We start from the raw sequence: 230,686 nt of genomic DNA on the forward strand, positions 1-230,686 counted from the left end.
GCACCTGGACCACCTCGAGCCCGATCTCCCGGGCGGCTGCCACCGCAGCATCCTTCTGCAGCTGGCTGCCCGAGATCTGCGTTGCCACCACCGCAACACGCTGCGCGCCCGACTGTTTGACCTGCAATACGCCGGCCACTGCAGCGGCGGTGTCCATGGGTGCGCCGCGGAACAACGCCTCCTCGGGCTTACCGCCGATTCCGGCGTCGATGGATCCGCCGTGCACCGACGGCATCAGCGGGCCGTCGTTCTTGTCGATCTGCTGCAGCATGAAGTCGCGGTAGGAGCTGTACTCGTGTGCAGGATTGAGGAGAACGTCGACATTGTTGCGCTGCAGAAGGTTTCGAGCCACCGTTGCCTCGCCGACGGTGCCGATGTCGTCGTGCACCACCTCGAACTGACGACCCAGGGGCGGATCCTCGTTGATCATGCTGATGGTGAGGTCGGTGATCGCCTCGAACGTCGGCCCCACATCGGCGAACGGGCCGGTGTAGTAGTTGAGGTGGCCCACGCTGATGGGTCTGCTGTTGTCGGCGCAGGCTGCACCGTCGGAGCTGTTGGCCGCCCCGGAGGTACATCCGACGGTGGCCGCCGCCAGGGACGTCGCCGCCAGCGCCGCGCCGACCCGTCTGGTGTCGAGCAGTCGTTTCATGGTCGTCTTCTTTCTCGTCATTGAGGGTGGGGTGGTGCGATCTAGATCCGGTAGCCCTGTTTGAGTGCCGAGGTGTCGACCTGGGCGGCTTCGGTGTTGAGGAACACCCGGCCGAGCGCGAGGATCAGCGCCCGGTCGGCGACCGCCAGTGCTGCGGTGGCGTTCTGCTCGGCCAGCAGCACACTGAGGTTGCGCTCCTTGTGGATCCGCTGGATGGTGGTCAACAGCTGGTCGACGTATTTGGGCGACAGGCCCGCCGTCGGCTCGTCGAGCAGGAGCAGCTTGGGATCCTGCATGAGGGCCCGCCCCACCGCCACCATCTGCGCTTCGCCGCCGGACAGCGTGCCCGCGGCTTGATCGAACCTGTCCGACACCGCCGGGAACAGCTCGAAGATCTCCTCGAGTCGCTCACTGCGCGAGCGCTTTCCGATCATCCCGCCGATGGTCAGGTTCTCGGCCACCGTGAGGTCTGGAAAGATGTTGGCTTCCTGGGGGACATAGGCCATGCCCATGGCTGCGAAGCGATGCGGCGGCACGGTGGTGACGTCGGTCCCGTCGAACACCATCGCGCCGCCGTTGAGGGGCAGCAGACGCGAGATGGTCTTCATCAGCGTGCTCTTGCCCGCCCCGTTGGCACCGAGGACCGCAAAGATCTCGTTGCCGACGGTGAACGAGACGTGGTGCAGCACCTCGACTTCGCCATAGCCGCTGCGGATGTCCGTGCACTCAAGCATGCGTACCTCCCAGGTACTTCTCGGCCAGCATGTCGTTGGCCCGGACCTCTTCCGGCGTGCCTTGGAGCACCACGTGCCCCTCGGCCATGAAGTGGACGTACGAGCAGCTACCCCAGATCAGATCGAGGTCGTGTTCGATGATGAGCAAGGAGAATTCACCGTCGGCAGTCTTGCGCCGCATCAGTTCCATCACCCGATCGGTGTCCTCCTGCGGCAACCCGGCGGTGGGCTCGTCCAGCAGCAGGAACGCCGGCCGCAACAGCAGGCAGCGCACGATGTCGAGCAGCTTCTTCTCACCGGCGGAGCCGGCGTGGCCGTCGGGATCGGCGAAATCGAAGTAACCCAGGTACTCGTCGATCGACGCCTGCGCCTCGCGCCGGAAGGCCCGCTCCCCGAACAACCGGAAGAATTTCTCCCGACTCGACGATGCCAGCGCCAGCAGCAGAGACTCCCGGATGGTCAGGCTGTCGAAATCCTGGATCACCTGATTGCTCTTGACCACGCCGGCACGCGCGATAGCGTCCTGCGTCATCCGGGCCAGATCCCGTTCGCCACTCCCATCACCGGCGCGGTGGTAGACGATGCGCCCCTCCGAGGCCGGAACAGCCTGTGTCACAAGCTTCATCAGGGTGGTCTTGCCGGCGCCGTTGGGACCGATCAGACCTTCGATCGGGTGGGCCCCCAGCGCCAGGTCGGCGACGTCGACGACGGTGCGTCCGCCGTATTTCTTGCGGACACCGTGCAGGTGCAGGACCGGCTTCCGTTCGGCGGGAACGGTGGTGGGCGTCATCTCGGACTCCTCCGAAGTGGGAGCGGGGACGTGTTCGGTCATGCGGCCACCTCGGCGGGAGGACGTCCGGTGCTGCGCCGCCGCGCCCCCAGCAGTCCTGCAGGGCGGAACATGATGACCAGGATGAGCACTAGGCCGAAGAGCATCAGCTTCATGTCCGGCAGCAGGTGCGCGTACTCACGGGGCAGCGCGACGTACTGCTCCACGATGATGTCGAACAACCCGAAGGTGAGGACGGCGCCGACGACGATGCCGAGAACCTGTTTGCGGCCACCGAGGATCAGGGCGATCCAGATGACGAAAGTGGCGTCGGCGGTGAGCAGTCGAGGTACCAGGAACTGGTTCACCGAGGCCTCCAGCCCACCGATCAGTCCCATCGCGGCGCGGGTGACGGCGAAGAAGATCACCTTGTGGCCGAAGGTGGACTTACCCAGGCTCCGGCTCAGCGGTTCGTTGTCCTGGATGCTGAGCATGAGCCGGCCGTACGGCGTGCGACCGACCTGCCAGGCGTACCAGAGCAGACCGGCAGCCACCAGGACCAGCACCACGAGGTAGGTCATCTGCGTGAGGTCGTAGTCACCGAGATCGAACGGGAACGGCACCGTGCCCAGACCCACCACACCACCGGTGAGCGCGGATTCCGTGGTGACCAGGTAGTAGACGATGGTCGCGAAGGCCAGCGTGGCGACCAGCACCGCCTCGCTGTCGAGGTCGAGGATGAACCACCCCAGCACCGCGGCCACCAGGCCGGTGACGATGGAGGCGACCACCAGTGCCACACCGAAATTGAAGCCATGGTTGACCACCAGGATGGCGGTCAGGTACATGCCGAGGCCGGAGAAGCCGACCACACCGAAGTTGACGATGCCGGTGCGCCCGAACTGCAGGTGCAGCAGCGCGCCGAGGGAGATGATCACGGCCATCGTGGAGAGCGGAAAGATCAAGGCATCCATGGTTGTCAGCTCCTTCCCGCCAGCGCCAGCAGCGAACGGCGGGAGCCCCCGCCGCTCCGGGTGGCCTTGAGGCGCAACACGACTATGAACAGGGCGAGCAGCAGCACCTGGGCGTACAGCGGCTGTGTGAGCCAGGTCAGGAAGCTGACCGCAACGCCGGCCGCGGCGCCGGCGATCAGGGCCCCGCGCACGTTGCCGATACCGCCCACGATCGCGACCATGACGATGATGAGGATGAGGTTCCACCCGATCTGGTAGTCCACAAAGGCGAAGACACCAAGGAAGATCCCGGCCAAGCCGCCGGCGACCCCGGCGATGAACCACACCAGGATCGACGCTTTCGTGGGATCGATCCCACTGGCCACGGCCAGGTCCCGGTTGCTGGCCAGGGCGCGCATCATCTGTCCGTACTTCGAGCGGTAGGTCATCAGGTAGGCCACGGTCACCATGACCACCACCAGCACCAGCGCCCAGATCTGCACGCTTGTCACACCGGTGCCCAGGATTGACAGATAGGTCTGCTCGCCGAGGTCGAACAGGTAGGTCTCCACGCCGAAGACCACCCGCAGCAAGTGTCGCAACAGGAAGGACACTCCGACCGAGAGCACGATCATCTCGACCACGCCCACTCCCCGGTTGAGGGCGGGCCGGTAGACCAACAGGTAGGTCGCGACGCTGAGCAGCCCTGCCGCGATGGCCGCGGGGATGATCGCGAGGTAAAAACCGAGGCCCAGCACTTGATTGAAGAACACCGCGAAATAGGCGCCCGAGGTGATGGTTTCGGCGAAGGCGACATTGATGAAACCGTTGAGGTAGTAGATCAGCGTAAAACCGATCGCAGCCAGCACCAGCGGCGCCGCCTCGATCAGACCGATGAGAACCAGATCGATCACGGCATCTCACCCGCGATCCGGACGGCTGTCCGCTCAGCCGGCCGCATCCGGACACGGCAGTGCGCGGGTGCCCACTGTCCCATTCTGAACCACGTCATCCACATCTCCTCGATAACCGTTAATCGATAATCTGTAGACGTTAGTGAGGGCCGTCACAGACGTCAACCCTCAGCGATCCGACGCACACCGCCCGGCGACGCCACGGGTGCAGAACTCACACCCCTGTCAGCTGAGAACAATCGGCCGCCCCCTCGCCGGCCCCGGGGTTTCTGTCCCCCGGTGATTTCGCCCGGACCGCCGAATGGGCCCTGACCGCAGCGCCGCGCCCGGGCGTCGCCGGCGCCCCTGCGGCAGCGGCCGGACGCCGCACGCTGGTGGTGACCGAAAGCGTTCAGGCACAACAGAAACTGTGTCCCATTATGAGGGGACGGGCATGGGTGACGTCGCGGATGGCACAAAGATGTTGCTCGAACAGACCTCCCTCCGACGTGCGCGGCGCTAGGTTGACAGAGTGCGTTGGGGCGCCCGGGAGAGCGTGTGCATTTGTCGACGGCTGCGCGAAGCATCCGGCCGCAGCTTGGGCCCAGCAGTTACCCCGGTCTCTATTGACCCACGCTGTGAGCCGCCCTACCATCAACGATTATCGATTACCGAATGTTCTCACTGTTGAGAAAGGTCAGGTATGCCCCGCTACCACGCGCCGGCGACCATCGCTGAGGTGGTGCAGCTGCTCGGTGAGCACGGCGCGGACGCCCGCCTACTGGTCGGCGGCACCGATCTGCTGGTCGGCGTCCGGCACGGCACGGTCAACCCCGCGGTGGTGATCGATCTCAAAACTCCCGCCGACCTCCCCGCGCCGATCGTCATCGAGGAAAGCCGCGTCCGCATCGGACCCACTCTGACGATGGCCGCACTGACAGCCGAACCGCTGATCCGTCAGGTTTACCCGGGACTGGTCGAGGCGGCCGATCTGGTCGGCTCGGTGGCGATTCGCAACCGAGCCAGCCTCATCGGGAATGTCTGCAACGCATCGCCCGCCGCCGACACCGTGCCCGCGCTGCTCCTTTACGACCCGACGGTCACCGTGCAGGGCCCCAACGGTGAGCGCACCGTCGCCTTGCGCGACTTCTACCTCGGGCCCCGGTTGACCCGCTGCGGCCCGGACGAACTGGTGGTGCGACTCGACCTGCCCCGACCGCAGACCGTCTCCGGCAGTGCGTTCCAACGGTTGACCCGGCGACGAGGAGTCGACCTGGCCAGCGTCAGCGTCGCCGCAGCGGTCGACCCCGACGGCATTGTGCGGCTCGGCATGGGCGCCGTGGGGCCTACTCCCCTGCTGAGCGAGGCGCCCGGCCTCCGGCTTGTCGACGGCACGGTCACCGACAGCCACCTGGAACAGCTGGTCGGCCCGGCCACCCCGATCTCCGATGTCCGCGCCGAGGGGGATTACCGCGCCGCCACGCTGCGGGCGCTTGCCCGCCGCGCCATATTGACCGCCGCACACCGCCGAACCCGCAGGGAGGCATCGTGACCCAGAGATCCACTGACGTCGATCTGCGTGAGACGCAGATGACGGTCAACGGGACCCCCATCAGCGTGCAGGCACCCGGGCACCGCACACTGCTCGACGCACTCCGTGACGACATCGGCCTGACCGGTACCAAGAGTTGCTGCGCCGAAGGCGAATGCGGCGCCTGCACCGTGCTGGTCGACGGACAGGCGGTGAACTCGTGCCTGATGCTGTGCGCCGAAGCGGGTGGATGCGACATCACGACAATCGAGGGCCTCGGCCGCGGCGGCCTGAGCGATTTGCAGCAGGAGTTCCTCAATGCCGGCGCAGTGCAGTGTGGGTTCTGTATTCCCGGTCAGGTGATGTCGGCGGAGTACCTGCTGCGGACCAACCCGGACCCTTCGGCCACCGAGATCCGAGAGTCGATGTCGGGCAACCTATGTCGGTGCGCGGGTTACCAACGCATCGTGGCCGCGGTGCAGGCCACCGCCCGTCGCAGGAGCAGCAATCATGACTAGCACCGCCGATCGTCTGGACGACGTCGCGGTCGATCACGGCCGGTCCGACCTCGGCGACGTGGGGCAGTCCGTCCTGCGCTACGGGGGCCAGGACCGGGTATCCGGGGCCCAGAAGTTTCTCAGCGACCTGCGTTTCCCTGGCGCAGCCCACGTTGTGTTGGTCACCCTGCCGGTGGGATGTGCGGAGATCCTGGCGGTCCACACCGACGCTGCCCGGCGGTTGCCCGGTGTCGTCGACATCGTGAGCGCCGCCGATCTACCCCAACCGGTTCCCCGGTTCGGGGTGTCCCACAAGGACCGGCCGGTGCTCGCAACCGGATCGACGACCTACCACGGCGAAGCCGTGGCTGCGGTGATCGCAGACTCCGTGGACCAGGCCAGAGCAGCGGCGGCGGCCGTGGAGATCGAATACCGCGAGACCACAGGTGTTTACGACCTCGACGCCGCACTGGCGCCCGGCGCCCCGGTGGTACGGCAGGCCACCCTCGACGATGGGGACGACGCCACCAACGTGCTGGAGTCCGCTGCCTACTCATGGGGGGATCTGGACGCGGAGACCGCGCGCGCCGACGTCGTGGTGGAGAACGTCTACCGCTTCCCCATGGTCACCCACTTCCCCATCGAACCGGGCGGAGCGGTGGCGGTACCGACCGCCGACGGCGGCCTCGACATCTACTCCCCCGTCCAGCACCCCTATCTTCTGCAGCGCACCCTGGCCTCGGTGTGGGACCTGCCGCTGAGCAAGGTCCGGGTACTCGCACCCGATCCGGGAGGCGCGTTCGGCGGTAAGCAGAACCCCAAGCACGAGCCCCTCATCGCGTTCCTCGCCATGCGCACCGGCCGCACCTGCCGTCTGGTGCTCTCGCTGGAGGAGACCTTCCAGTCGATGCGCCGCGCCGGGGCCCGCATCACCGCGCGCACCGGGTTCACCCGGGACGGACGGTTGACCTTCCATGTGATGGACTGCGACTTCCTGATCGGCGCCTACGCCGACGTCGCGCCCCGCGTGATGGCCAAGGGCAGCTACGTGGGGGCCGGCCCGTACCGCATTCCGGCCGTGCGGGTGGACGCCCGCGCGGTACAGACCAACACCACTCCCAGCACGGCGTTTCGCGGTTTCGGCGCACCCCAGGTGGCCTGGGCCACCGAGTCGCAGCTCAACGCCGCCGCGACGCAGCTCGGCATCGACGCCCTGGAGATCCGTCGGCGCAATCTGGTCACCCAGGGCGAACCCTTCGTCCGCGGGGCCTTCCAGGCCGTCTCGGACGGCAACTGGCACGAATGCCTGGAGAAGGCGGCCGAGTTGATCGACTGGAACCGGCCGCGGCCCGCGGGCACCGGAGTGGGAATCGCCGTGGGCATCAAACCCGGTGCCACCACCGGACTCTCGCAGAGCTTGGTGCGGTTCTTGTTCGACGGCAGCGTCATCGCTTACGCGGGCACCAGCGACATGGGCCAGGGTGCGCGCACCCTGTGGCAGCAGATCGTCTCCTACGAGTTGGGCGCCGACCGTGATGCCGTGCACGTCGTCAGCGGGGACACCGCCGCCGTGCCGTTCGACCTGCAGACCTCCGCCAGCCGCTCCACGGTCTTCATGGGCAATGCCGTGCTCGACGCCTGCCGCGACATCCGCCGCCGCGTTCTGGACCTGTATGCGGAGTCCACCGGTATCCCGGCCGAGCAGCTCGCCGAGGAGCCCGGCTTCCTGATCACCCCGGCCGGCCGGTTGCCGCTGGCCGAGGCCGCCCAGGCCGCCCTGGGCTCGCTGCGTGGGGAGTTCATCGGCCAGGGCACCTGCCGCCTGCGGGGCGTCAAGGGGCACCCCCTCGGCGGCGACGCCGCGTTCTACGAGTTCAACTGCACCGCAATCGAAACCGAGGTGGACTTCGAGACCGGCGAACTGTTGCTGACCAAGCACGTCACCGTCAGCGACGTCGGCACCGAACTGAACCCGCTCCAGGTCACCTCGCAGGACGAAGGAGCGGCCATCATGGGACTGGGCCACAGCCAGATGGAACAGCTCCTGGTCGACGACCATGGCCGCATTCGCAACCTGGGCGCCCTCGACTACCGGATCCCGACATTCAACGATGTCCCGCTCGAGTTCGTCACGGGCGCAGTGGAGAACCACGACGGCCCGGGTCCCTACGGAGCCAAGGGCATCAGCGAAGGTGCGCTGCTGTGCACCGCGGGCGCCCTGGGTGGAGCTGTCGCCCAGGCGATCGGCGCCCAGATCACCGAGTTACCGCTGACCCCGGAACGGGTCTGGCGGGAGATCCACCGCTCCACGTCCGGCCTGTAACCGCCCACAACCGAACACACCCTGCGCCGCCGATCCGGGCGGTGCGGCGATGACACACACACCGACGCACCACCCCACCGATGAGGAGAATGGACATGACCCGCAAACCCGTTGTCTGCCTGGCCGGAACACTGGACACCAAGGGCGTCGAGTACGCCTTCGTCCGCGACAGCCTGCTCGCCACCGGCGTCGACGTGCTGGTGATCGACTGCGGGGTGCTGGGCGACCCGCACTTCGAGCCCAGCATCCCCGCGAGCGAGGTCGCCGCTGCAGCAGGCGTCGAGGTCGACGAGTTCCGTAGGGGTGTCGAGGGCACGGGCGGCCGGGTACTGGCCGTCACGAAGATGGGCGAAGGCCTGGCCCGGGTGCTGCAGCGCCTGGCCGATGGCGGCAAGATCGACGCGGTGATGGGTCTCGGCGGAACCGGCGGCACCGACCTGCTCAGCGGCGCCTTTCGCGAACTCGGCATCGGCTTTCCCAAACTCATCGTCTCGACCATGGCCTCGAACAACACCCGCCCCTACGTGGGTTTCTCCGACATGCACATGGCCAACGCCGTCACCGACATCGCCGGGCTGAACACCATCTCCAAGCAGGTACTGGGCAACGCGGCACGCGCAGTGGCCGGAATGGCCAAGGGCTACAGCCTCACCCAGCGTGACAGCCAGGAGAGCAAGCCGCTGATCGCGATCTCGATGTTCGGTGTCACCACCCCGGGCGTGATGCGTATCCGCGAGCAACTGGAGGAGAACGGCTTCGAGGTGGTGACCTTCCACGCGGTGGGCGAGGGTGCCGGCATGGAGCACCTCATCGACAAAGGGGTGATCAGCGGCGTCATCGACTTCACCCTGGCGGAGCTGCTCAACCATTGGAACAAGGGCATTTTCGACCCCGGGGTGGAACGGCTCTCGGCGGCCACCCGCACCACCGTGCCGCTGGTCGTGGTCCCGGGCGCGGTGGAGTGCTTCAACTTCGGCGCCGTCGACACCATTCCCGCCGAATTCAACACCGTCGAGCGCAACGTGTTGATCCACAATCCCAACATCACCTCACTGCTGGCCACCCAGGATGAGTTGCGGCGCCTCGGCGAGTACGTCGCCGATCACGTCAACCGCGCACCCGGTCCCAAGGCCGTCGCGCTGCCGCTAAGTGGACTCGACAACTACTTCAAAGAGGGCAGCCAGTGGCACGGAGTCGATGTCACGGCCCTGTTCGAGTCGATCCGTACCCATCTCGACGACGACATCGAGCTGGTCGAGATGGACAACAACATCAACGACGAGGTCTTCGCCGACGCGGTCTACGAATTGTTCATGCAGCGCTGGAGGCAGCACGCCGCCGCAACGGAAACCGTCGGCAGCAGCGCCTGACACCGTCGCAGATCTACAGAGAGGAACACATGGAGGACTCGGTACAGGTGCGTCTGGTGCTTCTGCGCCACGGCCAGGTGGCGTCACACCGCGGGGATGTGCCGCTCACCGAGGCAGGCGTCGACCAAGCAGTCGCGGCCGGCCGGTGGTTCGGCGAAAACAATTGGCGGCTGGCTGCTTTCATGCACGGAGGGACCACGAGGGCCCGCACCACCGCCGAACACTTCAAGGCCGGGTACGACACGGCGACCGACGCCGGGGTGACCGCCGAGATCGAGAACAACACCGCTCTGCGCAATCCGGATCTCTACCTCGGCGGTTTCCGGGTGAACATGGTCAGCTCGGCGCAGGACTTCGCCGACCAGGTTCCGCCCCTGGGCCCGGAGGAGGTGCAGGCATCACCCTGGTACCGCGAGTTCTTGACCGCCAAGGACCGGGTGGGCTTCTGGGCCGCTCATGCGCATCCACCCGGCGAAACGGCGCGCAGCGTCGGACGGCGGATCGAAGCGTTCACCCGCAGCCTCGCCGACGTCCCCGTGTGGGACGGCGGGGTGGTCCTCGGCACCACCCATTCACCCGTGCTGCGCTCGGTGGCGCTGACTTTCCTCGGCGACGAACCCGGGGAGCCGTCCTTCCTGCACGGGTACAGCCTGAGCCTGATGCGCTCGGGTGCGTTGCACGTGGCGAAGATCGAACCCGACATCGACACCGCCGTGATGACGAACTGACCCCTTCCACGCCCTACCGAAAGGCTCATCATGGCCACCGCCATCGTGACGTGCGCGCCCACCGGCGCCATCCACACCCCCTCCATGTCGCCCTACCTTCCCGTCACCCCCGACGAGATCGCGCACGCGGCACTCGCCGCCGCCGAGGCGGGTGCGGCGATCGTGCACCTGCACGTGCGCGACCCGCACGACGGCCACCCGGTCCAAGACGTCGGGTTGTTCAAAGAGCTGCTGTCCGCCATCACCCAGAGCTCCGATGTCGTCATCAATCTGACGACGGGCGGCAGTCCACACATGACCGTTGACGAACGTGTCCGTCCGGCGGTGGAACTCGCGCCCGAACTGGCGTCGCTGAACATGGGCACGATGAACTTCGGGCTGTTCCCGATGCTGGGGCGTTTCACCGATCTCGAGCACGACTGGGAACGCGCTCATCTGGGCAACAAGGACCTCGTCTTCAAGAACACCTTCGCCGATATCGAGCGCATCCTGAAAACCTGCGGTGATCAGGGCACCCGGTTCGAGTTCGAGTGCTACGACACGTCTCACCTCTACAACCTGGCGCATTTTTTGGATCGCGGCCTGGTGCAGGCCCCGTTGTTCATCCAGACCGTGGGCGGGCTCCTCGGTGGCATCGGCGCCGATCCCGAGGACCTCATGCACATGCGGCGCACTGCAATGCGCTTGTTCGGCGACGACTGGGAGTGGTCGGTGCTGGGAGCCGGCGCGGCGCAGATCCGGACCGCCGCCGTCGCGCTGGCCATGGGAGGAAACGCCCGGGTCGGTCTCGAGGACTCGTTGTGGGACGGACCGGGTACGCTCGCACGATCAAGCAGCGACCAGGTCAACCGCGTCACCATGATCGCGCAGGCACTGCACCGTGAGCTGGCCACCCCTGCCGAGGCCCGGCAACGCCTTCACCTGCGCGGCAGTTCGTCCTGATGTCACACGACCGCGGCGTGGGCGGATCGTGAGAGACTGAAACGTATCGCGCAACCCGGTGGAGAAAAGAACATGACAACAAGTGAGACGGCTCCCGCCGTCGGCGGCGAACTTCTCTCCACCGGAGTCAAGCGCCTGCTCCTGGATCGCATCATGTCCGGCTACTACAAGCCGGGCGAGCGCATCGTCGAGCTCCGGCTGGCCAAGGAACAGGGCATCAGCCAGTCACCCATCCGGGAAGCGCTGCGCGATCTCGCCGCGATCGGGCTCATCGAGATGCACTCCCGGCGCGGGGCCAGCGTCCGAGTCCCGACCGGGGCCGAACTCGGCGACGTCAGCCTGGTGCGTTCGGAGATCGACGCCTTGGCCGCCCGGATTGCGACACCGATCCTGTCGGACAAGACGCTCGAGGAGCTCCAGGCCGCGTACGACGAGATGGTCCGCTGCCGCGCCGCCGGCGATATCCCCGGTTTGACTCAGGCCGACGCCCGGTTCCATCGCCTCATCGCGCTGGCATCCGGCAACAAGGCCATCGAGCGGGTCTTCGACCAGCTCGAGCCGTTCGCCCGCACGTTCATCACGCTGACGATGCCCGACATCGACGTCGACGTGATCATGCAGGAGCACCTGGGTATTCTCGCCGCGCTGCGGGACCGCAACGCAGATCTGGCCGCCACCCGTGCGCGCGCGCACCAGTTGGGTGTCAGTGAGATCTTCCGGCGCTTCGACCCGGCGTCACGAATTCATCAGCAGCACAATCCGATCGACTCCTGAGCCAGTCCTGGGCCAGCCGCGCCGCCACGGTTTCCAGCAGGCGCGGCGCCTCGCTCATGCACACCCGCGGGTCGGGTTCGACGTCGGTCAGCGCATAGGCGGCGTCGATCCCGGTCGCCCGTAGCTGCCCATCGGAGAGCACGCAGCGCCCGCTCAACGCCACCACCCGCCGCGCTCGGCGGGCGGCGACAGCGGCGAGGGTCGCAGGCCCCTTACCACGCAGGGACTGCGAATCCAGTGACCCCTCACCGACGATGACGAGTTCAGCATCTTCGAGATGCTCCCCTAGGCCCGAAAGCTCCAGGCACATTTCGAATCCGGACGTGATCCGCCCGCCCAGCACCGCAACCCCGCCGAACGCGGTTCCGCCGGCGGCGCCGCAGCCGGCAAGGCCGCGAAAATCACGTCCCGTCACCGCGGCCACCACGTCTGCCCACCGGCGTAGCCCCCGTTCGAGTGCGGCGACCGTCGCCGGACTCTGCGCACCTTTCTGCGGCCCGTACACGGCGGCAGCGCCGTCAGGGCCCTGCAGAGGGTTGTCGACGTCGCACGCCAACACCAGGTCGACGGTCTGCAGCCGCGGGTCGAGGTCCGCGAGGTCCAGCACTGCCAGCTCCGCCAGCGCGCCACCGCCGCGGGCCAGCGGTCCTCCCCGCGAATCCAGAAGCCGACCACCGAGTGCGGTGACCATGCCGGCCCCGCCGTCGGTGGTGGCACTTCCCCCGAGCCCCAACACAATTCGATCGGCACCTCGATCAAGTGCGTGGGTCACCAGCAGCCCGACCCCGTAGGTGGAAGTGGACGCGGCAGTCAAGTCATCGGGGCGCTCGATCAAACCCAGCCCGGCCGCGGCGGCCAGCTCGATCACCGCGGTGCGGCCGGACCGGGCATACCGCGCCGTCGTGGTCACACCGCCCAGGGGACCGACCACCTTGGCGTCCACCGCCGTGAATCCCGAACGCAGCGCGACGTCCACCGTGCCATCACCACCATCGGCGATCGGGCACTCGATGACGGTGGCGCCAGGCGCGTGCCGACGTACGGTCTGTGCGACGATGCCGGCCACTTCCGTTGCGGTGAGCGAGCCTTTGAACTTGTCCGGGGCGACAACGACCCGAAGGCCCGCCGTGTCGCCGTCCGGGGTCACTCCAGATCCATGTCGATCAGGACCTTCATGGCGCCGTCGGTCCGGTTGGCGGTCACCTCCAGGGCGGTCCCGAATTCACTGAGAGGGTAACGGTGGGTGACCAATTCACCGGCGCGAACGCGCCCGTCCGCCATCAGGTCCAGGATGGAGCTCATCTCCCCCGCCACCGCGCGGGCCCCGACCAGTTCCAGCTCATCGAGAACCAGGGGCGCCAGATCCAGGGACATCTCCTTGGTCGGAATGCCCACGGTGGAGCAACGGCCACCGCGGGCGAGCATCGACAGTGCCAGCGGGATCGACTGGGGAGTGCCTGCTGCGTCCACCACCACATCCGCGCCGAGGGGGACCATCGATCTCAGGGCCGCCACGGGATCATCGAGGGTGGTGTCGAGCGTCTCGAAGCCCAGCTTCGCCGCGATGTCCAGACGCGCGCCGCGGGCGGCGACGATGACGCGGGAAGCCCCCAGTGCGCGGGCGCAGTCAGCGGCCAGCACACCGACAGGTCCGGCGCCGACGACCACGACGGCATGGCCTTCAGTGACCTGGCCGCGGTTGGTGGCGTGCAGGGCGATGGAACCCGGATCCGCCACCGCGGCCTGGTCGTAGTCCAGGCCGTCCGGAACCTTGAACACGCTGCGGATGTTGTGCACCACGTAGTCGGCGAAGCTGCCCTGGGAGGTGTGCCCGTAGTGGTCGTGCCAGCGGGGGTTGCCGTAGCTCAGGCACAGGTTGTAGCGGCCTTTGATGCAGTTGCGGCAGTAGCTGCACGGCGAGTGCGACGAGCCCGCCACCCGGTCCCCGACGGCGAAGCCGAAGTCGCCGGAACCCTCGCCCAGCGCCACGATCTCACCGGTCCACTCGTGCCCCGGGATGAACGGGTGGTAGGCCGGCCACATCGGGTAGTCGCCCTGGATCATGTGCACGTCGGTGCCGCAGATGCCGACCCGGCGCACCTTGCAGAGGACCTCGTTGGGCCCGGGGGACGGATCAGCGACGTCCTCGATGGAGAACTCGTTGGGCGCAGTCAGGACAAGAGCCTTCATGACAACATCTCGCTTTCGGTTTCAGTCAGACGATGGCGACCGGGTCGAGCATGGAGCCCGTTGCACCCTTGATCTTCAGCGGCAGGGCAATGAACAGGAACTCGTAAACACGTTCCCGGGCAATCTCTTCCAGATAGATGCCTTCGAACAGGTAGATGGCGTTCTCGATCAGCAGCAGGGTGTGTACAGGCTGCGGATTGGCGGGGTGACCAGGGTCGGGTGCCGGTTGCACCTCGAAGGTCTCGGTGTCACTGCCTGCTGCCACCACCCCACATTCGAGCAGCCACCGGGCCGCACTGATGTCGGGGCCTGCGGTGCGGTGGCGCGCCAATCCGTCGCTGTCGGGCCATTGACTCAGGTACCCGCTGCGGATCAGGACGACATCGCCGGGCCGGACCGAGACGCCCTGGTGTTCGGCCACCGCCTGTAGTTCCGCGGCGCCGACGGCCGTACCGGCGTCCAGGGCCTGCACCCCCCGATATCCGGGAACGTCGAGCAGGACACCCCGGGTGATGAACGGCGGCAACTTCTCGCCGTCGCCGCGGGTGGGCCCGCCGTCGCCCAGGTGTTCGCCGGCGTTTCCGCAATACCAGTGGTCATCGGACCCGATCGTCATGTGCGCCAGTGCGTCGACGTGGGCGCCGGAATGTGATGTGCCGCTGACCAGCTCGGCCATGTAACCGAGGTTGACCTCGTTGCCGGGCCCCCACGGCTGCTTACCGTCGCCCCGCAGTCCGGCCGGGGTGCGATACATCGACACCTGGAAGGGTGGGTGCGCTCCGAACAGCGGCATGCCGGTGAAGCGGGGCAGCGCCAACGAGTACACCTGACCGCGCGTGGGGAGTCCCAGAGCGGCCAGCACGGCGTCACTGCTCTGCATCGCCGCGGGGCCCAGTTCGCTCTCGCCTGTCATCACACCTCGATCGTCGCCGCCATGCCGAGCGGGCCGGCTGACACCGCTCGAACGTTGCCCAGACCCTAGCATCGATAATCGATAAAAACTAGAATTCCAATCCTGGCTGGTCTGAGCATGTCCGATCCCCCTGCGACCGGCACGTACCACGTATTCCCGGCAATCAGAAGTGCTGCCAATCAGTCAATTACGGTTATGCCTACCTGAGCGCTCCGCGCTGCTGCCGGACCGAGCGGGCGCCGGGTCATCGCGATCGTCGACGGGCCCGAGCCGCCCAAGGCCGCCCTGAACATCGATAATCGTTGAATATTGTGTATTTCTCCAGGAGGCCCCCGTGCAGATCCAATTCGACGAACACGTCCCCAACGTCCATCCGACAAGCTGGATCGCCGATACAGCATCGGTGATCGGACAGGTGACGCTGGCTGAGCGTGTCGGAGTGTTCTACGGCGCGGTGCTGCGCGGCGACACCGGCGCCATCACCGTCGGCGCAGGGACGAATCTGCAGGACTGTTGTGTGGTGCATGCCGATCCGGGACTCGACGTCACCATCGGCGAGTCGGTGACCGTAGGCCACTCTGCCGTTCTGCACGGCTGCACCATCGGCTCCGCCGTCCTGGTCGGTATGGGTGCGGTGGTGCTCAACGGCGCGTCGGTCGGTGACGGTAGCCTCATCGCCGCCAAGGCACTGGTACCCGAGGGGGCCCTGATCCCGGCGCACTCCCTCGTGGTGGGTGTGCCTGCCACCGTGCGCCGGACACTGACCGCCGAGGAACGCGCCGCGGCCGTGGCCAACGCCCGACGCTATGAGGCCCTGGCGGCACGTCATGCGCGCGCGGTGTCCCGCACCGGCAGATCCGCGTCCGCCTAGTCCGCGGTCTGCGCCAGCGCCGCCAGCAGCAACGCCTCCGCCGTCGCCGCCTTCTGCAGCACGCCGAGATGCAGGCTCTCGTTGATGCTGTGCGCCTGCGTGTTCGGGTCCTCGACACCGGTCACGAGGATGGTGGCATCGGGAAACGCAGCGGCGAACTCGGCGATGAACGGAATGGATCCACCCACGCCGGCGTCCACGGCATCGGCACCCCACGCCTGCTTGAACGCCGTCCGCGCCGCGTCGTAGACGGGGCCGCTGGCGTCGATGGCATACGGCTGGCCGACGTCGCCGGGCGTGACCGTCACCTTCGCGCCCCACGGCGCATGGTCCTCGAGATGCGCCCGCAGCAGATCCAGGTGTGCGGCTGCATCTCCCCCGGGTGCCACCCTCATGCTCACCTTGGCCCGGGCCTTGGGGATCAACGTATTCGACGACGCCGCAATGGAGGTGGTGTCGATTCCGATGACGGTGATGGCCGGCTTGGCCCACAACCGCTGTGGCACCGATCCATCGCCGATCTCACGCACCCCGTCGAGGATGCCGGTGTCGGCGCGCACCCGCTCCGGGGTGTAGTCCACGTCGGTGGCCGTGCCCTGATGCAGACCCCGCACCGCGACGTTGCCGTCGTCGTCGTGCAGGCTGGCCAGCAGGCGCACCAACGCCGAGATGGCGTCGGGCACCACGCCTCCCCACATCCCCGAATGCAGTCCGTGGTCCAGGGTTTCGACCTCGACCACGCAGTCGGCCAGACCGCGCAGCGACACCGTGAGCGACGGGATCTCGCTACTCCAGTTGTCGGAGTCGGCGATGATGATGACGTCCGCGGCCAGCAGGTCCTGGTGCTCGGCCAGCAGCGCGCTCAGCGACGGTGACCCCGATTCCTCTTCGCCTTCGACGAACACCGTGACCCCGACGGGCGGAGAGCCGTCGAATGCGCGCAGCGCCGCCAGATGCGTGGCGATGCCCGCCTTGTCGTCGGCGGTGCCGCGCCCGTAGAGCCTGCCGTCGCGTTCCTCCGGCTCGAACGGCGGCGAATGCCACTGTGCAGGATCACCTTCGGGCTGCACGTCGTGATGGGCGTACAACAGCACCGTGGGTGCGCCCGCCGGCGCGGGATGACGGGCGATGACGGCAGGCGCGCCGCCTTCGCTGACGATGCGGACGTCGCCGAATCCGACACCGGTGAAGAGATCGGCGACCGTCTGCGCGCTGCGGTGCACCTCATCGCGACGGGCCGGGTCGGCCCATACGGACTGGATCCGCACCAGGTCCTCGAGGTCCCGGCGGACCGACGGCAGCACTTCGGCAACGCGTGCGACGAGATCAGTCATGAGGCCAACCCTAGACCCCGCGAGCAGACGCGAACTCGGGTGATTCGGTCACGAATCACCCGAGTTCGCGTCTGCTCGGCCTAGGGGGTCTCGAGGATGGCGACCGCCGCCGCGGTGTCACCCTCATGCGTCAGCGACACGTGGATGGTGACATCGGCCAGATGCTCGGCGATGGAACCGGTGAGCCGCACCTTGGGCCTGCCCCACATATCGGTCACCACCTCGATGTCGCGGTGGATGGCCTCCGGGAGCACCGGTCGCTGAGAGAACCGCGATCCGGACCAGGCTTTGATCACGGCCTCCTTCGCCGCCCAGCGGGCCGCCAGGTGCCGCGCCGCCACCGAACTCTTGTCGGCGGCGTCGCGGCGTTCCCCCGGCGTGAACGTCTCGGCGAACATCGTGCCCGGTTGGTCGACCTGCTCGGCGAACTCCGGAATGGACACCACATCGATACCGACTCCGACTATCGCCACGCGCGCAACCCTATCCGATGCCGCACATCACCTGATGTAGATGTCGTCGTCACCCAGGCGCGACGCCGGGTTCAGCAGCATCGCGGCTTCCTGAGGCTTCTCCGGCGTGTCGTGATCGAAGCGACGATCGGCGGGACGCTCGTACATCGGGCGACCGCCGGCGATGGCCGACGCCAACCGGCGCTTGCCGGCCAGGGTGCGCTCCTGCGCCTGGGCGAGGTAGGTCTCCCGCTCCTCGTCGGTGAGCGTCGCCAGGAACGCCGCCGGGTGCACCAGCGCGATCAGACCCGACACGTGTCCGAACCCGAGGCTGGTCACCAGACCGGCCTTGAGCGGGAACTTCTCCCCCAGGTGCAGGGCCTCCCGCGGCCACACGAAGTGTCCGGAGGTGGCCAGCTCGTCGTCGACACAATCCAGGCTGCGGTTCGGCGGGATCACGCCGTCGCGCAGGACCTGGCACAGGCCCATCATCTGGAACACCGCGGCACCGCCCTTGGCGTGGCCGGTCAGCGTCTTCTGGCTGACGATGAACAGCGGCGCTCCGTCGGAACGGCCCATCGAGTCCGCGAGCCGCTCGTGCAGCTCGGTCTCGTTGGGGTCGTTGGCCAGCGTCGAGGTGTCGTGCTTGTAGATCACCGAGATGTCGTCGGCACCCACCCCCAGCTTGGCCAGCGAGCGCGACAGCATCGAGTCCTTGCCACCGCGACCGGCGCCCAGGGCACCGAGGCCCGGAGCCGGGATCGAGGTGTGCACGCCGTCGGCGAAGCTCTGCGCGTAACCGACCACCGCCAGCACCGGCAGCCCCATCTTCAGCGCCAGCGAACCGCGCGCCAGCAGGATGGTGCCGCCGCCCTGGGCCTCCAGGAAGCCGAGACGACGGCGGTCGTTGGCCCGGGAGAACTTCGAGTCGCTGATGCCCTTGGCGCGCATCATCTCGGTGTCGGCGGTGGCCGCCATGTCACCGAAGCCGATGATGGCTTCCAGGGTCAGGTCGTCGAAGCCGCCGGCGACCACCAGTTCGGCCTTGCCGAGCTTGATCTTGTCGACGCCCTCTTCCACCGACACCGCCGCGGTGGCACAGGCGCCCACCGGGTGGATCATCGCGCCGTAGCTGCCCACGTACGACTGGATGACGTGCGCGGCAACGACGTTCGGCAGGACTTCCTGCAGGATGTCGTTCGGCTTGTTCCGACCCAGCAGGTTGCCGTGATACATGGTCTGCATCGAGGTCATGCCGCCCATACCGGTGCCCTGCGTGCTGGCCACCAGGCTGGGGTGCACCCAGCGCATCAGCTCGGCCGGGCTGAAGCCGGCGGACAGGAACGCGTCGACGGTCGCGACGATGTTCCACAGCGCCACCCGGTCGATCGAGTTGGCCATGTCGGGCGTGATGCCCCACACCGTCGGATCCCATCCGGTGGGGATCTGAGCACCGACGGTCCGCGACAGCTTGGTCTTGCGCGGCACGCGGATCTCGGTGCCCGCCTTGCGGATCACCTGCCAGTCGGTGCTGTCCGGGACCGGGCGCACCACCGTGTGCTCGGGATCGAAGTCCACGAAGGCGCGGGCATCGGCTTCGCTGGAGACCACGAAGCTGAAGTCCTTGTCCAGGAACACCGACACCAGCAGCGGCGAGGCGTGATCCGGATCGATGGCTCCGTCATCCACGAATTCGCGGATGCCGCAACGCTCGACGACGGCATCGTGGTAGCGCTCGACCAGTTCGGTCTCGGGCACCAGGTCACCGCTGGCGGTGTCGTACCAACCCGGCTTCGGGTCGTCCTCCCACTTGATCAGTCCGGTGGTCCACGCCAACTCCAGGACGCCGGCCGCCGACAACTCGCCGTCGACCTCCATCTCGAAGCGGGTGCGCGAGGACCCGTACGGGCCCAGTTCGGCACCGCTGACGATGACCACCAGATCGGCGGGGTCGACATCCAGCGGAGCCCATTCCGGCGCAGGAGCCGGGACATGCGGCCGCGGCGGCGAGGGCAGCGCCGAGATGGTGCCGTCGAGCGAATCCTCCTCGGCAGCAGCACTGTCGGCGGACATCTCTTCCCGTGCTTTGGCGGCCAACTCGGCCATGTCGAGCTTGATGTCGCCGAGACCACCGGTCAGGTCCACCTTGATGGGCGCCGACGCCGCCGACACCTTGGCATCCGGGGTGCACAGATCCAGCAGCATCGCCGCCATCTCCCGGTTGGTGTAGGTGGTGACGCCGGCTTCCTCGACCGCACCGACGATGGCGTCGTTGTGACCCATCAGGCCGGTGCCCTTGGTCCAGCCGATCAGGGCGTGCGCGAGGCTGACCCGCTGCGCCCAGGACGTTTCGGCGCTCCAGCGGTTCACCAGTGCGTCCATGGCAGCCTTGGACTCGCCGTAGGCGCCGTCGCCACCGAACATGCCACGGTTGGGCGAGCCCGGAAGCACGACGTGCAGGCGGGAGGCGATGTCCCGCTCCGCACCGATGGCCGACAGCCCGCCGATGAGCCGTTGCACGGCCCACAGCAGCACCTTCATCTCCATCTCCGAGCGCGAGCCGGCCTCCGAGAGGTCACCGGCCACCCGCGGCGCCGCGAAGGGGAACAGCAGCGTCGGGGTCTGGGCGTCCTTGAGGTGGATCGACTGCGGCCCGAGGCTCTCGGTCTGCTCGCTGCCAACCCACGCCACCAACGCGTCGATGTCGGCGTAGCTGGCCATGTTGGCCGGCAGCACCCACAGCTTGGCGCCCCAGCGGGCGTTGTCGCGGTAGAGGTCCTTGTAGAACGCCAGCCGGCTGTCGTCGAGCTTGGAGGTGGTGGCGATGACGGTGGCACCACCGTCGAGCAGCTGCGCCACCACACCCGCGGCGATCGAGCCCTTCGAGGCACCGGTCACCACGGCGATCTCGTCGGCGTACTTGCCGGTGCCGGGGTTCTCCGCACCGGCGGCGATCCGGGCGAACAGCGAGGCGTGGATCTGCTTGCCGGACGCCAAGGCCTTGCCCTGCCACCAGGTGGCCTGGGTGGCCACCACGTGCCCGGCTCCCTCGAAACGCTCCGAGAGATGTGCCCAGTCGGCCTCGATGTCGTTCTCGTCGGTCAGCCACAGCTTGACCAGGTCCTCACGGGCGCTGGCCCACCGGTCGTCGAGCACGACGGCCTTCTTGGAGTCGAACGACGGCGCCACCAGACGCGGCCAGTCCGAACCCAATTCGGCGGTCACCAGATCGATCAGCTCGGCATCGGAGGCACCTGCAGGCGCGGTCACCGGGGCATCGAGGCCCAGCTGACCGAGGACCATGCGCGCGGCCGAAGCGAGCACACCGTCGGGTCCGGTGACCTTCTCGGCGAACTCGTTGAGCGCCGCGGAATCCACCACGCCCCCGCCGCCGGCACCGCCGGCCGACGGCAGCGACACCGGGATGCCCTTGCGGGCACCCACCGCGGCGACCGCGGCATCGATGGCCTTGTCCACGGCCGCCGCATCGGCGAGCGCACCGTCGTGCAGCCCACCGAGGGCACCACCACGGACGCTGGAACCCTCACGGGTGCCCAGGGCCACCTCGACGGTGGCGTGCTTGGCCCAGCCGGGACCCAGTTCCCAGGTCTTGGCGACGCGTTCGGCAATGTAGGCCGGACGCTTGCCGCTGGGCCCGAGCACCGTGCGCAGCTGGTCGTTGATCGCGTCGGAGAGCACCGGCCCGAACGGCTTGTAGGTACGCGCCAGCTTGGACACCTGGCCCTTGAGCGCAGCCAGATCCGCTTCGGCGGCCCCGTCGATGGCGCCGAGGTTCAGCTCCGAACCGAGGTCCACCAACAGCTGGTTGCGTCGTGAGGACGCACCGTCGGTGATGGTCTCGATGGAGTCCAGCGCCTCGATCTGATCCAGTCGCATCTTGGCCGACAACCCGATCAGCGCGACGGTGGCATCCGCCGCATCGAAGGTGATGTCGTCGGGCCGCGGTCCACCGGACGGAGCGGCCGGCGCGGCGGGGGCGGGAGCCGCTGCCGCGGGGGCACTGTCGGCGGCCGGCGCTGCCGGGGCCTCATCGGCCTCGGGCTCCGGCTCGGGATCTGTGTCGTTCGCGAACAGTACGGCGGCGTCGCGCTCGGCGTTGAGCACTTCCACCGTGCTGTGGGCGTATTCGGGCAACTTGAGGGTGTTGGTGGCCAGACCGGCAACCGTCGGCGCGTTCTTGACACCGATCTCGACGAACCGCTCCACCCCGAGGCCACCGGCGGCCTCTTCGATGAACAGCAGGTCCTGGGTCTCGATCCAGCGCACCGGGCTGGCGAACTGCCAGGCCAGCAACTCGATGACGATCTTGCGCATGAGCTCCGACGGCCGCTCGTTGCGCCAGGTGTCGTAGTCGGCCAGGATCTCGTCCAGCGGTTCGGCCGGCACCAGATCGCGGATCTCCTGGATGAAGTCGCGGTCCAGGGTGAACGGCCGCGGCACCAGGTTGGGGATGTAGCGCCCGACGATGAGCGCGGGATCGCTGTCGGCGGGCATGACCCGCTCCAACGCCCGGCGGAAGTCGTCGACACCGACCCGGAGCACCGAGCTGTGGAACGGGACGTCGATGCCGGGGACCAGGATGAACGACCGCTTGCCGCCGGAGATCTCGCGACGCCGCTCGATCTCCTCCTCGAGAGCCTCCAGGCCGCGCACCGTGCCGGCGATCGCGTACTGCGACCCCCGCAGGTTGAAGTTCACGATCTGCAGGAATTCGCCGGTGCGCTGGCTGATCTCCTCGACGAACGCGGTGACGTCGGCGTCCGGCAGGTCGATCTGCGACGGCCGGATGGCGGCCAGCCGGTAGTTGGACCGGCCCTGCGCATCACGCGGCACGATGTCGTGCATCTTGGATCCGCGGTGGAACACCACCTCCAGCAGCGCCTCGAGTTCGTACACCCCGGAGACACAGGCCAGCGCGGTGTACTCACCCACGGAGTGCCCGCAGGCGATGGCGCCTTCGACGAATGCGCCCTGCTCGCGCATCTCGGCCACCTGTGCGGCCGCCACGGTGGCCATGGCCACCTGGGTGAACTGCGTCAGATAGAGCACGCCTTCGGGGTGGTGGTAGTGCACACCGGAGGCGATCAGGCTGGTCGGGTTGTCCCGAACCACGTGCAGCACAGAGAAACCGAGGGTTTCGCGGGTGAACTTGTCGGCCTTGTCCCAGATCTTGCGGGCGGCCTTGGAGCGGGCACGCACGTCCATGCCCATGCCCTTGGACTGGATGCCCTGGCCGGGGAAGGCGTAGACGGTCTTGGGGGCGGCCAGCCGCGCGGTGGCCGACATCACCAGATCCGACCCGATGCGGGCGGCGATCTCGAGCACCTCGCCGCCGAGGTCCACACCCACGCGGTCGACGCGGAAGTCCACCTCGTCGCCGGGCTTCACCATGCCGAGGAAGCGGGCGGTCCAGCCCAGCAGCTTGGCCGGCGGTACCGGCTTGCCGTCGGTGGCGGTCACCACGTGCTGGGCGGCGGCCGAGAGCCACATGCCGTGCACGATGGGCGATTCCAGGCCGGCCAGCAGTGCGGCCGCCTGGTCGGTGTGGATCGGGTTGTGGTCACCGGAGACCACGGCGAACGGACGCATGTCCACCGGCGCGGTCAAGGTGATGTCACGACGGCGACGACGCGGGGTGTCGGTCTCGTTGTCCGACACCGCACCACCGGCGCGCAGCGGGTCGGTGAGCTCGGCGGCACCGGTGCGGCCGCGGATGGCGAAGCGCTCCTCGAGCCTGGCCAGAACGGTGCCGTCGGCGGCGGTGACGGCAACCGATACCGGCACAACGCGGCCGACCTCGGTGTCGTAGGCCGCCGAAGCCGTTGCGGCGACGGTCAATTCGGCCTTCTCGGCGGGCAGCGGCGAGACCAGCTGGGCGGCGTGGTCCAGGTGCACCAGGCTCAGCAGGCCTTCGACCACCGGGAAGCCGGTCTCGGTGACAGCGGTGCCGATGGCGGCGAACACCGCGGGCCAGCAGCGGCCCACCAGCGCGTCGGGCACCACGGTGAGTGTCGGGGCCAGCGGCGAACCGAACGTCGCGGTGACGCCGGTGTGGTCGGCCACCCGTTCGGGGTCCCAGTCCACGGTGACCGTGGTGGTGCCGTCCACCGGGGTGGGCAGCGCATCCGGGCCGTCGACACCGGCGGCGATGGCCAGCACGGCCCGCATGGCGGTGGTGGCGTCCTCGGTGGACACCACGGGAGCGCCGCCGTCAACGGTGGTCGAGGGCAGGGTGAACGCGATGTCGATCCAGGTGCCGGACAGCGGGACGCTCAGCGTCACCTTGTCACCGACGACCTTGAGGCGCGCACTGGTGGCGTGGTGGATGGCCGAGCCATCGTGCACCTGCCATTCGGTCGGGGCGGCGATGCGGTGCACCGGGTTGGTGGCGGTGCGGCCCGCCCACAGCACGTCGGGTGCGTCGAGCACCAGCGAGAGCGCGTCGGAGACATCGTGCAAGCGGGACAACACGGGGGTGGGCTGCAGCCCGGCGGCCACCGCCTCATCGATGGAGGCCTTCTCGAAGCGGTCGAGGAGGTCACCGACCGGCTCGTCGACGCGGGTGATGCCCGCGACGGCCTGGGTGCCCGGGATGATGCACACCTGGTCGGCGGAGTAGCGGGCGTCGTGGGCCTGCCACAGCGAGTCGCTGCGCCACCAGCGGCGCACGTCCTTGTCGATCACCGGCACGAAGTTGACCGGCTTGCCCAGGGTCTTGCACAGGCCGATGAAGAACGGCACGTCCGCCGGGTGCAGCTTGACGGTGGCGGCGTCGGGATGGCGCTCCAGCAGAGCGGCAATCGCCTGGTCCGGGTTCTCCAGCAGCGCTTCACCGGATTCGGTTGGGCCGTAGAGGGTTTCGATGGGTCCGAAGTCGGCCGGATCCAGGCGGGCCTCGGCGCGCTGCAGCATCTCGGTGAAGCGGTCCCGCCAGCTGACGTCCAGCCACGGCGAGCCCGACTTCTTGGTGTCGGCGGTGGAGTCACCGTCGCCGATGGCCAGTTCGACGTAGCGGCGCAGCCACTGCTCGTAGGTCATGGTCTCGACGTCGCCGAAGTACGGCTTGGCGGTGGCGGCCATCGCGGCGATGATCTCGTCGCGGCGCTCGGCAACGGCGTCGGCGTCACCGGCGACGTCGTCGAGCAGGCGACCGCACCGTGAGGCGGCGTTGTCGATCTCGTGGATGTCGGCGCCCAGCTGGCTGCGCCCGGAGGCCATGCCGCCCTGAGCCTTTCCGGCTCCCACCCAGTGGTCGGTGCCGGTGGTGTCGACCAGCAGCTGCTTGACCGCGGGGCTGGTGGTGGCTTCCAGGGTGGCCATCGCGGCGGTGCCCACGAGGATGCCGTCGACCGGCATCAGCGGGAAGCCGTAGGCGAGTGACCAACGGCCGGAGAGGTATTCGGCGGCCCGCTCAGGGGTGCCGATGCCACCGCCGACGCAGACGGTGATGTTGGAGCGGCTGCGCACCTCGGAGTAGGTGGCCAGCAGCAGGTCGTCCAGGTCCTCCCACGAGTGGTGTCCGCCGGCGCGGCCGCCCTCGATGTGGACGATGACCGGACGGGTGGGCACCTCCGCGGCGATCCGGATGACCGAGCGGATCTGCTCGACGGTGCCGGGCTTGAACACGACGTGGCTGATGCCGACGCCGTTGAGCTCTTCGATCAGGTCCACTGCCTCTTCCAGATCGGGGATGCCGGCGGTGACCACCAGACCGTCGATCGGGGCGCCGGACTGGCGGGCGCGCTGGACCAGGCGCTTGGCACCCACCTGCAGCTTCCACAGGTAGGGATCGAGGAACAGCGAGTTGAACTGGATGGCGCGACCCGGCTCCAGCAGGGTGGACAGCTCGTCGATGCGGTCGCTGAAGATCTGCTCGGTGACCTGTCCACCGCCGGCCAGCTCGGCCCAGTGGCCGGCGTTGGCGGCCGCGGCGACGATCTTGGCGTCGACGGTCGTCGGCGTCATCCCGGCCAGCAGGATCGGCGAGCGTCCGGTCAACCGGGTGAACTTGGTGGAGAGCTTCACCGAACCGTCCGGCAGGGTGATCACCGACGGGGCGTAGCTGGTCCACGGACGGGCCACCTCCGGCACGGCGCCGATGGTGAACAGGTTGCGCTGGCCGCCGCGGGTGGCAGCCGGGACGATGCCGATGCCGAGGCCGCGAATCACCGGGGCGGTGAGGCGGGTCAGGATGTCGCCGGGCCCGAGATCGAGAATCCACTTGGCGCCCGCGTCGTGCAGCGCCGAGATCTCGTCCACCCAGTCGACCTGGCTCACCAGGATGGCCTCGGTCATGGCGCGGGCCTGGGCGACGTCCAGACCGACCTTCTCGGCCCATTCGGCGACCAGTTCCACACCGTCGGACAGCCGCGGCGAGTGGAAGCCGACCTCGACCTGGACCGGCTCGAAGACGGGCTTGAAGACCGCGCCGCCGCGCAGCTTGTTCTTGCGCTCGGCTTCTTCCTTCTCGGCGATCTGCTCGCAGTAGAGCTCGAACCGGGACAGCTGCTCCGGGGTGCCGGTGATGACGACCGAACGGCGGCCGTTGCGGATGGACAGCACGGGCGGCAGCACGGTGCGCACGTCCTGGGAGAACTCATCGAGCAGTTCGCGGATGCGCTCGGGGTCGGCGCTGGTGACCGACACCATGGGCGGGCGGTCGCCGAGGATGGAGATGCCCCGGCGGCGGGCCACCAGGGTCCCGGCAGCACCGATCAGCTGGGCCAGGGCCAGCAGCTGGACATCCTGGCTACCGCCGGCCTTGAGGGCCTCGACAGCCAGCACACCCTGCGAGTGGCCGGCCACGGCCACCGGCGGGTTGGCGGCCAGGTCCATGCCCTGGCGGGCCAGCGCCCGGACGGCGGCGATCTGGGTCAGCAGCACGCCGGGCACCGACACCGCGGCGGAGGTGAGTTGCTTGGCGGTGGGAACCGGTTCCTCCGCGGCGAGCGCGCGCACCCAGCGCAGCGGCTCGAAGCCGATAGGGCGGACCACCACGAGCTCGCGCGCGACGGGCTCGAGCAGCAGGTCGGCTTCCCCGGCCAGGGTCGCCAGATCGGACTCGATGCCGGCAGCCGAGACCAGTTCTTCCAGGGTCTCCAGCCAGGAACTGCCCTGGCCGCCGAACGCGACCGCGTAGGGCTCGCCGTCGGTCAGCCGATCAACCAGGGCGTGCGACGACGAGTGTGCGGCAGCGTTGCCATTGGATGTGGTGGAACCGTTAGCAATTCTGTCGTGCTCGAAGATCGTCACCTGTTTTGTCTCCTAGATACTTCTGCCGCGTGCGATCCGGTTGTCGTGACCGCACGCCGCTCATGGTTACGTCTCAGACCTGCGCTGCCTTGCGAAGGTGTCAGTTCTCCGGTCACCATCGACCTGCCCGTCGGGTGTTCCCACTCCGACTCACCGCGGCGTGGGCCCGCTGCTGCGGGACATTGCACACGCGCTCTCAGCTCCTCGTGACGGGTGGCGGACGACGGCACCGACTGCACTAAGAGTGTCATAAGGGACAGGGCTATTTTCGTGCGCGATATGGTTACTGGCGAGTTCTACGCATCGGTAACCACTGCGTTGGTAACACGCAACTGAACAGAGGCGCGGACGGTGGAAGACAAACGTCCTGCATGCAGGTGGTTACGGTCGAGTAGCTATAACTGCGCTGTTCACAGCAGTTCCGTTATCGAATCGTTATCAAGGCTTACGTCACTGTCCGATCACCGTTGATTCACGGCACCATCCAGATGACATGACAGGTGTCAAGGATTTCCGGTTTCGCTGTCCGCGGAACAGTTTGCTGGCAACGCTGATGGCCGAACTCTTGGCGCCACGCTAGGCCGTGGATCGCATCACCGGCCGCCGTACAGCCTCGCCGACCTGTCGGGCGATCACGATCGCGGCCAGTTCGCGGTAATCCTGCGGGGGCGGCCCGGCCGCCGTCAGGCTTCCGAGCGCCTCCAGCAACGCATCGACGTCCTGCGCCGCAGCGACGACTCCGGGCTGACACAACGCAAACACCTCCACCAGCACCGCGAGACACTGCTGGGGGTCGGGAGCGCGCGAGACGATACGCACCAGGTCCGGATCGCACAGCGCAAGCTCGCCGTCGTGGAGGCACGCCACCCCGGAATCCACCATGCGCCGCGCCTCGGCGGTGGAGACATCCACGTCGAGCCGCACCACACGTGGCGGTACCTCGCCCTCACGGGCGCTCAGTGCCCCGTGGAGGCCGAGCACATCAGCCAGGTCACGGCCCGAACGGACCGCGGCGAAAAAGTCGCAGATGTGCGCCGAGGTGAAGCCGCGGGCCAGAAGCTGATCGATCACCCGTAGCTGCGCCAGATGGTTGTCGTCGTAGACGGCCATCCGACCCACCCGCCTCGGCGGGTCCAGCAGCCCGCGTTCGCGATAGGCCCTGATGTTGCGCTCGTTGACACCGGAAACCCGGGCCAGCTCGGCGATGCGGTACTGGGTCACCGGACCTCAAACCCGACCGGTGATCGGCAGTTCGGTCATTCGCTCCATGTCGAGATGGTACCCGGGTGCGTGGCGATAGCAAACATTACGCTTGCAGCGTCGAGGATTTGCATTCATGTAAATTTTGCTCCATGAACAGCTAATTGTCCCTGACCCTCCCACTCCTACTGTGCATCGCTGTACCAAACCAGCCAAGACCCAGCTCCCGCCCGCAGCAATGGATGCCCGTCGATGCGAGTGAACTCACAGCTGGCGGATTTCCCACCGGCAGCAGCGTGCGGGACCATCGAACACCGAGGAGGGAACGACGGTGCGTGCCTGGGTCGTATGGTCAGCCGGGCTTTTGGCGTACATCGTGGCCGTCCTGGACCGCACCACGTTGGGCGTCTCGGGCCTGGAAGCCGCGCAGCGGTTCCACGCTCCCCCCGCCGTACTCTCCACGTTCGTCGTCCTGCAGGTGATCGTGTACGCCCTGGCGCAGATCCCCGCGGGGCTGCTGCTGGACCGCTTCGGTTCCCGCGCGATGATCGTCGTCGGCGGTTCGCTGATGGCCGCGGGGCAATTGACGCTCGCCTTCACCGAGTCGCTGCCCAGTGCCGTGGCGGCGCGGGCAGTGGTCGGGCTCGGCGACGCATTCACCTTCATCTCGGTCCTACGGCTGGTCCCCTTCTGGTTCACCGAGCGTCGGATCCCTCTCGTCACCCAGTTGACCGGGTTCTGCGGCCAGTTCGGTCAGGTGCTCTCCGCCGTGCCGTTCCTGGCACTGCTCGCCCGCGCCGGGTGGCAGACCGCGTACCTGGCCGCCGCCGCGTTCGGCGTGCTGGGCGTGGTGCTGGTGCTGACGTTGGTCAGGAACACCCCCACTGGGCCCGGAGTCCCGGTCAAATCGGACGGGGTGCGCCAGACCCTGGGCCGGCTGAAGGTGACGTGGCTGCGGCCGGGCACCCGACTCGGGTTCTTCACCCACATGGGCACCCAGTTCTCGGTGACCGTCTTCGCCCTGATGTGGGGCGTGCCGTATCTGACGACGGCCCAGGGCCTGTCGCGGAGCGCTGCCGGAATCCTGCTCACGGTGTCGGTGCTGACCTCTGTCGCGGCGGGGATCCTGATCGGACTCTTCACCGGACGCAATCCGCACCGACGATCCAACGTCGTTCTCGGCATCATCGTCAGCAATGCCCTGATCTGGACTGTCGTGTTGGCTCAGCCGTCACCGGCGCCGCACTGGCTGCTGGTGGTTCTGGTGATCGTGATCTCGGTGGGCGGGCCCGGCTCCATGGTCGGTTTCGACTTCGCCCGCACCTTCAACCCGGCAACCACCCTCGGCACCGCGCAGGGCATCGTCAACATGGGCGGCTTCCTGGCGTCGCTGCTGGTGATGCAGGCGATGGGGATGGTCATGGATGCCGCCGGCGGTTATACCTTCGACTCGTTCCGCATGGCGTGGACCGTGCAGTACGTCGTGTGGATCCTCGCAGGCACCGCCATCCTGATCACCCGGCGCAAGGCCCGCCGGACCATCGGCGAGATCGACGAGAGCCGTTACCTACTGGAGTTCTTCGACGACCCGCGAGCAGGCCACCCGATCCGCTAACGGCTGCGCGCCGTCGTCCGCCGGTTGGCCTTCTTGATGGCCTCCACCAGCTCGGCCTTCGTCATCGTGGACCGGCCGCGGACCTCGAGCCGGCGTGCGACGTCCATGAGGTGCTTCTTGGTGGCATTGGCGTCCACCCCCTCGGCACTCTCGCCCGACGGATTCGGGCCGCCGCTGCGGGCGCGTTGATCGGAAGGACCCTTCTCGTCCTTGGCCTCCCAGTGATCGCCCACCTTTTCGTACGAGTGCTTGAGGGCGCTGTAGGCCACCCGGTGCGCTCGCTGCTCGTCCCCGTACTCCTGCTGCGCGGAGTCATGGGCTTTGGCGAAGGTGCGCTGCGCCTTGGCATCGGACTTCTTCACTGTGCTGGGCAGTTCGCTTTTCTTGACCGCCCCCGATTTCGTGGTTTTCGGCATGGGGTCGACGTACCCGGCTCGGGGCGGGCAAAACCCCGCCGCGATTGCCGCGTCACGGCAACGGGTATGGGTTCGTCGGCAACGTCCGCCGGTCGGGGTGGAAGGGAAACGACATGGCCTTTGACCTGACGCCGACAACGGCTCAGCACGACCTGGCGCGGCGCGCGCACGAATTCGCCGAAACGGTGATCCGGCCGGTGGCCGCCGACTACGACAAGCGCCAGGAGTTTCCCTGGCCGGTTCTGCAGGAGGCGGCCGCGCGCGGGTTCTACAGTCCCCTGTTCTATCGCGACCTGATCGGCGATCCGACCGGGCTGTCGCTGCCCCTGTTCATGGAGGAGATCTTCTGGGGGTGCGCCGGCATCGGCCTGGCGGTGGTGATGCCGGCCCTGGCGCTGTCGGCCATCGGTCAGGCCGCCACCCCCGAACAGATGTTGCAATGGGCCCCCGAATGCTTCGGCACCGCCAGCGACATCAAGCTCGCGGCATTGGCCATCTCGGAGCCGGAAGGCGGCAGCGATGTCCGCAATCTGCGCACCACGGCACACCGCGACGGATCGGACTGGGTGATCAACGGCCACAAGATGTGGATCGGCAACGGGGGCATCGCCAACGTGCATGTGGTGAACGCCGTGGTCGACCAGGAACTGGGGCACCGCGGACAGGCGCTGTTCATCGTCCCGGGCGGCACCCCGGGCCTGACCATGGTGCGCAAACTCGACAAGCTGGGTTGCCGGGCCTCCCACACCGCCGAGCTGAAATTCGACAACGTCCGCGTCCCGGCCGAGAACCTGCTGGGCGGGCAGGACAGGCTCGAACACAAGTTGTCCAAGGCCCGCGAGGTCGCCGAGATGGCCACCACGGGCGCCCGTCGCGGCGGCTCCGCCACCCTGGGCACCTTCGAGCAGACCCGGCCCATGGTGGCCGCCCAGGCGCTCGGGATCGCCCGGGCTGCACTGGAATACGTCACCGAGTACGCCAATCGCCGGGAGGCGTTCGGCGCGCCCATCATCAACAACCAGGGCATCGCCTTCCCACTGGCCGACCTCGCCACCCGGATCGACGCGGCCAGACTGTTGACCTGGCGGGCGTCGTGGATGGCGGCCACCGGGGTGCCCTTCGAACGCGGCGAAGGCTCGATGTCGAAGCTCGCTTCCAGCGAGGTCGCGGTGGCCACCACCGAACGCGCCATCCAGACCATGGGGGGTTGGGGCTACATCAGCGATCATCCGGTGGAGAAGTGGTACCGGGATGCCAAGCTCTACACCATCTTCGAGGGCACCAGCGAGATCCAGCGGATCGTCATCTCCCACGCGCTGGGCGCCGGCGACGGGGCCCCGCCCCTGCACGTCGACCTCGAGCCCTCGGGGGGACCGCTGAACCGCTGGTTCGGTCGCGGCACGCCCGCACGCACCCGGATGGCGAGTGCGGCGTTGTCGGCCAAGGACAGGCTCCCCGCCCCGGTGATGCGCGCGGCCATGACCGTGCTGAAACCACCGGGGCGGTAGCTGGCCCTAGTACTGGATGGCCTCGATCAGCGGACCGGGCTCGTCCATCAGGGCCCAGAAGCGGTCCCGGATGGCCACCGTCATCGGGCCGGGCTCGCCGGCGCCGATCTTCTCGCCGTCCAGGGTGTTGATGGGAGTCACGCCACCGGCTGTGGTGACGGCCATGATCTCGTCGGCGTCATAGAGCTCGTGGCTGGTGACGTCGCGCAGTGTCGCCTCGATGCCCATCTGGTCGGCGATCTCGAACACCGTCTTGCGGGTGATGCCCGGCAGTGCGTTGCGGGACGGCGACGCCAGCTTGCCGTCTTTGACGATGCAGACGTTGAAGCCCGGGCCCTCGGCCACACAGCTGTCGGAATCCAGCAGGATGGCCGTGCGCGCCCCGCGGTCCTTGGCTTCGAAGCTGGCCGCGGTGAGGTCGCCCCACTGGTAATTCTTGATGGTGGGGTCGACGGTGTTGCGTCCGGCGCGGCGCACGTGGCGGGGCACGACGGCAGTGGTACCGAAGATCTGCTCGGCCGGCGGGAACGCCCACAGGTACGGGATCGCGTAGATGTACACCTGATGGGTCAACTTGGACAGGTCCTTCTCCCCCTTGCGCTTTCCGTAGCCGCGCGTGACGGTGAGGTTGACGAACGACTCGCGCAGCTGCGACATGCTGACGCACTGCTTCGTGATGTCGGCCAGTTCGTCCTTGGTGTAGCCGGGGTCGAGGCGTAGCTTGCGGGAGCCGTCGAGCAGCCGGTCGAGGTGGTCACCGAGCCGGAAGATGTTGCCGTGCCACACATGGGCCACGGTGTAGGTCAGATCGGAGTGGCCGAAGCCGGTATCGAAGATGGAGATCTTGGCGTCCTCGGCCGGCATGAACTCCCCCTCGATCCAGGCGACGCCGCCGGCGAAGGGGCTGGTGTGATCCAGTTCGTAGTCGCTGTACTGGATCACCGAGCCGGCGGGGGTGTCCTCACGGACGGCGCCCGGCTCGACGGCAACCAGGTTGGACGTTCCTGCGGTCATGAGATTCCTTTCGTTGCGTTGACACTGCGTCCACCGTGAAGAAATGCGAGTGGAGGCCGCGGTGGACGCAGTGTCAGCGAGGGGTTCGGGTCAGAGGTTGTGGGTTTTGGCGTACTCGGCACCGGCCTCACCGGCGGCCAGGCGGGTCTTCAGTCCGGTGGCCCACCAGATCGCGGCCAGCACCACGATGCCGAGGAACACCCACTTGTTGTTGGTGAACTGCGGCAGGAACAGCAGGGCGACGGCGACGCCGAGGAACACCACCAGCGCGGTCACGTACAGCGGCAGACGGAACTTGCCGAGGTCGAACGTGCCGGGCTCGGGTTCGGGGATGGTTCCGCGCTTGTAGCCGACGAGCAGGCCGATGGTCTGCAGGATGTAGACGAAGAAGAACAGCAGCGACGCAATACCGATGATGTAGTTGAACGCCTTCTCGTTGACCAGCGCCGAGAGCAGCAGAAGCGTGGACAGGCAACCCAATCCGAGCACCGCGTACGTCGGGGCCTTGCTCTTGGGTGAGACGTGCCGCCATACGTGCGAGAACGGCAGCATGTTGTCGCGGGCCATCGAGTACGTCAACCGGGTGGCGACCAGGATGTTGGCCAGCAGGCAGGCCAGGATATTGGTGAGCGCGATGGCGACGACGATCTTGGTGACCACCGGGCCCGCCTGCTGGGTGATGATCTCCTCGATGGGCGCGGCCGAATTGGCTTCGACGGCAACGGGATCCTTGATGGCCAGCACGTACACCACGTACATCAGGAACTCGATGACGATCGAGGTGATGAGGGCGTAGAACATCGTCTTGGGCACCACGCGGCGCGCGTTCTTGGTCTCCTCGGCCACGTCGGCCCCGGATTCCACCCCGATCAGGCCGAAAAAGGGACCCAGCGCCGCGGCCAGCCACGCCAGCATGTAGGAGTCCTTGTCACCGGACTCGCCGCCGGTGAACAGCGTGGAGATCGGCTGGTGGTTCTCCGGGGCGGAGAACGCGATGATCGCGATCAGTGCGGTGGCGCCCACGGTGATGACGAGTTCCAGGCTGACGCCGATGTTGTTGACCATGGTGGCGAAGCGCACGCCGTAGATGTTGATCAGCACGCACACCATCACCACCGCGATGGCGAGCAGGATCTGGGTGCTCTGGGTCATGCTCCAGCCGAACAACCCGCCGAGGTAACCGGAGAGGATGAAGCCGACCCCGGTCATGCCGCAGACCCAGCCCATCAGCGCGATGAAGCCGGTGAACCAGGCCAGGTTGGGCCCGTTGATCCGGCTGATCCACTGGTAGGAGTAGCCGGCCAGCGGCAGCTTGGCGGTGAGGTCGGCCGCGATGAAGGTCCACAGTGCGAACACCGCACCGGCCAGCAGCAGCGTCCACACGAACGGGGCCCCCGCGGTGAAGTAACCCGCGCCGAATCCGGTGAACACCGCGGTGGTGGCGCTGATGGTCGCAAAACCGATTGCGAAGGACGCCAGTGTGCCGACCGAGCGGTCGAGCTTCTGCGTGTAGCCGAGCTCGGCGAGCTTGGCGTCCTCGGAGTTCGCGGGTTGGGTCGGCTTCTGCGAATGAGTGGGTGGTGCGACTGCATCGGTCATGGTCACTCCAGGTCAGGTGATGTCACATATCGACTGATGACAGGAAAGCGCCACCGCCGCGTAACCGGAAGTTCCATCTTTTGATCTACTGATAAACCGCGGTTATCACTGGAGCGTGGCGGGTACCGGCACGTCCTCGCCGTCACCGAAATTCCACTGGCTCTGGACGTACTTGATCAGCGCGTCCGATTGCGGCGTCAGCTGCGCAGGGTGCCAGGCCAGTGCGGTGTGACAGGGTTTGCGATCGCTGATCGGGACGTACACGATGCCCGGCCGGTCGTAGAACCGCGCCACCGACGACGTGGTGAAACTGATCCCCAGCCCGCGGGCGATGGACGTCGTCTCCGCCTCGTAGGTGGCCGCCACCGCCGCGATGGTGGGCGGCCGGTTGCCCCGCGCATCCATCGCCAGCCAGTAGTCGCGCCAGCTCCCGGCGGTCAGCGGAGCGCACACGATCGGGTCGTCCAGCAGCTCGGCGATCTCGAGTTCATCGCGACCGGCCAGTCGGTGGTCACGGGGCAGGCAGGCCACCCACGATTCGGAGTCAAGGATGAGCATGCGGTGTTCGGGCAGGTCCACCGGTGGGCGGATCAGTGCGACGTCCGCCGATCCGTCCGCCAATCCCGCTGTGGGATCGGAGAAGTCGAACTCGATCGGTTCCACCGCCACGTCCGGGTAGGCGGACTCGAAATGACGCACGATGCGGAACAGCAGATCGGCGCCGGTGCCGATGAGATAACCGAACCGCAGCCGGCCCTGCCGGGTACCCGAGAGCGTGACCAGGTTCTCCATCACCGCATCGACTCCGCCGAGTGCCTGCTGCACCTGGGGCAGCCATGCTGCGCCCAGATCGGTCAGCGCCACCTCACGGGTGTTGCGGGTGAACAGCTGGACACCGAATTGATGTTCGAGTTGCTTGATGGCCGTCGACAGTGCCGGCTGGGTGATGAAGAGCTTCTCGGCCGCGCGCCGGTAATTCAGTTCGGCTCCGAGCACGGCGAAGTACCGAAGCTGGCGCAGGGTGACGTCGTGGATCTTGGCGGTCGTGATCGGGTCCCCTCCTGGTCGCTGTTGCGACCAAGAGTGTCATGCGCCGACGGTTGCGGGTGTCCAGAGTGCGTCGATGGCCGCTTCCGCGTCCGCGAGGCTCTGCGCCGCCAGCGGACGCAGGTCGGCCATCGCCGGGTTGTCATCGGCCATGGTCAGCTCGGCGGTGATGAATCGTGGCACCAGGCCGGTCAGGGACAGCCCGTGCGGCAGCCAGGCTTCGGCGTGGTCCCACCCGGCGCGGGGGGTGCCGGGCCCGTAACCGCCGCCGCGCGCGGCGAGCACCACCAATTCGGTGTCTCCCAGCAGGCCCTGGCCGCTCTCCGGGTCGAACGACACACCCGGCACGATCAGGTGGTCCACCCAGGCCTTCACGGTGCTGGGTGCACCGAAGTTGTACAGCGGCAGCCCGAGCAGCACCGTGTCCGCCTGTTTGATCTCGTCGATGAGCGCGAGGCTGCGGGCATACACCTCGGCCTGCGCGGGCGTGTGCGTGCTGGGCGGGAGCATCGCGGCGAGCCCGTCGCCGTCGAGGTGGGGTACGGGATCAGCTGCGAAGTCCCGGTAATGGACCTCCCCGTCGGGGTGCACGGCGCGCCAGCGATCCGCCGCGCGGGCGGTGAGCCGCCGACTGACAGACTGCGGGCCCTTGATCGAGGTGTCGATGTGCAACAGGGATGCCATAAGTGACCCTCCATAGATCGTTTATGTAGAACAAAGCATTTATAGCACGGCAAGCTCTGGCTTGCGCTCCTGTGCGGTCACTAGGCTGAGCGGATGTCCGATCTGCCGTTCCTGTCGCCGAACTGGCAACTGGTGGGTCCGCTGCTCGAATATCTGGTCCGCCGGCTGCGGGTGGCGTCGGAATCGGAGATCGACCGGGTCGGATTGCGACCCCGCCATGTGCTGACGCTGACGCTGTTGCGCGATTTCGGCGAACGGCCGCAGTCGGAACTGGCCACGCTCCTGCGCATCGACCCCACGAATCTGGTGGGCCTGCTCAACGAACTCGAGGGCGACGGACTGATCGAGCGCCGACGCTCCACTCAGGACCGGCGCAAGCACACCGTGGTGCTCACCGCAGCAGGCGGGGAACGCCTCGCGGAGATCGAAGCCGTGCTGCGCGACGTCGAGCGCGACATTCTCGGTGCGCTGTCCGACGACGAACACACGACGCTCTACACCCTGCTGTTGCGCGCCGCCGGCGACGGAGTGTCCTGCTCCGAGTCGGCGGCCAGCGCGTGTGTAGTCGACGAACTCCCCGAGGATCCTGAGAGCTCCGAATCCAGGTAGCGCGCTACTCGCGGCTTCCGACGCCACCGCATCTACGGTGAGGGCATCGTTGGACGTCTCGGCGTGTTGTTCATCCGGGGGGATGACATGAGCGTTTCACCAGAACAATTGAGGGAGGACGGCGTCGGGGGAACCTGCCCGCCGCTGCCTCGTACCGCTCCTGCGGTGTTGGTGACCGAGCAGGAGGTCATGTTGGCCTCCGCGATCGCGATCTCGCCGGCTGCGGTGCCATCGCGACGAAACCCGTTGCTGCGCATCGTAGGTGTGTTGAATCGAGTGGCGACGAGGTCAGCGGACCCGTCACGCTCCCGTCATGACGTACATCGTGCCCACGCCCGGCGGACGCCGAGCTGGTATTCGGATGCATTGATGGCGCGGGAGATGCGGCGACTGTGATGGGCCGTCGGTCTCGCAGGCCGGTTCACTACCGGCCTGCGTACGCCCGCGCGACGCGCGTGACGAACTGGTACACCCCGTCCTCGTCGGGGGCCAGCGGGCCCGGCCGGGCGTGGGGCGAGCTGAGCCCGCGCTGCACCGATTCACACGCCGCCCAGTCCTGGCGGTTGGTCAGGTCCCAGAAGTCGACCGCGTAGGACGGGTCGAATCCGGGATCCTCCGCGACCTCTCGCGGGAACGCCCAGGCGCATTCGACATGGGTGCGATCGACGGCCAGCGGGGTCATCAGATGTGTCATCACGTAGTCCGGGTGGAGACTGACGAGCAGGTTGGGGAAGCCCACGAGGTACATCACCGATCGCATCTCGTGGTCGGACAGGCCTGCGATCGCCACGCCCTCACTCTTGCCGCTCAGCGACATCGTTTCCGCGCCGTCGACGATCGACATCCAGCCGCCCATCCAGGAGCCGTCGAGGTCGAGGTTCTCGCCGCTGGTGGGCGGGCTGATGCGACTGAGTTCGGGATGGATCGTCGAGCAGTGATAACACTCCTGATAGTTCTCGGCGATCACCTTCCAGTTGGTCGCCAGCTCGTAGGAGTGCCGCGCCACCACCGTGAGATCCTCAGGGCGGTACGGAGACACCACCTCTTCGAGACCGGCGACGTGCGCACCGAAGTCGCTGTCCTCACCGCTCGGGTCGACGAACAACCAGCCGTGCCAGTTAACCAGCCGCAGCTCGGCAAGCCCGAACTGCGCGGCGTCGAACTCGGGGGAATCAGCGAACCCCGGTGCGCTGCGCAGACTTCCGTCGAGTTTGAACGACCACGAATGATAGGGGCAGACAATGCCGCGGCGCTTGGTCTGCGCCCCGCACGCCAGTAGCTCGTGACCACGGTGACGGCACGTGTTGGCAAAAGCCCGGACCGTGTCATCGTCGCCCCGCACCAGCAGCACACCGTTGGCGCCGGAACCGACCGCCTTCTGACTGCCCGCCGACGGCAGGTCGCCGGCGTGCCCCACACAGGTCCACCCGGAGAAGATGACCCGCTGCTCCCAGTCGAACACCGCCGGGTCGACGTAAGCCTCCCGCGGGAGCATGCGGGACTGCCCGAAGGGAGCGAGCGCTGCGGCCAGTGCGTCGGCGGGCAGCGGAGCCGGACCGTGCTGTTTGAACATACAGTCAAGACTACCGCGATTCGGGCGCGCGGGTAACCGCGCAGCGGTTACGAGCGCGCCGAAATCACCACTAGGCCTCGCCGGTGAACGCGCCGATACCGCGCTCGGCGCCATGGACTTTGGCCATCCGGCGATAGATCAGGTACCCGATCACCACCGCGGCCAGCGCGGCCAGCAGCAGCAGGGTGGCCAACGCATTGAGCGCGGGGGTGGGGGCGGCGCGAGCGGTGTTGTAGATCTTCACCGAGACGGGCTCGGTGGAGGCATCGCCGGACAGGTACCGCACCAACACGAAATCGTCGATCACGTCGGCGAACACCAGTACCGTACTGGCGAAGATCGCCGGCGTGAGCATCGGCAGGATGATTCGCCGCAGTGCACCCCACTGCGTGGCACCCAGATCCATCGCGGCCTCTTCGTAGTGTCGCCCGATGGTGGCCAGCCGGGCCCGCACCAGCACCGCGGGATACGACACCTGAAACGTCACCAAACCCACCACCTGCGCCGAGGTGCCCAGGCCGATCGGCAAAGCCACCGAGGTGATCATGAACAACAACGCCACGGCCAGAAGCACTTCGGGGATGACGAACGAGAACAGCATCAGCACATTGGCACCCTCGGGCACCCGCCCGCGCCAACGGTCGATGCCGATGGCGAACAACACCCCCAGCGGCACGGTGATCAGCGTGGCGAGCAGACCCAGCTTCAACGTCTGGAACAGCGCCGTGTGCAGGGCCGCGTCGTGCCACACCGAGCGGGTCTCATCACCCCAATACCAGCGAAAAGAGAAGCCCTGCCAATCCGTCCGGGAGCGACCGTCGTTGAACGAGAACATGACGGCGATCAGCACCGGCAGCAGTGACCACACCAGGTACGCCGCGGTGACCCCCACCAGGATCCGGGGCGGGCGCCACGGGTCATTCCACCAGGTGACCGGGCTCCTCACGAGGCCACCTCGTCCCGTCGCCCCATCACCCGCACGTAGTAGAGCATCGGCAACAGTGCCACGATCAGCACGATCATCACGAACGCACCGGCCTGGCCCGTCTGCCCGGGCGCTTGCACACTGTCGTTGATCAGGTTGCCTGCCATGGCCGTTGTGGGCGAGGCCGACAGCAGATCATTGGTGAAGTAGTCCCCCAGCATGGGCAGGCAGGTCAACAGGACCGCTGCGACCATGGTGGGCCGACACAGCGGCAGAGTCACGCGCCAGAACGACGAGAACCGGTCCGCCCCCAGGTCACGGGCCGCCTCCAGAGTGTGCTGAGGCAACCGGTCCAGCCCGGCGTACAACGGCAGGATCATGTACGGCACATAGCCGTACACCAGCCCGAGGATCACCACCACCGGCTGTCCGGTCAGCCAGTGCACATCCACAGTGAACAGCCCGCCCAGGCTCAGCACCCTGTTGACCAGACCGTCATCCTGTAACAGGTTGACCCAGGCGAGCATTCGCATCATGTAGCTGATCCAGAACGGCGCGATCAGAGCCGCCAACAGCACCCCCTTCCACGTCCCGGCCAGCCGGGCCACATAGTAGGCGACGGGAAACGCGATCAGTAGGCACAGCGTGCTGGCCGTCAACACGTACATCCCGGTGCGCACCAACGCAGGCCCGTAGATCCCGTCCGGGCCGACGATCCGGCTCAGCACATAGGTGAACTGGGTGGGGTTCCACTGCAGCGGGTTCCAGACCGGCACCGCGGTGCGGAAGATGGGGTCGACGTAGCCGAACACGACGCACAGCACCACATACAACGGCACGATGAAACACACCAGCAGCCACAGCAGGCCGGGCGCCGCGAGCGTCGGCCACAACCAGCCCGAACGGTCCCGGGCCGGCGGGCGCAGATCTGTCACTGCCACCGCAGTCAGGATCCGCCGGCGTTGAATGCATTCCAGATGTTGCGCCAGGCGGCGTCGTTTGCGGGGTCGAGTTCCAGCAGCCGGTAGCCGCTGTCGAAGTACTCCGGCCGCACCACCGCCGACTGCAGATTGGCCGGGATGAATTCCTCGGCCACCAGCGACTCCGGCGTGATCGAGTTCTGCGGCGGCTGATACCCGATGGCCGAGAAGTTCTCCTTGGCCACCTCGGTGTCCAGCATGTGGTTGAGGAACAGGTGTGCCAGCACCGGGTTCTTGCCGCCGCGCAGCGTGACCAGCATGTCGTTGTCGACGATGCCCTTGCCGTCCGCCGGGAACCAGTACTGCAGGATGTCGGTGCCCACGCCGTCGGGCAGGTAGTACTGCGCGTTGATGATGTCACCGGACCACATCTGCGCCAGGCCCATCTGCCCGGCCGGTAGATCGCTGTACATGGTGATCGTGACCTTGGGCGACGTGGCCTGCACCAGCTCGTTGAGCTGCTCGCCCACCATCTTGAGGTCGGCCTCCGAGCTGGTGTTGACGTCGGTGATGCCTTCCTTGAGCAACACCAGGGCCATCGCACTGTGCCAGTCGTCCAAAATGGCGGTCTTGCCCTTGTACATCGGATCCCACAGCGCTGCATAGGGATTCGATAATGACCCGATGTCGGCGGGCACCTGGTCGCTGCGCCAGCCCATCCCGGTGGTGTAGATGGTGTAGGGCACCGTGTATCGCCATTCCTGGTCGTACCACGGGTTGGTGAAACTGGGCCACACATTGGAGATGTTGGTGAGGTAGCTGTGGTTCAGCGGCCGCAGCAGGCCTCCGGTTACCAGCCTGCTGATCTCGGTGTAATTGGCGTTGTAGATGTCGAAGTCGACGCCGCTGCGGAGCTTGGTCAGTGCCTCGTCACCGTCGTTGAACGTCGACACCTCCACCGTGCAGCCGTATTGCTGCTCGAACGAGGCGATGGCCGCGGGACTCAGATAGTCGGCGTAGTTGTAGATCTTCAGCGTCGCGCCCTGCTCCGGCGACAAACCGTCCTCGATGGGCCGGTTGTCGTCGGGGATGTCCCAGGTGACCGGGCTGTCGGGTTTGGCCAGCGTCAATGTCGGGGTGGCGCCGCCCGGGCCGCCGGGACCGGAACCGCAGGCCGCCAGGGCAGAGCCCAACGCGGGTGCGCCCAACACGAGAAGTCCAGCGCGCGCCAGGAATTGGCGTCGCGTGGGGCCGGAGGTCCTGGGCACTGGCATGTGAGCCTCCCCGCTGTTGCGTCTTGTCGCTGATAGGACTGTGACATAGACTGAATGATCAGTCAACCGATAGGAAACGGAGGTTGAACTGTGGCTTCATCCGTGGTCGAGAGCCCGGTCACCGATTCGGTGGACCAGCTGATCGCAGCCGAGGAGCAGACCTTCTTGCGCCGCCAACCCGGCAGCACCCGGTTGATCGCCCAGGCCCGGGAACACCTGGCCGGCGGCGCCACCTCCAACTGGCAGATCGCCCAGCCCCAGGCGGTGTGGATGAGCCACGGTGCGGGATCGCGGGTTGTTGATGTCGACGGCACCGAGTACGTCGACATGCACGGTGGGTACGGCGCCTCGATCGCCGGCCACGCCCACCCGGCGATCGTGGAAGCCGTGAGCCGACAGGTCAGGCGGGGAACACATTTCGCCCAACCGACCGAAGACGCCATCTGGATCGCCGGCGAACTGGCGCGCCGGTTCGGCCTCCCCCTGTGGCGGTTCGCGAACTCCGGCACCGAGGCCACCATGGATGCGGTGCATCTGGCGCGTGCGCTGACCGGGCGCGACCTGATCATCAAGGTCGAAGGGTGTTATCACGGGCACCACGACTCGGTGCAGGTGTCGGTCCTGCCCGAGGCCGACGAGATCGGCCCCAGGGAACGGCCCGCCCGGGTGCCCGGCAACAGCGGAATTCCCGCCGCCGTCCGCGAACTCGTGATCGTCGTGCCGTTCAACGACCCAGATGCCGTGGCACGGGCGCTGGCCGAGCACGACGGCGAGATCGCCGCCATGATCGTCGAGCCGGTGATGATGAACGCCGGCATCATCCCGCCGGAGCCGGGCTATCTGGCGGAGATCCGGCAATTGGTGCACCGGGCCGGCGCGCTGCTGATCTTCGACGAGGTGAAGACGGGTTTCACCACCGGCCCCGGCGGGGTCACCGCGCGCGAGGGCGTGGTTCCGGACATGGTGTGCCTGGCCAAAGCGCTGGGCGGCGGCATCTCGGTGGCCGCCATCGGTGGTACCACCGCGGTGATGTCGGCCATCGCCGACGGCCGCTATGAACAGGTGGGCACCTTCAACGGCAACCCCTTGGCCATGGCCGCCACCAGGGCCACCCTGACCGATGTGCTCAACGACGACGGCTACCGCCACCTCGACCGACTGGCGCGCCGACTGCAGGACTCGCTCGAGTCCACCATCACCACGTACGCAGCACCGTGGCATGTGGTGACGGTGGGCGCCAAAGGGTGCGTGACGTTCCGCGACGAGCGCGTACGCGAATTCCGTGATTTCCTGCAGATCGACTCGAGACTGGGACATCTGCATTGGCTGATCCAGCACAACGGCGGAGTTTTTCTGCCCCCGTGGGGGAAGGTGGAGCAATGGCTGTTATCCGTTCAGCACGACACCGGCGACGTCGACCGGTTCTCAGCCAACTTCGCCCGGTTCGCGGACGCAGTGCACAGCTGACGGGGTGCCGGTGACCGGCGGCGACATCCGCCTGCATCAGCTGGCCAAGGCCTTCAACGGCGTGCCTGCGGTCACCGGGATCGACCTCGCCATCCCGGCCGGCCAGTTCTACTCGCTGCTGGGCGCGTCGGGGTGCGGCAAGACCACCACCCTGCGGATGATCGCCGGCTTCGAGAAACCCGACTCCGGCCGCATCGAGCTCGACGGCCGCGACGTGGCGGGCGACCCGCCGCACAAGCGCCCCGTCAACACCGTGTTCCAGACCTACGCTCTGTTCCCGTTCATGAGCGTGTGGGACAACGTCGCCTTCGGCCTGCGCTATCTGAAGACCTCCCGAGACGAAACCCGCCGCAGAGTCGGCGACGCCCTGGAGCTGGTCCGGATGGCCGACTTCGCCAAACGTCGACCCGCGCAGCTGTCCGGCGGCCAGCAGCAACGCGTCGCACTGGCCAGAGCGCTGGTGCTGCGACCGAAGGTGCTGCTGCTCGACGAACCGCTGGGTGCTCTGGATGCCAAGCTGCGCAAGCAGTTACAACTCGAACTGCGCGCCGTGCAGCGCGAGGTCGGCATCACTTTCGTATACGTGACGCACGATCAGGAAGAAGCGCTGACGATGAGCGACCAGATCGCGGTCATGGCGCAGGGCAGGGTGGAACAGGTGGGCGCACCGCAGGAGATCTACTCCTCCCCCGCCACCACGTATGTGGCCGGCTTTCTGGGGGCTGCCAACATCTTCGACGCCGAGGTGCTGGAATCGAGCGGCGGAAGCTCGGTGTGCGCCGCCGTGTCGACCACGCTGCGGTGCGCCGGCACCGATACCGGGGCGGTATGTCCCCCGGGGCCGGCGGCCATCGTCATCCGGCCCGAACGGATCACGCTGCTCAGTGCCGACCGCAGCCCAGCGTCGGATCAGAACGTGATCGCAGGTGTGGTCCGCGAGGTGGTCTATCTGGGCGCGTCCACGCAGGTATTGGTCGATGTCGGTGAGCCGGTGGACCTGGTGGTGGAGGTGCCCAATCACGCCGGCCCCCGGTCCGTCGGTGTCACTCCTGGCGCAGCGGTGCTGTGCGAGTGCAGTCACGACGCCGTCCGGGTGCTCACCCGCAGCTCCGCACCGTTGGTGCCCGCCCCGGTGGATGCCCTGGCATTGCCCTAGCGACGACGTGCGGCCTTGAGTGTCCCGGATCGGTTGCGCCGTCTGGGTTCTGCGGCCAGATCCAACTCGCGCTCCGCGAAGCGCATGGCGATCTGGTATGCCACTTCCGAATCCACGTCGGGGTCCTCCAGCGCCACCTGGATGGACAGCCCGTCGAGCAGCGCTGCGAACTCCAGGGCGAACATCCGCGGGTCCACCTGGGGATCCCGCTCGCCGGATTCGGCTGATTCCAGGGCGTCGATGATCATCTGCCGCCACCGGGCGTCGAGTTCGATGCGGCCGGCTTTCACCTCGTCGTGGCGGAAGGCCTGTGCCCACAGGTCGAACCAGAGTCCCCATGCACCCGGGATCTCGTCCGGAGCGTCACCCTGGGGGACGCAGGTCCAGCGGATCAGCAGTGAGAGTCGCTCGCGCAGCGAGCTCACCTCGGACAGCATCGATTCGGCGGCTTCGTAGAACGACTCCTCGGAGTGGCGTAGCGCATCCACCAGCAGACGGTCCCGCGTTCCGAAGTAGTAGATCACCAGCGCCGAGGACACCCCGGCACGTTTGGCGACGTCGGCGATGCGGGTCTCGGAGAACCCCCTTTCACAGATCAACTCCGCTGCGGCCCGCAACATCTGGATGCGCCGTGCCTCGTTGTTCTCGGTGGCCGGTGCTGGATCTGCCATGCTCGGACGATCTCCCCTCCATGCGGCGTCGCTGCCTCTTGTCGCGAGCCTATCACTTCGTTAGATTGAACAGTCAGTCAGGATGTGCGATGTCCCCGTGAGAGAAGGTCCCGCCGATGTCCGACAATTACGACGCCCTGGTCATCGGCGGCGGCCACAACGGCCTGGTCTCGGCCGCCTACCTGGCCCGCGCGGGCGCGCGCACGCTGGTCCTGGAGAGCCGCGGATCACTCGGCGGAGCCGCCACCACCGAGGCACCGTGGCCGGAGGCCCCTCACCTGAATGTGACACGCCTGTCCTACGTCATGAGCCTGATGCCGCCCACCATCGTCCGCGACCTCGAACTGGAACGCCATGGCTACAAGGTCCACCCGATGGGGCCCTACTACCAGGCCTTCCCCGAGGGCGGCTCTCTGATCATCTACGAGGACGACCCCGCCCGTACCCATGAGCAACTGGCGAAGTTCTCCAAGAAAGACGCCGACGCCTGGCCGAAGTGGAACGCGTGGCTCGAGGGCATCGCCGACGTGATGGGTCCGCTGCTCACCCAGGTCCCACCGAACATCGGCTCACACAAGCCGGCAGATCTGCTGGAACTCGCCAAACTCGGGTGGAGCCAACGCGGAGTGTCCACCCGCATGGTGGGCGACGTCACCCGCCTGCTCACCATGAGCATTGCCGACCTGCTCGATGACTGGTTCGAATCTCCGCAGATCAAGGGCGCTCTGGCGGTCAACGGTGTCATCGGCACCTGGGCGGGTCCCTACGAGCCGGGCACGGCCTATGTGATGGCCCACCATTCGATCGGCGATGTGGGCGACGGTCAGCTGGGCAGCTGGGGCTACCCCGAGGGCGGCATGGGCGCAGTGTCGGCCGCCATCGCCCGCTCGGCACGCGCCTTCGGTGCCGAGATCCGCACCGACACAGCGGTTTCGCGACTACTCGTACGGAACGGCCGGGTACAGGGCGCGGTCATTGCCAACGGTGACGAGGTGCGCGCCCCACTGGTGGTCACCACCTTGCACCCGCGGACCGCCTTCCTGGACCACATTCCCCGGCACGAGCTGCCCGACGAGTTCGTCTCGGACATCGAGCACTGGAAGACCCGCAGCGGGGTGGTGAAGATCAATCTGGCGCTGGGGGAACTGCCGGACTTCACGGCGGACCCGAGCACCGGGCAGGCCGAGCACCACACCGGCTCGGTCGAGATGGCCCCCACCATGGAGTACATCGAAGCCGCGTTCCAGGACGCCCGGCTGGGTCGGCCCGCGGCGCTGCCCTTCAGCGATGGCGTCATCCCCACCACCCTGGACAAGACCCTCAATCCTGATGGCACACACATCATGTCGCTGTTCACCCAGTGGGTCCCGGCGGACTGGTCGGCCGCACCGCACACCGAGGAACTGGACGCCTATGCCGATCGGCTGATCGACCAGTACGACGCGGTGGCACCAGGATTCAAGAGTTCGATCCTGCACCGTGACATCGTGGGCCCGTACGAGATGGAACAGGAGTATGGGCTGATCGGCGGCAACATCTTCCATGGCGAACTCTCCCTCGAACAGTTGTTCCACATGCGCCCCGCACCCGGGTTCGCCGACTACCGCACGCCGATCGCCGGGCTGTACAACGGCAGTTCGGCCACCCATGCCGGCGGCGGAGTGTGCGGTATCCCCGGCTGGCAGGCGGCCAAAGCCGCGTTGGCCGATCGCAAACGGGCCGACAGGCGGGCCCGGATCACAGCTCTGGGACGCCGATCCTGAGTAGCATCAGGCGGGCTCGCGTCGCCACGATGCTGGGCGCCCGATCCGTCGCCGTGGTGGGCGCGAGCGCACGGGCAGACAGCTTCGGCGCCCGGATGGTCACCGAGGCCAGGCGCGGCTCGGCACGGGTTCACCTGGTCAACCCGCGGTACGCCGCCATCGGTGACCTGCCCTGTGCACCGTCGCTGGAGGAACTGGACGAAACCCCGGACCTGGTGCTGCTCGGCGTCCCCGATTCCGCTGTGGCCAACGCCCTGGAATCGGCGGTGAAGGTCGGCGCCCCGTCGGCCGTGCTGTTCGGTTCCGCGCACGGTGAGAGTCTGCGCCACCAGATCGTCAGCCTGGCCACCGAAGCACAGATGGCCGTGTGTGGCGCCGGCTGCATGGGTTTCATCAACGCCATCAGCGGAGTTCGCGCCCTCGGATACTTGGAGCCCGATCCTCTTCCCGTCGGCGGCGTTGGACTGATCACCCATTCCGGCTCGGCATTCTCGACGCTGCTGCGCGCGCGTCGCGGTTTCGGGTTCCGGTTGGCGGTGTCCTCCGGTCAGGAATTGGTGACCGACACCGCGGATTACGTCGAGTACGCTCTCGACGATCCGGGCACCGAACTCATTGCCCTGCTGCTCGAGACACCCAGGTCGGTTCCCCGGTTGGCCGCGGCGCTGCACCGGGCCGCAGACAACAACATCCCGGTCGTGATCCTCACCGTCGGCGGGTCTCCACGCGGGCGCGCGATGGTCGCCGCGCACTCCGGGGCGCTGGCCGGCGACACGGAGGGTTGGGCGGCGTTCTGCGCCGCCACCGGAGCCATACACGTCGGTGACATGGCTGAATTCACCGACACGATCGAGCTTTTCGCGTCGGGTAGGCGTGCCCGGTTCGGTACCGGGATCGCCACGGTGCACGACTCAGGCGCCGAACGGGCCCTGTGCGCCGACGTCGCGCACGGCGTCGGAGTCCCCTTCGCCGACCTGACCGAGGACACCACAGCTGCCATCGCCGAGTGCCTCGACGACGGGCTCACGGCCACCAACCCCCTCGATGTCTGGGGCACCGGCGCCGACACCCGCACCCTGTTCGGCGAATGCCTGCAGCTGATGACCGATGATCCCGGGGTGGCCGTCACCGCTCTGGCGGTGGACCTGGTGACCGAGTACGACGGCGACACGGCCTACACCGACGCGGTGCTGGATACCGCCGGGCGGACGGACTCACCGATAGCGGTGCTGACGTCGACCCCATCGGCGGTGGACCCGGCGATGGCCTCCCGTCTGCGCGGGGCCGGCGTACCGGTGCTCGAGGGCTATCGCAGCGGCCTGTCGGGCCTGGGGCATCTGATGCGTTGGCCACTCCCCCGGGGGCGCGTCGACAACCCCGTCGATGAGGAGCGCCGAGAGTGCTGGCGCCGGCGCATCGACGCCGGCACCATCGACGGGGTGGCGTTGCTGGCCGATTACGGGATCCCTGTGGCGAATTCGCGACCTGCCTCATCCCCGGCCGCGGTGCTGGAGGCCGGAGATGCACTCGGTTACCCGGTGGTGCTGAAGACCGTGGGGACTGCGCACAAGAGCGATGTCGGCGGTGTGGTTCTCGGGCTGGCTGACCGGGCGGCGCTGGCTGCAGCGTATGCGGCCATGGCGGCCTCGCTGGGGCCCGCGGTGACGGTGGAAGCCATGATGCCTGCGGGCGTGGAGATCTCCGTCGGCGTGGTGCGCAACCCGGGTTTCGGGCCGCTGGTGGTGGTGGCCGCCGGCGGGGTGCTGATCGAACTGATCGGCGACCGGTCGGTGGCCTGCCCGCCGCTGTCCCGCACGGCCGCTCTGCGCATGCTCGACCGCTTGCGGATCCGGCCGCAACTCGACGGTTGGCGCGGCGCCGAACCCGTGGCCATCGATCGATTGGTGGATGTGATCATCGGGTTCGGTTGTCTGGCTGCCGAACTCGGTGATGTACTTGATGCCGTTGAGGCCAATCCGGTGATCGCCACGGCCGATGGCGCGGTCGCCGTCGATGTGTTGGTGGTGCCGCGGGCGCAGTAGGCGTGCACGGCCGATTGTGTCGGTGGCCTCTGTTTGAATGGGGTCATGTCCACGAGCGCAACACTTTCGGCCGCTGCCGGGGTTACTCCCGTGCAGCGGCTGGAGGTGTTGTTCGCCAAGATCGCGGAGCTCTCGGGGCAGCGCAACGCCATCGACGGGCGGATCGTGGAGATCATCGCCGAGATCAACCGCGACGGGCTGGCCGGCATCACCGGGTTCCGCTCCGTGGCCTCGCTGGTGGCCGCCAAAACCGGGGTCTCCCCCAACACCGCCCACACCTTCACCACGATCGCCCAACGCGCCGAACAGTTCCCGCAATGTGTCGCCGGGATGCGGGAGGGCTGGCTGTCGGTGGATCAGCTCGGCGCGGTGGTCGACGGCGCCGCCGACGGCTCCGACGCCCACTACGCCCAATTCGCCCGGTATGCCACGGTCACCCAGATCCGCAAAGCCGTCCGACTCGAACCCCCACCCGCACCCAAACCCGAACCGGAACCAGCACCGGAACCCGAAGCGCCGCGATCGATCACCACCACCCACGGCCCGCACTCGACCACCTGGCACATCACCCTGCCCACCATTGAGGCCGCCGAATTCCAGGCAGGACTGCAGTCCCATCACGACAAACTCGTCGCGGAGTGGAAACGCGCCCACGCCGAGAACCTCACCGAGACCACCCCACCGTTCCCCACCCCGGTGGACGGGTTCCTGAGCCTGATGCGCGCCGGCTGGGACGCCGACGCCGCGGCACGCCCGCACGGGCAGCGCACCACCGTGGTCATCCACGTCGATGTCGAATCGCGCCTCGCGAACCTGCATCTGGGCCCCGTCCTCGCCGACGCCGACCGGCAATACCTACTCTGTGATGCCACCTGCGAGGTGTGGTTCGAACGCGACGGCCAACCCATCGGCGCCGGACGGGAGACCCGTACCATCAACCGACGGCTACGCCGAGCCCTCGAGCACCGTGATCACGGCACCTGCGTGGTGCCCGGCTGCGGCGCCACCCGCGGCCTGCACGCCCACCACCTGATCCACTGGGAAGACGGCGGACCCACCGAACTCGACAATCTCGTCTTGGTGTGTCCCTATCACCATCGGCTGCACCACAAGCGGGGCATCACCTTGACCGGGCCGGCCAGCCGCCTGGTCGTCACCGACGCCACCGGCCGCCACCTCACCAACAGATCCCTGGCCCGGCCACCCACCACGGCGCCACCGCAAGTGGCTCCGCACCCCGGACCAGGCGGCGCCCGCTGCGACTGGTGGTGGTACACCCCCTACCAACCACCAGCGGCCAGTTGACGTGTGCCGACCAAGAATCGGAACGTACTAACAGCTGGCACCTTTGGCTGCGTCGACATCACATCTGTCCTCAGCAAGTGCCGACTCGGCGGCGCCGATCATCAGAATCGCGGGACTGCCCGCACCAGGTACCGGGGGCGCACGGAGGCTACGCCGGGCCGGCCAGCCGACAACCACCAGCGGCCAGTTGACGCGTACCGAGAAGCCAATTCGCCGCTACACACTCGCCGGGTCGGCGAGCAGAGGAGCAAACGCCAACTCAGCGGCACCGATCATCAGCGTCTCGGCGCCCAGCGTCGCGGGGACCACCCGCACGAGGTCGCGGGGCGCACCCATGCTCCGGCGGGCCAACTCGTCGCGCAGTACCCCGGCCGCGTAGGCCGGGAACACGCGCAGAAAGCCGCCCAGCACGATCAGTCGCGGGTTGAGCATGTTGACCGCGTTGCCCAGCGCGATGGCCAAGGTGCGGGCCTGCCGATTGATCACATCCAGTTCGGCATCGCTGTGGGTGCTGGGCTCGGCGGCGCTCTCCAACTCCTCCAACAGCCGGGTCAGCGGCGCCTGCGTCACCTCAGTTTCGAGACAGCCGACGCTGCCGCAGTGACACGATTCGCCGCCGCCGACGAAGGTGTGGCCCAACTCGCCCGCGTATCCGGCCACCCCTTGGAGCAGCCCGCCCGCCACCACGAAGCCCGCGCCGATACCGCTGGGCCCGCCGTTGACGTAGATCAGATGATCGGCGTTGCCGTGCCGGCCGAACAGATGCTCGGCAATGGCGCCGACGTTTGCGTCGTTGGCCGCAGAGCAGGCCAATCCTGTTGCCGTGGTGAGCATCTGACCGATCTCGACGTCATGCCAGTCGAGGTTCGGTGACACCTGCACCGCAGAACCCGGCCCGTGCACCAACCCCGGCACCGCAACGCCGACCGCCGTCAGCATCTGCTCGCGGGTCAGGCGCCCGCGGATCTGGTCGATCAGGTCAGCGGCGATCTTGACCGTCTCCTCGCCGCTGGGCACACCCACCGTCGGGTGCCGCAGCACGTCGAGCACCAGACCGCCCAAACCGACCACCCCGACCGTGATCGCGTCGACCTCGGGGGTGACGGCAACTGCCAGGACGTTGTTCCCTGGGCTGACGATCGGACTGGGCCTGCCCACCTGTGCTACCGCGGGCGCGGGCGATTCGACCACCAGACCCCGGGCTGCCAACTCCTCCACCAGGTCCTTGACCGTCGACCGGGACAGGCCGGTTCGCCGTGTCAGCTCGGCGCGGCTCAGCGAGCGGTGGTGGTGTACCAGCGTGAGGACGCTGGACAGGTTGCGGCGGCGGACGTCGTCGGTCCTCGTTCCTACCCGGGTGGCGCGGCGCTCTCCAGTCAGATCCATCGTCTTCTTTCTCCCACACCGTGCCCTTGACAGTGGTGCAGCCCACATCTTATGTTCGCTCGCAGAACAAATCACCCGTTTTCATCAAACCCCGCCCGAGTGCGGAGGCCAGGGAGCACATCATGACGGTTCTGGAGTCCGGCGTCGCGCGCGCCGACGAACTGACACCCACCCCCGCCGACAAATTCTCGTTCGGCCTGTGGACGGTGGGCTGGACGGGGGCCGATCCGTTCGGTGTCGCGACCCGCCCCGCACTGGACCCGGTCGAGGCCGTCGAGCGGCTCGCCGAGTTGGGGGCGTACGGGCTGACCTTCCACGACGACGACGTGATCCCGTTCGGCAGCACAGAGTCCGAGCGCAGCCGGATCCTGGCCCGGCTCACCGGGGCCCTGGAGGCCAATGGACTCGCGGTGCCGATGGTGACCACCAACCTGTTCACCCAGCCGGTGTTCAAGGACGGTGGCTTCACCAACAACGATCGGTCAGTGCGGCGCTACGCGCTGCGCAAGGTGCTGCGCAACATCGACCTGGCCGCCGAACTGGGCGCCCAGACCTTCGTCCTGTGGGGCGGCCGCGAGGGCAGCGAGTACGACAGCGCCAAAGACGTCCAGGCGGCGCTCGCCCGATACCGCGAGGCCATGGATCTGTTGTGCGAGTACGTGAACGACCAGAACATCGGCCTGCGTTTTGCCATCGAGCCCAAGCCCAACGAGCCGCGCGGCGACATCCTGTTGCCCACCGTCGGACATGCGCTGGCCTTCATCGACACCCTGGCCCATCCCGAGATGGTGGGCGTGAACCCGGAAACCGGGCACGAGCAGATGTCCGGGCTGAACTTCATGCACGGCATCGCGCAGACCCTCTACAGCGGCAAGCTCTTCCACATCGACCTCAATGGCCAACGGGGCATCAAGTTCGACCAGGACCTGGTGTTCGGCCACGGCGACCTGGGCAATGCATTCGCCCTGGTGGACCTGCTGGAGCACGGCGGCCCCGACGGGGGTCAGGCCTACGACGGGCCGCGACACTTCGACTACAAGCCCAGCCGCACCGAGGACATCACCGGGGTGTGGGCCTCGGCGGCAGCGAACATGCGGATGTATCTGCTGCTGCGGCAACGCGCGCGGGCCTTCCGATCGGACCCGGCCGTGATCGAGGCCCTGGCCGCCGCACGGGTGCCCGAACTGCGCGAGCCCACCCTGAATGCGGGCGAGTCGTACACCGACCTGCTGGCCGACGACTCGGCCTATGGGCAGTTCGATCCGGAGCCGTACTTCGGCGGCAAGGGCGGCAACTTCGTGGCGCTCAACCAGCTGGCGATCGAGCACCTGATGGGCGCCCGGTAGTCCGAGGCTTGTCCGAACATCCGCACAACTGAATCCTGGACGTGACACACGTCACGTTATATGTTGCCTGAAAGAACAAACGTCGGGGGTTCTGTGCCTCCGTGCCCGCAACCACCTATTCGGAGGCGATTTTCGTGAATCGAACCAGTGCCCTGCTCGTCGCGACTGTTCTCGGAGCCGGCTTGACGCTCAGCGCGTGCAGCAGCAGCAGCGACTCGGGGTCCGGCGACGGATCCAGCGGCAGTGCCGAAGCCAGCGGGGCCGGCAAGATCGGCGTCATCCTGCCCGACACCAAATCCTCCGTCCGATGGGAGAGCAAGGACCGCCCGGCGCTGGAGGCGGCGTTCAAGGAAGCCGGCGTCGAATACACCATCCAGAACGCCGAGGGCTCCGCGGACACCATGACCACCATCGCCGACGGCATGATCGCCGACGGGGTGACGGTGCTGGCCATCGTGAACCTGGACTCCGACAGCGGCGCAGCCATTCAGCAGAAGGCGGCCTCCCAAGGCGTCAAGACCATCGACTACGACCGCCTCACGCTCGGCGGGTCGGCCGATGTGTACATCTCGTTCGACAACACCGTCGTCGGTGAGCTGCAGGGTCAGGGGCTGGTGGACTGCCTCGGCGGCCGGCCCGCGGCGAACGTGGTGTTCCTCAACGGATCTCCGACCGACAACAACGCCACCCTGTTCTCCAGCGGGGCACACTCCGTCATCGACGGCACCCCGGGAATCACCATCGTCGGCGAGCAGGCCGTGCCCGATTGGGACAACGACGAAGCCGTCACCATCTTCGAGCAGATGTACACCGCCGCCGACGGACGCATCGACGGTGTGTATGCCGCCAACGACGGCCTCGCCGGCTCGGTCATCTCGATCCTGGAGAAGAACCAGCGCGCCGGACAGGTGCCCGTCACGGGTCAGGACGCCACCGTCGAAGGCCTGCAGAACATCCTGGCCGGCACCCAGTGCATGTCGGTGTACAAGTCGGCCACCGAAGAGGCCGGGGCGCTGGCCGAGGCAGCCATCGCGTTGGCCAATGGCCAAGAGCCCGAGACCAACAACACCTCGCGTGATGACCAGGGCGGCCGCGACGTGCCGTCGGTGCTGCTGACGCCGAAATCGATCACCAAGGAGAACATGAACGTGGTGTTCGATGACGGCGGCCAGTCCAAGGAAGAAGTGTGCGCCGGGCAGTTCGCCGCCATGTGCACCGAGGCGGGAGTCTGACACCCCATGAGTGAGGCGGTCGAGCCCATACTCGAATTGCGCAGCGTCAACAAGAGTTTCGGTGTGGTGCACGTGCTGCACGATGTCGACTTCCGGGTGTACCCCGGGAAGGTCACCGCGCTGGTCGGTGACAACGGCGCAGGCAAGTCGACGTTGGTCAAGGCCATCGCGGGCATCCACCCCATCGACAGCGGCGAGTACCTCTTCGAGGGCAAACCGGTGACGGTGCACGGTCCCAACGACGTTGCCGCACTCGGCGTCGAGGTCGTGTACCAGGACCTGGCGCTGTGCGACAACCTCGACATCGTCGAGAACATGTTCTTGGGCCGGGAGATCAAACGGCGGGGCATCCTCGACGAGGCGCAGATGGAGACCATGGCCCGCGAGGCCCTGGCGTCGCTGTCGGTGCGGACGGTGAAATCGGTGCGCCAGACCGTCTCCAGCCTGTCCGGCGGGCAGCGACAGACGGTGGCCATCGCCAAGTCGGTGCTGTGGAATTCCAAAGCGGTGCTGCTGGACGAACCGACAGCCGCCCTGGGTGTGGCGCAGACCCGGCAGGTGATCGACCTGGTGCGCCGGCTGGCCGAGCAGGGCCTTGGCGTGGTGCTGATCTCGCACAACATGGCCGACGTCTTCGAGGTCGCCGACCGGATCTGTGCGTTGTACCTCGGCCGGGTGGCCGCCGACGTCAAAGCTTCCGAGGTCAGCCACAGCCAGATCGTCGAGCTCATCACCGCGGGACGGTCCGGCAGCCTGGGCCTGGCCCCCGCCGAGGCCGCCGAGTCAATGTGAGAGCGCCCGTGCAGACATCGACAGTGAAGGATCAGACATGACCAGCGTCCGCCCGGATGTCACGTTGGCAGACGCCGACTTCGCCGGCGACAACCGCGCCGACCAGACGTTGGGCGCCGCAGCGCGCAGCTACCTGCAGCGCGTCCGCGGCGGTGACATGGGCTCCCTGCCCGCCGTCCTCGGTCTGATCGTCCTGTTCGTGATCTTCGGACTGGCCAATGACCGGTTCCTCTCCGCGCTCAACCTGGCCAACCTGATCACCCAGGCCGGCTCGATCTGTGTGCTGGCAATGGGTCTGGTGTTCGTGCTGCTGCTCGGCGACATCGACCTGTCGGCCGGGGTGGCCGGCGGTGTCTCGGCCTGTGCCATGGCGCTGACCATCGTCAACCTCAACTGGCCCTGGTGGCTGGCGGTGGCGCTGGCGATCGCGTGCGGGGCGTTGATCGGGCTGGCGATCGGTCTGCTGCGCGCCCGACTCGGCATCCCGTCCTTCGTCGTGACGCTGGCGTTCTTCCTGGGCCTGCAGGGCGTGACGCTCAAGCTCATCGGCGAGGGCGGCTCGGCACGGGTGGACGACCCGGTGATCCGCGGAATGACCATCACCAACCTGCCGGTGAGCGCCGGCTGGGCACTGGCCCTGGTGGTGGTTCTCGGCTTCGCCGCACTGGAGCTGATCCAGTACCGCCGCAAGAGCGCGCTGCGGTTGGCACATCCCCCGATCGGTGTGGTGGGCGTACGCATCGCGGCCGTCGCGCTGGTGGTTTTCGGGGTCACCTACATCCTCAGCGTCAACCGCGCCGTGAACGCCAACGTCCAGATCAGCGGTATCCCCTACGTTCTGCCGCTGATCCTGGTCCTGCTCATCGTGTTGACGCTGGTACTGAACCGCACCGCGTACGGCCGCCACATCTACGCCGTCGGCGGCAACGCCGAGGCCGCGCGGCGCGCAGGTATCTCGGTGACGCGGATCCGGGTGTCGGTGTTCGTGATGTGCTCGTCGCTGGCGGCACTCTCCGGCATCATGGCGGCGTCCTACGCGGGCAAGGTGTCGGCGTCCTCCGGTGCCGGCAACACCCTGCTGTACGCGGTGGGTGCGGCCGTGATCGGCGGCACCAGCCTCTTCGGCGGCCGGGGCCGGGCGCTGGACGCGGTGATCGGCGGCGTGGTGGTGGCCACCATCGCCAACGGCCTGGGCCTGCTCAACCAGTCGTCGTACATCAACTTCCTGGTCACCGGCGGGGTGCTGCTGCTGGCCGCGAGCGTGGACGCGATCTCTCGGCGACGCCGGTCGGCCACCGGGCTGAGCTGATCAGAAGATCGAGTACACCTTGCGGACGGTCTCGTGGATCTCCCAGGTGCCACTCCACCCTCTGGGGAACACCGCGACGTCGCCGGTGCGCACGGTGCTCGGCGGTCCACCGTCGGGCGTGACGGTCATGGAGCCGGCCACCAGGAAGATTACCTCGTTGGTCTCCAGCGCCCATCGCGACGGCCCGGGTTCGCATTCCCAGATCCCGGCCGAGGAGTCGCCGTCGACCCACACCTCGACACCGGAGGTCGCCATCGGGTGACCGGTGGCTTCGGCCAGTGGGCCCCAGTCCTCCAGATCCGCTCCGGCTGCACCTGCCAGGATGGGTGTCAGATCGGCGTGCGTCACGACGGGTTCCTCTCTCGAACAACAGTTTCCGGGAACGGCAGCGAGATGGGTTCGGGCTCGAGCCGACTGCGCCCGTCGGCGTCGAAGCGGTCCAGGCCGAGATCGGTCAGGTCCAGCCAGCTGCACCCACCGGTGGTGGTCAGGTCCGCGGCCGCCTCGGCCACCGCGGGGCCCCACATCATGCCGTGCCCGGCCGCGCTGGCCACCACGGTGCCCGCCACAGGTCCGTCGTCGCTGAGCAGCGGCCCCAGGATCGGTAGGTGGTCAGGGGTGAAATCGATGGTGGCCGCCCAGGTACGCCGCAGGCCGAGGCCGCGCACCGCCGGGTACAGTTCCTCCATCCGGCTGCGGGCCTTCTCGTAATAGGTCCAGTCGAACTCGGTCGCCGGGCCCGGCGCTTCGTCCGGGTTGCTCATCCCCCACAGCAGACCACCGAATTCCCCTGGTCTCCAATAGATTCCGGATACCACATCGAACACCATCGGCAGCTCGTGCACGTTGCCGGCCGGTAGCGGCGCGGTGACCACCACCTGATGCCGAGTGCCTCCCGCGTAGACCCGACCCCCGGCCGCTGCCCCCACCTCGGCCAGCTGCGGCCCGCCGGTGAGCACCACGTGTTCGGTGTGGATGGGACCGTCGGAGGTGTCGACGCCGACCACTCGGGCCCCGTCGGTGCGCAGCCCGGTGAAGGCGCAACCTTCCCGGACATCAACACCGTGGGTGGCCAGCGCAGCGGTGTAGGCGAGCACATTGCGCGGGGCGTCGATGTACCCGTCGCCGGGCGCGTAGGAGGCGCCCAGGGTTACCCCCGGCGCGAGCCCGGTACCGCGGGCGTCGAGATCGTCGCCCGAGAGCCACTCGACATCGAGCCCGAGTGACCGCTGCACCGCGATCCGGGCGTGCGCCTGTTCCACCTCGGTGTCGCTGAAGCACGGCATCAGGTATCCCTGGGCGACAAAACCGCAGTCCACGGGAAAGTGGTCACCGCTGGCGCGGTAGAACTCCTGACTTCGCATCCCCAGCCGGATGGCGGTCTCGGTGCCGCCCTGGGCGCGCACCATGCCCGCGGCCCGGCTGCTGGCACCGTCACCCAGCCGCGAAGCCTCCACCAGGGTCACGCTTTTCACTCCGCGCGCGGCCAGCAGCACCGCCGCCCACGCGCCGACGGTTCCACCGCCGACCACCACCACGTCAGCACTGGTCATACCACGAGACGGTCGCATAGACTGAACGCTCAGTCAAGAGCAAGGGGCCACGTGCATGTACGGACTGAACGCCGATGACCTGCGCATCCGCAACACCGCAGCGACGTTCGCCGAGTCGCTGATGTCCTATGAGGTGGACGCCGAACTGGCTGGGGGCCAGTTGCCCGCCGAGATCGCGGCCGCCCACCACCACCGTGCTCTCGAACTCGGGCTGTACGCCACCAACATCCCCGCCGCAGCCGGTGGTGTGGGATGCACTGCGCTACAACAGGTCCTGGTGCAGGAACAGGTGGGCCGGGTGACCAACGGGCTGGCCTGGGTGATGCATACCCCGCCGCAGTGGTGGGTGGACGTCGCCACCGACTTCCAGCGGGAGAGGTGGCTGGCACCCGCGGTGCGCGGCGAGAAGCACGAGGCGTACGCCATCACCGAGGAGTTCGCCGGCTCCGATGTGTCCGACCTGCGCACCTCGGTGCGCAAGGACGGTGACGAGTACGTGGTCAACGGCGTGAAATGGCATGTCACATCCTTCAATCTGGCCGACTATCTGTTCGTCCAGGGAGTGTTGGACAACGGTGACTTCGCCGGCGAACACGTCCTGCTGGTGGTGGATCTGCCGTGGCCGGGGGTCGAGGTGGTCCGCACCCCGCACTACAGCCACCACATCGCCGACGAGCATCCCATCGTCTCGTTCACCGACGTCCGGGTGCCCGCCTCACACCTGGTGGGCGCCGAGGGTGCCGGCATGACGTTCACCCAGGACTGGTTCCGCTTCGAGCGGCTGATGGTGGCCGCACGCTGTGTGGGGGCGGGCCAGCGCCTGGTCGACGAGATGACGGCGTTCGCGAAAAGCCGTGTGGTGGCGGGTAAACCGTTGGGTGAGCACCAACTGGTGGCCGGCATGCTCGCCGACAGTGCCACCGAACTGTTCGCCGCCCGCACCATGCTCTACGAGGTGGCCCGAGCCATCGACGCCGGCGGCGAGCGCAAGACCCTGCACGGGCTGGCGTCAATGGCCAAACTGTACTGCTCGGAGATGGCGGGGCGGGTGGCCGACCGCGCGGTACAGGTGTTCGGCGGCCGCGGCTACATGCGGGAAAACGTGGCCGAGCGAATGTTTCGCGAACTGCGGGTGGAGCGCATCTGGGAGGGCGCCAGCGAGATCCAGCGGCTGATCGTCGCCCGCCAACTGCTCAAGGGCACCATCTGACATTGCCGAGCAGACGCGAAGTCGGGTCAGACCACCCGCCGCAACCCGAGCTCGCGTCTGCTCGGCAAAACTCTAGACCTCGATGGGTGGGTGCAGCCGCTCCATGGTGTACTGCCGGTTGCGCCGCGCCGCCCAGGAACTGGCTGCCAATGCCGCGGCCAGCAACCCGCTCAACACGGCCAACGCCACCCACAGCCGGGAGTCGATGCCGCCGACGGTCAGCTGCCGTAACCCGTTGACCGCGTAGGTCATCGGGTCGAAGGGGTGGATCCACTGGAAGGGCGTGGCTGTGGTCTCCACCGGATAGATCCCACCGGCGGACACCAACTGCAGCATCAGGAACGCCAACGTGATCACCCGGCCCACCGCCACCCCGAACACCGCGTTGAACGCCTGGATGATGGCCAGGAAGGTGGCCGCGATCAGCAGCAGGAACCCCACGGTGGCCAGGGGGTACTCGGCGTGCAGCCCGACACCGAAGTGGACGACGGCGTACATCACCACCACCTGACACGCCGCGATCAACAGCGCGGGCCAGTAGGACGCGAGCACCACCCGGAACGCGCCCACGCCCGCGATGATGGGCCGGGACTGCAACGGCGTCAACAACATCCAGATGATCAGCGCGCCGATGAACAGCGCCAGCGGCAGGAAGAACGGCGCGAACCCGGTGCCGAAGGTGGGTGCGGGGTTGTCCGTCACCAGGTCCAGGGCAACGGGGGCGGCCAACGTCTTGGCGACATCGGTGCGCTGCTGCGGGGTCCAGGACGGGACCTGCGTGGAGCCTTGCTTGAGCTTGGTGGCCAGCTCGTCGCCGCCGGCCTGCAACTTCGCCGTACCGTCGGCCAGTTGATCGGCACCCGAGGCCAGCCGGTCGCTGCCGTCGCTGAGCGTGACGAGTCCGTCGGACAGCTGATGGGCGCCGGTGTTGAGTTGGTCGACGCCGTCGCGGAGTTTGGCCACGTCGGCCCGTAGCCCGCCATTGAGGGCAGAGGCCAGAAAGGTACGCAGCCGGCTGTTCGGGTCGCCCAGCTCGTTCTCCAGGGATGCGGCGCTGTCGCGCAAGCGGATCAGCCCGGCGTCGGTGGTCGGGTCGATCCCCTGGGCGTCGAGCAGATGCTGCGCACCGGCCAGGAAATTGCCCAGATCACGCACCGCCGGGTCCGGGTTGGTGCGCAGCAGCCCCACCGCCTGGTTCACGATGGCGGCCGCTTGTGCCTGGTCGATGTTCAGGGCCGCGATGCGGTCAGTGGTGGAGCGCACCGCGCCGCTGAGGTGGGCCGCGGCCCGACCGACCGCCTCCGGATCTAGCTGCAGGTCGCCCACCCGGTCCAGCACGTCGAGCAGCGGGTCGACGGCCTTGTCCACCGACGTGGCCAGCTGCTGGGTGCCGGCGGCCAGTTGCGCCGATCCCGAACGCGCGGTATCCAGACCCGCCGACAACGCGTGCGCGCCGGTGGACAACTGGCGGGCGCCGTCGTTGGCGGTGTGTAAGCCCGCCGCCAGTTGGCCGGCGCCGTCGGCGGCGGCGACCAGCCCGGCGCCGGCGTCGGTGAGCCCGGTCAGCACTGTGCCCACGGTGCGCTCGGCGATGGAGGCGTTGACCTGGTTGAGCACCTCCCGTGAGGCGTTCTGCCCGATGATCGAACCCAGGTAGTTGTTCGCGTCGTTGAAGGTGAACTGGATGGTGGCCTGGTGCGGATCGCCACCCGAGGGCGAAGCGATGCTATCGGAAAAGTCTTCCGGCAGGGTGATCGCGAAGTAGTAGTCGCCGGCGGCCACCCCGGCGGCGGCCTCCTGGGCGGACACCGGGTGCAGGTCCAACTGCCCGGACGCTTCCAGCGCGGCGGCCACCTGGTCGCCGGCTCTCAGTTCCTGCCCCTGCGCGGACGCCCCGCGGTCGGAGTTCACCAGCGCGACGGGCACTTTGTTCACCTCGGCGAACGGATTCCAGAACGCCCACAGGTACATCGCGCCGTACAGCAGCGGCATGAGAATGATGGTGATCAGCGCGATCCGCGGCAGTGCGCCGCGAGAGTAACGCTTGACGTCGGTTCCCAGTGACATCCCGGCCAACACGGCTATTCGCCCTCCTCGTGGGAAACCAGTTCGGCCCTGGTCACATTCGTGACCTCGAGCTGCGTGCGGACCTGCGGATCGGTCACCGGATCCACGCTCGCGGTGACGACGGTCTGTTCACCACCGAGTGCGATCAGCCTTTGCAGCAGCAGGTCCCGGTTGCGCTCCCCGGTCACCTGGTCCGACTGACCGACCACCAGCAGGGGCGGGCGACGGGTGTTGGCCAGCGCGATCCGCAACAGCAGTCCGTCCAGTTCGCTGAGTTCGTCGACGTATTCACCCAACGGCGGCAGCGGCAGCTCCCCGAACACCGGGGCGCACACCCGCGCGAGGTCGTCGGCGTCGGCGCGGCGCACCAGCCGGTACCAGGGCGCGTCCCAGCGCAGTTGCTCGGTGATCAGGTCCCGCACCGTCACGGACTCGGCGACGGTGTCGATCTCGTCGATCCCCGCCAGAGCGGCCAGGCCGAAGATGGCGGAGGTCCTGGTCTGGCCGAGCACGGTCAACTCCCCCGCCACCGGCCGCATGCGTCCGGCCAGGGTCATCATCAGTGCGGTGCGGCCCGCGCCGGCGGGGCACTGCAGGACGGTCACGCCGCCGCGGGCGATCTCGAGATCGAGGGGACCGTAGACCGGCCCCCAGGGTCCCGTCATCCGGATCCCCCGGGCGATCACGGCCGGTTCGGGCGGCATTTCGTCGGGCACGCGCCAATCCCAGCACACCCGTCAGCGAAGCACCGCCGATCCGTCCGGCGGGGTGTCGTGTCGGTCCAGGATGAGCAGTGCGACATGCAGCGAGGTCCGGGACTCCGCGTCGTCGAGGTCGACACCGAGCAGGCGCTGCAGAGCGGCCAGCCGGGCGTACAACGTCGGGCGCGAGAGCCGCAGCCTGCCCGCCACCTCGGTCTTGTTACCACCGCACTCGAGGAAGACCCGCAGCAGCTCGAACGCCGAGTCGTCGTGTTTGGCGCGGTATTCGAGCACGCCGCGTAACTCGGTCTCGGCGAACGCCTGCACCCGCGGGTCGCTGCGGATCAGCGCCACCAACCCGCGTAGCCGGACATCGGCGGCCCGGTAGAAGGAGCGCCGCGGATCGGGCAGGCCGGCCGCCACCTCGGCGACGTACACCGATTCGGCCAGACCGTCGGCGGCGTCGATCAGGCGCGCCGATTCGGGGCCGACCCCGATGACGCAGCCGGAGATCCCGTCGACCCGCTCGACAGCGCGGCGCAGATGATCGCAGATGCGGCTCAGCGGCACGCCGCGGCGGGGCGCCAGCAGCACGTCGATCTGGCCGTCTTCCCGGCTGGCGGTCAGGACGGTGTGCCCCTCGGCGCGCACAGTGGACACCATGGCGTCCAGCACCGCGGCCCGGCGGCGCTGGGTCAGCACCTGATCGTTGTTGCGAATCTCCAAGGGCCGCAATGTCATGGGCACATAGGTCAACGCGGGGCGCAGCCCCAGGGCATACGCGCGTGAGGTGGCTTCGGCTTCGTCGGCCACGCGGTGTGCACGCAGGTCGTCGACCAGTCCGCTCTGGGCCCGCAGTTCCAGCGATGTGCGGCCCTGTTCGGCCATGTGGTGCAGGGCCAGCGCCTGTGCGGCGCGCTCGACGGTCATCGCGGCGCGCGAGGTGGCCTCGGCCAGCGGGGCGATCAGCCGGCCCCATTCCTGGCGGTAGGGCCCGACGCCGCGGCTCAGCCATTCCGCGCCCGCCAGCCGGGAGCGGCGGTCCCAGTCCCGCAGCAGGTCGGCGGTGCGGGTGCCCCGCGCATCGAAGGCCAGCACCTGGCGATTGAGATCCTCGAGCACCACCGCGGTGTCGAGCATGTCGGCACACGCCGCCACGATGTCCTCCACGGTGGCGCGGCGCATGCTCAACGCGGTGAACGCCTCGTGCACCCGACGGGCGTAGTCGACCTCCGCGTACTGCTCGGCGACGATGCGGCGGTGCACCTCCTCGGTGACCTCGACGAAGCGCACCTCCCGGTGCAGCGCGATCACCGGGAGGGGCAACTCGGCGGTCGCCATCGCGGGCGGGATCTCGGTGACGTGGCGGCCGAGCTCCACCACCACCGCCACTGCGCCCGCGGCGGCCAGCCGGGGCAGGTAATCCGGCTCGAACAGCGCCGCGCCGGTGGTGAGCACCAGTTCGCCGCCTTCCAGCAGATTGGACAGGTCGGCGATGTCGCTGACGTGCACCCAGCGCACCGGACGGTCCAGGGCGCCGCCGCCGATCACCTCCGGGTCGCCCGCGCGCAACACCGGCAGATCCAGGATGTCGGCGATGGTCAACGTCACCGACACATCGTAAGTTGTCTGCGGTCAAAAGTTACAGAACGTCGGGAGCCAACCACGTCGGCGCGGACCACACTGAAGACCAGGACTTCGACCGACAGAACAGGACCCGATATGACTGCGACGATCAGCAAGGTGACCACCATCGGTCACTGGGCCGGCGGCAAGAGCTTCCCCGGAAGCAGCCAGCGCACCGCTCCGGTGACCAACCCGGCGACCGGTGTCGTCACCGGTGAGGTGGCCTTGGCCGACGTCGACGACGCCCGCGCCGTGATCGACGCCGCCGCCGCCGCATTCCCGGCCTGGCGCGACACGTCGCTGGCCAAGCGCAGCCAGATCCTGTTCGCCTTCCGCGAGCTGCTCAACGCCCGCAAGGACGAGATCGCCGCCATCATCACCAGCGAGCACGGCAAGGTGCTCTCCGACGCCGCGGGCGAGGTCAGCCGCGGCCAGGAAGTCGTCGAGTTCGCGTGCGGGATCCCGCATCTGCTCAAGGGCGGCATGACCGAGAACGCCTCCACCAACGTCGACGTGGCCTCCATCCGCCAGCCGCTGGGCGTGGTGGGCATCATCTCCCCGTTCAACTTCCCGGCCATGGTGCCCATGTGGTTCTTCCCCATCGCCATCGCCGCGGGCAACACCGTCGTGCTCAAGCCGTCGGAGAAGGATCCCAGCGCCGCACTCTGGATCGCCGCACTGTGGAAGGAGGCCGGCCTGCCCGACGGCGTGTTCAACGTGCTGCAGGGTGACAAGGTGGCCGTCGACGAGCTGCTGACCAACAAGACGGTCAAGTCGATCAGCTTCGTGGGTTCCACTCCGATCGCCGAGTACGTCTACGCCACCGGCACCGCCCACGGCAAGCGCGTCCAGGCCCTCGGCGGCGCCAAGAACCACGCCGTGATCCTGCCCGACGCCGATCTGGACCTGGCCGCCGACGCGATGATCAACGCGGGCTTCGGCTCCGCAGGTGAGCGGTGCATGGCCATCTCCGCGGCGGTGGCCGTCGGTCCCGTGGCCGACGAGTTGGTCGCCAAGATCAAGGAGCGCGCCGCCACCCTCAAGACCGGTGACGGCACCCGCAACTCCGACATGGGTCCGCTGGTGACCAAGGCCCACCGCGACAAGGTGGCCTCCTACATCGACGCCGGCGAGGCCGACGGCGCCACCGTGGTGGTCGACGGGCGCAACCCCCAGGTCGACGGCGAGGCCGACGGCTTCTGGCTGGGCCCGACCCTGCTGGACAACGTCACCCCCGAGATGAGCGTCTACACCGACGAGATCTTCGGCCCGGTGCTGTCGGTGGTCCGCGTGGACACCTACGACGACGCGCTTGAGCTGATCAACAACAACCCCTACGGCAACGGCACCGCCATCTTCACCAATGACGGTGGCGCAGCCCGACGTTTCCAGAACGAGGTCGAGGTCGGAATGATCGGCATCAACGTGCCGATCCCCGTGCCCACCGCGTACTACAGCTTCGGCGGCTGGAAGGCCTCGCTGTTCGGCGACACCCACGCCCACGGCACCGAAGGGGTGCACTTCTTCACCCGCGGCAAGGTGGTCACCACCCGCTGGCTCGACCCGAGCCACGGCGGCATCAACCTCGGCTTCCCGCAGAACGCCTAGGACAGGGACAATCGCACCCATGACTTCTGTTGATGCTCACGTCCTGCCCTCCGGGCAGGATCTCGACACCGCGATCGCCGAAGGCGCCCGCGCCTACGAACTGGACCGCCAGCACGTCTTCCACTCCTGGTCGGCGCAGGCGCAGATCAAGCCGATGACGATCATCGCCTCCGACGGCCAGTACGTCTGGGACGGCGAGGGCACCAAGCTGCTCGACTTCTCCGGGCAGCTGGTGTTCACCAACATCGGCCACCAGCACCCCAAGGTGGTCGCGGCCATCGCCGAGCAGGCTGCCAAGCTGTGCACCGTCGCACCGCAGCACGTCAACGCGGCGCGCTCGGAGGCGGCCCGGCTGATTGCCGAGCGCACGCCGGGTGACCTGAACCGGGTGTTCTTCACCAATGGCGGTGCCGACGCCGTGGAACACGCGGTCCGGATGGCGCGCCTGCACACCGGGCGGTACAAGGTGCTCTCGCGGTACCGCTCGTACCACGGCGGCACCGACACCGCGATCAACCTGACCGGTGACCCGCGGCGCTACCCGAACGATTACGCCAGCGCCGGCGTGGTGCACTTCAACGGCCCGTTCCTGTACCGCTCGTCGTTCTACGCCGAGACCGAGGAGCAGGAGTCGCAGCGCGCACTGGAGTACCTGGAGCGGCTGATCCAGCACGAGGGTCCGTCGTCGTTCGCGGCGATCATCCTGGAGTCGGTGCCGGGCACCGCAGGCATCATGGTGCCCCCGCCCGGGTACATGGCCGGTGTGCGTGAGCTGTGCGACAAGTACGGCATGGTGATGATCGCCGACGAGGTGATGGCCGGCTTCGGCCGCACCGGTGAGTGGTTCGCCATCCAGAACTTCGATGTCACTCCGGATCTCATCACCTTCGCCAAGGGTGTGACGTCGGGTTACGTGCCGCTGGGTGGTGTCGCGATCAGCGACAAGATCTACAACACCTTCACCGAGCGGGCCTATCCGGGTGGGCTCACCTACTCCGGACATCCCCTGGCCTGTGCGGCAGCCGTGGCCACCATCAACGCGATGGAGGACGAGGGCATGGTGGCCAATGCCAAGCGCATCGGCACCGATGTGCTCGGACCTGGCCTGCGTGAGCTGGCCGCCAAGCACCGCTCCGTCGGCGAGGTCCGCGGCCTCGGGGTGTTCTGGGCGATCGAGCTGGTGGCCGACCAGGCCACCCGCGAACCGCTGGCACCGTACGGCGGCGCCAGCCCCGCCATGAACGCGACGATCGCCGCATGCAAGGCCAACGGACTGTTGCCGTTCGCCAACTTCAACCGCATCCATGCGGTGCCGGCCTGCAACATCACCGACGCCGAGGTGGCCGAGGGTCTTCAGGCGCTCGATGCGGCGCTGACGGTGGCCGACGAGCACATCGCCTGATTCTGTTGTCCGACAAGGCCGCCCGGGTTCATGCCCGGGCGGCCCTCGTCGTTCTACGCCGAGTCGATCCGAACCAGTGAGTCGAACTCACCGACGAACAGCGGCGGGTATACCCCGACCCCGGTGTTACGCATCCAAACGGCGGCCGCATCCGGATGCTCGATCCAGCGGCGGGCACTGGCCTCATCGTCGATCTCCTGCAGGATCATCGCCTCCTGTGGGTCGTCGAAGGAGCGGAACACCCACACCGTGTGCACCCCAGCCTGGGCGAATCGCGCTGCTGCCCCGCGCAATTGGTCGGTGAGAAACGCGATGTCGGCGACGGGGACGATGGCCGAGACCAGCACGGCGGGCCGCGGCGGTGCGGGCGGGTCGGCCACGTCGAGGCGCGCGACGATCTCACCGGCGAAGACGGCCGGGATGTCGCGTACCCCCACCTCGTCGAACCACTCCAGGAAGACGTCCGAGCGCATGACCTCCACGATGGGTTCGTGGTTGTGAACCCCGAGCATCACCAGCACCCTGCCGTGCTCACGGGTGGACCGGTAGGTCAGCACATGGTGGGTCCCCAGTTCGGCCAGCGCCCCCTCGAGCCGCTGCAGCACCGGGCGCATCGCGGCCGGGTCCGGCACCCGGAAATCCGAGGCAATGACCAGCGAATGATGTTCGTAGACATCGGCGATGCTCACCGTCAACGGGCCGAACGACCGGCGACGTCGATGCCGTACTGGGCCACCTTCCGATACAGCGTGGCCCGGCTCATCCCCAGCTCGTGAGCCGCCTCGGCCATGGTCGGCGACCCCGTGCCGAGCACCCGGACGATCTCCCCGCGTTCGAAGGCCTCGATCCGCGACAGGTGCCGGGTGTCACCGGCCAGCACCTCGGTGGGCAGCATCGCGACGTCGACCACGTCCGAGCGCCCCGCGGCGTCCGCCACCACCCGGGAGAGCTGATCGACGTTGCCCGGCCAGCCGTAGTTCTGCAGCGCGCGGGCCGCCGCGGGGGTGATTCGAACGTCCCGGCCGCGGGTGCGGCGGGCGATGTGGGCGGCCAGCGGCACCACATCGGCGCACCTCTCCCGCAGCGGTGGTACCTCGAGCACGGTGTCGACCAGCGCTGAGAGCGCAGGCGGGATGTCGCTGAACCGCTCGGCGGTCATCGCGAACGGCACCGCCGCGGTCTGCGCCACCAGATCCCGCAGCCGCTGCGCCGCCCACGTGGGCAGGGCATCGACGTCGCGCACCACCACCGCGGTGTGCGCCTTGCCCAACTCGGGCGCCCACAGTTCCAGCCACGTCGAGGTGTCCGACGGCGCGGGGGTGCCCGCCGACAGGATCCGGTCCCGCGGGTAGGCACGTCGGGCCGCCTGCGCCAACAACGTCGCGCGACCCGCACCGGGCTCCCCCAGCGCGGCGACCACGTGCCCGTCGACCATCGCCTGTTCGGCGCGCAACAGCAGGCTGTTCCAGCCGACGGACAGGTGGTGCGCGGTGCCAGCCCCGGGTTCCAGCTGGGTCTCCACGCGAAACACCTGCCCGCGCGCCGTCGGACGCGGCCGCCGGCCGCTGGAGCGCGCCAGCATCAGCGCAGCGGTGTTGCTGGCGGCCGAGCGAGCCAGCGCCAGCAACAGATCGCTGGACGACCGCGACCATGTGGTGAAGTTGACGCTGCCTTCGAGCCGACCGCTCACCGGTTCCAGCACCGGTACCGCCGCACAGGTGAACGTGCACAAGTTCAGTGCGTAGTGTTCCTCGGCGCGCACCAAGGTGGGCACCCGGTCCGCCAGCGCCAGCCCCAGGCCGTTGGTGCCCACATCCCTTTCCGCATAACCGAACCCGGGTGCCAGGTGCACATCGTCGAGCGCCCGCAGCAGGCTGGGGTCCCCGGACAGCCGGCTCAACACCACCCCGTCGGCGTCGGTGAGCATCAGGCTGACGGGTTCGCCGGACAGCGTGCGGTGCAGATCCGCCAGCACCTCGTTGCCGCATTCGACGAACAGCGACCCCAGGTTCTCGGTCCCGGCAAAAACGGGCTCGACCGACTCCAGCGGTACCCCGTACTCCTCGCTGCGCTGCCACGATGCCAGCAGCCGCCGCGGCACCGCGCGGTCGACCTCGTGCCGCTGCATGCGGTCGGGTAATCCGTCAGCCACTGCGCCGGAGCCTTCCTCGAACGTGTGATCCACGTTACATCCGACGGCGCCCGCCGCCCATGGCCGCGCGTCTCAGATTGAGACATGTGCCCTCTCGGCGGAACGGATCGGCCACCCTAATGTCGAGCTCACGCTGTGACCGCCCTCACAGAAAGAAAGGCACGTCATGTACCGCACTGCTGACAACAGCTACTTCATCGTCGACGCCCACATCGCCCTCTGGGATGCCCGACCCGAGAACCAGCGCAACATCCACGGCAAGCAGTTCATCGACTGCTTCTACGACTACCACCGCAACCTGTCGCCGGACTCCGAGGTGTGGAGCTACGAGGAGTACCTCTACCAGGGCGGTGAGCGGCTGATGAAAGATCTGTTCACCGACGGCTACGTCGACCACGCGATCTTCCAGCCCGCGGCGCTCGGGGAGTTCTACTACAAGGGCTTCGGCCAGACCGACGAGGCCTTCGAGCTGGCGTCCAAGCACCCGGACAAGCTGACCTACAACCACAACTTCGATCCGCGCAACGGTGAGGCGGGGCTGTACCAGCTCCGCGAGGACGCCGCCAAGTACGGCCTCAAGGGCGTGAAGCTCTACACCGCCGAGTGGCACGGTGAGTCGCGCGGTTGGCGCCTCGACGACCCGTGGGCCTACCGCTACTTCGAGGCGTGCCGCGAACTCGGCATCCGCAACATCCACGTCCACAAGGGGCCAACCATCCGACCGCTGGATCGCGATGCTTTCGACGTCGCCGACATCGACCACGTGGCGTCGGACTTCACCGACCTGAACTTCGTCGTCGAACACTGCGGCCTGCCCCGCCTGGAGGACTTCTGCTGGATCGCCACCCAGGAACCCAACGTGCATGCGGGCCTGGCGGTGGCCATGCCGTTCATCCACACCCGGCCGAAGTACTTCGCGCAGATCATGGGTGAACTGCTGTATTGGGTGGGCGAGGACCGGATCCAGTTCTCGTCGGACTATGCGCTGTGGACGCCGCGCTGGCTGGTGGAGGCGTTCGTCGACTTCCAGATCCCGGACGAACTGGGCGAATACCCGAAGATCAGCACGGATCAGAAGAAGAAGATCCTGGGCTTGAACGCCGCGAAGATGTACGACATCCCGGTGCCCGCAGAGCTGCAGCTCCCGGATGCCGGAGAACCCGCAGTGGGCCCCCGCGGCGCCGACGAGATGGCGCCGGCATGACCCGCCCCGATCTCCACCACCACGACCAGGCGCACCGGGCGCTCGCGACCGTCGTCGACCCCGAACTGGACGAGCCCATCACCGATCTCGGCTTTGTGCACTCCCTGGTGATCAGCGCGGGCGGTGACGTCGAGGTGCACCTGCGGTTACCCACCTCGTTCTGCTCCCCCAACTTTGCCTACCTGATGGCTTCGGATGCCAAAGACGCTCTGACAGCGCTGGATTGGACCCGACACGTGGTGGTCGAACTCGATGACCACCACGACTCGCCGCTGATCAACGCCGGGCTGGCCGCCGATGCCGGATACCGCGGGACGTTCGGCCACGAAGCACTCGACAGCCTGGACGAACTGCGCACCATCTTCCACCGCAAAGCCCACACCGCGGCCATGGAACGGTGCCTGACGGCGCTGGTGCGCGCCGGGCGGGCCGAAACCAGCCTGGGCGGGGTCACGCTGGGCGATCTACCCGCCGACAGCATCACCGAGTCACTGCTGCGGCGCCGGCGGACGGTCGGATTGTCCACCGAGCCCGACGATCTGGTGCTGGTCGACCACACCGGCCGCCAAGACGGCGACGTGGTGCTGGCGTTGCGCCGCGCCCGCTCCACCCGCATCTCGATCGACGGCAACGCCCACTTCTGCCGCGGGCTGCTCAAGACCCGCTATCACAGTCCCGTCGAACCGTCGGCCGAACACACCCTGATCCCACTGGTTTCCCTGCAAGGAGCATCCTCATGACCGACATGCGCGCCGTCCAGGTGGTTGGCTACCACCAGAACCTGCAGATGGCAGAAGTCCCGGTGCCCACCCCCACCGGCCCGTTCGACGTGGTGGTCAAGATCGGCGGGGCCGGGGTGTGCCGCACCGATCTACACATCCTCGAGGGCCAGTGGGCCGAGAAGTCGCAGGTGCAGCTGCCCTACACGATCGGCCACGAGAACGCCGGCTGGGTACACGCCATCGGATCTGCGGTGACCAATGTCGCCGAAGGGGACAAGGTGATCGTGCATCCGCTGATCACCTGCGGCCTGTGCCGGGCGTGCCGCTCCGGAGACGATGTGCACTGCGAGTCCAATGCGTTCCCCGGTATCGACACCGATGGCGGGTACGCCGAGTATCTGAAGACCTCGGCCCGCAGCGTGGTCAAGATCGACGATTCCCTGGAGCCCTCCGACGTCGCGGCACTGGCCGACGCCGGGTTGACGGCGTATCACGCCGCCGCCAAAGCCGCGCGCCGGCTGACCCCGCGCGACCGCTGCGTGGTGATCGGGGCAGGCGGCCTGGGGCACATCGGGATTCAGGTGCTCAAGGCCCTCTCACCGGCGGAAATCATTGTGGTGGACCGCAATCCGGAGGCCCTGAAACTGGCCGAGGCGATCGGCGCCGACCACGGCGTGGTGGCCGACGGCAGCCAGGTCCAGCAGGTGCTGGAGCTCACCGGTGGCCACGGCGCCGAGACGGTGGTCGACTTCGTCGGTGAGGGCGGTGCCACCGCCGAAGGGGTGGCCATGCTGCGCCGGGCCGGTGACTACCACGTGGTGGGCTACGGGGAGAACATCAACGTGCCGACCATCGACATCATCAGCACCGAGATCAACTTCATCGGGAACCTGGTGGGCTCGTACAACGACCTGTGTGACCTGATGGCCCTGGCGGCCAGGGGCGCGGTGCACCTGCACACCCAGAAATACGCTCTGGAGGACTTCCAGTCCGCCATCGACGATCTCGACGCGGGCAACGTCCGCGGCCGGGCCATCCTGACCCCGTAGGAAGGAGAGCCACCGTGATCTTCATCGTGGTCAAGTGGCGACCGAAGCCCGAATACGTGGACAACTTCCCCGAGAAGGTGGCGGAGTTCACCGAGGCCACCCGCAGCGAGCCGGGCAACCTGTTCTTCGAATGGTCGCGCAGCCTGGACGACCCGGGCGAATACGTTCTGGTGGAGGGATTCCGCGACGCTGACGCCGGCGGCGAGCACGTCAACAGCAAACACTTCGCCGCCTTCGTGGCGTCGGCACCCGCTCTGCTGAGTGCCACGCCGCTGATCATCAGTCAGTCGGTCGACGCCGACGGCTGGGCGCCGATGGGTGAGATCACCGTCGGAGGTTAACGGCGCGGGCCAACGGGTAGAGATCCTCCCATGGCCACAGTTGACGTGTCGGTGTCGTCGGACCTCTCACCCAAGCAGGCGTGGGCGCTCGCGTCCGACCTGGAACGGTTCGGTGAGTGGATGACGATCTTCGCCGGCTGGAAGAGCGAGGTGCCGCCCGATGTCCAGTTGGGCACCAAGGTCGCGTCGCTGATCAAGGTCAAGGGCTTTCGCAACACCATTCACTGGGAGGTCACCGGCTTCGAGCTGTTCAAACGGCTGGAGATGCGCGGCACCGGCCGGGGCGGGGTGAAGATCGCACTGGACATGGAGATCACCGACAACTCCCCCGGCTCGACCTTCCACCTCGTCGCCCGCCTCACCGGCGGACTGCTGAACGGGCCGGTGGGTTCGCTGGTGGCCAAGGTGCTGGAATCCGACGTGCGCCGGTCCGTGGAGAATCTCGCCGCGTTGCGGCCGGTGTGACACCTGTGCACAGCGATCTCCTGATCATCGGCAGTGGCCCGGCCGGGGTGGGCGCCGCCGAAGCCTTCCGGGAACACCGTCGCGAGGCGACTGTCCGGATTCTGACCGCCGATGTCGATCCGCCCTACGCCCGTCCCCCACTGAGCAAGGAATTCCTGCGCGGCAGCAGCGACGACATCGCGCTGCATCCGGTGTCCTGGTACTCCGAGCACAACATCGAGCTCACCACCGGCGTGCGCGTCGACTCGGTGGACGTGGCTGACAAGACTGTGACCGTCGGTGACCAGCGGTACACCTTCGGGTCACTGGTCATCGCCGCCGGCGCCGGGCCGAATCCCCTGCCGGTACCCGGCGGGGAGAAGGCGTACAGCTTGCGGTCGGCAGACGATGCCCGCCGGTTGCGCAATGCGGCGGTGGCCGCCGGGTCCGCGGTGGTGGTCGGGGCCGGATTCATCGGCTGCGAGGCAGCGGCATCTCTTGCTGCACAAGGTATTTCGGTCACACTGGTGGCACCCGATCCGGCCCCCCAGGTCAAGCGACTCGGCTCCGACGCCGGGGCCCGGCTGCGTGCGTTGGTGGAGCGCGCCGGGGTGCGATACCTGTCCGACGCGAAGGTGGCGGCGGTACATTCCGGCTCGGTCACACTGGAAGACGGGACCCAGCTGACCGCCGATCTGGTACTCGCCGCCACGGGTGTATCCCCGCACAGCGATCTGGCGGAGGCGGCCGGTCTGGACGTTCGGGACTCCCGCATCGTGGTCGGCAGTGACATGCGAACCTCGGCGCCCGACGTGTACGCCGCCGGCGACGTGGCATTGGCGTTCAACGACACCGCCAACCGCCACCTGGCCGTCGAACACTGGCAGGACGCCGAGGATCAAGGCCGTATCGCAGGCACGGTGGCCGCCGGCGGCGACGGTCGCTGGGATGCGGTGCCGGGGTTCTGGACATCGATCGGCGACGCGGACGTGAAGTACCAGGCCTGGGGTGACGGATTCGCCGACGCTGCACTGGTGGAACACGGTGGCGGTTTCACGGTCTGGTACACCGACGACGCGGGGATCACGGTGGGTGTGCTCACCTACCAGGCCGACGAAGACTACGAAGCCGGCGGAAAGCTGGTTGCGCAACACGCGCCACCGGTCCACCGGTGAGACACGGACATCGGTGGACAGCGTTTAATCATGGGCGTACCGGGTATTGACGGCCTCAACGATTGATCGTGGACGCGAGAGACGATGCGCACCGAATTCCACCAGCGACTTGACGGTCTGGCCGCCGACCTGGCCCGCATGTGCGGGCAGGCCGGCGACGAGATCGAGCGTGCCACCCATTCCCTGCTGCAGGCGGACCTCGAGGCCGCGGAGGTGGTGATCGGCAACCTGGATCAGCTCACCGCGCGCAAGAACCAGGTGGAGCACGACGCCTTCCAGTTGCTGGCGCTTCAGGCGCCGGTGGCCGCGGATCTGCGCGCGGTGGTCGGCGCGCTGCAGACCGCCGCGGATGCCGACCGGATGGGTGGGCTGTCCGCCCATGTCGCGCGCATCGTCCGACGCCGTCATCCGGCTCGGGTGTTGCCCGAGGAGGTCGACGGTTACTTCGCCGAGATGGGCGAGGTGGCGGTGGCGTTGGCCCGTGGCGCACAGGAAGTGGTGCTCTCCGGCGACGTGGATCTGGCCAAACAGATCCTCGACGACGACCAGACCATGGACGGGTTACACCGTCACCTGTTCACCATGGTGCTGGGGGGCGACTGGCGGCACGGCGTGGGAGCGGCCGTGGACATGGTGCTGTTGGGCCGGTTCTACGAGCGGTTCGCCGACCACGCGGTGGAGATCGCCCGCCGGATCATCTTCCAGACAACCGGGTCCAAACTCACCGACAACGACGCCCCTGCCGACTGACCGAACCACCGAGGAGAACAACGATGTCCAGCTCGTCGAAGATGCTGTACAAGCCACTGGCACTGGCCGCGAGCGTGGGCGGCGGGCTACTGGCCAGCGCGGTCTTCGCTCAGATCTGGAAGCGGATCGATGACAGCCAGGAGCCGCCGCCAGACCCGAAGGACCTCGAGAAGTCCACCCGGTCGGTACTGGTGGCGGCGGCGTTGCAGGGTCTGGTGTTCGCGGTGGTACGTGCCGCTGTGGATCGGGCCGGAGCAAAGAGCTTCGCAGCCGTCACTGCGCAGAACCCGCAGTAGAGGCCCGCACCACCAGCTGAGGCTGGAACACCACATGCTCGGGTCGGTGTTCGGTGGACTTCTCGGCGGCACCGAGCAACAGGTCCACCGCGGTGGCCCCGATCCGGGCGGTGGGCTGGCGGATGGAGCTCAGCGGCACCACTGCCGAACTCGCGAAGTCGATGTCGTCGTAGCCGATCAGCGCGATGTCCTCGGGTACCCGCAGGCCTCCGATCAGGGTGAGGGCCTGCAGCACGCCGATGGCCAGCAGGTCGTTGGCGCAGAACACCGCGTCGGGGCGCTGCGCGGCGGGCCGGTCGCGGATCTGCTCGCCCACGGAACGTCCCGCCAACACTGTCAGGGCCGGGGTGTCGATCGCTTCGAACTGCGCGCCCGCGATGGTGTCGACCGCCTGCCGGGCGCCGGCGCGACGGTCACGCACCTGCCGTAGGCTCGCGGGCCCGCCCACAAAGGCGATACGACGGCGGCCGATGGCGCCGAGGTGTTCCACCGCCATCCGAGCACCGGCGATGTCGTCGACCGCCACCGAGTCGAAGTCGGTGCCGCTGCCGTCTCGGTCCACCAGCACCACCGGGGTCCCCCGGCGCTGAAGGGCGGTCAGGCGGGTCAGGTCGTCGCCGATCGGCGAGACGAGCAGACCGAACACCCGTTGCTCGTCGAAGGTGTCGATGTAGGTGCGCTCGCGGCGCGGATCGTCGTCAGAGGTACCCAGCAGGATGGTCAGGTCCAGTTCGGCGGCCCGGCCCTCGGCGGCGCGGGCGATGTCGGTGAAGAACGGGTTGCCGACATCCAGCACCACCAGCCCCACGCTGCGGGAACGGCCGGCGCGCAACTGGCGGGCGACGTCGTTGCGGACGAATCCGAGCTCGTCGATGGCCGCCTGCACGCGGGCCACCGTGGCGGGGGCCACCTTGCTGGGCGCGTTGAGGACATTGGAAACGGTCCCGATGGACACCGAGGCCGCCGCCGCCACCTCACGCATGCTCACCACCTGACCATCACACCAGATGATCTAGCGAACGGCCGCACCTCGCGGCTCGTAGCGGCGCATCGGGAACCGCGCGGAGACCAGCGCGCGCAAGGTCTCGAGGTCCCCGGAGAGCAGGCCACGCGCCCTGGCACTGAGCAGCACGTTGCCCAGTGCGGTCGCCTCCACCGGCCCGGCCAGCAGCGGCAGGCCCAGCCGGTCGGCGGTCAGCTGGCACAGTAATTCGTTCTGCGACCCGCCGCCGACGATGTGCACCTCGGCCACGTCGACGCCGGTCAGATCCGCTGCCGTGCGCACGGCAGCGGCGAATGCGGCCGCCAGACTCTCCATGATGGCGCGCACCAGCGCCGCCGGGCCGTCCGGTGCGGGCAGACCACGCTCGGTGTACCAGCCCGCGATCCGCGTGGGCATGTCACCGGGCGGCAGGAAACGGGCGTCATCGGTGTCGAAAACGTCTGCCGGCGGCGGCATCTCGGCAGCCTGCGCCAGAAGCGGACCCAACTCTGCTGTGCCGCCGTCGCGCTCGAACTGGCGCATGGTCTCGCTGAGCAGCCACATGCCCATCACGTTGTGCAGGAACCGGATCCGGCCGTCGACTCCCACTTCGTTGGTGAAGTTGGCTGCGCATGCGGCGTCCGTGACCACCGGTGCACCGAGTTCGACGCCCACCAGCCCCCACGTCCCGCAGGAGATGTAGGCGGCCCGCTGTGACCGCATCGGGATGGCGGCCACCGCGGAGGCGGTGTCGTGGGAACCCACCGACACCACGTCGAGCCCGCTGGGCAGCCCCAGTCGGGCGCGCACCTCGGGCAGCACGGGCCCGCGGATGCTGCCGGCGTCGACCAGCTCCGGAAGCAGTGCCGTCGGCAGGCCCAGGCGGCGCAGCAATTCGGTGTCCCAGCGGCCGTCGAGCCCCAACAGTGCCGTGGTGGAGGCGTTGGTGCGTTCAGCGGACCGGACGCCGGTGAGCCAGTAGTTGATCAGATCCGGCACCAGCAGCATGCTGTCCGCCAGCTCCAACAGCCCCTCGGCTTTCTCGGCGGCCAGCTGGTAGACGGTGTTGAACGGCAGGAACTGGATCCCGTTGCGCCGGTAAAGCTCTCCGGCATTCAGTTCGGCATGCACCAGGTCCACCCCATGGGCGGTGCGCTCATCGCGGTAGTGGTGCGGGGTGGCCAGCAACCGGCCGTCGCGCAGCAGCCCGTAGTCCACCGCCCAGGAGCAGACACCGACCGCGGCGAGGTCCGGCGCGTCGTGGGCGGCGGCCGCCAGACCGTCACACACATTGCGGTACAGCCCGGCGATGTCCCAGTGCAGCGCCTCGCGGCGGCCGTTCCACATCGCCACCGGGTCGTTGGCGAACCGCGCCACCGCACGCATCTCGAGCCGGTCGGGGCCCACCTCGGCGAGCATCACCCGGCCGCTGGTGGCGCCCAGGTCGACCGCCGCGACCGCGCCGCTCATCGCAGGAAGGCGGCCGCCACACCCGCGTCGACGGGCACGTGCAGCCCGGTGGTGTGCGAGAAGTCCGAGGTGCACAGCGCAAAGGCCGCGGCGGCGATGTTCTCCGGCAGCACCTCCCGTTTGAGCAGGGTGCGCTGCGCGTAGTACTTGCCCAGCTCCTCCTCCGGCACACCGTAGACGGCGGCCCGCTTGGCGCCCCAGCCGCCGGCGAAGATGCCGCTGCCGCGGACCACACCGTCGGGGTTGATGCCGTTGACCTTGACGCCGTGCTCGCCCAGTTCGGCCGCGAGCAGCCGAACCTGGTGCGCCTGATCGGCTTTGGTGGCCGAGTAGGCGATGTTGTTCGGCCCCGCGAACACCGAGTTCTTGCTCGAGATGTAGATGATGTCGCCGCCCAGCTTCTGCTCGATCAGCGCTTTGGCGGCCGCCTTGGAGACCAGGAACGAGCCGCGGGCCATCACGTTGTGCTGCAGGTCCCAGTCCGCCGCGGTAGTTTCCAGCAGCGACTTCGACAGCGACAGGCCGGCGTTGTTGACCACGATGTCGATGCCGCCGAAGGCCAGCACCGTCGCATCGACGGCGGCCTGTACGGCGTCCTCGTCGGTGACGTCGGCCGCGATCCCGACGGCCACGTCGGTGTTGCCTATCTCTTCGGCTGCGGCCTGGGCCTTCTCGGCGTTCAGATCGGCGATCACCACACACGCACCCTCGGCGGCCAGCCGGGTGGCGATGGCCTTGCCGATGCCCGAGGCGGCGCCGGTCACCAGCGCGATGCGGGTGGCCAGCGGCTTGGGCTTGGGCATCCGGGCCAGCTTGGCCTCTTCCAGCGCCCAGTACTCGATGCGGAACTTCTCGGACTCGTCGATCGGGGCGTAGGTGGAGATGGCCTCGGCACCGCGCATCACATTGATGGCGTTGAGGTAGAACTCACCGGCCACCCGCGCGGTCTGTTTGTCCTTGCCGTAACTGAACATGCCGACGCCGGGGATCAGGACGATCGCGGGATCGGCGCCGCGGATGGCCGGGCTGTCGGCGTCGGCGTGCCGGTCGTAGTAGGCCTGGTAGTCGGCGCGGTACTCCTGGTGCAACGCCTCGAGGCGTTCACGGCACTGGTCGACGGGGGCATCGGCGGGCAGGTCGAGCACCATGGGCTTGACCTTGGTCCGCAGGAAGTGATCCGGGCAGCTGGTCCCCAATGCCGCCAGACGCGGATGTTCACTGCCGGCCAGGAATTCGAGCACCCGCGGGTCGTCGTTGAAGTGCCCGACCTGCGCCTTGTCGACCGACGCCAGCCCGCGGATGAAGGGGGCGAGCTCGGCGGCCTTGGTGCGGCGCTGGTCGTCGGGCAGCGCGCCGTAGCCCTCCAGGACGGCGCCGAACGGCTGCGGCCGGCCGTTGTTCTCGATGTAGCGCTGCGCGGTCTCGATGATCTCGAGCGAGTGCGCCTCGGCCTGCTCGGAGGTCTCCCCCCAGGCCGTGATGCCGTGGCCACCCAGGATGGTGCCGATGGCCTGCGGGTTGCGCTTCTTGATGTCCGAGATGTCCAGTCCCAGTTGGAAACCCGGTCGGCGCCAGGGCACCCACACCACGCGGTCGCCGAAGATCTGCTTGGTCAGTGCCTCGCCGTCGGCGGCGGTGGCCAGCGCGATGCCCGAGTCCGGGTGCAGGTGATCGACGTGGGCGGCGTCGACAAGTCCGTGCATGGCGGTGTCGATGGACGGGGCCGCTCCCCCCTTGCCGTGCAGGCAGTAGTCGAAGGCCGCCACCATTTCGTCCTCGCGCTCCACGCCCGGGTAGACGTCGACCAGCGCACGCATGCGGTCCAGGCGCAGCACCGCCAGGCCCTTCTCGGTCAGGGTGCCGAGATCACCGCCGGAGCCCTTGACCCAGAGGAGCTCCACGGGCTCACCGGTGACCGGATCGGTCTCGGTGCCCTTGGCCGAGGTGTTGCCGCCGGCGTAGTTGGTGTTCTTGGGGTCGGCGCCCAGCCGGTTGGAGCGGGCGATCAGATCCTGCACGGTACTCATGTGTCCTAGGCTCCCCACGAGGATTGGGTTCCGCCGACGCGGTCGGCGTTGATGGTGTTCTGGTAGCCGGAGTCGGCAAAGGCGCGCATCGGGTCTTCGGGCAGCCCGCGCTCGGCACGCCACTGCGCCAGCGCCGGCCGCACGTCGGTGTAGAAGGCGTCCATGATCAGGCCGTTGGCGCCCAGCACGTCGCCGGCCTCCTGGGCCGCGGTCAGTGCATCGGTGTCGACCAGCAGCGCGCGCGCCGTCATCTCCTGGACGTTGAGCACCGAGCGGATCTGGCCGGGGATCTTGGCTTCGACGTTGTGGCACTGGTCGAGCATCAGCGCCAGGTCGGAGCCGGGTTCCAGGCCGCCGCCGCGGATCACCTCGAACATGATGCGGAACAGCTGGAAGGGATCGGCCGCGCCGACGATCAGGTCGTCGTCGGCGTAGAAGCGGGAGTTGAAGTCGAAGGACCCCAGCTTCCCCAGCCGCAACAGTTGCGCGACGATGAACTCGATGTTGGTTCCGGGCGCGTGGTGCCCGGTGTCCAGGCACACCTTGGCCCGCTCACCGAGGGCACTGACCTGGGCGTAGGAGGTGCCCCAGTCCGGGACGTCGGTCATGTACATGGCCGGCTCGAAGAACTTGTACTCCAACACCATTCGCTGGTTCTCGCCGATGTGCTGGTAGATGGTGGCCAGCGACTCCGCCAACCGGTCCTGGCGCCCGCGGATGTCACCCTGGCCGGGGTAGTTGGTGCCGTCGGCGAGCCAGATCTTCAGGTCCCGCGAGCCGGTCTGGTCCATGATCTCGATGCAGGCCAGGTGGTGGTCGACGGCCTTCTGCCGCACCGACTTGTCGGTGTGGGTGAGGCTGCCGAACTTGTACTCGTCGTCCTGGAAGGTGTTCGAGTTGACGGTGCCCAGCCGCACGCCCTGCTCTTCGGCGTAGGCGCCCAGCTCGGCGTAGTCGTCCACCTTGTCCCACGGAATGTGCAGCGCCACAACGGGTGCCAGTCCGGTGAAGCGGTGCACGGTGGCGGCGTCGGCAATCTTCTCCTCAATGGTGCGCGGTGTGCCCGGCGTGCCGAACACCTTGAACCGCGTTCCGGAGTTCCCGAATGCCCAGGACGGGAGCTCGATCGCCAGGTTGTCGAACGCCGCTGTCCTGAAGTCCTGCTTGGCCACTCAGACCACCGCCTTTCCCTGCTGATCGGTGACGACTGGCTCGCCATACCGCTCGATTTCGATCTGCTGCAGTGTCTTTCCCTGCGTGTCGGGCGCCCACACCGCACCGATGATCAAGGCTACCGTGAGCAAACCGATCAGCAGGACGCCGACAGCGGTCAGGCCGGTGGCGGCCAGCAGTGTCGGGAAGAAGTAGCTCAGCAGGCCGGTGGCGGTGCGCACGGCGAAGAACATCACGCCCTGGGCGCTGGCTCGATACGGGGTGGCGAACAACTCGCTGGTCCACAGGCTGTAGAAGGCCTGGCACCCGATACCCGCCGAGACGCCCCACAGCACGGCGAACAGCAACATGGTGGGGACACCGCCGTCGGTGAAGGCCACCAGCACGATCCAGCCCAGGATGCCCAGCGCGGCGCCGCCGACGTAGAGCTTCTTCTGCGACACCCGGTCGCCGTAGCGCATGAAGCCGAAGTAGGTGGCCAACACGGTGCAGCCCCACACCAGCACCTGCAGCAGGTTCTGTGCCACCGGGCTGTGCACGCCCGCGGTGTCGTACACCCGGGGCATGAAGATGCCGGCCTGGCCCGCGACGGTGTTCCAGAACAGGTAGATACCGCCGAGGAACAGCAGCGCGGTGATGTTGACCTTGCGGGAGAACAGACCCCGCAGACCGCGCGCGCCCAGGGTGGCCGAGACCTCGGTGCGCTCACCTTCGGCCGTCCAGATCCGCGACTCCTCGAGCCCCTGGCGCACCCACCAGACGACGGCCGCGACCACGAACAGGTGACCGAAGATCAACCGCGAACCCAGCAGACCCAGCGGTGCCAGCGCGGCGGCCAGGGCGAAGCCGATCAGCGGCCCCACCGACCAGGCCAGCTGGGCGGTGCCGACGTGTTTCGCACGCTCGACCGAGGGCGCCTGCTCGGCGATGTAGGTCCACGAGGCGGGCACCCCGGCGCCGACGGCGATGCCGGTGACGATGAAGGCCACCAGCAGCATGATGAAATTCATCGCGAACGCGGCCAGCAGCACACCGGCCATGTACACCAGCAGGTCGTAGGTGTAGATCGCCTTGCGGCCGAAGCGGTCACACAGCGGCCCGCCCAGAATGGCCCCGATGGCCGCACCGAAAGCGTTGGCGCTCAATGCTGCCAACAGACCGACGGCGAAGTTGCTGATGCCGAACTCGGCCTGCCAGAAGGCCAGGCTGGTGGCGATGGCGATGATCGAGCCGGCCTCGATGTAGTTCGACATGGCCACGGCGATGGTGGCCCGCCAGCCCGTCGTGGAGCGTGCTCCGATTTTCATGGGTTTCCTTCGGGTGTCAGGCGAGGTGGAAGTAGTGCTGCAGCGGTTGCATGGCGCGATCGGGTGCGGCGGCGTCGGCGAAGTACTCCGCCATGCCGGCCTGCCAGCGGGCGTTGACGTCGGTGGCGGCCATGGCCCGCTGCGCGGCGTCGAAGTCCGGCGTCTCCAGGTACCCGACCACCAACCCGTCCTCCGGACGGACGAACAGCGAGTAGTTGTGCCAGCCGGCGTCGCGCAGGGCATCGAGCATCTCGGGCCAGACGTGGTCGTGTGCTGCCAGGTAGTCGTCGACCCGGTCGGGTCGCAGATGCAGCAGAAAACACACCCGCTGCATGGTGCGCGGCGCTTCGGTCACGGAGTGCTCCCTGTCGTTGATTGAAACGTTTCAATCTGGTGAGTACGGTCACAGTAGAACGCCGCCTGTGGTTCGGTCAAGGGCTCCAGGATTTTGCCGAGCAGACGCGAACTCGGGGTGCATGGGCGCCGAAGCGTCCGAGTTCATGTCTGCCCGGCGGTGGTAGACAGGGGTGATGGTCACTGTGAATGGTGTTCGCGAGAGCGTCGGCCGCGGACTCTTCGGCCTGGTCGCCGGCCCGGACGGCCCCGCCAACCGCGCGCGGATCCACGAGACGCCCGGCCCACGCTGGTTTGCCGAGGACCGACCCATCCGCCGCGTCCACAGCGACGCCTCGATGTTCGTCGGCGGATTGCGCGCACTGCTCCTGCAATCGCTGCATCCGCTGGCCATGGCCGGGGTGGCGGGGCATTCGGACTACCGCGGCGACCCCTGGGGCCGACTGCAACGCACCAGCACCTTCCTGGCCGTCACCACCTTCGGCCCGGCCACGGACGCACAGCGCGCGGTTGATGCCGTGCGTGGCATCCACCGTCGGGTGCACGGCCTGACATCCGACGGGACACCGTATTCCGCCTCGGATCCCCACCTGCTCGAGTGGGTGCACATCGCCGAGGTGGACAGTTTCCTCACCGCCCACCAACGCTACGGCGCCCGCCCGCTGGACCAACAGGGCCGCGACGACTACGTGGCCGACACCGCCCGGATCGCCGCCGCCCTCGGCGTGGTGGACCCACCGACCACTGAAAAGCAACTGGCGCAACGCATCACAGCGTTCCGACCCGAGTTGCGCGGTACGCCCGAAGCGCGCGACGCCGCCCGCTTCCTGCTGCTGACCCCACCGCTGCCGCTGGTGGCCCGGGCGCCGTACGCCGCCCTGTCGGCGACCGCCGTGGCGATGCTGCCGCCGTGGGCCCGCCTCCCGCTGCGCCTGCCCTACCTGCCACTCACCGAGGCCACCGGCATCCGTTGGTCCGGCCGCCTGCTGGTCGGTGGCATCCGCTGGGTCATGGGACCCGGCCGCTGACTCACACCGGAATGCTTGTGCCGGTTTCCTTTTCCGCGAACGCCACCACCTGGGCAGCGCTGTCGTAATCGCAGGCCGCCGCGGACCGGCCCACCAGGACGGGCCCGCCGCGCAGCCCCATCACACCGTCCACGCCGACATAGCTGCCCGGCGGGATCGGCTCACTGAGGCAGTACAACGTGGGAGCCGCGCCCTGGTCGATGTCGTTGGCCAGCTTGTCCCCCACCGCCTTGATGCCGCGGTGCAGCAGCGCCATCCCCGGGGTATCGGACACGTTGGAGATGTTCGACGACACCCACCCCGGGTCGGTCAGTTGACTGTGCACCGGCGAGCCCGCGGCGCGCAGGCGCCGGTCCAGTTCCAGCCCCCACAGCATGGTGCCCAGTTTCGACCGCGAATACGCGCCCATCACCGTCCACTTCGAGGTCCGAAGATGCATGTCGTCGAGTCGCAGCGTCGCCCGCTTGTGCGCTTCGGAGGCCACCGTGACGACCTGGCGCCGGATCCGCGGCAGCAGCAGGTTCGTCAGCGCGAACGGCCCCAGCAGGTTGGTCGCCAACGTCGTCTCGAAACCCTCGGCGGTCTCGCTGCGGTGCTGGGTCAGCCCACCGGCGTTGTTGATCAGCACGTCGACGTCACCGTCGAGTGCATCGGCGAAGGCCCGCACCGACGTCAGATCGGCGACATCGAGCCGCAGCACCTCGGTGGAGCCCCCGATCTCCGCGGCCCGCTGCGCGCCGAGTTCGGTGTTGCGCACGGCCAGGATGACGTGCGCACCGGCGCCGGCCAGCGTCCTGGCCGTCGCCAGACCCACGCCGTTGGTGGCGCCGGTGACGATGATGCGATGCCCTGTGAGAGTGCCGAGCCGGCTCGGCGACCAGTGTGCTGTCACGTCGCCAGCCTAATGCGCACGGTAAAGCAATTGCGGCCGAATGCAACCGGATTCGGCACCGTGATGCACGGCCATCGCGGAGCATGCCTGCTAGGGTGAGACATCGCGGGCTTTCCGCGCGCCGGTGTCCTGGCGCCGTTTGCGATTAGCCAGCTACCGGCGGGAGCGTGTATCACGCTGACGGACGACGTGGACGTGGCGCGGTTGGCAGTATGCGACCGCGCAGCCGGTGTCGGCGGTGTTGATGGTGCCTGGTGGCCGTCCACACCCGATCTCACCGCTGAACTACCCGACCTCATCGCGGTGATCGGAGCGTGGATCGGGCCGGTCGGCCGGGTGATCTACGACCGCAGGGTGTGGCGCCCCGCGCCCGCCCGCATCGTGCGCGGCTCGACATCCATCACTGTCGATCCGTACCGGTTGGTCGCACGCGAGACCATCTATCTCAAAGGCACCCACGCCCGCGACGCCGTCCTGTTCGTGGTGCCGTCGGGGGCCGCGAGGTCGACCGCGCAGCGGGTCCTCGATCAGGTCGCTGCCGCCGCACATCCGTTGACAGTCACCGTGATTCGCGATCTACTACGGCTGAGCCAGGTGGTGGAGCCGTCATGAGCCGATTCACGGACACGATGTTCGCCAATGCCACCTCATCGCGGGGCATGGTGACAGGCGAGCCGGCTGCTCCGGTGCGCAGAACCTGGGATGAGGTCCATGCCCGCGCCCGCCGCATCTCGGGCGGGCTGGCCCACGCCGGTGTCGGACACGGTGACGCCGTGGCGGTGCTGGCCGGTGCGCCCGCGGAGATCGCGCCCACCGCACAAGGGATCTGGATGCGCGGGGCGAGCCTGACCATGCTCCACCAACCCACCCCGCGAACCGATCTCGTGCGCTGGGCGCAGGACACCGCCGCGGTGATCGATGTGATCGGGGCGCGGGTGGTGGTGGTCTCCGACCCGTTCCTGGCCGCTGCACCGGTGCTCAGTGCCCTGGGTCTCGCCGTGGCCACCGTGGCCGACCTTCTCGAGTCAGCCCCGACCGACATCGTCGGCACCGGGGACGAGGACATCGCGATGATGCAGCTGACCTCGGGGTCCACCGGTCCGCCCAAGGCCGTCACGATCACCCACGGCAATCTCGAATCCAACGCCGAAGCCATGTTTGTCGGAGCTCGATATGACCTGGACACCGACGTCATCGTCAGCTGGTTGCCGCTGTTCCACGACATGGGCATGACAGGCTTTCTGGTGGTGCCCATGTACTTCGGCGCCGAGCTGGTCAAGGTGACACCCATGGATTTCCTGGGCGACATCCTGCTGTGGGCCCGGCTGATCGACAAATACCGCGGCACCATGACCGCCGCACCGAACTTCGCCTATGCGTTGCTGGCCAAACGGTTGCGTCGACAACCCGATTCCGGGGCATTCGATCTGTCGTCGCTGCGCTGGGCCCTGTCCGGGGCCGAGCAGGTGGATCCCGATGACGTCGAGGACTTCTGCGATGCCAGCGCCCGATTCGGCCTGCAACCGCAGGCCATCCTGCCTGCCTACGGCATGGCCGAGACCACCGTGGCCATCTCGTTCTCGGAGTGCGGGGGCGGTCTCGAGGTCGACGAGGTGGACGCCGACATTCTCGCTGCGCTGGGAAGAGCGGTACCCAACCGGCATGGCCGCAGCCGACGGCTCGCATGCCTGGGTCCCACACTGCCCGGTCTCGAGGCGCGCATCGTGGATCAGGACGTCAACCTGCTCCCGCGTCGTGGGGTGGGTGTGATCCAGGTCAGGGGGGCGTCGGTCAGCCGCGGGTACCGCACCGTCGCGGGGTTCGTACCGACCCAGGACGCGCTCGGCTGGTTCGACACCGGCGACCTGGGCTACCTCACCGAAAACGACCGGCTGGTGGTCTGCGGTCGCGTGAAGGACATCATCATCATGGGCGGGCGCAACATCTTCCCCTCGGACATCGAACGCGCCGCCGGACGAGTCTGCGGAGTGCGGGCCGGCTGCGCCGTGGCCGTGCGGATCGAATCCGAACACCGGGAGACGTTCGCCGTGGTGGTCGAGGCAGGTGCCCACGAGGACGCCGCGGCGGTACGGGACATCCAACTCGGAGTGGCCCACGAGGTGTTCGTCGAGACCAATGTCCGACCCCGCAGTGTCGTGGTGCTCGGACCCGGGACGATACCCAAGACTCCGTCGGGCAAGCTGCAACGCGCAGCAGCTCGCTCGCTGCTCGCCTGACCGAACCACCGGGTGCCTCCTAGGCCAGCCTTTCCCGATCTGAGAGAATCCGGGCACTATGCGGGTTGACGGGCGGGAGATCGCCGTTTCGGGCAGCTTGCTGCTACCTCTGACCCGACGCACCAACGACATCATCCGGTTCGGCTTCGCCACTGCGTTCCTGATCTTCGTGATCACCAGCTCGTTGATCACCCGCAATGAATGGGAAGCGCTCGAGCGGTCCATCTCCGAGATCATCGGCGTGCTGACGCCCACGCAGTCCAACCTGGTGTACCTGGCCTACGGCGTGGCCATCCTGGCCCTGCCCTTCGCCATCCTGATCGGATTGATCCTGCGCCGGCAGTGGAAGCTGCTGGGCGCCTACGCCGCCGCCGGCGTGGTGGCACTGCTGTCCCTGTCCATCACCGGCAACGGCATCGCGGCACCGCGCTGGCACTTCGACCTCTCCGACCGGCTGGACACCCTGCTCTCGCAGTTCCTCGACGATCCACGCTGGATCGCGATGCTGGCCGCCGTGCTCACCGTCTCCGGTCCGTGGCTGCCCGCCCGGTGGCGACGCTGGTGGTGGGCGCTGCTGCTGGCTTTCGTCCCGATCCACCTGGTGGTCAGCGCCGTGGTGCCGGCCCGCTCCCTGCTCGGGCTGTCCGTCGGCTGGTTCGTCGGTGCGTTGACCATCCTGGTGGTGGGCACCCCGGCGCTGGAGGTGCCGCTCGACGGGGCGGTCCGGGCGCTGGCCCGCCGGGGCTTCCCGGTCACCGGATTGACGGTGCTGCGACCGGCCGGCGCCGGGCCGCTGGTGCTCTCGGCCGTCGGCCCCGAGGAGCCGACCGTCGTCGAACTCTACGGTCCGAACCAGCGCAGCGGCGGTGCGTTACGCCAGTTCTGGCGGTGGGCGCGGCTGCGCAAACGGGAGACCGCGCCGCTGCACGCCTCGCAGCGCCGCGCGGTGGAGCACCGCGCACTGATGGGTATCGCGATCGCGGACGTCGGCGTCGCGAACACCACCACGGTGCTGGTCGCGGATCTGGACCGGGGCTGGACGCTGTATGCGCACACCCCGGCGCGCGGCACGCCGATCGCCGAGTGCACCAATCCGGAGACCATCGCCAGCGTGTGGCGGTCGCTGCGGCGCCTGCACCAGCGCCAGATCGCCCACGGTGACCTGCGTGCCGGGCAGTTGACCATCGACGACGGCATCACGCTGTTCGGCGGGTTCGACAGCTCCGAGTTCGGCGCCTCCGACGTCCACCTGCAGGCCGACATCGCCCAACTCCTGGCGACCACCGTGCATCTGCGCGGCGCCGAGCCCGCGGTCGCGGCCGCCATCGAGGCCTTCGGCCCCGACGCCGTACTCGCGGCGTCCGGCCGCCTCACCAAGGCGGCCATGCCGACCCAACTGGTCAAGGAGATCCCCGACGCCAAGACCGTGCTGACCACGGCCCGCGACGAGGTGATGCGCCGCACCGGCGCCGATCAGATCCAGAAGGAGACCATCACCCGGTTCAACCGCAACCAGCTGATCCAGATGATCCTTCTGGTGGCGCTGGTGTATGTCGCCTATCCCTTCATCAGCACCGTGCCTGCGTTCTTCGACGAGCTGAGCAGGGCCGTCTGGTGGTGGGCGCTGGTGGGACTGCTGATCTCGTCGCTGCGCTACCTCGGTGCGGCGGCGGCATTGTGGGCCTGCGCGGCGGGGCTGGTGGGGTTCTGGAAGCTGACGCTGATGCAGATCGCGAACACCTTCGCAGCCACCACCACCCCGGCCGGGGTGGGCGGGCTCGCGCTGTCCACACGCTTTCTGCAGAAGGGCGGTCTCGGCGCCCTGCGTGCCACCACCGCGGTGGCGCTGCAACAGACCGTGCAGGTGATCACCCACGTCACGCTGTTGGTGGCGTTCAGCCTGGCTGCCGCCGTCCCCGCCGACCTGGCGAAATTCGTGCCCGACGCCGCGGTGCTGTACCTGATCGCCGGCGTGGTGCTCGGCATGGTCGGGGTGTTCATGTTCGTGCCGAAACTGCGCCGCTGGCTCAAGAACGATGTGCGACCGCGGCTGGCCGAGGTCCTGCGTGACCTCAAGGAACTCTCCCGTGAACCCAAGCGCCTGCTGATCATCGTCCTCGGTTGCGCGACAACCACACTGGGGCAGGCACTGGCACTGTGGGCCAGCGTGGCCGCCTTCAGCGGTGACGCCACCTTCGTGACGGTGACCGTGGTGACGATGGTCGGCGGCACGCTGGCATCGGCAGCACCCACCCCCGGTGGCGTCGGCGCCGTGGAAGCCGCACTGATCGGCGGACTGGCCGCCTTCGGTGTGCCGGCCGCGGTGGCTGTTCCGTCGGTGCTGCTGTACCGGGTGCTGACGTGCTGGCTGCCGGTGTTCCTCGGGTGGTTCGTGATGCGGCGGCTGACCAAGGACGAGATGATCTGACGTCCCTGGTGGACCGGCCGCTGGTGGTGTTCAATACGCAGGTGGCAGACATCAGCCGCAGCCGCGTGGTCGCGGCCGGCCAGCAGGCGATCTGGGATGTGCTGGCCGACTTCGGCGCCATCAGCAGCTGGGCACCCCTGGTGGATCACTCCAGCCTGCTCCACGCCGACGCCCAGCCGCCGGACCAGGCCCGGCGCGTTCAGATGGGCCGCATCACCGTCATCGAGAAGGTGGTGGCCATCGATGCGCCCACCACCTTGGCCTACGACATCGAGGGTCTCCCGCGGATCATCGCCGGCCTTCGTAACAGCTGGGAATTGGCAGCACTGCCAACAGGTTTCACCGTCGTCACCCTCACCACGACGGTCGCAATCGGCCCCCGTGCCCCGCAGCAGCTGGCTGAGCGGGTGGTCTGCAGGCTGGCCGCCAGACAATCCGAACAGCTCCTCGCGGGGCTGGCATCACTATGGGAGGACCGCCATGCCCGCTGATCGACCCGACATCGTCATCATCATGACCGACGAGGAACGCGCGACCCCACCCTACGAGGCCACCGAGGTGCTGGCCTGGCGGGAGCGCACACTCACCGGCCGAAAGTGGTTCGACGACAACGGCGTTTCCTTCACCCGGCACTACACCGGGTCGCTGGCGTGTGTGCCGAGCCGCCCCACGATCTTCACCGGTCAGTACCCAGACCTGCACGGTGTGACGCAAACCGACGGGATCGGCAAGCGCTTCGACGATTCGCGACTGCGCTGGCTGCGCCCCGGCGAAGTACCCACCCTGGGCAACTGGTTCCGCGCCGCCGGATACGACACCCATTACGACGGCAAGTGGCACATCAGCCACGCCGATCTGACCGACCCGGACACCGGCGCGCCACTGGCCACCAATGACGACGACGGCGTGGTGGACAACGCCGCCGTCGCCCGCTACCTCGACGCCGACCCGCTGGCGCCCTATGGGTTCTCGGGCTGGGTGGGGCCGGAACCTCATGGAGCTGCGCTGTCCAACAGCGGCATTCGCCGCGACGGCCTGTTCGCCGACCGGATCGTCGCCTGGCTGAACGATCGGTATGCGCGTCGCCGCGCCGGTGACGATGCGGCGCTGCGTCCCTTCCTGTTGGTGGCCAGCTTCGTCAACCCGCACGACATCGTGTTGTTCCCCGCCTGGGTGCGCAACAACCCGCTCGGGTCCTCACCGCTGGATCCGCCCACGGTGCCCGCTCCGCCCACCGCCGACGAGGATCTGGCCACCAAACCGGCCGCGCAGATCGCGTTTCGCGAGGCGTACTACTCCGGCTATGGCCCCGCCCCGGCGATCAGCCGCGCCTACGCCAAGAACGCGCAGCGCTACCGCGACCTGTACTACCGATTGCATGCCGAGGTCGACGGCCCGCTGGACCGGGTGCGTCGCGCTGTCACCGAGGGCGGCTCGGACAACGCGGTCCTGGTACGGACTTCGGACCACGGTGAGCTGCTGGGCGCCCACGGTGGGCTGCACCAGAAGTGGTTCAACCTCTACGACGAGGCCACCCGGGTGCCGTTCGTGATCACCCGCATCGGCGACAACCCCACCACAGCACGTACGGTCGCGGCGCCCACGTCGCACGTCGATCTGGTTCCCACGCTGCTGGCAGCAGCGGGCGTGGACGTCGGCGCCGCCGCAGCGCAGCTGGCCGCGACCTTCACGGAGGTGCACCCATTGCCGGGCCGGGATCTGATGCCGGTGGTGGACGGCGGGGCTCCCGACGACTATCGCGCCGTGTATCTGCTGACGCGGGACAACGTCCTCGAAGGCGACACCGGCGCCTCCGCAGGCGCCCGCGGGCTCGGCGTCACCTCCAATCCCCCTGCTCCGCTGCGTATTCAGCTTCCCGCCCATGTGGCCTCGAACTTCGAGGGTCTGGTGGTGCGGGTGAGTGACGACGACGCACCCGGCGGCGCGGGGCACCTGTGGAAACTGGTCCGCTGTTTCGACGATCCCGCGACCTGGACCGAGCCCGGTGTCCGGCACCTGGCCGCCAACGGGATGGGTGGACCCGCCTACCGCACTGATCCGCTGGATGACCAGTGGGAGCTCTACGACCTGACCGTCGACGGCGTGGAGAGCGTGAACCGCTGGACCGATCCGGAGCTGTTCGAGGTGCGGGCACATCTGCGAGCCCAGCTCAAGGACTGCCGGGCCGCCGCCGTGCCGGAGCGCAACGTCCCGTGGCCGTACGCCACCCGGACGCCTCCTGAGCCCAGGAGTGTGGTGGGGCAATTGTGGGAGCGGTTCAGCTAGCCGCGGTCGCACGGGCACAGCTGTCCAGAATCGCCCGGAAGTTTCCCGGCAACAACCGAGAAGTCAGCGCCTCCAACGCTTTCCCACCGAAGAAGAGCGGATGGCGGTATGTGGTCGACCAGCACACCCAGGTACCGCTGCGGGTTGGCTCCAGGGTGAGCGTGCCATCCTCGTGATCGAACAGTGGGAACGATCGGATGATTCGATACGAGTAACTCCGCGGGGGATCGTAGGTGGTTATCTCCTCGCGCAGCCACATCCCCACCGCGATGGCCTCACGCCGCGCACCGAGGCCCGGCTCCGGTGACGACGGGGCCCATCTCGCTCTGAGGATGAGTGGCGCGGACACCAGATTGGCCGGGTCCGCAAGCCACGCGAAGACCGGTTCCGGCGGTGCCGCGATGGTCCGCTCCACCCTAACCGTCACCACGTCTAGGACGCCCCGCCCAGCTGTTCCAGCGCCAGCTCGGCGCCGCGGTTCAGCGGCACCGGGTCGGTCTCGCGCGCTTCCTCGAGCTGGATGCCTTTGGCCGCACCCACCACCTCGGCCAGCTGCGGCTGCCGCTCGAAGAGGGTCTTGGTGAGGACACAGGCCAGGTTGGCGTCCAGATCGTCGCGGACCAGCAGCAGGTTGGGCACCACGATGGTGGAGGCGTCGGCGGGCAGGCCGTAGGTGGCCGCCGGGATCACGCCCTCCTCGTACACCTCGCTGATCTCCTGCATCGTGGGCAGCTCCGGGGTGATGTCGAGGAACGACACGTCGTCGCGTGACGCGGTGAACAGGTCGGTGATTCCCGGGGTCGGCAGGCCACCGGACCAGAACAGGGCGTCGATGGACCCGTCCTTCATCCCGTCGACGGTCTTGGTGAGGTCCAGGCGCTGCGCGGAGACGTCGGTAGCGGGGTTCAGGCCGGCCGATTCCAGCAAGCGATTGGCGATCACCTCGGTACCAGAACCGGGCGACCCGGTGGAGACCCGCTTGCCGCGCATGTCCGCGATGGAGGTGATACCGGCATCGTTGCGCACGATCACCTGGGTGTAATTGGGGTAGATCCGGGCCAGCGCCTGCACGGGCTCGGCCTTGCCGTCGAAGCTGCCCTTGCCCTCCACGGCGTCGGCGGCGGTGTCGGCCAGCGAGAAGGCCACCTGGTAGGTGCCGCTGACCAGCTGCTGGATGTTCTGCACCGACGCACCGGTTTCGGCCGCGGTGGCTTTCACCGTGCCGTTGGTGGCGTCGGAGACCTGCTCGGCGTAGGCGTTGCCCAGGGAGAAATAGACACCGGTGGCGTTGCCGGTGGCGATGCTGACCCGGGTGTCTGCGCCGACCTCACAGGTCACGTCCCCGCCGGAGTCCGCCGTGGGCGCGTCCTGCCGGCCACCACAGGCCGACGCGGACACCAGCACCACGAGTGTCCCGAAAATGGTTGCCGCACGGTTCATGCCGATCTCCTTTGATGGATGAAGGTGAGCGCGGCCGCCGAGAGCAGACACGCCGCGCCGGCCACGATGGTGACCGGTTGCAGGAACAGAAGCAGGGCCGCAGCCACACCGGCCAGCACACGCGCGGCCACCGGAGCAGCCCCGATCCCGAGCACCCAGCCACCGGCGGCGAACGACAGCGCGGCGATGCCCACACACGCCACTGCCAGCGCCCACACCACACCCAGCACCGGACCGCGACCCAGCAGGTACTCCCCCGGGTCGGTCAGCACGAAGGCGATGGGCACACAGAACGCCGGGGCGGCATAGCGCAGCGCCTGCCACATGGTGGGGAACGCGCGGCCACCGGTCACCGCCGAAGCGCCCACGGCGGCAAGGGCTGTCGGTGGTGTGACTTCTGAGAGCACCGAGTAGTAGAAGACGAACATGGCCGCTGCGGGTGCGGGCACATCGAGGGCCAACAGCGCGGGCCCGATGATCACCCATCCGATCACGAACGACGCCGTCACCGGGACCGCCAGCCCCAACAGCGCCAGGGCCACCGCGGCGAAGATCGCGGTGAGTGCCAGCACCAGCGTCCGGTTGTCGGTGATCGCCGAGACGCCGCCCACCAACAGCGAGGAAAACTGGGCGCCCAGACCGGTTTTGGTGGTCATGGCGGTGATCACCCCGGCGGCCGCACACACGGCGACCACCGGCAGCACCCCGCGCACACCGGAGCTGAGCGCCTCGAACAACCGCCGTGGTGTCAGCCGCGCCTGGGGATCCAGGAAGGACAGCACGAAGGCCAGCAGCGTTGCGTAGACCACGGCGCGGGTGGCGGAGAAGCCGAGGGCCAGCAGCACCACGATTGCGATCAGCGACGAGAAGTGATAGCCGAACCGCGCCAACAGCTTCCACGGTGATTCGGCTTGAATTTCGGTGCTGCGCATGCCGAAGCGCCGGGCGTCGATCTCGACGGCCAGCAGGATGCCCAGGTAGTAGAGGATGGTGGGAATGGTGGCCCAGCCGAGGACCACCAGATACGAGACCTCGAGGTACTCGGCGACGATGAACGCCGCCGCACCCAGCGTGGGCGGCGACAGCAGCGCCCCCACACCGGCGGCGGCGAGCACGCCGCCGGCACGTTCGGGGGTGTAGGCGGACTGCCGCATGATCGGCCAGGTCACCGCTCCCACGGTGACCGCCGTGGCCGTCCCCGACCCGGAGACGGTGCCGAGCAGGAAGCCGGATGCCACCGTGGTGCGCCCGGCTGCGCTGCGCGACTTGCGGAACGCGGCCACTGACAGCGCAACGAAGAACCGTGCTCCCCCGGAGAGTTCGAGCACCGCGCCGTAGATGGTGAACAACACGATGTAGGTGGCGGCGACGTCGAGGGGGGTGCCGAAGAAGCCGCTGCCGGAGTTGTACAGCGCGTCGACGATCTGGCTGAAATCGAGGCCGACGTGGGCGATGGTCCAGCTCTGCGGCAGCAACCCGCCGTAGTAGCCGTAGGCCAGGAATGCACCGCCCACCACCGGCAGCGCCCACCCAGTCGTGCGCCGGCAGGCCTCCAGGATGAGCACCAACAGCAGCGCACCCATCACGATGTCGGTGGGCTCCTGCAGTCCCTGGCGGTCGAGGAAGGCGTTGTACCCCCCGCCGCCGGACCCGACCGTCACCGGTAGCACCGGGTACAGGCAGACCAGCAGTGTCAGCGCGGCCAGCACCCAGTCCACGACTCCGGGCCGGTTCTCGGGATCCAGCCGTCCCCAGCCGGACCGGTACACCAGGAAGATCAGCGGCAGCGTGCCGGCCAGGAAGACGATGAGATAGAACTGGCTGCCCTGGGCCAACGGCCGGAACACCTGCCAGATGGTGAGTATTGCAACGGCGAAGGCCACCCCGGCGACGAACCGGTTGACGTTGCCGAGGAGTCGGCGCCCCGGCTTCTCCTGATCGTCGACCGCAGTGCCCGCCATCTGGCCGGATTCACTGGGAGCTACCGCCTGCATCACTCGAAACGGTATGCCGCCCAGCGTCGTCGCGTGGCCGATTGCCGAGTTCGGGTCCCTCGAATCCTGCGGCGTAACTCTCCTTGACCACCGCCAGGTGCGCCCAACTGTCCACGGCGCCAACACCCGCAAGGCCGCGGACGGCATCCAGAGCCTCGACGAGTTGGCTGTTGGAGAAGGCGCGAATGGTGGCCAGAACGTCGTAACGGCCAAGCGTGCGGGCCACGAAGATGGCCGCCGGCATGGCCGCCAGCGCATCCAGCGCCGAGTCCTCGGCCCCGGCCAACCGGATGCCCAGACCCATCGCCACCTGACGGTCACGGCCCGAGTGCCGCACCACCGCCCCGATGCGCACCACCTGCTCGTCTATCAGGCGCAACACACGACGTCGCGCCCCCGCTGCGGAAAGCCCCACCACCGTCGCCAGATTCACGAAGGAGGCCCGCCCGTCTTCCTGCAGAGCGCGTAACAACGCCCGGTCCGTACCGTCGATCTCCGTACGCACGTCACCGACGGGCCCGACGACATCGCGGACCACCTCCACGTAGGTGAGGGTGTCGACGCCCACCACGCCGTCGAGCCCGCGCAGGTCGGCGACACTGCGGTCGATGTGGCGGACCGACGGCGCCCGGACCTCGGCCACCATCGCGTGGGTTCCGCTGGTCAGGGACAGGAAAGGCACATCGGCGCGCTGCGCGACGTGCTGCGCCACGGGTGTTGCCGGGCCCGCCAGCGCCAGGCTGACATGAGCCAGCGCACCGCGTCCCAGAACCGCGGGGTGGACGGCACCACGGATGATCACCTGCCCGCTGGAGATCAGCCGTTGCACCCGGGCCGCGGCCGCCGATCGGGACAGCCCGACCGCACGGGCAATTTCGCGGTGGGTCAACCGCCCGTCGACCTCCAGCAGCGCCACGATGGCCTCGTCGGTTTCGTCCACGGGCCCTCCTTCGACGAAATTCGCCAAGAAATTTTCGACCGTCACTGGGCGGCATCACCATCATAGACAGCGCCCGTTAGCCCCGCATATGACGGACCCGACTGATCTTGCCGGCACATCATGATCTGAAACACCGCTGTAACTCACGAACTGCTTGCACCGACTTCTGTCGCGCCCCTACAGTGACCCACACCACACCGGCCCTCGTCAGGAGTTCCCCATGAGCACCCTCGGTCCCGTCGACGCGTCGACGAATCCGCGTTTCGCCGGCATCGCGTCATTCGCCCGCCTGCCGCGCCTGGACCAGGTGCCCTCGGCCGATGTCGTGATCGCGGGCGTTCCGTTCGACTCCGGCGTGTCCTACCGGCCGGGCGCCCGGTTCGGGCCCAGCCACGTCCGCGAATCTTCGCGATTGCTGCGGCCGTACAACCCCGCCCTCGACGTGTCCCCGTTCGACATCGCGCAGGTGGCCGATGCCGGCGACATCGCCGCCAATCCGTTCAACATCAACGAGGCCATCGAGACCATCGAAGCCGCCGCGCTGGAACTCACCTCCGACGGCGCCGCACTGGTGACCATCGGCGGCGACCACACCATCGCGCTGCCTCTGCTGCGCGCCGCCGCGCACCGCCACGGCCCCGTCGCACTGGTGCACTTCGACGCGCACCTGGACACCTGGGACACCTACTTCGGCGCCGAATACACCCACGGCACACCGTTTCGCCGCGCCGTAGAGGAAGGCATCCTCGACACCGAGGCCCTCAGCCACGTCGGCATCCGCGGCCCGCTGTACGGCAAGAAGGATCTCGAGGACGACCGCCGATTCGGCTTCGGCATCGTGACCTCCTCTGACGTGTACTACCAGGGCGTGCGTGAGGTCGTCGACAAACTTCGCCAGCGCCTCGGAACCCGGCCGGTGTACGTGTCCATCGACATCGACGTCCTCGACCCGGCCCACGCCCCCGGCACCGGCACGCCGGAAGCCGGCGGCGTCACCAGCCGCGAATTACTGGAAATCGTACGAGGTTTCGCCGGCCTCAACGTAGTCGGCGCCGATGTCGTCGAGGTGGCACCCGCCTACGACCACGCCCAGCTCACCGGGGTGGCCGCCGCGCACGTGGCCTACGACCTGGTGTCACTGCTGGCGCTGCGACACGAGGCCGGCTCCGGTGCGTAACGGCGGTGACGTCGTGGTCGAAACACTGGCAGCCCTGGGGGTTTCGCACGTGTTCGGCATTCCGGGCCAGCATGCGCTGGGCCTGTTCGACGCGATCCGCCGCAGCGACCTGCGGTTCGTGAGTTCCCGAGTGGAGAACAACTCCGCGTTCGAAGCCGACGGCTACAGCCGCGCCACCGGCGAGGTGGGAGTGCTGTTCCTGTCCACCGGCCCGGGTGCATTGACCGCACTGGGGGCGCTGCAGGAGGCGTACGCCAGCGCCGTGCCACTGCTGGTGATCACCAGCCAGGTGCCCCGCGCGGGGCTGGGCCAGCGCAAAGGAATGTTGCACCAGCTCGACGACCAACAGCGCAGCGCCCTCAACGTCACCAAGAGCACCGCTGTGGTGCGGCAAGCGGCCGAGATCCCCAGCCTGCTCGCCGACGCGTGGTCACTGGCCCGATCGGCACCGGCGGGCCCCACCTGGGTGGAGATCCCCCAGGACGTGCTCCTCGAACCCACCCACGTGCCTCCAGTGACGTCGACCAACACCTCTGTTGCACAACGCATTCCACGCGCCGAGCTGGTCACCGAGGCCGCCGGATTGCTCAGCGGTGCAGCCCATCCGGTGATCCTGGCCGGCGGCGGGGTGCGCCGTTCGCCCGGTGCGGCCGAGGCGCTGGTGGCGCTCGCCGAGAAATTGGACGCTCCCGTGGTCTCGACCGTCGGCGGCAAGGGCGCCATCTCGTTCGACCACCCGTTGTCCGCGGCGTCCTGGATCGAGGACCGCCACACCACCGACCTGCTGGAGTGCGCCGATGTGCTGCTGGCCGTCGGCACCTCGTTCGGCGAGGTCACCAGCAACTACTTCACGTTCACCCCGCGGGGCACGGTGATCCAGATCGACGCCCAGGCCCGCGTCCTGGAATCCAACCACCCGGGTCTGGGCATCCACGCCGATGCCGCCGCCGCGCTGCAGGCACTGGCCACAGCCGTGTCGCCGGGCACCCGCGACGGCGCCGCCATCGCCGCCGACTTGCGAAAGGCCGTGCAGCAGCGGCTGTCCGAACAGTCGCTGGACCTGGAAATGGAACTCATGGGCGACCTGCGCGCCGCCGTGCCGCCATCCACCCACACCTTCTGGGACATGACCATCGCCGGCTACTGGGCGTGGTCGGCGTGGGATCCCCGCGACGGCGGTTTCCACTCGGCCCAGGGCGCAGGCGGACTCGGCTTCGCCTATCCCGCCGCTCTGGGTGCCGCGCTCGGCAGTGGGACACGTACCGTCGCGGTGTCCGGTGACGGCGGCGCCATGTACTCCATCGCCGAACTGGCCACCGCCCGCCAGCACGACGCCGACGTCACCTGGCTGATCGTCGACGACGGCGGGTACGGGATCCTGCGCGAGTACATGACGGACACCTTCGGTCAGGCCACCGCCACCGAGCTGAGCCGGCCCGATTTCGTCGCGCTGGCAGAGAGTTTCGGTATCCCGGCCGTGCTCGCCACCCCCGAGACCGTCGGCGCACTGGTGGCCGACACCTTCACCCGACCCGGACCCGCCGTGGTGGTGCTGCCCGCACTGCTACGGATGTTCGCCACGACCTGATTCGAGGACATCATGGGCAAGCCCGTCGACATCGCCATCATCGTCGTCTACCTGATCGCCATGCTGGCCTTCGGCTTCTGGGGCAAGACGCGCACCAAGGACTCCGCGGACTTCCTGGTGGCCGGACGCCGGCTCGGCCCGGCGCTCTACACCGGCACCATGGCCGCCGTCGTGCTCGGTGGAGCATCCACCGTCGGCGGAGTAGGGCTGGGGTATGAGTACGGCATCTCCGGAATGTGGCTGGTGGTCGCCATCGCGGTGGGACTGCTGCTGCTCAGCCTGCTCTTCGCCGGAGCGATCCAACGCCTGAAGGTCTACACCGTGGCCCAGATGCTGCGGTTGCGCTACGGCGTGGACGCCACCGCCGCCTCCGGTCTGGTGATGGTCGCTTACACCCTGATGCTCTCGGTGACCTCGACCATCGCCTACGCGACCGTGTTCAACGTGCTGTTCGGCACCAGCCGCACCGTCTCGGTGATCATCGGCGGCGTGGTGGTGATGCTGTATTCGTCCATCGGGGGCATGTGGTCGATCACCTTGACCGACATGGTGCAGTTCATCCTCAAGACCATCGGCATCTTCTGCCTGCTACTGCCGTTCACCTGGACCGAAGCGGGAGGTCTCGACGGCATCCGCGAGCGCGCCAATGATTCGATCTTCGACTTCGGCGCCATCGGCACCCAGACCATCATCACGTTCTTCGTGGTCTACAGCTTCGGCATGCTCATCGGCCAGGACATCTGGCAGCGTGTCTTCACCGCACGCACCCCGGCCGTGGCGAAGTGGGGCGGCACGGCGGCTGCCGTCTACTGCCTGTTCTACGGTGTGGCGGGCGCACTGATCGGCGCCGCCGCATCGACGTTCCTGACCGATGTGGAAGTCAGCGACGACGTCTATGCCCAGATCGCCGAGACCATCCTGCCCGTCGGGATCAGCGGACTGGTGCTGGCCGCCGCCGTCGCCGCCATGATGTCCACCGCCTCCGGCGCCCTGATCGCCACCGCCACCGTGGCCCGCACCGACGTCAAGCCACTGTTGCTGCGCCTGGTGGGGCGACGCGAGGACGAGGCACCCGACGCCGACCGCGACGTGCACTCCGATCGGCTGTACGTCGTCGTCCTCGGCATCGCCGTGATCGTCATCGCAGCGCTGCTCAACGATGTGGTTGCCGCACTGACCATCGCCTACGACATCCTGGTCGGCGGATTGCTCGTCGCCATCCTCGGAGGCTTCCTGTGGCGGCGGGCCACCGGCGCCGGCGCGCTCTGGTCGATGGCCGCGGGCACCGTCACCACCTTGACCACCATGGTGGTGGTGGGCGACGTGCTGGCCAACGAGCCGATCTACTTCGGGCTGGCCGCCAGCGTGATCGCCTACGTGGTGGGCAGCCTGAGTAGCAAACCCACCGAGGCCGCGGTCCTCGACGGGTGGACGTCCCGGCTGGCGGGCCGGGAGGCAACTGTGCCGAACCCCCTCTGACAAATGGTCACGCGTGTACCCTGATTCGTGTTTGCGACTCCCGGTCGTTTGACACATTCGGACCTGCAACTCTCGTCGGACTTGATACCCTCGAATCCTTTGCTGCAGGATCTTCGCCAGAGCGGGTTCCGGGGAAGATTTCAGGGGGCACGACATGCGGTGGCCGCAGCGGTGGCGCCAGTCTGACCACTACGACTGGCTCAGCGGATACCTGCACGCCCGCGAGCTGAGCACACCCGCCCGGATCATGATGTCCACCATCGCCGCGTCGTTCACCCTGAGCCTGATCGCCCTGCTGATCAGTGCCGACGGTCCCCGGGGCGCCGTCCCGGTCGCGATGATGTGGACCGCGGCAGCAGGGGGAGTCCTCGCCACCGTGCTGTGGGCGCGGCGCTGGCCCAGTCACGCCCAGTCGCTGTTCTTCGGGGTTGTCACCAACACCTCCATCGCACTCGCCTGTCTGTCCCACGGCAATCCGCTGGCGTCACTGATCGGGTGTATCGCCTTCGCCACCAGCGGTGCGTACTTTGCGTTCTTCCACTCCACCCGCCTGGTCCTGTACAACTTCGCCGTCGCGGCCACCGTCGGGCTGATCATGGCCGTGAAGCTGGCCCTCGACGGTCACCTGGCACTCGCTGCGGTGGACCTGTGGCTGGTGGTGCAGGTGAACATCGCACTCCCGGTGGCGATCCGGGCTCTGGTCAACGCCCTCAGCGTGGACCTGCTGCATTCCGATCGCGATCCGCTCACCGGGCTGTTCAATCGACGCTCGTTCGAACACAAGACCCTGGGGCTGTTGATGGCCCGCGAGGGCGCCGACGCTTATCTGACGGTGGTGGTGATCGACCTGGACCGGTTCAAGGTGCTCAACGACACCCTCGGCCACACCGCGGGCGACCGCGCGCTGGTGCGCGTGGCCCAGTCACTACGCGCGTTGGCGCCGCACACGGCGGTGGTGGCACGCAGCGGCGGCGAGGAATTCCTCATCGCGTACGTGTCCGCCGACCGCGAACCGGGCACGCACGCCCAGAGAATGTGCGACGGGATCGCCGCGCTGCCGAGCAAGGTCACCGCCAGCGTGGGCACCGCCTGCGCGCCGGTGGACAACAGCGACGACGCCAGCCATCAGGCCCTGATCGCGCGGCTGACCGCTGACGCCGACGCCGCGATGTACGTCGCGAAACGCAAGGGCGGCAACCGTGTTCACCACCACGCGCAGGATTCCGTGCGCTGAGACGGTCAGGCCAGCGTGGTGGTGGCCAGCGGCATCGGGGTTCCCGCTTCCCGGATCTCCACCGCACGGATGTCGGTGGTCGGGATGAGCGTCGACGCCGCCATCCCGGTGGCCTCCTGCCCGAAGGGACTCCACGAGGCGACGGTCGCTTCCGCGCCGTCACGGGTGATCACCACCAGGTCGTAGCCCGCCACATCGGTCGCCCAGGGCTTGGTGTACCGGCACTCCCAGTCCAACCGGGTGCCCCACGGTTCCCCGGACACCGCCAGCGACGCCGTCAGTCCTTCCCGCTGTCCGGGTGCCATGGCCTGCAGTTCGGTTCTCACGGGCTCGGGCTGGGGAATGGCGGTGTACCCGATCACGCCGCCGATCACGAGGAAAGCGGCCGCGGAGGCGAGCATGCCGGCCACGATTGCGCGCCGCGAACGCAGACGCCGCTTCTCGGCGGCCGCAGCCAGCGTCGGCAACAGGCTCGCGCCGGACTCCCGCGGCTGGGCGGTGGGTGTCTCGTCGAGCAGGGCGAGCGCCTCGTCGGGAGAGAGAAGATCGAGCAACCCGACGGCTCCGGCGAGCTTTGCCTGTTCAGCGCCATCTGCCGGCTCGGCGGCGCGGAAACGCTCGTACTCCTCGTGTTCCTCGGGTGTCAGAGCGCCCAGGAGGTAGGCAGCATCCCACTCCGACAGGTTCTGGTCAGAAGGCATGGGCCACTCCCCTTTCTTCCAGGGCGACGCGCAGCGCGCGGAGTGCATAGTGCAGCCGGGATTTCACGGTGCCCGGTGGAATCTGTTCGTGCCGGGCGATCTCGACCGCTGTCTGTCCCAGATAGTGCGCACGAACCAGCACCGCACGGTGTTCGGGGGTCAGCGCTGACAGCGCGTCGGCAACCACCAGCTTGTCGACCGCCGGCCCGAGACTGTCGGGCGCATTCTGATCGGGAACGGAGTCGGTCTGCAGTTCCCGTTTGAATCGTGAGCTGCGCCGGTCATCGATGACGAGATTGCGAGCCACGGTGTGCAGCCAGGCCCTCGTGGAATCAGTCGGCTGGGCGTTGAGCACATCGGGGTTCTGCCACAAGCGCAGCAGCGCTTCCTGCACCACATCTTCGGCGAACTCCCGATCCCCTCGGGTCAGCCGCAGCACGTAGCGCAGCAGCGCCGGGGCGTGCTCGCCGTAGATGGCGCGCAGGAGCTCGTCGGAGTCGCCTGGCGGTGTCATGCGGGCAGTCCCCTCCCCTGGCGCATCACACCGGGGAGACGGCGAGCATCGTGATTCATCGGTGTACGGGGCCACTCTCTGATTGGTGTGGTGTTGTTGACGCAGTCAACGGCGGAAGGCCCGCTGAGCTTCCCTGATCTCCCGCACGGCTGTGCGCCCACCGCGAAACCCACGCCCCGCAGCCTACCGAGTGGGCGCCGCGACTGGTCTCCGCCGTGATGCTCGGGGTGCGGCGACCAGCTGTTCCAAACAAATTTCCGATTCCATTGAACCTTCCGCACGCCCGCACCCGTCGTACCAATCGGAAGGCTCCGCAGGGAGCTTCGCGAAAGGATGATCATGACTGTGCTCGTGGCCCCGCTGGCCGCACCTGGTGCCGGCGCTTGGCATTTCGATGACTTTGTGCTCGACGTGGACCGGTATGAGTTGCGCCGCGCAGGACGTTCGATCTCCGTGGAGCCTCAGGTGTTTGACGTCATGGCCCACCTCGTGTCCCAGCACCATCGCCTGGTCACCAAGAACGAACTCTTCGACACGATCTGGGGCGGCCGGTTCGTCGGCGAAGCGGCACTGACCAGCCGGATCAAGTTGGCTCGCCGCGCGCTCGGTGACGACGGCGAATCCCAGAACTACATCCGGACCATCCGAGGGCGGGGTTACCGGTTTGTCCGACCCGTCGCGGCGGGCAGTGTCGGAGGACAAATCGCGTCGTGAGCACCTCAATCCGGCCACACACCCAGCACGAGCTCGGGATCAGGCACACCTGGATCGCCGGCCTCGCGCCAGCGGACCGCAAAGAGCTGGAAGATCCAGGCCCTGGCCGCGTGCCCGGCAACGTGGTCAGGACGCAGAACCAGCAACGACTCACCTCGCCAGTGCGCATGCCCGGTGCATCGCAACTCGTCAATCAAGCTGCGACTCAGCAACACTCGACGGCTCAATGGCCGCGGCACGGTGCAGCACCGACCTGTCTCACAGTGGTCGCCCCGGTACTCGGCGACAACGGTGCCCTCCACCTTGCCGAGATCACTGTCCAGGTGGGTGCCACCCTCGAACCACAGCGCCACTGACCCAGCTCCAAAACCACCGGCGCTGAGGTCATCTCGGGAACAACTGCTGCCAACGTGCCGGGGCCCCGGCAATTCACACCCCACAACGGTGAAGAACGACGATGTCGCGCCGATGCCTCCCACCGGAGGGTCGACAGCACAAGCACGAATGGTGCGGGCGGGGGGACTCGAACCCCCACGTCCTTTCGGACAATGGCACCTAAAGCCATCGCGTCAGCCAATTGCGCCACGCCCGCGAGCGACGCAATCATAACGCTTGACGTCGGACAGTTTCTGTCGGTCCCTGCGCATACGTTGAATCATGCGGTCCCAGGAGGAGTACGAAACCGTGCGCGAATTCATCGCCGCGGGCATGAACGATTGCGCGATTTCGCGGGCAACCGGCATCCCACGGCCCACCATTCGAGAATGGAGGCGCAAGCCGGCAATCCGCCGGCGAGGGGCGGATGCAGGGGTCTGTGCGCACAACTTCTCCGGGCTGCCCGCGGCTCCCTACGCCTATCTCTTGGGGATGTACTTCGGCGACGGGTGCATCTCGCGGGCCCGGCAGATCTGGAAATTGCGAATTGCCCTGGACATCAAGTATCCCGGCATCATTGCGCGGTGTCGCAACGCGATCGATGGGGTGATGCCAGGGCAGCAGGCCGCGGTGGTGCAGTGCGCCGGCAATTGGGTCGAAGTGGTTCTCTACTCCAAGCACTGGCCCTGTCTCCTACCTCAGCACGGACCCGGCAAGAAGCATCTCCGGCCGATCAAGCTCGAGCCATGGCAGGAGGACCTCGTGCTGCAGGAGACCGAGCAGTTTGTCCGCGGCCTCATCGAAAGCGACGGGTGTCGTGTCGTGGCCAACGACCGCGGGGTCGCGAGCGTGCGCTATCACTTCACCAATCACTCAGACGATATCCGCGGCTTGTTCTGCTGGGCGCTGGACCTTCTCGGTATCCACTGGACCCGGAACAGCCGCTACATGATCGCCGTCTACCGCAAGGCCGACACCGCCCGGCTCGACGGGTTCATCGGTCCGAAATGGTGATTACCTGTGCCAATGGCGTTCGCGGTACCGTCTAGGCATGTCCACTACAGGCCGTCGGAGATGGGCGCTGGTTGCGCTTGTCGCTGTGGCTGCCGGTGGCTGCCTGGCCCTGGGCTGGTGGCAGTGGACCCGCTACGAATCGGCCTCGGGCACCTTCCAGAACCTGGGCTACGCGATGCAGTGGCCGTTCTTCGCGGGATTCTGTGTGTATGCCTACCGGAAGTTCGTCGTACTGGAGGACACCCCGCCCGACGAACGCAGGTCGAGCACCGAGATGACCGAGATCCCCGAGGGCCTGCTGCCGCAGCGCCCTGCGAGCGCGCAGAGCGTCGATGACCCGGCGCTGCGCGAGTACAACGCCTACCTGGCCGAGCTGGCCAAGAGTGACACCGAGAAACAGGACAGGACCACCGCATGACCACGCCCGACACCCCGCCGATCGTGACCGCTCCCGTCGAGCAGATCCGCAAGGCACTCAAGGGTTACCGGGTGCTGGCCTGGATCACGGGTCTGTGGTTGATCGCCCTGTGCTTCGAGATGGTGATGAAGTACGGATTCGGCGACGAGCGCTGGAACTGGATCGCGATCGTGCACGGCTGGGCGTACTTCGCCTACCTGATCTTCGCGGCCAACCTCGCAGTCAAGGTACGTTGGCCGCTGGGCAAGACGGTCGGCATCCTGCTGGCCGGCACCATCCCGTTCCTGGGCATCATCATGGAGCAGAAGCAGACGACAGCGCTGAAGGCGCAGTTCGATCTCTGAGCACCGCTGCTTTCGGGATCAGCATCGACAGCAGTGCGGCCACGACGGCCGCACAGGTGACGAACCCGAGCGCGAACTGCAGTCCGGCTTCCGAGGGGATCTCGCGGCCGGCGTACGTCACCACCGCCCCACCCAGGATCGCGCCGATCACGGCGCTGGACAGTGACGTTCCCAGGGCCCGGGCCAGAGAGTTGATCCCGTTGGCCGCCGCGGTCTCCGACACCGGCACTGCGGCGTTGATCAGGGCGGGCAGCGACGAGAAGGCGAAACCGACGCCCACGCTGACGATCACGTTCATCGCCAGGATGCCCGGTGCGGACGCCATCAGCAGGAACCCGGTCAGGTAACCCGCCGCGACGATCAGACAGCCGAGCACCAGCGTGAACTTGGGGCCGCGCCGGGCCGCCATCCGGGCCGCGATGTTGGAGGCCACCATCATGGCGAGCCCGCCGGGCGCCATCCACAGACCGGCGTGCAACACCGACTGCCCCAGGCCGTAGCCGGTCTCGCGGGGCAGTTCCAGGATCTGCGGCGCCACCAGGGAGATGCCGTACAGCGAGACGCCGACACCCACCGACGCGATGTTGGTGGTCAGCACCGGCAGCCGCGCAGTGGTACGCAGGTCCACGATCGGCGACGCACACCGCAGCTGCCACCAGCCGAACAGCGCTAGGATCACCGCGGCCGCCACGAACAACCCCACCGTGGTGCCACTGGTCCAGCCCCAGGCACTGCCCTTGGAGATGGGCAGCAGCAGACACACCAGGCCGGCCGCCAGCAGCAGCGCACCCAGCGGGTCGAATCGGTCGCGGGCCACCGCGGGGACATGCGGAACCATGGTCGCGAACACCACGACACACACCAGGCCCAGGCCGGTGGCGAACCAGAAGAGGGCGTGCCAGTCCAGGTGCTCGGCGATCACCGCGCCCAGTGGAAGCCCCAGTGCCCCACCGACTCCCAGCGACGAGCTCATCATGCCCATCGCCGAACCCACGCGTTCAGCGGGCACGGTGGCCCGCAGCACACTGATGCCGAGCGGGATGATGGGCATCCCGAATCCCTGCAGGCCGCGGCCGATGATCAGCGGGATCAAGGAGGTGGACAGCGCCGCCACCACTGCCCCGGACGTGAGCAGCAGCGCGCACACCACCAGGATCCGCTGGGCGCCGTACATGTCGCCGAGGCGCCCGAACATCGGGGTGGCGACGGCGGCCACCATGAGCGTGGCGGTGATGGCCCAGCTGGCGTTGTCCGCGCTGGTGTTCAGCAAGCCGGGCAGTTCGGGGATGATCGGGATCATCAGCGTCTGCATCAGAGACACACCGATACCCGCGAAGCACAGCGCGGTGATCAGGATGCCGGGATGACGGGGCTTCACGTCGGAACCGGTGGCACCCATTGCCGGAACTATACCTTAGATAGGCTATCCATCTGATTCGGCCAGGCGGCGCAGGTCGGGCAGCAACTGCACCAGCGCGCGGCCGCGGTGCGAGGCCGCGTCCTTCTCTGCCGCCGTCAGCTCCGCCGCCGACCGATCAGATCCGGTCGGCACGAACACCGGGTCGTAGCCGAATCCGCCGTCGCCCCGCGGCGCGCGCGCGACGGCGCCCGGCCACTCGCCGCGCACCACCGTCTCGCCGCCGTCCCACACCAGCGCGCAGGCCGACACGAACGCCGCCCCGCGGCGTTCGTCGGGAACATCGGCCAGCTGCCCCAGCAACAGTGCGGTGTTGGCCGGGTCATCGCCGTGGCGGCCGGACCAGCGCGCCGAGAGCACCCCTGGCATTCCGTTCAGGGCATCGACGGCGATTCCGGAATCGTCGGCGACACAGGGCAATCCGGTAGCCGCGAACCCGTCCCGGGCCTTGGCCAACGCGTTCTCCTCGAACGAGGCGCCCGTCTCGGGGGCTTCGTCGTAGGTCGGCACGTCCGCCAGCGAGACCAGCTCGACGCCGGTGACACCGGCGCCGTCCAGGATGCGCTGCAGTTCGACGAGTTTCTTGGCGTTGCGTGACGCCACCAACAGGCGCGTCAGCTTCCGAACGCCTTCTTGGGCGCCGGACCTTCGGGCAGCTCACCCGGGTACGGCAGTTCCAGAGCCTTGGACTGGATGGCGAACAGCTCTTCGCACGCCCCCAGCGCGGCGTCGAGCAGCTTGTCGAGGGTGGAGCGCGGGAACGTCGCCCCCTCCCCGGTGCCCTGGACCTCGACCAGCGTCCCGGTGTCGGTGGCCACGACGTTCATGTCCACCTCGGCGCGCGAATCCTCGGTGTAGGGCAGGTCGACCCGCACCCGACCGTCCACCACGCCGACGCTCACCGCAGCGATGGCGCATGACAGTGGCCGCGGGTCCGACAGCTTGCCCGCCGCGCCCAGATACGTCACCGCATCGGCCAGTGCCACATAGGCGCCGGTGATGGCCGCGGTGCGGGTGCCGCCGTCGGCCTGCAGCACGTCGCAGTCGATGGCGATGGTGTTCTCACCCAGTGAGCGCAGGTCGATGCAGGCCCGCAGCGAGCGGCCGACCAACCGGCTGATCTCCTGGGTGCGCCCGCCCACCCGGCCTTTGACGGACTCACGATCCGAGCGGGTGTGGGTGGCTGCCGGCAGCATGGCGTACTCGGCGGTGAGCCAGCCGAGTCCGGAACCCTTGCGCCAGCGGGGCACACCTTCGGTGACACTGGCGGTGCACATGACCCGGGTCTGGCCGAACTCCACCAGCACCGACCCGGCGGGGTGGGACGTGAATCCACGGGTGAGAATCACGGGCCGCAACTCGTCGTCACGGCGGCCGTCTTCGCGACTGGACATCAGGCCACCCTATCGGTGGGCCCGGACAGAAAACTCAGGCGGCTCGCACGTCGAAGGTCTCGCCGCACACCACTGCGCGGACCGGGCCGTCGAACTCGGACTTCGCTTCGCTGATGACATCCTCGCGTGACGTCCACGGCGGAATGTGGGTCAGCAGCAGTTCCCCGACATTGGCCTTCGCCGCGATCTGTCCGGCCTCGGCGCCGGACAGGTGCACCGCCTGCGGCCGGTCCGGGGCGTGGGTCCATGACGCCTCACACAGGAACACATCGGCGTCGCGGGCCAGCTCCACCACGGCATCACAAATGCCGGTGTCGCCGCTGTAGACCAGCGTCGCACCGGACGGATCGGTGAACCGCATGCCGTAGGACTCGGTGGGGTGCGACACCAGCCGCGGCTGGACGGTCAACGCCCCGAACTGGATGGTCTGGCCGTCCACCCAGGGCCGGACGTCGAAGATGTCGCTGAAGTCGTCCACCTCGGTGCCCTCCGGCGACGACGCGGCACCCAGGCGCGACCAGGTGTCCGACGGCCCGTACATCAGCGCACGGCCCACCGGCGGATTCGGGTGGTAGCGACGCCACACGAACAACCCGGGCAAATCGAGGCAGTGATCGGCATGCAGGTGCGACAGCAGCACACTGACCTCGCCGGGGTCGGCGTAGCGCTGCAGCGCGCCCAGCACACCACCGCCGAAGTCGATCACCGCAGGAGGGGTGTCAGGGGCGCTGAGCAGGTATCCGGACGCGGGCGAATCAGGACCCACCACACTGCCCGAGCAGCCGAGGACTGTGATTCGCACGGTCATCAGCTTGCCATGCCCTTTATCGCTGCGGAGAAAACCTCACCGCATTCGTGGTGGGGAAATCAGCCCGCCGCGGGGGCGCTCCTGCGCACCGGGGCGACACCGGTGACCGTCGGTCCGAGGAACCGTGCGGCCAGCGCCAGGAACGCCTCCGGGTCGCCGGTGGCCTCGAACCGGCGGTCCACGCTCTCTGCCGGCGGCCGCAGCAGATCATGTTCGGTGAGCACCCGCAGCAGGTCCTTGGCTGTCTCCTCGGCGCTGGACACCAGCGTCACGTGATCGCCCATGGCCAGCTGGATCAATCCCGACAGCAGCGGGTAATGGGTGCAGCCCAGCACCAACGTGTCGACATCAGCGCGCTGCAGGGGTTCGAGGTAGCCCTCGGCCAGCCCCAGCACCTGGCGGCCGCTGGTGACGCCGCGTTCGACGAAGTCGACGAACCGCGGGCATGCCACCGCGGTGATGTGGGCGTCGCGCGCCGCCGCGAAGGCGTCCTGATAGGCATGCGAGGTGATGGTGGCCTGGGTGCCGATGACGCCGATGCGGCCCGTGCGGGTGGTGGCCACCGCGCGGCGCACGGCGGGCAGGATCACCTCGACCACCGGCACGTCGTAGCGTTCGCGGGCATCGCGCAGACAGGCCGACGACGCCGTATTGCAGGCGATCACCAGAGCTTTGACCCCGCGGGCCACCAGATCGTCCATGATGGCCAGCGCGTGGGCCCGGATCTGGGCAATGGTCAGCGGGCCGTACGGGCCGTTGCCGGTGTCGCCGACGTAGATCATGTTCTCGTGCGGCAGTTGGTCGATGATGGACCGCGCGACGGTCAGTCCCCCCACGCCGGAGTCGAAGACACCGACGGGAGCCTCCGGGTTCACGGAGTGACCGGCCGCCGCAGTTGACGCGTGGTGCGCTCCGGTTTGGACAGCAAATAGGCCGCCACCACCCCCGCGACCGCGCCGCACAGATGACCCTGCCAGGACACCCCGAACGTGCCGGGCAGCACGCCCCACAGGATGCCGCCGTAGACGAAGAGCACGATGATGCCGATGGTGATCTGCAGGGCGCTGCGGACGAAGAACCCGAACACCAACAGGAAGGTCAGCCAGCCGAAGATCAGCCCGGATGCCCCGATGTGGTTGGTCTCGTACTGCGAACCGAGATCGCCGATCAGCCAGGTACCGATGCCGCCGAGGATCCAGATGATCGCGGTGGCCCAGATGAAGCGCGACATCCCGGCCAGCGTCACCAGGAACCCCAGCACCAGGGCGGGCACCGTGTTGGCCACCAGGTGCGCCCAGTCCGCGTGCAGCAGCGGGGCGAAGATGATGCCCGTGAGCCCGTCGGACTCGAGCGGCCGGATGCCGTTGCGGTCCAGTGAGTGGCCGGACAGCTGGTCGAAGATCTCGATGACGTACAGCAGCACCACGAACGACACCACGGTGGCACCGCCGACCATCCAGGCCGGCCGCTTCTTCGGTTGTTGGTTGTATCCGACCGGCTGGTTCATGTGAGCGTCACGCCCATAGCTGCCCTTCCAAAGCGTCTTCCGCTTCATCCAGGCTACCGGCGTAGGCACCGGTGGACAGATACTTCCACCCGGCGTCACAGACCGTGAACACGATGTCGGCCTGCTCGCCCGCCTTGAGCGCCTTGGCGCCCATGCCGAGCGCGGCGTGCAGGATGGCCCCGCTGGAGATGCCGGCGAAGATGCCCTCCACCTGGACCAGTTCGCGGGTGCGCTTGACAGCTTCGAAGGCCCCCACGGAGTAGCGCGTGGTCAGCACATCGGGGTCGTACAACTCGGGCACAAAGCCCTCGTCGATGTTGCGTAGCGCGTACACCCCCTCGCCGTAGCGGGGTTCGGCGGCGACGATCTGCACCCCGGGCACGTGCTCCCGCAGGAAGCGGCCGGTGCCCATCAGGGTGCCGGTGGTTCCCAGGCCCGCCACGAAGTGGGTGATCTCCGGCAGGTCGGCCAGGATCTCCGGGCCGGTGGAGTGGTAGTGGGCATCGGCGTTGGCGGGGTTGCCGTACTGGTAGAGCATCACCCACTCCGCATGCTCGGCGGCCAGCTGCTTGGCCGTGGCGACAGCGGTGTTGGAGCCGCCCTCGGCAGGGCTGAAGATGATGCGCGCGCCGTAGAGCTCCAGCAGCTGACGCCGTTCGATGGAGGTGTTCTCCGGCATCACGCAGATCAGCTGATAGCCCTTGAGCTGCGCGGCCATCGCCAGCGAGATGCCGGTGTTGCCGCTGGTGGGCTCGAGGATGGTGTCACCGGGTTTGATCAGGCCGTCGCGCTCGGCCTGCTCGATCATCCGCAGCGCGGGACGGTCCTTGATGGAGCCGGTCGGGTTGCGGTCCTCCAGCTTGGCCCATAACCGCACGTGCGGGCCGTCCGCCGAGTCGTCCCACCGGGGTGAGAGCCGTTGCAGCCCGACGATCGGGGTGTTGCCCAGGGCCTCGAGCAGCGAGTTGTATCTCATACTCCACCGGCGACGGCGGGCAGGATCGTCACCGAGTCGCCGTCGGAGATCGTGGTGTCCAGGCCGCCGGAGAACCGCACGTCCTCGTCGTTGACATAGATGTTGACGAACCGGTGCAGCTTGCCCGCGTTGTTGGGGTCCACCAGGCGGTCGGAGATCCCGGAGTAGTTGGCTTCGAGGTCGCTGATCACCGCCGCCAAGGTGGCGCCCTCGGCGGTGACGCGCTTCTCGCCGCCGGTGTGCGTGCGCAGGATGGTGGGGATCGAGACGGTCACAGACATGGGGTAGGGCCTTTCTAGTACTGCTCGACGATGGTGACGGGTTCTTCGGTGACGGTGCCGTCGACGATGCGGTAGCTGCGGAGCTCGTGCTGCTCGGGATCGCGGGTACCGATCAGCACGTAGTGCGCGTCGGGCTCGGCGGCGATCGCGATGTCGGTGCGACTCGGATAGGGCTCCGTGGCGGTGTGCGAGTGGTAGATGACGACGGGAACCTCGTCGGCCGCCTCCATCTCGCGGTGCACCTTCAGTTGTTCCATGGAGTCGAACTGGTAGAACGTCGGCGACCGTTCCGCGTTGACCATCTGGATGAACCGCTGCGGGCGGTCACTGCCCTCGGGGCCCGCGATCAGTCCGCAGGCCTCATCGGGATGGTCCGCGCGGGCATGCGCCACCATCGCGTCGACCAGGTCGGCACGAATCGTCAACACCTCAGACTCCTTTTCCGAACGCACCGGGCAACATGCCACGGTAGGTCGGTATTCCGGCGACCGGCGAAGCGGCCAGCACTCCGGTGAGCACCGCCACAGCCAGACAGTCCGCCGCGGCGGCCCCGAGCGCGGCCACCAGCTTGGTCTCCGGCGACATGTGGGCCGGGATGTCCGGGTCCGGTGGCACCTCCACCGCACCGGTCGCCAGCGCGAACACGGTGTCGCCGTCGATCGGGGTGTGTGCAGGCCGGATGCTGTGGGCCAACCCGTCGTGGGCGGCCACCGCCATCCGCTGGCAGGCGGCTGGGCTCAGCGCGGCGTCGGTGGCCACCACCGCGATGGTGGTGTTCAGTGGGCTCTTCTCCCGGTCCAGCTCGGCCAGCGCGGCGATCTGCTCGGCCGGCGGCGCGGTGAGACCGCACTCCCTGATCAGGTGCGCCATCCAGGGCAGGCCGGTCGCAGGGTCGACGACGTTACCTGCGGCGTTGACGGCCACCACGGCACCGACGGTGACCCCGAGCTCGGGCAGGGTCAGCGACGCCGTGCCCAGCCCGCCCTTGAGCACCCCGGCACGCGCGCCGGTGCCCGCCCCTGCCGTGCCGAGGGCGAAGTCGATACCCGCCGAGGATGCGGCGGCGTAGCCGAAATCGGCGGTCGGGCGACACTGCCAGCCGCCGACGGGCAGATCGAAGATCACTGCGGCGGGCACGATGGGCACCACCCCACCGTCCATCGCGACGCCGCGGCCCTGTTCCTCGAGCCAGGTCATCACGCCGTCCGCCGCGGCCAGGCCGTACGCACTGCCACCGGTGAGGACCACCGCGTCGACGTAGCGCACGCTGTTGGCGGGGTCCAGCAGATCGGTCTCCCGGCTGCCCGGGGCGCCGCCGCGGACATCGACTGCGCCCACGGTGCCCGGCGGGGTCACGACGACGGTGGTGCCGACGGCCCACCCGGAGCCGAGTTTGGCATCCGCGTCCAGACGGTGGTGGTTGCCCACCAGGATTCCGGACACATCGGTGATGGACCCCGGCATCACTTCCCCATCAGACTGAGCACCAGGTACTCCTGCAGCACGGTCAGCCACTGGTAGACGTCGAGGTGGCCGGCCATCGGATGCCCCGGGGGCAACGAGTCCGGGCCGCCGGGGCCGATGTCGAGCATGGTGCCCAGCGCCAGGCGCACGTCGTTCACCGACGCCGCCCACGCCTGAGCATCGTCCTCGGACAGCTCGAACTTGCCGCCGGTGCGCGGACAGGTATCCAGAAGTCGTTGCGCTGATTGACGTTTCGAGTCGATAATGTCCGGCTCGTGCAGACTGCGCAGCGCGCTGTTCAGGCTCTCCGCGGCGGTCGAGCCGGCCGGGTGGTCATTCTGGGGGCGGAAGAAGTCCGGGAGCAGCCGTCCCAGCGTGGCGTCCTCGGGAGCGGCGGCGTGACCCGTGCGCATGCCGGTGATCTGTTCGAGTTCGTCTCTGGGCGAGGATGATTCCCGATCATCGAGCATCCCCACCAGTGAGTTGACCATGTTGTGCAGCAGCGCGGCCTCATGCGGTTCGAGCGCGGACCGGAACCGCGGACCATCGGCGGTGCTCACCCGCTTCCATTTACGCACCGGGCGTCAGCGGTCCTGCTGCATGGTGGCCCACAGCCCCGCTGCATGGAGCTTGGACACGTCGGCCTCCATGGACTCCCGGGTGCCCGACGACACCACCGCCTTGCCCTCGTTGTGCACCTGCAGCATCAACTCGGTCGCTTTGGGTTCGGAGTAGCCGAACAACTTCTGCAGGATGTAGGTCACGTAGTTCATCAGGTTCACCGGGTCGTCCCAGACGATGGTCACCCAGGGCCGCTGGGTGGAGTCCAGCGGGGCATCGACCTTGTCCTCCTGCCGTTGCCCGACAGACCCCGGTTTGGTCGATGCTGGCGCAGCCATGGCTTACAGGATAGCGAGCCGTCCCACCCCCGCTCACCGCCCATCCGGACACGCCTGGGGAGGCCCGCACCCGGAACCGGCCGCCGAGCATTAGCGTAAAGGCCGTGACGGTGGCCCTGCTGACCGACAAGTACGAGCTGACCATGCTGTCGGCGGCTTTGCGCGACGGCACCGCCGGGCGGCGGACGTCGTTCGAGCTGTTCGCCCGGCGCCTGCCGGCAGGCCGGCGCTACGGCGTGGTGGCCGGCACCGGCCGCTTCCTGGAAGCGCTGGCCCAGTTCACTTTTGACACCGCGGCCCTGGACCTGCTCTCCGACTTCCTGGACCCGGACACCCTGCTGTTCCTGCGGGACTTCCGCTTCACCGGCGACGTGGACGGCTACGCCGAAGGTGAGCTGTACTTCCCCGGTTCGCCGGTGCTCTCGGTGCACGGCACCTTCGCCGAGTGTGTGTTGCTGGAGACGCTGGCGCTGTCGATCTTCAACCACGACTCGGCCATCGCCTCGGCTGCGGCCCGGATGGTCACCGCGGCGCAGGGCCGCACACTCATCGAGATGGGATCGCGGCGCACCCACGAGCGCGCGGCGGTGGCGGCGGCCCGCGCCGCCTACCTCGCCGGGTTCGACGGTTCGTCCAATCTGGAGGCGCAGCGGGTGCACGGGGTGCCCGCTCTGGGCACCAGCGCGCACGCGTTCACCATGCTGCACACCACCGCCGACGGTCCCGACGAGTTGGCCGCGTTCCGGGCCCAGGTGGACGCACTCGGCGTCGGGACCACCCTGCTGGTGGACACCTATGACGTGACCACCGGCATCGCCAATGCCGTGGCGGCCGCGGGTCCCGGCCTGGGTGCGGTGCGCATCGACTCCGGCGACCTCGGGGTGCTGGCCCGCCAAGCCCGCGTCCAACTGGACGACCTGGGCGCCACCGACACCAAGATCGTGCTCTCGGGCGATCTCGACGAGTTCTCCATCGCCGCGCTGCGCGCGGAGCCGGTGGACAGCTACGGCGTGGGCACCTCGGTGGTCACCGGTTCCGGTGCGCCCACCGCGGGCATGGTCTACAAGCTGGTCGAGGTCGATGGCATCCCGGTGCAGAAGCGCAGCAGCCACAAGGAGTCCCACGGCGGACGCAAGAAAGCGGTGCGCTACGCCAAGGCGTCGGGCACCATCGTCGACGAAGTGATCTACCCGGCCGAGCACCCGCTCACCGACGACCGGCCGGCCCGGTTGCTCACCACCGCGCTGGTGCGCGGCGGCGACGTGGTGCACGACGGCACGTTGTCCGATGCCCGCGCTCTGGTCGCCGAGGGGCTGACCAGCGTTCCGTGGGAGGGCCTGAAACTCTCTGCCGGCGAGCCGGCCATCCCCACCAGGGTGATCGGGCCCTGAGCGGCGTCACCGAGCTGCTGGCCCAGGCCGTTGCCGCCCTCGGAGGCACCGAACGCAGCGGCCAGATCGAGATGGCCGAGGCCGTCTCCCGGGCCTTCGACACCGGCGAGCACCTGGCCGTGCAGGCCGGAACCGGCACCGGCAAGTCCCTCGCGTACCTGGTTCCCGCCCTGGCCAAGGCCGCCGACGAACGCGGACCGGTGGTGGTCTCCACCGCGACCATCGCCCTGCAACGCCAGCTGGTGGACCGCGACCTGCCGCGGCTGTCGGCGGCGCTGGCCGAGGTGCTGCCCCGCGAACCCAGCTTCGCCCTGCTCAAGGGCCGGTCGAATTACCTCTGCCTCAACAAGATCCACAACGGGGCGGCCGACGAGACCGACACTCCCCCACAGGAATTGCTGTTCGAGCCCATGGCCGCCTCAGCACTGGGCCGCGACGTCGCCCGCCTGACCGAGTGGGCGTCACAGACCCGCACGGGCGACCGCGACGAGGTGAAGCCCGGCGTGCCAGACCGGGCCTGGTCGCAGGTCAGCGTGTCTGCCCGCGAGTGCATCGGCATGGCGCGTTGTCCGTTCGGCACCGAGTGCTTCTCGGAGAAGGCGCGAGGCAAGGCGGGCCTGTCGGACATCGTGGTGACCAACCACGCCCTGTTGGCCATCGACGCCATCGCCGACGCCAACGTGCTGCCCGAACACGAGCTGCTGGTGGTCGACGAGGCCCATGAACTGGTGGACCGGGTGACGGGGGTGGCCACCGGCGAGCTGACGGCGACCATGCTCGGAGTGGCCACCCGTCGTGCCACCCGCCTGGTCGGCCCGGAGCTGACCTCACGGCTCGATGCCGCCGTCGCGGTGTTCACCTCGGCGCTGCACGACGCCGAACCCGGCCGCTGGGATCACCTCGACGACGAACTCGGCACGTATCTGACCTCGCTGCGCGACGCTGCCTCGGCCGCCCGCGAGTCGATCGATCCGGCCCCGCGTGACCCGCAGGCGGCCGCCGCCCGCACCGAGGCCATCGCGGCGCTCAGTGAGGTCGCCGACACCGCCACCCGGATCCTGGTGTCCTATCAGCTGCCGCTGACCGAACGCCACGACATCGTCTGGTTGGACCGTGAGGAGAGCCGCGGGTCGGTGCGCTCGATCCTGCGGGTGGGCCCGCTGTCGGTGGCCGGGCTGCTGCGCACCCGGCTGTTCGCCCGGGCGACGGCGGTGCTCACGTCGGCCACGTTGACCCTGGGCGGCAATTTCACCGCCATGGCGGGGGCCTGGGGACTGTCCGGCGAGGACGCGCCACAATGGCGTGGGCTGGATGTGGGTTCGCCGTTCGAGCACGCCAAGTGCGGCATCCTCTACATCGCCAAGCACCTGCCGCCGCCGGGCCGCGACGGCGCCGGCTCGGCAGAACAGCTGGACGAGATCGAGGCACTGATCAGCGCGCTCGGCGGCCGCACCCTGGGCCTGTTCTCGTCGATGCGCGCGGCAAGGGCTGCCGCGGAGGCCATGCGCGAGCGCCTCGACACCCCGGTGTTGTGCCAGGGCGAAGACGGGACGGCGGCGCTGGTGGAGAGGTTCGCCAAGCAACCCGCCACCTCGCTGTTCGGCACGCTGTCGCTGTGGCAGGGCGTGGACGTGCCCGGGCCCTCGCTGTCGCTGGTGCTGATCGATCGCATCCCCTTCCCCCGCCCCGACGACCCGCTGCTGACTGCGCGCCAGCGCGCGATCGGTGCCCGTGGCGGCAACGGCTTCATGGCGGTGGCGGCCAACCATGCCGCACTGTTGCTGGCCCAGGGTGCAGGCCGGCTGTTGCGCAGCACCGACGACCGCGGGGTGGTGGCCGTGCTGGACTCCCGGATGGCGACCGCCCGCTACGGCGGGTACCTGCGCTCGTCGCTGCCGCCCTACTGGACCACCACGGATGCGTCCCGGGCCCGGGACGCGTTGAGCAGGTTGCGCACCCACCTCGACGCGCCGTGACATCGCTATCCTGGCAACCACCCGGCGAGAGGTGACCCATGGTCCTGCGGCGCGTCCTGTCGAGCACGGTCGCAGTGGCCGGCGCGGCGGCCCTGACGGCCTGCTCCACCATGTTAGCCGGCACACCGGTGTCGGTGTTCGCCGATCCGTTCAAAGTTGCGGGCATGCAGGCCGTCGACGGCCCCACCGGACTGCGGCCGGACGCCGAGCCGCCCACCCGTGAGGTCGAGGGCACCGACGGCGGCGAGATCGACGAGATCGCCGCCCAGTCCGTCAGCGATATCGAACAGTTCTGGCAAGGTGCCTTCAGCCAGACGTTCCCCGGTGAGTTCACCCCGGTGTCGGCGTTGATCTCCTGGGACCCCGACGACTACGAGGGGACGTTCTGCGGCGTGGAGACCTACGGGTTCGCCAACGCCGGGTTCTGCTCCCGTGACCGCAGCATCGGCTGGGACCGGACCCTGATGCTGCCCGCCCTGCGCGAGGCCGGGGGTGACACCGGCATCACGATGGTGCTGGCGCACGAGTACGGACATTCGATCCAGCGTCAGGCCAAACTCAACAAACGCGGCACCCCGGTACTGGTCGGTGAGCAGCAGGCCGACTGCTTCGCCGGGTCGTACCTGCGCTGGGTGGCCGAGGGCAACTCACCCCGCTTCACGCTGAGCACCGGCGACGGCCTGAACGCCGTGCTGGCCAGTGTGATCCTGTTCCGCGACCCGCTGCCGTCGGAGGACGATCTGTACAGCTCGGGGGCCGGTGACGAGCACGGGTCGGCCTTCGAGCGCATCTCGGCCTTCCAGTTCGGCTTCACCGACGGTCCCGGCGCGTGCGCCGCGATCGATGCCAAGGAAGTCGCCCAGCGCCGCGGGGATCTGCCGGTCGCTCTGCAGAGTGGGCAGACCGGGGAGTGGCCGGTGTCCGAGGAGTCGGTCCGGGCGGTGCTGGAAGCGATGAAAATTCTTTTCCCGCTGGACAATCCGCCGGAACTGAGCCTGGGTGCCGCGGACTGCGCCAACGCCCGCCCGAGCCCGCCGGTGTCCTATTGTCCGGCCACCAACACCATCGCCGTGGACCTGCCCGCGCTACAGCAGCTGGGTACCGCCAGCGGAGACGACGACGACTTCTCGGCGCTGTCCGGGGACAACACCGCCTACTCGGTGCTGATGTCGCGCTACATGATGGCGGTGCAGCGTGCCCACGGTGATCTGGTGCTCGACAGCGCCACCGCGGGACTGCGGACGGCCTGCCTGACCGGGGTGGCCACCACCGCGCTCACTGAGGAGGTGCAGACCCCCGACGGCAACACCGTCGCGCTCACCGCCGGGGATCTGGACGAGGCGGTGGCCGGGCTGTTGACCAACGGACTGGCCGCGGGCGACGTCAACGGTGAGCCGGTGCCCGCCGGGTTCTCTCGCATCGACGCGTTCCGCGTGGGGGTGCTCGGCGACCAGGAGCGCTGCCTGCAGCGCTTCCCCTAAACGGGCAACCTGAGCACGTATCCGGATTCCAGCGCCACCCACACCGCACCGTCGCCATCAACAGCCATCCCGTGCGGCTCGCTGCCCGGCGGCAGGTCGAACGTGGTGATCTCGCCGTCGGAGCTGACCCGGGCCAGCTGATCGGCGCCCCACAGACTGACCCAGACGCCGTCGGCCGAGTCGGCGACCACGGCATGCGGCTTGCCGGGCAGGTCGATCTCCTGGATGGCCTCGTGCAACGGGATCCGGCCCAGCTTCTCCGCGCGCAGTTCGGTGAACCACAGCGAGTCATCGTGGGTGGCGGCGATGCCGACGGGCCCGGCGCCGGGCGTGGGCAGCTCCCGGATCGTGGACGCGCCGCTGCGGGGATCCACCCGCGCGACCGCGCCGCGCTGATGCAGCGTGCACCACAGGGCGTGATCGGGACCGGTGACGATCATCGACGGCATCCCGCCCAGGCGGTATTCGTCGGTGACGGTGCCGTCGATGCTCAACCGGCCCACGGTGCCCAACTCGGTGGTGGTGAACCAGAGTGCCTCATCCGGTCCGCGGGTGAGTCCGAACGGTGCGCTGCCGTCGGTGAGGTCGACAAAGCGGAGCACTCCGGCGTCGCTGATCCGGCCGATCTGGTGGGTACCGGCGCAGGTGAACCACATCGCGCCATCGGGTCCGGCCGTGATGATCGACGGCGAGCTGCCGGCCCCGACCGTGAAACGGGTCACGCTGCCGGAACGGTCGATGCGCGCGACGTCACCGGCGTGCACCAGCGTCACCCACATGGCCCCGTCGGGGGCGGCCGCGACGGCGTACGGCCCACCGTCCATGGCCACGGTCAATGCCCTGCTCACCTCGCCGTCGCCTCCACGGGATGTCACCCTACTGAGCGCCCCCGACACCGCCGGTCACCCGCCGTTCCCTTGGGCGGGCTGCGGACACTACGGTTGAGGTGGACGCGAAGTGGTTAAACGAAGTACGAGTCACGACCAGTCAGGGACGGCAATTCACCGCGCGGGCCAGCTCCGCGCCTTACACGCCATGAGGAGAGCCCGGGTGCCCGGTCGCATCGAGATCGACGACGTCCAACCTGTTGTATCCGGCGGGAAGTTCCCGGCGAAAGCCGTGGTCGGAGAGGTCGTGCCGGTGTGCGCCGCGGTGTGGCGCGAGGGTCACGACGCCGTGAACGCCACCCTGGTGGTGCGGTACCACGGGACTGCCTATCCACAGCTGGTGGCGGGACCGGAGGCCGCGGCCCAGCCGGTCGAGCCCGTTCCGATCGACCAGATCGTCTCACCCTCGCCCCGGGTCAAGCCGCAGCGGCTACCGATGGCTCTGGGGCGTACCCCTGACGTGTTCCACGGTCAGTTCGTCCCCGACGCGGTGGGCCTGTGGACGTTCCGGGTGGACGGGTGGGGCGATCCCATCGCAACGTGGCGCAAGGGCCTGACCGCCAAGCTGGAAGCAGGCCAGACCGAAGCAGAACTGCGCAACGACATGCTGGTGGGTGCCAAGCTGTTGGAACGTGCGGCCGCGGGCATGCCCCGGCAGGATCGTTATCCCCTGATCCAGGCTGCGGCCACGCTGCGCGAGCCCGGTGACCCGCTGGTCCAGGCCGCGCCCGCGCTGTCCCAGGAGATCGCGGGGCTGGTGGACGCCTTCCCGCTGCGCGAGCTGGTGACCCGCGGTGACCAGTACGGAGTATGGGTGGACCGCAGCGAGGCGCGGTTCGCGTCCTGGTACGAGTTCTTCCCCCGCTCGACCGGCGGCTGGGACGCCGACGGCAACCCGGTGCACGGCACGTTCACCACCGCGATCAAGGCGCTGCCCCGGATCGCGAAGATGGGTTACGACGTGGTGTATCTGCCGCCCATCCACCCGATCGGCAAGGTGCACCGCAAGGGCCGCAACAACGCCGTCACCGCCGCGCCCGGCGACGTCGGCTCGCCGTGGGCCATCGGCAGCGACGAAGGCGGCCACGATGCCGTCCATCCCGACCTCGGGACGCTGGAGGACTTCGACGAGTTCGTCGCGGCCACCAACGAACTGGGCATGGAGGTGGCGCTGGATCTGGCGCTGCAGTGTGCCCCTGACCATCCGTGGGCCAAGGACCACCGGCAGTGGTTCACCGAACTTCCGGACGGCACCATCGCCTATGCCGAAAACCCGCCGAAGAAGTACCAGGACATCTACCCGATCAATTTCGACAACGACCCGGCGGGCATCTACAACGAGGTGCTACGTGTGGTGCTGCACTGGGTCAACCACGGGGTCAAGACATTCCGGGTGGACAACCCGCACACCAAACCGCCGGACTTCTGGGCGTGGCTGATCGGGCGGGTGAAGAGCGTGGACCCGGACGTGCTGTTCCTGGCCGAGGCGTTCACGCGACCTGCCCGGCTCTATGGTCTGGCGCGGCTCGGCTTCACCCAGTCCTACAGCTACTTCACCTGGCGCACCGCGAAGTGGGAGATCACCGAGTTCGGCGAGCAGATCGCCGAACGTGCCGACGAGGCGCGCCTGAACCTGTTCGTCAACACCCCAGACATCCTGCACGAGAGCCTGCAGCACGGGGGCCCGGGCATGTTCGCCGTGCGGGCGGTGCTGGCCTCGACGCTGAGTCCGGTGTGGGGGGTGTACTCGGGGTACGAGCTGTTCGAACATGTCGCGGTGCGCGAGGGCAGCGAGGAATACCTCGACTCGGAGAAGTACGAACTGCGTCCGCGCGACTTCGACGCAGCGCTGGCCGAAGGCCGTTCTCTCGAGCCATTTTTGGCGCGCCTCAACGAGATTCGGCGAGTGCATCCGGCATTGCGCCAGATGCGCACCATCAAGTTCCACGAGATCAACAACGACGCGTTGCTGGCCTACAGCAAGTTCGATCCGGTCACCGGCGACAGCGTGCTGGTGGTCACCACCCTGAATGTGTTCGGCCCGGAGGAAGGCACCCTGTGGTTGGACATGGAAGCCCTGGGTATGGAGAACTACGACAGATTCTGGGTCCGTGACGAGGTCACCGGGGAGGAATATCAATGGGGGCAGGGCAACTACGTTCGCATCGACCCGGCCAAGGCAGTCGCGCACGTGGTGAACATGCCGATCATCTCGCCCGACAAACGCGTCGCCCTGTTGCGGCGCGAGTGAAAGGAGCCCATCAGTGACTCGAACCGAGATCACCAGCAAGCACCTCGCCCCGGATCCGTCCGACCTGCACCGCCTGCTCTCGGGCACGCACCACGACCCGCACTCGATCCTGGGCGCCCACGAATACTCCGACCACACGGTCATCCGTGCACTGCGCCCGCACGCCGACGAGGTGGTGGCCGTCGTCGGTGACAAGCGGCACCCGTTGCAGCACATCGATTCCGGTCTCTTCGCAGTGGCATTGCCGTTCACGGGGTTGATCGACTACCGGCTGGAACTCACCTACGGCACCCACACCTACACTGTCGCCGACGCCTACCGCTTCCTGCCCACCCTGGGCGAGGTAGACCTGCACCTGTTCTCCGAGGGCCGCCATGAGCGACTGTGGGAAGTGCTCGGTGCGCACCGGAGATCGTTCACCACCGCCGACGGCACCGTGGACGGCGTGTCCTTCGCGGTGTGGGCTCCCAACGCCAAGGGCATCAGTGTGGTGGGCGACTTCAACCACTGGGACGGTCAGCAGGCACCCATGCGGGTGCTCGGTTCCACCGGCGTGTGGGAGCTGTTCTGGCCGGGGTTCCCCGACGACGGCCTTTACAAATTCCGGGTCCACGGGGCCGACGGTAGTGTCGTCGACCGCGCGGACCCCATGGCCTTCGCCACCGAGGTGCCGCCCCAGACCGCCTCCAAGGTGTACACCAGCGACTACACCTGGTCGGATGCGGACTGGATGACCAAGCGGACCGAGGTGAACCCCGTGTTCGAGCCGATGAGCACCTACGAGGTGCACCTCGGCTCATGGCGGCCAGGGTCCAGCTACCGCAAGCTGGCCGACGAGCTCACCGAATACGTCGTTCAGCAGGGCTTTACGCACGTCGAGATGTTGCCGGTGGCCGAGCACCCGTTCGGCGGTTCCTGGGGTTACCAGGTGACGTCGTACTACGCGCCGTCGTCCCGGTTCGGCGCGCCCGACGACTTCCGCTATCTGGTGGACATACTGCACCAGGCCGGAATCGGCGTCATCGTCGACTGGGTGCCCGCCCACTTCCCGAAAGACGCGTGGGCGTTGGGCCGCTTCGACGGCACCCCGCTCTACGAACACGGCGATCCGCGCCGTGGTGAGCAATTGGATTGGGGCACCTACGTATTCGACTTCGGCCGCGCCGAGGTACGCAACTTCCTGGTGGCCAACGCGCTGTACTGGCTGCAGGAGTACCACATCGACGGCCTCCGTGTGGACGCTGTGGCATCGATGCTGTATCTGGACTACTCCCGGCCCGAGGGCGGCTGGTCGCCGAACAAGTACGGCGGCCGCGAGAACCTGGAAGCAGTGCAGTTCCTGCAGGAGATGAACGCCACCGTGCACAAGCTCACGCCGGGCATCGTCACCATCGCCGAGGAGTCGACGTCGTGGCCCGGCGTCACCCGACCGACCAATCTGGGCGGCCTCGGCTTCTCGATGAAGTGGAACATGGGCTGGATGAACGACACGTTGGCGTTCATCTCCCGAGACCCGATCTACCGCAGCTTCCACCACCACGAGATGACGTTCTCGATGCTGTATGCGTTCAGCGAGAACTACGTGCTGCCCATCAGCCACGACGAGGTGGTGCACGGCAAGGGCACGCTCTGGGGCCGGATGCCCGGCGGCGACCATGTGAAGGCGGCCGGCCTGCGCAGCCTGCTGGCCTACCAGTGGTCACACCCGGGCAAGCAGCTGCTGTTCATGGGCCAGGAGTTCGGCCAGCGCGCGGAATGGTCCGAAGAGCGCGGTGTCGATTGGTACCAACTCGACGAGCAGAGCTTCTCCACCGGCATCCAGACCCTGACCCGCGACCTGAACAGCATCTACACCAGCCGCCCGGCACTGTGGACCCAGGACACCAAGCCCGAGGGCTACTCCTGGATCGACGCCAACGACTCCGGCAACAACGTGCTCAGCTTCCTGCGGTTCGGCAGCGACGGTTCGGTGATGGCCTGCATATTCAACTTCTCCGGTTCCGAGCACAGCCGGTACCAGGTGGGTCTGCCGCACGCAGGCCGGTGGCGCGAAGTACTCAACACCGACGCCACCATCTACCACGGCGCCGGTGCCGGAAACATGGGCGGCGTGGACGCCACCGAGGATCCCTGGCACGGGCGTCCTGCGTCCGCCGTGCTGGTGCTGCCGCCGAACTCGGCGTTGTGGCTGGAACCCGAAGAAAGCTGATCAGTACAGGGCGTTGGCCAGGTTGCGGCGCCCCGCGATGACGTCCGGATCCGCCGGATCGAACAAGTCGAAGAGTTCGATCAGGCGGGTTCGTACGCGAGTGCGATCATCACCGGAAGTGCTGCGGACCAATGCCGTGAGCCGGGCGAAAGCAGCAGTGACATCCTGCGACAACACCAGCACGTCGGCGGCGGCGAAGGCGGCGTCGATGTCACCGGGAGCGGCGTCGGCCAGGGCCACCGCGTTCTGCGGGTGCGCCGTGGCGCGGGTGAGAAAGTCGATCTGTCGCACGGCGCCCTTGGCCTCGACGTGGTTGGGATCGCCCCCGAGAATGGCCTGGTACGCGGCTTTGGCTGCCGGGAAGTCGCCGTTGTCGAGGTGCTCGCGGGCCGCGGCCAACGCGGGGTCCACCTGATCGGGCTCTCCGTCGGCGGCAGCTCCGCTGAGCTTGCCCGCAGTGGCGCTGAGCAGTTGGTCGATCCAGCCTCGCAGCTGTTCGGGTGCCTGCATCCCCTGGAAACTGGCCAGCGGCTGGCCCGCAGCCAGTGCCACCACCGTAGGAACCGCCTGCACCCCGAAGGCCTGAGCCACCCGAGGCGTGGTGTCGACGTTGACCGTTGCCAATGCCCAGGTACCGCCGTCCTGGGCAGCAAGCGCGGAGAAGAGCTCCACCAGTTGCGCCGAGGAGTCGCTGCGGGGCGTCCAGAGCACGACGACGACGGGGATTTCGTTGGACCGCGCCAGGACGGCGGTTTCGAAGTTGGCCTCGGTCACCTCCGTCCCTGACGCGGGTCCGGCGGGCGCGTCGGAGGCACCGGACGCCGGCGGCGCGGGGCGTTGCTTGAGTCCCGAAAGGTCCACCGCCCCGGCCATCGACGCGGCGAATGCGGCCCCGGCCGGGGGCCGCCCAGTTGATCCAGGTCTGGTCACGCCCTCAAGTCTGTCACGTCGCGTCGGGGGCGGACCGCGCCGGTCCGATGCCTGCGGCAGCCCCGTCGACGGCGCCCAGACGACCGGTCTTCTCAGCCCATATGAGGAAGATCACACTACCGAGCGGGACGATGCTGCCCAGCAACGCCAGCAACCATGTGACGGCGCTCCACTTGTAGGCCAGGCCGGCGAACAGCGCCGCGACCAGGAACGCGATGAAGATGCCGCCGTGGATGGGGCCGAAGATCTTGACACCGATCTCCGTTTGCGGTGATCCCACGTACTTGAAGAACATCCCGACCAGCAGTCCGATCCAGCTGGCCGCTTCCAGGAATGCGACCAGCCGGAAGCGTCCCGCCGTGGTCCGAAGGTCATATGCGCTCGCCATGGCCCCATTGTGCCCGACGGGCGCCTCAGCTACTACGCGACGTCGTACGAGCTGCGGGCGTACGTCAGCCTGCCCGCAGGATCAGTGCGTCCCCTTGACCGCCCGCACCACACAGCGCGGCGACCGCGTACTGCCCACCGCGGCGCTTGAGCTCGAGTGCTGCATGCAACGTGATGCGGGCCCCGGACATCCCGATCGGGTGCCCGACGGCGATGGCGCCACCGTTGGTGTTCACCTTCTCCAGATCCACCCCGAGCTCCTTCGCCGAGGCCAACGACACCGCGGCGAACGCCTCGTTGATCTCGATGACATCGAGCTGGTCCACCGAGATGCCCTCGCGCGCAATCGCTTTCTTGATGGCGTTGGCGGGCTGACTCTGCAGGGTGGAGTCCGGGCCCGCCACCACGCCGTGGGCGCCGATCTCACACAGCCAGTCCAGGCCCAGCTCCTGCGCCTTCGCCTTGCTCATCACCACGACGGCACATGCGCCGTCGGAGATCTGCGACGCCGAACCGGCGGTGATGGTGCCGTCCTTGCGGAAGGCCGGACGCAGGCCGGCCAGCGACTCCGCCGTGGTGTTGGCCCGGATGCCCTCGTCCTCGGCGAATTCGATGGGATCACCCTTGCGCTGCGGGACCGACACCGGAACCACCTCGTCGGCGAAGATGCCGTCCTTCCACGCTGCCGCGGCGCGCTGGTGTGAGAGGGCAGCAAATTCGTCCTGCTCAGCGCGGGTGAATCGATCAACGTCATTACGCTGCTCGGTGAGCGCGCCCATGGGCTGATCGGTGAAGACGTCGTGCAGCCCGTCATAGGCCAGGTGGTCCAGCATCGTCACGTCGCCGTACTTGAAACCGGCACGGCTGTCCATCAACAGATGCGGGGCCTTGGTCATGGACTCCTGGCCACCGGCCACCACCACGTCGAACTCGCCCGCCCGGATCAGCTGGTCAGCCAGGGCGATGGCGTCGATTCCCGACAGGCACATCTTGTTGATCGTCAGCGAGGGCACATCCCAGCCGATCCCGGCGCCGACGGCGGCCTGACGGGCGGGCATCTGTCCGGCACCGGCGGTGAGCACCTGGCCCATGATCACGTAGTCCACCGCCGACGCGTCGATGCCGGCTTTCTCCAACGCGCCCCTGATCGCCACCGCGCCCAGATCCGAGCCCGAGAAGTCTTTCAGCGAACCGGACAGCTTGCCGATCGGAGTGCGCGCCCCAGCAACTATCACCGACGTCGTCATTGAAGTCCTCCCGCATGATGTGAACGCCTGATCGGGCCACAGACAGGTGTGCGATCCCACCAGAAAGGTTACCTTTACGTTATGACCACTGAGCAGGTAGATACCCGGCCGGCCCTGTCCACCTCGCTGGTCACCGCGATCGACCATGTTGGCATTGCGGTGCCCGATCTGGCCGAAGCCAAGAAGTGGTACCACGACCATCTCGACATGATCGTGCTGCACGAGGAAGTGAACGAGGAGCAGGGCATCATCGAGGCCATGCTGGCGGTGCGCGGCGCCCCCAAAGGGGGCCCCCAGGTGCAGTTGATGGCCCCCATCGACGACAGCTCCACCATTGCCAAGTTTCTCGACAAGAAGGGCCCCGGGCTGCAGCAGCTGGCGTACCGCACCAGTGATCTGGACACGCTGTCCGACCGCCTGCGCGAGCAGGGCATGCGCCTGATCTACGACGCCCCGCGCCGCGGCACGTCCAACTCCCGCATCAACTTCATCCATCCCAAGGACGGCGGCGGCGTGCTCATCGAGCTGGTCGAGCCGGCTGCCGAGGCGCACTAGGACCAGCGCCGCGTCGGACTCCTCGTCGCGCGGTTCGCCCAGCACGGCGTGTGCCAGTGCCTGCGGTCATCGACCGCGCCTTCACCGAGATCGGCCGGCCACACCACCACATGCGCTGTGCCGCTTCGTATTTCGTGATCGCACCCGGGGCACCGGTAGGTCTTGACCGCCCGGGCGCCCGGCAGCGAGATCACCTGGTAGTCGTAGCCGTCCGGCCCCACCTCGATGCGCCGCGATTCGGGCAGCGGCCGCACCGGCGGGGTGCGGCGCCCGGAACGCGCTTTGCGGCCCATCAGAACAACCGGAACTCGTCGCTGTCCATGCCACGCATCTGGTCGTAATCGAGGGTCAGACAACGGATTCCACGATCCTCGGCCAGGGTGCGGGCCTGCGGTTTGATCTGTTGGGCGGCGAAAACCCCGGCCACCGGTGCAATCAGCGAGTCCCGGTTGAGCAGCTCCAGGTAACGGGTCAGCTGCTCCACACCGTCGATCTCTCCGCGCCGCTTGATCTCCACCGCCACCGACTGACCATCGCTGTCGCGGCACAACAGATCCACCGGCCCGATCGCGGTCATGTACTCGCGGCGCACCAGGGTGTAGCCGGCACCCAGCAGTTCCACGTGCTCAGCCAACAGTTCCTGCAGGTGCGCTTCCACCCCGTCTTTGACCAGCCCTGGGTCGATGCCCAGTTCGTGGCTGGAATCGTGCTCGATCTCCTCGAGGGTGATGCGCAGCTGCTCCCCCGCCTTGTTCTCCACCACCCACACCAGCGTGCCGTCGCCTGTGTCCTCGGTGAGCCAGCACGGCGGGCTCATCCAGTTCAGCGGCTTGTAGGCGCGGTCGTCGGCATGCACGCTGACCGAACCGTCCGCCTTGACCAGCAGCAGCCGGCGAGCCGAAGGCAGATGCGCGGTCAGACGGCCGACGTAGTTGACGGTGCACTGGGCGATGACGAGACGCACCCGAACCACCTTAAAGGTCGGGGTGACGCCACTAGGCTTGCGCCACCATGAAAGCCACTCCCACGCTGGCGCAGCGGCTCGGCCTGCTCCTCGAGAAGCTGACCCGGCAGAGCGGCCGACTGCCCGACGAGCCCGAATACGGCTCCTGGCTGCTGGGCCGCGTCGCCGAAACCCAGGGCCGCCGCCGCGTGCGCATTCAGGTGATCCTGACGGTGTTCGTCATCATCGCCAACCTGATCGGCATCGGCGTGGCCGCCCTGGTGGTCCTGGTGGCATTCCCACAGCCGGACGTGTTCGGCCCCGATGTCCGCTGGATCAGCCTCATCGTCGCGCCCAGCTACATCGTGGCCGCGCTGGTGGTCGGGATCTTCTGGGCCACCCGGCGGGTGATCCGCAACGTGCGCTGGGCCATCGAGGAGAAGCCGCCCACTCGCGACGACCAGCGCAACACCTTCTTTGCGCCGTGGCGCCTGACCCGCGTTCTGCTGGCGCTGTGGGGCGGCGGCACCGTCCTGCTGACCCTGCTCTTCGGTCTGGAGAATGCCCGCTTCATCCCGAAGTTCCTGCTGGGGATCAGCTTCAGCGGCATCGTCGTGTCTGCCAGCTGCTACCTGTTGACCGAATTCGCGTTGCGCCCCGTCGCCGCGCAGGCGCTGGAAGCCGGGCCCCCACCCAAACGCTTCGCCGCCGGCATCATGGGCCGCACCATGCTGGTGTGGGTGCTCGGCTCCGGGGTTCCGGTCCTGGGCATCCTGCTCGCCGCCGTGATCACCCTGACGCTGCGCGACGTGACACCGACCCAGTTCACCGTCGCGGTGATCATCCTGGCCGTCTTCGCCCTGGTGTTCGGCTTCACGCTGATGTGGATCCTGTCCTGGTTGACGGCCACCCCCGTGCGCGTGGTGCGGGCCGCGCTCAACCGGGTGGAGCAGGGCAACCTCGACACCAACCTGGTGGTGTTCGACGGCACCGAGCTGGGACAGTTGCAACGCGGGTTCAACACGATGGTCGCCGGCCTGCGTGACCGCGAGCGGGTGCGCGATCTGTTCGGCAGGCACGTCGGCCGTGAGGTCGCCGCCGCCGCCGAGCGCGAGCGCCCCAAGCTCGGTGGTGAAGAGCGCCATGTCGCAGTCATTTTCATCGACATCATCGGCTCTACCCAGCTGGTCACGGGCCGCCCCGCCAGCGAGGTGGTCCAGCTGCTCAACCGTTTCTTCGCCGTGATCGTCGACGAGGTGGACCGGCAGAACGGGCTGGTCAACAAGTTCGAGGGTGACGCGTGCCTGGTGGTGTTCGGTGCCCCCAACCGACTCGAGTGTCCCGAAGATGCGGCACTGGCCGCCGCGCGTGCCATCGCCCGGCGGCTGTCCACGGAGATCCCCGAATGCCGGGCCGGCATCGGGGTGGCCGCCGGTCAGGTGGTGGCGGGCAATGTCGGCGCCCGCCAGCGCTTCGAGTACACCGTCATCGGCGAACCCGTCAACGAGGCAGCGCGGCTGTGTGAACTCGCCAAGTCGGTGCCCGGCCTGCTGCTCGCCTCCTCGGATACCATTCGCGGGGCCTCCGAATCAGAACGCGCGCATTGGACTTTCGGAGATACCGTGACGCTGCGCGGGCACGACGAGCCGACGAGGTTGGCGTTACCGGTCCAGGCGTGAGCGATGCGTCACCCATCGACGGGCGCTGTGGACAGCTTCCTCGAGTGTGGTGAACACCGCCGCGTCGAAGCGACGGGGAACGCGGATCACTGCACCGTCCGGGTCGACGAGCACCCCGGTCTTGCCCTGCGCCTTGAGCGCCGAACTCAAACTCGCCAGCAACTCACGGGCAGGGTCGTTGATGGTGTCCAGGCGTGAGACGTCGAGCACCGCCACGTCGAGGTGCCCGCATTCGCGGCTGACCGTCCGGATCACCTGCTCGGCCCCGGCGAACAGCAGATCACCGTGGACCTCGTACACCCGGACGTGCTCCGCGGGTTGGTAGATCGCACGGATCGCCGAGCGCGACTCCCGGGTGACGGTCAGGAAGTGCAGGCCCAGCTGCCGAGACAGGCTGCGGCACACCCGAACTCCACGCACACTGTTGCCCTTGACGTCCAGGCGCGGTGAGTACACCCCGATGCCGAGCTGTCCGGGCAGAACCGCCATGATGCCGCCACCCACCCCGCTCTTGGCGGGCAGGCCGACACCGGTGACCCAGTCGCCGGCGGCGTCGTACATACCGCAGGTCACCATGACGCTCAGCGTGCGCTGCACCACAAGGTGGTCGGTGACGCGGCGGCCCGTCATCGGGTTCACCCCGCCGCGCGCCAGGGTGGCCCCGATACGGGCCAGATCGGTGGTGGTGACCTTCAGCGAGCACTGACGGAAGTAGACGTCGAGCACTTCGTCTGGATCACTGTCGAGCACACCGAAGCTCTCCAGCATGTAGGCGATGGCCCGGTTGCGGGCACCGGTGGCCTTTTCCGAAGCGTAGATCTGTTCATCGAGGTGCAGCGAGCGACCGGCACAGGCCGAGTAGAACTCCCGGATGCAGGCAAAGCGTTCGTCGGCGTCGGCGCCGGGAATCAGCGACACCGCGGCAATGGCGCCGGCATTGATCATCGGGTTCTTCGGCGTCTTGGTGGCCGGGTCAACACTGATCTCGTTGAACGCCTCCCCGGATGGCTCCACCCCGATCTTGACGTCGACGGCCGCCTCCCCGAGCCGGTCCAGTGCCAGCGCGTAGGTCAGCGGCTTCGAGATGGACTGGATGGTGAACTCGATTGCGGCATCACCGGATTCGTAGACATGACCGTCCGCCGACGACAGCGACATCCCGAAACCGTCGGGGTCCACCGACGCCAGTTCCGGGATGTAGGACGCGAGTTCACCGTCGGTACAGTCCGCGTGCTCGACGCAGATCCGGTCGAGGTACCGCTGCACCAGTTCCGCCACCGTGCGATGGTAACCAGCTGCACTCGATGGCGGCCGGACTGGCACAATCGATGGCGTGGCCTTGATCAAGAGCTTCTCCGTGACCACCGCGCTGTTCGCCGCCGCGTTCAGCTTGGCCGCGCCGGCCACCGCCGACGATCAGATGTTCGCCGATGCGCTGGACATGATCGGTGTGTCGGTCGGTGATCCCGCCGCCGTCGGCCGCGGCGTCTGCGCGAGCTTCGATGCAGGCCAGACACTCCCGGCGGTGGTGGATCAGCTGTCGGCCGCCCACGGCATCACGGTCGACGACGCCAGCATGGTCGCCGGATTCTCGGTCGCCGAATACTGCGACCACCACGAGGGCGCACTCACCCTGGGGTGACCGGCGGGTCGAACACCCGCCCCAGCGCCGACGGCGTGGACGGGCCCAGCGGGGTCCGCAGCAGTACCGGCGCCTGCGCCATGAACCGGACCGTGCGGCCGCGATGCTGGTCGGCCGCGTGCACGGTGAACGGATGCACCACGTACATGTCGCCGGCCCGACCCGTCGCCCGCACCACCGGGCGGTGGGCGCTCGCCGTATCCACGACTGATCCGGCCCGGACCGCGCCGATGCCGGTGGTCCCCAGGACTGTGGCCACATCGCGGTGGGAACCCGCGCGGATCCGCGTCGGTGCGTCATCGGGTCCGACGTCGGACAGCAGGGTCAGCAGCAACACCGTGTGCGGCCGGGCGCTCACCGACCACGAACCGTCCGGCTCGGGGGTGTTGAGGTCGATATGCCAACCCCGGTCATCGGCTGTGGGCGGCAGAGGAAACCGGACGGGGATGTTGCCCAGGGACCCCCGGGGCAGCCACTGCCCCACCCCGCACAGGGCATCCAGCGCTTGTGCCAATCGGTCGCTTTCGCAGAGCTTTCCGAACGGTCCCTGACCCGTGTGATCGGCAGCCCACCGCACCGGCTCGGTCCAGTCACCCGCGCAGTGCGGCGTCAGCCCCAGCTGCCTCCACACCAATGCCCTGGCCTCATCTGCGGCCCCACGCAGTTGCGGCTGCTCGATCTTGAGGTAGCCGTCCGACAGGAACGCCTCGACATCGACCATCCCGCCAGCGTCGCACCACCGGCGGTGCGAGTTCCACTGGTTTTTGCCAGTACCCCGAGCCGTGGTCGTGATGTCGCATTTCCGCCAGCCTTGTCGGTGAGCAGGTGTAATCGTGGAGTCATGCAATCGGCACCGCACCTCGACTTCGACCGGTGCTACCGCGCGGTCCAGTCGAAGGACGAGCGATTCGACGGCTGGTTCGTCACCGCAGTGCGCACCACCAAGATCTACTGCAGGCCCAGCTGCCCGGTACGTCCGCCCTTCGCCCGCAATGTGCAGTTCTACGCCACCGCCGCCGCGGCGCAGCAGGCCGGGTTCCGGGCGTGCAAACGATGCCGCCCGGACGCGTCACCGGGGTCACCGGAATGGAACACCCGGGGCGACGTGGTGGCCAGGGCCATGCGATTGATCGCCGACGGGACGGTGGATCGCGAGGGGGTGTCCGGGCTCGCGGCCAAGGTGGGCTACACCGTGCGCCAGTTGGAACGTCTGCTCAACGCCGACGCCGGCGCCGGACCGTTGGCCCTGGCCCGGGCCCAGCGCGGGCAGACCGCCCGGGTCCTGATCGAGACCACCGATCTGCCGTTCAGCGACGTCGCCTTCGCGGCGGGTTTCGCCAGCGTGCGTCAGTTCAACGACACCGTGCGCGCGGTCTTTTCGGCCACCCCGACCGAACTGCGTCAGCGCGCAGGCACCGCGGGGGACGCGGCCGGGCCCGCTTCGGGCAGCCTCACGCTGCGCTTCGCTGTCCGCACGCCGTTCTCGTATCAAGGGGTGTTCGGCCACCTTGCGGCCACTGCGGTGCCGGGCTGTGAAGAGGTGCGCGGCGGCGCCTACCGGAGGGTGTTGCGGCTGCCGCACGGCACCGGTATCGCGGCGCTGACGCCGGCCGAAGACCACGTGCGCTGCACGCTGCTGGTCGACGACTTCCGCGACCTGTCCGCAGCGATCGCACGGTGTCGGCGGGTCATCGACCTCGACGCGGACCCGGCCGCCATCGACGAGGCGCTCGGCAACGATCCCGCTCTGGCCCCGTTGATCGCCGCGGCACCCGGACAACGGATCCCCCGCACGGTAGACGAGTCCGAACTGGCCATCCGAACGGTCCTCGGCCAGCAGGTGTCCACCAAGGCCGCGCGTACCCATGCAGCCCGCCTGGTTGCCGCCCATGGGCGGGCGGTCTCCGATCCGGCGGGCGGGCTCACCCACGCCTTCCCCACCCCGGATGAACTTGCCGGACTCGACATCTCGACCGTCGCGGTGCCCGGAGCGCGCCGACGCACCCTGCTCGCACTGATCACGGCCCTGGCCGACCGCGACATCGTGCTGGACCCCGGCTGCGATTGGCAGCGGGCGCGCGAACAACTCCTGGGCCTGCCAGGGATCGGGCCGTGGACCACCGAGATCATCGCGATGCGGGGGTTCGGGGATCCGGACGCGTTCCCCGCCTCCGATCTCGGTATCCGAGCTGCGGCCGCCCGGTTGGGCGCCCCCGACGAGGTGCGCGCACTCACCGAACACAGCGCTACCTGGCGACCGTGGCGGTCCTATGCCACGCAGTACCTGTGGACCTCGCTCGACCATGATGTGAACCATTGGCCCCCGAAGGGTCACACCGAACCGGAGGAAGCAGCATGACCCGCTACCGCATGATCGACAGCCCCATCGGCATGCTTACCCTCGCCGGCCGCGGACCGGTGCTGACCAATCTGCGCATGGTGGACCAGACCTATGAGCCGGACCGGGCCGACTGGGCCTCGGACGACCGAGCCTTCCCCGATGCGGTGGAGCAGCTGCAGGCGTACTTCGCCGGCGAATTGTTTACCTTCGATCTCCGCTTGGAATTCGAGGGCACGCCTTTTCAGCGCCGGGTGTGGGAGGCACTGCGTTCCATTCCGTATGGCGAAACCCGAACGTATGGCGAGATCGCTATGCAGATCGGCAGTCCGACGGCATTCCGCGCCGTCGGACTGGCCAATGGCCACAATCCCATTGCCGTCATCGTGCCGTGCCACCGGGTCATCGGCGCCAATGGCAGCCTCACCGGATTCGGGGGCGGATTGGAGCGGAAACGCACACTTCTCGAATTGGAAAAGAGCAATTCGAATTTGATGCTGTTCGACTGAAAAAGACGCAGAAATGCCTCTGGCCCCCAATCAAAATTGGGGGCCAGAGGTCAATGTGTGTTCGGCGGTGTCCTACTTTTCCGCCCGGTAGGGCAGTATCATCGGCGCTGACAGGCTTAGCTTCCGGGTTCGGGATGGGACCGGGCGTTTCCCTGTCGCTATGACCGCCGTAACTCTATTTTCTTGTCGACCGCACACCCGGGTTGGCGGGGTTCGGTCGGTGTCCAAGAACAGGTGTTTTTGGTGGTGGAGTGCGATGTGCAGATGTGGTGTGTGGTTGCGAGCAAGGGTTGTTGTAAGTTTTCGGCCGGTTAGTGCCAGTTCCCTAACACATTGCTGTGTGTACAGGTCTGGCCTATCGATCCCGTGGTCTGCGGGGGGCCTTATCCCTCCTAGAGGGTGAGAAACCTGGTCTTGGAAGGGGTTTCCCGCTTAGATGCTTTCAGCGGTTATCCTGTCCGAACGTGGCTATCCAGCCGTGCTCCTGGTGGAACAACTGGTATACCAGAGGTTCGTCCGTCCCGGTCCTCTCGTACTAGGGACAGATTTCCTCAAGTTTCTGACGCGCGCGGCGGATAGAGACCGAACTGTCTCACGACGTTCTAAACCCAGCTCGCGTGCCGCTTTAATGGGCGAACAGCCCAACCCTTGGGACCTGCTCCAGCCCCAGGATGCGACGAGCCGACATCGAGGTGCCAAACCATCCCGTCGATATGGACTCTTGGGGAAGATCAGCCTGTTATCCCCGGGGTACCTTTTATCCGTTGAGCGACACCCTTCCACTCGGGGTGCCGGATCACTAGTCCCGACTTTCGTCCCTGCTCGACGTGTCAGTCTCACAGTCAAGCTCCCTTGTGCACTTGCACTCAACACCTGATTGCCGTCCAGGTTGAGGGAACCTTTGGGCGCCTCCGTTACATTTTGGGAGGCAACCGCCCCAGTTAAACTACCCACCAGGCACTGTCCCTGAACCGGATATACGGTTCGAAGTTAGAAGTCCAATACGATCAGAGTGGTATTTCAACAATGACTCCACAATCACTGGCGTGACCGCTTCACAGTCTCCCACCTATCCTACACAAACCGTATCGAACGCCAATACCAAGTTGTAGTGAAGGTCCCGGGGTCTTTTCGTCCTGCCGCGCGTAACGAGCATCTTTACTCGTAGTGCAATTTCGCCGAGTCTATGGTTGAGACAGTTGAGAAGTCGTTACGCCATTCGTGCAGGTCGGAACTTACCCGACAAGGAATTTCGCTACCTTAGGATGGTTATAGTTACCACCGCCGTTTACTGGGGCTTAAATTCTCCGCTTCACCTTACGATTAACGGGTCCTCTTAACCTTCCAGCACCGGGCAGGCGTCAGTCCGTATACATCGTCTTGCGACTTCGCACGGACCTGTGTTTTTAGTAAACAGTCGCTTCTCACTGGTTTCTGCGACCCACTCCCGCTCCCACCGCAAGGGTGTTCACGACATGTGGGCCCCCCTTCTCCCGAAGTTACGGGGGTATTTTGCCGAGTTCCTTAACCATAGTTCACTCGTACGCCTTGGTATTCTCTACCTGACCACCTGTGTTGGTTTGGGGTACGGGCCGTGTGAGAGCTCGCTAGAGGCTTTTCTCGGCAGCATAGGATCACCGAATTCACCTCATACGGTTATGCATCACCTCTCAGGATATATGCCAGACGGATTTACCTATCTGACTCCCTACAGGCTTGCCCCAGTATTACCACTGACTGGTACGGCTACCTTCCTGCGTCACCCCATCGCTTGACTACTACCAGCGAAGGTCCCGCGCAGCCAGCACCGGTCCTCTCCCGAAGGATTAGATCCAGCGCCTTTTGGGCGGTTAGTACCACTGATTCATCAGGGACGCGCTCACACGGGTACGGGAATATCAACCCGTTGTCCATCGACTACGCCTGTCGGCCTCGCCTTAGGTCCCGACTCACCCTGGGCGGACTGGCCTGGCCCAGGAACCCTTGGTCTTTCGGCGGGCAAGGTTCTCACTTGCCTTATCGCTACTCATGCCTGCATTCTCACTCCCACACCCTCCACAACACGATCACTCGGCTGCTTCACCGGATGCAGGACGCTCCCCTACCCAATACTTACGTATTGCCGCGGCTTCGGCGGTGTGCTTGAGCCCCGCTACATTATCGGCGCACAATCACTTGACCAGTGAGCTATTACGCACTCTTTCAAGGGTGGCTGCTTCTAAGCCAACCTCCTGGTTGTCTTCGCGACTGCACATCCTTTTCCACTTAGCACACGCTTAGGGGCCTTAGCCGGCGATCTGGGCTGTTTCCCTCTCGACGCACGGAGCTTATCCCCCGCCGTCTCACTGCCACGCTTACACTTACCGGCATTCGGGTTTGGCTGACGTCAGTAACCTTGTGAGGCCCATCGGCCATCCAGTAGCTCTACCTCCGGCAAGAAACACGCAACGCTGCACCTAAATGCATTTCGGGGAGAACCAGCTATCACGGAGTTTGATTGGCCTTTCACCCCTACCCACAACTCATCCCCTCAGTCTTCAACCTAAGTGGGTTCGGGCCTCCACACGGTCTTACCCGCGCTTCACCCTGGCCATGGGTAGATCACTCCGCTTCGGGTCCAGAACATGCCACTACACCCCTCACGGGGATACGCCCTATTCAGACTCGCTTTCGCTACGGCTACCCCACCCGGGTTAACCTCGCGACATGCCCCTGACTCGCAGGCTCATTCTTCAAAAGGCACGCCATCACCCCACCACGAAGGAGGGCTCTGACGGATTGTAAGCGCACGGTTTCAGGTACTATTTCACTCCTCCCGGGTACTTTTCACCATTCCCTCACGGTACTAATCCGCTATCGGTCACTGAGAAGTATTCAGGCTTACCGGGTGGTCCCGGCAGATTCACAGCAGATTCCACGGGCCCGCTGCTACTCGGGGACACAACGACAACAGACAACATGTTTTCAACTACCGGGCTCTCACCGTCTACGGCAGGCCATCCCAAGCCACTTCGCCTAACACATTGTTTTCACTGTTGCCCTGATCGGCGGATCAGAGAACGTTGACCCCACAACACCGCACACACAACCCCCGCCGGGTATCACATGCGCACGGTTTAGCCATCCTCCGCTTTCGCTCGCCACTACTCACGGAATCACAATTGTTTTCTCTTCCTACGGGTACTGAGATGTTTCACTTCCCCGCGTTCCCCCCCAACGCCTATACATTCAGCGTTGGGTGACACGACATCACTCGTGCCGGGTTTCCCCATTCGGACATCCTCGGATCACCGGTCGGTTGACACCTCCCCGAGGCATATCGCAGCCTCCCACGTCCTTCATCGGCTCCCAGTGCCAAGGCATCCACCATGCGCCCTTAAACACTTACAAAAACCAAAAATGAGCAAAAATTGCACATCAGATGCACACAAAAAAGCCCTCACCCTCCGAAAAGAGCGAGAACACTCTTGCGCGCTAGATGCTCGCAACCACTATCCACAAATCAAACACCACACCCCACCACCAAGATGGAGCGACAACAACACCCACCACCACCGACAACCACCTGACCCCAAACAGGACCAGACACCCATCGCGATGCGGGCCGGCGCAACACCATCGCAATGACAGTGGCGCCGCAAGGCTGCTGCCTCAAAGCCCAACAGTGTGCTTGATGACCCCGAACATCCCACCCAGCCTCGAAAGACCAACCAGGACACGGTTTTTGAGTTTGCTCTACAACGTTATGCACCAGACCATCACCCACTACAGGCGACGGCCATCCACAGATTCACCCACGGTCGCGGCACCCCACACAATGTGGACCGGCCAGGGTTTCGTGGTGCTCCTTAGAAAGGAGGTGATCCAGCCGCACCTTCCGGTACGGCTACCTTGTTACGACTTCGTCCCAATCGCCGATCCCACCTTCGACGGCTCCCTCCCACAAGGGGTTAGGCCACCGGCTTCGGGTGTTACCGACTTTCATGACGTGACGGGCGGTGTGTACAAGGCCCGGGAACGTATTCACCGCAGCGTTGCTGATCTGCGATTACTAGCGACTCCGACTTCACGGGGTCGAGTTGCAGACCCCGATCCGAACTGAGACCGGCTTTGAAAGGATTCGCTCCACCTTACGGCATCGCAGCCCTTTGTACCGGCCATTGTAGCATGTGTGAAGCCCTGGACATAAGGGGCATGATGACTTGACGTCATCCCCACCTTCCTCCGAGTTGACCCCGGCAGTCTCTCACGAGTCCCCACCATAACGTGCTGGCAACATGAGACAAGGGTTGCGCTCGTTGCGGGACTTAACCCAACATCTCACGACACGAGCTGACGACAGCCATGCACCACCTGCACACAGGCCACAAGGAATACCTATCTCTAGGCACGTCCTGTGCATGTCAAACCCAGGTAAGGTTCTTCGCGTTGCATCGAATTAATCCACATGCTCCGCCGCTTGTGCGGGCCCCCGTCAATTCCTTTGAGTTTTAGCCTTGCGGCCGTACTCCCCAGGCGGGGTACTTAATGCGTTAGCTACGGCACGGATCCCAAGGAAGGAAACCCACACCTAGTACCCACCGTTTACGGCGTGGACTACCAGGGTATCTAATCCTGTTCGCTCCCCACGCTTTCGCTCCTCAGCGTCAGTTACTGCCCAGAGACCCGCCTTCGCCACCGGTGTTCCTCCTGATATCTGCGCATTCCACCGCTACACCAGGAATTCCAGTCTCCCCTGCAGTACTCCAGTCTGCCCGTATCGCCCGCACGCCCACAGTTAAGCTGTGAGTTTTCACGAACAACGCGACAAACCACCTACGAGCTCTTTACGCCCAGTAATTCCGGACAACGCTCGGACCCTACGTATTACCGCGGCTGCTGGCACGTAGTTGGCCGGTCCTTCTTCTGTACCTACCGTCACTCGCGCTTCGTCGGTACTGAAAGAGGTTTACAACCCGAAGGCCGTCATCCCTCACGCGGCGTCGCTGCATCAGGCTTGCGCCCATTGTGCAATATTCCCCACTGCTGCCTCCCGTAGGAGTCTGGGCCGTATCTCAGTCCCAGTGTGGCCGGTCACCCTCTCAGGCCGGCTACCCGTCGTCGCCTTGGTAGGCCATTACCCCACCAACAAGCTGATAGGCCGCGGGCCCATCCCACACCGCAAAAGCTTTCCACCACAGCACATGAATGCCGTGGTCCTATTCGGTATTAGACCCAGTTTCCCAGGCTTATCCCAAAGTGCAGGGCAGATCACCCACGTGTTACTCACCCGTTCGCCACTCGAGCACCCCGAAGGGCCTTTCCGTTCGACTTGCATGTGTTAAGCACGCCGCCAGCGTTCGTCCTGAGCCAGGATCAAACTCTCCAAACAAAAACCCCCAGCCAAAGCCAGGCAGAATTCGAATCAGAAAAATCCGATCACAAACAACAGACACCAAAACTGGCATCCAAAAAAACAACCACACCCACAAGCAGGAAGACGGGGAGTCCCCCCACAGGCATGGTCAACAAACAAAAACCACCAAACACACTATTGAGTTCTCAAACAACAGACTTGCTATGATCCGCTTGTCCCGTTTCAGGGCAACCCTACCAGCTTAAACTATCTGGTCGAGCGAGTCAAGCTTCTCTGTCTCGCGTCTCCGCGGCGACTTCAAAAGATTAGGACTTGCTCCCTCGCGAAGTCAAATCCGCTGGTCAGAGGCGTTTCGGTGTCTCCCGGTGCCGCTACGGTCAGCTTACCCGCTCGATCTCAGCGCCCAGACTGACCAGGTTCTCCACGAACAGCGGGTAGCCGCGATCGATGTGGAACACGTCGTGCACCTCGGTGTCGCCGTCGGCAACCAGGCCGGCCAACACCAGACCGGCGCCGGCACGGATGTCCGACGACCACACGGGCGCACTCGAGAGTTGCGGGATCCCCCGCACGACGGCGTGATGGCCGTCGGTACGGGCGTCGGCCCCCAGCCGGATCATCTCTTCAACGAACCGGAACCGGGCTTCGAACACGTTCTCGGTGATCATCGAGGTGCCCTCGGCGATCGACGCGAGCCCGATTGCCATCGGCTGCAGGTCGGTCGGAAACCCCGGGAACGGCAGCGTCGCCACGTTCACCGCCTTCGGCCGCTCGTACTGCACCACCCGGAAGCCGTCGTCACTCTGCGTGACAGTGGCTCCGACGTCGTGCAACTTGTGCAGCACCAGCTGCAGGTGGGCCGGGTCCACTCCGGTGACCGAGATATCGCCGCGGGTCATCGCCGCCGCTATCCCCCAGGTCGCTGCCACGATGCGGTCACCGATCACCCGATGCTCGGTGGGATAGAGCTTCGGCACACCCGTGATGGTCATCGTCGACGACCCGGCGCCAGTGATCTGGGCCCCCATCTGGTTGAGCATCACGCACAGGTCCACCACGTCGGGTTCGCGCGCGGCGTTGTGGATGGTGGTCACCCCTTCGGCGACCACCGCCGCCATCAGGATGTTCTCAGTGGCCCCCACGGACGGGAACTCCAGCTGGATCTCGGCGCCGCGCAGCGTCTCCGCATGCGCGACGACACAGCCGTGCTCGATGTTGCAGGTCGCCCCCAACTGCCGCAGGCCGGCTTGATGCATGTCCAGCGGCCTCGACCCGATGGCGTCACCCCCGGGAAGCGCCACCTTGGCCTTCTTGCACCGCCCCACCAGCGGACCCAACACGCACACCGACGCACGGAACTGCCGCACCGCGGCGAAGTCCGCGTCGTACTTCGGCTCATCCGGCGAGGTGATCCGCACCGTGTCGCCGTCGAGTTCGACGGTGGCGCCGAGCCCACGCAGCACCTCGGCCATCAACGGGACATCCAGGATGTCCGGGCAGTTGGTGATGGTGGTGGTGCCTTCAGCCAGCAGACTTGCCGCCATCAGTTTGAGCACGCTGTTCTTGGCTCCCCCAACAGCAACTTCGCCGGCCAACCGATTTCCACCGGTCACAACGAAACGCTCACTCACGCCGGTCAGTGTATGCAGCCCAACCCCTGTTGGCAGACTCGATGCGCTGACTGACGTACGGTTTTTGCCATGGCTGTCCATCTGACCCGCATCTACACCCGCACCGGCGACGACGGCACCACAGGTCTGAGCGACTTCTCGCGGGTGTCCAAATCGGATGCGCGTCTGATCGCGTACGCCGACTGTGACGAAACCAACGGTGCCATCGGCGTCGCCCTGGCCCTCGGCGCACCGGATGCCCGCATTGCGGCGGTGCTCCTGCAGATCCAGAACGATCTCTTCGATGCGGGCGCCGACCTGTCCACACCGGTGGTGGCCGAGCCGAAGTATCCCCCGCTGCGGATCACCCAGGACTACATCGATCGATTGGAGCGGTGGTGCGACGAGTTCAACGAACCACTGCCGGCCCTCAACTCGTTCATCCTGCCGGGCGGAACACCACTGTCAGCACTGTTGCACGTGGCGCGCACGGTCGCGCGTCGCGCAGAGCGGTCGGCCTGGATGGCCATGAGCGAACATCCCGATGACATGAGTGCGCTGCCGGCGAAGTACCTCAACCGGCTCTCCGACCTGCTGTTCATCCTGTCGCGGGTAGCCAATCCCGACGGCGACGTGTTGTGGCAGCCGGGCGGCGCCCGCAAGGACAGTTAGACGATTCGGCGGCGGGCGCGCGGGTTGGGACGGGATTCCAGCCAGGACAGGAACGCCGTCAGGGCGCCCTGATCGAGCGCCAGTTCGTATCCGCGCCGCCGATCGGGTGAGGAATCACGGAGTTCGAGGACGACGATCTCCTCGGTCATGATGTCGAATTCGTCGCCGCGCGGGGCCCGCCGGGAGACGATCTCCACGCCCCGGCGGCTGAGCCGCCGGTCGGGCCACCAGCGCAGGCTCGACAACTGATAGAACACGGCCTCCCCACCGCGGTAGCGGATGACGCCGTGGCGCCAGCCGTGCCCTCCGACAGCGGGGACGTCACGCAGAATCGCCGCAGTGCCGCCCTGCCGCAGTTTCCACAGTCGGTAGGTCAGCGCTGCGACGAACGCGAGGAGCACAGCCACGAGCACGACCATGAATACCATGGACATGCTCACCGGCCGCCCCTAATCGAGTTGGCCGACGGCGCGCAGGCGCGCCCGTCCCCTGGCCGCTACCTCCGGGTCATCCGACTGCGAATCCGTCTTGGCGGCGTCCGCATCGATCTCGGACTCGAACTCCGCCGACTCGGCCAGGATGATCACGCCCTCTTCGGTGACCGACAGGAATCCGCCGTCCACCGCGATGCGCAGATCGTCTTCACCTTCGCGTTCCACCCGGACCATTGCGTCGTCGACCAACTGCGCGACGAGCGGAATGTGCCTGGGCAGGATGCCGATCTCGCCCGCGGTGGTGCGGGTGAAGAGGAACGTTGCCTTACCCGACCAGACGTTGCGTTCGACGGCAACGATGTCGACGTCCAGTTCAGCCATGACACACCACCTTTCGGACGATCGTCAGTTCGGAAGTCACAGCTTGGCGCCGAGGCTCTCGGCCTTCTTGGCCAGGTCGTCGAGGCCACCGATGAGGAAGAACGCCTGCTCGGGCAGGTGGTCGAACTCACCCTTGGCCAGCTTGTCGAAGGCCTCGATGGTCTCCTTCAGCGGCACGGTGGAGCCCGGCTGCCCGGTGAACTGTTCGGCCGCCATCATGTTCTGGCTCAGGAAGCGCTCGATCTTACGAGCGCGGTACACCAGAACCTTGTCCTCTTCCGACAGCTCGTCGATACCGAGAATGGCGATGATGTCCTGAAGATCCTTGTAGCGCTGCAGGATTCGGATGACTTCCTGCGCAACCCGGTAATGATCGTCGCCGACGACGCTGGGGTGCAGGATCGTCGAAGACGATGCCAGCGGATCCACCGCGGGGAAGATGCCCTTCGAGAACACCGTACGAGACAGCTCGGTGGTGGCGTCGAGGTGCGCGAACGTGGTGGCCGGGGCCGGGTCGGTGTAGTCGTCGGCGGGCACGTACACGGCCTGCATCGAGGTGATGGAGCGGCCGCGCGTCGAGGTGATGCGCTCCTGCAGCTCACCCATCTCGTCGGCCAGCGTCGGCTGGTAACCCACGGCCGAGGGCATACGACCCAGCAGGGTCGACACCTCGGAACCGGCCTGGGTGAACCGGAAGATGTTGTCGATGAACAGCAGCACGTCCTGGCCCTGCTCATCGCGGAAGAACTCCGCCATGGTCAGCGCGGACAGGGCGACGCGCATACGCGTGCCGGGCGGCTCGTCCATCTGGCCGAACACCAGGGCGGTGTCCTTGAGCACGTTGGCGTCCTCGAGCTCGACCCACAGGTCGTTGCCCTCACGGGTGCGCTCACCCACGCCGGCGAACACCGAGGTACCACCGAAGTTGCGGGCGATGCGGTTGATCATCTCCTGGATGAGCACCGTCTTGCCCACCCCGGCACCGCCGAACAGGGCGATCTTGCCACCACGCACGTAGGGGGTCAGCAGGTCGACGACCTTGAGGCCGGTCTCGAGCATCTCGGTGCGAGGCTCGAGCTCGGCGAAGGGCGGCGGCTTGCGGTGGATGGACCAGTGCTCGAAGTCCTTGGCGTAGCCGGGATCGTCGAGGCAGTCACCGAGGGCGTTGAAGACGTGGCCCTTCACGCCGTCGCCCACGGGCACGGAGATGGAGGCGCCGGTGTCCTTGACCTCCACGCCACGCACCAGACCGTCGGTGGGCTGCATGGAGATGGTGCGCACCAGGTTGTCACCGAGGTGCTGGGCGACCTCGAGGGTCAACGTCTTGGCCAGCTCGCCGTAGGTGATCTCGGCGTGCAGGGCGTTGAACAGTTCAGGCACCGAGCCACGGGGGAACTCGACGTCCACGACGGGACCGGTGATGCGAACGACGCGACCGGTGGTGGTCTTTTCGGCGGTAGCAGTCATATCTTCTTCGCTTCTCTTCGCTTCCGATGGGGCTTATTTGGCGTCAGCCAGCGCGTTGGCGCCACCGACGATCTCGCTGATTTCCTGGGTGATCTGAGCCTGCCGCTCGCGGTTGGCTTCCAAGGTCAGAGCCTTGATCAGATCGTCGGCGTTGTCGCTCGCGGACTTCATGGCCCGGCGCCGGGCGGCCGACTCCGAAGCCGCAGCCTCCAGCAGTGCCGCGTACACGCGGGTGGCCACGTACCGGGGAAGCAACGCCCCGAACAGTTCCTCGGCGTTCGGCTCGAACGAGAACAGCGTGTGCGGCCCGGTCTCCTCTTCGCCGACGTACTCGACGACCATCGGGGCGATCCGGCGGGCCTCTGCCGTCTGCGCCAGCATCGACCTGAATTCCGTTGTCACGATGTGCAGTTCGTCGACCCCGACCTTGCCGTCGGCGCCTGGTCCCTCATCGTCGTCGTCGGCACCGGACATGAACACGTCCACCAGGGTGTCGGCAATCTCCTTGGCGTTCTCGTACGTCGGCCGTTCGGAGAAGCCGGTCCACGACTCAACGACATCGCGACCACGGAAGCTGTAGTAGCCGGACGCCTTTCGGCCGACCACGTAGAGCACCGGAGATTTGCCCTCGTCCCGCAGCAGGGCGAAGAGCTCTTCGGCCCGCCGCAGGACGTTGGCGTTGTAGGCACCGCAGAGTCCGCGATCCGACGACACCACCAACACGGCGGCACGCTTGGGGTTGTCCCGTTCCACCAACAGCGGGTGATCCAGCGCGCTGGCACCGGCGAGGTTGGTGAGCATGTTGGTGATCTCATCGGCGTAGGGGCGGGCCGCCTCGACCCGCGCCTGCGCCTTGGCGATCCGCGAGGTTGCGATCAGCTCCTGGGCCTTGGTGATCTTCTTGATCGACCCGGCGGAGCGGATGCGCCCGCGTAGCTCACGCAGTGTTGCAGCCATCTGATTCCAGACTCTCCAGTGCTCGGCTTCTCGACTACTTCTTCTTCGGGGGGGCCTTGCGGACCTTCACCGACTCCTGACCCAGATCCTCGGCGTCCATCGCCTCGGCTTCGGCCTCGTTGACCACAACCGAGCTGCCGTCAGAGGCGGAGAAGCCCTTCTTGAACTCGTTGATGACGTCGGTCAGCTTCTCTTCGTTCTCCTCGGAGAGCTTCTTCGACTCGCGGATGTCCGACAGGATGCCGTCGTGGCTGGCTCGGACATGCTCCAGCAGATCGGCCTCGAAACGTGCCACGTCATCGACCGGAACCGAATCCAGGTGGCCCTTGGTGCCCAGGAAGATCGACACCACCTGCTCCTCGACGGGCAGCGGCGAGTACTGCGGCTGCTTGAGCAGCTCGACCAGGCGTGCGCCACGGTCCAGCTGGGCCTTGGAGGCGGCATCCAGATCCGAGGCGAAGGCGGCGAACGCCTCCAGCTCGCGATACTGCGACAGCTCCAGACGCAGTGAGCCCGCAACTTCCTTCATGGCCTTGATCTGTGCGGCACCACCCACGCGCGACACCGAGACACCGACGTTGATGGCCGGCCGGACACCCTGGTTGAACAGGTCGGACTCCAGGAAGCACTGGCCGTCGGTGATCGAGATGACGTTGGTGGGGATGAACGCCGAGATGTCGTTGGCCTTGGTCTCGATGATCGGCAGCCCGGTCATCGATCCACCGCCCAGTTCGTCGGACAGCTTGGCGCAACGCTCCAGCAGACGGGAGTGCAGGTAGAACACGTCGCCCGGGAAGGCTTCGCGGCCCGGCGGGCGACGCAGCAACAGCGAGATGGCGCGGTAGGCGTCAGCCTGCTTCGACAGATCGTCGAACACGATGAGGACGTGCTTGCCCTCGTACATCCAGTGCTGCCCGATGGCCGACCCGGCGTACGGGGCCAGCCACTTGAAGCCGGCGGGATCGGAGGCTGGGGCCGCGACGATGGTGGTGTACTCCATGGCGCCCCCCTCCTCGAGGGCGCGCTTCACCGACGCGATGGTGGTGCCCTTTTGGCCGATGGCGACGTAGACGCAGCGCACCTGCTGCTTCGGGTCACCGGTCTCCCAGGCGCCGCGCTGGTTGAGGATGGTGTCGACGCAGACTGCGGTCTTGCCGGTCTTGCGGTCGCCGATGATCAGCTGGCGCTGGCCGCGGCCGATCGGGGTCTGGCTGTCGATGGCCTTGATGCCGGTCTGCAGCGGCTCACCGACGCCCTGGCGCTGCACCACCGACGGCGCCTGCAGCTCGAGTGCACGACGGGTGTCGGTGGCGATGTCGCCCTGGCCGTCGATGGGCTCACCGAGCGGGTTGACGACGCGTCCGAGGAACGCGTCACCGACGGGCACCGAGAGCACCTCGCCGGTGCGCTTGACCTGCTGGCCCTCTTCGATCTTGCCGAACTCGCCGAGGATGACCGCGCCGACGCTGTGCTCGTCGAGGTTCAGGGCCACACCGAGGACACCGCCCTCGAACTCCAGCAGCTCCTGGGTCATCACCGAGGGCAGGCCCTCGACGTGGGCGATGCCGTCACCGGCGTCGATCACGGTGCCGACTTCTTCGCGCTCGGACTCGGCGCTGAAGGAGGAGACGTAGTCCTCGATAGCGCCTTCGATATCAGCAGCTGAGATTGTCAACTCTGCCATGGCTTTTCGTCTTCCTGCCTTCGTGTCTTACAGATGTTCTCGGGTGCGGGTGGCGTGCGTCAGTCCGGCAGTCCGCTGCGCGCTGCAGCCAACCGGGAGGAGATGGATCCGTCGATCACTTCGTCGCCGACCGTGATGAGCAGCCCGCCCAGGACAGCGGGGTCGACGTTCAACTGGACGGCAACCGGATGGCTGTAGATCCGTCCCAGTACCTCGGCCAGCCGGGTGCGCTGCTGATCGCTGAGGTCACCGGCGGCGGTCACGTTGGCCACCACCTCGCCGCGGCGGACCACGGCCAGTTCCGCCAGATCGGCGACCGCCGCGTCGGCACGCTCGCCGCGCAGCAGTTCGACGGTCTGGGCCAGTAGCGCTGCCGCGGTGTCGTTCACGTCACCGGAGGTGTCGAGAACCTTGCGCAGCAGCGAGATCCGGCCCTCGGCGGGTGTCGTGGTGTCACTGAGCAGATTGCTCAGCCGCGGCTGTGCGTCCAGCAGACGGCCGAAGCGGAACAGCTGGTCTTCCACGGCTTCGCCCTCGCCGGCGGCGTCGGCGCGTGACAGCAGCGCCAGCCGGGCGACGTGCTCCAGCGCGTCCACCAGGTTGCCTTCCGCCGACCACCGCTGCGAGACAGCGGTTTTCAGCAGCTCCAGGGCGGCGGGGCTGATCTTGTCACCGAACAGCCGCTGCGCCAGGCGCACCTTGGGTTCGGGGTTGTCGGTGGGGTCCGCCAGGTGCTTGGCCAGGATGGGCTCATCCAGCAGCACTTTGGCCACCGCGGTCAGGTCGTCGGCCACCGCCGTGAGGCCGGCGGCGTCGAGTCCACCCGCGGTGTCGTCGAACTTCTTGACCACTTCGGCCAGCGCTTCGCGGCTGGCGGCGCGCAGGTTCAGCGACGCACCGGCTTCCAGCACCGCGGTGGAGGGAGCCATCGACTCGAGCTCACCTAGGAAGCGGTCCACCGTGGCGGACTGCTGCGCGGGGTCCGACACGTATTGCCGCACCAGGTCCTCGGCCTTCTGCACGGAGTCCGCGCCGAGCTCGTGCCGCAGACCGCGGATGGTCTGCTGGCGCAGCAGGTGAACCTGCTGCTCGCCCTGGGCCTTGATGCGCTCGGCCTCGGTGACGGCCTGCTCCTGCAGCTGAGCTTCGATGCGCTCGGAATCCGCCTTGGCCTCCTCGGTGACCTTGGCGGATTCCGCCTTGGCCTCTTCAACGGCCTTGGCGTGCATGGCGTCGGCTTCGGCCAGCTTCTTGGCGGCCTCCGCGCTTTCCGCCAATGCGACGCGGATGGCCTCCTGCTGCTTCTGCATCAGGCCCTTCACGGGCGGCACGACCCACTTCACGATGATGAATACGATCACCGCGAAGCCGATCAGCTGGCCGATGAATGTCGACATCTAGCTGCTCCCACCTGATTTCACGTCATCGGATCCCACGGGCACGCCCAGGATCCGGCTGGCCAGCGCGGCCGAAAGTCCGTCCACCGACGACTGCAACTCGGTCTGCGTAGCCGTGCGCTGGGTGGACAGTTGCTCGTCCGCCTGCCGCACGGTGTCGGCGACGGCGCCGTTGGCCTCGGCACGCTTGGAGTCGATGACCTGCCTGCCGGCAGTGCGGGCCTCGTCACGGATGGCCGACGCTTCGGAACGGGCACCGGCCATCGTCTCGTCGTAGTCGGCCTGGGCCGCTGCGACCTGCTCTGCCGACTTCCGGTTGTCTGCCGCGGTCTTGGCCAGCATGGCTTCGCGCTCGGCGAGCACCTTGCTGACCGGCGGCACCACCCATTTCCAGATCACGGCGAGCGTGATCAGGAAGATGAGCAGCACGACGAAGAAGGTGCCGTTGGGGATCAGGAAGTTACTGGTCCCCCCGCCTTCTTCCGCTGCGAGGATGGATAGTTCGTTCATGACGTCGGGTTACTGCAGGCCCGGCGTGGCGAAGACGAACAGCGCCATGAAGGCCAGGTTGATGAAGTAGGCGGCCTCGACCAGACCGACGGTGATGAAGAACGGCGTGAACAGACGGCCCTGGGCCTCGGGCTGACGGGCGATGCCCGAGATCAGCGCGTTACCCGCGATACCGTCACCGATGCCGGCGCCGATGGCACCGCCGCCGAGGATCAATCCGCCGCCGATCAGAGCGCCGGCCGTGATGATGGCGTTGGGATCGATTTCCATTCCTATTTTCCTCCTTGGTAACTGGCGGCATTACCGCCAGAGTTCATGGTCGTGCAGTCGGATTACGGGTGGTTCAGTGGTCGTCGTGGTCGAGTTCCATCGCCTGGCTGAAGTACAGGATCGTCAACAGCGAGAAGATGAACGCCTGGATGAGGCCGACGAACAGGTCGAAGGTCTTCCAGATGGCGTTGGGGGCCCACTGGATGTACCAGGGGAACATGGCGATCAGCGCCACCAGGATGCCGCCGGCGAAGATGTTGCCGAAGAGTCGCAGTGCCAGCGAGATCGGCTTGGCGAGTTCCTCGACGATGTTGATCGGGGCGAGGAAGGCGACGTGACCCTTCACCACCTTGATCGGGTGGCCGATGATGCCGCGGCGCTTGACACCTGCTGCGTGGTAGAAGAAGAACACGAACAGCGCCAGCGCCAGCACGAAGTTGATGTCCGAGGCAGGCGGCTTGTAGAGCTCACCGGCAGCGCCGTCGGAGCCGCCGTACTGCCACGGGAACACGGCCAACCAGTTCGAGATCAGAATGAACGCGAACAGCGCGACGGCCAGCGGCAGCACGAACGGCGCCACCTTCATGCCGACAGAGCTCTCGATCTGCCCGCGCATCTGGATGGTCAGGGCCTCCCAGAACAGCTGCACCTTGCCGGGCACACCGGTGGAGGTGACCTTGGACTTCAGGTAGAAGGCCAGGCCGATGATGATGAGCGCGGTGATGGCGGTGGCCATGATGGTGTCGCCATTGAACGTCATCCCGAACAGCTCGAACACCATGGTGTGGTGTCCGACGTGGATGGCAGCGCCGCCCTCTTCGGCAGCGAGCACAGTCTCTGTCATGGAGCTCAGCTCAACCCTTCGGTTCCGTTGCGGATACGTCTTCGACATCGAGTCCGTTGGCACGGATCTTCTTCAGCACCGGGATGCTGGTGCTCATCACCAGCAGCGCCTGGAAGATGGCCAGTCCGAACAGCACGGCGATTCCGCCGTTCTCCTTGAAGAAGATGGCGATGGCCAGCGCGACCACCGAGATGATCATCAGGCGCATGGCCGAGTTCACGGCCATCTTCTTCTTCAGTGGGTGGTCCTGCGCCGTGATGGACTCGACTGCCCGGCGCACCAGCAGGGCGTTGACCAGACCGAGGCCCAGTCCCACGCCGAAGAAGATGCCGAACCACACGGTGGCCACGAAGGCCGAAGCCGCCGTCGCGAGCGCGGTCAGCAACACGCAGACAACGAGCAGGCGGACAGGGCGGAACGCCACGGACGGAAACACCAACGGCGCTTCGTGCGCTGGTGTCGTCACTTTGTCACCTCTATCCCCACGGTCACGGGAGCGGTACCCCATTGGTCAGGTGCCACGCCCGCCTGAGCGTATCGGAGGGCGGTGGGCGCGCTGGAATCACCCAAGGGGTAGCTCCCTTTTGTCGGTCGTATTTCGGCTCCAGGCGACTTTCTCGCCACCGGGCCGGGCCGGCAACCCGCGAGGTCTTTCGGGTTCTGCTGAGAACCGTACCACATGGTAGGGAGCAGAAAACGGGCCCCTACTACGAACCGTCGTACGGTGCGCCGGAGCGACTTTCACCCCTCCTGAGCAACGGAATCAGGGTGATGACGCCGGCGACGACGATGGCGCCGAGCATCACGGCGCCGGTATCTCGCGGGTCGAAGAAGATGGTGCTTGCCGCGCCGAACGCCGCGATGCCCACCCAGAGGTAGATCAACAACACGACGCGGCGGTGCGAGTGCCCGATCTGCAGCAATCGGTGGTGCAGATGCATCTTGTCGGGACTGAACGGGCTGCGGCCGGCCCGGGTGCGGCGCACGATCGCCAACAGCATGTCCAGCGCGGGGACGAACACCACGGCGACCACCAACAGGAACGGCGACAACAGCGCGAACACGTCCCGGGCACCGTAGGCGTTCTGCGAGATGGGTCCGGCGGCGGTGGTGGCGGCCGCGGCGAGCATCAGACCGATCAGCATGGAACCGGAGTCGCCCATGAAGATCTTGGCGCGGTGGAAGTTGTGCGGCAGAAACCCCAGGCACGCACCCGCGAGCACCACCGAGATCACCGCGGGCGGGTAGAACAGCACGTCGCCGCCGTGATCACGGAGCAAGCCCACCGAGAAGGCGCAGATGGCCAGTGCCGTGATCAGTCCCAGCCCGGCTGCCAGACCGTCGAGACCGTCGACGAAGTTCATCGCGTTGACGATCGAGACGGTCAGCGCCAGCGTCAGGAGGATCGACGCGGTCTGGTCCAGCACGATGGTGCCCACCCCGCCGATCGGGATGTAGAGCACGCTCCAGGCCACCCCCATGGTCACCAGCACGCTGGCCGCGGTGATCTGCCCGGCGAACTTGGTCAGGGCATCCAGGCCCCAGCGGTCGTCGATCAGTCCGATGCCCATGATCAGCCCGCCGGCGACGATCACCGCCGGCATGCCCGTCGAGTAGATGAACCCGCGGGTGAGCGCAGGCAGCTGTGAGGCCAGGAACACTGCGCCGGCCACCCCGAGGTACATCGCCAGGCCGCCCATCCGGGGCGTCGGCTGCAGATGGACGTCGCGTTCACGCGGGTAGGCGACGGCGCCCACCCGGGTGGCGAACTTACGCACCGCGCCGGTGGCGAAGTAGGTGATGATGGCGGCGGTCAGCCCGACGAGGGCGAGCTCGCGCAGCGGCACTCCCGCACCCCGGTCGGACAGGGCCAGCAGGTCGGCAGCGACGTTCTGCACCGTCTCAGTCGATCAGGATGGTGGGGTTGATGCCGAGGACCTCGCCGATGGCATCCGCGGACAGCGGGCCCTGGCGCAGGATCTTCGGCGCGGCTCCGGTGAGGTCGACGATGGTGGACGCCGATCCCTGCTCGGCCGGTCCCCCGTCGAGGTAGACCTCCACGAGATCGGCGAGCTGGTTGCGGGCCTCGTCGACGGTGACGGCCGGGGGTTGTCCGGAGATGTTGGCGCTGGAGACGGCCATCGGACCGACTTCGCGCAGCACGTCGATGGCCACCGGGTGCATCGGCATCCGCAGCATGACCGTGCCGTTGGCATCACCGAGGTCCCAGTGCAGGGAGGGCGCCTGCCGCACCACCAGGCTCAGAGCGCCGGGCCAGAAGGCGCGGATCAGCTCCCGTGCGGTGCGCGGCACGGTGTAGACCAGGCCGTCGATGGTGTTCCACGACCCCACCAGCACCGGCACCGGCATATCCCGGCCGCGGCCCTTGGCGGCCAGCAGCGCGGCCACCGCCGAGGCGTCGAAGGCGTCGGCTCCGATGCCGTACACGGTGTCGGTGGGCAGGACCACCAGCCGGCCGCCTTTGGCGGCGCTCACCGCCGAGGCGATCCCGGCTTCGCGCGCAACCGGGTCGGAGCAATCGAAGGTGGAGCTCATCGGTGCCTCTCGTCGGAGCGGACAGCGGTCACGAACCGCGGCCTGCCGGCCAGGTCGCGGTGGGGTTGGACGTCGCGGAGCTTGCCGGTGCGCGCCAGTGCGTCCACGGTAGCGCCCGAGGTGGAGTCGTCGTGTTCGACGGCCATCCGCGCGCCGGGGCGCAGCCATCGGACCGCCAGTTCGGCAACGGCGTGGATCACCGCCATCCCATCGGGGCCGCCGAACAGCGCGTGGTGGGGATCATGGTCGGCGACTTCAGGTTCCAGGTCGGCACCGTCGGGGATGTAGGGCGGGTTACAGACCAAGAGGTCGACAGTGGCGTCGAGGTCAGGCAGCAGCCCGGGTGTGGTGACGTCGGCCTCCAGCAGCCGCACCGCGGTGCCCTCGGCGTTGCGCTGCGCGTACCGCAGCGCCTCCGGGGAATCGTCGACGGCCAGCACGCGGGCATCCGGGCGGTGCCGCGCCAGTGCCACTGCCAGGGCACCCGACCCGGTGCAGAGGTCGACGATCACCGGTACCTGCGAGAAACGTTCGCGGTCAAGCACTTTGGTTGCCCATTCGAACAGGGCCTCGGTTTCGGGACGGGGAATGAAGACGCCGGGTCCGACGTGCAGCGTCAACGGGCCGAACGGTGCGGTGCCGGTCAGGTGCTGCTGCGGGATGCGTCGCGCGCGGGCGGCCACCAGCTCCTGGTACCGCGGGTAGAAGTCGGGACCGGGTTCAGCAGCGAAGCGCAGTCGGCCGCGGTCGATGCCCAGGACGTGGGCGGCCAGTTGCTCGGCCTCGACGGCGGCCGAGGTGATGCCGGCCGCGGCCAGCGCCTGCTCGGCTGCGTCGATGGCCGCGCGCATCACGCCTGCTGCAGCCTGGCCTGCTTGTCGGCGGCCGCCAACGCATCGAACAGCGGGTCCAGCTCACCGTCGAGCACCTGGTCCAGGTTGTGCGCCTTGAAGTTGATCCGGTGATCGGCGATCCGGTTCTCGGGGAAGTTGTAGGTACGGATGCGCTCACTGCGGTCCACGGTGCGGATCTGGCTGGCGCGGTCCGCCGACGCGTCTGCCTGGGCCTGCTCTTCCTGCAGCGCCTGCAACCGGGCGGCCAACACCTGCATGGCGCGCGCTTTGTTCTGCAGCTGAGAGCGCTCGTTCTGGCAGGTGACCACGATGCCGGTGGGCAGATGGGTGATCCGGACGGCGGAGTCGGTGGTGTTCACACCCTGACCGCCCTTGCCCGACGAGCGGTAGACGTCGATGCGCAGGTCGGATTCGTCGATCTGGACCTGCTCAACCTCTTCGGGTTCCGGATACACCAGCACCCCGGCGGCCGAGGTGTGCACGCGTCCCTGCGACTCGGTGACCGGGACACGCTGCACGCGGTGCACACCGCCTTCGAACTTCAGCCGCGACCACACGCCGTCCAGCGAGTCGCCCTTGCTGGTGATCGACAGCGTGGCGTCTTTGTAGCCACCGAGGTCGGAGGTGGTCTCCCCCAGCATGGTGACGGTCCAGCCGTGTCGCTCGGCGTAGCGGATGTACATGCGCGCCAGATCGGCGGCGAACAGCGCGGACTCCTCACCACCTTCGCCGGACTTCACCTCGAGGACGATGTCGTCGGGGTCGTGCGGATCGCGGGGGGCCAGCATGTCGGTGAGCTGATTGTCGAGTTCGGCCACGCGGGTCTCGAGGTCGGCGACCTCCTGCGCGAAGGACGGGTCCTCGTCGGCCAGCTCACGGGCGGCGTCCAGGTCGCCTCGGGCCGCCTCGAGCTTGCGGTGGGTGCCGACGATCGGGGCCAGCTGGGCGAACCGCTTGCTGACCCGGCGCGCGTTCACCGCGTCGGCGTGCAGCTCGGGGTCCGCCAGTTGGCGTTCGAGATCAGCGTATTCAGCCAGCAACGCGTCAACGGCGTTTGCCTGGGTCATCGCTCACCTCCGGGATCAACTGCTGGAAACACAAAACCGACGCCCGCCGGCGTGCACGAGCACGACGGGCGGGCGCCGGTGAGGTGACTACTTGTCGGCAGCAGTCTTGCGCTTGCCGTAGCGCGCCTCGAAGCGCGCCACGCGGCCGCCGCTGTCGAGGATCTTCTGCTTTCCGGTGTAGAACGGGTGGCACTGCGAGCAGACCTCGACCACGATGTGGCCGCTGTCCTTCGTGCTGCGGGTGGTGAAGCTGTTGCCACAGCCGCAGACCACGGTGGTCTCGTTGTAGGCAGGATGGATGCCGGTCTTCATAGTGTCCTCTTCGATAGGTGGTCGCCGGGTCGCCCTGAACTCCAAAACCTGGCTTGCGGGCGTGAACCGGAACCTGAGGTGGTCGACGGTCGATTATGCCAGGTCAGCCGTCGCTCTCCCAAAACGCACGATAGGCGCCACTAATTCCCGGGGCAGTATCGGCGCGAGCGAGCCTCGCGAACCCACAGCGTGCCGCCCGGCGGCGTGCTCCCCCAGGCCACCAACTGACGCTTGAGCACCTTGTTGGTGGCGGTGGCGGGCAACTCGTCGGCCACCCAGACCCGGCGTGGCCAGGCCTTGGGTGAGAGGTCGGCCTGCTCGGCCAGGAAGTCCCCGAACTCCGCCGGCGTCAGCGTCATGCCTTCGCGCAGCACGACCGCAGCCATCACCTGATCGCCCACATGCTCGTCGGGCACGGCGTACACCGCGGCCTGCGCCAGCACCGGCAGCCGCATCAGGATGCGCTCGATGGGTGCGGAGGTCATGTTCTCTCCGTCCACCCGCATCCAATCGGCGGTGCGCCCGGCCAGGTAGATCCAGCCGTCGGCGTCCCGGTAGGCCAGGTCGCCGGACCAGTACATGCCGTGGCGCAGCCGCTCGCCGGTGGCGGCCTGGTCGTTGTAGTAGCCCTGGAACAGGCCCGCGCCGCTGGTGTTCACCAGCTCTCCGATGGCCTTGTCGCCATTGAGCAGGGCGCCGGTGGGGTCGAATTCCGCCACCGGGCACTCGGCGAGCGTGTCGGGGTCATGGATGGCCACCCCGGGAAAGCCTTTGCCCACCGAACCGAGCGGGCAGTTGTCCTCCCTGGTCACGATCACTGCGCCCTCGGTGGAGCCGAAACCGTCCCACACCGTGCAGCCGAACCGCCTGCCGAATTCCGCGATGTCCCGATCGCCGGCCTCGTTGCCGAAAGCCACCCGTAGCGGGTTGTCCGCGTCGTCGGGTTGTTCCGGGGTCGCCAGCACGTAGGCCAGGGGCTTGCCGACGTAGTTCATGTAGGTGACGCCATAGCGCCGCAGGTCGCCCAGCAGCCCGGACGCCGAGAACGTGGCCGGCGCCATGGCCGCCCCTGCCCCCAGCGCCACCGCCCAGCCGGCCAGCAGCGCGTTGGAGTGGAACAGCGGCATCGACAGATAGCAGGTGTCGCCGGCGGTGATGCCGAAACGCTGCACCAGCGCGGTGCCGGCGAACAGCACCGTCAGGTGGGCCACCTGAACGGCTTTGGGGTCGCCGCTGGTGCCCGAGGTGAAGATCATCATGAAGGTGTCGGTGGGCCCGACGTTGCGGTGCACGCTGAACGGGCCTGCGGCGCCGAGCAGTTGGGCCCAGTCGGGCGCCGAGACGTCAATGATGCGCACCCCGGGTAGGTCGAGGCCGGCCAGCAGGTCGCGGTGGGCGGCATCGGTGAGCAAGATCTGACAGTCGGAGCGCAGGATGTCGCCGGCCAGCGCCGCGCCGCGGCGGGTGGTGTTGATGCCGCACAGGACGTAACCACCCAGGCCGGCCGCTGCCATGGCGGTCAACATCTCGGGGGTGTTGCCCAACAGCGCGCCGACGTGCAGCGGGCGCTGCGGGTCCGCGATGCCCATCATCGCGGCAGCCTGGGTGCGGGCGTCGGCCAGGTGCTCGCGCCAGGACCATTGCCGGTCGCCGCACCGGATGGCCACCGCCCCGTCGTCGATGCGTTCGCGGAGCAGTTGCTGGACGGTTTCAGCCACTCGACCCACCTCATGTCAACGGTGAACAGAACAGAGGATCTGTCTACTGGCACGCTGCCACATCTCCACCGGCCCGGTGGCCGGTTCTGCCAAGATGTTCACGGTGAGCGCCAGTCCAGAGACCCAACCGCGCGCAGGCGCCCGGACCGTCCGCGATCGACTGATCGACGCCGCCGAGACCTGCCTGCACGAGAAGGGCATCCGGGCCACCACGGTGTCCGAGATCGCCGAGGCCGCTGGAGTGTCCCGAGGCTGGCTCTATCGGCATTTCCCCGACAAGGCGACCCTGCTGGGGGCGGCGATAGTCCGGCTCAACGACGCCTTCTGGGGCGAATCGCACGCGGTTCTGGCCGACATCGACGGATTGGCCGAGCAGATCGCGGCGGGGGTGCGCCTGGGCCGCAGCGCCTACGACTCCCCCGGCGCCTTGCTGATGAAACTGCGCCGGGACGAACCGGAGGAGTTCGCGGCGTGCGCCGGCGCGGGTGTACAGGGACTGGTCCCGGATCTGGGTGCCTTCTGGACGCCGTACTTGGCCGCGGCGGCCGACCGCGGCGAGATCACCGTCGACGATCTCGACGAGGCGGGCGAATGGGTGGCGCGCAGCCTGTTGACGATGGCAACGGTGCCGGGCAACACCCTGGACCCCGATGACCCTGCCGCGGTCCTGCGCTATGTGCGCCGCTACGTCATGCCGGGGCTGCACCAGCACTGAGCCGGCGTCGGCCGCTGAGCACCAGCACCAGGTCACGGATCGGGGCCGTGACGGGTTGGCCGTCGCCCACCGCGAAGTCAGCGTCGGTGGCCACCAACCTGACCCCCTTGAGGTGACGGCGGGGGTTCATCGGAAAACGCATGCGCCACAGGTGCGCTGCCACCACACGCGCGGCCGGCCCCGGCATCGGCCGATCGATGCCCAGCGGTATCGCGATGTCCTGCCCATGCACCAGGACATCCATCAGCGGGTCAGCCGGCGTGGTGCCCGGCGGCCTGCGCCGCGACCCGACGGCGGACCGCAGCGCGGCGACGAGTTGGTCGGGTCGACGGTCGTCGGCGGTGACCAGTCGTCGCATCATGGTGTTGAACCGGAACCCCGAACCCAGCATGGCCGCCAGCATCTGCGGCGCGGCCAGCTGCGAATGGGTCAGGTGGGCGGCGACATCACGGACATTCCACCCGTCGCACAGCGAGTCCACCGCCCACTGATCGGCACTCAACGCCTCCAGCTGATCAGCGAGGTCCGCACGTTCCCGGTCGACCCAGGACCAGATGGTGGTTGTGTCCATGCGGCACCTCCCAGTTTTAGTCAGCTTTCCTGACGAAATTTAGTCAGGAAGCCGTACTACTGTCAAGGCCATGGCGCCCCCGGCCTCCTCCGAACCCAGCTCTGCCGTGCTCATGTTCATCGCACACCGCGCCGCCGAAGGGCAGGTGTTGGAGCGGCTGCACACGGTCGGCTTCGACGATCTGACACCGGCCCAGTGCCGCCTGGCGCAACGCCTTTCGCCGTCGGGGATCCGCCTGACCGATCTGGCCGAGCAGGCCGGGGTGACCAAGCAGACCGCCGGCGCCCTGGTCGACGAGTTGGAACGCCACGGTTACGTGCTGCGCGAAGCCGACCCCGATGACGCCCGCGCGCGCCGCGTCGTGCTCACCGAGCGCGGTCGGCAAATGTGTCACGCGGCCACCGAGGAGGTCGGCCGGATCGAGCAGCAGTGGCGAGAGCACCTAGGCGAGCCGGCGTACCGGCAGTGGCGGGCGGCGCTGGTGGCATTGCGCGAGATCACCGATCCGTACCGGTGACACGAAAAAGCCCCTGACCCGGCGGGCAGGGGCTGATCCGTTGCAAGTGCCTAGTCGCGGTCGTCCATGGAACCGGGCGCGGTCTTGGACACCTGAACCAGGAACTCGTAGTTCGTCTTGGTCTTCCGCAGCTGGCTCATCAGCAGATCGATGGCCTGATGGCTGTCCAGCCCCGAGAGCACGCGGCGCAACTTGTGCACGATCGCGAACTCGTCCGGCCCGAGCAGCAGCTCGTCCTTGCGGGTGCCCGACGGGTTGACGTCGACGGCCGGGAACACCCGGCGCTCGGCGATCTTGCGATCGAGCTTGAGCTCGGCGTTGCCGGTGCCCTTGAACTCCTCGAAGATCACCGTGTCACCGGTGGAACCGGTCTCGACCATCGCGGTGGCGATGATGGTGAGCGATCCGCCGTGCTCGATGTTGCGGGCGGCGCCCAGGAAGCGCTTCGGCGGGTAGAGCGCGGTCGAATCCACACCACCGGACAGGATGCGGCCCGACGCCGGCGATGCGTTGTTGTACGCACGGCCCAGTCGGGTGATCGAGTCGAGAAGCACCACAACGTCTTTGCCCTGCTCGACCAGGCGCTTGGCCCGCTCGATCGCCAGCTCGGCAGCCTGGGTGTGGTCTGACGGCGGCCGGTCGAAGGTGGAGGCGATGACCTCACCCTTGACCGAACGCTGCATGTCGGTGACCTCTTCAGGCCGCTCGTCGACGAGCACCACCATCAGGTGGCACTCGGGGTTGTTGCGGGTGATGGCGTTGGCAATGTCCTGCATGATCGTGGTCTTACCGGCCTTGGGCGGAGACACGATCAGGGCACGCTGGCCCTTGCCGATGGGCATGATCAGGTCGATGACGCGGGTGGTCAGCTTGTCCGGCCCGGTCTCCAGGCGCAGCCGCTGGTTGGGGTACAGCGGGGTCAGCTTGCCGAACTCGGGGCGGTTCTTGGCCGCGTCCACCGGGCCGCCGTTGACCGTGTCCAGTCGCACCAGCGGGTTGAACTTCTGCCGCGGGTTCTGGTTGTTGCTGTCACCCTCGCGGGGGACGCGCACCGCACCGGTGACCGCATCACCACGGCGCAGGCCGTTCTTGCGGACCATGTTCATGGAGACGTAGACGTCGTTCGGCCCGGCGAGATAGCCCGACGTCCGCACGAAGGCGTAGTTGTCGAGCACATCGAGAATGCCGGCGACCGGCTGGACGACATCGTCGTCGCGCAGTTCTGTGTCGTTGCCACCCTCGCCACCGCCGCCGCGTTCGCCGCGGCGCTTGCGGTCCCGGAAGCGACGTCCGCGGCGGCCGCCGCGGCCCTCGCCGTCGTCGTCACCGTCGTTGTTCTGGTTGTTGTTGTTCTGGTTGTTGCGGTTCGACTCGTTGCGGTCGTTGTTGCGGTTGCCTTCGTTCTGGCCCGAATTCTGGCCCGCATTGTTGCGGTCGCGGCGGTTGGACTGCTCGCCACCCTGCTGGTCACCGCGGTCCTGTCGGCGGGGAGCGTCCTGAACGGGGGCCTTCTCGGCCTCGAGCTCGGCGGTCTTGACCTCGGCGGTCTTCGCCTCGGGGGCCTTCACCTCGGCGGTCTTGGCCTCGGTCTTGTCGGCGCGCTCGGTCTTGTCGGCGCGTGCGGGCTTGGATTCCTGCTTGGGCTGCTCGGCGGCCGTGTCACCGGCGGGCGAGCCCGACTGGCGGGAGGCGCTACGGCGCTCGCGGCGCCGCGGAGCCTCAGCGGGCGCGGCCTCGGCGGGCGCGGTGTCAGCCGCTGGGGCGGAGGCAGCCGGCGCGGCAGCCTCGCTCGGTCGATCGGCGCCGTTGGCCGGCACACTGGCCTGACGCTCGCGGATGGCGGCGATCAGGTCGCCTTTACGCATCCCCGAGGTGCCCTTGACGCCCACCCGGGCAGCCAGAGCCCGCAGCTCAGGCAGCACCATCGAGGTGAGCGAGCTGCTGGACTTGTCGGAGCCGACAGCCGCGGAGCCGCGGGGAGCCGAAACGTCGGCAGTCACGCCCGGCAGCTCGGTCTGGGATGCGCTGTCAGCCGTGATGAGGTCCGTATCAGTCACGGATTTCCTTTCTTCCCCCACAACGTGCCGTGTGGAGGGTTAGCTGCACTCAGCAAAACACTGAGCGCGACGTCTCACCGTCGGCTTCGCAGGCGGTGATCGCCGGGATTCGCGGCAAAGGGCGAACCGTCAGTCCACAAGTTGATCACAAGAAAGTTGGTGGTCGTCCTAGTGTCGGCGCAGAAGACGCTGCGATTGCCGGGACGCGACCGAGGATAACGCGCTTCACGGGCGGAAGCAAGAATGCCACCTCGGCGTGTGGCCTGTGCCCGAGGGTGTCAGACCCGGGCCGCCACCCCGGAAGTCCAGCGAACTCCGTCGCCGATCTTCATTTTCTCGACGGTGAATCCATGTGCGGCGCCGAAGTCGAGAACCTCCGGTGGCAACTCGGGTGTGGTGGAGAACGCCATCACCGCTGGTCCGGCTCCGGAGAGCACCGCTGCACATCCACAACGGCGCAGCATCGCCAGATATTCCGCCGACGCCGGCATGGCCGCGGCCCGCTGGGGTTGGTGCAGAACGTCCTCGGTGGCCGGCATCAGCAACTCGGGGCGCTCGGTCAGGGCCACCACCAGCAGTGCCGCCCGACTCAGGTTGAACCGCGCGGCGGTGTGACTGACCTGTTCGGGGAGCACCGCCCTGGTCTCCGCGGTGGACGAACGCACCTGGGGCACCGCGGCGAACAGATGGATGTCCGGATGCACCCGGATGGACGCGGCCTGGTAGCTGGGCACTCCGTCCGGGCCCGGTTCGGTCCAGGACACCACCGCGCCGCCGAGCACTGCCGCCGCGGCATTGTCGGGATGCCCCTCGAACTCCGAGGACAGCTGCACCAGACGCCTGGCATCCATGGCCGGCGTATTGACTTGCGCGGCAAGGCCGTTGACCACCGCCAGGCCGCCCACCACTGCAGCTGCCGACGATCCCAACCCGCGCGAGTGCGGAATGACGTTGCGGCAGCGGACAATCAAACCCTCCGCACGCAGACCGGTGGCAGCCAGTCCCCGCTCGATCGCCCGCACCACCAGATGCTCCGGGCTCAGCGGCACCTGGCCGCTCCCCTCGCCCTCCACCTCGATGATGAGCCCGGAATCCGTTGTCTCGACTACGATTTCGTCGTAGAGGCCAACCGCCAGACCGAGGCTGTCGAAGCCGGGCCCGAGGTTGGCGCTCGATGCCGCCACAACGGCGGTGGCGGTGAGTCCGGAAGGCAGGGTGTGCGGCATCGGGTCAGCCCAGACCCAGTTGCGCGACGACGGCCACCGGATCGACCGGGACCGCAGTGACGGTGGGCATGCCCTTGAGCGCGGTGTCGGGATCTTTGAGGCCGTTGCCGGTGACAGTGCACACCACGGTCGAACCCGGCGTCACCCAGCCGTCCTCCACGGCCTTCAACAGCCCGGCGATGCTGGCCGCCGAGGCAGGCTCGACGAACACGCCCTCACTGCTGGCCACCAGCCGGTAGGCGGCCAAGATCTCCTCGTCGGTGGCGGCCAAAAAGCGACCGCTCGACTCCTGCTGCGCGGCCACCGCACCGTCCCACGATGCCGGGGCGCCGATGCGGATGGCGGTGGCGATGGTCTCGGGGTTCTTCACGGGCTCCCCCGTCACCAGCGGCGCGGCCCCGGCGGCCTGGGTGCCCAGCATGCGCGGCAGCGTGTCGGCCAGCCCGTCGCGGTGGTATTCGCGGTAGCCCTTCCAGTATGCGGTGATGTTGCCGGCGTTGCCCACCGGCAGCGAATGCACATCGGGCGCCTGGCCGAGGGCATCGACGATCTCGAAGGCAGCGGTCTTCTGACCCTCGATACGCACCGGGTTGACGCTGTTGACCAGAGCGATGGTCGGGAAGTCGGCGGTGAGCTTGCGGGCCAACTCCAGACAGTCGTCGAAATTGCCGTCGATCTGGATGATCTTGGCGCCGTGCATCACCGCCTGGGCAAGCTTGCCCATGGCGATCTTGCCCTGCGGGATCAGCACCGCGCAGGTGATGCCGGCCTTCGCCGCGTAGGCGGCGGCCGATGCCGACGTGTTGCCCGTGGAGGCGCACAGCACCGCCTGCTGGCCACGCGCCACGGCGTCGGTGACGGCCATGGTCATGCCGCGGTCCTTGAACGACCCGGTGGGATTGAGCCCCTCGACTTTCAAATGCACGGTGCAGCCGGTGTGTTCGCTCAACCGCTTGGCATGGATCAACGGCGTACCGCCCTCGAGCAGCGTCACCGCGGTCCAGTCCGCGCCGATCGGCAACCGCTCGCGGTAGGCCTCGATCAGGCCGGGCCACGGCGTGTGCACCGGTGTCATTCGCCGGCCCCTTCCATGCGTAGGACGCTGGCCACCTGGGACACCGCGTCGAGCTCCTCGAGCGCCGAAATGGTTTCCGAGAGCGCCTCATCGGTGGCCTGATGGGTCAGCACCGCGATGCGCGCACCGACGCGCTGACCGCCGTCGTCGGCGATGCCCTCCTGGCGCACCTCGGCGATCGAGACCTCGCGCTTGGCGAATTCGGCTGCCACCGAGGACAACACACCGGGGCGGTCCTTGACGTACAGGCTCACGTAGTAGCGCGTGGGAATCACGCCGATGGAGGCGATCGGCAGCTTGGCGTACTTGGACTCGCGCGGTCCGCGCCCACCCTGGACGCGGTTGCGCGCGGCCATCACCAGATCACCCATCACGGCCGACGCGGTGGGGGCGCCGCCGGCGCCCTGGCCATAGAACATCAGCCGTCCGGCGGCCTCAGCCTCGACCACGACGGCGTTGAACGCACCGCTGACCGAGGCCAGCGGATGATCCAGCGGCACCAGCGCCGGGTACACCCGGGCCGAAACCTTCTGCTTGCCCTTGCCCGTGGTCAGCCGTTCGCAGATGGCCAGCAGTTTGATGGTGCAGCCCAACGCTTTCGCCGATTCGAAATCCTCGGCGGTCACCTTGGTGATGCCCTCGCGGTACACATCGTCGGCGGTGACGCGGGTGTGGAACGCGATGGAGGCCAGGATCGCCGCCTTGGCCGCGGCGTCGTAGCCCTCCACGTCGGCCGTCGGGTCGGCTTCGGCGTAGCCGAGCGCGCTGGCGTCGGCCAAGGCGCTGTCGTAGCTGGCACCGGTCTCGTTCATGGCCGACAGGATGTAGTTGGTGGTGCCGTTGACGATGCCCGCCACCCGCACCACGGTGTCGCCGGCCAGCGACTGGGTGAGCGGTCGGATCACCGGAATGGCCCCGGCGACAGCGGCTTCGAAGTACAGGTCCACCCGGGCCTTCTCGGCGGCCTGGGCCAGTTCGCCGGTGGACTGCGCCATCAGCGCCTTGTTCGCGGTGATCACCGACTTGCCGCGCTCCAGGGCGGTCAGGATGGCCTTGCGTGCGGGTTCCACCGGCCCCATCACCTCGACCACGATGTCAACGTCCTCGCGGGCCACCAGGCCCTCGATGTCCTCGGTCAGCAGCTCCACCGGCACACCGCGATCGTCGGCGACCCGGCGCACGCCCACACCGCGCAGCACCAGCGGCGCACCGATGCGGGCGGCCAGATCCTCGGCGCTCTCCTCGATGATGCGAACCACTTCACTACCGACGTTGCCCAGCCCCAGCACCGCGATGCCGACCGGCTTCTCTTCACCCGCCATGGGTCACCTCACTTCCAAACTCAACAGATCGTCGACTGTTTCCCGTCGCAGGATCAGCCTGGCCCGGCCGTCGCGCACGGCCACCACGGCAGGGCGACCCAGCAGGTTGTACCGGCTCGACATGGAATAGCAGTAGGCCCCGGTGGCCGCGACGGCCACCAGATCACCCGGCACCAGGTCGTCGGACACCCAGGTGTCGCGGACGATGATGTCGCCGCTCTCGCAGTGCTTGCCGACCACGCGGGCCAGCACCGGGGCGGCCGCACTGGTGCGTGAGACCAACCGGACGTCGTACTCGGCGCCGTAGAGCGCGGGCCGGATGTTGTCGCTCATCCCGCCGTCCACGCTGACGTACCGGCGGTGCTGATCTGCCGACACCGCAACGTCTTTGACGGTGCCCACCTGATAGACGGTGATGGTGCCCGGCCCGGCGATGGCACGGCCCGGCTCGACCACCAGCGTGGGTGTGGGCAGCCCGACGGCGGCGGCCTCGTTCTCGACGATGGCGGTGAGCTTCTCGGCCAGCTCGTGCATCGGCGGCGGGTTGTCGTGAGGGAGGTAGGCGATGCCCAGACCGCCGCCGAGGTCGATGATCGACATCTGCGCGGTCTTGTGGGCGCCGAACTCGGCCACCACATCACGCAGCAGGCCGATGACCCGTCGGGCGGCGACCTCGAAGCCGTCGACGTCGAAGATCTGCGATCCCACGTGGCAGTGCAGGCCGACCAGGCGCAGGTTGGCGGTCGCGAACACCCGCCGCACCGCCTCCATGGCCGCGCCGCTGACCAGCGACAGGCCGAACTTCTGGTCCTCGTGGGCGGTGGAGATGAACTCGTGGGTGTGCGCCGACACCCCGGGGGTGACGCGCAGCAGGACATCCTGCACCACACCGGCGGCGCCGGCGACGGCCTCCAGACGCTCGATCTCGATCTCGGAGTCGATCACGATGTGCCCGACGCCCGCCTTGACCGCTGCGGTGAGCTCATCCACCGATTTGTTGTTGCCGTGCACGGTGATTCGCGCGGGCGGGAAGTCGGCGTGCAGTGCGACGGCGAGTTCACCGCCGGTCGCGACGTCCAGCGACAGACCCTCCTGATGCACCCAGCGAGCGATCTCGCTGCACAGGAACGCCTTCGAGGCGTAGTGCACATGGTCCCCGCCGCCGAACGCCGAGGCGATCTCGCGGCAGCGACCGCGGAAGTCGTCCTCGTCGATCACGAACAGCGGCGTGCCGAACTCCGCAGCCAGATCGGCGACGCTGACACCGGCCACCGACACCATGCCGTCCGAGCCCCGAGAAGCGTTGCGCGGCCACACATTCGGCGCCAACGCCATCATCTCGTCAGCGGAGTCGGGCGCCGGCGGAGCGCCGGTTTCCGGATGTGCGCTCACATGCGCTCCGGTGCGCTGACACCCAGGATCGCCAGGCCGTTGGCGATCACCTGGCGGGTGGCCTGGCACAGCGCCAGCCGCGCGGCGTGCAGGTCCGAGGGATCCTCATCACCCTGCGGCAGCACGCGGCAGGAGTCGTAGAACCGGTGGTAGTCACCGGCCAGGTCCTCCAGGTACCGGCAGACCCGGTGTGGCTCACGCAGATCGGCCGCGGTCTTGAGCACCCGGGGGAACTCGCCGATGCTGCGGATCAGCGTGCCCTCCTTGTCGTGGCTCAGCAGTTCCAGATGCTCGGTACTGGGGGCCAGCCCGAGCTCGGCGGCGTTGCGGGCCAGCGCGGAGAGCCGGGCGTGCGCGTACTGCACGTAGTAGACCGGATTCTCACTCGACGCCGAGGACCACAGCTCCAGGTCGATGTCGATCGGGGTGTCCACCGACGAGCGGGTCAGCGCGTACCGGGCGGCGTCCACACCGAGGGCGTCCACCAGGTCGTCGAGGGTGATCACGGTGCCGGCGCGCTTGCTCATCCGCACCGGCTGACCGTCGCGCACCAGGTTGACCATCTGGCCGATCAGCACCTCGACGGTGTCGGGGTCGTCCCCGAGTGCCGCTGCGGCGGCCTTGAGCCGGGCGATGTAGCCGTGGTGGTCGGCGCCCAGCATGTAGATGCACAGGTCGAACCCGCGTTGGCGCTTGTCCAGGTAGTAGGCCAGGTCGCCCGCGACGTAGGCCGGGTTGCCGTCGCTCTTGATGACCACCCGGTCCTTGTCGTCACCGAACTCGGTGGTGCGCAACCAAGTTGCGCCGTCCTTTTCGTAGATGTTGCCGTTGGCGCGCAGCGTGGCGATGGCTTCGGCCACCCGGCCCGAGGTGTGCATCGAATCCTCGTGGGTGAAGACGTCGAAGTCGGTGCCGAACTGGTGCAGGGATTCCTTGATGTGGGTGAACATCAGGTCCACCCCGATGGATCGGAACGTCTCCTGCTGCTGGTCGGAGGGCAGGCTCAGCACGTCCGGGGCCTGCTCCAGCACCTGGGCCGCGATGTCGGCGATGTAGGTGCCGGCGTAGCCGTCCTCGGGGGTGGGCGCCCCGGTGGCCGCGGCCACCAGCGAACGGGCGAACCGGTCGATCTGGGCGCCGTGGTCGTTGAAGTAGTACTCGCGGGTGACGGCGGCACCCTGGGTGCTCAGCAGCCGGCCCAGCGCGTCGCCGACGGCGGCCCAGCGGGTACCGCCGATGTGGATCGGGCCGGTGGGGTTGGCCGAGACGAACTCCAGGTTGACGTTGATGCCCAGCTCGGAGGAGTTGCCGTAGGCGGCGCCGGCGGCGATCACGTCGGCGACGATGCGGCCCTGGGCTGCGGCGTCGATGCGCAGGTTGACGAACCCGGGTCCGGCCACGTCGGCCGCGGCGACCCCGTCGGCGGCCGTCAGGGCCTCGGCCAGCCAGCCGGCCAGCTCGCGCGGATTGGCGCCGACCTTCTTGCCCACCTGCAACGCCAGGTTGGTGGCGTAATCGCCGTGCTCGGGGTTGCGCGGACGCTCGACGGTCACCGTGGCGGGAAGAGCGTCGGTGTCCAGGTCATGGGCGGCCAGCACCGCAGTGGCGGTACTCCTGAGCAGATCGGCCAGATCGGCGGGTGTCACGGGGGTCCATCCTATGGTCTGGGGTGGTCGCGGCCCGAATCGATTACCGGTGGTCGGCGCAGCCGCCGGGATGCGTTAGTCTGTGCAGGCCCATTGGCGCGTGGTACCGCGCCCCCGTAGCTCAGGGGATAGAGCGTCTGCCTCCGGAGCAGAAGGCCGCAGGTTCGAATCCTGCCGGGGGCACTTTCCCGATCATCTCCCCCTCGGTCGTCAGCCGACCAGCAGCGTCTGCGCCGCCGAGATGAAATCGGTCACCAGCCGGTTGGTCTCTGCGGCCCGCGTGGCCACCACCACGCTGCTGGCGGAAAAACCCTCCAGCGGCACGGTCACCAAGTCAGGGCGCAGCGAGCTGCGCCGGTCGCCGACCGGGAGCACGGCAACGGCCCGTCCGGCAGCCACCAACTCCATGCGGTCTTCGAAACTCTCGATGAGCGCCTCGGCCGACGCCGGGTCCGTGGGGTGGAAGATCTGGCGGGTCCCGCCGTGGGAACAGATGATCGACTGACCGGGCGCGACGTCATCCATCGACACCGAGCTGCGTGTGGCCAGCACGTCATCGGCGCGCACCACCAGCTTGCGGGGCTCGTCGTAGAGCGGCGTCAGGCGAACGTGGTCGGTCGGGATCGGCAGCGGCGCCCTGGCGACCAGGACATCAACCACCCTGTCGGTGAAGGCCCCTTGCTCATGACACGCGAGATGGCGGGTGACGATGTCCGCCTCCGGGTGCCGGCGACGCAGTTCACTGACTGCGGAGGTGATGAGCAGGTCCTCGACGTAGCCGATGACGATCCTGTCCGCCGCGTGCGCGCGGGCGGTGGCCATGGCCCGGCGGGCGGTGCGCAGCAGGGTCCGCGCCTCGGGCAGAAAGGCTTCGCCGGCGTCGGTGAGCGCAACCCCCTGCGGGGTGCGGTCGAACAGTCGGACACCGAGGCGGCGTTCCAGTCGCTGGATCTGCTTGCTCAGCGAGGGCTGCGCCACGTGCAGGTCTGCCGCGGCACGGCTGAAGTTGTGGTGCTCGGCGACCACGGTGAAGTAGCGGACGAGTCTGAGTTCCAGGTCGGTTCCGAGTTCGTGCACTGATGGTCAAACGACGCGCACGGTGGGCGTATTCCGATTCGGCATGGCGCAGTGCCGAGCAGGTCTTGGACATGTCGGCTGCGCCGTCGAAGACTCGATGACATGGGTAGATATGACGGCAAGAACGTGGTGATCACCGGTGGGAGTAGCGGTTTGGGGTTGGCGGCCGCCCACTACCTGGTCGAGCACGGGGCCCGGGTCATGGTCACGGGACGCAATCAGGACACCTTGGATGATGCCGCCCGGTTCCTGGGTGATCGCGGGATCGCGGTGGTCAGCGACGCGGGTTCGCTGACCGCGATCGACGCACTCGCCGACCGGGTCCGCGCCGACTTCGGCACCATCGATGCGTTGATCGTCAACGCGGGGATCGGGAGCTTCGACGCGTTTGTCGACGTGACCGAGGAGACCTTCGATGAGGTCTTCGCCATCAACACCAAAGGCCCGTTCTTCACGGTGCAGAAGCTGGCCCCGCTGCTGAACCGCGGCAGCGGTGTGGTGTTGACGACCTCGATCGCGAACCAGACCGGCTGGGATGCCCTGAGCGTCTATTCGGCCAGCAAGGCTGCCTTACGGTCGATGGCGCGCACCCTCAGCCGGGAGCTGCTGCCCAGGGGTATCCGGGTCAACGCCATCAGCCCAGGGTCGATCGACACGGGGAAGCTGGAAAAGGAAGCACCGGAGAAGGCCGCTGCACTCAAGGCCGAATTCGAGGCCAGCAGCCCGATGCATCGGTGGGGCCATCCTGACGAATTCGCCCCTGCGGTGGCGTTTCTCGCGTTCGATGCGACGTTTGTGGCCGGCATCGAGCTCGTGGTCGACGGCGGCGAGTCGCAGCTGTGAACCACGTGTCGGGTGCATACGGAGGCAAGCGCGTGGTGATCACCGGCGGCACCAGTGGGATCGGGCTGGCCACCGCAGGACTCCTGGTCGACGGTGGTGCCCGGGTGCTGGTCACAGGTCGGACTCCGGCCTCGCTGGAATCGGCCCGCGCGGCACTGGGTCCCGGGGCCATCGTCGTCGAGAGCGACGCGGTGTCCGGCATCGACGAGCTGGTCGAGCGGGTGCGATCGGAGTTCGGTGCCGTCGATCTGCTGGTGCTCAACGCCGGCGGCACCGGCACGGCATCGGTTGCCGAGACCGATGAGGCGCTGTATGACGGTCTGTTCGACCTCAACACCAAGGCGCCGTTCTTCACGCTGCAGAAATTCCTGCCGATGCTGGGCGTGGGCAGCGCCGTGGTGCTGACGACGTCGGTCAGCAACACCAAGGGGATCGCCACGACCGGCGTCTATGCGGCGACCAAGGCCGCGCTGCGATCGATGACGCGGACCTTCGCCCGTGAACTCCTCGAGCGAGGCGTCCGCGTCAACGCGGTCTCCCCCGGTCCCATCGACACCGGGATCCTCGAACGCACCATGCCGGCACAGGCCGCGCGCGACTTCCTCGAACAGATCAGGGACGACAACCCGATGCGCAGATTCGGCGAGCCTGTCGAGGTGGCGCGGGCCATCCTGTATCTCGGCTTCGACGCTACCTACACCACAGGTACCGAACTCCTGGTCGACGGTGGTGCGTCAGATCTGTGAGCGGCCCTGCGCGGCTGTGCCCCAGCTCACCCGAAGCCACCACACAGCCGGTGCCGTGAGTGAAACCCAGTGCCCAGCAGTGTCTTTCAGAGATAAAATCACCGGTTACACGCAGGAAACGCGAACTTAACTTCGGCGGTGCCGAAGTTCCTTGCAGCTCATTGAAACGCTCTGCCAGGGTTGCCCACCGAGTGACACGTCGAATCGGCGCCCGTCCGGTGGAGCCGATGCTGCAAGGGAGTTCGCAAGTGCTGTGGAGAGTCCTACGCCTGGCCGTGGTGGCCTGTTTCGCGATGGTGGTGGCCGCGTGCGGTGGCGCCTCCGATGCAGGTCAGCCTGCTGCCGATGAGCTGAGGGTGGCGATCAACCCCGGATTCGTGCCGTTCGAGCAGATCGAGAACGGCGAGCTGGTGGGCTTCGATGTCGACCTGGCCAACGCGCTGGCCGCCAAGCTGGGCAAGACCGCGGTGTTCGATCAGATGCCCTTCACCAGCCTGCTGGCCTCGGTGTCGTCCGGGCGCGCCGACATCGCCATCTCGGGCATTCTCGACACCCCCGAGCGGCGCAAGGAAGTGGCCTTCTCCCAGGCCTACGTCAACGATTCCTTCGTGTTGACGGTGAACCAGGACAACCAGTCCATCACCGATCTGGAGGATCTGGCCGGAGCGAAGATCGCCGTACAGGTCGGCACCGTGCCGGAGGAGTTCGTCCGCGAGAAGGTGCCCACCGCCGAGTTCGTCACCGTGCAGGACACCCCCTCGGCGTTCCAGCTGGTGGCCCAGGGCCGGGCCGATGCCGTGGTGACCGACGCCCCGGTGGCCGGCTACTACGTCGACAAGGTCGGTGGCCTGCGCCTGCTGCCCACCCCGTTGAACACCGCCCAGCCCATCGCCGCGGTGCTGCCGCTGGGCAGCCCGATGGTGGAGCAGGTCAACACCGCCCTCGACGAGCTGGACGCCGACGGCACCCTGGCGACGTTGCGGGAGAAGTGGTTCGGCGAGTCGACCCCGCAGAGCGGCTCGTAGATGGACGCCGTGCTCGACAACCTGCCCTACCTGGCGCAGGGGTTCGTTGTCACCCTCGGTTGTGCGGCCGGGGCGCTGGTCCTGGCCCTGGCACTGGGCGCGGTGCTGGGCACCCTGGACTACTCCACACACACAGCGGTGGTGCGGTGGGCCATCCGCGCGTTTGTCGGGCTCTTCCGCAACACGCCGTTCCTGGTCCAGCTCTACATCTGGTACTTCGGGCTGCCCTACCTGGGCATCGAGCTCTCTCCGCTGGTGGCCGGGCTGGCGGGCCTGGGTCTCTACGGCGCCAGCTACGTCACCGAGATCGTCCGCGGCGCCATGACGGGCGTCGGGCGCGAGCAGGAGGAGGCCGGCCTGTCGGCGGGCCTGACCCGATGGGACGTCACCACCCGGATCGTCTGGCCGCAGGCATTCACCGGCATGATCCCGGCGCTGACCAACGAGATGGTGGCCTTGATCAAGAACACCTCCCTGCTGGGCTTCATCACCGTCACCGAGTTGACGCTGCGTACGCAGCAGGCGATCAGCTCCACCTTCGCGTCCCTGCCGCTGTACCTGACCGCCGGCGCGATGTACCTGGTGGTCAACGTCGCCCTGACCGCCCTGGCGCGGCGGCTGGAGAAGAGGCTGGCCCGCACCGGGCGCGGCAGCGCCCTGCAGGGCGCCACACGACAGGAGGTGGGCGCCGGTGCCTGACACGACACCGGTCCTCGACGTGCGGGGACTGACCATGACCATCGACGGCGCCACCCTGCTGTCGGACATCAGCTTTCAGCTCGACCGCGGCGACTCACTCAGCGTGGTCGGGCCGTCCGGCTCCGGCAAGAGCACCCTGCTGCGCTGCCTGAACCAGCTGGAGGGCAGCTGGACCGGAGAGGTGCTGCTGGCCGGCGCCCCCACCCGGTCGGTGACGCCGAATCAGCTGCGCAGCCGCATCGGCCTGGTCTCTCAGAAGTTCGCCCTGTTCGGGCATCTGGACGTGCTGGCCAACGTGACCCTGCCGCTGCGCCGGGTGCGCGGCCTGGCCAAGCCCGAGGCCGACGAACTCGCCGACCGCTGGTTGGAGCGGGTCGGGCTCGCGGGGTTCCGGCGCCGGCGTCCACACCAACTCTCCGGCGGTCAGCAGCAGCGGGTCGCGATCGCGCGGGCCGCCGCCCTGGAACCGGATGTGCTGCTCCTCGACGAGGTCACCAGCGCGCTGGACCCCGAACTGGTCGACGAGGTGGAGAACGTCATCCTCGATCTCGGCAGGTCCGGCACCACGTTGATCGTGGTCACCCACGACATTCCGTTCGCCGCGAAGGTGGGCGCCTCGATGATGATGCTGGAAGCCGGGGCCGTCATCGAGCACGGCACCCCGGCCGCCGTGCTCGGCAGCGCCCAGCCGCGGTCCCGGCGGTTCTTCACCCGTCACCTGCGGGGCCTGTCCCTCGACATCGAGGCGATCCCGCAGTGACGGCCGCAGGAGTGCTCCCCCGTTTCGGCGCTGCCGCCCCCCGGGGAGCGAGCATCATGGCAGGTATGCCCGAGACAGGTGGCGGCCGCGCCGAGAGCTCCGGCGTGCGGTCGCTGCGCCGGGGTCTGGAAGTGCTGCAGGCCATCGCCGACGCCGGCGGCGAGGCCAGCCTGCGCGACGTGGCCCGGCAGCTGCAGCTGGCTGAGTCGACCACCCACGGCCTTCTGCAGACGCTGGTCCTCAGCGGCCATGTGGTGCGCACCGACGAACGGCGCTACGGCCTGGGCCATGCGCTGATCCGCCTCGGCGAAGCCACCAACCGCAAGCTGGGCGCGCAGACCACCGGGGCGCTACAGGAACTCGCGACCCTGACCGGTGAGAACGTCGACCTCGCGGTACTGGAGGGCGCCGACGCCGTGTACATCGCCCAGGCCACCATGCCGGGATCACCCCGGTCGGCGCGGGAGGCCGAACGCCGGCTGCCCGCTCGCAGCACCGCGGCCGGCCGCGCCCTGCTGAGCCAGCTGCCCCCGGCCCAGCTCACCGAGTTCATCGAGCGGCATGTGGTTCCCGGCGGCGCTTCCCCGGCCCAGCTGGCCCGCGATCTCGCCGTGGTCCGCGGACGCGGCTTCGCCACCGAGATCAACGAGGTCGAAGCCGGCGTGTCCTGTGTGGCCGTGCCGGTCACCGGCGCCCTGCCCATGGCACTGACCGTGACCGGGCCGTCGGACCGGCTGACCAGTGAACGGATGCCGGCCCTGACCCCACACCTGCGCCGGGTCGCGACCGAGATCGGCTCCGGCCTGCGGCGCTCGCTGTAGCGCCGTTTCACCGAATACCTCTGCGACGACCACACTTCCACGGAGACCACACTTGTCCACACCCGCACCACACCTTCCCGACCTCGCTGCCCGCCTGCTCGGTGGCACCGTCATGGCCGCCAGCGACGAAGCGTTCGGCGAGAAGGAGAACCTGCTGAACCCCGAACCGGTGAACTTCGTCCCGGGGTCCTTCGGCCCGCGCGGCGAGATCGTCGACGGCTGGGAGACCCGCCGGCGCCGCACCGAGGGTGACGACTGGGCGCTGATCCGCCTGGGCACACCGGGACTCATTCGTTCGATCGACGTCGACACCACGTCGTTCACCGGCAACCACCCCGTGGGCTGCCGCGTCGAAGCCTGCGGTGTGGAAGGCTATCCCGGCCCGGGTGATCTCCTGGACGCGGACTGGCAACGGATTGTCGACGACTCACCGCTGGCGTCGGACCAGTCGAATGTTTTTGCCGTGCACAATGACACCCGATTCACCCACGTCCGGCTCACCGTCTGGCCGGACGGCGGCGTCGGGCGGCTGCGCATCCACGGCGAGCCGGTCACCGATCCACGCGACCTCGACCTCGGCACCGTGGACCTGGCCTCGCCACACTACGGCGCAGCCATCACCGACAGCAGCGACGGGTTCTACAGTCCCGCACGATCACTCAACCGGCCCGACATGGCGCGCACCATGGGCGACGGCTGGGAGACCCGCCGCAACCGCGACCGCGGGCCGGACTGGGTGCTGTTCCAGCTGGCCACCCGGGCCCGCGTGCACGCACTGGTGATCGACACGGCCTACTTCCGCTACAACGCGTCGGCGGCGGTGATCGTGGAATCGTCTGACCACCATCAGGATTCGGAGTGGGTAGAACTGCTGGCACGCACGGATCTGCAGCCCGACACCCGGCACGTCTTCCGCTTCACCGACGCAGGCGCAGAGCTGCCGGTGGCCACCCATCTGCGGCTGCACGCGCTGCCCGACGGCGGCCTGTCCCGCGTGCGCGTAGTGGGCAGCGCCACCCGCGACGGGCGGTGGCAGGTGGCGCACCGCTGGTGGAACACCCTTCCCGAGTCCCAGGCGGTGGCGGTGCTGCGCGCCGCGGGGGTCGAGGTTGCCGCGGCGGCCCACCTCGCGGCGGCCCGGCCGGTGCTCGACCCGGCCGACCTCGACGGCGACCCGGCTGCGGGCGAAGTGCTGCACCGCATCCTGACCGGATCTGCTGACGCGACGGAGCACCGCTGATGCGCCTGGATTCCTGGACCGAGACACTGCGGCTGACCCAACCGCTGCGCATCTCGCGCTCGCTGACCACCGAGGTCGACAATGTGTTCGTCTCGATCACCGCGGAGGGCCACACCGGCTTCGGCGAGGCCGCCCCCGGTCCGTGGCGCGGTGAAACCATCGACGACATCCGGGATTATCTCGACGGCGCCGCACTGCTGCTGGGCACGGATCCTTTCGCCGCCCGCGCCGTGCTGGCGCGTCTGGACGCCCAGTTGCCCATGGTGCGGGCAGCCAGGTCGGCCGTCGACATGGCACTGGTGGACCTGGTGGGCAAGATCGTCGGCCAACCGCTGTACCGACTTCTCGGACTCGATGCCCAGCAGACGCGGGAGCTGTGCTTCACCGTCAGCCTGGACAACGATGTGGACACCATGGTCGCCGCGGCGGTGGACGCCGCCGCGAAGTACCGGGTTCTGAAGATCAAACTCGGCAGCCCGCGCGACGCCGACATCGTGCGTGAGATCGCTTCGGCCGTCGACGTTCCGCTGCGGGTGGACGCCAACGGCGGCTGGACCGCCGAGCACACCGTGCACCTGGTCGAGGAGGTCTTGGCCCCCTGCGGGGTGACGCTGCTGGAGCAACCGGTGGCCGCCGACGACCTCGCCGGGCTGGCGCAGGTGCACGCGTACTCCCCGATACCGGTGATCGCCGACGAGTCGATCACCGACCTGGCCTCACTGCGGCCGCTGATCGACCGCTGCGCCGGAATCGACATCAAGCTCACCAAGTGCGGTGGCATCATCGAGGCGTTGGATCTGATCGGCGGCGCGCGCGCCGTCGGGATGACGATCATGATGGGCTGCGAGGTCGAGACCTCGCTGGCCGTCACGGCCGCCGCCAGCCTGACACCCCTGGCCGACTATGCCGACCTGGACCTGCATCTGTGGCTGGACAACGATCCGTTCGACGGCGTGCTCCTGGAACACGGCCGCTTCGTGCTGCCGGCCCGACCCGGCCTGGGTTGCCGGGTCACCAGTCGTCAGCCCTGATCGTGCGGCAACTCCCGGAACGGCCGGTCGTGGAACGGATCCGGCTCACGGGGTAGGCCCAGCACCTTCTCGCCGATGATGTTGCGCTGGATCTGGTCGGTGCCACCGCCGATCGAGGTGAAGTAGGCGTTCAGGGCGCGGAAGGTGGTCGCATCGCCCAGGGGGTTCTCCGGGCCTTCGAGCATGCTCTCGGGGCCGGCCAGGTCGAAGTAGACCCGGGCCGACTGGTGCAGGATCCGGGACATGGCGATCTTGCTCAGCGAGAGCACCGACAGGCGTTCGGCCTGACTGCCGGCGGCCTTGGAGCGGGCCAGGTTCCAGCGGTTGACGGCCTCGAATGCCTCGATGCGGGCGATGTCCTGGCGCAGTGCCGGGTCGTCGAACCGGCCGAGGTGGACGGCGAGCTCACGCAGGCTCATGCGGCGGATGTCACCGGGGTCGGCGACCTTGGTGCGCTCGGTGCGGGCTGAGCCGCCCATGATCGCGCGTTCGAGCCCCAGCGCCAGTTGCAGCACCCCCCACCCGGCGTCGACGTCACCGATGCGCAGGGTGTCGCTGACCCGGGCGTCGTCGAGGAACACCTCGTTGAACTCGGACTCGCCGGTGATCTGGTGAATGGGCCGCACGGTGACGCCGGGTTGCTTCATCGGCAGTAGGAAGAAGGTCAGCCCGCGGTGTTTGGGGACGTCGATATCGGTGCGCGCCACCAACATCCCGTAGTCCGCCTTCTGCGCGAACGATGTCCACACCTTCTGACCGTTGACGATCCAGTCGTCACCGTCACGTTCGGCACGGGTGCGCAGTCCGGCCAGATCGGAGCCGGCGCCCGGCTCGCTGTAGAGCAGGCAGCCGCGCAGCCGATGCCGCAGAAATCCCCCCAGCACTTGTGATTTGAGCTCATCGGAGCCGGCGGCGTACACGGTGGCGGCCCAGAGGTTCATCCGGTCCTGGCCCGAGCCGGGGGCACCCACCCTGCGGAACTCGGCTGCCACGGCGCGGGATCGGGCGGAGCTGAGGCCGCGGCCGAACCACTGCGTATCCCAGCTCGGCGCGGCCCAGCCCGCGTCCACCACGAGGTCGAACCACGCCGATCTGTCCAGGTCGGGATCCCAGTGCTGGTCCAGCCAGGCGCGTGCCTCGCCGACGGCGGCATCGATGTCCTCGGGCACGGGCGTCTCCTGTCGCGTCACGGCTGCACCAGCCGCAGGTAGGTCTCACGATGTTCGTGCGGGCTGCCCAGCAGCTGAGCGTCGGTGCGGGCACGGCGCAGATACAGATGGGCCGGGTGCTCCCAGGTGAAGCCGATGCCGCCGTGCACCTGGATCGCCGTCGCCGCCACAGTGAGGTATGCCTCGGCGTTGTAGGCCTGGGCCAGAGCCAGATCCGCCGCGGCGCCCGGACTGCCCTCATCGAAGGCCGCCGCGACGTGCCGGGCCGCCGAGATCGCCGATTCCGCCTCGAGCAGCATGTCGGCGCACAGGTGTTTGACCGCCTGGAAGCTGCCGATGGCGCGGCCGAATTGAAACCGGGTGCGGGCGTGGTCGACGGCCGCCTGCATGGCACGTCTGGTGCCGCCCGCCTGCTCGCTCAGCAGAGCCACCGCCACCAGAGACAGGGCTTGCTCCAACGCCGCGGTGACACGACCCGGTGCACCGACCAAGCGAGAGGGTGTGTCACCGAAATCGATTCGGCTCTGCCGACGGGTCTGGTCGACGGTGCGCAGCGGCTGCACCGTCATCCCGGCGGCGTCGCGATCGACCGCGAAGAGGCCCGGTCCGTCGGGGGTGGCGGCATAGACGTAGATCACCTCGGCGCTGCCCGCGTCGAGCACGTAGGTCTTCTCCCCCGTCACGGTCCACGCCCCGGACGGGGCGGGCGCGGCCGTGGTCGTCGCGCAGGCCGGGGGCACCCCGGTTCCCGGCTCGGCGTAGGCGACGGTGGCCACCAGGTGCCCGGACGCGATGCGCGGCAGCACGGCCTGCTGCTCGGACACCTCGGCACACAGCCGCAGGACGTGCGGGGTCAGCACCGCGGTGGCCAGGAACGGCCCACCCATCAGGGCGGCCCCCATCTCCTCCATCACCGCGCCCATCGCGAGGTGCCCGGCGTCGGCTCCGCCGAACTCCTCGGCGATCAGCAGGCCGTGCAGCCCGGTGCGCGCAGCGTGGGACCACAGGTCGCGATCGAAGCCGTCTTCGGTGGCCATGGCCGCCCGGACGTGGGCCTGGGTGCAGTGCTTGCCCAATAGGTCAGCGGTCACGGCGCGCAGCGCCGCCACCTCATCGTCCACCGCAGCCACCATCACCGTCTCCTTCACCCGCCGGGCACTCCGCCGCCGAGATTAACAGACGACTACCGTCCGATAATCAGAGGCGGGCACCGACACCAGCCAGGGCGGCCTGCACCAGGGCGGTCCGGAACTGCGGCAACCGTGACCGCATCCGTGGCCGCAATTCCCTTGGCGTGGTGACGATGTGGTTCTGGATGCCACCGATCACCAGGTCGATCATCAGGGTCGCCGCCGCGGAATCCGGCACGTCGCCGCGCCGCACCGCACGGCGCCCGATCCGTCGGCCGGCTTGCACCAGCACCCGGTAGTAATCGTCGGACGCCTCCCGCACCTCGGCGTGGTGCAGCCGATCCACCAGAACCTGGTGCAGCATGTTGCCGTAGGGACCGGTCAGGTGGGCGATGTAGAGATCGGCCATGGCCTCGAGATCAGCCCGGGTGTCCCCGGTGTCGATGTCCTCGAAGTACAGCGATCGAGCCGTCAGGACCTGCGCCAGCAGAGCCACCCGATTCGGCCACCGCCGGTAGATCGCGTCCTTGCCGACACCGCACTGCCGGGCCACCGCGTCGATCCGGAAGCCGCTCCACCCCGCCTTGGAGTACAGCTCCGCCGCGGCGTCATACACCCGGTCTTCGATCTCCGGGTCCCGGGGCCGGCCCCGGCGGGCGCCTGTCGATGTCGCTGCCATCCCGGCATGGTGGCACACCCGTGTCGTACCTTGAGGTCGATGCGGATCGCAGTGGTGGAAGACGACGACGGCGTGGGCGACGCCCTGGTCGACGCGCTCGCCGAGGTCGGCCACGCGCCGGTGCGCATGCGCCGAGGCGCCGACCTGCTACTCGGCCACCGCGACGTCGACCTCGCGCTGCTGGACCTGGGCCTGCCCGACGCCGACGGACTGACCGTCCTGCGGCAGCTGCGCGCGGTGAGCCAGATCCCGGTGGTGGTGTTGACCGCACGCGACGACGAACGATCGGTGGTCCGGGCGCTGCGCGGCGGGGCCGACGATTACGTGGTGAAACCGGCCCGCCTGGGCGAACTCCGCGCCCGGTTGGAGGTCGCCGCGCGCCGGCACGCCGTGGGCGCCGAACCGCCCGCCGAGACCGTCGTCGCCGGCGACATCGTGATCGATCTCGGTGCGCACCGGCTCGAGGTGGGCGGCCGGGAGGTGACGCTGACCCCCAAGGAGTTCGAGCTCCTGGCCTACCTGGTGACCCGTCGCGGCGAGGCGGTCAGCCGGCAGCAGCTGATGGACGCGATCTGGGGTGACGCCTACGTGGCGATCTCGCGCAGCCTCGATGTCCACATGACCGCGCTGCGCGCCAAACTCGGCCGCACCGGCGTGATCACCACCATCCGCGGCTACGGGTACCGCTGGGGCGTCTGACATGTGGCGCCGCGTGCTGCTCGTGCTGCTGGCGTACTCCACCATCGTGGTGGTGGGCCTGGCGGTTCCGCTGGCTCTGACGGTGAGCCAGGAGCGGCTGCAGCGGTTCGGGGAGAGCCGGTTCGCGGCCGCGGCCTACTTCGCCGGTCTGGCCGCGCGCGACGCTGATCAGGGCGGCGCCAACCTGCAGGAGGCACTGACGCGCTACCACTGGCTCTACGGCGAGCCGGTGCTGGTGGTGGATCGCACCGGGCGTCCGCTGGCCTCGGCCGGCATGGCTCCCGGCTCCGACGACGTCGACCTCGCCGTTGCGCAGGCGCTGCGCAACCAGCGCAGCGCCCTGCCCGCCTCCCTGAGCCCGTGGTCGCACCCCGATGCGCTGATCGCGGTCCCGGTGGGCGCCGGCACGCAGGTGGACGGCGCGGTGGTGCTGCGGGCATCCACCGCGGCGGCAGCGGCCGACGTCGGGCGGGCGTGGGCGGTGATCGCCGCGGGTGCGGGCGGGTTGCTGCTGCTGGCCACGGTGATCGCGGTGGTGCTCTCGCGGTGGACGGTGCGACCGGTGACCGCGCTCTCGGAACGGGTGCACGCACTCGGCGACCAGGTACTCGAGCCCGCCCCGGCCGCGCACCCGGGCCCACCGGCGCAGTCCGCCGGCTACGCGGGCCCACCGGAGGTGCGTCAGCTCGCCCGCGTCTTCGACACGATGGCCGCCGATGTGGAGGCGGCGGCGGCCGCACAGCGGCGGATGGTCGCGGACTCGGCCCACGCACTCCGTAACCCGTTGGCGGCGTTGCGGATCCGACTGGACACCCTGGGCCTGGCGCTGTCGGGGAAATCCGCCGAGACGCACCACAAGGCGATGCAGGAGGTCGACAGGCTCAGCGGCGTGGTCGCCGACCTGCTGACCCTCGCTTCCGCCGAATCCGCGCCCACCGCCGACCAGGCCCCACCCCGCTGTGACGTCGTGACCGTGATGGCCGAACGCCACGATTCCTGGTCCGACGCCGTGGCGGCGGCCGCCATGACGATGACCGTGACCACCCTGCACACAGCGCCGGCCGCCATCGACGCGGACGACCTGGGCACCATCGTCGACGTGCTGCTCAGCAATGCCACCGCCTACGCCGGAGCCGGAACCGAGATCGAACTCGGCTGCAGCGCAGACGGTTCGCGTGTGCACATCTGGGTCGCCGACACCGGGCGCGGGGTGGCCCCGACCGAACTGGAACACCTCGCGGACCGGTTCTACCGGGCCTCGGGCACCAGCGGCCCCGGCACCGGGCTGGGGCTGGCCATCGCCCGCGCGCTCACCGAGCGGGCCGGCGGCCGCCTCACCATCACCGCCGGCCGTCCCCGCGGACTACGGGTCGAGGCGGCGCTACCGCGTTCGTCCTAAGGGACTGTAAGGAACACCGGCACCGGCTTCCGGTCGGCCTGTGACTGCGTTCACAGTGGACGGCAGCAGTCGTAGTCAGCAGAGGAGCTGTTATGAGTAACCCGGCCACCACCGCGGCAGGTCCGGAGACCCCGACGTCGTCAGCGGCGGCCACCCGCCGCGCCATTCTCAACACGTTGCGCGGCTCGTCCGGCAACCTCGTGGAGTGGTACGACGTCTACGTCTACACCGTGTTCGCAACGTATTTCGAGAACCAGTTCTTCGACTCCGCCGAGAAGAACTCCACGATCTACGTGTATGCGATCTTCGCCGTCACCTTCCTGATGCGCCCTGTGGGGTCGTGGTTCTTCGGCCGGTTCGCCGACCGCCGCGGCAGGCGCGCCGCGCTGACCTTCAGTGTGTCGTTGATGGCGGCGTGTTCGCTGGTCATCGCCTTGACACCAGGTCGGGAGAGCATCGGGGTGTGGGCCGCGGTGATCCTGGTCCTGTGCCGGTTGGTACAGGGGTTCGCCACCGGCGGCGAGTACGGCGCCTCGGCCACGTACATGTCCGAGGCCGCGACCCGGGAGCGGCGCGGGTTCTTCTCCTCCTTCCAGTACGTCACCCTGGTCGGCGGCCACGTCCTCGCCCAGCTGACCCTGCTGGTGATGCAGACCTTCCTGGACCGCGAGCAGATCGAGGAATTCGGTTGGCGCATCGCCTTTCTCATCGGCGGCGTGGCCGCGGTGGTGGTCTTCTGGCTGCGCCGCGCCATGGACGAATCGCTGACCGAGGAACAACTCGAGGCGGTGCGGCGTGGTGACGACCAGACATCGGGGTCGCTACGCACCCTGTTTGTCGAGCACTGGCGGGCGCTGCTGACCTGCTTCACCGTGACCATCGGTGGCACCATCGCGTTCTACACCTACAGCGTCAACGCCCCTGCCATCGTCAAGACCGCCTACGAGGACCAGGGCATGACCGCCACCTGGATCAATCTGATCGGCCTGACGTTCCTGATGGTCATCCAGCCGATCGGCGGCCTGATCAGCGACAAGGTGGGCCGCAAGCCGGTGCTGATCTTCTTCGGCGTCAGCGCGGTGTTCTACACCTACGTGCTGATCACGTTCCTGCCGCAGACCACTTCCGTGGCAGCCTCGCTGACGCTGGTGTGCGTCGGCTACGTCATCCTGACCGGCTACACCTCGATCAACGCCATCGTCAAAGCCGAACTGTTCCCGGTCCGGGTGCGCGCACTCGGCGTGGGACTGGGCTACGCGCTGGCCAACTCCGCCTTCGGCGGCACCGCGCCGCTGATCTACCAGGCCGCCAAGGGCGGTGGCCACGTCCCGTGGTTCATCGCCTACGTGACCGTGGTGATCTTCATCTCGCTGATGGTCTACATCTTCGTGCTGCGCAACAAGTCCGAGACCGCGCTGGACCGAGAACAGGGCCGCGCTTTCGTCTGACCGCCTAGATTACGAATGTGTTCGACCGACGGACGGCCCTGCGCGGCGCGGGAATCCTGGGTGCGGCCCTGGCGCTTCCGGCCTGCCAGGGCCGTCCGGACGTCGAACTGCGCCTGGCGGCGGGCGAATCGGGTGGCTTCTTCTGGGAGTTCTCCGGCCTGCTGGCCGCCGCCGCGCAGCGGGCCGGCACGGACCGCATCACCCCGGTGCAGTCCAGCGGGTCGGCCGACAACCTCGAAGCCCTGCACGCCGGCCGCGCCGAACTGGCGTTGAGCCTGATCGACACCGTGTACGAGAGTCCGTACCGCTCGGAGGTGACGGCCATCGGCTGCGTCTACGAGAACTACTTCCAGGTGGCGGTGCGCACCGACTCCGCAGTCGCCGCACTGGCCGATCTGCGGGGCCGCAGCGTCAGCACCGGAGCCTCGGGATCCGGTGCCGCGGCGCTGTCGCAGCGGGTCCTGGCCGCGGCCGGACTGTCGGAGCCCGGGGCGGTACAGGCGGTCGCGCTGTCCATGCAGGACGCCGCCGGTGGGCTGGCCGATGGCACGATCGACGCCGCGATGTGGGCGGGCGGGCTGCCCACCCCCGCCTTCGGCGCCGCCGGGACCGCCATCCGGCTGCTGGACCTCAGCGACGTGGTGGGGGTCTTGCGGCAGCGGTTCGGCACGGCCTACGAGGCGGTGCCGGTGCCCGCGGGGGTCTACGGCGACCACGGGGCCGTGACCACCGTGGGCGTGGCCAATGTGCTGCTCGCCCGCCGCGATGTGCCCGACGGGGCAGCCGCGGGTGTGGTGGATCTGCTGATCGACGATTCGACCCAGCTGGTTCCCGCGCAGGCAGTGGGCAGCCAGTTCCTGGACGTGCAGTCGCTGATCCTCACCGGTGACATCGCCCTGCACCCCGGCGCCGTCGAGGAATACCGCCGCCGGCACGGCTGAGCGCCCTGACGTTCCTGGGGGCCGGCTGTGCCCCACCGGGGAGTCACCGCACAGACCGCTGTGGAAGGCAGACACCCGCGGCCCGGCCTCGTTACGGTGAGCACCGACACCGACGAAGGAAGCCGATGCTCGACTACAAGAACCTGCTCTGCTCGGGGTTGGCGGTGCTGTCCGTCAGCGCCGCGCTGCTCGGTGGCAGTGCTGCCGTGGCCGGCGCGTCCAAGATCTCGGCCGACCCGTCCACCGTGAGCACCGGCTCCGGGGTGGGCACCCAGGTACGCACCTCGGCGGTCCAGGGTGACGTCCGCGCCAGTGGCACCCAGGGCGACGTACGCGGTGGTATCAAGGCCGTGCCGGGCACCAAGGCGCATGCCATGCCCACACCCAACTCGTGCGACCCGGCCTACGAATACACCTGCGACGACTGAGGTTTCACTGCGGGTTGTCCTTCAGGTACTGCTGCACGGGGATGGGGGCGTCGGCACGGTAGCCGACCGGCAGCAACACATCGCCTGCGGTGCTGTTGTAGTACACATCCCAGCGGTGGTAGGTCCGCAGGGCCGCCGGATCCGCAGCCATGACGGCGGCGTAGTCGGTGATGGCCCGCACGTACCGGGTGGAGTTGTTGTACCGGTACAGCGCCGCGTCCCGGTCGGTGGCGAAACCGTGTGCCGCCAGGAAGCGTCCCGCGGCCATGATGGCGTCGCGGGGTGAGCGGATGTCGCCGCCCTGGCCGTACTGGGCGAACGTCGAGGGCAGGAACTGCATGGGCCCCTGTGCTCCTGCGCTGCTGACACCGCGGATGCGTCCGAAAGCGGTCTCGACGAGATTGATGGCAGCCAGATAGTTCCAGCCCACCCCGGTGGCAGCTTGGGCCGCCCGGTAACAACTCATCAGCAGTTCGAGCGTGGGCGGCTCGATGATGTGCCACGCCGGCAGGGTCGGCTTGCCGCCGCCCATCGCCGAGAGCTGCCGTCGCGCATCGATGTTGCGGTCGTAGACCTCCCGCAGATCGGGCGGCACCCGGGTACGGGTCACCGGATCCCACTCCGGATGCCGGGACAGCAGGCGGTAGGCCAGCTGCTGGCGTCGCGCCGCCTCCTGCCACTGCGGCGCCGAGGCCTGGTGGTGCAGTGTCCGCTCGTCGGCGACCAGGCCGGCGACCAGCTCCGCTGGGTCGGCCGGTAGGCGCGGCTGCGCCGCGACGGGCGGCATCGGCGGACGCAACTGCGCCGGGGCATCGACCCTCGCAGGCGGGGCCGGGGGCTCCGAACAACCGGCCACGATCAGCACCGCTGCAGCGACTGCGGTGACCAGACGAGCCCGAGCATGCAGAACAACCACGTACAGTAGCCAAATCGTGAATCGCAGCAGAGTCAACCGCCGCCCCCGCCTCCGCTGGTGGCCGACGGTGTGTGCACTGCTCATCGTCGGTGGCACCGCCCCGGCTGCTGCTGCCCCGCCTGCGATGATGTCGGATGCCAGCACGCAGACCCTGCAGGCCATGCTGGCTGCCACCCCCGGCCCCTCCGATGCGGAGACCATCTCGGAGCAGTTCCTCGGAACCCCCTACGGGGCAGACACTCTCATCGGTTCGGCGCAGATTCCCGAGCAGTTGACCGCGGAACTGCAACGGGTGGACTGTTTCACCTACGCCGATTACGTCGAGGCCCTCAAACGGGCCGACACCCCCGAGCAGTTCGTCGACAGCCTGACCGCCGTGCGGTACACGGGCGGGGTGGTCAGCTTCGCCACCCGCAGGCACTTCTTCACCGACTGGTCAGCCACCTCCCCCACGCTGGCTCGCGACGTCACCGCGAGCCTCACCGACGCCGCCGTCGCCACCCCGAAGAACCTCAACCAGACAGATTCCGGTGAGCAGTACCTGCCCGGGCTGCCGGTGGTGGCACGCACCGTGGCGTACGTGCCCAGCGCGGCGGTCGACGACGACGTGGTGAGCAGGTTGCGCGCCGGCGACTATGTGGGTGCCTATGCCGAGGACGGTGGCCTGGACGTCACCCACGTCGGAATCTTCATCAGCACCCCCGCCGGCCCGGTGTTCCGCAACGCCTCGTCCCGGGACGCCGACAACGCCGTGGTGGACACCCCGTTCTTCGACTACGTGCAGTCGGTGCCCGGTCTGGTGGTACTGCGCCCGCTACGGTGACGGCAGGGCTACGGTTCGATACATGGCCGGAGTCGGGCGGCGTGAGTTCCTGCTGCGCGCCGGCCTGCTCGCCGTCGCGGCGCAGACTGCGGCGTGCTCCGGTGACGAACCGCCCGGCGCCGGTGAGCATGTCGTGGTCATCGGTGCCGGATTCGCCGGCCTGGCGGCTGCCCGCACCCTGGCCGACGCCGGGGTGCGGGTCACCGTACTGGAGGCCCGTGATCGCATCGGCGGACGCACCTGGACCGATACGTCGCTGGGGGTACCGATCGACATCGGCGCCTCGTGGATCCATGGCACACAGGACAATCCGCTGACCGAACTGGCCGCCGCGGTGAACGCCGCGACGGTGGCCACCGACTTCGATGACGTCGTGGTCTACGACCGCGACGGCGAGGTGGGTGCGGATGCCCTCGACCGGGTGGCGGCCCAGTGGAGCACCGTGAGCGCGCAGCTGGCGGCCCGCACCGCCGATGCACCGGATTCGGCCTCGGTGGCCGACGCCCTGTCCGGATTGGCCGATCTCACGGATCCGCTGATCGCCTGGACGGTGACGTCGGTGATCACCGGGGAGTACGCCGCGGGCCCGGAACAGTTGTCGCTGCGGTGGTTCGGCAATGAGGGTGGGTTCGACGGGCCCGATGTGCTGTTCCCGCTCGGCTACACACAGCTCTCCTCCCACCTGGCTCGGGGTCTCGACATCCGGACCGACGCCGTGGTGTCCAGGATCGCCCACGGGTCGCAGGGAGTGACCGTCGAACACACGCACGGCACGGAGACCGCCGAGCGGGTGATTGTCACGGTGCCACTGGGCGTGCTGAAGGCCGAGAGCATCACCTTCGAACCGCCGTTGCCCGCGGACAAGCTGGCGGCCATCACTCGGCTGGGATTCGGCCTGCTGAACAAGGTGGCGCTGCGCTTCGCCCAGCCGTTCTGGCCGCAATCCGTGCCGATGATCGGGCTGGTGGGCACCGACCAGCCGGTCTCGGACCTGGTGAACGGATTGCCGGTCACCGGTGAGCCGGTGCTGATCGGACTGCGCGCCGCGCAGGCGGCGTGGGAACGCGAGGAGCTGCCCGACGAGCAGGCGGTGGCGCAGGTGGTGGCGGCACTAGAGGCGCCGCAACCCACGGGTGCGCTGGTGACCCACTGGGGTACAGACGAATTTTCCTGCGGCTCCTACAGTTTCATCGCCGTCGGATCGAGCCCCGATGACATGGACACCCTGGGCGAGCCCGTCGGTGACCGCCTGCTGTTCGCCGGCGAGGCCACCCACCCGGAGTTCTTCGGCACCGTGCACGGCGCGTACCTCAGCGGGATCCGCGAGGCACGCCGGCTGCTCGACTAGGTGTACTGACCACGGACGTTGGTGACGGCGTGGTGAGGTGACAAGACGAGAGACCTCCGAGTGGAGTGCGAGCTGTCTAGGAACGCTCCCCGATCTCGGAGGTCTTCGTGGTTCACCGTAATGCCCCTTTGTCCGAAACCGGTCGTCTGCGGCTGGCTCGATGCGTTGTCGATGACGGGTGGTCGCGTCGCCGCGCGGCCGATCGCTTCCAGGTGTCGGTGACCACCGTGTGCCGGTGGGTGGATCGCTACCTCGAGCTGGGCGAGGCGGGGATGGCCGACCGCAGCTCACGACCGCATTACAGTCCGAACCGCACGCCGACGCGCATTGAGCGGCGCATCATCGGAGTGCGCGTCACCCGCCGCTGGGGACCGGCCCGGATCGCCTACCTGCTGCGGCTCAACGTCTCCACGGTGCACAACGTGCTGCGCCGCTACCGCATCGCCCGACTGCGGTGGCTCGACCGCGCGACCGGGCGCGTCGTACGGCGGATGGAGTCGGCGGCGTGCGGTGATCTGGTGCACGTCGATGTCAAGAAGCTGGGCAAGATCCCCGCCGGCGGCGGTTGGCGCAAGCTCGGGCGCTCAGCGGGTAAGCGCAACTCCCAGGCGGACAAGACCGGAGCGACCAACAAGTCCCATCAGCCGGTGCGGGGATATCACTTCATCCACACCGCGATCGACGCCCATTCGCGGTTGGCGTACTCCGAGATGCTGCCCGACGAACGCAAGGACACCGCCGCCGAGTTCTGGCAACGAGCCAACGGCTGGTTCGTCGAACAGGGCATCGTTGTTCGCAAGGTGTTGACCGACAACGGGTCCTGCTACCGGTCGCATGCCTTCCGGGACGCGCTGGGCGACGGCATCGAGCATCGCCGCACGCGGCCGTATCGACCGCAGACCAACGGCAAAGTGGAGCGCTTCCACCGAACCCTCGCCGATGAATGGGCCTACGCCCGGCTCTACACCAGCGACGACCAACGCTGCCAGGAATACCCCCGCTGGCTGCACACCTACAATCACCACCGCGGCCACACAGCACTCGGCGGTCAACCACCAGCCAGCCGTGTACCTAACCTCTCAGGTCAGTACAACTAGGGGTCAGTACTCGTCGTGGCGGCGCATCCACTCGTACGGCGGATCCTGCGGCCAGCCTGCCGGCGAGTCCTCCCACGACTCCTGCCGCCCGTACGCGGTCAGATCCAGCAGGTCGAACACCAACATGAACGGTTCTTCCCCGCGGTCGAAGGTCTGCCAGGTGTGGAACACCCGGTCGCCGTCGCGCAGGAACGCACTGATGGCGTGGCGCTCCTCACCGCCGACCGTGACGCCGAAGTCCTCGTTGAAGGTGGTGCCGCCCGACGACACCCAGGGCAGGTGCAGCCAGCCCATCCGGTCGCGGTAACCGTGCAGAGCCGACACCGGCGCACGGGAGATCAGCACCAGCGCGGTGTCCTTGGCGTGCAGGTGCGACAACGGGCCCAGGTGGTCGGCCATCATGGAGCACCCCGGGCAGCCCTCCTGCCAGTCCGGCGCGAACATGAAGTGCGCGACGATCAACTGCCGTCGGCCACCGAAGAGGTCGGCCAGGGTCGCCGTCCCCGACCCGGTGTCGAATCGGTAGTCGGCGTCGACCTCCACCATGGGCAGACGCCGACGCAGGGCGCTCACCCGGTCCTTGAGCCGCGTGAGCTTCTTCTCCTCGACCAGCAGCTGCGCTCGCGCGGTGGCCCACTCCGCGCGGGTCACGACGGGTGGGCGCGCGGGCTCAGCCGCCATGGCGCCGGTTGGCCAGCTCACCGGTCATGTCGCGCACCGACGCGGGCACCGGGATTTCCTGCGGGCAGTCCGGCGCGCGACGAGGCTCACCGTAGACAGTGGTCAGCGGGACCACCCCGGCCCAGGCGCCCGCCTCGATGTCGGAGTCGGGATCCTCGGGCCAGCCCGCACTGATCTTGCAGGACCAGTTGTCGTCGCCGATCGTCATCTGCAACGCCATGGTGGCAGCCAGTTCCCGGCGGGTGCTGGCCCGCAGTTCGGCCACCCGACCCGGGATGAAGGTGTCCGTCAGGGTCTCCAGGATGTGTTCCTTGTCCTGGGTCGGCACCGGCTCGAACGTGCCGAACAGTGCCGCGCTGCGGTAGTGGAACGAGGATTCGAAGCCACTGCGCGCCACCACCACCCCGTCCAACGCTGTCACCGACACCGCCACCGGAGCGCCGGCGCCGACGGCACGCATCCACGGTGACCCGGTGGAGCCGTGGATGACGAAGCGGTCATCGATGCGGGCGAAGCCGGTGGGAAACGCCACAGGGTGCCCGTCGCGCACCAGCGCGACGGTGGCCAGCGGAGTGGCATCCAGCAGTGCGTACAGGTCCGCGCGCGAGGCGCTCTGCTTCTCGCCGAGACGCGAGATCTGAGTCGTTGGCAGTGACACGACAGTCAGCGTCGCATCTGCGGCACCGCCGCGCCAGATCAGCCCCGCACCCAGACCGCGGCATCGGTGGGCAGCGTATCGGTCACGCCCGGCACCGACGCCAGCACCACCGACACCCCCGGCGGCAGGGGCACGGCTGCGTCGCCGGTGTTGACCCAGCACTGCGCGTCACCACGGGTGAACGCGAGCACGCCGGCGTCGGTGTCCAGCCACGACACCTCGGCGTCGGTTTCCCAGAGTTCGCGGCGCAGTGTTAGCGCATCGCGGTACAGATGCAGGAAGGACGCGGCGTCACCGTCCTGGGCCTGGACCGAGTGTTCACCCCAGTGCGGCGGCTGCGGCAGCCACGGGTCCGCGGTTGCGCCGGCAGGTGAAAAGCCGTAGGGCACAGGACCATTGATCCATGGCAGGGGCACTCGGCAACCGTCCCGGCCGACGTCGGTGAAACCGGATTGCACCCAGGTGGGGTCCTGGCGGGCTTCGGCGGGAAGGTCTTCCACCTCTTCGAGACCCAGCTCCTCACCCTGATAGACGTACGCGGTGCCCGGCAGGGCGAACTGCAGCAGCGCGCAGGCGCGGGCACGGCGCCGGCCCAGATCGTGGTCGGCCACCTCCTCGTCCCAGCGCGAGCGCTCCCACTCGCTCTCACTCAGGCCCGCAGGCTGCGAGCGCGAGTACCGGGTGACCGTGCGGGGCACGTCGTGATTGGACAGCACCCAGGTCGGTGGTGCGCCGACCGACGCCGCGCCCGCCATGGCGTCGTCGATCACGGTCCGCAGCGTGCTGGCCCGCCACGGGGCCCGTAGGAAGTCGAATTGGAACGCGGTGTGCAGTTCGTCCGGACGCAGGTAGCGGGCCAGCCGTTCGTTGCTGGGCACCCATGCCTCGGCAATGAAAACCCGTTCGGGCGCATAACGATTGGCCACCGACCGCCACCCGCGGTAGATCTCGTGCACCCCGTCCTGGTCCCATGCCGGGTGCGTCGCGTTGTGCTGGGCGCCGGCGGTGAGCACACCCCCGTCGGGCAGGCCGGCTTCTTTGACCAGGCCGTGCGCCACGTCGATGCGGAAGCCGTCCACCCCCTTGTCGAACCAGAACGCCAGCACGCCCTCGAACTCCGAACGCACCTCGGGGTGTTCCCAATTCAGGTCCGGTTGCGCGGGCGCGAACAGGTGCAGGTACCACAGATTGTCGGGGTCGCCTTCGACCCGCGACCAGGCCGGCCCGCCGAAGACCGATTGCCAGTCATTGGGCGGCAGTTGCCCACCGGGTCCGCGACCCGGCCGGAACAGATAGCGCTCGCGCGCACCGGGTTCGTCGCGCAGCGCCGCCTGGAACCACCGGTGCCGGTCGGAGGTGTGGTTGGGGACGATGTCCAGAATCACCCGGATGTTGCGCTCGTGGGCGGCGGCGATGAACGCGTCGGCCTGTTCGAGCGTGCCGTAGGACGGTTCGATGTTGCGGAAGTCGGCCACGTCGTAGCCGGCGTCGGCCATCGGCGACGGATACCACGGATTGATCCACACCGCATCGATTCCGAGTTCGGCGAGGTACGGCAGTCGCGCCGTGAGACCCGTGATGTCACCGATCCCGTCCCCGTTGCCGTCGGCAAAGCTGCGGATGTAGACCTGATAGACGACTGCCGTTTTCCACCACGCCGCGTCCGACATCCGGCCTCCTTTGCTGTTTCCGCAGTTGGTCACCCTTCAGCCTGGAAGGTGCCCGATCACGTGTCAAGCGAAACCGAATGCGACACCATGACTTTCACATACGCCCCGGTTGTAATGCGACAGTGGCTGCGCCGCTGTTCGCAACGTTTTCGAGACCAGGGGGGCCTTTCCACCATTTCTTGATGTGTGACACACTGACGCCTATTAAAGTCGCAGATCACACGACCTGTGTCCGCAGTGTGGCGGTGGAGGGCTGATGAAACGTATGCGTCGCGCGGTGGCAACCGCCTCGGCGACCGTCTTGGCGATGGGGCTGCTCTCCGGGTGCGGAGGCGCATCCGGCCCGCCGGTGCTCACGTGGTACGCCATGCCCGACAACGGCGGCGCGGCCACCCGAGCACAGCAGTGTGCCGACGCCTCCGGTGGGGCCTACCAGGTCAGCATCGAGACGCTGCCCGCCAATGCCACCGGGCAGCGCGAACAGCTGGTGCGCCGGCTGGCGGCCGGCGACACGTCGATCGATGTCGTCAGCGTCGACGTGGTGTACACCGCGGAATTCGCCAACGCCGGGTTCCTGCGTCCGTTCACCGCCGACGAGACCGCGCGGCTGACCAACGGGATGTTGCCCGCACCGGTGGAAACCGGTATGTGGAAAGATCAGCTGTTCGCCGCGCCGTTCAAGACCAACGCCCAGTTGCTGTGGTACCGCAAGTCTTTGGCCCAAGCGGCGGGCATCGATCCCACCAGCGAGACGTTCACCTGGGACGAGATGCTCAAAGCTGCTGTGGCACAGGACAAGACAATCGCCAGCCAGGGTGCGCGGTACGAGGGTTACATGGTGTGGGTCAACGCGCTGGTGCTCTCCGGCGGCGGTCAGATCCTCGAGGACGCCGAGGCAGGCCGCAATGCCCGCCCGGCGCTGGCCAGCCCGGCCGGCGAGAAAGCAGCCGAGATCATCGGCAACCTGGGCCGCTCCCCCGCCGCGCCGGCCGACCTGTCCAACGCGCAGGAGGAGCAGGCCCGCGCGACATTCCAGGGCGAGCGCGGCGGCTTCATGCTGAACTGGCCCTACGTCCTTGCCGCGGCGCGCGGCGCTGCCGAGGAGGGCAGCCTCTCCCAGCAGGTGGTCGACGACATCGGCTGGGCGCGGTACCCGCGGGTGTTCCCCGACCAGCCCAGCGCACCGCCACTGGGCGGTGCCAACCTCGGGGTCGGCGCGTACTCCGAGCATCCCGACCAGTCGGTCGCACTGGTGGAGTGCGTGAACGCGCTGGAGAAGGCCACCCAGTACATGCTCGACGAGGGCGAACCGTCACCGTACGCGGCGTCCTACGACGATCCCGAGGTTCGGGAGAACTACCCCAACGCCGACCTCATCCGGGAGTCGATCAGCGAGGGCGGCCCTCGCCCGCTCACCCCCTTCTACGTCGACGTCGCGGGCTCGATCTTCCAGACCTGGCACCCGCCCGCCTCGGTGAACGCCGAAACACCGCAGCGGACAGACGAATTCATGGCAGACGTGCTCAGCGGAAGGCGGCTTCTGTGACCACCGTGGAGAACCCGCCGAAATCTGCCGGCAAGCACGCCGCGCAGACCGCGGCCAGCGATCGGGTCAAGGGTGAGCGCAGGCTGGGCTTCTACCTGACCCTGCCGTCCTACATCGTGATGATCCTGGTCACGGCCTACCCCCTGGGGTACGCGCTGGTGCTGTCGCTGTACAACTACCGGCTCACCGACCCGGCAGGCCGCACGTTCGTCGGACTGCAGAACTACCTGGTGATCCTGACGGATCCGGTGTGGTGGAACGACTTCGTGACCACCGCCCTCATCACGCTGGTCACCGTGGCGGTGGAGCTGGTGCTCGGCTTCTGGTTCGCGTTCGTGATGCTGCGCATCATCCGCGGGCGCGGCCCGCTGCGCACCGCCATCCTCATCCCCTACGGCATCGTCACGGTGGTCTCGGCGTTCATCTGGCGCTACGCCTTTGCCATCGACTCCGGCTTCATCAACCAGTGGCTCAACCTCGGTGCCTTCGACTGGTTCGGCGACCGGTGGTCGGCGATCTTCGTGATCTGCCTCTCCGAGATCTGGAAGACCACCCCGTTCATCTCCCTGCTGCTGCTGGCGGGCCTGGTGCAGGTGCCCGAAGACATGCAGGAAGCCGCCAAGGTGGACGGCGCCACGGCTCGCCAGCGTCTGTTCAAGATCACGCTGCCGAGCATGAAGGCCGCCATCATGGTCGCCCTACTGTTCCGCACCCTGGACGCCTGGCGCATCTTCGACAACCCGTTCGTGATGACCAACGGCGCCAACAACACCGAGACCATCTCGTTCCTGGCCTACCGCCAGAACGTCACCCTGGTGAACCTCGGGATGGGATCGGCGGTGTCGGTCCTGCTGTTCCTGTCGGTGGTGGCCATCGCCTTCGTCTTCGTCAAGGGCTTCAAGACCGACCTGTCTCAGGTGAGGGGCGACTGATGAATTCGAGCACCAAGTGGTGGACGATCGCCGGCATCGTCATCGTCATCTACAGCTTCTTCCCTCTGGCGTGGATGATCAGCCTGGCGTTCAAGCCGCCGTCGGACATCGTGTCCGGCAACCCGCAGTTCCTGCCCACCGCCTGGACACTGGACAACTTCGCCACCATCTTCAGCGATTCGTTGTTCACCCGGGCGTTGCTGAACTCGATCGGCATCGCCGTGATCGCGACGTTGATCTCGGTGGTCATCGCGATGTTCGCCGCCTACGCCATCGCCCGCCTGGAGTTCCGCGGCAAGAAGGTGCTGCTGTCGCTGGCGCTGGGCATCGCGATGTTCCCACAGGCCGCGCTGGTGGGCCCACTGTTCAACATGTGGCGCGGACTCGGCATCTATGACACCTGGCTGGGCCTGATCATCCCGTACATGACGTTCGCGCTGCCGCTGTCGATATGGACCATGTCGGCGTTCTTCCGGCAGATCCCGTGGGAGATGGAACACGCGGCGCAGGTGGACGGGGCCACCCAGTGGCAGGCGTTCCGCAAGGTCATCGTGCCGCTGGCCGCCCCCGGCGTGTTCACCACCGCGATCCTGACGTTCTTCTTCTGCTGGAACGACTTCCTGTTCTCCATCTCGCTGACGTCGACCAACAGCGCCCGAACGGTGCCGGCGGCGCTGGCGTTCTTCCAGGGTGCGTCGTACTTCGAATCGGCGGTGCCCTACATCATGGCCGCCTCAGTGATCGTCACCATTCCCGTGGTGATCCTGGTGCTCATCTTCCAGCGCCGGATCGTCGCGGGTCTGACCTCAGGAGCAGTGAAGGGATAACCATGGCCGAGATCACCATGAGTCACATCGTCAAGCAGTACGGTGACGGCTTCCCCGCCGTCAACGATGTCAGCCTGGACATCGCCGACGGCGAGTTCATGATCCTGGTCGGGCCCTCCGGCTGCGGCAAGTCGACCCTGCTGCGGATGATTGTGGGTCTGGAGGACATCACCTCCGGCGACATGGTCATCGGCGGAAAGCGGGTCAACGACAAGGCACCCCGCGATCGCAACCTCGCGATGGTGTTCCAGAACTACGCGCTGTACCCGCATCTGACGGTCTTCGAGAACATCGCCTTCCCGCTGCGGCTGGCCGGCAAGATGTCCGATGACGAGGTCCGCAAGACCGTCACCGAGGCGGCGAAAACACTGGAGCTGCAGGACCATCTGGACCGCAAACCGGCCAACCTGTCCGGCGGTCAGCGCCAGCGCGTGGCCATGGGCCGGGCCATCGTGCGCCAGGCCGACGCGTTCCTGTTCGACGAACCGCTGTCCAACCTCGATGCCAAGCTGCGTGGCCAGATGCGAATGGAGATCCTGCGTCTGCAGCGCAAGCTGGGGGTCACCACCGTGTACGTGACCCACGACCAGACCGAGGCCATGACCCTGGGAGACCGGGTGGCGGTGCTCAAAAAGGGTGTGCTGCAACAGGTTGCCAGCCCCCGCGAACTCTACGATCAGCCGGTCAACCTGTTCGTCGCCGGGTTCATCGGATCACCGCCGATGAACTTCGTCCCCGCCTCGGTGCGCGGCGACCAGCTCGAGCTCCCGTTCGTCACCATTCCGATGCGCCCGGAGTGGAAGTCGGTCACCGATGACGGCAAGGTCTACATCGCCGGGATCCGGCCCGGCAGCTTCGAGGACGCTTCCCTGATCGATGGGGACAAGGCCGATCGTGGCGTCTCCTTCGACGTCGACATCGACATGACAGAGTGGCTGGGCAACGAGCAGTACGCCTTCGTGCCGTTCGAGGCTCCCGACGAGATCACCAACCATCTTGCGCAGCTCGCCTCCGAGCTGGACAGCGAGCAGCTGCGCACCCAGCTGTGCGTGGAACTCGATCCGCTGAGCCGGGTGCGCTCCGGCGACAAGGCCACACTCTGGCTCGACACCTCCCGGTTGCACCTCTTCGACCCGCAGACCGGTGAGAACCTCACCCGCACAGCAGGTTCGGAGCGACGCGAACCGGTGACCACCGGCTGAACCCGTGCGTGCCCCTGAGCTGCGGCTGCGGGCGCCGACCCCCGATCTCATCGCGCTGCCGTGGGACCGGCCGCTCTCGGAGTGGATGGTGCCCGAGGTACCGCTGCGCGACATCGCCGTGGGTCCCAGCCGGCACCTGGTGAAATTCGTCGACTGCGACGGGCAGCTGTGGGCGCTCAAGGACCTGCCCCCACGGATCGCCGTCCGGGAGTACGACGTGCTGCGCCAACTCGAAGAGATGGAGCTGCCCGCCGTGCGGCCCGCCGGGGTGGTGCTGCAGCCCGAACACGAGACCGCGATCCTGGTGACGCGGTATCTGCAGGGATCGTGGCAGTACCGCCGGCTGTTCATGCGGCTGCCGCCCGATCAGCCGCGGCACCGGGCCCGGCTGCTCGACGCCATGGCCAGCCTGATGGTGGAACTGCACCGCCACGGCGTGTTCTGGGGCGACTGCTCACTGGCCAACACGCTGTTCTCCCGCGACGGCCAGGTGCTGCAGGCGGCTCTGGTGGACGCCGAGACCAGCGCGGTGCACCCCCGCCTGTCCGATGGTCAGCGCCAGATGGACATGGAGATCCTGGTGGAGAACGTGGCCGCCGGCATGGTGGATCTGGCGGCCCGGTTGGACCGTCCCGAGGACCTGAACGATGTGCTGATCGCCGAGGCGTTCGGGGTACGCGAAACTTACGACCGGCTGTGGGAAACCCTGCACACCGAACCGGTTTTCGGCTTCTCCGACCGCTTCGAGGTGGAGGGCACCATCCGCCGGCTCAACGAGCTGGGCTTCGCCGTCGACGAGGTGTCCCTGCAGCCGCTGTCGGCGGATCCGAGCCAGCTTCGGCTCAAGGTCGCCGTGGGTGACCGCCGCTACCACGCCCAGCACCTGCGTGCATTGACCGGTCTGGACGTCGGTGAGGGGCAGGCCCGCATCCTGCTCGGTGATCTCCACGCCTACCAGGCGCAGCTGTGCCGGGAGGCGGGTGAGGACGTCGACGAGTCGACGGCCGCGCGGCTGTGGCTCATGGAGGTCGCCACCCCCACCATGCACCGCGCGCACACCGCAGTGGGCAACGCGGGCACCGACATCCAGGCGTTCTGCGATCTGCTCGAGGTGCGCTGGCTGTTGTCCGAGCAGGCCGGTCACGATGTCGGTACCGAGCGCGCGCTGGCGGCGCTGTCCCGCAACCGCGTGCCCGCCGCCTCGGCCGCCGAGATGGTGGTGGTGGAAGTGCCCACCGAACCGTTCGAGGTGCTCTCCGAACCCGACGACGAGTGATTTCGGCGCGCACGTAACCGCTCAGCGGTTACCAGCGCGCCGAAATCGCTAGAGAACGCGGCGCAGGGCGTCGGGGGTGAGGTCGGCCAGCGACGTGTAGCCGTCGACGGCCATGATCAGGTCGGCCTCGGCCAGGATGGAGCGCATCACGTGTGTGACGCCGTCCGCGCCGGCCAGTGCTGCGCCGTAGGCGTAGGGCCTGCCGACGCCCACCGCCTTGGCTCCCAGGGCCAGGGCCTTGACCACCTCGGCACCCGAGCGCACCCCGGAGTCGAACAACACCGGCACGTCGCCGGCGGCTTCCACCACCGCGGGCAGGCAGTCGATGGCGGGCAGGCCGCCGTTGGCCTGGCGCCCGCCGTGGGTCGAGCAGTAGATCCCGTCCACCCCACCGTCGATGGCACGCCGCGCGTCGTCAGGGTGGCAGATGCCCTTGAGGATCAGGGGCAGTGTGGTCAGCGACCGCAGCCACGGCAGGTCGTCCCAGGTCAGCGGATTGCCGAACACCCCGGCCCAGTACGGCACGATGGATCGCGGGTCGGCGTCGATGGTGGCGCCGTCCACCCCACACTTCTCCCGGAACACCGGGTCACTGGTGTAGTTGGCCAGACAGTGCCCACGCAACTGCGGGAAATTGGCGGTGCTCAGGTCACGCGGCCGCCAGCCCGGCACCCAGGTGTCCAGGGTGACGACGATGCCCGCGTAGCCGGCCGCCTCGGCCCGGCTGACCAGACTGGCCGCGAGTTCCCGGTCGGTGGGACAGTACAACTGGAAGAACCCCGGGGTGTCGCCGAACTCGGCGGCCGCCGCCTCCAGGGGATCGGCCATCAGCGTCGAGGCGAACATCGGGATGCCGGTGCGGGCGGCCGCCTGCGCGGTGGCGATGTCGCCGTGGTTGTCCTGGGTGCAGATTCCGATGACGCCGATGGGCGCCATGAACAACGGTACCGGCCAGGTCCTGCCCCACAACTCCACCGTCAGGTCACGTTCCTTGGCGCCCACCAACATCCGGGGTATCAGACCCCAGCGCTGGAAGGCGGAGACGTTGACGTTCTGGGTACGTTCGTCCCCGGCGCCGCCCACCACGTACGACCACACCGACGGCGGCATCGCCTGCGCGGCCCGCGTTTCCAGCTCGGAGAACGTCATGGGCAGCGACGGCTGCACACCGGTGAGTCCACCGAAGTAGATCTCGTACTGGTAGGCGCCGTAATTCGGCTGTGTCACGCGACTTCCTTCACCACATCGGCAACAGCCCGGAGCTGGCCCAGGTCGGAGCTGGTCGGAATCAGATGGATCTCGTCGGTGCCGATGGCCGCAAAGCCGCGCAGCGTCGCGGCCAGCTCGTCCTCGCTGCCGGCCCATCCGGTGGTGGGGGCCATGGCGTCGACGAACTCGGCGGGGACCCAGTTGATGTAGCGACGTAGGTGGGTGTGCACCTGAGCGCGGGCCGACTCCTGCGGGCCCAGCGCAAACCAGAACGACGTCGCCAGATGGGGTTTCGGTTTGCCCGCCTCGGCCCAGGCCTGCCGCGCGACGTCGAAGAGCTCATTTTGCTTGTCGACATCCAGGTCCAAGGTGGTGCCCGCCATGCCGTCGGCCCAGGCGGCGGCGCTGCGCACCGTCTTGGGACCGACAGTTCCGACCAGCAGCGAGGGTCCGCTGTCGCGCACCGGAGGGCCAACGGGGAGAACGGATTCGGTGAGCTTCTCCCCCGCCCAGACCCGGCGCATGGTGGCCACCCGCTCGGCCATGCCCCGCATGGTCTGGGTGCTGACATCGGCGCCGACCGCCCGGTAGTCCTCGTGCCTGCCGCCCACCCCGAGACCGACCGTGAGCCGGCCCTCGCTGAGCAGGTGGCCGGTGGCCAGCGCCTTGGCCAGCATCACCGGGTCGTGCAACTGCGGCACGATCACCGTCGTCACCAACTGCACCCGGTCGGTCCACGCCGCCAACGCACCCAGCAGCGTGAGGCTGTCGGGGTTGTCGAAGGCGATGCGCTCACCCCAGCACAGCGAGGAGAACGGTCCGTTGTCGACGGCGGCCGCCCAGGACCGGAGAATTGTTGCGTCGAGATCCGGCTCCATCACCGGCATCGTCATGCCCACCTGCACGCCGCGATGCTATCCCGTGAGGTTGTAGACATGGTCGGGAGTGACGATAGACGTCACAGCCGTGGCGATCTGGCCGGCGGAGTGATCGGCGGGCACATCGGAATTGGCGAACACCACCAGCGTGGCGTCCTGCTCGGGCAGATACACCGAGACGGTGGTGTAACCGGGGATATCGCCGTTGTGGCCGATCCAGCCATGGGTGTCGAAGATGGCGAACGCGTAGGTGACCCCAGGGTGTGCGGCGGGCCCGGCCAGCCGCTGGGCGTGGGTCTCCGGCCGCAGCGACCACCCCCGGCCCACGGCGGCCGCCCACACCTTCATATCGGCCAGATCCGAGATGATGGCACCGGCCGCATCACCCCAGGACGGGTTCCAGAACGTCGCGTCGACCACGCCCCCGTCATCGGGCAGGCCAAGGTAACCGTGGGTGAACGGCTCCGGCATCGCACCATTGGCGGGCCACGTGGTGTGCCCCAGTCCCAAGGGCGCAAACACGTGCTGGCGCAGGTAATCCGGTAGCGACTGCCCGGTGACCCGGGTGACGACCATGCCCAGCAGCACGGTGTTGGTGTTGGAGTACTCGAATTTCTCGTTCGGAGCGAAGTTGGGCGGGTGCCGGAAGGCGATGTCGACGAGTTCGCGCGGGGTGGTGGCGAAGGCGTCCGGTCCGGTGGGCGCCTCGGCGAAGAACCGGTCTTGGAACGCCTCGTCGTCGGAGTAGTTGAACAGGCCGCTGCGCATCCGCCCCAGCATGTCCAGGGTGATCCGGTCGCCGTTCGGCACGCCGTCGACGTACATCGCGATGGGATCGGTCAGCCGGATGCGGCCCTGGTCGACCAGTTGCAGTACCGCGGTTCCGGTGAAGGTCTTGGTGACGCTGCCGATGCGGCTGTGGTCGGCCGCTGAGAGCGGCGCCCCGGTCGCGGTGTCGGCGACCCCGACGGCGGTGGTGTAGTCGATGCGGCCCGGGATCGACAGACCCACGATGGCCCCCGGGATGCCCATCTCCTGCACCGTGGCGGCGATGGCGGCATCCAGTTGGGCACGCAGATCCGGAGGTTGGGCCACCGCGGGCGCGGCCAGCCAGGCCACCAGCACCACCGACAGCACAGCAGCCGACACCCGGCCACATCGCAGGACAGTCACCCCGCGGAGCCTATCGACTGGCAGCATGGCCTGTATGGCCATCAGCGCGAACTCGATCGCCCATCTGCGTCTGACCGTCACCGACATCGAACGGTCACGACACTTCTACGAATCGGTGTTCGGGTGGCCGGTGCTGCTGGAGATCCCCGCAGGAGCCGACGAGACCACCCGGGCCCGATATGACTTCCTGTTCGGCGGTGTCATCTACGACATGGGCCACGGTCTGCTCGGGCTGCGCCCGGTGGGCCGTGACGCGTTCGACGAAGACCGAACCGGGCTGGACCACCTGGCGTTCACCGTCGACGGGGTGACCGACATTCGTGCTGCTGCAGCACATCTGGACGAACTCTGCATTGCCCACGAGCCGATCAAGGACATCGGCCCCGCCTACATCCTGGAATTCCGCGATCCGGACAACATCGCACTGGAGCTGTCCGCGCCCAAATAGCTACTCGATGGGGTCCTTGCCCGCCTTCACCGGGGCGGACGCCGGCGGCAGCAGCAGGTTACCGCGCAGGCTGCCGCGCGCGGTACGCACCGCCACCAGCAGCCAGGTCGCGAGCAGCCCGGCGAAGGCCACCACCGCCGCCACCCGGAACAGCGGCAGACCGGTGTGGGCGGCCAGCTGGGTGGTTCCGGTGACGAATGTGCCGACCGGGAAGGTCAGGCTCCACCACGTCAGCGCGAACGGCATGCCGCGCCGCAGGGTCCGCACGGTCAGGGCGGTGGCCAACCCGATCCACAACACCGCGAAGCCCCACACCGGGACACCGAACAGGATGCCGAAGACAGCCATGCCGCCCGCCACGTCGGCCGGCACGGCCAGCCGCGCCTGGGTGCCGAGCAATCCGGCGGCGGTGATGGATTGGCCCAGCGGGCCCAGCACGATCCACAGTGTCGGCACCCGGGCGGTGCCTGAGGTGCCGTAGTACGCCAGCCGGCTCCAGATCAGCGTGATGATGATCATCGACGCCACCAGCGACAGCCCGAACATGGCATAACAGCCGTAGAGCATGGTGGCCCGGCCGGTCTCCGAAGCGATGTGCGGGATCAGCAGCGCCCCGGTGGCCGCCGACACCATGGGCGGCACCACCGGCATCAGCCAGCCGCCGAACGCCGCGTCGGGCTCCACGGTGTGCTGGGTGAACATCAGGTACGGGATGGTGAGCGCGGTGAACAGGCCGCCGACGGTGCCCACGCTCCACAGCACCCAGTGCAGGTCGACGGCCGCGCGGGCCCCGATCAGGTCCTGGCCCACCAGGATCGCGCCGGAACCCACCGTCATCAGGGCCATCGGCGCCGCACCGTAGAAGTGCGCCATCTGGGGGTTGCGCCCGTGCCCACGGGCCACCGTGGGGTGCCGCAGCCAGTGGCCGCCCACCAGAATTCCGAGCACCACCAGCAACAGAGCGGCAGTCACCCAGACGACCTCGGAGAACGCCCGCAGTCCCGTCACCTGCCACGGCAGCATCGCACCCGCGTTGGCCACGATGCCGGTGCCCATCACCGAGGCGAACCAGTTGGGCCCGAGGTTGCCGAGCACCTCCCGGCGGCGACGGGGGCGGGCCGGGGTGTCGGGGTCTGGCGCGGTCATCGGTGCAGGACGCTACCGCCCGCGGCCCCGCTCTCACAGCGCCAGGATCGCCGGCACGCTCAGCAGGGCGACGTAGTAACCCATGAACAGCACCCCGGCGTGGATGGCGAAGAACCGCACCAGCAACCCGCCCACCACGCCGACGGTCAGCGTCACCGCCAGACCCAACAGCCCGCCTTCCCAGACGCTGACCACGACCACCAGACCGGCGAAGGCCGAGATGATGGCCTCGTGGCTGACGTGCCGGACCACCAGCGTGGCGGCGCGGTGGGCGAAGTTCATGGCGAACGGGTAGGCGATCACTGCGGCCACCGCCACGGCGAGCAGCCCGTACAGCAGGAATTCGGTGGTGCTCAGCGCGGTCGACAGGTTGTCGATCTGCCCGGTCTCACTGTCGGTGGTGAACACCGGGGGTGCGTTGAACAGCGGGGCGGCCGGCCCGGCCGCGACCGGGCTCAGCGGCAGACCGAAGGCGATCAGCGGGATCAACGCCTCGGCGATGTAGGTCGATTCGGTGGTGCCGTTGCGGGCGGCGATCACCGATGTCAGCCGGTGGTACCCCTGCTTGACGCGTGCGGCCACCAGCTCCCCCATCAACACCGTCATCGCGACCGGGCTGAACACGAAGGTGGCGCTCGATACCGTGGCTGTCGCGGCCACCTGTGCGGTCTGCCGACGATCCAGGATCCGGAACGGATTCGGGAAGTACCCCGACCAGCCCTTGACCTCGGGGGCCAGCCATACCGTCGCGGGTTCGTCGCGGGCCATCTCCCGGCGTCCCGCCGGCCCCAGCACCAGGAACAGCGCCGCGATCAGCGGACCCACGGCGATGCCCAGGAAGTAGCTGATGTTCAGTGCCACATCGAAGGTGGCGGTCAGCGCCCGCAACCCGAGGATCAGCAGGACAAACGGCACCAGCGCGGCCACGCCGGCCCATTTCCCGGGAGTGGTGTAGGCGATGCCGATCGCGGCGACCAGGAACAGCCACGGCGCGACGGCCTGCACGGTGTCGGAGAACGGGGCCAGCAGCGCCGCGAACAGCACTGCGGCGGGAACCGCGATGAACGCCGCGATGACGCCACCCGAGATCGCCTTGCGCAGCGCGATGTGCGGCACCCCGAGGCCCCGCAACAACCGCGCCTCGCGCAGCAGCGGCACCGCCATGGTGTCGCCCGGTATCCCCAGCAGCGTGGTGGGCACCGCGTGGGTCATGTGTTTGGCGACCGCACCGGCCAGGAAGAAGGTGAACACCCCGGCCGGCGGCGTGCCGAGCAGGATGACCAGCAGGGTCAGCGGGGCCAGTGTTGCGGTTTCATCGGTACCCGAGACCAGCCCGATCAGGGAGAAGACGACGGCGCCGATCAGGCCCAGCAGGATCGCGACCAGGACGTCGTTGGTGACCACGGCACTCATCGCGGCTGCTCCTCGGATGCCCGCTCCGCCTCACGGAACCGGTCGTAGAGATCGAGGTCCTTCAGTTCGCGCACCGTCGCCTCCGGCAGATCCTCGACGGAGCCCAGACCGCCGCGCTCCGCGCTCAGTGCGGCGATCACCTCGCCCACCGAGTCACCCTCGGCGGCCTCCACCACGATGCGGCGCTTGGGCGGGAACAGCTTGCCGCTGATCACCCCCGCCACCACACAGGCCCCGATCCCCACCAGCAGCGAATAAGCCTCGGCGAGCGACGTTTCGGTGACCACCCGGGACAGGTAGGCGTGCGCGGCCAGGTAGGCACCCAGGCTGACGACGACGCCGATGATCACCGACAGCCCGAGGTGCCGGGCGGTGACGGTGTCCCCCCACACCTCGAGATAGCGCGGCTGTGTCGGTTCAGTGCGGTCATCACGCATCGGTGGTCGTCCTCCTGCTGTTGTTGATCGCCGTCGCGGTGGCCGACGCCGGCGGATGGCCCAGTTGCCCGCCCATCCACATCGACGTGTCCACCAACACGTCCAGGTCGATGCCGGTGTTGATGCCGAGTCCGTGCAGCATCCACACCAGATCCTCGGTGGCCAGGTTGCCGGTGGCCCCGCGCGCATACGGACATCTGCCCAGTCCGCCTGCGGAGCTGTCGATCTCGGTGATGCCGTGCTGCAGCGCGGCCAATACATTGGCCAGCGCCTGGCCGTAGGTGTCGTGGAAATGCACCGCGAGCTGCTCGGCGCGAGCGCCGACATCGAGCACGGCGGCGAGTACCCCGGCCACGTGACCGGGGGTGGCCACCCCGATGGTGTCACCCAGAGAGATTGTGGTGGCACCCATCTCGATCAGCTGCCCGGTCACCCGCGCGACGTCGGCCACCGCAACCGGCCCTTCCCAGGGATCACCGAAGCACATGGACACATACCCCCGTACCGGCAGGCCGGCCGATCGGGCCTCCGCCACCACGGGCGCCGCTGCGGCCAGCGCGCCCTCGACGGTGCTGTTGAGGTTGCGGCGGGCGAACGTCTGCGTCGCCGAGACGAACACCGCGATCTCGGTGGCACCGGCGGCCAACGCCCGGTCGTAGCCGCGGCGGTTCGGGGTGAGGACCACGGTGCGCAGGTTCGGCGCGGTGAGCGTGCCGTCGGAGCGCAGCTGCTCCATCAGCTCCTCGGCGTCGGCCAGCTGCGGAACCCAGCGCGGCGAAACGAAGCTGGTGACTTCGAGCGAGGTGACTCCCGCGCCGACAAGACGGCGGCAGAATTCTGCTTTCACCCCGACAGGAACCACGCCGGCCTCGGCCTGCAGCCCGTCGCGCGGCCCGACTTCGTGCACGCGCACCCGGTCCGGGAGCCCCGCGGCGCGGTGCGGGTGGGGAAACCGGGGGCTCACCGGCTCTTCCGCAGTTCGGCGAGCACCTGCTCGGCATGCTCGACGCGGATGTTGCCGTCGGCGATCAAACGGGCCACCACCGCGTCCAGTTCGGCGGCGTCGGCCCCGGCGGTGGCCGCAACCGTGCGGGCGTGCAGGCTCATGTGGCCGCGCTGGATGCCTTCGGCCGCCAGCGCGCGGCACGCTCCGAGGTTCTGCGCCAGCCCGACGGCGACGATGACCTCGGCGAGTTCGGTTGCGCTGGTGACGTTCAGGATCTGCACCGCCGCTTTGGCCACGGGGTGGACCTTGGTGGCGCCGCCGACCAGACCGACCGGCATCGGCAGTTCCAGCGTCCCGGACAGGTGCCCCTGCGGGGTGCGTTCGAAATGCGACAGCGCGGTGTAGCGGCCGTCCGGCCCGACTGCGTGCGAGTGGGCGCCGGCTTCCACAGCCCGGGTGTCGTTGCCGGTGGCCAGCACCACCGCGGTGATGCCGTTCATGATGCCCTTGTTGTGGGTGGCCGCGCGGTAGGGGTCGGCTTCGGCGAAGGCCGAGGCGTGCACGATGTTGTCGACCACCTCGGCACCGCCGAGCAGGTCCCGGTCGAATACCGCCCGGGCCCGTACCACCCGGCGGTCGGCCTTGTTGGTCAAGATGCGCAGCAACGAACGGCCGCCGGCGATCTCGGCCAGCCGGGGCGCCACCGCCTCGGCCATGGTGTTGACCGCGTTGGCGCCCATGGCATCACGGACGTCGACGATCAGGTGCACGATCACGTGGACGCCGGTTCGGGTCGCCAGATTGCGGACCTCGAGATCACGCACCCCACCCCCGAATTCGACCAACAGCGGGTCCAGCGCATTGGCGGTGGCGACGATCTCGGGCGCCGATTCCAGGATCCGCAGCCGGGCCGCTTCCGGGTCCGGCACCTCGACCAGCTGGATCTGGGCGGCCATCACCGGTCCGGAGTTGGAGGTGTGGAAGCCGCCGTGCTCGCGGGCCATGCGCGCGGCGTTGCTGGCGGCGGCCACCACCGACGGCTCCTCGGTGGCCATCGGGACCAGCCGGTCGATGCCGTTGACGGTGAAGTTGGTGGCGATGCCCACCGGCAGCGCCAGGACGCCGACGACGTTCTCGACCATGTGGTCGGCCGACTCGATCGACAGCCCGGCGGCCGGATCGAGAGCCGCGAGCATGTCACCGGCCACCCCGGTACGTTCGGCGACGATCTCCCGTCGTCGCGCGACCGTCGCGTCCTTAAAGCCGGGGATCCTGCTGATGGTGCTCACGTACCGCCTCCGCTGGGTTGATCGCATGTCACTGCCCGACGCTAAAGTGCGCCAGCGCACACTGGCCATGTGTGAATCACCCAGCAGAATGCTCAGACGTTGTGGTGATCACCCACCCGCACCGCTGCGCCGCAGCTCGTCGAGCCGTACCGCGGTTGAGATGCGGTAGAGGTGTTCATCGTCGCGCCAGCGGTCGCCGAGCAGTGCGGTGATCCGCTCGAGGCGCGCCAAGATCGTGTTCGAGTGGTAGTTCATGGCGCGGGCGGTCCGGGTCGGGCTGGCCCCGTTGCGCACGAATGCGGCTAGGGTGGCGGTCAGATCGGTGCCGTTGGTGGCGTCGTAGTCCAGCACCGGCCCCAAGGTGACGGCAATGAATCGGTGCACACTGTCCGGATCGTGGCCGAACAGCATCCCGAACAGTTCGTACTCCGCAGTGTCCACCACGGTGTCGGTGACGCCGAGGGCGTCCAGCAGCCGTGCAGTGCGCAGCGCCGCGCCGAACGCCTGGGGCAACTCGTCGATGCCCGCGCACACCGGCGGGCAGATCCCCAGCACGGGCGCACCCAGGTGGTCGGCGAGTCGGTGGCGCAACGTCACCGCGGTCGCGTGCGGATCCCTGTCGCCGCCGAGCACCACCACCAGTCCGGCCACCTCGGCCACCAGCGCGGGGGCCGGCAGCAGGGCCGCCAGGAACCGGGTGGCCGCGGCGCGGCGCTCCTGCTCGACCACCACCGCGACCACCGAACACAGGTCCGCCTCGGCCAATCCGTGCTGGCGCAGCCGGCGGGCCAGATCGCCGCGGCGCTGCGGTGCCGGGCCCACCAGATCGGCCACCAGCTCGGCGCGTGTCCTGCGGTCGGCGTCGTCAACGGCGTTCTGCTGCAACGTCATCAGCGCGCAGACCTGGGCGGCACGCTCCACCGTCCGCTGGTCCACCGGCCCCAGGGCGAGGTCACCGTGGCCGAGCAGCAGGGCACCGTAATACTGCGCGCCCGCGGTGATCACCGCGACAACCTCGACCGGGGATCGGGGGTCGTCGACCGCACAACACAGCCCGGTCTCGCGGCTGGTGGCTATCGCCGCGCGCACCGCAGGCGCCTCACACTGCCGCGGATCGACCGCCGCCGCGCCGGCGGCGGCCACCAGAGTGGCGTCGGCATCGACGATGGCCACCGCGCGCCCCAGCGCCTCGGCCACAGTGGCCGCCACCGAGCCGAAACCCCCGGCGGTGAGCACAGCAGCCACCAGCTTCTGGTGCACGACGTTGGACCGGTCACGGGCGGCCACGTGATCCTGCAGGCGGGCCAGCGCCCGCTGGGTGTTCTCCTCGGAGTCCTTGAGCTGCTTGAGAATTCCTGCGGTCTGCATGACCACCGACGCGTGGTCGGCGAGTGCGGACAGCAACGCGATCTCCTCGGCGCCGAATGCCCGCTCGTGCCGGGTCGCCGCGAACAGGACTCCCAGCACGGTGTCTTCGGCCAGCATGGGAACCCCGAGAATCGAGACGACGCCCTCTGCCGCCACCGCCTCGTCGATCCCGGAGTCGTGCGGGCCCCCGGCGTAGTCGCTGTAGCGCGAGGTCCACTGCGCCGTTCGGGACGCCGCCACCCGCGAGGCCAGGCCCTTGTCCGGCGGCACCCGCAGATTCTGGAACTCCGGGGTCACCGCGCCGACCGATTTGCGCACGCGTAGTTCACGAGTCGAGGTGTCGAAGGCGGACAGATAGGTGATGTCGGTGCCCACCAGTTCGTGGGCCCGCACCACGAGCCGGCTCAGCAGGACGTCGAGGTCGCGGGTCTCGGCCAGATCCCTGGCGCTGGAGAACAGGACGGTCAACTCGTGTTCGCGGCGGCGCAGCCGGGACATCTCACTGTGCACGCGGTTGAGCACGTCGGCCAGGTCCGCCGACCCGTCTGCCCGCAGCGCCGTGATGGCTGCCCCGGCGTTGTTGTCGGGGTCACCGCCGGCGATGCCGGCCAGGATGCGGGTGAGTGCGGCGACGTCGACCCCGGCCTGCACCACGCCCGCGACGGTACTACCCGGGGGTTAACCCCCACGAGACCGTCGGGTAATCGCCGTGTCCTGGAGGCCTGCGGGTCCATAAGTTGGACGCATGGTTGTTGCAGACAGCGTTGCGGTGGCGGGGCCACCGACGACGGAGACGATCCGGCGGCACAGACCGCAACTCGGACTGGTGCCCACGGCATCGATGGTCACCGGGGCGACTCTGGCGACATTCTGGTTCTGGGTGCCGCTGACGATCTTCGTCCTCGGGGTCACTTCCATCCCGTCGGGCATCGGGTTCGCGCTGGCCGCGGTGGTGTTCATCTATCTCATGCGCGGCGTGGACTGGGTGGAACGGGTGCGCAGCGAGGCGGTGTTCGGTTACGACATCGGTGTCCCGGCCCGCCGGATGTCGCCCCACACCGGCTTCCAGCGGTGGCTGCACCAACTGTGGCTCGACGTCAGCACCGCCCGGTTCTGGAAGGGGTGCGCCCATCACTACCTGCGGATGATCTACGACCTGGCCGCGACGGCACTGGCGTTCGCCCTGGTGGCGTTCGCCTTCCTGGGCCCCGCCGCGGCCATCGCCATCGACGGCAGCGACCCCGATACAGGGCTGAAATTCATCCCGCCCGTCCTGGCCTGGATCCTGGCGGTCATCGCGCTGCTGGCGGGTATCGCTGTGTTGGCGCTGGCGCCGGCGCTGGACGCGCGGATCGACCGCTGGCTGCTGGCACCGTCGTCCACCGCGGAACTGCAGTACCGGGTCCACGCTCTGGCGGACGCCCGCCAAGGCGCGGTGTCCTCGGCGCAGACCGAACGCCACCGCATCGAACGCGATCTGCACGACAGCGTGCAGCCGCGGCTGGTGTCACTGGCCATGACGATCGGGCTGGCGCAGACCAAGCTGGACACCGATCTGCCGGCGGCCAAGACCCTGATCGACGAGGCGCATGCCGACGCCAAGCAGGCGCTGTCGGAACTGCGCAACGTGGTCCGCGGCATCGCTCCCACCATCCTGAGCGACCGCGGCCTGGACGCGGCCCTGTCCTCGGTGGTGCACCGTGCCGAAACCTCGGGTGTGCCAACCACATTGAGCGTCCATCTGCCGCGGCGGCTGCCCGACGAAGTGGAGGCTGTCGCCTATTTCGTGGTGGCCGAGGCGCTGACCAACGTGGCCAAGCACGCCCAGGCCAACCAGGCGGTGGTGACCGTGCGCTACGACGAAGCCGGACCCGGCCTGACTTCTCCATCGGGCCAGCTCTACGTCTCGGTGTTCGACGACGGCCACGGGGGCGCCTCCAGCGACACCGACGCCCATCCCGATGCGACGGGCCTGCGTGGCCTCGAGGAGCGGGTGCGGGCCGCCGGTGGCACCTTCACGGTGTCGAGCCCCGTGACCGGGCCGACGATCGTCACCGCGGTGGTGCCATGCGCATCGTGATCGCCGAGGACTCGGCCCTGCTGCGCGCCGGCGTCGAACGCATCCTCAAAGAATCCGGCCACGAGGTGGTGGCCGGGGTGTCGGATGCGACCAACCTGCTGGCGCTGGTCAACGACACCAGACCGGACCTCGCCATCGTCGACGTCCGGATGCCGCCGACGTTCACCGACGAGGGCATCCGGGCGGCGGCGCTGCTGCGCAAACAGAATCCGGAATCCGCGGTGCTGGTGCTGTCGCACTACGTCGAGGAGCGTTATGCGGCAGATCTGATCGCCTCCGACACCCGCGGCTTCGGGTACCTGCTCAAGGACCGGGTGGCGGACGTGCCCGCCTTCCTGGCCGCCGTCGACACGGTGGGCACCGGAGGAACAGTCCTCGACCCCGAGGTGGTGGCGCAGATCCTGGTGCGCTCCCACAAACGCAACGCACTCGAGCAGCTGACACCCCGGGAACGTGACGTCCTGCAGCTGATGGCCGAGGGCAAGACCAACTCGGCGATCGCGGCGGCGCTGTACATCTCGACCGGCTCGGCCGAGAAGCACATCGCCTCGATCTTCGCCAAATTCGACCTCGCCCCCGACGAGACCGAGAACCGCCGGGTACTGGCGGTCCTGCGGTATCTCGAATCCTAGAAAGGTGGACTGCGATGACCAGTCTGGCTCCGCTCCCCTCCCCCACCCCGCCGCCGTCGCTGTCCCCGGCCGGGCGCACCGGACTGCGGGCACTGGTGGTGATCGCCGCATCGCTCATCCTGCTCGCCGGTCTCGGTGCCCTGACCGCCGTTGCCGTGGGGGTCGGCAACACCCGGGTGATCGCCGACAGCCAACCGTTGCCCACCACCATGCGCACCCTCACCGTGGACACCGGCGCCGTGCCGATGTCGGTGGAGATCGAGAGCGACCCCGATGCGCGTGAGCCGCGGGCCGAGTTGCGGTTCGTCAGCACCAGCGACCGGGGTGACCAGTCGCTGGACGTCAGCGCCGGCCCGGACACCCGGATCTCGGTGCGCGGCAGCTCCCCCGACTGGCTGGAGTGGGCGCAGGCCGGGCAGCTGGTGGTGACCGTTCCGCCGCAGCTGGGCCAGCAGCTGACCGTGACCACCGAGCAGCAGCTCGGCGTGCTCAACGTCAAGGCCGACCTGGACCATCTGGTGGCCCGCAGCTCGGGCGGCGCGGTGATCCTGGACGGGTCGGCGCGGGTGATCGATGCCGAGGTGCGCCAGGGCGCGGTGGTCTCCGAGAAGCCGGTGACCGTCCGGGAATCGTTCTCGGTCAACGTGATCGACGGCGACATCGACGTCCTGTTCAGCGAGCGGGCCCCGCGCAACATCGAGGCCACCACCTCCAACGGTGACGTGACGCTCGACCTGCCCGGGGCAGGGCCCTTCCTGGTGACGGCCATATCCGACACCCAGTACGAGAGCACCGATGTGCGGGTGCCGCAGACCAGTGATCCCGCGCAGGCGCAGTCCGTGGTGGTGGCGCGCACCGGACGCGGCAGCATCGTCATCGAGCCGGCCCGCTGAGACCCGGCGGCAGCGCAGACCTGCGGCTGTTTCGTGGATCACACTTTGGGGCAGCCGGGAGAGCAGGTGCCGATTGCCGGTGCCGCACACGGAAGGTGTCGACGGTGAGCACAGACAAGACGGCGAGCAACCAAACCCCGACCGAGGCCAAGCCCGAGATCAGCGAGTCCGCCCGCGAGGCGGCCGCCGAAATGGCATCTGCCTACGAGGACCGGCCCACCGCTGTCCTGCCCGGGTCGCACAACACCGTCACCGGCACCGCAGTCAACGACTGGCTCGACGACGACGGCAACCCGAAGTACGGCAAGGCGGAGTCAGACCGGGAGTGAGCGTCAGGCCGTGGGCCGTCGGTGTCCGCGTTCGGTTTCCTGCGTGGTGTAGTTCGCAGCGAGATCGCTGACATGTCCGGGTAGTTCGCCGTGCGCGACGTCAGCCAACGTCGTCTCTTCCAGCACCGAACGCATGCTGGCCCGCAGCGCCCGCCACACGTCGGTGAGCGCGGCGGTGGGACCGGAGTAGGGCAGATCGCCCAGCCCGATGTCACGGACACTGGCCAGCGGCCCGTCGATGCAGCGCAGCACGTCGGCCAGACTGATGCGGTCGGCGGGGCGGCCCAGCTCGTAGCCGCCGTCACGGCCGCGGTGGCTGCGCACCAGCCGGTCGGTCCGCAGGTCGGACAGGATGTCGACCAGGAACTGCGCGGGAATGCCCTGCGCGGTGGCCAGCTCGTCGGTTTTCACCAGGACGCCGTCGTCGACCGTCGCCAGTTGGACCATGGCCCGCACGGCGTACTCCGCCTTGGCCGACATCCGCATCATGCGACTTCTGTTGCGCCCGGCACCACGATGGCAAACAGATCCGACAGAGCGGCCAGGCTGGCGGACTGCAGGGCGGCGGCGGGCACCGGACCGTCGACACCGGGCAGTTCACGGGTGGCGGTGGCACGGGCCACCACCGTCGGCGCATACCCGAGGTTGAAGGCGCCGCGGGCGGTGGAGTTGACGCACATGTGGGTCATGAAGCCGGCCAACACCAGGTTCGTCGCGTTGACCGCTGTGAGGCGTTCTTCGAGGTCGGTCTGCACAAACGAGTTCGGATACGACTTCACGACCACCGGTTCGTCACCGCGCGGCGCGACCTGCGCGACGATGGCGCCGGACTCGCCGTCGATGTCATACAGCGAGCCCGGGCCGTCGCTGTGCTGGATGTGGATCACCGGAATGCCTGCGGTGCGGGCCCGATCCAGGAGCGTCGCGGCCTCATCCAGCGCGGCCTGGACACCCTCGAGTTCCATCGGTCCGCGGGTGTAGGTGTTCTGGCAGTCGATCAGGATGAGTGCGGAATCGGCAAGTGCCGCGGGTTGAGCGGGCAACCCAGCCAGTGTGCGCAATGTGTCACTCATGCTCGAACCTTTCGCCGGAGACCAGGCCAGCATAGGCGGGCGGGTCCGGGCGTCTGCGCAGCAGTGCGTACGCCGGCCGGTCCACCGTCGCACGCCCTTCGACGGCGGCGATCACGGTGTTGTCGTCGACAGCACGCAGGTAATCGAGCACGGGGACCTGGTCGTAGACCAGAGTCGCCGTCACAACACCCCGGTACTCGATCATGCGTACCCGCCCGATCGGGGCCGACGTCTCCACCTCCGCTCTACGGGCAGAGATGTTCTGGGCACCCTCACGGATCAGCGCGAGCACCCGCAGCAGATCGGCGGCGAACAGGCCATCGCCGTCGTCCGACCGGAACAGCAGCGGATCAACGGTTTCGGCGTCAGTGAATCGAGCTCCCCACCAACCGCTTTCGACCAACAGCCGCCCGCCTGGCGTCTCCGCGTACCCGGGGTCGGCTTCCCAGAGGCCGACGAGCATGTCCACGCCGACGGGACCCAGTGCGCCGAAAGCGGCGGCCAGCTGCTGCTGCGTGGGCGAGCCGGTGTGGCAGAGCTCCTGGATGTTCATGACAGCTTTCCTCTCGTCGAGGGCGTCGATGCGCCCGTCAGAACTCAACGCACCACACTGACCGATTAGTCCTTCGCGGTCAGTCACGTCTCAATATGGCCCTTTCGCCAAGGAATATGACTGACCAAATGACGGTTTTGGTCAGTATGGCTACACACATCGAACGGCAGCAGCTCTCTTCGCAAGGCAGGGTCCTGGTGGTGGGGATGGGCGTCACCGGCACCGCTACCGCAGCACGGCTGCGCGCGGCCGGCTGGACCCCGGTGATCGTCGAACGCGCAGAACAACGGCGTCGAGGCGGCTACTTCGTCGGGCTGTTCCAGTCCGGAATGATCGCGGCAGACCGTCTCGGAATTCTCGCCCATCTCCACGACCGCAATCCCGAGGGCCGCAGCTATCTGGCCAACCGCGCCGGCAGGCGTGGCCGCACTTTCTCCATGAAGGACCTTCCGGGGCAACCGTGGTTGATGCTGCGCGGTGATGCCGAAGAAGCGGCCTTCGCCACCCTTCCCGATGACGTCGAGGTGCGGTACTCGACGGTGCCGACTGCGATCATCCAGGATGACGACGGCGTGGACGTCACGTTGTACAACACGGTGACCGGCCAGACGGTGACAGAACGTTTTGCTCTCGTGGTCGGGGCCGACGGCCTCCGCTCGACGGTGCGAAAACTGGCCTTCGGGCCGCACGAGGATTACCTTCATCGGCTCGGCTACATGGTCGCCGCATTCGAATTCCCCGGTACCCCAGCTGGTCTGGAACCAGGGATGAGCATTCAGCTGGTCGAGCCCGACCGGGCCATGTGGGTGTTCGCGTTCGCCGACCACAACCCGACCATCATGATCTCCTACCGCACCGATGACGTCGACGCCGAGTTCACCCGTCCCGCGCCCGAACGTATCCGTGAGGTGTTCTCCGATCGCCCGCTGGGCGCCACCTTGAGCGACGTGCTCGACGCGCTCGATCACACGAACGACGTCCTGTTCGATTCAGCCGAACAGGTCCGCGCCCGGAGCTGGCACCGCGGGCGTGTCGTCCTTGTCGGCGACGCCGCCTGGTGCGTGACGTTGTACGCCGGCATGGGTGTGTCCGCCGGACTCATCGGCGCCGACCTCTTGGGTGAGGTTCTCGAACGCCACCCCGGCGACGTGGCGACGGCGCTGAGCGAGTGGGAGCATGGCCTGCGGCCCTTCATCGAGGAGTACCAGAAGGTGGGGTTGAAGCAGCGGCCCTTCTTCGTCCCGGACGCGCCGCGCCAGATCCGGATGCGCTGGGTCCTGTCGGCACTGACCCGGTTCGCCGTCGGTCGGCGTCTGCTCAGCAAGCTGCTGGAGCGATCCGTGGAGGTGCGCACCAGCGACATCACCGCCATGGCTCTCCAGGCTCTGCCGACAACCCCCGCCCACCAGGCAAACCCGGCCCGGGTATGAAAGTACCTGTGGCCCCCGAACTCCCCGACCTCCCGGAACTCCGTTCTGCGACAGCGGCTCGGATTCTCGCGGCTGCTGAAGACCTGCTGCAGCGCCGCGGCGGCAAAGCCGTCACGGTGGCCGACGTGGCGCAGAAAGCGCACGTCGGCAAGGGCACGGTGTACCTGTACTGGTCGAGCAAGGCCGACCTGCTGCTCGGACTGATCGGTCGTGATTTCCTGAGTCTGGCCGCGGAATTCACCACCGAGCTGCGGGCCGACCCTGATCTGGCCCGACCGTCGCGACTGTTTCCCAGCCTCATGCGCAGAGCGGCCCACCGCACCTTCGTCAGGGCCATGCTGCGCAATGACGAGGAGCTGCTCGGCGCACTCACCGACGATCCCAGAGCCGCTGCGCTCCTGGACGCGCTGGGGCCTGATGCACTGATGAACACCCTGCTGCCGTCGTGGCGGGAGAATTCTCTGGCCCGCACCGACTGGCCGCCGGCCGATCAGGCGTATGCGCTGATGGCCCTGTACCGGGGGTTTCTCCTGCTCGACAGCGAGTCGCCGGAAACCTCGCCGGACGGTGACCCCTCGGTGGTCCTGGCCCGCGCAGTCACGGCACTGCTGGGACCGGAGCGGCCGTCGCGCGCTCAGATGCGCGCGGTCGCCGCCGACGGTATCGAATTCCTGGACCGGGGAGTCGACGTGGTGCTGCGCATCATCTCGCCGTGACGGCCAGCACCGCATCGGCCAACTCGGGCCGGCACACGATGAGATCCGGCAGTGACAGGTTCTCCTGGTTGTAGACCAGCGGTGAGCCGTCGATGCGCGAGGTGAACAGACCGGCGGCGCGGGCCACGGCCACCGGTGCGGCCGAATCCCACTCGTACTGACCACCGGCATGGACGTAGACGTCGGCGCGGCCCTGCACCACGGCGGACACCTTGGCACCCGCACTACCCATTTCGACCAGGGTTCCGTCGAGTTCGTCGCGGACCGCCAGCGCGATCGCCGGTGGGCGGGTACGTGAGACGATCACCCGCGGCGGGCCTGCGACGGGGGCCGGGGCCGGCACGTCGGGAGTGGCCAGCGTCTCCCCCTGGGCGGGCAGGGCCACGGCTCCGGCCACCAACTCCCCGCTCTGCCACAACGCCACATGCACCGCCCAGTCCTCGCGACCGAGCTCGGAGAACTCCCGGGTGCCGTCAAGCGGGTCGACGATCCACACCCGCTCGGCGCGCAGCCGAGCCGGGTTGTCGGCACCCTCCTCGGAGAGCACCACGTCCTCCGGACGCGCCGCGGCCAGCGCGGCCATCAGGAACTCATGAGAGCGACGGTCCCCCGCGTCCTTGCGGTCCAAGGCATCGGCTCCGGCGAACTCCTCGCGCACCTCGAGCAGCAGCTCGCCGGCCTCGGTGGCCAACCGCGCGGCCAGCGCGTGATCACTCATGGACACCGCTGCCGAGCAGATCGATCACCTGCTGGGCCAGCTCGTCGGGCGTGTGATCGGGTGTCAACCGCAGATCGGGACGCTTGGGCCGCTGATAGGGGCTGTCGATGCCGGTGAAATGCGTGATCTCGCCCGCGCGCGCCTTGGCGTAGAGACCCTTGGGATCACGGCGTTCGCAGTCGGCCAGCGGGGTGTCGCAGAACACCTCGAAGAACTCGAAACCCTGGTCCCCGTGCACCTTCCGAGCCAGCTCCCGGTGCTCTTCGAGCGGGCTGATCGCGGGCACCAACACGGTCAGGCCGGAATCGGCCATCAGCGTGGCGATGTGGGCCAGCCGACGCAGGTTCTCGGCGCGGTCGGCCATCGAGAAGCCGAGGTCGGCATTGAGTCCATGGCGCAGGTTGTCGCCGTCGAGAACATAGGCAGGGCAGCCCTTTTCGAGCAGCTTCTGCTCCACGAGCGCGGCCACCGAGCTCTTTCCCGAGCCGGACAGGCCGGTGAACCAGACCGTGCGCCCCTTCGAGAGCCGGTCGTCGGCGCACACCAGCGACTGGTGCCGCACGGTGTTCGGGGTGGCGGTGCGGGTGGCCACCGGAGTGGTGTCGCGCACCATGCCTGCAGCGACGGTGCTGTTGGTGTCCGGGTCGATCAGGATGAACGAACCGGTGGCCGCGTTACGGGAGTACTCGTCGAGCAGCAGCGGCTGCTGCGTGCGCAGGGTGATGCGGCCGAGTTCGTTGAGCTTCAACGCCGTTGCGCTCTTGTCGCGGTGCAGGGTGTTGACGTCCAGGCGGTAGTCCAGCGCCGCCACCCGCGCCCTGGTGGTCCTGGTGGTGTGCTTGATGACATAGTCGCGGCCCGGCTCCAGCGCGGCGTTGTCCGCCATCCAGCAAACGGTGGCGTCGAAGTCCTGCGTGGCGTGCGGCTGATTCTTGGTGCGGGTGATCATGTCACCGCGAGAGATGTCGATGTCGTCGGCCAGGCTGATCGACACCGCCATGGGCGGGAAGGCCTCCTGCACCGGACCGGTGGGACCGTCGATCACGGTGATGTGACTGGTCTTGCCACCCGGCAGCACCACCACCTCGTCACCCGGGCGCATGACGCCGCTGGCGACGGTACCGGCGTAACTGCGGTGGTCGGCGTGCTCGCGGGTCTGCGGCCGGATCACGTACTGCACCGGGAAGCGCACGTCGGTCAGATTGCGGTCACCGGCGATGTAGACCTCTTCGAGGTGACTCAGCAGCGCCGGGCCCTCGTACCAGGGGGTGTTGGCGCTCTTGGTCACCACGTTGTCGCCCTGCAGGGCCGACATCGGGATGGTGGTGACGTCGTGGACGTCCAGACGTGCTGCGAAGGCGTGGAATTCGTCGCGGATGTCGTCGAACTTCTGCTGGTCCCAGTCGATGAGATCCATCTTGTTGACGGCCAGCACGATGTGCTGGATGCCCAGCAGCGAGGCCAGGAAGGCGTGCCGCCGGGACTGTTCGAGCAGCCCGTGGCGGGCGTCGACCAGCACGATGGCCAGCTGGGCGGTGGAGGTGCCGGTCACCATGTTGCGGGTGTACTGGATGTGCCCCGGGGTGTCGGCGATGATGAATTTGCGCTTGGGCGTGGCGAAGTAGCGGTAGGCCACGTCGATGGTGATGCCCTGTTCGCGCTCGCTGCGCAGCCCGTCGGTGACCAGCGCCAGGTCGGTGTAGTCGTGCCCGCGCTCCTTGGAGGTGCGCTCGACGGCGGCCAGCTGGTCTTCCATCACGGCCTTGGAGTCGAACAGCAACCGGCCGATCAGGGTGGATTTGCCGTCGTCGACGGACCCGGCCGTCGCCAGGCGTAGCAACGTTTGCATCAGAAGTAGCCCTCCCGCTTGCGGTCTTCCATGCCGGCCTCGGAGATCCGGTCGTCGGCGCGGGTGGCGCCGCGTTCGGTCAGTCGCGACACCGCGGTCTCGTCGATCACCTGTTGCACTGTCTGCGCGGTGGATTCGACACACCCGGTGCAGGTGACGTCGCCGACGGTGCGGAACCGCACACTGGTCTCGAAGACCGGCTCGTCCTCGCGGGGCTGCATGAAATCGTGCACCGCCAGCAACATGCCGTCGCGCTGGAACACCGGCCGGGTGTGGGCGTAGTAGATCGACGGCAGGGTGATCTCCTCGGCGCCGATGTAGGCCCAGATGTCGTACTCGGTCCAGTTGGACAGCGGGAAAACCCGGATGTGCTCACCCTTGCGGTGGCGGCCGTTGTAGAGGTTCCACAGCTCGGGGCGCTGGTTTTTCGGGTCCCACTGGCCGAACTCGTCGCGGAAGCTGTAGACCCGCTCCTTGGCGCGGGCCTTCTCCTCGTCGCGGCGGGCGCCACCGAAGGCAGCGTCGAACTTGTTCTCCCGGATGCCGCGCAGCAGCGTCACGGTCTGCAGCGGGTTGCGCGAGGGACCGTTGTCGACCACGCGGCCGGCGGCGATGTCGTCCTCGACGCTGGCCACCACCAGGCGGACGCCGTGCTGGGCCACCAGTGCATCGCGGGTGGCGATCACCTCGTCGAAGTTGTGGCCGGTGTCGACGTGCATCACCGGGAAGGGCAACCGCCCGGGCAGGAACGCCTTGACCGCCAGATGCAGCATCACGATCGAGTCCTTGCCACCGGAGAACAGCAGCACCGGGCGCTCGAATTCGGCCGCGACCTCGCGGATGATGTGGATGGCCTCGGCCTCGAGTGAGCGCAGATGGCTCAGCTCGTACTGGCCCGCAACGGGCTCCTGCGTGAGGGTCATTCTTTTCCTCATAAAGTTGGTAGAACTGACCAGGATTACAACCTTAACCCGAAATAGAACCAAACGACGGTCGTGGTGTCAACGCCTGCCACTAGGCTTGCCCACCATGGCCGACTCGATCTCCGCCAAGAAGACGGCCGACGCGGTCGCCAAGTTCGTCGACGCGCCGATCCACACCCGCGACGAGGTGTTCGCCGACCCCTGCCCCATCCCCGAAGCAGCCGGGGCGGTCGGCTGGTGGTTCCGGGAGATCCCGGGTGACATCGACGTCACCGGCTGCCACACCCGCGACGGCTGGACCCTGCTCTATGTCGGGATCAGCCCCGGACCACCTCCGGCGAACGGCAAGCCTCAGGTCGTCCAGGACATCCGCCGACGCACCCGTTATCACTTCGGCGCCGGCGGTGCGAGTGCGGACGGCTCGCCGCTGCGCCTCTCCCTCGGGATCCTGCTGGGCTACGAACTGCGCCGGGTCGGATCGGGACGTAAACAGACCTTCACCGCGGACGAGGCCACGCTGACGCAGTGGATGGCCGAGAACGCCGCGGTGTCCTGGGTGCTGCACCCCGAGCCCTGGTACCTCGAGGCCAAGCTGCTGGGTGCGCTGGAGCTGCCGCTGAACTTTCAGGGCAACGAGCGCAACGCCTTCGCCCCGGAACTGCGCCGCCGCCGCAAGGCGGCAGCAGTGAAAGCCGGAAAGATGCGTGTGCTCGCCGAGTGGAGTTAGCCGCTCACCTCGGCCAGCCGGCCCGTCGCCACGTCGAAGACGAACCCCCGCAAGGATTCGTGTCTCGTCACAAACGGACTGGCCTCGATGCGCCGCAACGACTGCCGTACATCCTCGTCCAGGTCCTGGAAGGCCTCGGCGGCCCACTCCGGCTTGATGCCGATCTCGTCCTGGATCTGCTGCTTGAAGCCGTCATCGGTAAAAGTGAGCATGCCGCAGTCGGTGTGGTGGATCAGGATGATCTCCCGGGTGCCGAGCAGTCGCTGACTGATCGCCAGAGACCGGATCTCGTCATCGGTGATCACTCCCCCGGCATTTCGGATCACGTGGGCCTCGCCGTCACGCAACCCCAGGATGCGGTAGACGTCGAGCCGGGCGTCCATGCAGGCGACCACGGCGACGTGCCTGCTCGGCGGCAATGGCAGCGGCCCCTCGAAGGTCTCGGCGTAGCGGGCGTTGTTGGCCAGGTACTCGTCGGTGACAGACATCGTCCGACGGTAGCCCTGCCCACCGGAAGCACGAGCAGCTTCGATCGCCCTGATCCGAACACGCCGGACCTCGCCCGCTGCAGGCCAGGGCCACCATCTCTTAACCTGTGCAGATGTCGCCCAGCCCCGTGAGCCGCGCATGACGCGTTTTCTGACGCGCCGCCTGCTCAACTACGCGGTCCTGCTGGTGCTGGCCTCGTTCTTCACCTTCACCCTCGCCTCGCTGTCCTTCGAGCCGCTGGACAGCCTGCTGGAACGCAACCCCCGACCGCCGCAGGCGGTGATCGACGCCAAGGCCGCCGAACTGGGCCTCGACCAGCCGATCCCGCTGCGCTACCTGGATTGGGCCGCGGGCGCCGTGCAGGGCGACTTCGGCACCACCGTCGGCGGGCAGCCGGTGGCCGACGAGCTGTGGCGCCGCATCGGGGTCAGCCTGCGGCTGCTGATCATCGGATCCGTGGTCGGGGCGGTGGTGGGCGTCGTGATCGGCGCCTGGAGCGCGATCCGCCAGTACCGGCTCTCCGACCGGGTGATCACCGTGCTCGCTCTGCTGGTCATCAGCGCGCCGACGTTCGTGATCGCCAACTTGCTGATCCTGGCCGCGCTGCGGGTGAACTCCATCCTGGGGATCCAGCTGTTCGACTACATCGGGGAGACCTCCCCCGACCCGGTGTCCGGGTGGTGGAACCAGTTCCTGGACCGGATCCAGCATCTGGTGCTGCCCACCCTCACGCTGGCCCTCGGCGCCATCGCCGGCTACAGCCGCTACCAGCGCAACGCCATGCTCGACGTGCTGGGCCAGGATTTCATCCGCACCGCCCGCGCAAAGGGCCTGACGCGGCGGCAGGCACTGTTCAAGCACGGGCTGCGCACCGCGCTCATCCCGATGGCGACCCTGTTCGCCTACGGGGTCGGGGCGCTGGTCACCGGCGCGGTGTTCGTCGAACAGATCTACGGGTGGCATGGGATGGGCGAATGGACCATCCAGGGCATCAACACCCAGGACACCAACATCGTCGTGGCGGTGACGCTGTTCTCCGGGGCGGTGGTGCTGTTCTCCGGTCTGCTGTCGGACATCCTCTACGCCCTCCTCGATCCCCGGGTGCGGGCGCAATGACGGCCGACTCAGCAGCCGCGCGTTCCGGTCTGCACACCGAGACCTTCACCTCACGGCGGCAACTGGTGCTGCGCCGCTTCCTGCGCAACCGGCCCGCCGTGGTGTCCGTCGTGCTGCTGGTGCTCATGTTCGTGGGCTGCTACGCCCTGCCCCCGCTGCTGCCGTGGTCCTACACCGATCTGGACTACTACGCGCTGCAGGCACCGCCGAGCCCGCAGCACTGGTTCGGCACCAACGCCCTGGGCCAGGACATTCTGGCGCTGACCTTGCGCGGCATGCAGAAATCGCTGCTGATCGGCGTCTGCGTGGCCCTGATCTCGACCGTGATCGCCGCCGCGGTGGGGGCCATCGCCGGGTACTTCGGCGGCTGGCGCGACCGGGTGCTGATGTGGCTGGTGGACCTGCTGCTGGTGGTGCCCAGCTTCCTGCTGATCGCGATCCTGACCCCGCGGATCCGCGACGGCGGCGGCAGTCTGATCCTGCTGATCGTGCTGCTCGGCGGGTTCAGCTGGATGATCAGCTCGCGGATCGTGCGCGGTTTGACGATGAGCCTGCGTGAGCGCGAATTCATCAGGGCCGCACGCTACATGGGGGTGCCCAACCGGCGGATCATCACACGCCACATCCTGCCGAATGTGGCGTCGATCCTGATCATCGACACCGCCCTGAACGTCGGCGTTGCGATCCTCGCCGAAACCGGGCTCAGCTTCCTGGGATTCGGCGTGCAGCCGCCCGACGTCTCACTGGGCACCCTGATCGCCGACGGCACCAAATCGGTACTCACCTTCCCCTGGGTGTTCCTGTTCCCCGCCGGCATCCTGGTGCTGATCGTGCTGTGCGCCAACCTGATCGGAGACGGTCTGCGCGACGCGGTGGACCCGGGCGCCGGTGGTCTCAGAAAGCGCAAGAAGTGAGCGCCCTGCTGCAGGTCACCGACCTGACCGTGACGTTCCCCACCGAGAGCGCCGCGGTCAATGCGGTGCGCGGGCTCAGCCTGCGCGTCGACCCCGGCGAGGTGGTGGCCGTGGTCGGCGAATCCGGGTCGGGCAAATCGGCCACCGCCATGGCCGTCATCGGCCTGCTGCCCGAATACGCCGAAATCAGCGGATCGGTGCGGCTGCAGGACACCGAACTGCTGGGCTTGAACGACACCGCGATGTCGCGGATCCGCGGCGCGTCCGTCGGCACCGTGTTCCAGGACCCGATGTCCGCCCTGACCCCGGTGTACACGGTGGGTGATCAGATCGCCGAGGCCATCACCGTGCACCAGCCGCAGATCGGCAAGCGGGCGGCCCGCGCCCGCGCCGTCGAGCTGCTCGACCTGGTGGGCATCAATCAGCCGCAGCGCCGCGCCCGGGCCTTCCCGCACGAATTGTCCGGTGGTGAACGGCAACGGGTCGTCATCGCCATCGCCATTGCCAACGACCCGGATCTGCTGATCTGCGACGAGCCGACCACCGCGCTGGACGTCACCGTCCAGGCCCAGATCCTCGAGGTGCTCCAGACCGCCCGCGACGTCACCGGGGCCGGGGTGCTGATCATCACCCACGACCTCGGCGTGGTCTCGGAGTTCGCCGACCGGTCGGTGGTGATGTACGCCGGCCGCGCCGTGGAGACCTCCCCGGTGTCCGCGCTGTACCGTGACCGCCGCATGCCGTACACCATCGGCCTGCTGGGCTCGGTACCGCACCTGGACGCCCCCCAGGGCACCCGCCTGGTGCCGATCCCGGGTGCACCGCCGTCTCTGGCCGAGTTGGAGCCGGGCTGCCCGTTCGCACCGCGATGCCCGCTGGCGATGGACGAGTGCCGCGCCGAAGAGCCCGCGCTGATCCCCGTCGGCGTCGACCACCGTGCCGCCTGCATCCGCCTCGATGAGACCGAGAACCGCAGCGCCGCAGACTTGTTCGGGGTCACCACCACCCCGCCGGCAGCGCCGCCCACCGACGCAGACGTGGTGGTGGAGGTGGCCAACCTGTCGCGGACCTTCACCCTGACCAAGGGCGTGGTGTTCCGCCGCGCCATCGGTGAGGTGCAGGCCGTCGACGACATCAGCTTCACCCTGGACGCCGGTCAGACCCTGGGCATCGTCGGCGAGTCCGGCTCCGGAAAATCGACCACTTTGCACGAGATGCTGGAACTGACTGCGCCGCAATCAGGTTCGATCCACGTGCTGGGCCAAGACGTGGCCACCCTGAACACGGCCCGGCGCCGGGCCCTGCGCCGCGAACTGCAGGTGGTCTTCCAGGATCCCACGGCCTCACTGGACCCCCGACTGCCGGTGTTCGAGGTGCTGGCAGAACCACTGCAGGCCAACGGGTTCGACACAGCCGCCACCGGCTCCCGGGTGGCCGAGCTGCTGGAGCTGGTCGGCATGCGCCGCGACGACGCGTCCCGCTACCCCGGCGAGTTCTCCGGCGGGCAGAAGCAGCGCATCGGGATCGCCCGGGCGCTGGCCCTGCAGCCGAAGATCCTGGTGCTCGACGAGCCGGTGTCGGCGCTGGACGTGTCGATTCAGGCCGGCATCTTGAACCTGCTGCTGGACCTGCAGCAACAGTTCGGGTTGTCGTATCTGTTCGTCTCCCACGACCTGTCGGTGGTCAAGCACCTGGCCCACCGGGTGGCGGTGATGTACCGGGGCGCCATCGTCGAGCAGGGCGACGCCGACGCGGTGTTCGCCGACCCACAACACGAATACACGCAGAAGCTGTTGGCAGCCGTGCCGCAGGTGTCCAGATAGCATCGGTGCGCATGACGCTTCGACGCTGCGCCGCCGCGCTGTTCGCGGCCACCCTGCTGGTGGCCGGATGTTCCAGCGAGCCCCAGCAGCCGCCGTCGGCCGGCGGCAACGCCGAAGTGGGCACCACCGCCGACATCAACCCCCAGGACGTGGCGAACCTGCAGCAGGGCGGCAACCTGCGGCTGGCGCTGGCGGCGATGCCGAACAACTTCAACACCCTGCACATCGACAACGAGGCGACCGGCGCGGCGATGATGCGTTGGACCATGCCGCGGGCCCACCGGATCGGGCCGGACGGATCCTTCACCGTCAACACCGACTACTTCACCAGCATCGAACTCACCAGCGAGGACCCGCAGGTGGTGACCTACACCATCAACCCCGAGGCCACCTGGACCGACGGCACCCCCATCACCTGGGAGGACATCGCCTCCCAGATCAACGCCACCAACGGCAAGAACCCGGAGTTCGCCATCGCCAGCGCCGCCGGCAGCGAACGGGTGGGCTCGGTGACCCGCGGTGTCGACGACCGACAGGCGATAGTGACCTTCGCGTCGCATTACACCGAGTGGCAGGGCTTCTTCTCCGGCAACGACATGCTGTTGCCCAAGTCGATGACCGCGAACCCGGAGGTCTTCAACCGCGGCCAGATCGACCGGCCGGGCCCCTCGGCGGGACCGTTCATGGTGGAGTCGGTGGACCGCACCGCCCAGCGGATCACCCTGGTGCGCAACCCCAACTGGTGGGGCGAGGCTCCGGTGCTGGACCGCGTCACCTACCTGGTGCTCGACGATGCCGCCCGCATCCCGGCACTGCAGAACAACACCATCGACGCCACGGCCGTCGGAAGCCTCGATGAACTGACCACCGCCCGCAACACCCCCGGCATCGCGATCCGGCGCACGCCGGCACTGCAGTGGTACCACCTGACCTTCAACGGCGCTCCCGGTTCCATCCTGGAGGACAAGGATCTGCGGCTGGCGATCATGAAAGGTGTTGACCGCCAGGCCATCGCGAACGTGAGCCAGCGCGGCCTGGTGGACAACCCGGTGCCGCTGAACAATCACCTGTTCGTGGCGGGCCAGCAGGGCTACCAGGACAACAGTGCGGTGGTGGCCTACGACCCCGAGAAGGCCAAGCAGGAGCTCGACGCGCTGGGCTGGACCATGAACGGCCAGTTCCGCGAGAAGGACGGCCAGCAGCTGGTGATCCGCAACGTGTTCTACGACGCGTTGTCCACCCGCCAGATCGCCCAGGTGGCGCAGAACAGCCTGGCCCAGATCGGCGTGAAGATGGACCTGGTGGGCGCCCCGGGCGGCAGCTTGTTCACCGACTACGTGACCGTCGGCAACTTCGACGTCACCCAGTTCTCCTGGGTGGCAGACGCGTCCAATCTCTGCTGCCTGACCCAGATCTACACCACCGGCGCCGACAGCAACTTCGGCAAGATCAGCACCCCCGAGATCGACGCGAAGGCGAGCGAGGTGCTCGACGAGCTGGACCCGGCACGCGCCAACGAACTGGCCAACGAATTCGACCAGCTGGTCTGGGCGGAAGGCTTCAGCCTGCCGCTGTTCCAGTCCGCCGGCAACACCGCGGTGCGGGCCAACCTGGCCAACTTCGGTCCGGCGGGCCTCGGCGACCTCGACTACACCAAGATCGGTTTCATGAAGGAGGCTCCGCCGGCCGGCGGACCGACGGGATGACGCCCTCCACGGCGGTGGCCGCGGCGAGCGCACCCACCAGCACCCGCAACTCCACATTGGCCGGCAGCGCGTCCAGCTCCTCACCACGCGCCGGCAGCTCCGGGATCCGGCCGTCCACAGCGGCTTTCGCGATCTCCAAGGCGGCCCGTTCGCGGGTGTCCAGCACGCTGTGCGCCGTGGTCGGCATACGCACCAACGCCGCCTGCGGGATCAGCGCGGCGATCTGTTCGGCCAGCGCGGGCGGGGTGGTCAGGTCGCGACTGCCGGAGATCACCGCGGTGGGCCAGCTGAAGCCGGGCATGCTGGCTTCCAGATCGTAGGGCTCGGACTCGAACAACGGTGTGGGGCCAGGCATCTCGTCGGCCATCTGAGCCAGCGCCGGTGACGGGTCCAGCGGCAGGCCGTCGGGCTCCCCGGCGAAGTCCAGCTCGCGGAAGGCGATGCGGCCCACCAGATCCACCTCGTTGCGGTAGGGCACCTTGCGCAGAATGAACCGGTTGGCCTCGTCGAGCACCCGCCAGAGCAGGGTGCGGCCCTGCAGCAGCAGGTCCAGCTGCCGGTTGAGCAGTGGGGCGCCACCGTAGCCGTAGAGCATGCTGATGAGCTCACTGGCATCCGAGGTCAGGGTGCCCTCGTCGACCAGTCGGCGCACCTTGGGCGCCAGTTCGGCGGTGTCGGGCTCACTGCCGTGCAGCAGCAGGTCGCGGATGGCCCGGCGAATCGCCTCGATGTCGCGGGCCGAGAGCACGGGGGAATCGAGGACCATCGCCTCGATGCGGTCCGGGTGCGAGACGCCGAGGCCGGCGGCCAGGTAACTGCCGTAGGACGTCCCGTAGACCACCGCCTTCTCCACTCCGGCGTCGTCGAGCACCGCGGCGATGTCCTCGACCACCTGGCGCACGGTGATGGCCTCCGGCGGCAGATCGGCGCCCTCGTCGTCGTGACGGGACAGCCCGATGCCCCGGTGCTCGACCATGATGACGTCGAGTCCGCGGTCCGCGGCACGGCGCCGCAGGCCCTTGTAGAGCTGTACCGACGCCATACCCGGCCCACCGGGGATGATCAGCAGCGGGTGCGCCGACGGTTCACCGGAGCGGACGTAGTACAGGTCGAACTGCGCTGCCGAGCCCGGGGTGACCGGCCTGCGGATGGACCGCACCCCGGGCATGGCGGCCAGCTTGGAGTGCGCCCGCAGGCGCTTGGCATTCAGCGTCATCGACGCCAATTGTGCCCGCGGTACCTGGGCCGTCAGCCGGCGCGCCGCGGCGCCCCGGCCAGGTGATCGGTGTGCACCTGCTCCAGGAAGTCGGCGATGGCGACCACGGCGGTGCCGGTGCGGCGGCCGTCGAGCATGTCGAAGCCGTGCCCGGCACCCGGAAGTTCCAGGTAGGAGACGCCTGCGCGGGAGACCGCACTCAGCCGGTGGACGAAATCACGGGCCTGCTGCACTGGGATGATGCCGTCGCGGCTGCCGTGCACGACCAGGAACGGCGGGGCGTCGGTGTGCACCCGCTCGATGGGCGAAGCCTGCGTGAACACCTCAGGCCGTTCGTCGAGGCGCGCCCGCACCACGATCTGCTCCAGGAACTGGACCAGATCCTCGCGTTCGCGGGTGGAACGGTCCACCCAGTCGTAGCGCCCGTAGATCCCCACGACGGCGTCCACCGAGGTGTCGGCGCCAGGGGCGAGTTCGGCGCCGAACTCGGGGGCGCCCGGGGTCAGACCGGCCAGCGCGGCGAGGTGCCCGCCCGCCGAGCAGCCCGCGACGGTCACGAATGCGGGATCGCCGCCGAATTCCGCAGCGTGGGCACGTGCCCACGCGATGGCGGCCTTGGCGTCCTGGACGTGTCGGGGCCAGCGATGCTGCGGAGCCACCCGATAGTCGACCGACAGGCAGACCCAGCCCCGCTGGGCCAGGTGCGACATCAGGGCGTAGCCCTGCAGGACGCGGCCGCCGTGCACCCAGCCGCCGCCGGGCAGGAAGACCATCACCGGCGCCGGCCCCGTGAGATCCTTGCGCCGCCAGACGTCCAGCAGCTGGCCGCGGGCCGGGCCGTAGGGCACGTCGGCGCGGTGCAGGAACTCCCGGCGGTGCGCCCAGGCCCGCAGCACCGGCGGGACAGCGTCCTCCGACCATTCCATGGTGTCGTCGACCTGCGGCAGCTCACGCGTGTCCGCAGATCGGCCCAGGCCGGCGAGCACCCGGACCCCGAAGGCGCCCGCGGCCGTCAGCTGGCCCAACGGCACACAGTGTCGGCCCACGACCGGCAGGCGGACCGCGATGTCACTGATCGCCAGCGCGACGTCGAGCGGCGAGATACGAAACATCGGCAAAGCGTAACGCTCGTGGGCGTGAATTCTCCGGACTTTGGGGCATCCGAGGTCGGGCTTAGGTTCGCGCTGAGCCTAAGCAGTGTCCGGCCGTCCGGGCCTCGGTAGAACCAGGGCATGACACAAGCACCCGCCGTGGATCTGCACCTGCCCGGCTCCGAGAAGTTCACCGCCCTGCTGGCCGAGATCGGCGCCGGCGCGAAGGACCGCGACCTGGCCGACGAGAATCCCTTCGATCAGGTGGCCGCGCTCAAGCGGGCCGGGTTCGGCATCCTGCGACTGCCCCGCGATCTCGGTGGGGCGGGATTGTCGGTGCGCGAGCTGTTTTCGGCCGTCATCGACGTCGCCCGCGCGGACCCGATCGTCGCCCACATCTTCCGGACCCACTTCTGGTTCGTCGAGGAACGGTTGCGCACCATCGCAGATCAGGGTTCGCAGCGCTGGCTGCGAGAAGCGGCGGCCGGCAAGCTCTTCGGCAACGCGTTCAGCGAGAAGGGCGCCCTGGCGGTGGGCAGCCTGGTCTTCAACACCCGGCTGCTGCCCACCGAGGACGGCACCTTCCGACTGGCCGGCGAGAAGTACTACAGCACCGGCACGTTGTTCTCCGACTACCTCACCGTGGCCGCCACCACCGACCACGATTCGGTGGCCTCGGTGCTGGTGCCCACCGACCGTGCCGGCGTGCGGCTGGTGGACGACTGGGACGGCTTCGGGCAGCGCCGAACCGGCACCGGCACCACGGTTTTCACCGACGTGGTGGTGCACCCCCACGAGATCCTGGTGGACACGCCGTATGACGCCGAACCCACGCCCACTGTGCAGTACGCCTCGTTGCAGCTCTACATCCACGCCGTGGTCGCCGGGGTGCTGGCGTCGGTGGTCGACGACGGGATCACACTGCTGCGCAGCCGGACCCGCAGTTTCAGCCACGCCCTGGCCGACGCCCCGGTGGACGACCCGCTGCACCAGAAGCTGCTCGGCGAGCTGGCATCCACTGCCGCCGTGGCCCGCGCGGCGGTGCTCGATGCCGCCGATGCCATCGCCGCGGCCAACGATTCGGCGGTGAACGGTGTCCCCGATGCCGAGCTGGCGCAGCACGCCCAGCTGCGCGCCGCCCAGGTGAAGGTGCACCTCGACGCCGTGGCCCTCGACGCCGCGACGCGGCTGCTGGAACTCGGCGGTGCCAGCGCGGCCAGCCGGACCCGCAACCTGGACCGGCACTGGCGCAACATCCGCACCATCACCCTGCACAATCCCGTCGCGCTCAAGGCCGTCGCGATCGGCGCCAACCTGCTGCACCACACCCCCGTCCCCGCCAACGCCTACTTCTGAGGGATTTGTGGAGTCTCACCGGCGGTCAGCGCCGGTGAGACTCCACGAATCGCTTTAAGGTGCGATTAAGCCTGCAAGTGAAAGGATCGCGCCGCTCCACCGGCCGGCACACCGCCTGAGCCTGGAGCCTGGTTCGACACCGCAGTCGAGCTTGCTGCGAATCCATGACTCAGCAGGGAAAACGGGTGAAGATGAAGGCAATTGGACGAGTGCTGGTGGCAATGATGGCTGCTGTGGCGGCACTGTTCGCGAGCACGGGCACGTCGCACGCCGGCTTGGACAATGAGCTGAGCCTGGTGGACGGCCAGGGTCGCACCCTGACCATCCAGCAGTGGGACACGTTCCTCAACGGCGTCTTCCCGCTGGACCGCAACCGCCTCACCCGCGAGTGGTTCCACTCCGGCAAGGCCGTCTACGCCGTGACCGGCGAGGATGCCGACGAGTTCGAGGGTGTGCTCGAGCTGGGCTACCAGGTCGGCTTCCCGTGGTCGCTGGGTGTGGGCATCAACTTCAGCTACACCACCCCCAACATCGCCTTCGACGGTCAGGACTTCGGTTCGTTCAGCCCCATCACCGGCGCCCTTGGTATCGACCTGATCCCCGCCATCGTGACCCCGCCGCTGTTCCCCGGCGTGTCGATCTCCGCTGACCTGGGCAACGGCCCCGGCATCCAGGAAGTCGCCACCTTCTCCGTGGACGTCGCCGGCGAGGGCGGTGCGGTCGCGGTCTCCAACGCCCACGGCACCGTGACCGGTGCTGCCGGTGGCGTGCTACTGCGTCCCTACGCCCGGCTCATCTCCTCGGCCGGTGACAGCGTGACCACCTACGGCGAACCGTGGAACATGAACTGACAGAACCTGTTCACTCGATGCCCGGCGGCTGCTTCACGCAGCCGCCGGGCATCGGCGTCTGCGGCGGCGCTTCACCCGTCGTGCTCGGGCAGCCGCATCTCCAACCGCGCGCCGTTGCGCGGTGAGCTCCCCAAGACCGCCCGGCCGCCGGAATCGCGCGCGGCCTCGGCGATGATGGCCAGCCCCAGACCGGCACCACCGTGGCTGCGGCTCCGGTCATCGTCGCGCCGTTCGAAGCGGTTGAACAGCCGGACCCGATCGTCCTCCGGCACCCCGTCCCCGTCGTCGTCGACGGTCAAGTACGCCCACCCGTCCCGAACCGCGAGGGTGAAATCCACCCGGGTGCGGGTGTGCCGCCGGGCGTTGTCGGCGGCATTGCGTACCGCGCGGGAGATCAGCCCCTGATCGGCCAGCACCCGGGCCGGGCCCACACCAGAGGTGTCGACCGTCACCCCGAGCCGGCGCAACCGGCCCGCCTCGGCCAACACGATGTCGTCCAGATCGACCTCGCCCCGATTGCGGATCTCGCCCTCGTCGAGCCGGGCAAGCAGCAGCAGGTCGTTGACCAGGTCTTCGAGGCGGGCGGCCTCGATATCCACCACCGAGGCCAGGGAATCGATGTCGGTGACCTCGGGATGGTGCAGCGCCACCTGAGCATGCTGGCGGATGGCCGCCACCGGTGACCGCAGCTCATGGCTGGCGTTGGAGACCAGGCGCTGCTGATTGCGCTGCGCCGCCTCGAGCCGATCGAGCATGTGGTTCATGGTGTTGGCCAACCGCACCACCTCGTCGCGACCGCCCGGGGGATCGACCCGGCGAGAAAGATCCTCACCGATCGATTCGACGTCCACGCGGATCTGCTCCACCGGGCGCAGCGAGCGACCCACCACCACCCACGTCAGCCCGGCGACGAACAAACTGACCGCCGGCACCGCCACGGTGAACAGCACCGCCACCAGATGGATTGCGTCGTACTCACTTTCGACCGAACGGCCCACCACCACACTCCCGGAGTCGCTGATCGCCGGGTCCACCGGTGCGGACTCCACGATGTAGCGGTCGCCGCGCACGTTCACGATGGTCTGCGAATCAGAGAGCGGCAACGGGCCCAGCCCGACGTACTCGAAGTCCGCGGTGGCGGTCACCTGCCCCTGCTCCTGCAGCTGGATGATCACGTCGTCGCCGTCAAAGGGCGGCAACACCTCACTGGCCGGCAGGCCGCCCCGGCGGTGCGCACTGTCGGCGACCTGGACGGCCTGGGCCTTGGCCGACTGCGCCTGAATGTTGAGCAGGGTGTGCCAGACCAGCGCGATGAAGGCGACCGCGCCAGTGGACAACACCAGCAGCACCACCGCCGTGGTGGCCGCCGTGATCCGTACCCGCAGCGACGGCCCGCGCCGCCTAGACATCGGCGACCAGCCGGTAGCCGGCCCCGCGCACCGTCTGAATGGTGTCGAGGCCGAACGGTCGGTCCACCTTGGCGCGCAGATGGGCGATGTAGACCTCGACGATGTTGGAATCGCCGTCGAACTCGTCGGCCCACACACCCTCGAGGATCTCCTGTTTGGAGCGCACCACCGCCGGATCGCGGGCCAGATACGACAACACCGCGAACTCGCGGGCGGTCAGCTGCACCGGCCGCCCCGCTCGCCGCACCTCCCGGGTGGCGGGATTGATCTGCAGCGACCCGACGTCGATCAGGGTGGGCCGCTGCGGGCGGCCCCGGCGGATCAGCGCACGCAGGCGCGCCACCAGCACCGGGTACTCCACCGGTTTGACCACGTAGTCGTCGGCGCCGGTGTCGAGGCCTTCCACCTCATCCCAGCCGCCGTCCTTGGCGGTGAGCATCAGGATGGGCGTCCAGTCCCCCTCCGCGCGCAGCGTCCGGCACACGACGTAGCCGTTCATCTCGGGCATCATGATGTCCAGCACGATCGCGTCATAGCGGATCTCCCGCGCCCGCCACAGTCCGTCGGCCGCGGTGTGGGCCAGGTCCACCGCGAATCCCTCGGCCTGCAGTCCGCGCCGGATCCCGTCGGCGAACCGCGCTTCGTCGTCAACCACCAAGATGCGCATCTGACCAGTGTCGCCGCCCGCGTGTGAACGGCGCCTGAAGGGCACCCCAGGTCACCCCCGGACTACGGCCTGACCTCAATGTGATGGGCGCACTCCACACCCTCGTACCGTTGTGGAACGCAGGTCAAGACGATCACCTGCCCCTGGGTGCCGGCGACGTCGAGGACCTCGCACATCTTGGCCAGCCGCTGCGGATCCGTGAACCCCAAAGCGTCGTCGATGAGCACCGGCACCGAGTCCTGCTTGTCCACCAGGGCGGCCACGGCCAGACGCGCCACGATGCCCAGCTGCTCTTTCGCGCCCCCGGAGAGGGACTGGTACGGCACCGTGCGGCCGTCCAGGGTGCGGCTGACGATCTGCAGGTCGCTGTCGACCTCGACTTCGAACGTGGGCCCGAACACCACCCGGCCCAGCCGTTCGACCTCGGCGCGGAACGGCTGGACGTAACGCCTGCGGGT

General features: G+C 67.9%; 209 protein-coding genes, 2 tRNA genes, 3 rRNA genes and 1 pseudogene (1 of these 215 cut by a window edge). 94 read left to right on the top strand and 121 right to left on the bottom strand.

Features of this window, described 5'->3' with window-relative positions; all coding sequences use genetic code 11:
* The 5 genes from G6N58_RS00005 to G6N58_RS00025 all read right to left on the bottom strand — a co-directional run.
* The coding region (locus G6N58_RS00005) for an ABC transporter substrate-binding protein (RefSeq protein ID WP_163907775.1) at nt 1–652 on the bottom strand (652 nt) is incomplete at its 3' end.
* Between the two features lie 41 nt (nt 653–693).
* Entirely contained in the window at nt 694–1,386 is a 693-nt protein-coding gene (locus G6N58_RS00010; protein WP_115280250.1) for an ABC transporter ATP-binding protein, read from the bottom strand.
* Nucleotides 1,379–2,218, bottom strand: coding sequence for an ATP-binding cassette domain-containing protein (locus tag G6N58_RS00015; protein ID WP_115280249.1), 840 nt, complete (start codon nt 2,216–2,218; stop codon nt 1,379–1,381). Before G6N58_RS00015 ends, G6N58_RS00010 begins: the two co-directional genes overlap by 8 nt.
* Entirely contained in the window at nt 2,215–3,129 is a 915-nt protein-coding gene (locus tag G6N58_RS00020) for a branched-chain amino acid ABC transporter permease (RefSeq protein WP_115280248.1), read from the bottom strand. The genes G6N58_RS00015 and G6N58_RS00020 overlap by 4 nt, the downstream gene beginning before the upstream one ends.
* Nucleotides 3,130–3,134: 5 nt before the next feature.
* Entirely contained in the window at nt 3,135–4,022 is an 888-nt protein-coding gene (locus G6N58_RS00025) for a branched-chain amino acid ABC transporter permease (protein ID WP_115280247.1), read from the bottom strand.
* A gap of 682 nt (nt 4,023–4,704) precedes the next feature.
* Here G6N58_RS00025 and G6N58_RS00030 point away from each other — a divergent pair.
* From G6N58_RS00030 to G6N58_RS00060, 7 genes are all read left to right on the top strand, one after another.
* Nucleotides 4,705–5,553: an FAD binding domain-containing protein gene (locus G6N58_RS00030; RefSeq protein ID WP_115280246.1), complete on the top strand. Its 849-nt coding sequence runs from the start codon at nt 4,705–4,707 to the stop codon at nt 5,551–5,553.
* On the top strand, nt 5,550–6,050 hold the full coding sequence (locus tag G6N58_RS00035; protein ID WP_232067672.1) for a (2Fe-2S)-binding protein: 501 nt from the start codon (nt 5,550–5,552) through the stop codon (nt 6,048–6,050). The genes G6N58_RS00030 and G6N58_RS00035 overlap by 4 nt, the downstream gene beginning before the upstream one ends.
* Nucleotides 6,043–8,352: a xanthine dehydrogenase family protein molybdopterin-binding subunit gene (locus G6N58_RS00040; RefSeq protein WP_115280245.1), complete on the top strand. Its 2,310-nt coding sequence runs from the start codon at nt 6,043–6,045 to the stop codon at nt 8,350–8,352. Before G6N58_RS00035 ends, G6N58_RS00040 begins: the two co-directional genes overlap by 8 nt.
* Before the next feature lie 95 nt (nt 8,353–8,447).
* Nucleotides 8,448–9,722 (top strand): Tm-1-like ATP-binding domain-containing protein, encoded by a 1,275-nt coding sequence (locus tag G6N58_RS00045; protein WP_115281934.1) that lies wholly within the window; start codon nt 8,448–8,450, stop codon nt 9,720–9,722.
* A gap of 29 nt (nt 9,723–9,751) precedes the next feature.
* Nucleotides 9,752–10,450, top strand: coding sequence for a histidine phosphatase family protein (locus G6N58_RS00050; RefSeq protein WP_115280244.1), 699 nt, complete (start codon nt 9,752–9,754; stop codon nt 10,448–10,450).
* 30 nt (nt 10,451–10,480) lie between these two features.
* Nucleotides 10,481–11,392, top strand: coding sequence for a 3,5-dioxohexanoate:acetyl-CoA acetone transferase (kce, locus tag G6N58_RS00055; protein WP_115280243.1), 912 nt, complete (start codon nt 10,481–10,483; stop codon nt 11,390–11,392).
* Nucleotides 11,393–11,464: 72 nt separating this feature from the next.
* Nucleotides 11,465–12,166 carry a GntR family transcriptional regulator gene (locus G6N58_RS00060; protein ID WP_115280242.1) on the top strand — a complete coding sequence of 234 codons (702 nt, stop codon included), beginning with the start codon at nt 11,465–11,467 and terminating at the stop codon, nt 12,164–12,166.
* Here G6N58_RS00060 and G6N58_RS00065 read toward each other — a convergent pair.
* Genes G6N58_RS00065 through G6N58_RS00075 form a run of 3 tightly spaced genes read right to left on the bottom strand, consistent with a single transcriptional unit; the run spans nt 12,096 to nt 15,269 of the window.
* Nucleotides 12,096–13,313, bottom strand: coding sequence for a glycerate kinase (locus tag G6N58_RS00065; RefSeq protein WP_115280241.1), 1,218 nt, complete (start codon nt 13,311–13,313; stop codon nt 12,096–12,098). The two genes, G6N58_RS00060 and G6N58_RS00065, sit on opposite strands and share 71 nt — an antisense overlap.
* On the bottom strand, nt 13,310–14,356 hold the full coding sequence (locus tag G6N58_RS00070; protein WP_163907779.1) for a zinc-dependent alcohol dehydrogenase: 1,047 nt from the start codon (nt 14,354–14,356) through the stop codon (nt 13,310–13,312). The genes G6N58_RS00065 and G6N58_RS00070 overlap by 4 nt, the downstream gene beginning before the upstream one ends.
* 25 nt (nt 14,357–14,381) lie before the next feature.
* Nucleotides 14,382–15,269: a cyclase family protein gene (locus tag G6N58_RS00075; RefSeq protein WP_170314321.1), complete on the bottom strand. Its 888-nt coding sequence runs from the start codon at nt 15,267–15,269 to the stop codon at nt 14,382–14,384.
* Nucleotides 15,270–15,603: 334 nt separating this feature from the next.
* Here G6N58_RS00075 and G6N58_RS00080 point away from each other — a divergent pair, with 334 nt between their 5' ends.
* Nucleotides 15,604–16,140: a gamma carbonic anhydrase family protein gene (locus G6N58_RS00080; protein WP_115280240.1), complete on the top strand. Its 537-nt coding sequence runs from the start codon at nt 15,604–15,606 to the stop codon at nt 16,138–16,140.
* Here the strand turns inward: G6N58_RS00080 and G6N58_RS00085 are convergent.
* The 4 genes from G6N58_RS00085 to G6N58_RS00100 form a co-directional block, all read right to left on the bottom strand.
* On the bottom strand, nt 16,137–17,474 hold the full coding sequence (locus G6N58_RS00085) for a dipeptidase (RefSeq protein ID WP_115280239.1): 1,338 nt from the start codon (nt 17,472–17,474) through the stop codon (nt 16,137–16,139). The genes G6N58_RS00080 and G6N58_RS00085 overlap by 4 nt on opposite strands.
* Before the next feature lie 80 nt (nt 17,475–17,554).
* The gene (acpS, locus tag G6N58_RS00090; RefSeq protein WP_068918065.1) at nt 17,555–17,947 is read right to left on the bottom strand and encodes a holo-ACP synthase AcpS; all 393 of its coding nucleotides are present in this window, start codon (nt 17,945–17,947) and stop codon (nt 17,555–17,557) included.
* Between the two features lie 27 nt (nt 17,948–17,974).
* The gene (locus G6N58_RS00095) at nt 17,975–27,199 is read right to left on the bottom strand and encodes a type I polyketide synthase (protein ID WP_163907783.1); all 9,225 of its coding nucleotides are present in this window, start codon (nt 27,197–27,199) and stop codon (nt 17,975–17,977) included.
* A 576-nt stretch (nt 27,200–27,775) separates the two neighbouring features.
* Nucleotides 27,776–28,420 (bottom strand): MerR family transcriptional regulator, encoded by a 645-nt coding sequence (locus G6N58_RS00100; protein WP_115280238.1) that lies wholly within the window; start codon nt 28,418–28,420, stop codon nt 27,776–27,778.
* Between the two features lie 310 nt (nt 28,421–28,730).
* On the opposite strand from G6N58_RS00100, the gene G6N58_RS00105 reads away from it, so the two are divergent.
* Complete coding sequence (locus G6N58_RS00105) at nt 28,731–30,014, top strand: MFS transporter (RefSeq protein WP_115280237.1); 1,284 nt, start codon at nt 28,731–28,733, stop codon at nt 30,012–30,014.
* On the opposite strand, the gene G6N58_RS00110 is transcribed toward G6N58_RS00105, so the two are convergent.
* Nucleotides 30,011–30,430, bottom strand: coding sequence for a ChaB family protein (locus G6N58_RS00110; protein ID WP_115280236.1), 420 nt, complete (start codon nt 30,428–30,430; stop codon nt 30,011–30,013). The two genes, G6N58_RS00105 and G6N58_RS00110, sit on opposite strands and share 4 nt — an antisense overlap.
* A 113-nt stretch (nt 30,431–30,543) precedes the next feature.
* Here G6N58_RS00110 and G6N58_RS00115 point away from each other — a divergent pair, with 113 nt between their 5' ends.
* Complete coding sequence (locus tag G6N58_RS00115) at nt 30,544–31,938, top strand: acyl-CoA dehydrogenase family protein (RefSeq protein ID WP_163907785.1); 1,395 nt, start codon at nt 30,544–30,546, stop codon at nt 31,936–31,938.
* A gap of 6 nt (nt 31,939–31,944) precedes the next feature.
* On the opposite strand, the gene G6N58_RS00120 is transcribed toward G6N58_RS00115, so the two are convergent.
* The 4 genes from G6N58_RS00120 to G6N58_RS00135 all read right to left on the bottom strand — a co-directional run bounded on the left by G6N58_RS00120 (nt 31,945) and on the right by G6N58_RS00135 (nt 36,282).
* The gene (locus G6N58_RS00120; protein WP_115280235.1) at nt 31,945–32,952 is read right to left on the bottom strand and encodes an aminotransferase class IV; all 1,008 of its coding nucleotides are present in this window, start codon (nt 32,950–32,952) and stop codon (nt 31,945–31,947) included.
* A 90-nt stretch (nt 32,953–33,042) separates the two neighbouring features.
* Nucleotides 33,043–34,551, bottom strand: coding sequence for an APC family permease (locus G6N58_RS00125; RefSeq protein ID WP_115281933.1), 1,509 nt, complete (start codon nt 34,549–34,551; stop codon nt 33,043–33,045).
* A gap of 105 nt (nt 34,552–34,656) precedes the next feature.
* Nucleotides 34,657–35,601, bottom strand: coding sequence for a LysR family transcriptional regulator (locus G6N58_RS00130; protein WP_337769784.1), 945 nt, complete (start codon nt 35,599–35,601; stop codon nt 34,657–34,659).
* A gap of 36 nt (nt 35,602–35,637) precedes the next feature.
* A complete protein-coding gene (locus G6N58_RS00135; protein ID WP_115280233.1) occupies nt 35,638–36,282 on the bottom strand; it encodes an FMN-dependent NADH-azoreductase in 645 nt (214 codons plus the stop codon).
* Between the two features lie 93 nt (nt 36,283–36,375).
* Here G6N58_RS00135 and G6N58_RS00140 point away from each other — a divergent pair, with 93 nt between their 5' ends.
* Nucleotides 36,376–36,891, top strand: a complete 516-nt coding sequence (locus tag G6N58_RS00140; RefSeq protein ID WP_115280232.1) for a MarR family winged helix-turn-helix transcriptional regulator — start codon at nt 36,376–36,378, stop codon at nt 36,889–36,891.
* A gap of 424 nt (nt 36,892–37,315) precedes the next feature.
* On the opposite strand, the gene G6N58_RS00145 is transcribed toward G6N58_RS00140, so the two are convergent.
* The 4 genes from G6N58_RS00145 to G6N58_RS00160 form a co-directional block, all read right to left on the bottom strand.
* A complete protein-coding gene (locus tag G6N58_RS00145; protein ID WP_115280231.1) occupies nt 37,316–38,464 on the bottom strand; it encodes an aromatic ring-hydroxylating oxygenase subunit alpha in 1,149 nt (382 codons plus the stop codon).
* A gap of 70 nt (nt 38,465–38,534) precedes the next feature.
* Complete coding sequence (locus G6N58_RS00150) at nt 38,535–39,410, bottom strand: ABC transporter permease (protein ID WP_115280230.1); 876 nt, start codon at nt 39,408–39,410, stop codon at nt 38,535–38,537.
* Nucleotides 39,407–40,330 carry an ABC transporter permease gene (locus G6N58_RS00155; RefSeq protein ID WP_232067674.1) on the bottom strand — a complete coding sequence of 308 codons (924 nt, stop codon included), beginning with the start codon at nt 40,328–40,330 and terminating at the stop codon, nt 39,407–39,409. Before G6N58_RS00155 ends, G6N58_RS00150 begins: the two co-directional genes overlap by 4 nt.
* 5 nt (nt 40,331–40,335) lie before the next feature.
* On the bottom strand, nt 40,336–41,583 hold the full coding sequence (locus G6N58_RS00160) for a polyamine ABC transporter substrate-binding protein (protein ID WP_115280228.1): 1,248 nt from the start codon (nt 41,581–41,583) through the stop codon (nt 40,336–40,338).
* A 90-nt stretch (nt 41,584–41,673) separates the two neighbouring features.
* Here G6N58_RS00160 and G6N58_RS00165 point away from each other — a divergent pair, with 90 nt between their 5' ends.
* Together G6N58_RS00165 and G6N58_RS00170 are read left to right on the top strand one after the other, a co-directional pair.
* Complete coding sequence (locus G6N58_RS00165) at nt 41,674–43,050, top strand: aspartate aminotransferase family protein (RefSeq protein WP_115280227.1); 1,377 nt, start codon at nt 41,674–41,676, stop codon at nt 43,048–43,050.
* Between the two features lie 10 nt (nt 43,051–43,060).
* Complete coding sequence (locus G6N58_RS00170) at nt 43,061–44,206, top strand: ABC transporter ATP-binding protein (RefSeq protein WP_115281932.1); 1,146 nt, start codon at nt 43,061–43,063, stop codon at nt 44,204–44,206.
* On the opposite strand, the gene G6N58_RS00175 is transcribed toward G6N58_RS00170, so the two are convergent.
* Nucleotides 44,203–44,877, bottom strand: a complete 675-nt coding sequence (locus G6N58_RS00175; RefSeq protein ID WP_115280226.1) for a TetR/AcrR family transcriptional regulator — start codon at nt 44,875–44,877, stop codon at nt 44,203–44,205. The two genes, G6N58_RS00170 and G6N58_RS00175, sit on opposite strands and share 4 nt — an antisense overlap.
* A gap of 116 nt (nt 44,878–44,993) precedes the next feature.
* On the opposite strand from G6N58_RS00175, the gene G6N58_RS00180 reads away from it, so the two are divergent.
* Genes G6N58_RS00180 through G6N58_RS00190 form a run of 3 tightly spaced genes read left to right on the top strand, consistent with a single transcriptional unit; the run spans nt 44,994 to nt 49,987 of the window.
* Nucleotides 44,994–46,640 (top strand): phytoene desaturase family protein, encoded by a 1,647-nt coding sequence (locus G6N58_RS00180; RefSeq protein WP_115280225.1) that lies wholly within the window; start codon nt 44,994–44,996, stop codon nt 46,638–46,640.
* A 29-nt stretch (nt 46,641–46,669) separates the two neighbouring features.
* Nucleotides 46,670–48,682, top strand: a complete 2,013-nt coding sequence (locus tag G6N58_RS00185) for an acetate--CoA ligase family protein (protein WP_115280224.1) — start codon at nt 46,670–46,672, stop codon at nt 48,680–48,682.
* Between the two features lie 45 nt (nt 48,683–48,727).
* The gene (locus G6N58_RS00190; RefSeq protein ID WP_115280223.1) at nt 48,728–49,987 is read left to right on the top strand and encodes an HNH endonuclease signature motif containing protein; all 1,260 of its coding nucleotides are present in this window, start codon (nt 48,728–48,730) and stop codon (nt 49,985–49,987) included.
* Between the two features lie 216 nt (nt 49,988–50,203).
* Here G6N58_RS00190 and G6N58_RS00195 read toward each other — a convergent pair whose 3' ends face one another.
* Nucleotides 50,204–51,373, bottom strand: a complete 1,170-nt coding sequence (locus tag G6N58_RS00195; protein WP_115280222.1) for an ROK family transcriptional regulator — start codon at nt 51,371–51,373, stop codon at nt 50,204–50,206.
* Nucleotides 51,374–51,495: 122 nt separating this feature from the next.
* Here G6N58_RS00195 and xylA point away from each other — a divergent pair, with 122 nt between their 5' ends.
* From xylA to G6N58_RS00215, 4 genes are all read left to right on the top strand, one after another.
* Nucleotides 51,496–52,719, top strand: a complete 1,224-nt coding sequence (gene xylA, locus G6N58_RS00200) for a xylose isomerase (RefSeq protein WP_115281931.1) — start codon at nt 51,496–51,498, stop codon at nt 52,717–52,719.
* Nucleotides 52,720–52,853: 134 nt separating this feature from the next.
* Nucleotides 52,854–53,951: a sugar ABC transporter substrate-binding protein gene (locus tag G6N58_RS00205; protein ID WP_115281930.1), complete on the top strand. Its 1,098-nt coding sequence runs from the start codon at nt 52,854–52,856 to the stop codon at nt 53,949–53,951.
* A 6-nt stretch (nt 53,952–53,957) separates the two neighbouring features.
* Nucleotides 53,958–54,743, top strand: coding sequence for an ATP-binding cassette domain-containing protein (locus G6N58_RS00210; protein ID WP_115280221.1), 786 nt, complete (start codon nt 53,958–53,960; stop codon nt 54,741–54,743).
* A 37-nt stretch (nt 54,744–54,780) separates the two neighbouring features.
* Entirely contained in the window at nt 54,781–56,052 is a 1,272-nt protein-coding gene (locus G6N58_RS00215) for a sugar ABC transporter permease (RefSeq protein WP_115280220.1), read from the top strand.
* Here G6N58_RS00215 and G6N58_RS00220 read toward each other — a convergent pair whose 3' ends face one another.
* Together G6N58_RS00220 and G6N58_RS00225 are read right to left on the bottom strand one after the other, a co-directional pair.
* Complete coding sequence (locus G6N58_RS00220; protein ID WP_115280219.1) at nt 56,053–56,400, bottom strand: cupin domain-containing protein; 348 nt, start codon at nt 56,398–56,400, stop codon at nt 56,053–56,055.
* On the bottom strand, nt 56,397–57,605 hold the full coding sequence (locus G6N58_RS00225; protein ID WP_115280218.1) for an NAD(P)/FAD-dependent oxidoreductase: 1,209 nt from the start codon (nt 57,603–57,605) through the stop codon (nt 56,397–56,399). The genes G6N58_RS00220 and G6N58_RS00225 overlap by 4 nt, the downstream gene beginning before the upstream one ends.
* Nucleotides 57,606–57,660: 55 nt before the next feature.
* Between G6N58_RS00225 and G6N58_RS00230 the strand changes: the two genes are divergently transcribed.
* The gene (locus G6N58_RS00230) at nt 57,661–58,815 is read left to right on the top strand and encodes an acyl-CoA dehydrogenase family protein (RefSeq protein ID WP_115280217.1); all 1,155 of its coding nucleotides are present in this window, start codon (nt 57,661–57,663) and stop codon (nt 58,813–58,815) included.
* Nucleotides 58,816–58,887: 72 nt separating this feature from the next.
* Here the strand turns inward: G6N58_RS00230 and G6N58_RS00235 are convergent, their stop codons facing one another.
* From G6N58_RS00235 to G6N58_RS00245, 3 genes are read right to left on the bottom strand one after another with little or no spacing between them, the layout of a single operon-like run.
* Nucleotides 58,888–60,882, bottom strand: a complete 1,995-nt coding sequence (locus tag G6N58_RS00235) for a YhgE/Pip domain-containing protein (RefSeq protein WP_163907788.1) — start codon at nt 60,880–60,882, stop codon at nt 58,888–58,890.
* 14 nt (nt 60,883–60,896) lie between these two features.
* Complete coding sequence (locus G6N58_RS00240; protein WP_115280215.1) at nt 60,897–61,586, bottom strand: hypothetical protein; 690 nt, start codon at nt 61,584–61,586, stop codon at nt 60,897–60,899.
* A gap of 33 nt (nt 61,587–61,619) precedes the next feature.
* Nucleotides 61,620–63,194, bottom strand: a complete 1,575-nt coding sequence (locus G6N58_RS00245) for a PucR family transcriptional regulator (RefSeq protein WP_115281929.1) — start codon at nt 63,192–63,194, stop codon at nt 61,620–61,622.
* Between the two features lie 111 nt (nt 63,195–63,305).
* On the opposite strand from G6N58_RS00245, the gene G6N58_RS00250 reads away from it, so the two are divergent.
* On the top strand, nt 63,306–64,817 hold the full coding sequence (locus G6N58_RS00250; protein ID WP_115280214.1) for a CoA-acylating methylmalonate-semialdehyde dehydrogenase: 1,512 nt from the start codon (nt 63,306–63,308) through the stop codon (nt 64,815–64,817).
* A gap of 19 nt (nt 64,818–64,836) precedes the next feature.
* Nucleotides 64,837–66,219: an aspartate aminotransferase family protein gene (locus G6N58_RS00255; protein WP_115280213.1), complete on the top strand. Its 1,383-nt coding sequence runs from the start codon at nt 64,837–64,839 to the stop codon at nt 66,217–66,219.
* A 53-nt stretch (nt 66,220–66,272) separates the two neighbouring features.
* Here the strand turns inward: G6N58_RS00255 and G6N58_RS00260 are convergent, their stop codons facing one another.
* Both G6N58_RS00260 and G6N58_RS00265 read right to left on the bottom strand, forming a co-directional pair.
* A complete protein-coding gene (locus G6N58_RS00260; protein WP_435406199.1) occupies nt 66,273–66,908 on the bottom strand; it encodes a fatty-acid--CoA ligase in 636 nt (211 codons plus the stop codon).
* A 2-nt stretch (nt 66,909–66,910) separates the two neighbouring features.
* Entirely contained in the window at nt 66,911–68,404 is a 1,494-nt protein-coding gene (locus tag G6N58_RS00265; protein WP_232067676.1) for an AAA-type ATPase lid domain-containing protein, read from the bottom strand.
* A 133-nt stretch (nt 68,405–68,537) separates the two neighbouring features.
* Here G6N58_RS00265 and G6N58_RS00270 point away from each other — a divergent pair, with 133 nt between their 5' ends.
* The 8 genes from G6N58_RS00270 (at nt 68,538) to G6N58_RS00305 (ending at nt 74,352) form a co-directional block, all read left to right on the top strand.
* Complete coding sequence (locus tag G6N58_RS00270) at nt 68,538–69,575, top strand: amidohydrolase family protein (RefSeq protein ID WP_115280212.1); 1,038 nt, start codon at nt 68,538–68,540, stop codon at nt 69,573–69,575.
* Entirely contained in the window at nt 69,572–70,315 is a 744-nt protein-coding gene (locus G6N58_RS00275) for an iron-sulfur cluster assembly protein (RefSeq protein ID WP_115280211.1), read from the top strand. The genes G6N58_RS00270 and G6N58_RS00275 overlap by 4 nt, the downstream gene beginning before the upstream one ends.
* Nucleotides 70,316–70,320: 5 nt before the next feature.
* Entirely contained in the window at nt 70,321–71,346 is a 1,026-nt protein-coding gene (locus tag G6N58_RS00280; protein WP_115281926.1) for an NAD(P)-dependent alcohol dehydrogenase, read from the top strand.
* Nucleotides 71,347–71,360: 14 nt separating this feature from the next.
* Nucleotides 71,361–71,687: a putative quinol monooxygenase gene (locus G6N58_RS00285; RefSeq protein WP_115280210.1), complete on the top strand. Its 327-nt coding sequence runs from the start codon at nt 71,361–71,363 to the stop codon at nt 71,685–71,687.
* 30 nt (nt 71,688–71,717) lie between these two features.
* On the top strand, nt 71,718–72,152 hold the full coding sequence (locus tag G6N58_RS00290; protein ID WP_115280209.1) for a type II toxin-antitoxin system Rv0910 family toxin: 435 nt from the start codon (nt 71,718–71,720) through the stop codon (nt 72,150–72,152).
* 5 nt (nt 72,153–72,157) lie between these two features.
* A complete protein-coding gene (locus G6N58_RS00295) occupies nt 72,158–73,306 on the top strand; it encodes an NAD(P)/FAD-dependent oxidoreductase (RefSeq protein ID WP_115280208.1) in 1,149 nt (382 codons plus the stop codon).
* Nucleotides 73,307–73,390: 84 nt separating this feature from the next.
* On the top strand, nt 73,391–74,056 hold the full coding sequence (phoU, locus tag G6N58_RS00300) for a phosphate signaling complex protein PhoU (RefSeq protein ID WP_115280207.1): 666 nt from the start codon (nt 73,391–73,393) through the stop codon (nt 74,054–74,056).
* Nucleotides 74,057–74,079: 23 nt separating this feature from the next.
* Complete coding sequence (locus G6N58_RS00305; protein WP_115280206.1) at nt 74,080–74,352, top strand: DUF4235 domain-containing protein; 273 nt, start codon at nt 74,080–74,082, stop codon at nt 74,350–74,352.
* Here the strand turns inward: G6N58_RS00305 and G6N58_RS00310 are convergent.
* From G6N58_RS00310 to G6N58_RS00335, 6 genes are read right to left on the bottom strand one after another with little or no spacing between them, the layout of a single operon-like run.
* Nucleotides 74,330–75,334 carry a LacI family DNA-binding transcriptional regulator gene (locus G6N58_RS00310; protein WP_163907792.1) on the bottom strand — a complete coding sequence of 335 codons (1,005 nt, stop codon included), beginning with the start codon at nt 75,332–75,334 and terminating at the stop codon, nt 74,330–74,332. The two genes, G6N58_RS00305 and G6N58_RS00310, sit on opposite strands and share 23 nt — an antisense overlap.
* A 30-nt stretch (nt 75,335–75,364) precedes the next feature.
* Complete coding sequence (locus tag G6N58_RS00315) at nt 75,365–76,804, bottom strand: rhamnulokinase (RefSeq protein ID WP_115280204.1); 1,440 nt, start codon at nt 76,802–76,804, stop codon at nt 75,365–75,367.
* Entirely contained in the window at nt 76,801–78,831 is a 2,031-nt protein-coding gene (locus G6N58_RS00320; RefSeq protein ID WP_115280203.1) for a bifunctional aldolase/short-chain dehydrogenase, read from the bottom strand. The genes G6N58_RS00315 and G6N58_RS00320 overlap by 4 nt, the downstream gene beginning before the upstream one ends.
* Before the next feature lie 5 nt (nt 78,832–78,836).
* The gene (rhaI, locus tag G6N58_RS00325; protein ID WP_115280202.1) at nt 78,837–80,003 is read right to left on the bottom strand and encodes an L-rhamnose isomerase; all 1,167 of its coding nucleotides are present in this window, start codon (nt 80,001–80,003) and stop codon (nt 78,837–78,839) included.
* The gene (locus G6N58_RS00330; RefSeq protein ID WP_115280201.1) at nt 80,004–81,311 is read right to left on the bottom strand and encodes an MFS transporter; all 1,308 of its coding nucleotides are present in this window, start codon (nt 81,309–81,311) and stop codon (nt 80,004–80,006) included.
* Nucleotides 81,312–81,327: 16 nt separating this feature from the next.
* Nucleotides 81,328–81,645, bottom strand: a complete 318-nt coding sequence (locus G6N58_RS00335) for an L-rhamnose mutarotase (protein WP_115281925.1) — start codon at nt 81,643–81,645, stop codon at nt 81,328–81,330.
* 196 nt (nt 81,646–81,841) lie between these two features.
* On the opposite strand from G6N58_RS00335, the gene G6N58_RS00340 reads away from it, so the two are divergent.
* Nucleotides 81,842–82,693 carry an oxygenase MpaB family protein gene (locus G6N58_RS00340; RefSeq protein WP_115281924.1) on the top strand — a complete coding sequence of 284 codons (852 nt, stop codon included), beginning with the start codon at nt 81,842–81,844 and terminating at the stop codon, nt 82,691–82,693.
* A 1-nt stretch (nt 82,694) separates the two neighbouring features.
* Here the strand turns inward: G6N58_RS00340 and G6N58_RS00345 are convergent, their stop codons facing one another.
* Nucleotides 82,695–83,585: an SDR family NAD(P)-dependent oxidoreductase gene (locus tag G6N58_RS00345; protein WP_115280200.1), complete on the bottom strand. Its 891-nt coding sequence runs from the start codon at nt 83,583–83,585 to the stop codon at nt 82,695–82,697.
* A 195-nt stretch (nt 83,586–83,780) separates the two neighbouring features.
* Here G6N58_RS00345 and G6N58_RS00350 point away from each other — a divergent pair, with 195 nt between their 5' ends.
* The 5 genes from G6N58_RS00350 to G6N58_RS00370 are packed head-to-tail and all read left to right on the top strand — an operon-like array spanning nt 83,781 to nt 90,536.
* Nucleotides 83,781–84,197: a DUF5994 family protein gene (locus tag G6N58_RS00350; protein ID WP_147289406.1), complete on the top strand. Its 417-nt coding sequence runs from the start codon at nt 83,781–83,783 to the stop codon at nt 84,195–84,197.
* The gene (locus G6N58_RS00355) at nt 84,194–85,822 is read left to right on the top strand and encodes a fatty acyl-AMP ligase (RefSeq protein ID WP_115280198.1); all 1,629 of its coding nucleotides are present in this window, start codon (nt 84,194–84,196) and stop codon (nt 85,820–85,822) included. The genes G6N58_RS00350 and G6N58_RS00355 overlap by 4 nt, the downstream gene beginning before the upstream one ends.
* Before the next feature lie 58 nt (nt 85,823–85,880).
* The gene (locus tag G6N58_RS00360) at nt 85,881–88,250 is read left to right on the top strand and encodes a lysylphosphatidylglycerol synthase transmembrane domain-containing protein (protein WP_115280197.1); all 2,370 of its coding nucleotides are present in this window, start codon (nt 85,881–85,883) and stop codon (nt 88,248–88,250) included.
* Nucleotides 88,251–88,273: 23 nt separating this feature from the next.
* Complete coding sequence (locus G6N58_RS00365; protein WP_232068060.1) at nt 88,274–88,741, top strand: SRPBCC family protein; 468 nt, start codon at nt 88,274–88,276, stop codon at nt 88,739–88,741.
* Nucleotides 88,731–90,536, top strand: coding sequence for a sulfatase-like hydrolase/transferase (locus G6N58_RS00370; protein WP_115280196.1), 1,806 nt, complete (start codon nt 88,731–88,733; stop codon nt 90,534–90,536). Before G6N58_RS00365 ends, G6N58_RS00370 begins: the two co-directional genes overlap by 11 nt.
* Here G6N58_RS00370 and G6N58_RS00375 read toward each other — a convergent pair.
* The 4 genes from G6N58_RS00375 to G6N58_RS00390 are packed head-to-tail and all read right to left on the bottom strand — an operon-like array spanning nt 90,529 to nt 94,910.
* On the bottom strand, nt 90,529–90,966 hold the full coding sequence (locus G6N58_RS00375; protein WP_115280195.1) for an SRPBCC family protein: 438 nt from the start codon (nt 90,964–90,966) through the stop codon (nt 90,529–90,531). The genes G6N58_RS00370 and G6N58_RS00375 overlap by 8 nt on opposite strands.
* Before the next feature lie 2 nt (nt 90,967–90,968).
* Nucleotides 90,969–91,976 carry a TAXI family TRAP transporter solute-binding subunit gene (locus G6N58_RS00380; RefSeq protein ID WP_115280194.1) on the bottom strand — a complete coding sequence of 336 codons (1,008 nt, stop codon included), beginning with the start codon at nt 91,974–91,976 and terminating at the stop codon, nt 90,969–90,971.
* A complete protein-coding gene (locus G6N58_RS00385; protein WP_115281922.1) occupies nt 91,973–93,970 on the bottom strand; it encodes a TRAP transporter permease in 1,998 nt (665 codons plus the stop codon). The genes G6N58_RS00380 and G6N58_RS00385 overlap by 4 nt, the downstream gene beginning before the upstream one ends.
* Nucleotides 93,948–94,910 (bottom strand): Lrp/AsnC family transcriptional regulator, encoded by a 963-nt coding sequence (locus tag G6N58_RS00390; protein ID WP_115281921.1) that lies wholly within the window; start codon nt 94,908–94,910, stop codon nt 93,948–93,950. The genes G6N58_RS00385 and G6N58_RS00390 overlap by 23 nt, the downstream gene beginning before the upstream one ends.
* Nucleotides 94,911–95,130: 220 nt before the next feature.
* Here G6N58_RS00390 and speB point away from each other — a divergent pair, with 220 nt between their 5' ends.
* From speB to G6N58_RS00410, 4 genes are all read left to right on the top strand, one after another.
* Nucleotides 95,131–96,087 (top strand): agmatinase, encoded by a 957-nt coding sequence (speB, locus tag G6N58_RS00395; RefSeq protein WP_115280193.1) that lies wholly within the window; start codon nt 95,131–95,133, stop codon nt 96,085–96,087.
* Complete coding sequence (locus G6N58_RS00400; RefSeq protein ID WP_163907794.1) at nt 96,080–97,675, top strand: thiamine pyrophosphate-binding protein; 1,596 nt, start codon at nt 96,080–96,082, stop codon at nt 97,673–97,675. The genes speB and G6N58_RS00400 overlap by 8 nt, the downstream gene beginning before the upstream one ends.
* A 12-nt stretch (nt 97,676–97,687) precedes the next feature.
* Entirely contained in the window at nt 97,688–99,154 is a 1,467-nt protein-coding gene (locus G6N58_RS00405) for a sodium:solute symporter family protein (protein ID WP_115280191.1), read from the top strand.
* A gap of 154 nt (nt 99,155–99,308) precedes the next feature.
* A complete protein-coding gene (locus G6N58_RS00410) occupies nt 99,309–100,388 on the top strand; it encodes a GGDEF domain-containing protein (RefSeq protein ID WP_115280190.1) in 1,080 nt (359 codons plus the stop codon).
* A 5-nt stretch (nt 100,389–100,393) separates the two neighbouring features.
* Here the strand turns inward: G6N58_RS00410 and G6N58_RS00415 are convergent, their stop codons facing one another.
* Nucleotides 100,394–101,089, bottom strand: coding sequence for an anti-sigma factor (locus tag G6N58_RS00415; protein WP_115280189.1), 696 nt, complete (start codon nt 101,087–101,089; stop codon nt 100,394–100,396).
* On the bottom strand, nt 101,079–101,603 hold the full coding sequence (locus G6N58_RS00420; protein ID WP_115280188.1) for a sigma-70 family RNA polymerase sigma factor: 525 nt from the start codon (nt 101,601–101,603) through the stop codon (nt 101,079–101,081). Before G6N58_RS00420 ends, G6N58_RS00415 begins: the two co-directional genes overlap by 11 nt.
* 339 nt (nt 101,604–101,942) lie before the next feature.
* Here G6N58_RS00420 and G6N58_RS00425 point away from each other — a divergent pair.
* A pseudogene (locus G6N58_RS00425) lies at nt 101,943–102,287 on the top strand (winged helix-turn-helix domain-containing protein); the annotation flags it as partial.
* A gap of 35 nt (nt 102,288–102,322) precedes the next feature.
* Here the strand turns inward: G6N58_RS00425 and G6N58_RS00430 are convergent.
* Both G6N58_RS00430 and G6N58_RS00435 read right to left on the bottom strand, forming a co-directional pair.
* The gene (locus G6N58_RS00430) at nt 102,323–102,670 is read right to left on the bottom strand and encodes a hypothetical protein (RefSeq protein WP_115280186.1); all 348 of its coding nucleotides are present in this window, start codon (nt 102,668–102,670) and stop codon (nt 102,323–102,325) included.
* 152 nt (nt 102,671–102,822) lie between these two features.
* Nucleotides 102,823–102,909 (bottom strand) — tRNA-Leu (locus G6N58_RS00435).
* Between the two features lie 92 nt (nt 102,910–103,001).
* On the opposite strand from G6N58_RS00435, the gene G6N58_RS00440 reads away from it, so the two are divergent.
* Genes G6N58_RS00440 through G6N58_RS00450 form a run of 3 tightly spaced genes read left to right on the top strand, consistent with a single transcriptional unit; the run spans nt 103,002 to nt 104,468 of the window.
* On the top strand, nt 103,002–103,706 hold the full coding sequence (locus G6N58_RS00440; RefSeq protein ID WP_308213287.1) for a hypothetical protein: 705 nt from the start codon (nt 103,002–103,004) through the stop codon (nt 103,704–103,706).
* 37 nt (nt 103,707–103,743) lie between these two features.
* A complete protein-coding gene (locus G6N58_RS00445; RefSeq protein WP_115280184.1) occupies nt 103,744–104,124 on the top strand; it encodes a hypothetical protein in 381 nt (126 codons plus the stop codon).
* The gene (locus G6N58_RS00450) at nt 104,121–104,468 is read left to right on the top strand and encodes a DUF3817 domain-containing protein (protein ID WP_068918124.1); all 348 of its coding nucleotides are present in this window, start codon (nt 104,121–104,123) and stop codon (nt 104,466–104,468) included. The genes G6N58_RS00445 and G6N58_RS00450 overlap by 4 nt, the downstream gene beginning before the upstream one ends.
* Here the strand turns inward: G6N58_RS00450 and G6N58_RS00455 are convergent.
* From G6N58_RS00455 to clpS, 12 genes are read right to left on the bottom strand one after another with little or no spacing between them, the layout of a single operon-like run.
* Nucleotides 104,419–105,867, bottom strand: coding sequence for an MFS transporter (locus G6N58_RS00455; protein ID WP_163907796.1), 1,449 nt, complete (start codon nt 105,865–105,867; stop codon nt 104,419–104,421). The genes G6N58_RS00450 and G6N58_RS00455 overlap by 50 nt on opposite strands.
* Nucleotides 105,868–105,891: 24 nt before the next feature.
* Nucleotides 105,892–106,503, bottom strand: coding sequence for an RdgB/HAM1 family non-canonical purine NTP pyrophosphatase (rdgB, locus tag G6N58_RS00460; protein WP_115280183.1), 612 nt, complete (start codon nt 106,501–106,503; stop codon nt 105,892–105,894).
* The gene (gene rph, locus G6N58_RS00465) at nt 106,500–107,279 is read right to left on the bottom strand and encodes a ribonuclease PH (protein WP_115280182.1); all 780 of its coding nucleotides are present in this window, start codon (nt 107,277–107,279) and stop codon (nt 106,500–106,502) included. The genes rdgB and rph overlap by 4 nt, the downstream gene beginning before the upstream one ends.
* 34 nt (nt 107,280–107,313) lie before the next feature.
* Nucleotides 107,314–108,087, bottom strand: a complete 774-nt coding sequence (locus G6N58_RS00470; RefSeq protein WP_115280181.1) for a cyclic nucleotide-degrading phosphodiesterase — start codon at nt 108,085–108,087, stop codon at nt 107,314–107,316.
* 59 nt (nt 108,088–108,146) lie between these two features.
* Entirely contained in the window at nt 108,147–108,962 is an 816-nt protein-coding gene (murI, locus tag G6N58_RS00475) for a glutamate racemase (protein WP_115280180.1), read from the bottom strand.
* Nucleotides 108,959–109,594, bottom strand: a complete 636-nt coding sequence (locus G6N58_RS00480) for a rhomboid family intramembrane serine protease (protein ID WP_179968204.1) — start codon at nt 109,592–109,594, stop codon at nt 108,959–108,961. Before G6N58_RS00480 ends, murI begins: the two co-directional genes overlap by 4 nt.
* Before the next feature lie 7 nt (nt 109,595–109,601).
* Entirely contained in the window at nt 109,602–110,570 is a 969-nt protein-coding gene (locus tag G6N58_RS00485; protein ID WP_115280178.1) for a cysteine synthase, read from the bottom strand.
* On the bottom strand, nt 110,567–110,851 hold the full coding sequence (locus G6N58_RS00490; protein WP_068918132.1) for a MoaD/ThiS family protein: 285 nt from the start codon (nt 110,849–110,851) through the stop codon (nt 110,567–110,569). Before G6N58_RS00490 ends, G6N58_RS00485 begins: the two co-directional genes overlap by 4 nt.
* Before the next feature lie 14 nt (nt 110,852–110,865).
* Nucleotides 110,866–111,279, bottom strand: coding sequence for a M67 family metallopeptidase (locus G6N58_RS00495; protein WP_115280177.1), 414 nt, complete (start codon nt 111,277–111,279; stop codon nt 110,866–110,868).
* Between the two features lies 1 nt (nt 111,280).
* Nucleotides 111,281–112,315: a P1 family peptidase gene (locus G6N58_RS00500; RefSeq protein WP_115280176.1), complete on the bottom strand. Its 1,035-nt coding sequence runs from the start codon at nt 112,313–112,315 to the stop codon at nt 111,281–111,283.
* Entirely contained in the window at nt 112,315–112,893 is a 579-nt protein-coding gene (gene aosR, locus G6N58_RS00505) for an oxidative stress transcriptional regulator AosR (protein ID WP_115280175.1), read from the bottom strand. Before aosR ends, G6N58_RS00500 begins: the two co-directional genes overlap by 1 nt.
* A gap of 6 nt (nt 112,894–112,899) precedes the next feature.
* Complete coding sequence (gene clpS, locus G6N58_RS00510; RefSeq protein WP_115280174.1) at nt 112,900–113,214, bottom strand: ATP-dependent Clp protease adapter ClpS; 315 nt, start codon at nt 113,212–113,214, stop codon at nt 112,900–112,902.
* Between the two features lie 104 nt (nt 113,215–113,318).
* Here clpS and G6N58_RS00515 point away from each other — a divergent pair, with 104 nt between their 5' ends.
* Genes G6N58_RS00515 through G6N58_RS00525 form a run of 3 tightly spaced genes read left to right on the top strand, consistent with a single transcriptional unit; the run spans nt 113,319 to nt 118,062 of the window.
* Nucleotides 113,319–114,605, top strand: coding sequence for a nicotinate phosphoribosyltransferase (locus tag G6N58_RS00515; protein WP_115280173.1), 1,287 nt, complete (start codon nt 113,319–113,321; stop codon nt 114,603–114,605).
* Nucleotides 114,602–116,581, top strand: coding sequence for an ATP-dependent DNA helicase (locus G6N58_RS00520; protein WP_232068063.1), 1,980 nt, complete (start codon nt 114,602–114,604; stop codon nt 116,579–116,581). The genes G6N58_RS00515 and G6N58_RS00520 overlap by 4 nt, the downstream gene beginning before the upstream one ends.
* A 38-nt stretch (nt 116,582–116,619) precedes the next feature.
* Entirely contained in the window at nt 116,620–118,062 is a 1,443-nt protein-coding gene (locus tag G6N58_RS00525; protein WP_115280172.1) for a neutral zinc metallopeptidase, read from the top strand.
* On the opposite strand, the gene G6N58_RS00530 is transcribed toward G6N58_RS00525, so the two are convergent.
* A complete protein-coding gene (locus G6N58_RS00530) occupies nt 118,059–118,886 on the bottom strand; it encodes a Vgb family protein (RefSeq protein WP_172545120.1) in 828 nt (275 codons plus the stop codon). The two genes, G6N58_RS00525 and G6N58_RS00530, sit on opposite strands and share 4 nt — an antisense overlap.
* Nucleotides 118,887–119,112: 226 nt before the next feature.
* Here G6N58_RS00530 and G6N58_RS00535 point away from each other — a divergent pair, with 226 nt between their 5' ends.
* The gene (locus tag G6N58_RS00535) at nt 119,113–121,200 is read left to right on the top strand and encodes an alpha-1,4-glucan--maltose-1-phosphate maltosyltransferase (protein ID WP_115280170.1); all 2,088 of its coding nucleotides are present in this window, start codon (nt 119,113–119,115) and stop codon (nt 121,198–121,200) included.
* Nucleotides 121,201–121,213: 13 nt separating this feature from the next.
* Nucleotides 121,214–123,409 (top strand): 1,4-alpha-glucan branching protein GlgB, encoded by a 2,196-nt coding sequence (glgB, locus tag G6N58_RS00540; RefSeq protein WP_115280169.1) that lies wholly within the window; start codon nt 121,214–121,216, stop codon nt 123,407–123,409.
* Here the strand turns inward: glgB and G6N58_RS00545 are convergent, their stop codons facing one another.
* The 3 genes from G6N58_RS00545 to G6N58_RS00555 form a co-directional block, all read right to left on the bottom strand.
* Complete coding sequence (locus G6N58_RS00545) at nt 123,410–124,339, bottom strand: tetratricopeptide repeat protein (RefSeq protein WP_435406175.1); 930 nt, start codon at nt 124,337–124,339, stop codon at nt 123,410–123,412. It abuts the gene before it with no gap.
* Between the two features lie 13 nt (nt 124,340–124,352).
* Complete coding sequence (locus G6N58_RS00550) at nt 124,353–124,727, bottom strand: DUF3817 domain-containing protein (protein ID WP_115280167.1); 375 nt, start codon at nt 124,725–124,727, stop codon at nt 124,353–124,355.
* A 64-nt stretch (nt 124,728–124,791) separates the two neighbouring features.
* On the bottom strand, nt 124,792–125,973 hold the full coding sequence (locus G6N58_RS00555; protein WP_115280166.1) for an acetyl-CoA C-acetyltransferase: 1,182 nt from the start codon (nt 125,971–125,973) through the stop codon (nt 124,792–124,794).
* Between the two features lie 81 nt (nt 125,974–126,054).
* Here G6N58_RS00555 and mce point away from each other — a divergent pair, with 81 nt between their 5' ends.
* Complete coding sequence (gene mce, locus G6N58_RS00560; protein WP_115280165.1) at nt 126,055–126,528, top strand: methylmalonyl-CoA epimerase; 474 nt, start codon at nt 126,055–126,057, stop codon at nt 126,526–126,528.
* On the opposite strand, the gene G6N58_RS00565 is transcribed toward mce, so the two are convergent.
* Complete coding sequence (locus tag G6N58_RS00565; RefSeq protein WP_115280164.1) at nt 126,525–126,821, bottom strand: Rv1322 family protein; 297 nt, start codon at nt 126,819–126,821, stop codon at nt 126,525–126,527. The two genes, mce and G6N58_RS00565, sit on opposite strands and share 4 nt — an antisense overlap.
* Nucleotides 126,821–127,492 carry an endonuclease NucS gene (gene nucS, locus G6N58_RS00570; protein ID WP_115280163.1) on the bottom strand — a complete coding sequence of 224 codons (672 nt, stop codon included), beginning with the start codon at nt 127,490–127,492 and terminating at the stop codon, nt 126,821–126,823. The genes G6N58_RS00565 and nucS overlap by 1 nt, the downstream gene beginning before the upstream one ends.
* Nucleotides 127,493–127,539: 47 nt before the next feature.
* On the opposite strand from nucS, the gene G6N58_RS00575 reads away from it, so the two are divergent.
* Nucleotides 127,540–129,150 (top strand): adenylate/guanylate cyclase domain-containing protein, encoded by a 1,611-nt coding sequence (locus G6N58_RS00575; RefSeq protein ID WP_115280162.1) that lies wholly within the window; start codon nt 127,540–127,542, stop codon nt 129,148–129,150.
* Here G6N58_RS00575 and glsA read toward each other — a convergent pair.
* A complete protein-coding gene (glsA, locus tag G6N58_RS00580; RefSeq protein WP_115280161.1) occupies nt 129,133–130,428 on the bottom strand; it encodes a glutaminase A in 1,296 nt (431 codons plus the stop codon). The two genes, G6N58_RS00575 and glsA, sit on opposite strands and share 18 nt — an antisense overlap.
* Nucleotides 130,429–130,483: 55 nt before the next feature.
* Here glsA and G6N58_RS00585 point away from each other — a divergent pair, with 55 nt between their 5' ends.
* Nucleotides 130,484–130,792: a DUF732 domain-containing protein gene (locus G6N58_RS00585; protein WP_163907798.1), complete on the top strand. Its 309-nt coding sequence runs from the start codon at nt 130,484–130,486 to the stop codon at nt 130,790–130,792.
* Here G6N58_RS00585 and G6N58_RS00590 read toward each other — a convergent pair.
* Nucleotides 130,779–131,513 (bottom strand): phytanoyl-CoA dioxygenase family protein, encoded by a 735-nt coding sequence (locus G6N58_RS00590; RefSeq protein ID WP_115280159.1) that lies wholly within the window; start codon nt 131,511–131,513, stop codon nt 130,779–130,781. The genes G6N58_RS00585 and G6N58_RS00590 overlap by 14 nt on opposite strands.
* Nucleotides 131,514–131,633: 120 nt before the next feature.
* Here G6N58_RS00590 and G6N58_RS00595 point away from each other — a divergent pair, with 120 nt between their 5' ends.
* Entirely contained in the window at nt 131,634–133,151 is a 1,518-nt protein-coding gene (locus tag G6N58_RS00595) for a DNA-3-methyladenine glycosylase 2 (protein WP_115280158.1), read from the top strand.
* On the top strand, nt 133,148–133,639 hold the full coding sequence (locus tag G6N58_RS00600) for a methylated-DNA--[protein]-cysteine S-methyltransferase (protein ID WP_115280157.1): 492 nt from the start codon (nt 133,148–133,150) through the stop codon (nt 133,637–133,639). The genes G6N58_RS00595 and G6N58_RS00600 overlap by 4 nt, the downstream gene beginning before the upstream one ends.
* Before the next feature lie 59 nt (nt 133,640–133,698).
* On the opposite strand, the gene rrf is transcribed toward G6N58_RS00600, so the two are convergent.
* The 4 genes from rrf to murA form a co-directional block, all read right to left on the bottom strand.
* Nucleotides 133,699–133,811 (bottom strand): 5S ribosomal RNA (gene rrf, locus G6N58_RS00605).
* Nucleotides 133,812–133,930: 119 nt separating this feature from the next.
* A 23S ribosomal RNA gene (locus G6N58_RS00610) occupies nt 133,931–137,029 on the bottom strand.
* 462 nt (nt 137,030–137,491) lie between these two features.
* Nucleotides 137,492–139,010 (bottom strand): 16S ribosomal RNA (locus G6N58_RS00615).
* Together the 16S, 23S and 5S rRNA genes form the textbook arrangement of a ribosomal RNA operon.
* Before the next feature lie 362 nt (nt 139,011–139,372).
* Nucleotides 139,373–140,626: a UDP-N-acetylglucosamine 1-carboxyvinyltransferase gene (murA, locus tag G6N58_RS00620; RefSeq protein ID WP_163907800.1), complete on the bottom strand. Its 1,254-nt coding sequence runs from the start codon at nt 140,624–140,626 to the stop codon at nt 139,373–139,375.
* Between the two features lie 69 nt (nt 140,627–140,695).
* Here murA and G6N58_RS00625 point away from each other — a divergent pair, with 69 nt between their 5' ends.
* Entirely contained in the window at nt 140,696–141,277 is a 582-nt protein-coding gene (locus G6N58_RS00625) for a cob(I)yrinic acid a,c-diamide adenosyltransferase (RefSeq protein ID WP_115280156.1), read from the top strand.
* Here the strand turns inward: G6N58_RS00625 and G6N58_RS00630 are convergent.
* From G6N58_RS00630 to fadD1, 16 genes are all read right to left on the bottom strand, one after another.
* Nucleotides 141,274–141,705, bottom strand: a complete 432-nt coding sequence (locus tag G6N58_RS00630) for a DUF2550 domain-containing protein (protein WP_115281918.1) — start codon at nt 141,703–141,705, stop codon at nt 141,274–141,276. The genes G6N58_RS00625 and G6N58_RS00630 overlap by 4 nt on opposite strands.
* 21 nt (nt 141,706–141,726) lie before the next feature.
* On the bottom strand, nt 141,727–142,092 hold the full coding sequence (locus tag G6N58_RS00635) for a F0F1 ATP synthase subunit epsilon (RefSeq protein WP_068918154.1): 366 nt from the start codon (nt 142,090–142,092) through the stop codon (nt 141,727–141,729).
* 36 nt (nt 142,093–142,128) lie between these two features.
* On the bottom strand, nt 142,129–143,559 hold the full coding sequence (gene atpD / locus G6N58_RS00640) for a F0F1 ATP synthase subunit beta (RefSeq protein ID WP_115280155.1): 1,431 nt from the start codon (nt 143,557–143,559) through the stop codon (nt 142,129–142,131).
* Between the two features lie 33 nt (nt 143,560–143,592).
* A complete protein-coding gene (locus tag G6N58_RS00645) occupies nt 143,593–144,516 on the bottom strand; it encodes a F0F1 ATP synthase subunit gamma (RefSeq protein ID WP_115280154.1) in 924 nt (307 codons plus the stop codon).
* 34 nt (nt 144,517–144,550) lie between these two features.
* Entirely contained in the window at nt 144,551–146,200 is a 1,650-nt protein-coding gene (gene atpA / locus G6N58_RS00650) for a F0F1 ATP synthase subunit alpha (RefSeq protein ID WP_115280153.1), read from the bottom strand.
* A gap of 59 nt (nt 146,201–146,259) precedes the next feature.
* Nucleotides 146,260–147,597, bottom strand: coding sequence for a F0F1 ATP synthase subunit B/delta (locus G6N58_RS00655; protein WP_115280152.1), 1,338 nt, complete (start codon nt 147,595–147,597; stop codon nt 146,260–146,262).
* On the bottom strand, nt 147,598–148,107 hold the full coding sequence (locus tag G6N58_RS00660) for a F0F1 ATP synthase subunit B (protein ID WP_068918159.1): 510 nt from the start codon (nt 148,105–148,107) through the stop codon (nt 147,598–147,600).
* 9 nt (nt 148,108–148,116) lie between these two features.
* Nucleotides 148,117–148,377, bottom strand: coding sequence for a F0F1 ATP synthase subunit C (locus G6N58_RS00665; protein WP_068918160.1), 261 nt, complete (start codon nt 148,375–148,377; stop codon nt 148,117–148,119).
* Between the two features lie 73 nt (nt 148,378–148,450).
* Nucleotides 148,451–149,221 carry a F0F1 ATP synthase subunit A gene (atpB, locus tag G6N58_RS00670; RefSeq protein ID WP_163907802.1) on the bottom strand — a complete coding sequence of 257 codons (771 nt, stop codon included), beginning with the start codon at nt 149,219–149,221 and terminating at the stop codon, nt 148,451–148,453.
* 10 nt (nt 149,222–149,231) lie between these two features.
* The gene (locus tag G6N58_RS00675; RefSeq protein WP_068918162.1) at nt 149,232–149,687 is read right to left on the bottom strand and encodes an ATP synthase subunit I; all 456 of its coding nucleotides are present in this window, start codon (nt 149,685–149,687) and stop codon (nt 149,232–149,234) included.
* A gap of 241 nt (nt 149,688–149,928) precedes the next feature.
* Entirely contained in the window at nt 149,929–151,119 is a 1,191-nt protein-coding gene (locus G6N58_RS00680) for a glycosyltransferase family 4 protein (protein ID WP_115280151.1), read from the bottom strand.
* A 4-nt stretch (nt 151,120–151,123) separates the two neighbouring features.
* Nucleotides 151,124–151,777: an L-threonylcarbamoyladenylate synthase gene (locus G6N58_RS00685; protein WP_115280150.1), complete on the bottom strand. Its 654-nt coding sequence runs from the start codon at nt 151,775–151,777 to the stop codon at nt 151,124–151,126.
* Nucleotides 151,774–152,628: a peptide chain release factor N(5)-glutamine methyltransferase gene (prmC, locus tag G6N58_RS00690; protein WP_115280149.1), complete on the bottom strand. Its 855-nt coding sequence runs from the start codon at nt 152,626–152,628 to the stop codon at nt 151,774–151,776. The genes G6N58_RS00685 and prmC overlap by 4 nt, the downstream gene beginning before the upstream one ends.
* Nucleotides 152,628–153,698: a peptide chain release factor 1 gene (gene prfA / locus G6N58_RS00695; RefSeq protein WP_115280148.1), complete on the bottom strand. Its 1,071-nt coding sequence runs from the start codon at nt 153,696–153,698 to the stop codon at nt 152,628–152,630. Before prfA ends, prmC begins: the two co-directional genes overlap by 1 nt.
* A gap of 87 nt (nt 153,699–153,785) precedes the next feature.
* Complete coding sequence (gene rpmE, locus G6N58_RS00700) at nt 153,786–154,010, bottom strand: 50S ribosomal protein L31 (RefSeq protein WP_068918167.1); 225 nt, start codon at nt 154,008–154,010, stop codon at nt 153,786–153,788.
* 140 nt (nt 154,011–154,150) lie between these two features.
* Nucleotides 154,151–155,728 carry a fatty-acid--CoA ligase FadD1 gene (gene fadD1 / locus G6N58_RS00705; RefSeq protein ID WP_115280147.1) on the bottom strand — a complete coding sequence of 526 codons (1,578 nt, stop codon included), beginning with the start codon at nt 155,726–155,728 and terminating at the stop codon, nt 154,151–154,153.
* A gap of 94 nt (nt 155,729–155,822) precedes the next feature.
* Here fadD1 and G6N58_RS00710 point away from each other — a divergent pair, with 94 nt between their 5' ends.
* On the top strand, nt 155,823–156,443 hold the full coding sequence (locus tag G6N58_RS00710; RefSeq protein WP_115281916.1) for a TetR/AcrR family transcriptional regulator: 621 nt from the start codon (nt 155,823–155,825) through the stop codon (nt 156,441–156,443).
* On the opposite strand, the gene G6N58_RS00715 is transcribed toward G6N58_RS00710, so the two are convergent.
* Nucleotides 156,418–157,014, bottom strand: coding sequence for a maleylpyruvate isomerase family mycothiol-dependent enzyme (locus G6N58_RS00715; protein ID WP_115280146.1), 597 nt, complete (start codon nt 157,012–157,014; stop codon nt 156,418–156,420). The genes G6N58_RS00710 and G6N58_RS00715 overlap by 26 nt on opposite strands.
* Before the next feature lie 70 nt (nt 157,015–157,084).
* Between G6N58_RS00715 and G6N58_RS00720 the strand changes: the two genes are divergently transcribed.
* Nucleotides 157,085–157,531 carry a MarR family winged helix-turn-helix transcriptional regulator gene (locus G6N58_RS00720; protein WP_115280145.1) on the top strand — a complete coding sequence of 149 codons (447 nt, stop codon included), beginning with the start codon at nt 157,085–157,087 and terminating at the stop codon, nt 157,529–157,531.
* A gap of 50 nt (nt 157,532–157,581) precedes the next feature.
* Here the strand turns inward: G6N58_RS00720 and rho are convergent, their stop codons facing one another.
* The 6 genes from rho to argS form a co-directional block, all read right to left on the bottom strand.
* Complete coding sequence (rho, locus tag G6N58_RS00725; RefSeq protein WP_115280144.1) at nt 157,582–159,588, bottom strand: transcription termination factor Rho; 2,007 nt, start codon at nt 159,586–159,588, stop codon at nt 157,582–157,584.
* 278 nt (nt 159,589–159,866) lie between these two features.
* Nucleotides 159,867–160,814 carry a homoserine kinase gene (gene thrB, locus G6N58_RS00730; protein ID WP_115280143.1) on the bottom strand — a complete coding sequence of 316 codons (948 nt, stop codon included), beginning with the start codon at nt 160,812–160,814 and terminating at the stop codon, nt 159,867–159,869.
* Between the two features lie 4 nt (nt 160,815–160,818).
* Nucleotides 160,819–161,889 carry a threonine synthase gene (thrC, locus tag G6N58_RS00735; protein ID WP_115280142.1) on the bottom strand — a complete coding sequence of 357 codons (1,071 nt, stop codon included), beginning with the start codon at nt 161,887–161,889 and terminating at the stop codon, nt 160,819–160,821.
* Nucleotides 161,886–163,211, bottom strand: a complete 1,326-nt coding sequence (locus G6N58_RS00740) for a homoserine dehydrogenase (protein WP_115280141.1) — start codon at nt 163,209–163,211, stop codon at nt 161,886–161,888. The genes thrC and G6N58_RS00740 overlap by 4 nt, the downstream gene beginning before the upstream one ends.
* 3 nt (nt 163,212–163,214) lie before the next feature.
* Entirely contained in the window at nt 163,215–164,549 is a 1,335-nt protein-coding gene (lysA, locus tag G6N58_RS00745; RefSeq protein WP_115281915.1) for a diaminopimelate decarboxylase, read from the bottom strand.
* A 50-nt stretch (nt 164,550–164,599) separates the two neighbouring features.
* Nucleotides 164,600–166,249, bottom strand: coding sequence for an arginine--tRNA ligase (argS, locus tag G6N58_RS00750; RefSeq protein ID WP_115280140.1), 1,650 nt, complete (start codon nt 166,247–166,249; stop codon nt 164,600–164,602).
* Between the two features lie 110 nt (nt 166,250–166,359).
* On the opposite strand from argS, the gene G6N58_RS00755 reads away from it, so the two are divergent.
* Nucleotides 166,360–166,432 (top strand) — tRNA-Arg (locus G6N58_RS00755).
* 27 nt (nt 166,433–166,459) lie between these two features.
* On the opposite strand, the gene G6N58_RS00760 is transcribed toward G6N58_RS00755, so the two are convergent.
* Nucleotides 166,460–167,326, bottom strand: a complete 867-nt coding sequence (locus G6N58_RS00760) for a LysR family transcriptional regulator (protein ID WP_115280139.1) — start codon at nt 167,324–167,326, stop codon at nt 166,460–166,462.
* A gap of 102 nt (nt 167,327–167,428) precedes the next feature.
* Here G6N58_RS00760 and G6N58_RS00765 point away from each other — a divergent pair, with 102 nt between their 5' ends.
* The 8 genes from G6N58_RS00765 (at nt 167,429) to G6N58_RS00800 (ending at nt 174,491) form a co-directional block, all read left to right on the top strand.
* On the top strand, nt 167,429–168,169 hold the full coding sequence (locus tag G6N58_RS00765; RefSeq protein WP_115280138.1) for an SDR family oxidoreductase: 741 nt from the start codon (nt 167,429–167,431) through the stop codon (nt 168,167–168,169).
* Between the two features lie 32 nt (nt 168,170–168,201).
* Nucleotides 168,202–168,915 (top strand): SDR family oxidoreductase, encoded by a 714-nt coding sequence (locus tag G6N58_RS00770; protein ID WP_232067678.1) that lies wholly within the window; start codon nt 168,202–168,204, stop codon nt 168,913–168,915.
* Between the two features lie 248 nt (nt 168,916–169,163).
* A complete protein-coding gene (locus G6N58_RS00775) occupies nt 169,164–169,940 on the top strand; it encodes a substrate-binding periplasmic protein (RefSeq protein WP_163907806.1) in 777 nt (258 codons plus the stop codon).
* A complete protein-coding gene (locus G6N58_RS00780; RefSeq protein WP_115280136.1) occupies nt 169,941–170,639 on the top strand; it encodes an amino acid ABC transporter permease in 699 nt (232 codons plus the stop codon).
* The gene (locus tag G6N58_RS00785) at nt 170,632–171,399 is read left to right on the top strand and encodes an amino acid ABC transporter ATP-binding protein (protein ID WP_147289404.1); all 768 of its coding nucleotides are present in this window, start codon (nt 170,632–170,634) and stop codon (nt 171,397–171,399) included. The genes G6N58_RS00780 and G6N58_RS00785 overlap by 8 nt, the downstream gene beginning before the upstream one ends.
* A 65-nt stretch (nt 171,400–171,464) precedes the next feature.
* On the top strand, nt 171,465–172,220 hold the full coding sequence (locus tag G6N58_RS00790) for an IclR family transcriptional regulator (protein WP_163907808.1): 756 nt from the start codon (nt 171,465–171,467) through the stop codon (nt 172,218–172,220).
* Nucleotides 172,221–172,272: 52 nt separating this feature from the next.
* A complete protein-coding gene (gene alc, locus G6N58_RS00795) occupies nt 172,273–173,460 on the top strand; it encodes an allantoicase (protein WP_197746387.1) in 1,188 nt (395 codons plus the stop codon).
* The gene (locus G6N58_RS00800; protein WP_115280133.1) at nt 173,460–174,491 is read left to right on the top strand and encodes a dipeptide epimerase; all 1,032 of its coding nucleotides are present in this window, start codon (nt 173,460–173,462) and stop codon (nt 174,489–174,491) included. The genes alc and G6N58_RS00800 overlap by 1 nt, the downstream gene beginning before the upstream one ends.
* Here G6N58_RS00800 and G6N58_RS00805 read toward each other — a convergent pair.
* The 3 genes from G6N58_RS00805 to G6N58_RS00815 form a co-directional block, all read right to left on the bottom strand.
* Nucleotides 174,482–175,681 carry an acyl-CoA dehydrogenase family protein gene (locus G6N58_RS00805; RefSeq protein WP_115280132.1) on the bottom strand — a complete coding sequence of 400 codons (1,200 nt, stop codon included), beginning with the start codon at nt 175,679–175,681 and terminating at the stop codon, nt 174,482–174,484. The genes G6N58_RS00800 and G6N58_RS00805 overlap by 10 nt on opposite strands.
* Nucleotides 175,678–176,793 carry an acyl-CoA dehydrogenase family protein gene (locus G6N58_RS00810; RefSeq protein ID WP_115281914.1) on the bottom strand — a complete coding sequence of 372 codons (1,116 nt, stop codon included), beginning with the start codon at nt 176,791–176,793 and terminating at the stop codon, nt 175,678–175,680. Before G6N58_RS00810 ends, G6N58_RS00805 begins: the two co-directional genes overlap by 4 nt.
* Before the next feature lie 64 nt (nt 176,794–176,857).
* Nucleotides 176,858–177,469: a TetR/AcrR family transcriptional regulator gene (locus G6N58_RS00815; RefSeq protein ID WP_115280131.1), complete on the bottom strand. Its 612-nt coding sequence runs from the start codon at nt 177,467–177,469 to the stop codon at nt 176,858–176,860.
* A gap of 39 nt (nt 177,470–177,508) precedes the next feature.
* On the opposite strand from G6N58_RS00815, the gene G6N58_RS00820 reads away from it, so the two are divergent.
* The 5 genes from G6N58_RS00820 to G6N58_RS00840 all read left to right on the top strand — a co-directional run bounded on the left by G6N58_RS00820 (nt 177,509) and on the right by G6N58_RS00840 (nt 182,384).
* Entirely contained in the window at nt 177,509–178,168 is a 660-nt protein-coding gene (locus tag G6N58_RS00820) for a response regulator transcription factor (RefSeq protein ID WP_115280130.1), read from the top strand.
* Nucleotides 178,169–178,181: 13 nt separating this feature from the next.
* Nucleotides 178,182–179,567 carry a sensor histidine kinase gene (locus tag G6N58_RS00825; RefSeq protein WP_170314323.1) on the top strand — a complete coding sequence of 462 codons (1,386 nt, stop codon included), beginning with the start codon at nt 178,182–178,184 and terminating at the stop codon, nt 179,565–179,567.
* A gap of 92 nt (nt 179,568–179,659) precedes the next feature.
* Complete coding sequence (locus G6N58_RS00830; protein ID WP_115280128.1) at nt 179,660–181,015, top strand: MFS transporter; 1,356 nt, start codon at nt 179,660–179,662, stop codon at nt 181,013–181,015.
* 17 nt (nt 181,016–181,032) lie between these two features.
* A complete protein-coding gene (locus G6N58_RS00835) occupies nt 181,033–181,956 on the top strand; it encodes a TAXI family TRAP transporter solute-binding subunit (RefSeq protein ID WP_172545019.1) in 924 nt (307 codons plus the stop codon).
* 125 nt (nt 181,957–182,081) lie between these two features.
* Nucleotides 182,082–182,384, top strand: a complete 303-nt coding sequence (locus G6N58_RS00840; RefSeq protein ID WP_115280126.1) for a hypothetical protein — start codon at nt 182,082–182,084, stop codon at nt 182,382–182,384.
* A gap of 4 nt (nt 182,385–182,388) precedes the next feature.
* Here the strand turns inward: G6N58_RS00840 and G6N58_RS00845 are convergent, their stop codons facing one another.
* Entirely contained in the window at nt 182,389–183,300 is a 912-nt protein-coding gene (locus G6N58_RS00845) for a lytic transglycosylase domain-containing protein (protein WP_435406174.1), read from the bottom strand.
* Nucleotides 183,301–183,316: 16 nt separating this feature from the next.
* Here G6N58_RS00845 and G6N58_RS00850 point away from each other — a divergent pair, with 16 nt between their 5' ends.
* From G6N58_RS00850 to G6N58_RS00860, 3 genes are all read left to right on the top strand, one after another.
* Nucleotides 183,317–184,123 (top strand): DUF1460 domain-containing protein, encoded by an 807-nt coding sequence (locus G6N58_RS00850; protein ID WP_232067679.1) that lies wholly within the window; start codon nt 183,317–183,319, stop codon nt 184,121–184,123.
* Between the two features lie 22 nt (nt 184,124–184,145).
* A complete protein-coding gene (locus G6N58_RS00855) occupies nt 184,146–185,471 on the top strand; it encodes an FAD-dependent oxidoreductase (RefSeq protein WP_115280124.1) in 1,326 nt (441 codons plus the stop codon).
* Nucleotides 185,472–185,578: 107 nt separating this feature from the next.
* A complete protein-coding gene (locus G6N58_RS00860; protein WP_115280123.1) occupies nt 185,579–186,568 on the top strand; it encodes an IS481 family transposase in 990 nt (329 codons plus the stop codon).
* Nucleotides 186,569–186,571: 3 nt separating this feature from the next.
* Here the strand turns inward: G6N58_RS00860 and G6N58_RS00865 are convergent, their stop codons facing one another.
* Genes G6N58_RS00865 through G6N58_RS00875 form a run of 3 tightly spaced genes read right to left on the bottom strand, consistent with a single transcriptional unit; the run spans nt 186,572 to nt 189,577 of the window.
* Nucleotides 186,572–187,249: a DUF899 domain-containing protein gene (locus G6N58_RS00865; protein WP_115280122.1), complete on the bottom strand. Its 678-nt coding sequence runs from the start codon at nt 187,247–187,249 to the stop codon at nt 186,572–186,574.
* Nucleotides 187,239–187,916 carry a pyridoxamine 5'-phosphate oxidase family protein gene (locus tag G6N58_RS00870; protein ID WP_163908575.1) on the bottom strand — a complete coding sequence of 226 codons (678 nt, stop codon included), beginning with the start codon at nt 187,914–187,916 and terminating at the stop codon, nt 187,239–187,241. The genes G6N58_RS00865 and G6N58_RS00870 overlap by 11 nt, the downstream gene beginning before the upstream one ends.
* 29 nt (nt 187,917–187,945) lie before the next feature.
* Nucleotides 187,946–189,577 (bottom strand): glycoside hydrolase family 13 protein, encoded by a 1,632-nt coding sequence (locus G6N58_RS00875; protein ID WP_115280120.1) that lies wholly within the window; start codon nt 189,575–189,577, stop codon nt 187,946–187,948.
* Nucleotides 189,578–189,833: 256 nt separating this feature from the next.
* On the opposite strand from G6N58_RS00875, the gene G6N58_RS00880 reads away from it, so the two are divergent.
* Genes G6N58_RS00880 through G6N58_RS00900 form a run of 5 tightly spaced genes read left to right on the top strand, consistent with a single transcriptional unit; the run spans nt 189,834 to nt 195,360 of the window.
* The gene (locus G6N58_RS00880) at nt 189,834–191,123 is read left to right on the top strand and encodes an extracellular solute-binding protein (protein ID WP_115280119.1); all 1,290 of its coding nucleotides are present in this window, start codon (nt 189,834–189,836) and stop codon (nt 191,121–191,123) included.
* Nucleotides 191,120–192,055 carry a carbohydrate ABC transporter permease gene (locus G6N58_RS00885; protein ID WP_232067680.1) on the top strand — a complete coding sequence of 312 codons (936 nt, stop codon included), beginning with the start codon at nt 191,120–191,122 and terminating at the stop codon, nt 192,053–192,055. The genes G6N58_RS00880 and G6N58_RS00885 overlap by 4 nt, the downstream gene beginning before the upstream one ends.
* Nucleotides 192,055–192,882: a carbohydrate ABC transporter permease gene (locus G6N58_RS00890; RefSeq protein ID WP_115280118.1), complete on the top strand. Its 828-nt coding sequence runs from the start codon at nt 192,055–192,057 to the stop codon at nt 192,880–192,882. The genes G6N58_RS00885 and G6N58_RS00890 overlap by 1 nt, the downstream gene beginning before the upstream one ends.
* Before the next feature lie 2 nt (nt 192,883–192,884).
* Nucleotides 192,885–194,084: an ABC transporter ATP-binding protein gene (locus G6N58_RS00895; protein ID WP_115280117.1), complete on the top strand. Its 1,200-nt coding sequence runs from the start codon at nt 192,885–192,887 to the stop codon at nt 194,082–194,084.
* 4 nt (nt 194,085–194,088) lie between these two features.
* Complete coding sequence (locus tag G6N58_RS00900) at nt 194,089–195,360, top strand: DUF4032 domain-containing protein (protein ID WP_115280116.1); 1,272 nt, start codon at nt 194,089–194,091, stop codon at nt 195,358–195,360.
* Between the two features lie 48 nt (nt 195,361–195,408).
* Here G6N58_RS00900 and G6N58_RS00905 read toward each other — a convergent pair whose 3' ends face one another.
* Genes G6N58_RS00905 through G6N58_RS00915 form a run of 3 tightly spaced genes read right to left on the bottom strand, consistent with a single transcriptional unit; the run spans nt 195,409 to nt 198,611 of the window.
* The gene (locus tag G6N58_RS00905; RefSeq protein ID WP_232067681.1) at nt 195,409–196,587 is read right to left on the bottom strand and encodes an alpha-hydroxy-acid oxidizing protein; all 1,179 of its coding nucleotides are present in this window, start codon (nt 196,585–196,587) and stop codon (nt 195,409–195,411) included.
* The gene (locus G6N58_RS00910; RefSeq protein WP_163908577.1) at nt 196,584–197,462 is read right to left on the bottom strand and encodes an LLM class flavin-dependent oxidoreductase; all 879 of its coding nucleotides are present in this window, start codon (nt 197,460–197,462) and stop codon (nt 196,584–196,586) included. Before G6N58_RS00910 ends, G6N58_RS00905 begins: the two co-directional genes overlap by 4 nt.
* A gap of 21 nt (nt 197,463–197,483) precedes the next feature.
* Nucleotides 197,484–198,611, bottom strand: coding sequence for a serine hydrolase domain-containing protein (locus G6N58_RS00915; RefSeq protein ID WP_115281910.1), 1,128 nt, complete (start codon nt 198,609–198,611; stop codon nt 197,484–197,486).
* Between the two features lie 43 nt (nt 198,612–198,654).
* Between G6N58_RS00915 and G6N58_RS00920 the strand changes: the two genes are divergently transcribed.
* The gene (locus tag G6N58_RS00920; protein ID WP_115280115.1) at nt 198,655–199,068 is read left to right on the top strand and encodes a VOC family protein; all 414 of its coding nucleotides are present in this window, start codon (nt 198,655–198,657) and stop codon (nt 199,066–199,068) included.
* Here the strand turns inward: G6N58_RS00920 and G6N58_RS00925 are convergent, their stop codons facing one another.
* From G6N58_RS00925 to G6N58_RS00950, 6 genes are all read right to left on the bottom strand, one after another.
* Entirely contained in the window at nt 199,069–200,214 is a 1,146-nt protein-coding gene (locus G6N58_RS00925; RefSeq protein WP_115280114.1) for a TDT family transporter, read from the bottom strand. It lies immediately after the preceding gene.
* A gap of 33 nt (nt 200,215–200,247) precedes the next feature.
* Entirely contained in the window at nt 200,248–201,627 is a 1,380-nt protein-coding gene (locus G6N58_RS00930; protein ID WP_115280113.1) for a tripartite tricarboxylate transporter permease, read from the bottom strand.
* The gene (locus tag G6N58_RS00935) at nt 201,624–202,064 is read right to left on the bottom strand and encodes a hypothetical protein (protein ID WP_115280112.1); all 441 of its coding nucleotides are present in this window, start codon (nt 202,062–202,064) and stop codon (nt 201,624–201,626) included. The genes G6N58_RS00930 and G6N58_RS00935 overlap by 4 nt, the downstream gene beginning before the upstream one ends.
* Entirely contained in the window at nt 202,057–203,028 is a 972-nt protein-coding gene (locus tag G6N58_RS00940) for a hydroxymethylglutaryl-CoA lyase (RefSeq protein WP_115280111.1), read from the bottom strand. Before G6N58_RS00940 ends, G6N58_RS00935 begins: the two co-directional genes overlap by 8 nt.
* Entirely contained in the window at nt 203,025–204,299 is a 1,275-nt protein-coding gene (locus tag G6N58_RS00945) for a hydroxymethylglutaryl-CoA reductase (RefSeq protein WP_115280110.1), read from the bottom strand. The genes G6N58_RS00940 and G6N58_RS00945 overlap by 4 nt, the downstream gene beginning before the upstream one ends.
* 108 nt (nt 204,300–204,407) lie before the next feature.
* The gene (locus tag G6N58_RS00950) at nt 204,408–206,321 is read right to left on the bottom strand and encodes a helix-turn-helix domain-containing protein (protein ID WP_115280109.1); all 1,914 of its coding nucleotides are present in this window, start codon (nt 206,319–206,321) and stop codon (nt 204,408–204,410) included.
* A 91-nt stretch (nt 206,322–206,412) separates the two neighbouring features.
* Between G6N58_RS00950 and G6N58_RS00955 the strand changes: the two genes are divergently transcribed.
* From G6N58_RS00955 to G6N58_RS00970, 4 genes are all read left to right on the top strand, one after another.
* Nucleotides 206,413–207,747: a sensor histidine kinase gene (locus G6N58_RS00955; protein ID WP_232067683.1), complete on the top strand. Its 1,335-nt coding sequence runs from the start codon at nt 206,413–206,415 to the stop codon at nt 207,745–207,747.
* On the top strand, nt 207,735–208,379 hold the full coding sequence (locus G6N58_RS00960) for a response regulator transcription factor (RefSeq protein WP_115280107.1): 645 nt from the start codon (nt 207,735–207,737) through the stop codon (nt 208,377–208,379). The genes G6N58_RS00955 and G6N58_RS00960 overlap by 13 nt, the downstream gene beginning before the upstream one ends.
* Before the next feature lie 14 nt (nt 208,380–208,393).
* Complete coding sequence (locus G6N58_RS00965) at nt 208,394–209,272, top strand: DUF4097 family beta strand repeat-containing protein (protein WP_115280106.1); 879 nt, start codon at nt 208,394–208,396, stop codon at nt 209,270–209,272.
* 104 nt (nt 209,273–209,376) lie between these two features.
* A complete protein-coding gene (locus G6N58_RS00970) occupies nt 209,377–209,601 on the top strand; it encodes a hypothetical protein (protein WP_147289403.1) in 225 nt (74 codons plus the stop codon).
* Nucleotides 209,602–209,604: 3 nt separating this feature from the next.
* Here the strand turns inward: G6N58_RS00970 and G6N58_RS00975 are convergent, their stop codons facing one another.
* Genes G6N58_RS00975 through G6N58_RS00985 form a run of 3 tightly spaced genes read right to left on the bottom strand, consistent with a single transcriptional unit; the run spans nt 209,605 to nt 211,275 of the window.
* Nucleotides 209,605–210,087 carry an Rrf2 family transcriptional regulator gene (locus G6N58_RS00975; protein ID WP_115281909.1) on the bottom strand — a complete coding sequence of 161 codons (483 nt, stop codon included), beginning with the start codon at nt 210,085–210,087 and terminating at the stop codon, nt 209,605–209,607.
* A complete protein-coding gene (locus G6N58_RS00980; protein WP_115280104.1) occupies nt 210,087–210,674 on the bottom strand; it encodes a cysteine hydrolase family protein in 588 nt (195 codons plus the stop codon). Before G6N58_RS00980 ends, G6N58_RS00975 begins: the two co-directional genes overlap by 1 nt.
* Complete coding sequence (locus G6N58_RS00985) at nt 210,667–211,275, bottom strand: DUF4334 domain-containing protein (protein WP_147289402.1); 609 nt, start codon at nt 211,273–211,275, stop codon at nt 210,667–210,669. The genes G6N58_RS00980 and G6N58_RS00985 overlap by 8 nt, the downstream gene beginning before the upstream one ends.
* Before the next feature lie 98 nt (nt 211,276–211,373).
* On the opposite strand from G6N58_RS00985, the gene G6N58_RS00990 reads away from it, so the two are divergent.
* On the top strand, nt 211,374–212,657 hold the full coding sequence (locus G6N58_RS00990) for an FAD-dependent monooxygenase (RefSeq protein WP_232067684.1): 1,284 nt from the start codon (nt 211,374–211,376) through the stop codon (nt 212,655–212,657).
* 8 nt (nt 212,658–212,665) lie between these two features.
* The gene (locus G6N58_RS00995; RefSeq protein WP_232067685.1) at nt 212,666–213,373 is read left to right on the top strand and encodes a TetR/AcrR family transcriptional regulator; all 708 of its coding nucleotides are present in this window, start codon (nt 212,666–212,668) and stop codon (nt 213,371–213,373) included.
* On the opposite strand, the gene G6N58_RS01000 is transcribed toward G6N58_RS00995, so the two are convergent.
* Genes G6N58_RS01000 through cysD form a run of 3 tightly spaced genes read right to left on the bottom strand, consistent with a single transcriptional unit; the run spans nt 213,360 to nt 216,875 of the window.
* Nucleotides 213,360–214,091, bottom strand: a complete 732-nt coding sequence (locus G6N58_RS01000) for a 3'(2'),5'-bisphosphate nucleotidase CysQ (RefSeq protein WP_115280101.1) — start codon at nt 214,089–214,091, stop codon at nt 213,360–213,362. The genes G6N58_RS00995 and G6N58_RS01000 overlap by 14 nt on opposite strands.
* On the bottom strand, nt 214,084–215,940 hold the full coding sequence (gene cysN / locus G6N58_RS01005) for a sulfate adenylyltransferase subunit CysN (RefSeq protein ID WP_163907811.1): 1,857 nt from the start codon (nt 215,938–215,940) through the stop codon (nt 214,084–214,086). The genes G6N58_RS01000 and cysN overlap by 8 nt, the downstream gene beginning before the upstream one ends.
* Nucleotides 215,940–216,875, bottom strand: coding sequence for a sulfate adenylyltransferase subunit CysD (cysD, locus tag G6N58_RS01010; protein WP_232067686.1), 936 nt, complete (start codon nt 216,873–216,875; stop codon nt 215,940–215,942). Before cysD ends, cysN begins: the two co-directional genes overlap by 1 nt.
* A gap of 94 nt (nt 216,876–216,969) precedes the next feature.
* On the opposite strand from cysD, the gene G6N58_RS01015 reads away from it, so the two are divergent.
* Complete coding sequence (locus G6N58_RS01015) at nt 216,970–217,590, top strand: GIY-YIG nuclease family protein (protein ID WP_115280099.1); 621 nt, start codon at nt 216,970–216,972, stop codon at nt 217,588–217,590.
* Here the strand turns inward: G6N58_RS01015 and G6N58_RS01020 are convergent.
* On the bottom strand, nt 217,587–218,078 hold the full coding sequence (locus G6N58_RS01020; protein ID WP_115280098.1) for a beta-class carbonic anhydrase: 492 nt from the start codon (nt 218,076–218,078) through the stop codon (nt 217,587–217,589). The two genes, G6N58_RS01015 and G6N58_RS01020, sit on opposite strands and share 4 nt — an antisense overlap.
* Nucleotides 218,079–218,217: 139 nt before the next feature.
* Here G6N58_RS01020 and G6N58_RS01025 point away from each other — a divergent pair, with 139 nt between their 5' ends.
* From G6N58_RS01025 to G6N58_RS01040, 4 genes are read left to right on the top strand one after another with little or no spacing between them, the layout of a single operon-like run.
* Entirely contained in the window at nt 218,218–219,195 is a 978-nt protein-coding gene (locus G6N58_RS01025; protein ID WP_115280097.1) for an oligopeptide ABC transporter permease OppB, read from the top strand.
* On the top strand, nt 219,192–220,109 hold the full coding sequence (locus G6N58_RS01030) for an oligopeptide ABC transporter permease OppC (RefSeq protein WP_115280096.1): 918 nt from the start codon (nt 219,192–219,194) through the stop codon (nt 220,107–220,109). The genes G6N58_RS01025 and G6N58_RS01030 overlap by 4 nt, the downstream gene beginning before the upstream one ends.
* A complete protein-coding gene (locus G6N58_RS01035) occupies nt 220,106–221,932 on the top strand; it encodes an oligopeptide ABC transporter ATP-binding protein OppD (RefSeq protein WP_115280095.1) in 1,827 nt (608 codons plus the stop codon). The genes G6N58_RS01030 and G6N58_RS01035 overlap by 4 nt, the downstream gene beginning before the upstream one ends.
* Nucleotides 221,933–221,943: 11 nt before the next feature.
* On the top strand, nt 221,944–223,638 hold the full coding sequence (locus G6N58_RS01040) for an oligopeptide ABC transporter substrate-binding protein OppA (protein WP_115281907.1): 1,695 nt from the start codon (nt 221,944–221,946) through the stop codon (nt 223,636–223,638).
* Here the strand turns inward: G6N58_RS01040 and G6N58_RS01045 are convergent.
* Both G6N58_RS01045 and G6N58_RS01050 read right to left on the bottom strand, forming a co-directional pair.
* Entirely contained in the window at nt 223,598–224,854 is a 1,257-nt protein-coding gene (locus G6N58_RS01045) for an alpha/beta hydrolase (RefSeq protein WP_115280094.1), read from the bottom strand. The genes G6N58_RS01040 and G6N58_RS01045 overlap by 41 nt on opposite strands.
* Nucleotides 224,855–224,886: 32 nt before the next feature.
* Nucleotides 224,887–225,966, bottom strand: coding sequence for an alpha/beta hydrolase (locus G6N58_RS01050; RefSeq protein WP_115280093.1), 1,080 nt, complete (start codon nt 225,964–225,966; stop codon nt 224,887–224,889).
* 120 nt (nt 225,967–226,086) lie between these two features.
* Here G6N58_RS01050 and G6N58_RS01055 point away from each other — a divergent pair, with 120 nt between their 5' ends.
* Together G6N58_RS01055 and mspA are read left to right on the top strand one after the other, a co-directional pair.
* Nucleotides 226,087–227,301, top strand: a complete 1,215-nt coding sequence (locus tag G6N58_RS01055) for an acyl-CoA dehydrogenase family protein (protein WP_115280092.1) — start codon at nt 226,087–226,089, stop codon at nt 227,299–227,301.
* Between the two features lie 191 nt (nt 227,302–227,492).
* A complete protein-coding gene (mspA, locus tag G6N58_RS01060; protein ID WP_115281906.1) occupies nt 227,493–228,152 on the top strand; it encodes a porin MspA in 660 nt (219 codons plus the stop codon).
* 71 nt (nt 228,153–228,223) lie between these two features.
* Here the strand turns inward: mspA and G6N58_RS01065 are convergent, their stop codons facing one another.
* The 3 genes from G6N58_RS01065 to G6N58_RS01075 all read right to left on the bottom strand — a co-directional run.
* Complete coding sequence (locus tag G6N58_RS01065) at nt 228,224–229,561, bottom strand: sensor histidine kinase (RefSeq protein ID WP_115280091.1); 1,338 nt, start codon at nt 229,559–229,561, stop codon at nt 228,224–228,226.
* Complete coding sequence (locus G6N58_RS01070) at nt 229,554–230,228, bottom strand: response regulator transcription factor (protein ID WP_115280090.1); 675 nt, start codon at nt 230,226–230,228, stop codon at nt 229,554–229,556. Before G6N58_RS01070 ends, G6N58_RS01065 begins: the two co-directional genes overlap by 8 nt.
* Nucleotides 230,229–230,290: 62 nt before the next feature.
* Nucleotides 230,291–230,686, bottom strand: the 3' portion of a protein-coding gene (locus G6N58_RS01075) for an AAA family ATPase (RefSeq protein ID WP_115280089.1). The gene runs 2,244 nt beyond the window's last position; only the last 396 of its 2,640 coding nucleotides appear in the window; the start codon falls outside the window, past its right edge — the gene reads right to left on this strand; it ends in the stop codon at nt 230,291–230,293.

The organism is Mycolicibacterium tokaiense, assembly GCF_010725885.1.
Lineage (GTDB): Bacteria > Actinomycetota > Actinomycetes > Mycobacteriales > Mycobacteriaceae > Mycobacterium > Mycobacterium tokaiense.

Excerpts from the sequence above, each read along its gene's own strand:
- G6N58_RS00370 (WP_115280196.1), top strand. The coding sequence starts at position 88,731 with ATGCCCGCTGATCGACCCGACATCGTCATCATCATGACCGACGAGGAA.
- G6N58_RS00815 (WP_115280131.1), bottom strand. The coding sequence starts at position 177,469 with ATGGCAGCGACATCGACAGGCGCCCGCCGGGGCCGGCCCCGGGACCCG.
- atpB (WP_163907802.1), bottom strand. The coding sequence starts at position 149,221 with ATGACAGAGACTGTGCTCGCTGCCGAAGAGGGCGGCGCTGCCATCCAC.
- G6N58_RS00960 (WP_115280107.1), top strand. The coding sequence starts at position 207,735 with ATGCGCATCGTGATCGCCGAGGACTCGGCCCTGCTGCGCGCCGGCGTC.
- G6N58_RS00190 (WP_115280223.1), top strand. The coding sequence starts at position 48,728 with ATGTCCACGAGCGCAACACTTTCGGCCGCTGCCGGGGTTACTCCCGTG.
- thrC (WP_115280142.1), bottom strand. The coding sequence starts at position 161,889 with ATGACACCGGTGCACACGCCGTGGCCCGGCCTGATCGAGGCCTACCGC.
- G6N58_RS00085 (WP_115280239.1), bottom strand. The coding sequence starts at position 17,474 with ATGACTGATCTCGTCGCACGCGTTGCCGAAGTGCTGCCGTCGGTCCGC.
- G6N58_RS00830 (WP_115280128.1), top strand. The coding sequence starts at position 179,660 with ATGAGTAACCCGGCCACCACCGCGGCAGGTCCGGAGACCCCGACGTCG.
- G6N58_RS00530 (WP_172545120.1), bottom strand. The coding sequence starts at position 118,886 with ATGGACGGTGGGCCGTACGCCGTCGCGGCCGCCCCCGACGGGGCCATG.
- G6N58_RS00030 (WP_115280246.1), top strand. The coding sequence starts at position 4,705 with ATGCCCCGCTACCACGCGCCGGCGACCATCGCTGAGGTGGTGCAGCTG.
- G6N58_RS01040 (WP_115281907.1), top strand. The coding sequence starts at position 221,944 with ATGACGCTTCGACGCTGCGCCGCCGCGCTGTTCGCGGCCACCCTGCTG.
- G6N58_RS00955 (WP_232067683.1), top strand. The coding sequence starts at position 206,413 with ATGGTTGTTGCAGACAGCGTTGCGGTGGCGGGGCCACCGACGACGGAG.
- G6N58_RS00930 (WP_115280113.1), bottom strand. The coding sequence starts at position 201,627 with ATGAGTGCCGTGGTCACCAACGACGTCCTGGTCGCGATCCTGCTGGGC.
- G6N58_RS00720 (WP_115280145.1), top strand. The coding sequence starts at position 157,085 with ATGGCGCCCCCGGCCTCCTCCGAACCCAGCTCTGCCGTGCTCATGTTC.
- G6N58_RS00500 (WP_115280176.1), bottom strand. The coding sequence starts at position 112,315 with ATGCCGGGGTCCATCACCGATGTGTCCGGAATCCTGGTGGGCAACCAC.
- G6N58_RS00655 (WP_115280152.1), bottom strand. The coding sequence starts at position 147,597 with ATGTCGACATTCATCGGCCAGCTGATCGGCTTCGCGGTGATCGTATTC.
- G6N58_RS00910 (WP_163908577.1), bottom strand. The coding sequence starts at position 197,462 with ATGACGATGCCGGTGATGGAGCCGGATCTCGACGCAACAATTCTCCGG.
- G6N58_RS00685 (WP_115280150.1), bottom strand. The coding sequence starts at position 151,777 with ATGAGCTCCACCTTCGATTGCTCCGACCCGGTTGCGCGCGAAGCCGGG.
- G6N58_RS00920 (WP_115280115.1), top strand. The coding sequence starts at position 198,655 with ATGGCCATCAGCGCGAACTCGATCGCCCATCTGCGTCTGACCGTCACC.
- G6N58_RS00330 (WP_115280201.1), bottom strand. The coding sequence starts at position 81,311 with ATGAAAATCGGAGCACGCTCCACGACGGGCTGGCGGGCCACCATCGCC.
- G6N58_RS00525 (WP_115280172.1), top strand. The coding sequence starts at position 116,620 with ATGGTCCTGCGGCGCGTCCTGTCGAGCACGGTCGCAGTGGCCGGCGCG.
- G6N58_RS00590 (WP_115280159.1), bottom strand. The coding sequence starts at position 131,513 with ATGGTCGATGTCGAGGCGTTCCTGTCGGACGGCTACCTCAAGATCGAG.
- G6N58_RS00855 (WP_115280124.1), top strand. The coding sequence starts at position 184,146 with ATGGCCGGAGTCGGGCGGCGTGAGTTCCTGCTGCGCGCCGGCCTGCTC.
- G6N58_RS00790 (WP_163907808.1), top strand. The coding sequence starts at position 171,465 with ATGCCCGAGACAGGTGGCGGCCGCGCCGAGAGCTCCGGCGTGCGGTCG.
- G6N58_RS00980 (WP_115280104.1), bottom strand. The coding sequence starts at position 210,674 with ATGAGTGACACATTGCGCACACTGGCTGGGTTGCCCGCTCAACCCGCG.
- G6N58_RS00410 (WP_115280190.1), top strand. The coding sequence starts at position 99,309 with ATGCGGTGGCCGCAGCGGTGGCGCCAGTCTGACCACTACGACTGGCTC.
- G6N58_RS00965 (WP_115280106.1), top strand. The coding sequence starts at position 208,394 with ATGACCAGTCTGGCTCCGCTCCCCTCCCCCACCCCGCCGCCGTCGCTG.
- G6N58_RS00230 (WP_115280217.1), top strand. The coding sequence starts at position 57,661 with ATGTACGGACTGAACGCCGATGACCTGCGCATCCGCAACACCGCAGCG.
- G6N58_RS00275 (WP_115280211.1), top strand. The coding sequence starts at position 69,572 with ATGACCCGCCCCGATCTCCACCACCACGACCAGGCGCACCGGGCGCTC.
- G6N58_RS00975 (WP_115281909.1), bottom strand. The coding sequence starts at position 210,087 with ATGCGGATGTCGGCCAAGGCGGAGTACGCCGTGCGGGCCATGGTCCAA.
- G6N58_RS00600 (WP_115280157.1), top strand. The coding sequence starts at position 133,148 with ATGACCCGCTACCGCATGATCGACAGCCCCATCGGCATGCTTACCCTC.
- G6N58_RS01000 (WP_115280101.1), bottom strand. The coding sequence starts at position 214,091 with ATGAGTGATCACGCGCTGGCCGCGCGGTTGGCCACCGAGGCCGGCGAG.
- G6N58_RS00595 (WP_115280158.1), top strand. The coding sequence starts at position 131,634 with ATGCAATCGGCACCGCACCTCGACTTCGACCGGTGCTACCGCGCGGTC.
- rph (WP_115280182.1), bottom strand. The coding sequence starts at position 107,279 with ATGTCCAGTCGCGAAGACGGCCGCCGTGACGACGAGTTGCGGCCCGTG.
- G6N58_RS01055 (WP_115280092.1), top strand. The coding sequence starts at position 226,087 with ATGACACAAGCACCCGCCGTGGATCTGCACCTGCCCGGCTCCGAGAAG.
- cysN (WP_163907811.1), bottom strand. The coding sequence starts at position 215,940 with ATGCAAACGTTGCTACGCCTGGCGACGGCCGGGTCCGTCGACGACGGC.
- G6N58_RS00015 (WP_115280249.1), bottom strand. The coding sequence starts at position 2,218 with ATGACCGAACACGTCCCCGCTCCCACTTCGGAGGAGTCCGAGATGACG.
- G6N58_RS00340 (WP_115281924.1), top strand. The coding sequence starts at position 81,842 with ATGGTCACTGTGAATGGTGTTCGCGAGAGCGTCGGCCGCGGACTCTTC.
- kce (WP_115280243.1), top strand. The coding sequence starts at position 10,481 with ATGGCCACCGCCATCGTGACGTGCGCGCCCACCGGCGCCATCCACACC.
- G6N58_RS00360 (WP_115280197.1), top strand. The coding sequence starts at position 85,881 with ATGCGGGTTGACGGGCGGGAGATCGCCGTTTCGGGCAGCTTGCTGCTA.
- G6N58_RS00125 (WP_115281933.1), bottom strand. The coding sequence starts at position 34,551 with ATGACCGATGCAGTCGCACCACCCACTCATTCGCAGAAGCCGACCCAA.
- G6N58_RS00175 (WP_115280226.1), bottom strand. The coding sequence starts at position 44,877 with ATGGCAGATCCAGCACCGGCCACCGAGAACAACGAGGCACGGCGCATC.
- G6N58_RS00740 (WP_115280141.1), bottom strand. The coding sequence starts at position 163,211 with ATGGCGGGTGAAGAGAAGCCGGTCGGCATCGCGGTGCTGGGGCTGGGC.
- G6N58_RS00075 (WP_170314321.1), bottom strand. The coding sequence starts at position 15,269 with ATGACAGGCGAGAGCGAACTGGGCCCCGCGGCGATGCAGAGCAGTGAC.
- G6N58_RS01070 (WP_115280090.1), bottom strand. The coding sequence starts at position 230,228 with ATGCGCATCTTGGTGGTTGACGACGAAGCGCGGTTCGCCGACGGGATC.
- G6N58_RS00550 (WP_115280167.1), bottom strand. The coding sequence starts at position 124,727 with ATGGCGAGCGCATATGACCTTCGGACCACGGCGGGACGCTTCCGGCTG.
- G6N58_RS00250 (WP_115280214.1), top strand. The coding sequence starts at position 63,306 with ATGACTGCGACGATCAGCAAGGTGACCACCATCGGTCACTGGGCCGGC.
- mspA (WP_115281906.1), top strand. The coding sequence starts at position 227,493 with ATGAAGGCAATTGGACGAGTGCTGGTGGCAATGATGGCTGCTGTGGCG.
- G6N58_RS00070 (WP_163907779.1), bottom strand. The coding sequence starts at position 14,356 with ATGAAGGCTCTTGTCCTGACTGCGCCCAACGAGTTCTCCATCGAGGAC.
- G6N58_RS00820 (WP_115280130.1), top strand. The coding sequence starts at position 177,509 with ATGCGGATCGCAGTGGTGGAAGACGACGACGGCGTGGGCGACGCCCTG.
- G6N58_RS00455 (WP_163907796.1), bottom strand. The coding sequence starts at position 105,867 with ATGGGTGCCACCGGTTCCGACGTGAAGCCCCGTCATCCCGGCATCCTG.
- G6N58_RS00935 (WP_115280112.1), bottom strand. The coding sequence starts at position 202,064 with ATGCGTGATGACCGCACTGAACCGACACAGCCGCGCTATCTCGAGGTG.
- G6N58_RS00765 (WP_115280138.1), top strand. The coding sequence starts at position 167,429 with ATGGGTAGATATGACGGCAAGAACGTGGTGATCACCGGTGGGAGTAGC.
- G6N58_RS00335 (WP_115281925.1), bottom strand. The coding sequence starts at position 81,645 with ATGCAGCGGGTGTGTTTTCTGCTGCATCTGCGACCCGACCGGGTCGAC.
- G6N58_RS00185 (WP_115280224.1), top strand. The coding sequence starts at position 46,670 with ATGCTGGGCGCCCGATCCGTCGCCGTGGTGGGCGCGAGCGCACGGGCA.
- G6N58_RS00010 (WP_115280250.1), bottom strand. The coding sequence starts at position 1,386 with ATGCTTGAGTGCACGGACATCCGCAGCGGCTATGGCGAAGTCGAGGTG.
- G6N58_RS00235 (WP_163907788.1), bottom strand. The coding sequence starts at position 60,882 with ATGTCACTGGGAACCGACGTCAAGCGTTACTCTCGCGGCGCACTGCCG.
- G6N58_RS00020 (WP_115280248.1), bottom strand. The coding sequence starts at position 3,129 with ATGGATGCCTTGATCTTTCCGCTCTCCACGATGGCCGTGATCATCTCC.
- G6N58_RS00050 (WP_115280244.1), top strand. The coding sequence starts at position 9,752 with ATGGAGGACTCGGTACAGGTGCGTCTGGTGCTTCTGCGCCACGGCCAG.
- cysD (WP_232067686.1), bottom strand. The coding sequence starts at position 216,875 with ATGAGGAAAAGAATGACCCTCACGCAGGAGCCCGTTGCGGGCCAGTAC.
- G6N58_RS00420 (WP_115280188.1), bottom strand. The coding sequence starts at position 101,603 with ATGACACCGCCAGGCGACTCCGACGAGCTCCTGCGCGCCATCTACGGC.
- G6N58_RS00895 (WP_115280117.1), top strand. The coding sequence starts at position 192,885 with ATGGCCGAGATCACCATGAGTCACATCGTCAAGCAGTACGGTGACGGC.
- speB (WP_115280193.1), top strand. The coding sequence starts at position 95,131 with ATGAGCACCCTCGGTCCCGTCGACGCGTCGACGAATCCGCGTTTCGCC.
- G6N58_RS00290 (WP_115280209.1), top strand. The coding sequence starts at position 71,718 with ATGGCCACAGTTGACGTGTCGGTGTCGTCGGACCTCTCACCCAAGCAG.
- G6N58_RS00555 (WP_115280166.1), bottom strand. The coding sequence starts at position 125,973 with ATGACGACGTCGGTGATAGTTGCTGGGGCGCGCACTCCGATCGGCAAG.
- G6N58_RS00355 (WP_115280198.1), top strand. The coding sequence starts at position 84,194 with ATGAGCCGATTCACGGACACGATGTTCGCCAATGCCACCTCATCGCGG.
- lysA (WP_115281915.1), bottom strand. The coding sequence starts at position 164,549 with ATGATGGCGTTGGCGCCGAATGTGTGGCCGCGCAACGCTTCTCGGGGC.
- phoU (WP_115280207.1), top strand. The coding sequence starts at position 73,391 with ATGCGCACCGAATTCCACCAGCGACTTGACGGTCTGGCCGCCGACCTG.
- G6N58_RS00240 (WP_115280215.1), bottom strand. The coding sequence starts at position 61,586 with ATGCCGCCCGAACCGGCCGTGATCGCCCGGGGGATCCGGATGACGGGA.
- G6N58_RS00180 (WP_115280225.1), top strand. The coding sequence starts at position 44,994 with ATGTCCGACAATTACGACGCCCTGGTCATCGGCGGCGGCCACAACGGC.
- G6N58_RS00115 (WP_163907785.1), top strand. The coding sequence starts at position 30,544 with ATGGCCTTTGACCTGACGCCGACAACGGCTCAGCACGACCTGGCGCGG.
- G6N58_RS01020 (WP_115280098.1), bottom strand. The coding sequence starts at position 218,078 with ATGTCTGTCACCGACGAGTACCTGGCCAACAACGCCCGCTACGCCGAG.
- prfA (WP_115280148.1), bottom strand. The coding sequence starts at position 153,698 with ATGACCCAGGCAAACGCCGTTGACGCGTTGCTGGCTGAATACGCTGAT.
- G6N58_RS00445 (WP_115280184.1), top strand. The coding sequence starts at position 103,744 with ATGTCCACTACAGGCCGTCGGAGATGGGCGCTGGTTGCGCTTGTCGCT.
- G6N58_RS00255 (WP_115280213.1), top strand. The coding sequence starts at position 64,837 with ATGACTTCTGTTGATGCTCACGTCCTGCCCTCCGGGCAGGATCTCGAC.
- atpD (WP_115280155.1), bottom strand. The coding sequence starts at position 143,559 with ATGACTGCTACCGCCGAAAAGACCACCACCGGTCGCGTCGTTCGCATC.
- xylA (WP_115281931.1), top strand. The coding sequence starts at position 51,496 with ATGACGGTTCTGGAGTCCGGCGTCGCGCGCGCCGACGAACTGACACCC.
- G6N58_RS00305 (WP_115280206.1), top strand. The coding sequence starts at position 74,080 with ATGTCCAGCTCGTCGAAGATGCTGTACAAGCCACTGGCACTGGCCGCG.
- G6N58_RS00865 (WP_115280122.1), bottom strand. The coding sequence starts at position 187,249 with ATGGCGGCTGAGCCCGCGCGCCCACCCGTCGTGACCCGCGCGGAGTGG.
- G6N58_RS00780 (WP_115280136.1), top strand. The coding sequence starts at position 169,941 with ATGGACGCCGTGCTCGACAACCTGCCCTACCTGGCGCAGGGGTTCGTT.
- G6N58_RS00145 (WP_115280231.1), bottom strand. The coding sequence starts at position 38,464 with ATGTTCAAACAGCACGGTCCGGCTCCGCTGCCCGCCGACGCACTGGCC.
- G6N58_RS01030 (WP_115280096.1), top strand. The coding sequence starts at position 219,192 with ATGACGGCCGACTCAGCAGCCGCGCGTTCCGGTCTGCACACCGAGACC.
- G6N58_RS00405 (WP_115280191.1), top strand. The coding sequence starts at position 97,688 with ATGGGCAAGCCCGTCGACATCGCCATCATCGTCGTCTACCTGATCGCC.
- G6N58_RS00320 (WP_115280203.1), bottom strand. The coding sequence starts at position 78,831 with ATGAGTACCGTGCAGGATCTGATCGCCCGCTCCAACCGGCTGGGCGCC.
- G6N58_RS00810 (WP_115281914.1), bottom strand. The coding sequence starts at position 176,793 with ATGGTGGCTGCGGTGGACGATGAGGTGGCGGCGCTGCGCGCCGTGACC.
- G6N58_RS00660 (WP_068918159.1), bottom strand. The coding sequence starts at position 148,107 with ATGAACGAACTATCCATCCTCGCAGCGGAAGAAGGCGGGGGGACCAGT.
- atpA (WP_115280153.1), bottom strand. The coding sequence starts at position 146,200 with ATGGCAGAGTTGACAATCTCAGCTGCTGATATCGAAGGCGCTATCGAG.
- G6N58_RS01050 (WP_115280093.1), bottom strand. The coding sequence starts at position 225,966 with ATGTTTCGTATCTCGCCGCTCGACGTCGCGCTGGCGATCAGTGACATC.
- G6N58_RS01045 (WP_115280094.1), bottom strand. The coding sequence starts at position 224,854 with ATGACGCTGAATGCCAAGCGCCTGCGGGCGCACTCCAAGCTGGCCGCC.
- G6N58_RS00385 (WP_115281922.1), bottom strand. The coding sequence starts at position 93,970 with ATGCAGGCGGTAGCTCCCAGTGAATCCGGCCAGATGGCGGGCACTGCG.
- G6N58_RS00635 (WP_068918154.1), bottom strand. The coding sequence starts at position 142,092 with ATGGCTGAACTGGACGTCGACATCGTTGCCGTCGAACGCAACGTCTGG.
- G6N58_RS00110 (WP_115280236.1), bottom strand. The coding sequence starts at position 30,430 with ATGCCGAAAACCACGAAATCGGGGGCGGTCAAGAAAAGCGAACTGCCC.
- G6N58_RS00480 (WP_179968204.1), bottom strand. The coding sequence starts at position 109,594 with ATGAACCAGCCGGTCGGATACAACCAACAACCGAAGAAGCGGCCGGCC.
- G6N58_RS00415 (WP_115280189.1), bottom strand. The coding sequence starts at position 101,089 with ATGCCTTCTGACCAGAACCTGTCGGAGTGGGATGCTGCCTACCTCCTG.
- G6N58_RS00890 (WP_115280118.1), top strand. The coding sequence starts at position 192,055 with ATGAATTCGAGCACCAAGTGGTGGACGATCGCCGGCATCGTCATCGTC.
- mce (WP_115280165.1), top strand. The coding sequence starts at position 126,055 with ATGACCACTGAGCAGGTAGATACCCGGCCGGCCCTGTCCACCTCGCTG.
- G6N58_RS00270 (WP_115280212.1), top strand. The coding sequence starts at position 68,538 with ATGTACCGCACTGCTGACAACAGCTACTTCATCGTCGACGCCCACATC.
- G6N58_RS00225 (WP_115280218.1), bottom strand. The coding sequence starts at position 57,605 with ATGACCAGTGCTGACGTGGTGGTGGTCGGCGGTGGAACCGTCGGCGCG.
- rpmE (WP_068918167.1), bottom strand. The coding sequence starts at position 154,010 with ATGAAGACCGGCATCCATCCTGCCTACAACGAGACCACCGTGGTCTGC.
- G6N58_RS00210 (WP_115280221.1), top strand. The coding sequence starts at position 53,958 with ATGAGTGAGGCGGTCGAGCCCATACTCGAATTGCGCAGCGTCAACAAG.
- G6N58_RS00315 (WP_115280204.1), bottom strand. The coding sequence starts at position 76,804 with ATGAGCGGCGCGGTCGCGGCGGTCGACCTGGGCGCCACCAGCGGCCGG.
- G6N58_RS00565 (WP_115280164.1), bottom strand. The coding sequence starts at position 126,821 with ATGGGCCGCAAAGCGCGTTCCGGGCGCCGCACCCCGCCGGTGCGGCCG.
- G6N58_RS00645 (WP_115280154.1), bottom strand. The coding sequence starts at position 144,516 with ATGGCTGCAACACTGCGTGAGCTACGCGGGCGCATCCGCTCCGCCGGG.
- G6N58_RS00925 (WP_115280114.1), bottom strand. The coding sequence starts at position 200,214 with ATGACCGCGCCAGACCCCGACACCCCGGCCCGCCCCCGTCGCCGCCGG.
- G6N58_RS00485 (WP_115280178.1), bottom strand. The coding sequence starts at position 110,570 with ATGAGATACAACTCGCTGCTCGAGGCCCTGGGCAACACCCCGATCGTC.
- G6N58_RS00195 (WP_115280222.1), bottom strand. The coding sequence starts at position 51,373 with ATGGATCTGACTGGAGAGCGCCGCGCCACCCGGGTAGGAACGAGGACC.
- G6N58_RS00575 (WP_115280162.1), top strand. The coding sequence starts at position 127,540 with ATGAAAGCCACTCCCACGCTGGCGCAGCGGCTCGGCCTGCTCCTCGAG.
- G6N58_RS00470 (WP_115280181.1), bottom strand. The coding sequence starts at position 108,087 with ATGACCGTGCGAATCACAGTCCTCGGCTGCTCGGGCAGTGTGGTGGGT.
- G6N58_RS01025 (WP_115280097.1), top strand. The coding sequence starts at position 218,218 with ATGACGCGTTTTCTGACGCGCCGCCTGCTCAACTACGCGGTCCTGCTG.
- G6N58_RS00490 (WP_068918132.1), bottom strand. The coding sequence starts at position 110,851 with ATGTCTGTGACCGTCTCGATCCCCACCATCCTGCGCACGCACACCGGC.
- G6N58_RS01065 (WP_115280091.1), bottom strand. The coding sequence starts at position 229,561 with ATGTCTAGGCGGCGCGGGCCGTCGCTGCGGGTACGGATCACGGCGGCC.
- G6N58_RS00880 (WP_115280119.1), top strand. The coding sequence starts at position 189,834 with ATGAAACGTATGCGTCGCGCGGTGGCAACCGCCTCGGCGACCGTCTTG.
- G6N58_RS00280 (WP_115281926.1), top strand. The coding sequence starts at position 70,321 with ATGCGCGCCGTCCAGGTGGTTGGCTACCACCAGAACCTGCAGATGGCA.
- G6N58_RS00625 (WP_115280156.1), top strand. The coding sequence starts at position 140,696 with ATGGCTGTCCATCTGACCCGCATCTACACCCGCACCGGCGACGACGGC.
- G6N58_RS00120 (WP_115280235.1), bottom strand. The coding sequence starts at position 32,952 with ATGACCGCAGGAACGTCCAACCTGGTTGCCGTCGAGCCGGGCGCCGTC.
- G6N58_RS00840 (WP_115280126.1), top strand. The coding sequence starts at position 182,082 with ATGCTCGACTACAAGAACCTGCTCTGCTCGGGGTTGGCGGTGCTGTCC.
- G6N58_RS00140 (WP_115280232.1), top strand. The coding sequence starts at position 36,376 with ATGTCCGATCTGCCGTTCCTGTCGCCGAACTGGCAACTGGTGGGTCCG.
- G6N58_RS00380 (WP_115280194.1), bottom strand. The coding sequence starts at position 91,976 with ATGAACCGTGCGGCAACCATTTTCGGGACACTCGTGGTGCTGGTGTCC.
- G6N58_RS00135 (WP_115280233.1), bottom strand. The coding sequence starts at position 36,282 with ATGGCATCCCTGTTGCACATCGACACCTCGATCAAGGGCCCGCAGTCT.
- prmC (WP_115280149.1), bottom strand. The coding sequence starts at position 152,628 with ATGCGCGCGGCCATCGACGCAGCCGAGCAGGCGCTGGCCGCGGCCGGC.
- G6N58_RS00710 (WP_115281916.1), top strand. The coding sequence starts at position 155,823 with ATGTTCACGGTGAGCGCCAGTCCAGAGACCCAACCGCGCGCAGGCGCC.
- thrB (WP_115280143.1), bottom strand. The coding sequence starts at position 160,814 with ATGCCGCACACCCTGCCTTCCGGACTCACCGCCACCGCCGTTGTGGCG.
- G6N58_RS00990 (WP_232067684.1), top strand. The coding sequence starts at position 211,374 with ATGGCTACACACATCGAACGGCAGCAGCTCTCTTCGCAAGGCAGGGTC.
- G6N58_RS01015 (WP_115280099.1), top strand. The coding sequence starts at position 216,970 with ATGGCCGACTCGATCTCCGCCAAGAAGACGGCCGACGCGGTCGCCAAG.
- G6N58_RS00160 (WP_115280228.1), bottom strand. The coding sequence starts at position 41,583 with ATGCCAGTGCCCAGGACCTCCGGCCCCACGCGACGCCAATTCCTGGCG.
- G6N58_RS00045 (WP_115281934.1), top strand. The coding sequence starts at position 8,448 with ATGACCCGCAAACCCGTTGTCTGCCTGGCCGGAACACTGGACACCAAG.
- G6N58_RS00310 (WP_163907792.1), bottom strand. The coding sequence starts at position 75,334 with ATGCGTGAGGTGGCGGCGGCGGCCTCGGTGTCCATCGGGACCGTTTCC.
- clpS (WP_115280174.1), bottom strand. The coding sequence starts at position 113,214 with ATGGCTGCGCCAGCATCGACCAAACCGGGGTCTGTCGGGCAACGGCAG.
- G6N58_RS00450 (WP_068918124.1), top strand. The coding sequence starts at position 104,121 with ATGACCACGCCCGACACCCCGCCGATCGTGACCGCTCCCGTCGAGCAG.
- G6N58_RS00630 (WP_115281918.1), bottom strand. The coding sequence starts at position 141,705 with ATGGTATTCATGGTCGTGCTCGTGGCTGTGCTCCTCGCGTTCGTCGCA.
- G6N58_RS00215 (WP_115280220.1), top strand. The coding sequence starts at position 54,781 with ATGACCAGCGTCCGCCCGGATGTCACGTTGGCAGACGCCGACTTCGCC.
- G6N58_RS00715 (WP_115280146.1), bottom strand. The coding sequence starts at position 157,014 with ATGGACACAACCACCATCTGGTCCTGGGTCGACCGGGAACGTGCGGAC.
- G6N58_RS00040 (WP_115280245.1), top strand. The coding sequence starts at position 6,043 with ATGACTAGCACCGCCGATCGTCTGGACGACGTCGCGGTCGATCACGGC.
- G6N58_RS00800 (WP_115280133.1), top strand. The coding sequence starts at position 173,460 with ATGCGCCTGGATTCCTGGACCGAGACACTGCGGCTGACCCAACCGCTG.
- G6N58_RS00665 (WP_068918160.1), bottom strand. The coding sequence starts at position 148,377 with ATGGAAATCGATCCCAACGCCATCATCACGGCCGGCGCTCTGATCGGC.
- G6N58_RS00060 (WP_115280242.1), top strand. The coding sequence starts at position 11,465 with ATGACAACAAGTGAGACGGCTCCCGCCGTCGGCGGCGAACTTCTCTCC.
- G6N58_RS00875 (WP_115280120.1), bottom strand. The coding sequence starts at position 189,577 with ATGTCGGACGCGGCGTGGTGGAAAACGGCAGTCGTCTATCAGGTCTAC.